207 protein-coding genes, 1 tRNA gene and 2 pseudogenes are annotated in these 225,447 nt (G+C 70.5%); 115 read left to right on the top strand and 95 right to left on the bottom strand.

Annotated elements, in window-relative coordinates:
• The first annotated feature begins 151 nt into the window (after positions 1-151).
• From G537_RS0108665 to G537_RS0108655, 3 genes are all read left to right on the top strand, one after another.
• The gene (locus G537_RS0108665) at positions 152-520 is read left to right on the top strand and encodes a VOC family protein (protein ID WP_026869782.1); all 369 of its coding nucleotides are present in this window, start codon (positions 152-154) and stop codon (positions 518-520) included.
• A 136-nt stretch (positions 521-656) separates the two neighbouring features.
• A complete protein-coding gene (locus G537_RS0108660; RefSeq protein ID WP_051248204.1) occupies positions 657-1,100 on the top strand; it encodes a RidA family protein in 444 nt (147 codons plus the stop codon).
• 225 nt (positions 1,101-1,325) lie between these two features.
• Positions 1,326-2,696 (top strand): amidase, encoded by a 1,371-nt coding sequence (locus G537_RS0108655; RefSeq protein WP_026869780.1) that lies wholly within the window; start codon positions 1,326-1,328, stop codon positions 2,694-2,696.
• 71 nt (positions 2,697-2,767) lie between these two features.
• Here G537_RS0108655 and G537_RS0108650 read toward each other — a convergent pair whose 3' ends face one another.
• The 3 genes and pseudogenes from G537_RS0108650 to G537_RS37045 all read right to left on the bottom strand — a co-directional run bounded on the left by G537_RS0108650 (position 2,768) and on the right by G537_RS37045 (position 5,625).
• Positions 2,768-3,715: an ABC transporter substrate-binding protein gene (locus G537_RS0108650; RefSeq protein WP_026869779.1), complete on the bottom strand. Its 948-nt coding sequence runs from the start codon at positions 3,713-3,715 to the stop codon at positions 2,768-2,770.
• On the bottom strand, positions 3,715-4,815 hold the full coding sequence (locus tag G537_RS0108645) for an LLM class flavin-dependent oxidoreductase (protein ID WP_026869778.1): 1,101 nt from the start codon (positions 4,813-4,815) through the stop codon (positions 3,715-3,717). The genes G537_RS0108650 and G537_RS0108645 overlap by 1 nt, the downstream gene beginning before the upstream one ends.
• A gap of 28 nt (positions 4,816-4,843) precedes the next feature.
• A pseudogene (locus tag G537_RS37045) lies at positions 4,844-5,625 on the bottom strand (class II aldolase/adducin family protein).
• 216 nt (positions 5,626-5,841) lie between these two features.
• Between G537_RS37045 and G537_RS0108635 the strand changes: the two are divergent.
• The 4 genes from G537_RS0108635 to G537_RS0108620 all read left to right on the top strand — a co-directional run bounded on the left by G537_RS0108635 (position 5,842) and on the right by G537_RS0108620 (position 9,164).
• Positions 5,842-6,024, top strand: a complete 183-nt coding sequence (locus G537_RS0108635) for a hypothetical protein (RefSeq protein WP_026869777.1) — start codon at positions 5,842-5,844, stop codon at positions 6,022-6,024.
• 79 nt (positions 6,025-6,103) lie between these two features.
• Positions 6,104-6,805, top strand: a complete 702-nt coding sequence (locus G537_RS0108630; RefSeq protein WP_026869776.1) for an SDR family NAD(P)-dependent oxidoreductase — start codon at positions 6,104-6,106, stop codon at positions 6,803-6,805.
• 117 nt (positions 6,806-6,922) lie between these two features.
• On the top strand, positions 6,923-8,350 hold the full coding sequence (gndA, locus tag G537_RS0108625; protein WP_026869775.1) for an NADP-dependent phosphogluconate dehydrogenase: 1,428 nt from the start codon (positions 6,923-6,925) through the stop codon (positions 8,348-8,350).
• A 91-nt stretch (positions 8,351-8,441) separates the two neighbouring features.
• A complete protein-coding gene (locus G537_RS0108620) occupies positions 8,442-9,164 on the top strand; it encodes a class I SAM-dependent methyltransferase (protein ID WP_211230331.1) in 723 nt (240 codons plus the stop codon).
• Here the strand turns inward: G537_RS0108620 and G537_RS0108615 are convergent.
• The 6 genes from G537_RS0108615 to G537_RS0108590 all read right to left on the bottom strand — a co-directional run bounded on the left by G537_RS0108615 (position 9,152) and on the right by G537_RS0108590 (position 15,597).
• The gene (locus tag G537_RS0108615; protein WP_026869773.1) at positions 9,152-9,730 is read right to left on the bottom strand and encodes a cytochrome b; all 579 of its coding nucleotides are present in this window, start codon (positions 9,728-9,730) and stop codon (positions 9,152-9,154) included. The genes G537_RS0108620 and G537_RS0108615 overlap by 13 nt on opposite strands.
• 75 nt (positions 9,731-9,805) lie before the next feature.
• Positions 9,806-10,849: an ABC transporter ATP-binding protein gene (locus G537_RS0108610; protein ID WP_026869772.1), complete on the bottom strand. Its 1,044-nt coding sequence runs from the start codon at positions 10,847-10,849 to the stop codon at positions 9,806-9,808.
• A gap of 130 nt (positions 10,850-10,979) precedes the next feature.
• Entirely contained in the window at positions 10,980-12,008 is a 1,029-nt protein-coding gene (locus G537_RS0108605) for an ABC transporter ATP-binding protein (RefSeq protein WP_034851026.1), read from the bottom strand.
• Positions 12,008-12,760: a copper homeostasis protein CutC gene (locus tag G537_RS0108600; protein ID WP_026869771.1), complete on the bottom strand. Its 753-nt coding sequence runs from the start codon at positions 12,758-12,760 to the stop codon at positions 12,008-12,010. The genes G537_RS0108605 and G537_RS0108600 overlap by 1 nt, the downstream gene beginning before the upstream one ends.
• A gap of 226 nt (positions 12,761-12,986) precedes the next feature.
• The gene (locus tag G537_RS0108595) at positions 12,987-14,450 is read right to left on the bottom strand and encodes a M81 family metallopeptidase (RefSeq protein WP_026869770.1); all 1,464 of its coding nucleotides are present in this window, start codon (positions 14,448-14,450) and stop codon (positions 12,987-12,989) included.
• A gap of 4 nt (positions 14,451-14,454) precedes the next feature.
• Positions 14,455-15,597, bottom strand: coding sequence for an ROK family transcriptional regulator (locus G537_RS0108590; RefSeq protein WP_026869769.1), 1,143 nt, complete (start codon positions 15,595-15,597; stop codon positions 14,455-14,457).
• Between the two features lie 107 nt (positions 15,598-15,704).
• On the opposite strand from G537_RS0108590, the gene G537_RS0108585 reads away from it, so the two are divergent.
• From G537_RS0108585 to G537_RS0108575, 3 genes are all read left to right on the top strand, one after another.
• Positions 15,705-17,255: an ABC transporter substrate-binding protein gene (locus G537_RS0108585; RefSeq protein WP_026869768.1), complete on the top strand. Its 1,551-nt coding sequence runs from the start codon at positions 15,705-15,707 to the stop codon at positions 17,253-17,255.
• 228 nt (positions 17,256-17,483) lie between these two features.
• Positions 17,484-18,404: an ABC transporter permease gene (locus tag G537_RS0108580; protein WP_026869767.1), complete on the top strand. Its 921-nt coding sequence runs from the start codon at positions 17,484-17,486 to the stop codon at positions 18,402-18,404.
• 11 nt (positions 18,405-18,415) lie between these two features.
• Positions 18,416-19,288 carry an ABC transporter permease gene (locus G537_RS0108575; RefSeq protein WP_026869766.1) on the top strand — a complete coding sequence of 291 codons (873 nt, stop codon included), beginning with the start codon at positions 18,416-18,418 and terminating at the stop codon, positions 19,286-19,288.
• Here the strand turns inward: G537_RS0108575 and G537_RS37040 are convergent.
• Both G537_RS37040 and G537_RS0108565 read right to left on the bottom strand, forming a co-directional pair.
• A complete protein-coding gene (locus G537_RS37040) occupies positions 19,285-20,196 on the bottom strand; it encodes a hypothetical protein (protein WP_051248201.1) in 912 nt (303 codons plus the stop codon). The genes G537_RS0108575 and G537_RS37040 overlap by 4 nt on opposite strands.
• Before the next feature lie 186 nt (positions 20,197-20,382).
• Complete coding sequence (locus G537_RS0108565; protein ID WP_026869765.1) at positions 20,383-21,000, bottom strand: LysE family translocator; 618 nt, start codon at positions 20,998-21,000, stop codon at positions 20,383-20,385.
• A gap of 160 nt (positions 21,001-21,160) precedes the next feature.
• Between G537_RS0108565 and G537_RS0108560 the strand changes: the two genes are divergently transcribed.
• Positions 21,161-21,655: a YciE/YciF ferroxidase family protein gene (locus G537_RS0108560; protein WP_051248199.1), complete on the top strand. Its 495-nt coding sequence runs from the start codon at positions 21,161-21,163 to the stop codon at positions 21,653-21,655.
• 61 nt (positions 21,656-21,716) lie between these two features.
• On the top strand, positions 21,717-23,531 hold the full coding sequence (locus G537_RS37035) for a cbb3-type cytochrome c oxidase subunit I (protein ID WP_051248196.1): 1,815 nt from the start codon (positions 21,717-21,719) through the stop codon (positions 23,529-23,531).
• Here G537_RS37035 and G537_RS37030 read toward each other — a convergent pair.
• Positions 23,437-25,668, bottom strand: coding sequence for a copper-transporting P-type ATPase (locus tag G537_RS37030; protein WP_081688690.1), 2,232 nt, complete (start codon positions 25,666-25,668; stop codon positions 23,437-23,439). The two genes, G537_RS37035 and G537_RS37030, sit on opposite strands and share 95 nt — an antisense overlap.
• Positions 25,669-25,911: 243 nt before the next feature.
• Here G537_RS37030 and G537_RS37025 point away from each other — a divergent pair, with 243 nt between their 5' ends.
• The 7 genes from G537_RS37025 (at position 25,912) to mtnC (ending at position 32,396) form a co-directional block, all read left to right on the top strand.
• Complete coding sequence (locus tag G537_RS37025; protein ID WP_081688689.1) at positions 25,912-26,577, top strand: methylthioribulose 1-phosphate dehydratase; 666 nt, start codon at positions 25,912-25,914, stop codon at positions 26,575-26,577.
• Entirely contained in the window at positions 26,574-27,119 is a 546-nt protein-coding gene (locus G537_RS0108535; RefSeq protein ID WP_026869763.1) for a 1,2-dihydroxy-3-keto-5-methylthiopentene dioxygenase, read from the top strand. Before G537_RS37025 ends, G537_RS0108535 begins: the two co-directional genes overlap by 4 nt.
• A gap of 210 nt (positions 27,120-27,329) precedes the next feature.
• The gene (locus G537_RS0108530; RefSeq protein WP_051248194.1) at positions 27,330-28,664 is read left to right on the top strand and encodes an ABC transporter substrate-binding protein; all 1,335 of its coding nucleotides are present in this window, start codon (positions 27,330-27,332) and stop codon (positions 28,662-28,664) included.
• Positions 28,664-29,593, top strand: coding sequence for a carbohydrate ABC transporter permease (locus tag G537_RS0108525; protein ID WP_026869761.1), 930 nt, complete (start codon positions 28,664-28,666; stop codon positions 29,591-29,593). The genes G537_RS0108530 and G537_RS0108525 overlap by 1 nt, the downstream gene beginning before the upstream one ends.
• Positions 29,590-30,432, top strand: coding sequence for a carbohydrate ABC transporter permease (locus G537_RS0108520; protein WP_081688688.1), 843 nt, complete (start codon positions 29,590-29,592; stop codon positions 30,430-30,432). Before G537_RS0108525 ends, G537_RS0108520 begins: the two co-directional genes overlap by 4 nt.
• Entirely contained in the window at positions 30,429-31,679 is a 1,251-nt protein-coding gene (gene mtnK / locus G537_RS0108515; RefSeq protein WP_026869759.1) for an S-methyl-5-thioribose kinase, read from the top strand. The genes G537_RS0108520 and mtnK overlap by 4 nt, the downstream gene beginning before the upstream one ends.
• A gap of 9 nt (positions 31,680-31,688) precedes the next feature.
• Positions 31,689-32,396, top strand: a complete 708-nt coding sequence (gene mtnC / locus G537_RS0108510) for an acireductone synthase (protein WP_051248191.1) — start codon at positions 31,689-31,691, stop codon at positions 32,394-32,396.
• Between the two features lie 6 nt (positions 32,397-32,402).
• Here the strand turns inward: mtnC and G537_RS0108505 are convergent, their stop codons facing one another.
• Both G537_RS0108505 and G537_RS0108500 read right to left on the bottom strand, forming a co-directional pair.
• A complete protein-coding gene (locus tag G537_RS0108505) occupies positions 32,403-32,867 on the bottom strand; it encodes an alpha-ketoglutarate-dependent dioxygenase AlkB (RefSeq protein ID WP_211230329.1) in 465 nt (154 codons plus the stop codon).
• 156 nt (positions 32,868-33,023) lie between these two features.
• Positions 33,024-33,776: a Crp/Fnr family transcriptional regulator gene (locus G537_RS0108500; protein WP_026869756.1), complete on the bottom strand. Its 753-nt coding sequence runs from the start codon at positions 33,774-33,776 to the stop codon at positions 33,024-33,026.
• Positions 33,777-34,049: 273 nt separating this feature from the next.
• On the opposite strand from G537_RS0108500, the gene G537_RS0108495 reads away from it, so the two are divergent.
• The 5 genes from G537_RS0108495 (at position 34,050) to G537_RS0108475 (ending at position 39,360) form a co-directional block, all read left to right on the top strand.
• Entirely contained in the window at positions 34,050-34,352 is a 303-nt protein-coding gene (locus G537_RS0108495; RefSeq protein WP_034851022.1) for a circadian clock KaiB family protein, read from the top strand.
• Positions 34,353-34,356: 4 nt separating this feature from the next.
• Positions 34,357-35,853, top strand: coding sequence for a circadian clock protein KaiC (gene kaiC / locus G537_RS37020; RefSeq protein ID WP_034851131.1), 1,497 nt, complete (start codon positions 34,357-34,359; stop codon positions 35,851-35,853).
• The gene (locus tag G537_RS37015; RefSeq protein WP_081688687.1) at positions 35,850-36,956 is read left to right on the top strand and encodes a two-component system sensor histidine kinase NtrB; all 1,107 of its coding nucleotides are present in this window, start codon (positions 35,850-35,852) and stop codon (positions 36,954-36,956) included. Before kaiC ends, G537_RS37015 begins: the two co-directional genes overlap by 4 nt.
• A gap of 232 nt (positions 36,957-37,188) precedes the next feature.
• Positions 37,189-37,866 (top strand): protein-L-isoaspartate(D-aspartate) O-methyltransferase, encoded by a 678-nt coding sequence (locus G537_RS0108480; RefSeq protein ID WP_026869754.1) that lies wholly within the window; start codon positions 37,189-37,191, stop codon positions 37,864-37,866.
• A gap of 261 nt (positions 37,867-38,127) precedes the next feature.
• Positions 38,128-39,360: a glycosyltransferase gene (locus G537_RS0108475; protein WP_026869753.1), complete on the top strand. Its 1,233-nt coding sequence runs from the start codon at positions 38,128-38,130 to the stop codon at positions 39,358-39,360.
• 45 nt (positions 39,361-39,405) lie between these two features.
• On the opposite strand, the gene G537_RS44255 is transcribed toward G537_RS0108475, so the two are convergent.
• Both G537_RS44255 and G537_RS44250 read right to left on the bottom strand, forming a co-directional pair.
• Positions 39,406-39,756 carry a hypothetical protein gene (locus G537_RS44255; RefSeq protein ID WP_026869752.1) on the bottom strand — a complete coding sequence of 117 codons (351 nt, stop codon included), beginning with the start codon at positions 39,754-39,756 and terminating at the stop codon, positions 39,406-39,408.
• A gap of 96 nt (positions 39,757-39,852) precedes the next feature.
• Complete coding sequence (locus G537_RS44250; RefSeq protein ID WP_026869751.1) at positions 39,853-40,212, bottom strand: hypothetical protein; 360 nt, start codon at positions 40,210-40,212, stop codon at positions 39,853-39,855.
• Between the two features lie 144 nt (positions 40,213-40,356).
• Here G537_RS44250 and G537_RS44245 point away from each other — a divergent pair, with 144 nt between their 5' ends.
• Positions 40,357-40,719, top strand: coding sequence for a response regulator (locus tag G537_RS44245; RefSeq protein ID WP_034851020.1), 363 nt, complete (start codon positions 40,357-40,359; stop codon positions 40,717-40,719).
• Positions 40,720-40,779: 60 nt separating this feature from the next.
• On the opposite strand, the gene doeB is transcribed toward G537_RS44245, so the two are convergent.
• The 10 genes from doeB to ehuR form a co-directional block, all read right to left on the bottom strand.
• On the bottom strand, positions 40,780-41,787 hold the full coding sequence (gene doeB, locus G537_RS0108455) for a N(2)-acetyl-L-2,4-diaminobutanoate deacetylase DoeB (protein WP_026869749.1): 1,008 nt from the start codon (positions 41,785-41,787) through the stop codon (positions 40,780-40,782).
• Positions 41,784-42,962 (bottom strand): ectoine hydrolase DoeA, encoded by a 1,179-nt coding sequence (gene doeA, locus G537_RS0108450; protein WP_026869748.1) that lies wholly within the window; start codon positions 42,960-42,962, stop codon positions 41,784-41,786. Before doeA ends, doeB begins: the two co-directional genes overlap by 4 nt.
• Positions 42,963-42,972: 10 nt before the next feature.
• Positions 42,973-43,956 (bottom strand): ectoine utilization protein EutC, encoded by a 984-nt coding sequence (gene eutC / locus G537_RS0108445; RefSeq protein ID WP_245578983.1) that lies wholly within the window; start codon positions 43,954-43,956, stop codon positions 42,973-42,975.
• Positions 43,953-44,945, bottom strand: coding sequence for a hydroxyectoine utilization dehydratase EutB (gene eutB / locus G537_RS0108440; RefSeq protein WP_026869746.1), 993 nt, complete (start codon positions 44,943-44,945; stop codon positions 43,953-43,955). The genes eutC and eutB overlap by 4 nt, the downstream gene beginning before the upstream one ends.
• Positions 44,942-45,727 carry an ectoine utilization protein EutA gene (gene eutA, locus G537_RS0108435; RefSeq protein ID WP_211230328.1) on the bottom strand — a complete coding sequence of 262 codons (786 nt, stop codon included), beginning with the start codon at positions 45,725-45,727 and terminating at the stop codon, positions 44,942-44,944. The genes eutB and eutA overlap by 4 nt, the downstream gene beginning before the upstream one ends.
• Positions 45,728-45,739: 12 nt before the next feature.
• Positions 45,740-46,396, bottom strand: coding sequence for an ectoine/hydroxyectoine ABC transporter permease subunit EhuD (gene ehuD / locus G537_RS0108430; RefSeq protein WP_026869744.1), 657 nt, complete (start codon positions 46,394-46,396; stop codon positions 45,740-45,742).
• Between the two features lie 3 nt (positions 46,397-46,399).
• A complete protein-coding gene (gene ehuC, locus G537_RS0108425) occupies positions 46,400-47,059 on the bottom strand; it encodes an ectoine/hydroxyectoine ABC transporter permease subunit EhuC (protein ID WP_026869743.1) in 660 nt (219 codons plus the stop codon).
• 289 nt (positions 47,060-47,348) lie between these two features.
• A complete protein-coding gene (gene ehuB / locus G537_RS0108420) occupies positions 47,349-48,191 on the bottom strand; it encodes an ectoine/hydroxyectoine ABC transporter substrate-binding protein EhuB (RefSeq protein ID WP_051248187.1) in 843 nt (280 codons plus the stop codon).
• Positions 48,192-48,236: 45 nt separating this feature from the next.
• Positions 48,237-49,037: an ectoine/hydroxyectoine ABC transporter ATP-binding protein EhuA gene (gene ehuA, locus G537_RS0108415; RefSeq protein ID WP_026869741.1), complete on the bottom strand. Its 801-nt coding sequence runs from the start codon at positions 49,035-49,037 to the stop codon at positions 48,237-48,239.
• Positions 49,038-49,173: 136 nt separating this feature from the next.
• A complete protein-coding gene (gene ehuR, locus G537_RS0108410) occupies positions 49,174-50,568 on the bottom strand; it encodes a MocR-like ectoine utilization transcription factor EhuR (RefSeq protein WP_026869740.1) in 1,395 nt (464 codons plus the stop codon).
• 65 nt (positions 50,569-50,633) lie between these two features.
• Between ehuR and G537_RS0108405 the strand changes: the two genes are divergently transcribed.
• From G537_RS0108405 to G537_RS0108390, 4 genes are all read left to right on the top strand, one after another.
• Positions 50,634-51,128, top strand: a complete 495-nt coding sequence (locus G537_RS0108405) for an Lrp/AsnC family transcriptional regulator (protein WP_026869739.1) — start codon at positions 50,634-50,636, stop codon at positions 51,126-51,128.
• A gap of 126 nt (positions 51,129-51,254) precedes the next feature.
• On the top strand, positions 51,255-52,748 hold the full coding sequence (locus G537_RS0108400) for an NAD-dependent succinate-semialdehyde dehydrogenase (protein WP_026869738.1): 1,494 nt from the start codon (positions 51,255-51,257) through the stop codon (positions 52,746-52,748).
• Between the two features lie 31 nt (positions 52,749-52,779).
• Positions 52,780-54,159, top strand: coding sequence for an aspartate aminotransferase family protein (locus G537_RS0108395; protein WP_026869737.1), 1,380 nt, complete (start codon positions 52,780-52,782; stop codon positions 54,157-54,159).
• Between the two features lie 114 nt (positions 54,160-54,273).
• A complete protein-coding gene (locus G537_RS0108390; RefSeq protein ID WP_026869736.1) occupies positions 54,274-55,377 on the top strand; it encodes an alcohol dehydrogenase family protein in 1,104 nt (367 codons plus the stop codon).
• Between the two features lie 152 nt (positions 55,378-55,529).
• Here the strand turns inward: G537_RS0108390 and G537_RS0108385 are convergent, their stop codons facing one another.
• The 10 genes from G537_RS0108385 to G537_RS37010 form a co-directional block, all read right to left on the bottom strand.
• Positions 55,530-56,630, bottom strand: coding sequence for a M24 family metallopeptidase (locus G537_RS0108385; protein ID WP_026869735.1), 1,101 nt, complete (start codon positions 56,628-56,630; stop codon positions 55,530-55,532).
• A gap of 29 nt (positions 56,631-56,659) precedes the next feature.
• Positions 56,660-57,622: an isoaspartyl peptidase/L-asparaginase family protein gene (locus G537_RS0108380; protein ID WP_026869734.1), complete on the bottom strand. Its 963-nt coding sequence runs from the start codon at positions 57,620-57,622 to the stop codon at positions 56,660-56,662.
• A gap of 13 nt (positions 57,623-57,635) precedes the next feature.
• Positions 57,636-58,454 carry a M55 family metallopeptidase gene (locus G537_RS0108375; RefSeq protein ID WP_026869733.1) on the bottom strand — a complete coding sequence of 273 codons (819 nt, stop codon included), beginning with the start codon at positions 58,452-58,454 and terminating at the stop codon, positions 57,636-57,638.
• Positions 58,451-59,491 (bottom strand): DmpA family aminopeptidase, encoded by a 1,041-nt coding sequence (locus G537_RS0108370; protein WP_026869732.1) that lies wholly within the window; start codon positions 59,489-59,491, stop codon positions 58,451-58,453. Before G537_RS0108370 ends, G537_RS0108375 begins: the two co-directional genes overlap by 4 nt.
• A gap of 10 nt (positions 59,492-59,501) precedes the next feature.
• The gene (locus G537_RS0108365; protein ID WP_026869731.1) at positions 59,502-60,389 is read right to left on the bottom strand and encodes an ABC transporter permease subunit; all 888 of its coding nucleotides are present in this window, start codon (positions 60,387-60,389) and stop codon (positions 59,502-59,504) included.
• Entirely contained in the window at positions 60,386-61,306 is a 921-nt protein-coding gene (gene gsiC, locus G537_RS0108360) for a glutathione ABC transporter permease GsiC (RefSeq protein WP_026869730.1), read from the bottom strand. Before gsiC ends, G537_RS0108365 begins: the two co-directional genes overlap by 4 nt.
• A gap of 204 nt (positions 61,307-61,510) precedes the next feature.
• Entirely contained in the window at positions 61,511-63,040 is a 1,530-nt protein-coding gene (gene gsiB / locus G537_RS0108355) for a glutathione ABC transporter substrate-binding protein GsiB (RefSeq protein ID WP_026869729.1), read from the bottom strand.
• Positions 63,041-63,088: 48 nt separating this feature from the next.
• The gene (locus tag G537_RS0108350; protein WP_026869728.1) at positions 63,089-64,936 is read right to left on the bottom strand and encodes an ABC transporter ATP-binding protein; all 1,848 of its coding nucleotides are present in this window, start codon (positions 64,934-64,936) and stop codon (positions 63,089-63,091) included.
• The gene (locus G537_RS0108345) at positions 64,933-65,781 is read right to left on the bottom strand and encodes a D-amino acid aminotransferase (RefSeq protein ID WP_026869727.1); all 849 of its coding nucleotides are present in this window, start codon (positions 65,779-65,781) and stop codon (positions 64,933-64,935) included. Before G537_RS0108345 ends, G537_RS0108350 begins: the two co-directional genes overlap by 4 nt.
• Positions 65,778-66,695 (bottom strand): MurR/RpiR family transcriptional regulator, encoded by a 918-nt coding sequence (locus G537_RS37010; RefSeq protein ID WP_081688685.1) that lies wholly within the window; start codon positions 66,693-66,695, stop codon positions 65,778-65,780. Before G537_RS37010 ends, G537_RS0108345 begins: the two co-directional genes overlap by 4 nt.
• Before the next feature lie 260 nt (positions 66,696-66,955).
• Here G537_RS37010 and G537_RS0108335 point away from each other — a divergent pair, with 260 nt between their 5' ends.
• The 5 genes from G537_RS0108335 (at position 66,956) to G537_RS0108315 (ending at position 72,322) form a co-directional block, all read left to right on the top strand.
• Positions 66,956-67,744 carry a class I fructose-bisphosphate aldolase gene (locus G537_RS0108335; protein WP_026869726.1) on the top strand — a complete coding sequence of 263 codons (789 nt, stop codon included), beginning with the start codon at positions 66,956-66,958 and terminating at the stop codon, positions 67,742-67,744.
• Positions 67,745-67,768: 24 nt separating this feature from the next.
• Positions 67,769-69,319, top strand: a complete 1,551-nt coding sequence (locus tag G537_RS0108330; RefSeq protein ID WP_026869725.1) for an FGGY-family carbohydrate kinase — start codon at positions 67,769-67,771, stop codon at positions 69,317-69,319.
• A 62-nt stretch (positions 69,320-69,381) separates the two neighbouring features.
• A complete protein-coding gene (locus tag G537_RS0108325; protein ID WP_026869724.1) occupies positions 69,382-70,371 on the top strand; it encodes an ABC transporter substrate-binding protein in 990 nt (329 codons plus the stop codon).
• 141 nt (positions 70,372-70,512) lie between these two features.
• Positions 70,513-71,574, top strand: a complete 1,062-nt coding sequence (locus tag G537_RS0108320) for an ABC transporter permease subunit (RefSeq protein WP_211230327.1) — start codon at positions 70,513-70,515, stop codon at positions 71,572-71,574.
• On the top strand, positions 71,567-72,322 hold the full coding sequence (locus G537_RS0108315) for an ATP-binding cassette domain-containing protein (RefSeq protein ID WP_026869722.1): 756 nt from the start codon (positions 71,567-71,569) through the stop codon (positions 72,320-72,322). The genes G537_RS0108320 and G537_RS0108315 overlap by 8 nt, the downstream gene beginning before the upstream one ends.
• Before the next feature lie 200 nt (positions 72,323-72,522).
• Here G537_RS0108315 and G537_RS41970 read toward each other — a convergent pair whose 3' ends face one another.
• Positions 72,523-73,206, bottom strand: coding sequence for a FadR/GntR family transcriptional regulator (locus G537_RS41970; protein WP_051248179.1), 684 nt, complete (start codon positions 73,204-73,206; stop codon positions 72,523-72,525).
• Positions 73,207-73,393: 187 nt separating this feature from the next.
• Between G537_RS41970 and G537_RS0108305 the strand changes: the two genes are divergently transcribed.
• Positions 73,394-73,819 (top strand): cupredoxin domain-containing protein, encoded by a 426-nt coding sequence (locus G537_RS0108305; protein WP_026869721.1) that lies wholly within the window; start codon positions 73,394-73,396, stop codon positions 73,817-73,819.
• A 174-nt stretch (positions 73,820-73,993) separates the two neighbouring features.
• Here G537_RS0108305 and G537_RS0108300 read toward each other — a convergent pair whose 3' ends face one another.
• On the bottom strand, positions 73,994-74,614 hold the full coding sequence (locus G537_RS0108300) for a hypothetical protein (protein WP_026869720.1): 621 nt from the start codon (positions 74,612-74,614) through the stop codon (positions 73,994-73,996).
• A 134-nt stretch (positions 74,615-74,748) separates the two neighbouring features.
• Between G537_RS0108300 and G537_RS0108295 the strand changes: the two genes are divergently transcribed.
• On the top strand, positions 74,749-75,420 hold the full coding sequence (locus tag G537_RS0108295) for a LuxR C-terminal-related transcriptional regulator (protein ID WP_081688684.1): 672 nt from the start codon (positions 74,749-74,751) through the stop codon (positions 75,418-75,420).
• A gap of 401 nt (positions 75,421-75,821) precedes the next feature.
• On the opposite strand, the gene G537_RS37000 is transcribed toward G537_RS0108295, so the two are convergent.
• From G537_RS37000 to G537_RS36990, 4 genes are all read right to left on the bottom strand, one after another.
• Entirely contained in the window at positions 75,822-76,763 is a 942-nt protein-coding gene (locus tag G537_RS37000) for a calcium-binding protein (RefSeq protein ID WP_051248176.1), read from the bottom strand.
• A 567-nt stretch (positions 76,764-77,330) separates the two neighbouring features.
• A complete protein-coding gene (locus G537_RS36995; RefSeq protein WP_051248174.1) occupies positions 77,331-78,251 on the bottom strand; it encodes a calcium-binding protein in 921 nt (306 codons plus the stop codon).
• Positions 78,252-78,345: 94 nt separating this feature from the next.
• Positions 78,346-78,732, bottom strand: a complete 387-nt coding sequence (locus G537_RS0108280; protein WP_026869718.1) for an ester cyclase — start codon at positions 78,730-78,732, stop codon at positions 78,346-78,348.
• 217 nt (positions 78,733-78,949) lie between these two features.
• Positions 78,950-79,360 carry a VOC family protein gene (locus tag G537_RS36990; protein WP_051248172.1) on the bottom strand — a complete coding sequence of 137 codons (411 nt, stop codon included), beginning with the start codon at positions 79,358-79,360 and terminating at the stop codon, positions 78,950-78,952.
• A gap of 186 nt (positions 79,361-79,546) precedes the next feature.
• Here G537_RS36990 and G537_RS0108270 point away from each other — a divergent pair, with 186 nt between their 5' ends.
• From G537_RS0108270 to G537_RS36980, 10 genes are all read left to right on the top strand, one after another.
• The gene (locus G537_RS0108270; RefSeq protein ID WP_026869717.1) at positions 79,547-80,131 is read left to right on the top strand and encodes a hypothetical protein; all 585 of its coding nucleotides are present in this window, start codon (positions 79,547-79,549) and stop codon (positions 80,129-80,131) included.
• A 567-nt stretch (positions 80,132-80,698) separates the two neighbouring features.
• Entirely contained in the window at positions 80,699-81,676 is a 978-nt protein-coding gene (glpX, locus tag G537_RS0108265) for a class II fructose-bisphosphatase (protein ID WP_026869716.1), read from the top strand.
• A gap of 450 nt (positions 81,677-82,126) precedes the next feature.
• Positions 82,127-83,071: a phosphoribulokinase gene (locus G537_RS0108260; protein ID WP_026869715.1), complete on the top strand. Its 945-nt coding sequence runs from the start codon at positions 82,127-82,129 to the stop codon at positions 83,069-83,071.
• Between the two features lie 100 nt (positions 83,072-83,171).
• On the top strand, positions 83,172-84,251 hold the full coding sequence (fba, locus tag G537_RS0108255; protein ID WP_026869714.1) for a class II fructose-bisphosphate aldolase: 1,080 nt from the start codon (positions 83,172-83,174) through the stop codon (positions 84,249-84,251).
• Positions 84,252-84,268: 17 nt separating this feature from the next.
• The gene (locus G537_RS0108250; RefSeq protein WP_026869713.1) at positions 84,269-85,750 is read left to right on the top strand and encodes a form I ribulose bisphosphate carboxylase large subunit; all 1,482 of its coding nucleotides are present in this window, start codon (positions 84,269-84,271) and stop codon (positions 85,748-85,750) included.
• A 10-nt stretch (positions 85,751-85,760) separates the two neighbouring features.
• Entirely contained in the window at positions 85,761-86,162 is a 402-nt protein-coding gene (locus tag G537_RS0108245; protein WP_026869712.1) for a ribulose bisphosphate carboxylase small subunit, read from the top strand.
• A 162-nt stretch (positions 86,163-86,324) separates the two neighbouring features.
• The gene (cbbX, locus tag G537_RS0108240) at positions 86,325-87,242 is read left to right on the top strand and encodes a CbbX protein (RefSeq protein ID WP_026869711.1); all 918 of its coding nucleotides are present in this window, start codon (positions 86,325-86,327) and stop codon (positions 87,240-87,242) included.
• Complete coding sequence (rpe, locus tag G537_RS0108235; RefSeq protein ID WP_026869710.1) at positions 87,239-87,934, top strand: ribulose-phosphate 3-epimerase; 696 nt, start codon at positions 87,239-87,241, stop codon at positions 87,932-87,934. The genes cbbX and rpe overlap by 4 nt, the downstream gene beginning before the upstream one ends.
• A complete protein-coding gene (locus tag G537_RS36985) occupies positions 87,931-88,611 on the top strand; it encodes an HAD family hydrolase (RefSeq protein ID WP_034851014.1) in 681 nt (226 codons plus the stop codon). The genes rpe and G537_RS36985 overlap by 4 nt, the downstream gene beginning before the upstream one ends.
• A 2-nt stretch (positions 88,612-88,613) precedes the next feature.
• Positions 88,614-89,507 carry an HAD-IA family hydrolase gene (locus G537_RS36980; RefSeq protein WP_064742094.1) on the top strand — a complete coding sequence of 298 codons (894 nt, stop codon included), beginning with the start codon at positions 88,614-88,616 and terminating at the stop codon, positions 89,505-89,507.
• A 47-nt stretch (positions 89,508-89,554) separates the two neighbouring features.
• Here the strand turns inward: G537_RS36980 and G537_RS36975 are convergent, their stop codons facing one another.
• From G537_RS36975 to G537_RS0108195, 6 genes are all read right to left on the bottom strand, one after another.
• A complete protein-coding gene (locus G537_RS36975) occupies positions 89,555-90,172 on the bottom strand; it encodes a hypothetical protein (protein ID WP_051248168.1) in 618 nt (205 codons plus the stop codon).
• Positions 90,173-90,184: 12 nt separating this feature from the next.
• Entirely contained in the window at positions 90,185-91,042 is an 858-nt protein-coding gene (locus G537_RS0108215; RefSeq protein WP_051248166.1) for an ABC transporter permease, read from the bottom strand.
• Positions 91,039-91,773, bottom strand: coding sequence for an ABC transporter ATP-binding protein (locus G537_RS0108210; RefSeq protein ID WP_051248163.1), 735 nt, complete (start codon positions 91,771-91,773; stop codon positions 91,039-91,041). The genes G537_RS0108215 and G537_RS0108210 overlap by 4 nt, the downstream gene beginning before the upstream one ends.
• 107 nt (positions 91,774-91,880) lie before the next feature.
• Positions 91,881-92,846 (bottom strand): YVTN family beta-propeller repeat protein, encoded by a 966-nt coding sequence (locus tag G537_RS0108205; RefSeq protein ID WP_034851013.1) that lies wholly within the window; start codon positions 92,844-92,846, stop codon positions 91,881-91,883.
• A 10-nt stretch (positions 92,847-92,856) separates the two neighbouring features.
• Positions 92,857-94,020, bottom strand: coding sequence for an ABC transporter substrate-binding protein (locus tag G537_RS0108200; protein ID WP_245578982.1), 1,164 nt, complete (start codon positions 94,018-94,020; stop codon positions 92,857-92,859).
• A 206-nt stretch (positions 94,021-94,226) separates the two neighbouring features.
• Complete coding sequence (locus G537_RS0108195; RefSeq protein ID WP_026869705.1) at positions 94,227-94,601, bottom strand: c-type cytochrome; 375 nt, start codon at positions 94,599-94,601, stop codon at positions 94,227-94,229.
• Between the two features lie 225 nt (positions 94,602-94,826).
• On the opposite strand from G537_RS0108195, the gene G537_RS0108190 reads away from it, so the two are divergent.
• A complete protein-coding gene (locus tag G537_RS0108190; protein WP_081688681.1) occupies positions 94,827-95,804 on the top strand; it encodes a quinoprotein relay system zinc metallohydrolase 2 in 978 nt (325 codons plus the stop codon).
• A gap of 25 nt (positions 95,805-95,829) precedes the next feature.
• Positions 95,830-96,621 (top strand): quinoprotein dehydrogenase-associated SoxYZ-like carrier, encoded by a 792-nt coding sequence (locus tag G537_RS0108185; RefSeq protein WP_026869703.1) that lies wholly within the window; start codon positions 95,830-95,832, stop codon positions 96,619-96,621.
• A gap of 164 nt (positions 96,622-96,785) precedes the next feature.
• On the opposite strand, the gene G537_RS0108180 is transcribed toward G537_RS0108185, so the two are convergent.
• Positions 96,786-97,127 (bottom strand): hypothetical protein, encoded by a 342-nt coding sequence (locus G537_RS0108180; protein ID WP_034851012.1) that lies wholly within the window; start codon positions 97,125-97,127, stop codon positions 96,786-96,788.
• Between the two features lie 332 nt (positions 97,128-97,459).
• Between G537_RS0108180 and G537_RS0108175 the strand changes: the two genes are divergently transcribed.
• The 5 genes from G537_RS0108175 (at position 97,460) to G537_RS0108155 (ending at position 102,217) form a co-directional block, all read left to right on the top strand.
• Entirely contained in the window at positions 97,460-97,915 is a 456-nt protein-coding gene (locus tag G537_RS0108175) for a hypothetical protein (protein WP_026869701.1), read from the top strand.
• Positions 97,916-98,373: 458 nt separating this feature from the next.
• Positions 98,374-100,176, top strand: coding sequence for a lanthanide-dependent methanol dehydrogenase XoxF5 (xoxF5, locus tag G537_RS0108170; RefSeq protein ID WP_026869700.1), 1,803 nt, complete (start codon positions 98,374-98,376; stop codon positions 100,174-100,176).
• A gap of 80 nt (positions 100,177-100,256) precedes the next feature.
• The gene (locus tag G537_RS0108165) at positions 100,257-100,811 is read left to right on the top strand and encodes a c-type cytochrome, methanol metabolism-related (protein WP_026869699.1); all 555 of its coding nucleotides are present in this window, start codon (positions 100,257-100,259) and stop codon (positions 100,809-100,811) included.
• 10 nt (positions 100,812-100,821) lie between these two features.
• Positions 100,822-101,661, top strand: coding sequence for a substrate-binding domain-containing protein (locus G537_RS0108160; protein ID WP_034851011.1), 840 nt, complete (start codon positions 100,822-100,824; stop codon positions 101,659-101,661).
• Between the two features lie 7 nt (positions 101,662-101,668).
• Positions 101,669-102,217, top strand: a complete 549-nt coding sequence (locus G537_RS0108155) for a PQQ-dependent catabolism-associated CXXCW motif protein (protein ID WP_026869697.1) — start codon at positions 101,669-101,671, stop codon at positions 102,215-102,217.
• Positions 102,218-102,534: 317 nt separating this feature from the next.
• Here the strand turns inward: G537_RS0108155 and G537_RS0108145 are convergent, their stop codons facing one another.
• The 6 genes from G537_RS0108145 to G537_RS0108120 are packed head-to-tail and all read right to left on the bottom strand — an operon-like array spanning position 102,535 to position 107,355.
• Positions 102,535-102,813: a type II toxin-antitoxin system ParD family antitoxin gene (locus G537_RS0108145; protein ID WP_026869696.1), complete on the bottom strand. Its 279-nt coding sequence runs from the start codon at positions 102,811-102,813 to the stop codon at positions 102,535-102,537.
• Positions 102,814-102,873: 60 nt separating this feature from the next.
• Positions 102,874-103,623, bottom strand: coding sequence for an ABC transporter ATP-binding protein (locus G537_RS36970; RefSeq protein ID WP_051248159.1), 750 nt, complete (start codon positions 103,621-103,623; stop codon positions 102,874-102,876).
• Positions 103,620-104,405, bottom strand: a complete 786-nt coding sequence (locus G537_RS0108135) for an ABC transporter permease (RefSeq protein WP_026869695.1) — start codon at positions 104,403-104,405, stop codon at positions 103,620-103,622. The genes G537_RS36970 and G537_RS0108135 overlap by 4 nt, the downstream gene beginning before the upstream one ends.
• Complete coding sequence (locus tag G537_RS0108130) at positions 104,395-105,375, bottom strand: ABC transporter substrate-binding protein (protein ID WP_034851010.1); 981 nt, start codon at positions 105,373-105,375, stop codon at positions 104,395-104,397. The genes G537_RS0108135 and G537_RS0108130 overlap by 11 nt, the downstream gene beginning before the upstream one ends.
• A gap of 4 nt (positions 105,376-105,379) precedes the next feature.
• On the bottom strand, positions 105,380-106,228 hold the full coding sequence (gene fghA, locus G537_RS0108125; protein ID WP_026869693.1) for an S-formylglutathione hydrolase: 849 nt from the start codon (positions 106,226-106,228) through the stop codon (positions 105,380-105,382).
• Positions 106,228-107,355: an S-(hydroxymethyl)glutathione dehydrogenase/class III alcohol dehydrogenase gene (locus tag G537_RS0108120; protein WP_026869692.1), complete on the bottom strand. Its 1,128-nt coding sequence runs from the start codon at positions 107,353-107,355 to the stop codon at positions 106,228-106,230. The genes fghA and G537_RS0108120 overlap by 1 nt, the downstream gene beginning before the upstream one ends.
• Positions 107,356-107,794: 439 nt before the next feature.
• Here G537_RS0108120 and nosP point away from each other — a divergent pair, with 439 nt between their 5' ends.
• Both nosP and G537_RS36965 read left to right on the top strand, forming a co-directional pair.
• The gene (nosP, locus tag G537_RS0108115; protein ID WP_245578981.1) at positions 107,795-108,901 is read left to right on the top strand and encodes a nitric oxide-sensing protein NosP; all 1,107 of its coding nucleotides are present in this window, start codon (positions 107,795-107,797) and stop codon (positions 108,899-108,901) included.
• 3 nt (positions 108,902-108,904) lie between these two features.
• Positions 108,905-111,595, top strand: a complete 2,691-nt coding sequence (locus G537_RS36965) for a hybrid sensor histidine kinase/response regulator (protein WP_051248157.1) — start codon at positions 108,905-108,907, stop codon at positions 111,593-111,595.
• A 166-nt stretch (positions 111,596-111,761) separates the two neighbouring features.
• Here G537_RS36965 and G537_RS0108105 read toward each other — a convergent pair whose 3' ends face one another.
• From G537_RS0108105 to G537_RS0108085, 5 genes are all read right to left on the bottom strand, one after another.
• Positions 111,762-112,415 carry a response regulator transcription factor gene (locus G537_RS0108105; RefSeq protein WP_081688679.1) on the bottom strand — a complete coding sequence of 218 codons (654 nt, stop codon included), beginning with the start codon at positions 112,413-112,415 and terminating at the stop codon, positions 111,762-111,764.
• A 117-nt stretch (positions 112,416-112,532) separates the two neighbouring features.
• Entirely contained in the window at positions 112,533-113,270 is a 738-nt protein-coding gene (locus G537_RS0108100; protein ID WP_026869689.1) for an SDR family NAD(P)-dependent oxidoreductase, read from the bottom strand.
• Between the two features lie 331 nt (positions 113,271-113,601).
• On the bottom strand, positions 113,602-114,624 hold the full coding sequence (locus G537_RS0108095) for a hydroxyacid dehydrogenase (RefSeq protein ID WP_026869688.1): 1,023 nt from the start codon (positions 114,622-114,624) through the stop codon (positions 113,602-113,604).
• A gap of 185 nt (positions 114,625-114,809) precedes the next feature.
• On the bottom strand, positions 114,810-115,535 hold the full coding sequence (locus G537_RS0108090) for an SDR family oxidoreductase (RefSeq protein ID WP_026869687.1): 726 nt from the start codon (positions 115,533-115,535) through the stop codon (positions 114,810-114,812).
• A complete protein-coding gene (locus G537_RS0108085) occupies positions 115,535-116,587 on the bottom strand; it encodes a LacI family DNA-binding transcriptional regulator (RefSeq protein ID WP_034851009.1) in 1,053 nt (350 codons plus the stop codon). The genes G537_RS0108090 and G537_RS0108085 overlap by 1 nt, the downstream gene beginning before the upstream one ends.
• Before the next feature lie 226 nt (positions 116,588-116,813).
• On the opposite strand from G537_RS0108085, the gene G537_RS0108080 reads away from it, so the two are divergent.
• The 4 genes from G537_RS0108080 to G537_RS36960 are packed head-to-tail and all read left to right on the top strand — an operon-like array spanning position 116,814 to position 120,752.
• Positions 116,814-118,121 carry an ABC transporter substrate-binding protein gene (locus G537_RS0108080; protein WP_162146092.1) on the top strand — a complete coding sequence of 436 codons (1,308 nt, stop codon included), beginning with the start codon at positions 116,814-116,816 and terminating at the stop codon, positions 118,119-118,121.
• Positions 118,118-119,023 carry a carbohydrate ABC transporter permease gene (locus G537_RS0108075; protein ID WP_026869684.1) on the top strand — a complete coding sequence of 302 codons (906 nt, stop codon included), beginning with the start codon at positions 118,118-118,120 and terminating at the stop codon, positions 119,021-119,023. Before G537_RS0108080 ends, G537_RS0108075 begins: the two co-directional genes overlap by 4 nt.
• Positions 119,024-119,052: 29 nt before the next feature.
• On the top strand, positions 119,053-119,919 hold the full coding sequence (locus tag G537_RS0108070) for a carbohydrate ABC transporter permease (RefSeq protein ID WP_051248223.1): 867 nt from the start codon (positions 119,053-119,055) through the stop codon (positions 119,917-119,919).
• 17 nt (positions 119,920-119,936) lie between these two features.
• Positions 119,937-120,752, top strand: coding sequence for a sugar phosphate isomerase/epimerase family protein (locus tag G537_RS36960; RefSeq protein WP_051248155.1), 816 nt, complete (start codon positions 119,937-119,939; stop codon positions 120,750-120,752).
• A gap of 64 nt (positions 120,753-120,816) precedes the next feature.
• On the opposite strand, the gene G537_RS36955 is transcribed toward G537_RS36960, so the two are convergent.
• The gene (locus G537_RS36955; protein WP_051248153.1) at positions 120,817-121,134 is read right to left on the bottom strand and encodes a hypothetical protein; all 318 of its coding nucleotides are present in this window, start codon (positions 121,132-121,134) and stop codon (positions 120,817-120,819) included.
• 296 nt (positions 121,135-121,430) lie between these two features.
• Between G537_RS36955 and G537_RS0108055 the strand changes: the two genes are divergently transcribed.
• The 8 genes from G537_RS0108055 to G537_RS36945 all read left to right on the top strand — a co-directional run bounded on the left by G537_RS0108055 (position 121,431) and on the right by G537_RS36945 (position 131,031).
• Positions 121,431-122,507 carry an ABC transporter substrate-binding protein gene (locus G537_RS0108055; RefSeq protein ID WP_051248151.1) on the top strand — a complete coding sequence of 359 codons (1,077 nt, stop codon included), beginning with the start codon at positions 121,431-121,433 and terminating at the stop codon, positions 122,505-122,507.
• Positions 122,508-122,811: 304 nt separating this feature from the next.
• A complete protein-coding gene (locus G537_RS0108050) occupies positions 122,812-123,717 on the top strand; it encodes an ABC transporter permease (protein ID WP_211230326.1) in 906 nt (301 codons plus the stop codon).
• Between the two features lie 280 nt (positions 123,718-123,997).
• Positions 123,998-124,777, top strand: coding sequence for an ABC transporter permease (locus tag G537_RS0108045; RefSeq protein ID WP_026869680.1), 780 nt, complete (start codon positions 123,998-124,000; stop codon positions 124,775-124,777).
• A complete protein-coding gene (locus G537_RS0108040) occupies positions 124,764-125,828 on the top strand; it encodes an ABC transporter ATP-binding protein (RefSeq protein ID WP_026869679.1) in 1,065 nt (354 codons plus the stop codon). The genes G537_RS0108045 and G537_RS0108040 overlap by 14 nt, the downstream gene beginning before the upstream one ends.
• Positions 125,828-126,427 carry a cysteine hydrolase family protein gene (locus tag G537_RS0108035; protein WP_026869678.1) on the top strand — a complete coding sequence of 200 codons (600 nt, stop codon included), beginning with the start codon at positions 125,828-125,830 and terminating at the stop codon, positions 126,425-126,427. The genes G537_RS0108040 and G537_RS0108035 overlap by 1 nt, the downstream gene beginning before the upstream one ends.
• A gap of 157 nt (positions 126,428-126,584) precedes the next feature.
• Positions 126,585-128,810 carry an MGH1-like glycoside hydrolase domain-containing protein gene (locus tag G537_RS36950; RefSeq protein ID WP_051248149.1) on the top strand — a complete coding sequence of 742 codons (2,226 nt, stop codon included), beginning with the start codon at positions 126,585-126,587 and terminating at the stop codon, positions 128,808-128,810.
• A gap of 140 nt (positions 128,811-128,950) precedes the next feature.
• On the top strand, positions 128,951-129,751 hold the full coding sequence (locus G537_RS0108025; RefSeq protein WP_026869677.1) for a hypothetical protein: 801 nt from the start codon (positions 128,951-128,953) through the stop codon (positions 129,749-129,751).
• A gap of 350 nt (positions 129,752-130,101) precedes the next feature.
• Entirely contained in the window at positions 130,102-131,031 is a 930-nt protein-coding gene (locus G537_RS36945; RefSeq protein ID WP_051248147.1) for a LysR family transcriptional regulator, read from the top strand.
• Between the two features lie 195 nt (positions 131,032-131,226).
• On the opposite strand, the gene G537_RS0108015 is transcribed toward G537_RS36945, so the two are convergent.
• The 9 genes from G537_RS0108015 to G537_RS0107975 all read right to left on the bottom strand — a co-directional run bounded on the left by G537_RS0108015 (position 131,227) and on the right by G537_RS0107975 (position 142,342).
• Positions 131,227-132,615: an MmgE/PrpD family protein gene (locus tag G537_RS0108015; RefSeq protein ID WP_026869676.1), complete on the bottom strand. Its 1,389-nt coding sequence runs from the start codon at positions 132,613-132,615 to the stop codon at positions 131,227-131,229.
• Between the two features lie 16 nt (positions 132,616-132,631).
• The gene (locus tag G537_RS36940; RefSeq protein WP_211230325.1) at positions 132,632-133,681 is read right to left on the bottom strand and encodes a serine hydrolase domain-containing protein; all 1,050 of its coding nucleotides are present in this window, start codon (positions 133,679-133,681) and stop codon (positions 132,632-132,634) included.
• 19 nt (positions 133,682-133,700) lie between these two features.
• Positions 133,701-134,468, bottom strand: a complete 768-nt coding sequence (locus G537_RS0108005) for an ABC transporter ATP-binding protein (RefSeq protein WP_026869675.1) — start codon at positions 134,466-134,468, stop codon at positions 133,701-133,703.
• On the bottom strand, positions 134,465-135,328 hold the full coding sequence (locus G537_RS0108000; protein ID WP_026869674.1) for an ABC transporter ATP-binding protein: 864 nt from the start codon (positions 135,326-135,328) through the stop codon (positions 134,465-134,467). The genes G537_RS0108005 and G537_RS0108000 overlap by 4 nt, the downstream gene beginning before the upstream one ends.
• A complete protein-coding gene (gene nikC / locus G537_RS0107995) occupies positions 135,321-136,235 on the bottom strand; it encodes a nickel transporter permease (RefSeq protein ID WP_026869673.1) in 915 nt (304 codons plus the stop codon). The genes G537_RS0108000 and nikC (G537_RS0107995) overlap by 8 nt, the downstream gene beginning before the upstream one ends.
• Before the next feature lie 8 nt (positions 136,236-136,243).
• Positions 136,244-137,317, bottom strand: coding sequence for an ABC transporter permease (locus G537_RS0107990; protein WP_064742093.1), 1,074 nt, complete (start codon positions 137,315-137,317; stop codon positions 136,244-136,246).
• Between the two features lie 3 nt (positions 137,318-137,320).
• Positions 137,321-138,958 (bottom strand): ABC transporter substrate-binding protein, encoded by a 1,638-nt coding sequence (locus G537_RS0107985; RefSeq protein ID WP_081688675.1) that lies wholly within the window; start codon positions 138,956-138,958, stop codon positions 137,321-137,323.
• A gap of 103 nt (positions 138,959-139,061) precedes the next feature.
• A complete protein-coding gene (locus tag G537_RS0107980; RefSeq protein WP_026869670.1) occupies positions 139,062-140,489 on the bottom strand; it encodes a M20 family metallopeptidase in 1,428 nt (475 codons plus the stop codon).
• 23 nt (positions 140,490-140,512) lie between these two features.
• Positions 140,513-142,342, bottom strand: a complete 1,830-nt coding sequence (locus tag G537_RS0107975; RefSeq protein ID WP_211230324.1) for a S9 family peptidase — start codon at positions 142,340-142,342, stop codon at positions 140,513-140,515.
• A gap of 355 nt (positions 142,343-142,697) precedes the next feature.
• Here G537_RS0107975 and G537_RS0107970 point away from each other — a divergent pair, with 355 nt between their 5' ends.
• Positions 142,698-143,723, top strand: coding sequence for a lipase family protein (locus tag G537_RS0107970; protein ID WP_026869668.1), 1,026 nt, complete (start codon positions 142,698-142,700; stop codon positions 143,721-143,723).
• A gap of 10 nt (positions 143,724-143,733) precedes the next feature.
• On the opposite strand, the gene selD is transcribed toward G537_RS0107970, so the two are convergent.
• On the bottom strand, positions 143,734-144,813 hold the full coding sequence (selD, locus tag G537_RS0107965) for a selenide, water dikinase SelD (RefSeq protein WP_051248145.1): 1,080 nt from the start codon (positions 144,811-144,813) through the stop codon (positions 143,734-143,736).
• Positions 144,814-145,072: 259 nt separating this feature from the next.
• Here selD and G537_RS45715 point away from each other — a divergent pair, with 259 nt between their 5' ends.
• From G537_RS45715 to G537_RS43580, 9 genes and pseudogenes are all read left to right on the top strand, one after another.
• On the top strand, positions 145,073-145,672 hold the full coding sequence (locus G537_RS45715) for a molybdopterin-dependent oxidoreductase (RefSeq protein WP_245578980.1): 600 nt from the start codon (positions 145,073-145,075) through the stop codon (positions 145,670-145,672).
• Between the two features lie 12 nt (positions 145,673-145,684).
• Positions 145,685-148,162: a formate dehydrogenase-N subunit alpha gene (gene fdnG / locus G537_RS0107955; RefSeq protein WP_483790109.1), complete on the top strand. Its 2,478-nt coding sequence runs from the start codon at positions 145,685-145,687 to the stop codon at positions 148,160-148,162.
• 13 nt (positions 148,163-148,175) lie between these two features.
• Complete coding sequence (gene fdxH / locus G537_RS0107950; protein ID WP_026869664.1) at positions 148,176-149,117, top strand: formate dehydrogenase subunit beta; 942 nt, start codon at positions 148,176-148,178, stop codon at positions 149,115-149,117.
• Positions 149,114-149,824 carry a formate dehydrogenase subunit gamma gene (locus G537_RS0107945; protein WP_026869663.1) on the top strand — a complete coding sequence of 237 codons (711 nt, stop codon included), beginning with the start codon at positions 149,114-149,116 and terminating at the stop codon, positions 149,822-149,824. Before fdxH ends, G537_RS0107945 begins: the two co-directional genes overlap by 4 nt.
• 52 nt (positions 149,825-149,876) lie before the next feature.
• Complete coding sequence (gene fdhE / locus G537_RS0107940; RefSeq protein WP_026869662.1) at positions 149,877-150,791, top strand: formate dehydrogenase accessory protein FdhE; 915 nt, start codon at positions 149,877-149,879, stop codon at positions 150,789-150,791.
• A gap of 1 nt (position 150,792) precedes the next feature.
• Positions 150,793-152,223: an L-seryl-tRNA(Sec) selenium transferase gene (gene selA, locus G537_RS0107935; RefSeq protein ID WP_026869661.1), complete on the top strand. Its 1,431-nt coding sequence runs from the start codon at positions 150,793-150,795 to the stop codon at positions 152,221-152,223.
• 58 nt (positions 152,224-152,281) lie between these two features.
• On the top strand, positions 152,282-153,013 hold the full coding sequence (locus G537_RS0107930; protein ID WP_245578979.1) for a tetratricopeptide repeat protein: 732 nt from the start codon (positions 152,282-152,284) through the stop codon (positions 153,011-153,013).
• Positions 153,010-154,845: pseudogene (selB, locus tag G537_RS0107925) on the top strand (selenocysteine-specific translation elongation factor); the annotation flags it as partial. The gene G537_RS0107930 and the pseudogene selB, both read left to right, overlap by 4 nt.
• 117 nt (positions 154,846-154,962) lie before the next feature.
• A tRNA-Sec gene (locus G537_RS43580) sits at positions 154,963-155,058 on the top strand.
• Positions 155,059-155,245: 187 nt separating this feature from the next.
• Here the strand turns inward: G537_RS43580 and G537_RS0107920 are convergent.
• Genes G537_RS0107920 through G537_RS0107895 form a run of 6 tightly spaced genes read right to left on the bottom strand, consistent with a single transcriptional unit; the run spans position 155,246 to position 161,641 of the window.
• Entirely contained in the window at positions 155,246-155,989 is a 744-nt protein-coding gene (locus G537_RS0107920; RefSeq protein WP_026869658.1) for an ABC transporter ATP-binding protein, read from the bottom strand.
• A complete protein-coding gene (locus G537_RS0107915; RefSeq protein ID WP_026869657.1) occupies positions 155,986-156,837 on the bottom strand; it encodes an ABC transporter ATP-binding protein in 852 nt (283 codons plus the stop codon). Before G537_RS0107915 ends, G537_RS0107920 begins: the two co-directional genes overlap by 4 nt.
• Entirely contained in the window at positions 156,834-157,745 is a 912-nt protein-coding gene (gene nikC, locus G537_RS0107910; protein WP_245578978.1) for a nickel transporter permease, read from the bottom strand. Before nikC (G537_RS0107910) ends, G537_RS0107915 begins: the two co-directional genes overlap by 4 nt.
• An 8-nt stretch (positions 157,746-157,753) precedes the next feature.
• Positions 157,754-158,800: an ABC transporter permease gene (locus G537_RS0107905; RefSeq protein ID WP_051248143.1), complete on the bottom strand. Its 1,047-nt coding sequence runs from the start codon at positions 158,798-158,800 to the stop codon at positions 157,754-157,756.
• A 6-nt stretch (positions 158,801-158,806) separates the two neighbouring features.
• The gene (locus tag G537_RS0107900; protein WP_034851002.1) at positions 158,807-160,390 is read right to left on the bottom strand and encodes an ABC transporter substrate-binding protein; all 1,584 of its coding nucleotides are present in this window, start codon (positions 160,388-160,390) and stop codon (positions 158,807-158,809) included.
• A 42-nt stretch (positions 160,391-160,432) separates the two neighbouring features.
• Entirely contained in the window at positions 160,433-161,641 is a 1,209-nt protein-coding gene (locus tag G537_RS0107895; protein WP_026869653.1) for a mandelate racemase/muconate lactonizing enzyme family protein, read from the bottom strand.
• Between the two features lie 112 nt (positions 161,642-161,753).
• On the opposite strand from G537_RS0107895, the gene G537_RS0107890 reads away from it, so the two are divergent.
• From G537_RS0107890 to G537_RS0107845, 9 genes are all read left to right on the top strand, one after another.
• Entirely contained in the window at positions 161,754-162,434 is a 681-nt protein-coding gene (locus G537_RS0107890; RefSeq protein WP_026869652.1) for a GntR family transcriptional regulator, read from the top strand.
• Positions 162,435-163,355 carry a dihydrodipicolinate synthase family protein gene (locus tag G537_RS0107885; RefSeq protein ID WP_026869651.1) on the top strand — a complete coding sequence of 307 codons (921 nt, stop codon included), beginning with the start codon at positions 162,435-162,437 and terminating at the stop codon, positions 163,353-163,355.
• Positions 163,356-163,502: 147 nt separating this feature from the next.
• Positions 163,503-164,597 (top strand): Gfo/Idh/MocA family protein, encoded by a 1,095-nt coding sequence (locus tag G537_RS0107880; protein WP_026869650.1) that lies wholly within the window; start codon positions 163,503-163,505, stop codon positions 164,595-164,597.
• Positions 164,598-164,627: 30 nt separating this feature from the next.
• Positions 164,628-165,533, top strand: a complete 906-nt coding sequence (locus G537_RS0107875) for a sugar phosphate isomerase/epimerase family protein (RefSeq protein WP_026869649.1) — start codon at positions 164,628-164,630, stop codon at positions 165,531-165,533.
• A gap of 141 nt (positions 165,534-165,674) precedes the next feature.
• The gene (locus G537_RS0107870) at positions 165,675-166,736 is read left to right on the top strand and encodes a LacI family DNA-binding transcriptional regulator (RefSeq protein WP_026869648.1); all 1,062 of its coding nucleotides are present in this window, start codon (positions 165,675-165,677) and stop codon (positions 166,734-166,736) included.
• Positions 166,737-166,779: 43 nt separating this feature from the next.
• On the top strand, positions 166,780-167,619 hold the full coding sequence (locus G537_RS0107865; RefSeq protein WP_026869647.1) for a phytanoyl-CoA dioxygenase family protein: 840 nt from the start codon (positions 166,780-166,782) through the stop codon (positions 167,617-167,619).
• Positions 167,620-167,727: 108 nt separating this feature from the next.
• Positions 167,728-168,660, top strand: coding sequence for a sugar ABC transporter substrate-binding protein (locus tag G537_RS0107860; protein ID WP_026869646.1), 933 nt, complete (start codon positions 167,728-167,730; stop codon positions 168,658-168,660).
• 43 nt (positions 168,661-168,703) lie between these two features.
• Positions 168,704-169,714 (top strand): ABC transporter permease, encoded by a 1,011-nt coding sequence (locus G537_RS0107850; protein WP_034851084.1) that lies wholly within the window; start codon positions 168,704-168,706, stop codon positions 169,712-169,714.
• Between the two features lie 7 nt (positions 169,715-169,721).
• On the top strand, positions 169,722-170,519 hold the full coding sequence (locus tag G537_RS0107845; protein ID WP_026869645.1) for an ATP-binding cassette domain-containing protein: 798 nt from the start codon (positions 169,722-169,724) through the stop codon (positions 170,517-170,519).
• Positions 170,520-170,560: 41 nt separating this feature from the next.
• Here the strand turns inward: G537_RS0107845 and G537_RS0107840 are convergent, their stop codons facing one another.
• The 7 genes from G537_RS0107840 to G537_RS0107810 are packed head-to-tail and all read right to left on the bottom strand — an operon-like array spanning position 170,561 to position 180,922.
• Positions 170,561-171,538, bottom strand: coding sequence for an ABC transporter ATP-binding protein (locus tag G537_RS0107840; protein ID WP_026869644.1), 978 nt, complete (start codon positions 171,536-171,538; stop codon positions 170,561-170,563).
• Positions 171,514-173,331: a dipeptide/oligopeptide/nickel ABC transporter permease/ATP-binding protein gene (locus tag G537_RS0107835; RefSeq protein ID WP_026869643.1), complete on the bottom strand. Its 1,818-nt coding sequence runs from the start codon at positions 173,329-173,331 to the stop codon at positions 171,514-171,516. Before G537_RS0107835 ends, G537_RS0107840 begins: the two co-directional genes overlap by 25 nt.
• Positions 173,328-174,278, bottom strand: a complete 951-nt coding sequence (locus G537_RS0107830; RefSeq protein WP_026869642.1) for an ABC transporter permease — start codon at positions 174,276-174,278, stop codon at positions 173,328-173,330. The genes G537_RS0107835 and G537_RS0107830 overlap by 4 nt, the downstream gene beginning before the upstream one ends.
• 11 nt (positions 174,279-174,289) lie before the next feature.
• Positions 174,290-175,822, bottom strand: a complete 1,533-nt coding sequence (locus tag G537_RS0107825; protein WP_026869641.1) for an ABC transporter substrate-binding protein — start codon at positions 175,820-175,822, stop codon at positions 174,290-174,292.
• 28 nt (positions 175,823-175,850) lie between these two features.
• Positions 175,851-177,506 carry a hydantoinase B/oxoprolinase family protein gene (locus G537_RS0107820; RefSeq protein ID WP_026869640.1) on the bottom strand — a complete coding sequence of 552 codons (1,656 nt, stop codon included), beginning with the start codon at positions 177,504-177,506 and terminating at the stop codon, positions 175,851-175,853.
• Complete coding sequence (locus G537_RS0107815; RefSeq protein WP_026869639.1) at positions 177,503-179,554, bottom strand: hydantoinase/oxoprolinase family protein; 2,052 nt, start codon at positions 179,552-179,554, stop codon at positions 177,503-177,505. Before G537_RS0107815 ends, G537_RS0107820 begins: the two co-directional genes overlap by 4 nt.
• 48 nt (positions 179,555-179,602) lie before the next feature.
• Positions 179,603-180,922: an NAD(P)/FAD-dependent oxidoreductase gene (locus tag G537_RS0107810; RefSeq protein ID WP_026869638.1), complete on the bottom strand. Its 1,320-nt coding sequence runs from the start codon at positions 180,920-180,922 to the stop codon at positions 179,603-179,605.
• A gap of 261 nt (positions 180,923-181,183) precedes the next feature.
• Between G537_RS0107810 and G537_RS0107805 the strand changes: the two genes are divergently transcribed.
• Entirely contained in the window at positions 181,184-182,086 is a 903-nt protein-coding gene (locus G537_RS0107805) for a LysR family transcriptional regulator (protein ID WP_026869637.1), read from the top strand.
• A gap of 45 nt (positions 182,087-182,131) precedes the next feature.
• Here the strand turns inward: G537_RS0107805 and G537_RS0107800 are convergent, their stop codons facing one another.
• The 4 genes from G537_RS0107800 to G537_RS36935 are packed head-to-tail and all read right to left on the bottom strand — an operon-like array spanning position 182,132 to position 185,616.
• Positions 182,132-182,896, bottom strand: a complete 765-nt coding sequence (locus G537_RS0107800) for an SDR family NAD(P)-dependent oxidoreductase (RefSeq protein WP_026869636.1) — start codon at positions 182,894-182,896, stop codon at positions 182,132-182,134.
• 13 nt (positions 182,897-182,909) lie between these two features.
• Positions 182,910-183,932: a ketopantoate reductase family protein gene (locus tag G537_RS0107795; RefSeq protein ID WP_034850997.1), complete on the bottom strand. Its 1,023-nt coding sequence runs from the start codon at positions 183,930-183,932 to the stop codon at positions 182,910-182,912.
• The gene (locus tag G537_RS0107790) at positions 183,929-184,630 is read right to left on the bottom strand and encodes a creatininase family protein (protein WP_026869634.1); all 702 of its coding nucleotides are present in this window, start codon (positions 184,628-184,630) and stop codon (positions 183,929-183,931) included. The genes G537_RS0107795 and G537_RS0107790 overlap by 4 nt, the downstream gene beginning before the upstream one ends.
• On the bottom strand, positions 184,627-185,616 hold the full coding sequence (locus tag G537_RS36935) for a GntR family transcriptional regulator (protein WP_051248141.1): 990 nt from the start codon (positions 185,614-185,616) through the stop codon (positions 184,627-184,629). The genes G537_RS0107790 and G537_RS36935 overlap by 4 nt, the downstream gene beginning before the upstream one ends.
• A 208-nt stretch (positions 185,617-185,824) precedes the next feature.
• Between G537_RS36935 and G537_RS0107780 the strand changes: the two genes are divergently transcribed.
• The 5 genes from G537_RS0107780 to G537_RS0107760 are packed head-to-tail and all read left to right on the top strand — an operon-like array spanning position 185,825 to position 191,255.
• A complete protein-coding gene (locus G537_RS0107780; protein WP_026869633.1) occupies positions 185,825-187,405 on the top strand; it encodes an ABC transporter substrate-binding protein in 1,581 nt (526 codons plus the stop codon).
• Between the two features lie 40 nt (positions 187,406-187,445).
• Positions 187,446-188,384 carry an ABC transporter permease gene (locus G537_RS0107775; RefSeq protein ID WP_026869632.1) on the top strand — a complete coding sequence of 313 codons (939 nt, stop codon included), beginning with the start codon at positions 187,446-187,448 and terminating at the stop codon, positions 188,382-188,384.
• The gene (locus G537_RS0107770) at positions 188,381-189,223 is read left to right on the top strand and encodes an ABC transporter permease (protein ID WP_026869631.1); all 843 of its coding nucleotides are present in this window, start codon (positions 188,381-188,383) and stop codon (positions 189,221-189,223) included. Before G537_RS0107775 ends, G537_RS0107770 begins: the two co-directional genes overlap by 4 nt.
• Complete coding sequence (locus tag G537_RS36930) at positions 189,220-190,224, top strand: ABC transporter ATP-binding protein (RefSeq protein WP_034850995.1); 1,005 nt, start codon at positions 189,220-189,222, stop codon at positions 190,222-190,224. Before G537_RS0107770 ends, G537_RS36930 begins: the two co-directional genes overlap by 4 nt.
• Entirely contained in the window at positions 190,221-191,255 is a 1,035-nt protein-coding gene (locus G537_RS0107760; protein ID WP_026869630.1) for an ABC transporter ATP-binding protein, read from the top strand. Before G537_RS36930 ends, G537_RS0107760 begins: the two co-directional genes overlap by 4 nt.
• Before the next feature lie 11 nt (positions 191,256-191,266).
• Here the strand turns inward: G537_RS0107760 and G537_RS0107755 are convergent, their stop codons facing one another.
• Positions 191,267-192,205 (bottom strand): nucleoside hydrolase, encoded by a 939-nt coding sequence (locus G537_RS0107755; protein WP_026869629.1) that lies wholly within the window; start codon positions 192,203-192,205, stop codon positions 191,267-191,269.
• 100 nt (positions 192,206-192,305) lie between these two features.
• On the opposite strand from G537_RS0107755, the gene G537_RS0107750 reads away from it, so the two are divergent.
• From G537_RS0107750 to G537_RS0107650, 21 genes are all read left to right on the top strand, one after another.
• Positions 192,306-193,280: an isopenicillin N synthase family dioxygenase gene (locus tag G537_RS0107750; RefSeq protein ID WP_034850992.1), complete on the top strand. Its 975-nt coding sequence runs from the start codon at positions 192,306-192,308 to the stop codon at positions 193,278-193,280.
• Between the two features lie 148 nt (positions 193,281-193,428).
• Positions 193,429-194,409, top strand: a complete 981-nt coding sequence (locus G537_RS0107745) for an ABC transporter substrate-binding protein (RefSeq protein ID WP_245578976.1) — start codon at positions 193,429-193,431, stop codon at positions 194,407-194,409.
• Positions 194,406-195,467, top strand: coding sequence for an ABC transporter ATP-binding protein (locus G537_RS0107740; protein WP_026869626.1), 1,062 nt, complete (start codon positions 194,406-194,408; stop codon positions 195,465-195,467). The genes G537_RS0107745 and G537_RS0107740 overlap by 4 nt, the downstream gene beginning before the upstream one ends.
• The gene (locus G537_RS0107735) at positions 195,464-196,321 is read left to right on the top strand and encodes an ABC transporter permease (RefSeq protein ID WP_026869625.1); all 858 of its coding nucleotides are present in this window, start codon (positions 195,464-195,466) and stop codon (positions 196,319-196,321) included. Before G537_RS0107740 ends, G537_RS0107735 begins: the two co-directional genes overlap by 4 nt.
• On the top strand, positions 196,318-197,109 hold the full coding sequence (locus G537_RS0107730) for an ABC transporter permease (protein WP_026869624.1): 792 nt from the start codon (positions 196,318-196,320) through the stop codon (positions 197,107-197,109). The genes G537_RS0107735 and G537_RS0107730 overlap by 4 nt, the downstream gene beginning before the upstream one ends.
• A 9-nt stretch (positions 197,110-197,118) precedes the next feature.
• Positions 197,119-197,817, top strand: a complete 699-nt coding sequence (locus G537_RS36925; protein ID WP_051248139.1) for a GntR family transcriptional regulator — start codon at positions 197,119-197,121, stop codon at positions 197,815-197,817.
• Positions 197,818-197,998: 181 nt separating this feature from the next.
• Complete coding sequence (locus G537_RS0107720) at positions 197,999-198,973, top strand: sugar-binding transcriptional regulator (protein ID WP_026869623.1); 975 nt, start codon at positions 197,999-198,001, stop codon at positions 198,971-198,973.
• Between the two features lie 28 nt (positions 198,974-199,001).
• Complete coding sequence (locus G537_RS0107715) at positions 199,002-200,441, top strand: extracellular solute-binding protein (protein WP_026869622.1); 1,440 nt, start codon at positions 199,002-199,004, stop codon at positions 200,439-200,441.
• Between the two features lie 119 nt (positions 200,442-200,560).
• A complete protein-coding gene (locus G537_RS0107710; RefSeq protein ID WP_026869621.1) occupies positions 200,561-201,484 on the top strand; it encodes a carbohydrate ABC transporter permease in 924 nt (307 codons plus the stop codon).
• Positions 201,485-201,790: 306 nt separating this feature from the next.
• Complete coding sequence (locus G537_RS0107705; protein ID WP_026869620.1) at positions 201,791-202,651, top strand: carbohydrate ABC transporter permease; 861 nt, start codon at positions 201,791-201,793, stop codon at positions 202,649-202,651.
• Positions 202,652-202,656: 5 nt separating this feature from the next.
• Positions 202,657-203,739 carry an ABC transporter ATP-binding protein gene (locus G537_RS0107700; protein ID WP_026869619.1) on the top strand — a complete coding sequence of 361 codons (1,083 nt, stop codon included), beginning with the start codon at positions 202,657-202,659 and terminating at the stop codon, positions 203,737-203,739.
• Between the two features lie 8 nt (positions 203,740-203,747).
• Positions 203,748-204,905, top strand: a complete 1,158-nt coding sequence (locus G537_RS0107695) for an ABC transporter ATP-binding protein (RefSeq protein WP_026869618.1) — start codon at positions 203,748-203,750, stop codon at positions 204,903-204,905.
• Positions 204,906-204,913: 8 nt separating this feature from the next.
• On the top strand, positions 204,914-206,473 hold the full coding sequence (locus G537_RS0107690; RefSeq protein ID WP_026869617.1) for an FGGY-family carbohydrate kinase: 1,560 nt from the start codon (positions 204,914-204,916) through the stop codon (positions 206,471-206,473).
• A complete protein-coding gene (locus G537_RS0107685; RefSeq protein ID WP_026869616.1) occupies positions 206,470-207,510 on the top strand; it encodes a 2-hydroxyacid dehydrogenase in 1,041 nt (346 codons plus the stop codon). Before G537_RS0107690 ends, G537_RS0107685 begins: the two co-directional genes overlap by 4 nt.
• A 21-nt stretch (positions 207,511-207,531) precedes the next feature.
• A complete protein-coding gene (locus tag G537_RS0107680; RefSeq protein WP_026869615.1) occupies positions 207,532-208,188 on the top strand; it encodes a class II aldolase/adducin family protein in 657 nt (218 codons plus the stop codon).
• A 6-nt stretch (positions 208,189-208,194) separates the two neighbouring features.
• Positions 208,195-209,736: a glycerol-3-phosphate dehydrogenase gene (locus tag G537_RS0107675; protein ID WP_034850989.1), complete on the top strand. Its 1,542-nt coding sequence runs from the start codon at positions 208,195-208,197 to the stop codon at positions 209,734-209,736.
• Positions 209,737-209,995: 259 nt separating this feature from the next.
• Complete coding sequence (locus tag G537_RS0107670) at positions 209,996-211,033, top strand: class II aldolase/adducin family protein (protein WP_026869613.1); 1,038 nt, start codon at positions 209,996-209,998, stop codon at positions 211,031-211,033.
• Positions 211,034-211,035: 2 nt separating this feature from the next.
• A complete protein-coding gene (locus tag G537_RS0107665) occupies positions 211,036-212,304 on the top strand; it encodes an FGGY-family carbohydrate kinase (protein ID WP_026869612.1) in 1,269 nt (422 codons plus the stop codon).
• Positions 212,304-213,152, top strand: a complete 849-nt coding sequence (locus G537_RS0107660) for a TIGR01459 family HAD-type hydrolase (protein WP_026869611.1) — start codon at positions 212,304-212,306, stop codon at positions 213,150-213,152. Before G537_RS0107665 ends, G537_RS0107660 begins: the two co-directional genes overlap by 1 nt.
• 57 nt (positions 213,153-213,209) lie before the next feature.
• Positions 213,210-213,989, top strand: a complete 780-nt coding sequence (locus G537_RS0107655) for an SDR family oxidoreductase (RefSeq protein ID WP_026869610.1) — start codon at positions 213,210-213,212, stop codon at positions 213,987-213,989.
• 89 nt (positions 213,990-214,078) lie between these two features.
• The gene (locus G537_RS0107650; RefSeq protein ID WP_026869609.1) at positions 214,079-214,504 is read left to right on the top strand and encodes a GNAT family N-acetyltransferase; all 426 of its coding nucleotides are present in this window, start codon (positions 214,079-214,081) and stop codon (positions 214,502-214,504) included.
• A gap of 16 nt (positions 214,505-214,520) precedes the next feature.
• Here the strand turns inward: G537_RS0107650 and G537_RS0107645 are convergent, their stop codons facing one another.
• Complete coding sequence (locus tag G537_RS0107645) at positions 214,521-214,898, bottom strand: SpoIIAA family protein (protein ID WP_026869608.1); 378 nt, start codon at positions 214,896-214,898, stop codon at positions 214,521-214,523.
• A 128-nt stretch (positions 214,899-215,026) separates the two neighbouring features.
• On the opposite strand from G537_RS0107645, the gene G537_RS0107640 reads away from it, so the two are divergent.
• Complete coding sequence (locus tag G537_RS0107640; protein ID WP_026869607.1) at positions 215,027-215,794, top strand: alpha/beta fold hydrolase; 768 nt, start codon at positions 215,027-215,029, stop codon at positions 215,792-215,794.
• A gap of 2 nt (positions 215,795-215,796) precedes the next feature.
• Here the strand turns inward: G537_RS0107640 and G537_RS0107635 are convergent, their stop codons facing one another.
• Positions 215,797-216,582, bottom strand: coding sequence for a class I SAM-dependent methyltransferase (locus G537_RS0107635; protein ID WP_245578974.1), 786 nt, complete (start codon positions 216,580-216,582; stop codon positions 215,797-215,799).
• 205 nt (positions 216,583-216,787) lie between these two features.
• Between G537_RS0107635 and G537_RS0107630 the strand changes: the two genes are divergently transcribed.
• The gene (locus G537_RS0107630; RefSeq protein ID WP_026869605.1) at positions 216,788-218,791 is read left to right on the top strand and encodes a tetratricopeptide repeat protein; all 2,004 of its coding nucleotides are present in this window, start codon (positions 216,788-216,790) and stop codon (positions 218,789-218,791) included.
• Between the two features lie 18 nt (positions 218,792-218,809).
• On the opposite strand, the gene G537_RS41965 is transcribed toward G537_RS0107630, so the two are convergent.
• From G537_RS41965 to G537_RS0107610, 4 genes are all read right to left on the bottom strand, one after another.
• Positions 218,810-220,021, bottom strand: a complete 1,212-nt coding sequence (locus G537_RS41965; protein WP_051248135.1) for a CHRD domain-containing protein — start codon at positions 220,019-220,021, stop codon at positions 218,810-218,812.
• A 113-nt stretch (positions 220,022-220,134) separates the two neighbouring features.
• Positions 220,135-222,786: a beta strand repeat-containing protein gene (locus G537_RS41960; protein ID WP_051248133.1), complete on the bottom strand. Its 2,652-nt coding sequence runs from the start codon at positions 222,784-222,786 to the stop codon at positions 220,135-220,137.
• A gap of 205 nt (positions 222,787-222,991) precedes the next feature.
• A complete protein-coding gene (locus G537_RS0107615; protein ID WP_026869604.1) occupies positions 222,992-224,239 on the bottom strand; it encodes a glycerate kinase type-2 family protein in 1,248 nt (415 codons plus the stop codon).
• 116 nt (positions 224,240-224,355) lie between these two features.
• Positions 224,356-225,444, bottom strand: coding sequence for a hypothetical protein (locus G537_RS0107610; RefSeq protein ID WP_026869603.1), 1,089 nt, complete (start codon positions 225,442-225,444; stop codon positions 224,356-224,358).
• Positions 225,445-225,447 lie beyond the last annotated feature (3 nt).

The raw sequence follows: 225,447 nt of genomic DNA, 5'->3' as shown, positions 1-225,447 counted from the left end.
GACCTTCTCACAGTGCCAACACCGTCATGGCGAGCGCAGCGAAGCCATCCAGGGCCGTTTGGCGTGGCCCTGGATTGCTTCGTCGGCTTCGCCTCCTCGCAATGACGGTGAGGGTGGATGGGTGGGAAGTCTCCGCACCAGGAGAACCGCGATGCCAGTTCCGAGCTACACCATCCTCTATGTCGACAACCCGCCGGCCAGCGCCGCCTTCTATGCCGGGCTGCTGGACCGCCAACCGGTCGAATCCTCGCCGACCTTCGCGCTGTTCGTGCTCGAGGGCGGGGCCAAGCTGGGGCTGTGGTCGCGGCACACGGTCGAGCCGGCGGCGACGGCGGCCGGCGGGGGCGGCGAGATCGGCTTCAGCGTCGCCGACGCCGCCACGGTCGAGGCCCTGCACGACGACTGGCGCGGCCGCGGCCTGCCGATCCTGCAGCCGCCGACCACGATGGATTTCGGCCATACCTTCGTCGCCCTCGACCCCGACGGCCACCGGCTGCGAGTGTTCTTTGTGACGGTTTAGGCGAGGCGGGGCGGCAGCGGCGCGAAGGAACGCTCAATCCCGTCGGCCGCGAGGGTGCGCTGCTCGCCGTGCGCAGAGCCAAGAAAAGATCGTCACACGCGCAATCAAGCATCTGCTTTTCGGAGGGTTAATCATCATGACCATGGGCGTTCCCACTGCGACGACAGCGAAGGAGAATGACCTCACGCTGACCATCGTCAATCCAAAGAACCTCTACGACCCGTCGCCGAATGGCTACAGCACGGCCGTGATCACGCCCCGCGAAGCCCGGGTGGCCTACATCTCCGGACAGGGCGGCCAAGACAGCACGGGAGCCTTGTCGCCCGACTTCGCTGTCCAGGTTAAGCAGGCCTACGCAAATTTGCGCACCGCGCTCGATGCGCTCGGCGCCAGGCCGGATCAGGTCGCCAAGCTCACGGTCTTCGTGGTCGATCACGACATGTCCAAGCTTGGGGTGCTGAGCCAGAGCGTCAAGGAAATGTTCGGCGCGGCGCTGCCGGCGCAGACCCTGATTCCCGTTCCCAAGCTCGCAATCGACCCCATGCTCTTCGAGGTCGAAGCCGTGGTCATTCTGCAGTAGCGGCACCCGGCCACCCGGAGCGGCACCGACATTCCTGGATGCTCGTCCTCGGCCTTGACCCGAGGACCCGCCCGGCAATGACAGAATTGGGATGGTCCGGCCCTTCTCGATTGCTTGCAGGCGGCTATCGACAAATCGGCCCGCGGCTGGTCGAGTAGGCGGATCGCGCCCGGCCGGCGGCCCGCCGGGGCGATGGGGATCCGGGGCCGCGGGACCAGCGCCGCCGTGACCGTCGACCTGTCGCAGACCTCCGCCGCCGCCCTCGGCCGGCTCTACCTCGCCGGGGCGACCGACCCGGTGGCCGTGACCGAGTTCTTCCTCGACCGCATCCGCGCCTGCCCGGATCGGGCGATCTTCCTGCTCGTGACCGAGGAACGGGCGCGGCGCGAGGCGGAGGCGAGCCTGAAGCGCTACCGCGCCGGCCGGCCGCTGGGGCCGTTGGACGGCGTGCCGGTGGCCTGGAAGGATCTGGTCGATCTGGAAGGCACCGTCACCACCGCCGGGGCCGAGGTGCGGCGCCACGCCCCGCCGGCCGCGGCGGATGCGCCGATCGCGCGCCACCTGGCCGGCGCCGGCATGGTCAGCCTGGGCAAGGTCAATCTCAGCGAATTCGCCTATTCGGGGCTGGGGCTGAACCCGCACTACGGCACGCCGCTGAACCCGTTCGATGCCGCGGCGCCGCGGGCGCCGGGCGGCTCCTCCTCCGGCTCCGCCGTCGCCGTGGCGCGCGGCCTGGCGCCCTGCGCCATCGGCACCGATACCGGCGGGTCGGTGCGCATCCCGGCCGCGTTCAACGGCCTAGTCGGCCTGAAGACCTCCGAGGGCCGGATCGACAAGAGCGGCGTGTTCCCGCTGTCGCAGACCCTGGACACGATCGGCCCCCTCGCTCGGTCGGTGGAGGACTGCATCCTGCTGGACGCCGCGCTGCGCGGCGCCGTGGCCACCGAGATCCGCCGCGCCGGGCTGTCGGACCTACGGCTGGTGGTGCCGGAGAACATCGTCTTCGACCAAGCCGAGGACGGCGTCGCCGCGAATTTCGAACGGGCGCTGTCCGCCCTGTCGGCCGGCGGGGCGCGGGTCGAGCGGCGGCGCATCGCCATCCTGGACGAGATGGCCGCGACCGGCGCCGCGCATGGCTCGCTGACCGCGGCGGAGGCCTATGCCTTCCATCGCGAGCTGATGGAAGGGCCGGACGCGGCGCGGGTCGACCCGCGCATCACCTCCCGCATCTCCGGCGGCAAGCGGATGACGGCGGTCGACCTGCTGGCGATCCAGGCCATGCGCCGGCGGCTGACCCCGGCCCTGGCGGCGGAGCTGAACGGCGCGCTGCTGGCCTTCCCCACCGTGCCGCATGCGGCGCCGGAGATCGCGCCGCTGGAGGCCGATGTAGAGCTGTACCATCAGGTCAATCTGCGCAGCCTGCGCAACACCATGATCGGCAACATCCTGACCACCTGCGGCCTGGCGCTGCCGACCGGGCTGGATAGCCGCGGCCTGCCGACCAGCCTGCTGCTCTCCGCCCCCGCCGGTGACGAGGCCCGGCTGCTCGGCTTCGGCCTGGCCGTCGAGGCCGCCGGCATCGACCAGCGCGGCTGACGCGGCATGGGAAGGCCCGGCCATTCCCCGGCCGGGCCTTCCTCCCCTCCCCCGCCATCCCCCGGCGGAGGTCAGACCACGGAGAAGCTGCGGTCGATGGTGGACGCGACGTCCACCCGGTCGCGCAGGATGCCGAACTCCACCGTCAGGTCCGCGGCGCGCTGCAGTTCCGCCACCATCGAGTCGTCGAGGGCCACAAACCCGGCCTGCTGCTGCTCGGTCGAGCGCTGCACCACCGCCTCCGGGATCTTCGACAGCTCGGCGTAGTAGCGGGCGTACTCGGCCGGATGGGCACGGACCCAGGCCCGCCCGGCGCTGAGCCGGCCGAGGAAGTCCTGCAGCGCCGCGTGCTTGGCCGCGATCGCGTCGACATGGGCGGCGACGAAGGTGACGGTCGGTGACAGGCCGCGGCCGTCCGCCACCACCCGGGCGCCGCGCTCCAGGATCTCCTGCGAGACATAGGGCTCCCACACCGCCCAGGCGTCGATGGCGCCGGCGGCCAGCGCCGATCGCGCCTCCGGCGGCGGCAGCAGCACGATCTCGATCTCCGACGGGTCGATGCCGGCCCGCTTCAGCGTCGCCAGGATCAGGAACTGGCCCCAGCCGGCGCGGGTGCCGGCGAGCCGCTTCCCCTTCAGCTCCGCCACGTCCCGGATCGGCGAGTCGGATCGCACCAGGATCGCCTGGGTGGCCGGGTCGGACCGGTAGGCGCCGATCGCGCGCAGCGGTGCCCCGGCGGCGAAGACGGTGAAGAAGGACAGGTCGCCCATCATCCCGACGTCGAGCGCCCCGGCATTCAGCGCCTCGAGCAGCGGCTGGGCGGCCGGGAACTGCTTCCAGTCGATCGCATAGGGCAGGTCCCGGGCCTGGCCCGCGACCTCGACCACCGAGCGGTTGCCGAACAGCTGGTCGCCGACCGAGAGCGCGGTCGCCTGCGCCCGGGCCGGGCGGGCCAGCGCCGCCAGCGGCAGGGCGAAGGCGAGGCGCGCCAGGTCGCGGCGGGTCGGGGTCGCGCCCATCACGCCCTCCGGGCGAAGGGGACCACGGTGCGGCCCTCATTCGCCGCCAGGTCCTTCAGCAGCGGCACCAGCTCGCGCCCGTATTCGGCCACGTCGGGCAGCGGGTCCCAGCCGCGGATGATGTAGCGGGACACGCCGATCTCGCGGTAGCGCAACATCGCCCGCGCCACCTGCTCCGGCGTGCCGACGAGCGCGGTCGAATTGCCGCGGCCGCCCAGCACCAGCGCCATCGGCGTCCACAGCCGCTCGTCCAGCACCTCGCCGCGCCCGGCGAGCGCGACCAGCCGCTGGGCGTTGATCGCCTGGGAGGAGGCGATCAGCGTCTCCGGCGCCGTGCCCTCCTTGTGGGCAAGGGCGCGCTCCAGCAGGTGCCGGGCCTTCTCCCACGCCTCCTTCTCGGTGCGGCCCAGGATCGGCCGGTTCGACCAGCTGAAGGCGATCTCGCGCCCGTGCCGCGCCGCCGACGCCCGCACCCGCGCGATCAGCTTCCGCGCATCGGCCAGGGGCTCGCCGAAGAAGGCGTAGACATCGGCGTGCCGGCCGGCGACCGCGATCGCGGCTTCGGAGGCGCCGCCGAAGAAGATCGGCGGATGCGGCGACTGCGCCGGTTTCACCTCGGGCGAGGCGCTGTCGAAGCGGTAATGGGCGCCGTGGTGGCTGACCGGTCCGTCGCTGGTCCAGACCCGGCGCAGGATCTCGACATATTCGTCGGTGCGGCGGTAGCGGGCGTCGTGGCCGGCATAGTCGCCGTCCTTGCGCTGGTCCTCGTCGTCGCCGCCGGAGATGACGTGCAGCGCCAGCCGCCCGCCGAGCAGCTGGTCCAGCGTCGCCAGCTTGCGCGCCGCCACGGTCGGGGCCACGAAGCCGGGGCGATGGGCCAGCAGCAGCTTGATCCTCGGCGCCGCGGCGCCGGCATGGGCCGCCACCAGGAAGCCGTCGGCGGCGTTGGTCCAGTAGCCGGCCAGGACGCGGTCGAAGCCGCCCTCCTCGTGCAGGCGGGTGATGCGGCTGATGAACTCCGGCTGCACCGCCGGCCCCGGCAGCGTCTCCAGGTCCGAGGTCGGGCGGGCCCAGATCATGCCGATGATCTCTATGGTCATGGCGAAAGCCTTTCGGGGTTGGCGGGCATCAGTCGAGCAGGTCGGGCTCGGCGGCGGTGATCCAGTCCCACAGCGGCTTGAAGCTGAGGGCGCCGCCGGTCGGCCCGCTGACCCGGTCGTAGGTGAGTTTCGCGGTCTCGGGGTCGAGCACGATCGGCCGGCCCGCGGCCTCGGCCAGCAGCTGGGCATGCGCGGCGTTGTCCATGGCGACGTACCACCAGGCCGCGGCCTCGATCGACGGGCCGACGGTCAGGAAGCCGTGGTTCTGCAGGATCACCGCCTTCCTGTCGCCCAGCGCCTCGACGATGCGCCGGCCCTCCTCCGCCTCCAGCACCACGCCGTGGAATTCGCCATAGAGCGCGTGGTCGCCGTAGAAGGTGCAGGAATCCTGGGTGATCGGGTCGAGCAGCCGGCCGAGGGTCGACCAGGCCTTGCCGTAGTCGAATGGGTGTGGGCAGCGGCCACGACATCCGGCCGCGCCTTGTGGATCGCGGCATGGATGACGAAGGCGGCCTCGTTGATCGGCTGGTCGCCGACCACGATCTCTCCGTGCTCGTTGACCAGCTGCAGGTCGGAGGCGCGGATCTGGCCGAAATGCCGGCCCAGCGGATTGACCCAGAAATGGTCGGTCAGCTCCGGGTCGCGGGCGGTGATGTGGCCGGCCAGGCCCTGGTCGAAGCCGCGCCGGGCGAAGATGCGGAAGGCCGCGGCCAGGCGTTGCTTGCGGTGCAGCCGCTCCGCCTCCGGCGAGCCCTGCTGCGGCAGGGAGAAGAAGCTGCGGGCGCGTTCGGCGACGGTGGCTCGGGTCATGGGTCCTCGCGGTCGGGGGCCGTCGGAGAGCGCGCGACACGCGCAATTCCGAGATTCGATGTTGATTTAACGAGAATATACAATCGACAATGAGTCAATATAATATTTTTTACATTGAATATATGAAATATCAAACGCCCGCCCCTGAGCCGATCCGCGGGAACGGCCGGCGCAATGCCGGCATTGCCCCTTTGACAGCGGAGAATGGAGAGCGCGATGACCAGCCGGAAACCGGGCCCGGAGGCGGATCGAGGCGGCCCCCGCCAATACGCCATGCGGCAGGAGGATCAGCATTCCGAGGAGCAGCGGCGCAGCGAGATCGAGGCCGAACGGAAGGACCGGAAGGTGCAGGCCGGCAAGATCCGCACGGTCGCCCCGACCCGCCGGCCTCACCACTGACCGCTTGCGGCCGGGGGACACGCCGACGACATGATACGGCGTGGGGGCCGCATCGACGGCGCCCGGTTCCGAGGACGCCATGAGCCGCGAGATCTACAAGAACGCCCTGATCGTCGGCGCCGGCAGCGGGCTCAGCGCCTCGCTGGCCCGGCTGCTCTCCCGCCAGGGGCTGCGCGTCGCCCTGGCCGCGCGCGACATCGACAAGCTGAGGCCGCTGGTCGAGGAGACCGGCGGCGCCGCCTTCGCCGCCGACGCCGCGGACGCCCAGGCCGTGGCCGGGCTGTTCGACGCGGTGCAGCAGCGCTTCGGCGACCCGGATGTGGTGGTCTACAACGCCAGCGGCCGGCTGCGCGGCCCGCTGGTCGACCTGAACCCGGCCGAGGTCCAGAAGGCGCTGGCGGTGACCGCCTATGGCGGCTTCCTGGTCGGGCAGCAGGCGGCGCGGCGGATGCTGCCGAAGGGCCGCGGCGCGATCCTGTTCACCGGCGCCTCGGCGAGCGTCAAGGGCTATGCCCGCTCCGCCCCCTTCGCCATGGGCAAGTTCGCGCTGCGCGGCCTGGCCCAGAGCATGGCGCGCGAGCTGGCGCCGCAGGGCATCCACGTCGCCCATGTCGTGATCGACGGCCAGATCCGCGAGGCCGGGCGCGAGGACCCGCCCAACAAGCCGGACAGCACGCTCCACCCCGACGCCGTCGCCCAGAGCTATCTCGACCTGCTGCGCCAGCCGCGCAGCGCCTGGACCTGGGAGATCGAGCTGCGGCCGTGGGTGGAGACTTTCTGACCGGCGGGCAACGGCCGGCCCGCCCGCCGGCATGGACAAGCACGCCGTCGGTCTACTATCGATAGCCTCGACATTCGGTCGGCCGCCTGGCCGTCAGCGGACAGAAAGAGGCATCAGATGAGCGACGCGGATATCGCAGTCGTCGGCTTGGCCGTCATGGGCCGGAACCTCGCCTTCAACATGGCGGAGAAGGGGTTCAAGGTCGCGCTCTACAACCGCAGCGCCGAGCGGACCGACGAGGCGATGGCGCTGGCCGGGCCGCTGGCCGAGCGCCTCGTGCCCTGCCGCACGCCGGAGGAGCTGGTGGCGGCGGTGCGGAAGCCGCGGGCCATCCTGCTGATGGTGCAGGCCGGCGCCGCCGTCGACGAGACCGTCGCCCGGCTGCAGCCGCTGCTGGAGAAGGGCGACGCGCTGATCGACGCCGGCAACGCCAATTTCCACGACACGGTGCGGCGCGAGAGCGCGCTGGACCAGGCGGGGCTCGCCTATCTCGGCGTCGGCGTTTCCGGCGGCGAGGAGGGCGCGCGCCACGGCCCGTCGATCATGGTCGGCGGCAAGCCGGAGGTGTACGGCCGGGTCGAGACGATCTTCCGGGCGATCGCCGCCAAGTTCCAGGACACGCCGTGCTGCGCCCTGCTGGGCACCGACGGCGCCGGCCACTTCGTCAAGACCATCCACAACGGCATCGAATATGCCGACATGCAGATGATCGGCGAGGTCTACGGCCTGCTGCGCCGCGGCCTCGGGCTGGAGCCGGCGGCGATCGGCGACGTGTTCGAGCGCTGGTCCAAGGGTCCGCTGTCCTCCTATCTCGTCGACATCACCGCCACGGTGCTGAAGACCATCGACCCGACGACCGGCAAGCCGCTGGTCGACGTCATCGTCGACAGCGCCGGGCAGAAGGGCACCGGCCGCTGGTCGGCGATCGAGGCGCTGGCGCTCGGCGCCCCCGCCTCCTCGATCACCGCCGCGGTGGAGGCGCGCGGCGTCTCGGCCGAGCGCAAGCTGCGCCAGATGCTGTCACAGCGCTTCCCGGGCGCGGCGCAGCCGCTGCAGCTGGGCGGCAGCCGGGAGGCGGCGATCGACCTGCTGGAGAAGGCGCTGCTGGCCGGCAAGATCCTGGCCTATACCGAGGGCTTCGCCATCATGGCCGCGGCCTCGCGCGAATACGGCTGGAACCTGCCGCTGGCCGAGGTGGCCCGGATCTGGCGCGCCGGCTGCATCATCCGCTCGACCCTGCTGGACCGCATCGCCTCGGCCTATGACCAGACACCGGACATCGAGACGCTGGTGCTGGCCCCCGGGCTGACGCCGCTGTTCGAGGGCGCCGCCGGAGCGCTGCCGGAGGTGGTGGCCGAGGCCTTCCGCCACGGCCATGCGGTGCCCGCCCTGTCGGCCGCGACCTCGCGCTGGCTGGCGCTGCGTCAGCCGCGCTCGACCGCCGACCTGACCCAGGGTCAACGCGACTTCTTCGGCGCCCACGGCTTCGGCCGCATCGACGCCGAGGGCCAGCATCACGGCCCGTGGAGCCAGAGCGGGGGCTGACCGGCGAGACCGGTGCCGCGCATTGGCCGCCTTCCCGATCGCTTGGCTCGACCTGCGGGAGCCCGCGGACCACGCCGCGCGGGATCCCGCCTTGCGGGACGCCGCCGTATCCCTGGTCGAGGCCGGAGGGCTGATCGTTGACCTCGCCTGCGGCACCGGGTCGACCGCCCGGGCGCTGCAGCCCCGCCTGGCTCCCGCCGTCGGGTGGCGGCTGGTCGATCACGATGCGGCGCTGCTGCGCGAGGCCGGGCGGAGAACCGGCGCTGCCGCCGAGACTGCCCTCTGCGACCTGGCCCGCGAGGATCCCCCGATCGAGGGCGCCTCGCTGGTCACGGCGTCGGCTCTGCTGGACCTGGTGTCCGCGGCCTGGATCGAGCGTTTCGCGGACACGCTGAAGGACCATCGATGCCCACTCTATGCTGGGCTCTCCTATGATGGCGGCCTGTCGTTCGATCCGCCGCATCCCGCCGACCGGGCGGTGACCGCCGCCTTCAACGCGCATCAGCGGACGGACAAGGGCTTCGGCCCGGCGCTCGGCCCGGACGGGGCGAAGGCTGTGGCAGCCGCCCTGCGCTCCCGGGGGTTCACGGTCCGCGTAGCGCCGAGCCCATGGCGCCTCGGCCCGGGAGACGGAGAGCTCGTCGCCGCCCTGCTCTCCGGGACCGCCCAGGCGGCGACCGAGATCGGCGGCATCGCGACCGCCGCTATCGAGGACTGGCTGGCGTTCCGGCAGGCCCGGGCCTCAGACGGGCAATGCCTGGTCGGGCATATGGATCTTCTGGCGATCCCGGATCGGTCCGGTCACCCCGCCTGACGCCCGGCATCGGGCAGGCGCGCCTTCGACGACAGCATGCGCCGGAGAATGCCGTCGCGGCGCACCAGATGATGCTGCAGCGCGCCCGCGACATGCAGCACGACGACCGCGAGCAGGACCCATTTGAGGGACAAGTGCACGGCCTTGGCGACCTCGGCGGCCGGCTTGTTCTCCGGCACGAAGTCCGCGAGGTCGACCAGATAGAACAGCGGCACCGGGAACCCGCCCATGGCCGTGTAGAGGAAGCCGCTGATCGGCATCGCGAAGATCAGCAGGTAAAGAAGCGCGTGCGTCGTGCGCGCCGTGACCGCCTGCCAGCGCGGCAGGTCCGCCGGCAGTTCGGGCACCGGATTGGCCCAGCGCCAGATCAGCCGGACGACCGCCAGCGCGAACACGGTCAGCCCGGTCATCTTGTGCGTATCGTAGAGGATGTTCTGCACCAGGCCCGGCTCGACCCGGTTCATCGTCAGGCCGGCCGGGATCTGGACCAGGAGGATCAGCCCCGCGATCGTCCAGTGCAGGGCGATGCTGATCCGCCCCCAGCGCTCCGCCGTGTTGCGGTTCATGGACCGCCCTTTCGCCGCTTCGTCAGGCGAATCTAGTCCAGCGCGGGCCGTGTTCAATCGGTGCGGCCGGAGACACTACAGGTCGTCCCGGATGCAGGCCTTCGCGTGGTCCGGCGCGACCTCACGCAGCGGCGGCACCGCCGTGGCGCAGTCCGGCAGAGCGTGCGGGCAGCGGGTGCGGAAGACGCAGCCGCTGGGCGGACTGATCGGGCTGGGGATATCGCCCTGCAGCAGGATACGCTCGCGCCGCACCGTCGGGTCCGGCACCGGTGCGGCCGAGAGCAGCGCACGAGTGTAGGGGTGGCGCGGCGCAGTGTAGAGCGAGCGGGCCGGCGCGGACTCCATGATCCGGCCGAGATACATCACGATCACGCGGTCGCAGAGATACTCCACCACCGACAGGTCGTGGGCGATGAACAGCATGGTCAGGCCCAGGTCGCGCTGCAGGTCCTGGATCAGGTTCACCACCTGCGCCTGGATCGACACATCGAGGGCCGAGACCGGCTCGTCCGCCACGATGAAGCTGGGCTCCACCGCCAGGGCCCGGGCGATGCCGATGCGCTGGCGCTGGCCGCCGGAGAATTCATGCGGATAGCGGGTGATCGCGTCCGGCCGCAGACCGACCCGGCGCAGCAGTTCGGCGATCCGATCCGGCCGCTGCCGGCCTCGCGCCAGGCCGTGGATCGCCAGCGCCTCGCCGACGATATCGCCCACCGTCATGCGCGGGTTCAGGCTGGCATAGGGGTCCTGGAAGACGATCTGCATCTCGCGCCGATAGGCCTGGAAGGCCGCGCGGGAGAGCGTGAGGATGTCGGTGCCGGCGAAGCGCACCGACCCGGCCGTGGGCTCGGTCAGGCGCAGCACAGACCGGCCGACCGTGGTCTTGCCGGAGCCGGATTCGCCGACGAGGCCGACCACCTCGCCCCGCTTCAGTGAGAAGGACACGTCCTCGACCGCGCGGACATGCTGCCCCTTCTTCCCGAACAGCCCGCCGCCGACCGGGAACCAGGTGCGGAGACCCTCGACCTCGAGCAGGGTCTCCCCCTGGGCCGGCAGGGCGATGGTGCTGCGGCGGTCCGCGGGACCGGCCCGGTCTTCGACCGTTCCCACCGTCGTCATGGCGAGCCCCGCAGGGGCGTGGCCATCCAGGGCGGCTCGCACCGGCCCCTGGATGGCCACGTCGCTACGCTCCTCGCCATGACGGTGTTGGAATTGGCGACCATCCTTGCTTTGCCTTCCATCACCATGCTCATGCCAGCTCGCTCCAGCGCAGGCAGCGCGACATGTGCCCGCCGCCGGTGTCGGCCAGCGGCGGCACGGCCGCATTGCAGGCCTCGACGGCGAAGCGGCACCGCGGCGCGAAGGCGCAGCCGGGCGGCAGCTTGCGCGGGCTCGGCACGTTGCCGGGGATCGCCTCCAGCCGGGGCTGCTCACCGCGGTCCAGCGCCGCGTAGTCGGTGCGCGGCACGCTGTTCAGGAGGCCGATGGTGTAGGGGTGGCGCGGCGACTTGAAGATCTCGACCACTCCGCCCTCCTCCACCACCCGTCCGCCATACATGACGGCGACGCGGTCGGCCATCTCGGCCACCACGCCGAGATTGTGGGTGATGAACAGGATCGACATGCCGATCTCGGCCTGCAGCCGGCGCATCAGGTCCAGGATCTGGGCCTGGATGGTGACATCCAGCGCGGTCGTCGGCTCGTCCGCGATCAGGAGGGCCGGGCGGCAGCACAGCGCCATGGCGATCATCACCCGCTGCCGCATGCCGCCCGACATCTGGTGCGGATAATCCTTGAGGCGCCGGCGCGCCGCCGGGATACCGACCAGCTCCAGCACCTTCGCCGCGGTGTCCATCGCCTCGCGCCGGCCCAGGCCCTGGTGCAGCATCACCGCCTCGGCGATCTGGTCGCCGACCGGATAGACCGGGTTGAGGCTGGTCATCGGCTCCTGGAACACCATGGCGATCTCGTTGCCGCGGATGCGGCGCATCTCCGTCTCCGGCAGCTTCGCCAGATCACGCGGCCGGCTGCCGCGGCCGGTGAACAGCATCTCGCCGCCGGCGATGCGGCCGGGTGGGGTCGGGATCAGCCGCATCAGCGACAGGCTGGTGACGCTCTTGCCCGAGCCGGATTCGCCGACCAGCGCCAGGGTCTCGCCGCGGCGGATGTGGAAGGTGACGCCGTCTACCGAGCGGATCGGCCCGTCCTCGGTGTCGAACCAGGTCCGCAGTTCCTTGACCGACAGGATGGTGTCGGCCTCTGGCCCGGCCGCCGCCATCAGGCGGCGTGCGCGGCGCGGATGGTGGCGCGCACCCGCTCCGGATCGGTCACGGTGTTGGTGTATTCGCGCTCCAGCTCCGTCCCGCCCATGCCGATCTCGGGGTTGCGGAAGACCATGCCGCTCGGCTCCTGCCGCAGCGCCGCGAAATGCAGCTCCTGAAGACCGGTGGCACGCCGCACCTCGGCGACGTTGCCCTCGTCCAGGTCGCCGCAGCCCATGATCACGATGCGGTCGCCGGCCTGCTCCACCGCCCGCTTCAGGATCGCGAGGCCCGCCATCGCGTTCGGCCGCTGGCCGGAGGTCAGCACCCGGTCGACGCCGCAGCGGATCAGCGCCTCCAGCGCCTCCTCCGGGTCGCGGGTCATGTCGAAGGCGCGGTGGCAGGTGACCTTCATCGGCCGGGCCTCGCGCACCAGCTGCGACGTCCGGTCCTCGTCGATCCGGCCGTCCGGGGTCAGGCAGCCGATGACGATGCCGGGCACGCCGAGCTCCCGTAGCGCCTTCACATCGGCCAGCATGCTGGCGAATTCGGTGTCGCTGTACAGGAAATCGCCGCCGCGCGGCCGGATGATGACGTGGAACGGGATGCGGGCGCGGGCCTTCACCTCGAGGATGGTGCCGATGCTGGGGGTCAGCCCGCCCTCGACCAGGCTGGCGCAGAGCTCGACCCGGTCGGCCCCGCCCTCCTGGGCCGCCAGGAACCCGTCCAGGCCTTCGACGCAGATCTCGATCAGGGGGGTGGCGGTCATCGGGAAGTCTCACGCTGCGCTGGGAGTCCCTCGCGGGACGACGATCTTGCATTGCCTCTCCCGCTCGCGGGAGAGGTCGGGCTCGCCAAGCGAGACCGGGTGAGGGGATTTCGTCGAGGCCGGTGCCAGCCCTCACCCGGACGTTCTGACGGACGTCCGACCTCTCCCGCTTGGCGGGAGAGGCAATAGGAGCGAGCCGGCATCGACCGCGCCATCGGCGAAAGCGTCATCGGCCGAGGGCCTCGAGCGACCGGGCAGACCAGACGGGTTGCGGCCACCAGTCGAAATCGCGGTCGAAGGGGAAGGTGGGGCGGCGGGTGCGGTGGCGCGGCAGGTGCTCGACGTCCTGGTCGACCACGCCGGGCGACAGCGCCATCAGGTTCGGGTTGGCGATCGGCGCCAGCTCCGGCGACAGGTAGCCGGACTTGACCACCAGGATCGCCACCTCGGCCGGATGCACGCCCAGCCGGGTGAAGTCGGCGATGGTGTGGAACGGCCGGCGCCGCGCCGTCAGCACCACGCGGATGCCGCCGATGCGGACCAGGGCCTGGCGGTCGGCGGGATTGTCACCGGCATCGAGGAACAGCACCTCGGCCTCCGCCTCGACCGGCACGCTGCCCTTGGTGTCCAGCGTCGCGCCGATGCCGAGGCGCAGCCGGACGCCGGTGCCGGCGGCGAAGCAGGCCTCGGTCGCCGGGCGGTCGGCGATGCCGGCGATCAGCACGTCCTGCGCGTCCCGCGCCAGCAGCGCCCGCAGCAGGTCGGCCCGGTCGCCGACGCCGCCGCCGGTCGGGTTGTCGCCGGAATCGGCCAGGATCACCGGCCGGGTCGGCGAGGCGACGGCCCAGCCGACGCATTCCTCCACCGTGCCGGTGCGGCTGCCGAAGACGAAGTCGTCGCGCGCGTCCCAATAGGCCTGGGCCAGGCGCGTGCCCTCGCGCTCCATCGCCGCCGGGTCGGTGCCGGTGATGATGACCGCGGCGGTCGCCCGCGGCTCGTCGGCCCAGACATAGCCGACCATCATCGAGGCATCGAGGATGCCGTCGACCGCGTCGACCGCCGGCAACCGCGCGTAGAGCGACTTCGCCGGCTCGTCGACGGTGCTGGTGCGCTCGCCCGGCCACAGCACCGGCACCGGGACCCACATCAGCAGCGGCTTCACGCCTTTGGTCAGGCGGCGCATCAGCATGGTGCAGGCGCGGCGCTTGGTCTCCTCCACGTCGATATGCGGCGCGGTGCGATAGGTCGAGAACATGTCGAGCGCATCGATGATGCGCTGGCTGACATTGCCGTGCAGGTCGTAGCTGGCGGCGATCGGGCAGTCCGGCCCCACCACCGCGCGGGCGGCGGTGATCCAGTCGCCCTCCGCGTCCTCCATGCCCTCGACGAACATCGCGCCGTGCATCGCGAGGTAGAGGCCGTCGACCGGCCCCAGCGCCTTCAGCCGCTGCAGGAACTCGGCCTTGAACGCCTCGTAGGTGGCGCGGGCGACCGGGCCGCCGGGGATGGCGCGGGCGTGCAGGGTCGGCAGGAAGACGGCGTCGTAGTCGCGCAGCAGGGTGAAGGACGGATCGGCGAGGAGGGCGTCGCCACGCAGCACGCGGAAATCCGCCTCGGTCGCCAGGACCGGGCTGTAGGTGCTGCATTCGGTGTGGATGCCGCCGACGGCGATGCGCGGGAGGGATGCCATGTCTTCAGCCTTCTTCGGCGCGGGTCAGGAAGCGGTGGGCGGCGATGCTGGCGGCGCCGCGGGCCCACAAAGCGCGGGTAGCGTGGTGGAAGCGGATGGTGGTGGAGGCGGCGAGGCGCGGCAGGACATTGGCCTCGATCGCCTGCCGCGTGACGGTGCGGAACAGCGGCCCCATCGTGCCTTCGACATCGACGATCAGCACGAATTCCGGGTCGTTGACCTGGATCACATGGGCGATGGCCAGGCCCAGCGCGCCGCCGGCCCGGTGCAGGATGGCGATCGCCTCGATGTCGCCCTGCGCCGCCAGCGCCTCGACCTCCGCCGTGGTCGAGGCCGGGAGGCCGCGCGCCCGCGCCTGGCCCAGGATCGCCTGGCCCGGCGCCACGGTGTCGAGGCAGCCGCGCTTGCCGCAGCGGCAGGGCAGCCCGCCGGGCTCGATCGTGCAATGCGCGATCTCGCCGGCGCCGCCGCCATGGCCGCGATAGAGGGCGCCGTCGACGTAATGGGCGCAGCCGATGCTGTCGCCGAAGGTAACGGTGGTGAAGGTGCGATAGTCGCGCGCCTGGCCGTAGAGCCGTTCGCCGGTGGCGACGGCGTTGGCATCGTTCTCCAGAAAGGCCGGCACGCCGGTCGCCTGCTGCACCATCGCCGCCACCGGCAGGTCGAACCAGCCGAGATTGGCGGAGTGCAGGCAGCGGTCCTGGTCGTTGTTGACGAGGCCTGACAGGGCGACGCCGATGCCGCGCAGCCGGTCGGCCGGGACGCCCGCCTCGCCGAGGAGGCGCGGCGCCGCATCGCGGATGGTGTCGGCGATCCGCTGCGGGTCGTTCGACCACGGCGCGGTGCGCTGGCCCAGCACCGCGCCCTGCAGGTCGGTCAGCACCATCGTCACCGGCTCCTCCACGATCGAGGCGCCGATGAAATAGCCGTGAGTCGGGTTCAGCCGCAGCAGGATCGACGGCCGTCCCTGGCGCGACGGCGCCGAGGCGACCTCGCTCTCCTCCAGCGCGCCATCCTCTATCAGCTCGCGGCTCAGCCCGGTGATCGCCGCCTTGCTGAGCCCGGTCAGCACCGCGAGCTCGGACCGGCTGAGCGGCCCGTGGTCGGCGACGGCTTCGAGCAGGGAGCGTTTCGTTGGGTTGGCCATGCGACTTGACAGTTAGTTTAGAAATTGAATTTAATCAAGCCATAGGCTTCATCAATCAAACAAAATCGGCGGATACCCGGACCGATTCCAACCAATGGGAGACGGACATGACCCTTGTGATTGACCGGCGCGGCGCGCTGGCCCTGGGCGGGTCCCTGGGGCTCGCAGCCCTGCTGCGCGGCCGCGGCGCCTTCGCCGCCGATACCTCGCAGATCGTGATCATGCAGACCGAGGCGCCGCGCAGCATGGACCCGGCGGACCACACCGCGACCTACACCGCCGCGGTGCTGGAGCCGATGTATGAGGGCCTGACCGGCTACAACGAGAAGATGGAGCTGGTGCCGGTTCTGGCGACGAAGTGGGAAGGCGACGCGACCGGCACGGTCTGGACCTTCACCCTGCGCCAGGGCGTCAAGTTCCACGACGGCGAGCCCTGCGACGCCGACGCGGTGATCGCCAGCTTCGCCCGGCACCTGGACGAGAAGCGCGGTCTCGCCGCCTCCGGCCGGATCCGCAACGTGCTGGCCGAGGTGAAGGCGCTGGACGCGCAGACGCTGCGCTTCACCCTGAAGCGCCCCTACCCCGCCTTCCTGAAGCTGATGGCCGGCAACGCCGCCGCCATCGTCAGCCCGAAGGCCGAGAAGGCCGGCGCGCTGGGCCGGGCCGCGGTCGGCACCGGGCCGTACAAGCTCGTCGAATACAAATCGGGCGAATACGTGCTGTCGGAGGCCAATCCCGACTACTGGGGCGAGAAGGCGCCCACCAAGTCGCTGAAATGGATCTGGACCCAGGAAGCGGCGGTCATGAACATGGCGGTGCAGACCGGCGACGCCGATGTCGTGGCGCCGCTGCCGCCGGTCTTCGCCGCGCCGATCAAGGCGAACCCCGAGCTGGTGCTGATGGAGGGCAACCCGACCGCGGTGTTCTGGGTGGCGCTGAACTGCAAGCTGGCGCCCCTGGACGACGTCCGCGTCCGCCAGGCGCTGAACTATGCGACGGACCGGGACGGCCTCGTCAGCAACCTCCTCTACGGCTTCGGCAAGCCGGCGACCTCGCCGCTGTCGCCCGCCGTGTTCGGCTACGATCCGACAGTCGAGGGCTACGGCCTGGACCTCGGCAAGGCCAAGTCGCTGCTGGCCGAGGCCGGCCATGCCGACGACATCACCATCAATGTCGCGGTGCAGGAGCCGGAGGCGGCGATCGCTGAGATCCTGCAGGGCATGTGGGCCCAGGCCGGCATCACGCTGAACATCCAGAAGATGGAGAGCGGAGTCTGGACCGCCGCCGCCTTCGGCACGCCGGAGCAGAAGGCCGCCCAGGGCGTGCACGCCGTCATCGCGTCGTGGTCCACCGGCACCTTCGACGCCGACCTGCAGCTGAAGCCGCTGTACCACACCGACAGCTGGTCGCCGAAGAGCGCCAATCTCGGCTTCTACAGCAACGCGGAGCTGGACGAGATCCTGAACAAGGCCGGGTCGTCGACCGACGAGACGGAGCGCAAGTCGCTCTACGCCAAGGCGCAGCGCATCATCGTCCAGGATGCGGTGCATGTGCTGCTGTACTACCCGAACGACCTCGCCGCCGCCCGCGCCGAGGTCAAGGGCGCCTGGCTGATGCCCGGCGGCGAGGTGATGCCGGAACGGGCGACGAAGGGTTGAGCTGATGCGCCTCACTCCTCCCTTCGCTCCATTCGAGTCCCCCCTCCCCTCGCGGGAGGGGGTTAGGGGGAGGGGGTTGCCGCCGCTCGAGCCGACGCCGATCCGGTCGCGCGTCGTTTCCTTCTCTCGCCACCAAGCGACGCCTGCGCCAGCGTTGAGAACCCCCTCCCCCTACCCCCCTCCCGCGAGGGGAGGGGGGACTTCCTTGGCTTGCGGATCAGCTGCAGGATGAAGGCCTATCTCACCCGCAAGCTGATCGCTCTGCCGCTGATCCTGCTCGGCGTGTCCTTCCTGATCTTCGGCGCCGTGCGCCTGCTGCCGGGTGACCCGGCGCGGATCATGGCCGGGCCGCAGGCGACCGAGGACGCGGTCGACGGCATGCGCGCCCGGCTCGGCCTCGACCAGCCCTTCCTGGTGCAGTACGGGCTGTTCCTGAGCCGCGCCGTTCAGGGCGATTTCGGCGAGTCGATCAAGTCGAAGAAACCGGTGATCGAGGAGGTGGCGGAGCGCTTCCCCTACACCCTCTCTCTCGCCGTGGTCAGCTACGCCGCCGCCATCCTGATCGGTGTCGCCGCCGGGATGCTGGCCGCGGTCTACCGCAACGCCTGGCCGGACCAGGCGGTGATGATCGCGGCGATCGGCGGTGCCTCCATCGCCAATTTCTGGCTGGCGCTGATGATGATGAACCTGCTGGCGGTGCAGCTGAAATGGCTGCCGCTGCTGGGCGCCGGCGGCTGGCAGAACTACGTCATGCCGTCGATCGCCCTCGGCCTGCTGCCGGCGGCGCTGATCGCGCGCATGACCCGGTCGAGCATGCTGGAGGTGATCGGCCAGGACTACATCCGCACCGCGCGGGCCAAGGGCCTCGGCCCCCGGATGATCTACCGCAAGCACGCGCTGCGCAACGCGCTGATCCCCATCGTCACCATCGTCGGGCTGAATTTCGGCGGCCTCCTGGGCGGCGCCGTGGTCACCGAATCCGTGTTCAACTGGCCCGGCATCGGCCGCCTGCTGGTCGACGCCGTTCGCTATCGCGACTATCCGATCATCCAGGGCGTGACGCTGCTGACCGTGGTGTCGGTGGTGGTGGTCAACTTCCTGGCCGATCTGCTGATCGCCGCGATCAACCCCCGCATCCGCTTCGACTAGGAAGGCCAGACATGACCAGCCTCGCCGACAGCGACGACCTTCCGGCCGCTCCATCAAGGGCGAAGCGCCTGGGTCGCATCCTGCGCCGGCACAAGAACCTGACGATCGGCGGCGCCATGGTGCTGCTGCTGGTGCTGGCTGGCCTTCTGGCACCGCTGCTGGCCACCCACGACCCGACGCAGCAGTCGCTGGCCGCGGCGCTGCGGCCGCCTTCGGCCGAGCATTTCTTCGGCACCGACCAGTACGGCCGCGACCTCTATTCCCGCATCCTCTACGGCGCCCGGCTGTCGCTGCTGGAGATCACGCTCGGCGTCGGCATCGCGCTGGCGGTCGGCATCCCGCTCGGCCTCCTGGCCGGCTATTCCGGGGGCAGGGTCGACCAGGTCGTGATCTGGCTGATGGACATCCTGTTCGCCTTCCCGGGCGTGGTGCTGGCGATCCTGATCGTCAGCATTCTCGGCACCGGCCTGGTCAACCTGATGATCGCGATCGCCATCTTCTCGATCCCGGTCTATGGCCGGCTGTCGCGCAACCTGGCGCTGGCGCTGAAGCAGGTGGAGTACACCGAGGCCGCGCGGGCGCTGGGCGCCGGGCTGTGGCGCATCCTGTTCCGGCACATTCTGCGCAACGCGCTGGGTCCGATCATCGTGCAGGCGACGCTGACCGCGGGCACCGTGGTGCTGACCGCGGCCAGCCTCAGCTTCCTCGGCCTCGGCGCGCAGCCGCCGACGCCGGAATGGGGCGCGATGATGAGCGACGGCCGCAACTTCCTCGGCGTCAATCTCTACCTGTCGTTGTTCCCGGGCCTCGCCATCACCTTCTCGGTGCTGGGCTTCAACCTGTTCGGCGACGGGCTGCGCGACCTGCTGGATCCGCGGCGCTAGCCGGGAAGCTGCTCGACCCGATCGAACGAGCGCAGGCGGTCGTCGCGCAGATGGCCGCCCAGCGAGGCGCTGACCGCGGCGATGAAGGCGCCGATCAGCAGCGACAGGAAGGCGGCGAAGGCGGCCGACAGCCCGGCCTTGCGGGCGGCGTCGGCCGCCTCGCGCGCCTTGGCCGCGGCGGCGTCGACCTGCGCCATCATCTCGTCGACGCGCTTCTCGGCATCGGCCTGGCTGAGGCCGGTGCGCTGCGCCGCCAGCTGGGCCAGGTAGCTCCGGTCGGCCGGCGGCAGGCTGCCGGTCGCGGCGGCGTTGGCCAGGATCCGGGTCACCTCCGGCCGCGGATCGCCGGCACCGGCCGCCGGCGGCGGGGCGTCGGGCGCGGGCCGGAACAGCAGGTCGACGGCATAGCCGGTCGGGTCGGCCGGCGCTGCCGCCGGGGCGGAGGCGGCCGCCCCCTGCGCCGCCCCGGACGCGACGGTCGCGGTGGCCTGGACGCCGGTGGACGCGGCGCCGTAGCCGACGAAGCCCAGCACCACGGCGACGAACAGGGTGGAGACGCACCAGGTGAGGAAGCCATGCGCGGTGTCGCGGAAGGCGACCTCGTCGGTGTGGAGGTTCACCCAGCGCGTCCTGAGCCGCCCGGTGATGTAGCCGCCGAAGGCGGAGGCCACCCACTGGATGACGATCAGTCCGATCGCCGTGGTCACGGCATAGGTGCCGGCGCTGACGCCGGAGCCGGGCCAGGGCGAGACGATGGACAGGCCGAAGCCGGTCCCCAGGACCATGAGCGCCAGGGTCACCGCGGTGGCCACCGCGGCGCCGGCGATGACGGCGCCCCAGGAGACGCCGGACGATGCCGCCTCCGCCGCTGGAACGACGGTGCGCGGTTCGGGAGTGAAGTCGACCATCTCACCCTCCCTCAGTCGAACAGCAGCAGGATCAGGATGATCACCGGGATCGGGATCCCGAGAAGCCAGAGAAGAATGCCGCGGCCCATATCGGCCTCCCTGAAGCAGAATCGTTCATTCTGCGAATGGCGCGGCGATCGCTTGCGTTCCGCCGGAAGGCCGATTCCGGTGCTGCAGCCGGCAGCGTCAGCCGGTGAAGGTCATCGCCGTCACGGCCAGGAGGACCACGGCCAGAGCCAGGTTGATCAGCCGTGAACTGACCGGGTCGCGCAGCAGGCGAGACAGAAACGCCCCGGCCAGCAGCCAGCAGAGATGGATCAGCACGATCATCCCGCTGAGCAGCGCCGTCTTGACCGCGGCGTCCAGGCCCGGGGCCGCGGCGAAAACGGTGGTGCCGGCGAACACCGCGGCGATGGCGACATAGGCCTTCGGATTGGCGATGGCGAGCAGGAAGCCCCCGAGAAAGCCCGGAGCGGCCGCGGCATCCGACCGGCGGTCGAGCGGCGGGGCCGTGGCGATCCGAAACGCCAGGTACAGGATGTAGGCGGCGGACAGGAGGCCGAGCGCGAAGGCGCCGTAGGGCACCGACGTCACCAGCGCCACCACCCCGGCCGCCACCGCCAGCAGCACCGCGACCGTGCCGGCGATCAGCCCGGCGGCGTAGGCGAGCGAACGGCGGACGCCGAAGGACGCGCCGACCGCTGTCAGGCTGATCGTCGACGGGCCGGGCGTGCCCATGACCGCCAGCGACGCCAGCGTCAGCGCCGCCAAAGGCTGCCACAACCCCGCGGTATCGGTTTCCATGTCGAGCTGTCCGGACGCGATGTGCCCGGGGCGACGCTAGCGAAGGATTGCGGGGGAGGTCTTGGACGGAGGTGCTGTCCCGCCGCGATCGCACCAACGAAGCGGAACAGCGGAGGCGGAGACCCTGTTGCCCCGGGGTATGCAACCCGGAGGTGAGACTATGGCGACCAAGGAAAAGACGCTGGACGATCTCTTCCTCGACACGCTGAAGGACATCTACCACGCGGAGAAGCAGATCCTCCGCGCCCTGACCAAGATGGCGAAGTCCACGCAGACGGACGAGCTGGCCCAGGCCTTCGAGAAGCATCGCGAGCAGACCGACGGCCAGGTGCAGCGGCTGGAGCAGGTGTTCGAGATCTTCGGCAAGCGGCCCCAGGCCAAGCCCTGCGAAGCGATCCAAGGGATCATCGCCGAGGCGACCGACATCATGGACGAGTTCAAGGGCACCCAGGCGCTCGACGCCGGCCTGCTGTCGGCCGCCCAGGCGGTCGAGCACTACGAGATCACCCGCTACGGCACGCTGAAGGCCTGGGCCAAGCAGCTGGGCAAGAAGGACGCGGCGGAGCTGCTGGACCAGACCCTGAAGGAGGAGAAGGAGACCGACCAGTTGCTCAGCCGGCTGGCGGAGCGCAGCCTGAACAAGAAGGCGGCCTGACCCGGCCCGGCGGCGGCCGGCGTCGCGGCGGCCGCCCCCTCCGAACCGCCGGGAGGCCGAGGTGTTCGGGAAGCTGAGCTGGGACGCCATCCCGATCGACCAGCCGACCGCGATGGCGGCTTCGGCCGTCGTCGCATTGGCGATCACCGGTCTCCTGGGCTGGATCGTCCTGGCCGGGCGTTGGCCGTATCTCTGGCGCGGCTGGGTGACCAGCCTCGACCACCGGCGGATCGGCGTGATGTATGTGCTGCTGGCGGTGGTGATGCTGGCCCGCGGCTTCGCCGACGCGCTGATGATGCGGTCGCAGCAGGCGGTGGCGTTCCAGGCGCCCGGATACCTGCCGCCGGAACACTACAACCAGGTGTTCTCGGCGCATGGCACGATCATGGTGGTCTTCGCCGCCATGCCCTTCCTCATCGGGCTGATGACCTATGCCATGCCGCTGCGGCTCGGGCTGCGCGGCGTCGCCTTCCCCACCCTGCACGCCATCGGCTTCTGGCTCGCCGTCGCCGGCGCGACGCTGGTGAACATCTCGCTGGTGATCGGCGGCTTCGCGGCCACCGGCTGGGTGCCGGCGCCGCCGCTCAGCGAGCCGAAATACGCCCCGGAGGTCGGGGTCGACTACGACCTCTGGGCGGTCCAGATCGCCGGCATCGGAATGCTGCTGGCCGGGTTCAACTTGGTCGCGACGATCCTGAAGCGGCCGGCGCCGGGCCCGCGCCGGCCGCTGCCGGTCTTCGGCTGGGCCGCGTTGGCGACGGGGCTGCTGATCGTGGCGGCGGTGCCGGCCCTGCTGACCGCGCTGGCGCTGCTGACGCTGGACCGCACCCTCGGCTTCCGCTTCTTCGCGCCGGAGGCCGGCGGCAGCGCCGCAGCGTTCACGACACTGGTCCAGGCCTGGGCCTATCCGCAGCTCCACATCCTGATCCTGCCCGTCCTGGGCGTCGTCTCGGAGGTGACCGCCGCCGCCTGCGGCCGGCCGCTGTCCGGACGACGCGCCCTGGTGGCGGCCGTGATCGCCATCGCCGCCGCCGGCCTCGCCATCTGGCTGGAACGCCTGCTCGCCCTGTGGACGGGGTCGGGACCGGACGGCGTCTCCGGCGTCGCCGATGCCGTCGTTGCCGTGGCGATCGGCGCGATGCTGTATCACTGGCTGGCCACGATCCTGGGCGGCCGCGTCCGGCCGGCTGCGCCGCTGCTGTGGGCGCTCGGCGCCATGGCGACCCTCGCGCTCGGCATCATGGCCGGGCTGCTGCTGGCGGCGCTGCCCGCCGATGCCGGGGTGCGGGCCAGCCTGGCCGCGGTGGCCCAGTTCCACGCCCTGGCCGGCGCGGTCCTGTTCGGCGCCGTCGCCGGCTATCTCGCCTGGCTCCCCAGGATCTTCGGCATCCCGCTCGACGACGGCTGGGGCCGGGCCGCCTTCTGGCTCACCCTGGCCGGCCTTCTCCTCACCTTCGTGCCGCTCGCCGCGGCCGGGCTGCTCGGCATGCTGCCGCGGCTGCAGAGCTACGACATCGCGGCATGGCATCCCTGGATGATGGCGGCCGCCGCCGGCACGGCGGTCGCCCTGTGCGGCGGCGGCTGCCTCGTGGCCCAGCTCGCCGTCAGCATCCTGGACCGGGCCGGCAGCCCGCGCCACGACGGGTTGCGCCCCCGGCCCGGGGAGGTACCGCGGACCAGCCCGGCCGGCTTCCTCTGCGGCGTCTGCGCCACCACGACGGGTTTCGGCGCCATCTGGCACATCTGGTGGCTGGCAGGGCTGGGCACGGTGGGGCTGACCGCTACCCTGCTCGCTGCGGCGCGGCGTCCGGCCCTTCGGCATCGAGACGCACGGCCCGCAGCCGCAGCGCATTGGCGATCACCGAGACGGAGCTGAGCGCCATGGCCGCGGCCGCGATCTCCGGGCTCAGCAGCAGGCCGAGCGCCGGGTACAGCACCCCGGCCGCCACCGGCACGCCGACCGCGTTGTAGACGAAGGCGAAGAACAGGTTCTGGCGGATGTTGCGCATGGTCGCGGCGCTGAGCGCCCGGGCCCGCGCGATGGCGGCGAGGTCGCCCTTCACCAGGGTCACATGCGCGCTCTGGATCGCCACGTCGGTGCCGGTGCCCATGGCGATGCCGACATCCGCCTCGGCCAGGGCCGGGGCGTCGTTCACCCCGTCGCCGGCCATGGCCACCACCCGGCCCTCGCCCTTCAGGCGGCGGACGATCGCGCCCTTGTCCTCGGGCAGCACCTCGGCCTCGACTTCGTCGATGCCCAGCCGCCCGGCCACCGCCGCGGCCGTGGTCCTGTTGTCGCCGGTCAGCATGACGACGCGCAGCCCGGCCTGGCGCAGCGCCGCGATGGCGCCGGGCGTCGTCTCCTTGACCGGGTCGGCCACCGCAACCAGGCCGGCGACGTCACGGTCCCGCACCAGATGCATGACGGTGGCACCGTCCCGCCGCAGCGCCTCGGCCTCCTCCGCCATCGCGCCGGCATCGACGCCCAGCTCCTGCAGCAGGGCCGCGTTGCCGAGCGCGACCTCCCGCCCTTCCGATCGCCCGACGACGCCCTTGCCGGTCAGCGAGCGGAAGTCCGCGACCGCCGCCGGCTCCAGACCGTGCTCGGCTGCACCGGCCAGGATCGCGGCGGCCAGCGGATGCTCGCTGCCGCGCTCGAGCCCGGCGGCCAGGCGCAGCAGCTCGCCCTCGTCCTGCCCCGGCGCCGGGACAACCCGGACCAGGCGCGGCTTGCCCTCGGTCAGGGTGCCGGTCTTGTCCACCACCAGCGTGTCGACCGTCTCGAACCGCTCCAGCGCCTCGGCATCCTTGATCAGCACGCCGAGCCGGGCGCCGCGGCCGACCCCGACCATGATCGACATCGGCGTGGCGAGGCCGAGGGCGCAGGGGCAGGCGATGATCACGACCGAGACCGCGGCGACGAGCGCGAAGGCGAGCGCCGGCGACGGCCCCCACATCGCCCAGGCGATGAAGGCCAGCACGGCGATCACCACCACGGCCGGCACGAACCAGGCGGAGACCTTGTCCGCCAGGCGCTGGATCGGCGCCCGGCTGCGCTGGGCCTGGCCGACCATCTCGACGATGCGGGCCAGCACCGTCTCGTTGCCCACCCGCTCGGCCCGCATGATGAAGCCGCCGGTGCCGTTGATGGTGCCGCCGATCACGGCGTCGCCCGGCGCCTTCTCGACCGGGATCGGCTCGCCGGTGATCATGCTTTCATCGACCGCGCTGCGGCCCTCGTCGACCGTGCCGTCGACCGGCACCTTGCCGCCCGGCCGAACCCGCAGCCGGTCGCCGATATGGACATGCTCGAGCGGGATCTCCTCGTCCGGTCCGTCGTCGCGCACCCGCCGCCCCAGCTTGGGCGCGAGGTCGAGCAGGGCCCGGATCGCGCCGCCGGTGCGCTCGCGCGCCCGCAGCTCCAGCACCTGGCCCAGCAGCACCAGCACGGTGATCACCGCCGCGGGCTCGAAATAGACGGCGACGGCGCCGCCCATGCCGCGGAAGCCCGCCGGAAACAGGCCGGGGGCGAGGGCCGCGACCAGGCTGTAGAGCCAGGCGACGCCGGTGCCGAGCGCAATCAGCGTGAACATGTTCAGGCTGTGCCGGACCACCGACTGCCAGCCGCGGACGAAGAACGGCCAGCCGGCCCAGAGCACCACCGGCGTGGCCAGGACCAGCTGGACCCACACTGCGGTCCGCGCGCCGATCGCATGGGCGATGCCGAGCCCGAGCCAGTGGTCGCCCATCTCCAGGACGACGATCGGGATAGTGAGGACGAGGCCGATCCAGAACCGGCGCTGCATGTCCGCCAGCTCCGGATTCGGACCAGCCTCCGCCGTCGCCCGCTCCGGCTCCAGCGCCATGCCGCAGATCGGGCAGGTGCCCGGGCCTTCCTGCCGGATCTGCGGGTGCATCGGACAGGTGTAGATGGTGCCGGGCGGCGCGGCGGCCGCGGCACCGTGCGCGGGCCGGTGATGGTGCGCCGGATGGTCGTGATGCGCATGGGCCATGGGCTGCTCCCTTCGCTCTGTCCCAGCGAGATGGGGCTTCCAGCAGATGGAAGGTCAACGGCCCGAGCTCTCCGTCCGGTTCAAAACGGCCGGCATTCAACTCGACATTATGTTATACAAATTCAAATTGACATCGATTGTTGCGCATATAAGGTCGAGAGCGCGTACGGCTGGGTTGAATTTATCCCAAATTCCTCACGCCGCATCCGCAAAATGCAGGACACTGCGTCGCCCGGATCGATCATGGCCCCGACACCCGACATCCTTCCCGTCTCGCCCGTCGCCCGCCTGCCGCAGAAGCCGGCGGAGCAGGAGGCGGCGATCCAGGCCGTGCTGGACGGCGCCGCCTTCGCCGGTGCGCGCGGCTGGGTGCCGGCCACCAGCGGCAACTTCTCCGCCCGGATCGACGCCGGCAGCATCGCCATCACAGCCACCGGCACCGACAAGGCTCGGCTGACCCGCGACGACATCATCACCCTGTCGCTGGACGACCCGGCGCATCCGCGCGCCTCGGCCGAGGCGCCGCTGCATGTCGATCTGTACCGGGCGTTCCCGGAGATCGGCGCGATCTTCCATGTCCACAGCCCGGCGGCGACGCTGCTGTCGCTGGTCGACGCCTCGAAGGGCGAGGTGCGGATCCAGGGCTTCGAGCTGCAGAAGGCGCTGGCGGGCGTGAAGACGCACGAGGTCGCGCTCGACATCCCGGTCTTCGCCAACTCGCAGGACATGGCGGTGCTGGGCCCGCAGGTGCTGGCACGGCTGGGCGACGCCCCGGCGGTGCCGGGCTATCTCCTGGCCGGGCACGGGCTCTACGCCTGGGGCCGCACGCCGGCCGAGGCGCGGCGCCATCTCGAGGCGCTGGAAGTCCTGCTGGGATTCGAATTCGAGCGACGGAGGCTGCAGCCATGACCCGGCTCTATGTCTATGACGAGGCCAACCCCGCGGCGCTGCTGGTGGACACCGAGGACGGCGCCGAGATCGCGCGCGAGCTGAACGCCATCGGCGTGCGGTTCGAGCGCTGGGAGGCGAGCGCGCCGTTGGCGGTCGACGCCGACCAGGACGCCGTGATCGCGGCCTACAAGCCGGAGATCGACCGGCTGAAGGCGGAATGCGGCTACAAGTCGGTCGACGTGGTGCGGATGCAGCCGGACCACCCGCAGCGCGAGGCCTTCCGCGAGAAGTTCCTGGACGAGCACACCCACAGCGAGGACGAGGTCCGGTTCTTCGTCGAAGGCTCCGGCGCCTTCTACCTGCGCAAGGCCGGCCGGGTGTTCAAGGTGGTGTGCACCAAGGACGACCTGATCAGCGTGCCCGCCGGCACCACCCACTGGTTCGACATGGGCCCGGCGCCGCGCTTCACCGCCATCCGCCTGTTCGAGAACCCGGAAGGCTGGATCGCCAACTTCACCGGCGACACCATCGCCCGCCGCTTCCCGCTCTACGCCGGCTGACGGGATGCCGGGAGGAGGGCACCGCCCTCCCCCTCACCCTCCCGGCCCTGACGGGCCGGGCCCCTCCCTCTCCCCGAGGAGAGGGGAATATGAACGCCGCTCTCCTTTACCTCTCCCCAGGGGCGAGGTCGAAATCGCGCAGCGATTTCGGGTGAGGGGGCAGCACCGGCCCATCCGCGTTCGCTCCGGCCTCTTTCAGGAACTCCCGACATGACCTCCTCCCGCGACCACACCTTCCCGATCGGCCGCCGCCGCCTCCTGGCCGGGGCTTCCGCCGGTGCCCTCGGGCTCGGCCTGTCCGGTACGCCCTTCGGCCGCGCCGTCGCCCAAGGCAAGCGCTTCGACGGGCAGAGCCTGAACCTGATGATCATCCAGCCGCATGTGGTGGCCGGGCGGTACCTGGCCGAGGCCTGGGAGAAGGCGACCGGCGGCAAGGTCAACGTCACCGCCGTGCCCTACGACCAGCTGCAGGCCAAAGCGACGCTGGACGTCCAGTCCGGCACCAACAATTTCGACGTGATCGACTACTGGTACACCGGGGTCGGCGCGCTGGCGGATGACGGCATCATCGTCGATGTCACCGAATGGATCGAACGCGACAAGGCCGAGATCCAGCCGGACGACTATCTGCGCTCGATCTATGATCCGTATACGCTGGCCGACGGCAAGCGCTGGGGCCTGCCCTATGACGGCGACAGCCACCTGCTGTTCTACAACAAGGAGATCTTCGACCGGCACGGTCTCAAGCCCCCGACCACCTGGGACGAGTATCTGGAGCGGTCGAAGGCGATCACCGAGGCCGAGAAGGCCAACGGCATCTACGGCGCCGCGGTGCTGGGCGGCAAGGCGCCGATCATCATCGGCGCATCCTACGCCAACCGCCTGGCCGGCTTCGGCGGCCGCTACCTGAAGGAGGACGGCTCCTCCGCCCTCGACGAGGGCCCGGCGGTCGAGGCCGCGAAGGCGCTGAAGGACGCCGCGCCCTCGGCCCTGCCGACGCCGCTGGAGACGCGGTTCGAGGAAGGCCTGCCGGCCTTCCTGTCCGGCAAGGTGGCGATGATCGAGTTCTGGAGCGACCTCGGCGTCTATGCCCAGGACCCGAAGGGATCGAAGATCGTCGACAAGTGGGACGCGGTGCGCATCCCGGTCGGCGGTTCGAACAAGACCAGCCGGCTGGCGCTGAACTCCGGCTTCGCCTTCGCCATCTCCGCGGGCTCCGAAAAGCAGGAGCATGCCTGGGAGTTCATCAAGTTCGCGACCAGCGCCAAGACCGGGCTGGAGCTGCTGCTGACCACCGGCAGCGGCATCGACCCGGACCGCACCTCGACGCTGAACGCGCCGGAGTACAAGCAATTCGCGCCGAAGGTGCAGACCGCGCTGGCCGGGGCGCTGGAGAACGGCCTGCCCTGGCCGAACGGCCCGGAATCGCCGCAGCTGATGCAGGCGCTGGCCGACGAGCTGGCGCTGGTGCTGGCCGACCAGAAGTCGCCCGAGGAGGCGATCGCGGCGGCGCATGAGCAGTGGACCTCGATCATCGGTTCGTGATGACCCTCGCGGAGAGCATCGACACGGCACGGGCGGAGGCGCCGGCGCGGCGCCGGCGGTGGCGGCTGGGGACGGCGTCCCTGGCCTCGCCTCTCGTGGTCGCGCTGGTCCTGACCACGCTCTATCCGCTGGCGGCGCTGGTCGCCCTCTCCCTCAGCAAGAGCACCCTCGGCAAGCCGCTGCGCGACTGGGCCGGCATCGCCAATTTCGCGCGGGTGCTGGGCGACCCGGCCTTCCTGGCCTCGTTGTGGCGCAGCGCCGCCTTCGCCCTGCCGATGGCGGCGATCGAGCTGGTGCTGGGTTTGGCGCTGGCCCTGCTGTTCCACCGGCTGGTGAAGGCCGGCCGGATGTTCACCAGCTTGGCCCTGCTGCCGCTGATGACCCCGCCGGTGATGGTCGGCGTCGCCTGGAAGCTGATCTTCGCCGCCGATGGCGGCCTGCTGAACGGCTGGCTGCACGCCGCCGGGCTGATCGACGCGCCGATGAGCTTCCTCGGCTCCTCCGCCTGGGCCGCGGCAGCGGTCGTGATCGCCAACGCCTGGCAGTGGACGCCCTTCGTCGCCCTGCTCTGCTTCGCCGCGATGAAGGGTCTGTCGGAAGAGGTGATGGAGGCGGCGCGGCTGGACGGCGCCACGACTTGGCAGCGCTTCCGCCACATCACCCTGCCGCTGCTGGTGCCGACGCTGGCTGCGGTGTTCCTGCTGCGGCTGGTCATGGCGTTCAAGCTGTTCGACTTGGTCTATGTCCTGACCTTCGGCGGCCCGGGCTTCGACACCACGACCAGCGGCTTCCTGATCTGGCGCCTGGCCTTCGAGCAGTTCGACGTCGGCCGCGCCGCCGCGGCGACCCTGGTTTTCGTCGGCTTCGTCAGCTTGGTGGTGTGGCCGGCCTCGCGCGCGGCGAAGCGGCTGGAGGCGCGGTACACATGACCTTCACCGCCCATGCGTCACGGCCGGAGGCATCGCACCGCTGGTCCTGGATCGACCTGATCGCCGTGCTGGTGGCGGCGGCCTTCCTGCTGCCGCTGGCCTATCTGCTCTCGGTCTCCTTCAAGTCCCCGGACCAGGTGCTGAGCGGCAGCTTCCTGCCGGAGGCGCCGACCCTGGCCAACTGGCCGGCGGCCTTCGGCGCCACGCCGCTGACCCGCTTCATCGTCAATTCGGTGCTGACCGCGGTGCTGGGCGGCATCGTCACCATCCTGATCGCCCTGCCGGCGTCCTATGCCTGCCTGCGCCTGGACAAGGCGGGGGAGCGGCTGATCTCGATCGCCTTCGGCAGCTTCGTCGCGCCGCCGATCGTGGCCGCGATCCCATTCTTCTTCCTCTTGAAGGCGACCGGACTCCTCAACAGCGTGGTCGGCTTGGCCCTGGTCTACGGCCTGACCAATGTGCCGGTGGCGCTGTGGCTGTTGGTCCCGTTCCTGCGCCGCATCCCGCGCGAGATCGAGGATGCGGCGGCGATCGACGGCGCCGGGCCGCTCCTGACCCTCGTCCGGGTGATCGCGCCGCTGGTCGCCCCCGGCATCGCCGCGACCGCGATCATCGTGGTCATCCTCGGCTACAACGAGTTCCTGTTCGCCTCGGTCTTCACCTTCGCCGACGAGACCCGGACGCTGACCGTCGGCATCTCGCTGTTCCAGGGCGACCGGCTGGTGAACTTCGGCCAGATGGCCGCGGCCTCGCTGGTCGGGATCGCGCCGATCTATCTCATCGCCCTGCTGGCCCAGCGCTGGCTGGTGGCGGGTCTGACCGAGGGGAGCGTGAAGTGACCGACACCGTTCGCGCGTTGGACGTCCCGGCCGCCCGCGCCTATCTCGCCGCCCATCCGGACCTGACCGCGATCCTCGACGGCGCCCCGGAGGCCTGGGACATCCGCGAGGCCAGCGACGGTTTCCTCAACGTCGTCTTCCTGGTGCGCGGCCCGGCCGGCGGGCTGTGCCTGAAGCAGGCCCTGCCCTGGGTGCGCCACGCCGGCGAGAGCTGGCCCTTGCCGGACAACCGCGCCTATTTCGAGCAGTCCTACCTCGCCATCGTCGGGCCGCTGGCCGAAGGCGCGCTGCCGAAGCTGTACCACTACGACCCCGGCCGGCAGATCCTGGCAATGGAGCTGCTGACGCCGCACGAGACGCTGCGCTACGCCCTGATCGAGGGCAAGCGCTTCCCCCGCGTCTCGGCCGATATCGGCGCCTTCGTCGCCCGCGCGTGCTACCGCACCTCGCCCTTCCACCAGCCGCTGGAGCGGGTGCGCGAATGGCAGGCCCGCTTCGCCGCCGGGGTGGAGCTGCAGCGCATCACGCTCGACCTGATCTTCCAGGACGCCTATCGCGACAACCCGCGCAGCTCCTGGACCAGCCCGCAGCTCGACGACTTGGCCCATGGCTTCCGCGAGGACGTCGAGCTCAAGCGCGCCGCCGGCCGCCTGGCCTGGCGCTTCCTGACCGTGGGCCAGGCGCTGATCCATTCCGACCTGCACACCGCGGCGATCATGGTGACCGAGACGGACACCAAGGTGATCGACCCGGAATTCGCCCTCTACGGCCCGATCGGCTTCGATCTCGGCGCCTATCTCGCCAACATCCTGATCAGCCACCTGACGCAGCCGGGCCATGCCGGGCCGGGCGATGACCGCGCCGCCATGGCCGAATGGCTGCTGGAACAGCCGGCGCTGCTGTGGGACAGTTTCAGCCGCACCTTCCGCCGGCTGTGGGAGACCGGAGGCGGCGGCGACGCCTATCACGACGACCTGTTCCCCAAACCCGCTTCGGCCGCCCTGCTGCGGCCGGACTGCGAAGCTCTGGAGGCAGAGATCTTCGCCGATATGGTCGGCTTCGCCGCGCTGAAGATGATCCGCCGGGTGTTCAGCTATGCCCATGTCGCCGACTTCCTGCGGATCGCCGACCCGGACCGCCGCGCCGCCTGCGAGCGCCGCACCGTGCTGCTGGCCCGGCGCATGCTGACGGAGCCCGAGCGTTTCCGGACGACAGCCGATATCGTGGCGGCGACTCGCGCGGCCTGAGAGACCGAGATGACCCTGACCTACCAGACCCACCCGATCGACCTGATCCTGCTCGACATCGAAGGAACGATCAGCTCGCAGCGCTATGTGCTGGACGTGCTGTACCCCTTCGCGCGCGAGCGGATCCCGGTCTTCGTCGCGAAGCACCCGGACCACCCGGTGGTGCAGCGCGCCCTGAAGGAGACGGCGGAGCGGATCGGGCCTGGCCAGGACCCGGTCGCCGCCCTGATCGCCTGGCAGGACGCCGACCAGAAGGTGCCGCCGCTGAAGCTGCTGCAGGGGCTGGTCTGGGAGGAGGGCTACAAGGAAGGCGCCTTCGAGGGCCACATCTACGACGACGCCCATGCGGCGCTGGAAGGCTGGCATAAGGCCGGCGTGCCGATGCACATCTTCTCCTCCGGCTCGGTCAAGGCGCAGGTCGAGTTCTTCCAGCACTCCAACCGCGGCGACCTGCGGCCCTTCTTCGGCCGGCACTACGACACCGATATCGGCGCCAAGGTGGAGCCCGGCTCCTACGCCAAGATCGCGGCCGATCTGGGCGCCGCGCCCGAGCGCATCCTGTTCCTGACCGACAACCCGCGCGAGGTGGCGGCGGCGCACCAGGCCGGCCTGCATGTGGTCCAGATCATCCGCGACGAGATGGTGAAGCCGAACGAGGCGGGCGCGCCGATCGTGGCGGATTTCGACCAGCTGCGCGAGCTGGTGGCCTTCGGCTGAGAGGCGTCAGCGCCGCCGGCCCGACAGGCTGCGGAAGGTGACCGACCAGCGGGTCCCCTCCATCTCCGGGATGCTGTGCTCCCACTCGTGCCGAGCTTCGCCGGACAGGTGGTAGGCGGAGCGCGGCGGCAGCGGCAGGGAGACGCGGTCGAAGCCGCCCTCCGGCCTTCGGCGCCGGAAGCGCATCGTCGCCGCGGTGCCGAGCGAGACGCCGACGACATGCTCGAATACCGGCCGGTCCCGGTGCCAGCCGATGCCGGCGCCGGGGTCGTAGCGGATCAGCAGCGCCTGGGCGAGCTCCGCCGGCCCCAGCCCGGCGAAGCGGGCCGCCTTCTCCCGCAGCGGCAGCAGCCAGTCCGGGATCGGCTCCGCCGGCCGGAAGCTGCCGTCGTCGAAATCGTAGCGCCAGCCGAAGCTGGCGGTCAGGCGCCGCCCCTCCCAGCCGTGAAAGCGGAAGGGCGACAGCTCCACCGCGTCGATCGCCGCGATCAGCCGCCGCTCCTCCGCCGCCGAGACGATGCCCTCGACGGTGGACAGGCCGGCGAGCGGCGGGCCGAACAGGTCGGGCTGCAGGGTGGGCCTCCATCGTTGGTCCGGCCATAGATATGGGGCCCGGCGGCTGCGGCATCACTTCCCGAAGGCGAACTCGGACGGGTAGACGCCCTGCAGCACGTCGTCGAAGTGGCTGCTGACGGCGGCGTTGCATTCGCAGGCGAGGGCGCGCAGCCCGTCCACGTCGCGGACACCGATGCGTCCCCGCCGCGTCTCGATCACCCCGCGTCCGCGCAGGTCGTGGATGATCCGGCTCAGATAGGTTCGGCCGACGCCGAGGGTTGCCGACAGCTGCTCCTGCGTCAGCGCCACATCGGGGGAGCCGGTGCGCTCGATCGCCGCCAGCAGCCATTTCGCCGTGCGCTGCTCGATCGAATGGGCGGCGTTGCAGGCCACCGACTGGAACACCTGCGCCATCATGCAATCGGCATAGCGCGCGAACAGGTGCCGCAGCGTCTGCGACCGCATCTTCGCCTGCTCCAGATGATGCAGCTCGGTCCGGAAGAAGGAGCCTCCGAGCTGCACTTCCGCCCGGGCATGGGCCGGGAGGCGCCCCTGGCTGACGATCCCGCCGATGGCCCCTTCCCGGCCGACCAGGGCCGTCTCGATGGCCCGACCGTCCTGGAGCACGACCAGATAGGAGATCAGGCTCGATCCGCGCGGGAAGTAGGCGCAGCGGACCGTGTCGCCCGGATGGTGCAGGATCGTGCCGGTCGGCGCCGACCATTCCTCCAGCATCGGCCTCAGGATCTCCCAGTCTTCGGCCCTGAGGGCGCGCAGCAGGTTGTTGCCGATCTGGTCGGGCGCGTAGTGCGTCGTGTACCCCATCTTGCAATCCCGTTGCGTTGCGTTCCGTCCGATCAACGCCCCCAGGACGGGAAAAGTGTCCACTACTGCACAGACGCAGGGGTGGATCGGGTCTAGAAAGGCGCATTCGGCGCTGGCCAGAGACCTGTTCGAGCACGAGCGGCGGCGCATCGGCTCCCGGGGCGAGACTCGCGCGCTGCCTCGGGAGAATGGAATGCCGACTATCGGAGGTTCCTTGGCGGGGCGCCCGGAGCACGCCAACACCGCTTGTTCGCCCGCAGCCAGGCGTGACCGATGACCCCACAGCCGCCGCCCGCCCTGGGACCGATCCCGCTTCTGCGGCTCTATGTGGCCGGGCAGACGCCCGGCGCCCGGCGCGCGCTCGAAGGGCGGCAGCGGCTGATCGACGCCATGGCCGGGCAGGTCGAGATCGAGATCGTCGACATCCTGGCCGACCGCTCGGCGGCCGAGACGGCCGGCATCCTGGCGACCCCGACCCTGTCGGACGAGTCCAGCCGGCCGCCGCGGCGCCTGATCGGCGACCTCGGCGACGTCGATCAGGTCCTCGATTTCTTTGGCCTGAAGAGAAGGATCTAGCGTGATGGTTCCGGAGGAGGAGATCGACCTCGACCCCGTGCTCGGTCGCGTGAAGACCGGCATCGAGGCGTTCGACGACCTGGTGATGGGCGGACTGCCGCGTGGACGGATGACGATCGTCGGCGGCACGCCCGGCAGCGGCAAGACCGTGTTCGCGACCCAGTTCCTGGCCCACGGCATCACCGATCTCGGCGAGGCGGGGGTGTTCGTGACCTTCGAGGAATCGCCGGCGGAGATCGCGGTCAACATGGCCAGCTTCGGCTGGGACATCGGCCGCTGGCGCGCGGCCGGCAAGCTGGCCTTCGTCGACGCCAGCCCGCGCGACCGCGACGAGGTCGTGCTGGGCGAGTTCGACCTGTCGGGCCTTCTGGCCCGCATCCTGCACGCGGTCGAGACGGTGGACGCCAAGCGCATCGTGCTCGACTCCCTGACCCAGCTGTTCGACCATTTCATCGCCGACCAGTCGGTGGTGCGGCGCGAGCTGCTGCGCATCGCGTCGGCGCTGAAGCAGCGGGGCCTGACGGTGCTGATGACCGCGGAGCGCAACAGCGAATACGGCGAGATCTCGCGCCACCGGATCGAGGAGTTCGTGGCCGACAACGTCGTCATCCTGCGCAACTCCCTCGACCGCGAGCGCCGCCGGCGCACCATCGAGGTGCTGAAGATGCGCGGCAGCCGCCATGTCGAGGGCGAGGTGCCGATCACCCTGCTCGAGCAGAAGGGGATGGTCGCCGTTCCGCTGTCCTCGCTGCGGCTCGAGCAGGAATCGAGCACCAAGCGCGTGACCAGCGGCAACGAGGAGCTGGACCGGATGTGCGGCGGCGGCTTCTTCCGCGACAGCGTGACCCTGGTCAGCGGCGCGACCGGCACCGGCAAGACCCTTCTGGTCACCAACTTTCTCGCCGGCGGCGTGGCGGCGGGGGAGCGCGCGCTCCTGGTCGGCTACGAGGAAAGCCGCGGCCAGCTGTTCCGCAACGCCCGCGGCTGGGGCGTCGATTTCGAGGCGATGGAGGCCGACGGCCGGCTGAAGATCGTCTGCCTCTATCCCGAGGCCCAGGGGCTGCCGGACCACCTGCTGATGATCCGCCAGCTGGTCGAGGAGTTCAAACCGGACCGGATCGCGGTCGACAGCCTTTCGGCGCTGGAGCGCATCGCCCCGGAGACCGGGTTCCGCGAATTCCTGATCAGCCTGACCTCCTTCGTCAAGAAGCGCGAGATCGCCGGGCTGTGCACCGCCACCAACAAATCGCTGGTCGGCGGCCAGAGCGCCAGCGAGCAGCACATCTCGACCCTGACCGATTCGATCATCCTGCTCCGCTACATCCAGGAGGCCGACCTGATGAATCGCGGCCTGATGGTGCTGAAGATGCGCGGCAGCGAGCACGACAAGCATATCCGCCGCTTCACCATCGATGGGGGCGGCATGCATCTCGGCGAGCCGTTCGGGGGCGCGCCTGACGTCTTCGGCGACTCCTCCATGTCGCCCCAGACCACGTCATGACAGACCCCTTGGTTCCGGCTCTGCGGGTGGCCACGATCGCCGCCCCGCGGAACGAACGGCGGCTCGCCGATCTGAGCGAGCCGAGTTTCCGGCTGCTGATCGAGCACACCGCCGATGGCGTGCTGGTGGTCGATCTGGCCGGCACCGTGCTCTACGCCAACCCCGCCGCGGCCGACATCTTCGGGCATCCTCGCGACGAGCTGCTGCACGTGCCGCTGGGCCGGCCGGTCGTCTCGGGCGAGACCACGCTCATCACGGTCCACCGCCCTGGCCGCGGCCCGGCCGAGGTCGAGATGCGGGTGGTCGAGGTGACCTGGACCGGCACCCCGGCGCTGCTGGCCAGCCTGCGCGACGTGTCGGCCCAGCGGGCGCAGGAGGAGCGCCGGCGGCAGTCGCAGAAGCTGGAGGCCATCGGCCGGCTCACGGCCGGAATCGTCCATGACTTCAACAACCTGCTCACCGTCATCCAGGCCGGCCTGCGGCTGCTGGAGAAGCAGATCGCCCGCGACCCGGCCGGCCCGCAGATCCGGGAGATCATCGAGGAGCTGTCGCGGCGGATCCAGAACGGCGGTGCGCTGACCCACCAGCTGCTGGCTTTCTCCCGCCGGCAGTCGCTCGCGCCCGAGCTGGTCGATCTCAACCAGCGGATCGAGGCGCTGACCACCATCCTCGAACGCTCGCTCGGCAGCGGCATCGCCATCCGGTGCGAGCTCGACCCGGCGCTCGGCCCGATCCTGATCGACGCCAACCAGCTCGAGGTCGCGCTCCTCAACCTCGCCGTCAATGCGCGCGACGCCATGGCGGGCCGCGGCACGATGACGATCGAGACCAGCAACGCCCCGGAGGACATCGAGGACGTGCCGGGCATCGCCGCGACCCATGTGCGGGTGACGGTCGGCGACACCGGCTGCGGCATGAGCAAGGAGGTCCTGGCCCGGGTGTTCGAGCCGTTCTTCACGACCAAGGGCGAAGGCGAAGGCACCGGGCTCGGCCTCAGCCAGGTCCACGGCTTCGTCACCCAGTCGGGCGGGCATATCCGGATCGACAGCGAGGTCGGCCGCGGCACCCGCGTGCGTCTCTACCTGCCGCGGGCGCGGAGCTGAGGCGACGGACGCTCCCGAGAGCGGCGACCTTTGACCCTCGGGATCGCGAGGAGCGAAGGTCTCTGGCAAGGCTGCGACGGCGTGCCGCCGCCCCTCGGGCACCGCCCGGCGCAACTTCATTCACAGGCCTCCGGGCGAGGAGACGAGGCGAGGCGCGGATGCTTGTGGACCTGCAGGCCCGCTCGGCGGGATACTCCGAAGACATGTTGGACCGGGACGAGGCCCGCCGACCATGAAGCCGATGGGTGAGGAGCATTTCGCGATCCTGCGGCGGCACATGGTCGAGGTGATCGCGATCCATACGGATCTGATGAGCGACGAGCTCGGCCGCGCCGCCCTCGACGGGCGGGTGCTGGCGGCGATGGAGCGCGTGCCGCGGCACCTCTTCGTCCCGCTGCAGCTCGCGGCCGTCTGCTACCACGACGCGCCGCTGCCGATCGGTTTCGACAAGACGATCTCGCAGCCCTTCATCTGCGCGCTGATGACCGACCTGCTGGCCCCCGGGCCGGACGAGGTGGTGCTGGAGGTCGGTACCGGCCTCGGCTACCAGGCGGCGGTGCTGGCGGAGCTGGCGGGCCGGGTCTGGAGCGTCGAGATCGTCGAGGAGCTGGCCGGCGAGGCCGGGCTGCGCCTGCGCCGGCTGGGCGTGTCCAACATCGGCATCCGCATCGGCGACGGCTCCCGCGGCTGGGCCGAGCATGCCCCCTACGACAAGATCATGGTGACGGCCGCAGCCGACCAGCCGCCCACGGCCCTCCTGGACCAGTTGCGGCCGGGCGGCCGCCTGGTGATGCCGCTGGGCCCCGCCGACGCCCAGATCCTGACGGTCATCGACAAGGACGCGGGCGGAACGCTCTATGCCAGCGAGTCCATCCCGGTCCGCTTCAGCCGGCTGGAGACGGTGTTGTGAGCGCCAGCTTCGCGTATCTCGTTCAAGAAACTGGCGTTGATGAGCAAATAAGCAGCATCCTCGACTTCACGATCATTCTCGCCCCGGAACAAAACAGCGCCGCCACGACACCCTCACGATCAGGATGAGCGTCGGAGAGCTTGAGCGGCCAGGTCAAAGCGGCTAGTTCACGCGACTGTTTGCACGAATCGGCCGATCCAAGCCTGCGTTCGATGTCTCACCGGCCGATGATCGGGAACGACCGTCGGGGGGCGGAGCGACATGAAGTTTCTCGTCGTGACCTATGGGACGGAGGGTGACACCCGTCCGCTCGCGGCGCTGTGCCGGGCGCTGATGGATGCCGGCCACGAGGCCACCCTGCTCGCCGACGGCGCTACGCTCGGCGCCGCCCGCGCCCTGGACGTGCCGGCGATCGCGCTGGCCGGAGACATCCGTGGAACCCTGCGGCCGAGCGAGGCCATTTCCGGCGCCGTGGCCGGAGGGCACCGCTTCACCCGGACGGCGAAGGCCCTGGCGCGCATCGCCAACATCAATGCCGAGGCATGGATGCGCACGGTGGTCGAGAACGGACAGGGGTGCGACGCGGTCATCCTGTCGGGCCTTGCCGCCTTCGTCGGGCTGTCCGCGGCCGAGCATCTCGGCGTCAAGGCGATCGGGATCGGCCTGATCCCGATCTCCCCGACCACAGCCTTCCCGTCGCCCCTGCTTCCGCCCGGGATCGTGCCGCGCTTCCTCAACCGCGCCAGCCACCGCTTCGTCAATGCGATGCTGTGGCGGGCCTTCCGGAACGCCACCAACGCCGCCCGCGCCCGCGCCTGCGGTTTGCCGCCCCGGCGCGAGCTCTGGACGAGCCATCCCATGCTGTATGGCGTCTCGCCCAGCCTCCTGCCGCGTCCGGCCGACTGGCCGGCCAACGCGCAGGTGTGCGGCCAATGGAGCTTGCCTGCGCCGCACTGGTCGCCGCCGCACGAGCTGGCCGATTTCCTGGCGGCCGGCGACCCGCCGCTCTATATCGGCTTCGGCAGCATGGTCGGCTTCGATCGCGATGCGATACTCGAGGCGGTGATCGGTGCGGTTGCGGGCCGCCGGGCGCTGTTCTATCCGGGCTGGAGCGGCATCGACCCCTCGCGCCTGCCGGACAATATCCTGGCGATCGGCGAGACGCCGCACAGCTGGCTCTTCCCGCGTACGTCCCTGGCGATCCACCATTGCGGCTCCGGGACGACGCATTCGGCGGCGCGGGCCGGCATCCCGTCGGTCGCGGTGCCCTTCGCCGGCGATCAGTTCTTCTGGGCCGCCCGCCTCGCGCAGCTGGGCGTGGCCGCGCCGGCCGTGCCCGCCAAGAGCCTGACAGCACCCCGGCTGGCGCGTGCGATCGCCTTCGCGGAGGGCACCGAGGCACGCCGGCGCGCCAAGGCGCTCGGCGAGCGCATGGCCGCCGAGGACGGGCTGGGCGCTGCGGTCACGACGATCGAGGAGATCATGGCCGTCTGACGGCCGTCTGCGATGGCTGTCGGCCGCGCTGGCCCGGGCAGGCCGTTACCCGTCCCCGGCGGACAGGCTGCCGAGATAGGCGAACTTCTCCCGAAGCTGCATCAGGTCGCGCTCGAACTGCTCCAGCGAATAGTCGATCCGGGGCGCGGCGGCGGCGTCGGGCTCGTCGGGAAGCTCCGGGTCGATGCGCTTCATCGGGTCGATCGCGGACTCCGCTTTCGCCACGGCCCTCGGATCCTGCCTCGCCCCCTCATCGGCCTTGAGCTGCTGGACCGCGAAGTGCACGTTCCAGCGCTCTCGCGACGTCATCCTGTGGCCGGCCTTCCAGCGCTGCAGCCACTGCTCCAGCTGGTCCAGCGCGTAGCGCAGCTCGCCGTCTCGCCCGGTGCCGGGCATCGCTGTCCTCCGGTTCGGTCTTCGGAAGGAGATGGCCGCCGCGAGACGCTTCGGCAAGCCGGGAACATTCCCTCGCAAGGAGAGGGCGCGAGAGCGCTAGGCGTGCCCGACCGGTCGCCCTCCCAGCCAGTTCAGATAGTCGTATTTGGGCCTCAGCAGCTCCATGTCGCGCTCGAACTCCTGAAAGCTGTAGTCGACCGCGGCGGGATCGGCCGTCTCGATACGGGGCGCGTGGTCCGGGTCCACCGCGGCCAGGAGATCGGCGATTTCCCGATGCGCCGATGGCTCTGCGTCGTCATGCGCCTCCCCCTCGTCGATATGCAGCTCGCCGACGGCCCGCTTGATGACCGCCAGCTCGGCCCCGTTGGGGGTCCGGCCGGCCCGCCACCGCTCGAGCCAGGCCTCGAGCTGGTTCATCGCGTACCGCAGCTCATCGTTGCGTTCGTTGTCGGCCATCGTCGTGTCCTTCGGCTGTGGCGTTCTCGGGCTCTCCATTTCCCGTCCCAGCGTAGCAGACAGAAACGCAATAAAGTGACTTGCACTCAGAGCGCGCGCCGGCTGTTGCCCATGCGACAGAAGCAACGCTCTGGGAGACTGCCCTTGAAGCCCGACCGACAACCTTGCGTCCTCGTGGTCGAGGACGAATTCCTGATCGCGCTCCTGGTGAAGGAAGCGCTGACCGAAGCGGGATTCCGGATCCTGGGTCCGGTGGCGAGACTGGACGAGGCCGTGGAGCTGGCGGGGAACAACAGGCTGGACGCCGCGCTCCTCGATATCGAGCTGAGCGGCGGCAAGGAAGTTTACCCCGCGGCGGAGATCCTGGCCGAGCACAACGTCCCGTTCGCCTTCATCTCCTCTCAGCCGCCCGAGCTCGTCGAAGACCGGTTCGTCGAGCGGCCGATGCTGCAGAAGCCGTTCAGGGACAGCGAAGTGCAGGCGCTCGCGGCGAGACTTATCCGCTGACGACGAACCGCCGCCGGCCGATCCCGCCGAAGAAGCCGCCTGCCTTCGGTGGGGCGCCTTCTACCCCTCCACCGTCCCGATCACCGCAAGGCAGTCGCCGGCCTTCACCAGCCCCGGGAAGTGCCGCGCCGCCAGGATGCCGTCGAGCGCCGCGCGGTATTCCGCCGGCGCTGGGCCGGTGCGGTCGACCGGATGGATGCGGGCGATCACGTCGCCCTTCTTCACCGGATCGCCCAGGTCGACGCAGGTCTCGGCCATGCCGTCCTGCTCGGCGAAGCGGAAGCAGTCGGAAGACGGCATGTCGAGCCAGCGGCTGGGCGCGCGGTCGACCTCGCCCTGCAGGATACCGGCGTGGCGCAGCAGGTTGCGCACGCCGCGCTTCGCGATCCCCGCCGTGCGGGCGGTGGCGGTGCCGCCGCCGCCCAGCTCCGTCGTCACGAAGACCTTGCCTGCCGCCTCGGCCGCGGTGTCGTACATGCCGACCGCGTCGATCTCCAGCATCCGCATCGACCAGGGGGCGGAGAAGGCCTCCACCGCCGCGAAGCAGCGCGCCTCCTGGTCCTTGTCGGACAGGATATGGGCGGCGGCGAAGGGCACGAAGTCGAGCGTCCGGCCGCCGGAGTGGAAGTCCAGCACGATGTCGGCCAGCGGCAGCAGATGGCGTTGGAAATAGTCGGCGATCTTCTGCGTCACCGTGCCGTCCGGCCGGCCGGGGAAGCTGCGGTTCAGGTTGCCCTTGTCGATCGGCGAGGTGCGGGTGCCGGCCCGGAAGGCCGGATAATTCATCGCCGGGACGATGATCACCCGGCCGCGGACCTGCGTCGGGTCCAGCGTCCGCGCCAGCTCGAACAGGGCGATCGGCCCCTCGTACTCGTCGCCGTGATTGGCGCCGGTGAGGAGCGCGGTCGGCCCCTCCCCGTTCTTGATCACCGCGACCGGGATCATCACCGAGCCCCAGGCGGAATCGTCCCGGCTGTACGGCAGGCGCAGCGTGCCGTGCTGCACCCCGTCGCGGCCGAAATCGACCGAGGGGACGATCGGCGAGGGCGGCAAGTCGAGAACCGTCATGGCTTCACGAAAAGCTGGCGGGGCACGTCGGCCAGGATCTCGACGCCGCTGTCGGTGATGGCGATGCTCTCGGTGATCTCCAGCCCCATCTCCTCCAGCCACAGCCCGGTCATGAAATGGAAGGTCATGCCGGGCTCCAGCACCGTGCGGTCGCCAGGGCGCAGGCTCATGGTGCGCTCGCCCCAATCGGGCGGGTAGCTGAGGCCGATCGGGTAGCCGGTGCGGTTGTCCTTGACGATGCCGTACTTCTTGAGGACGGCGAAGAAGGCGTTGGCGATGTCCTCGCAGGTGTTGCCCGGCCGCGCGGCCTCCAGCCCGGCCTCCATGCCTTCCAGCACCGCCTTCTCGGCGTCGAGGAAGGCCTGGGTCGGCTTGCCCAGGAACACCGTGCGCGACAGCGGGCAGTGGTAGCGCTTGTAGCAGCCGGCGATCTCGAAGAAGGTGCCCTCCCCCGAGCGCATCGGCTTGTCGTCCCAGGTCAGATGCGGGGCCGAGGCGTCGGCGCCCGAGGGCAGCAGCGGCACGATCGCCGGATAGTCGCCGCCGAAGCCGTCGACCCCGCGGGTGCCGGCGTCGTAGATCTCGGCGACGAGGTCGTTCTTGCGCAGGCCGGGCTCGGCCTTCTCCAGGATCCGCCTGTGCATCGCCTCGACGATGCGGGCAGCGCGGCGCATGTAGTCCAGCTCCTGCGGGCTCTTCACCGCGCGCTGCCAGTTCACCAGCGCCGTGGCGTCGATGAAGCGGGCATTGGGCAGGTGGCGCTGCAGCGAGGCGAAGGCGGCGGCGGAGAACCAGTAATTGTCCATCTCGACGCCGATCGACAGGCGGCCCCAGCCGCGCGAATCGATGATCTCGGCCAGCCGGTCCATCGGGTGCCGCTCGGTCGACTGCACGTAGTGGTCCGGGTAGCCGATGATGTTGTCGTGCGCCAGATAGGCGGTGCGCTTGGCGCCGTTGGCGTCCTGGCCGCGGCCGTACCAGATCGGCTCGCCCTCCGGCGGCACCAGCACGCCCTGGTGGACATAGAAGGACCAGCCGTCATAGCCGGTCAGCCAGGCCATATTCGACGGGTCGCTGACCCACAGCAGGTCGATGCCCTTGCGGGCCATGGCGGCGCGGGTCTTGGCGAGCCGCGCGGCATATTCCTCGCGGCTGAAATTGAGCTCTACGGACATGCTGTGCCTTTCAGCTTTCGAATTGTGTGCCGACCCCGGCATGGGCGACGCGACCGCGCGCGAGGGTGGCGATGGCGGTGTCCTGGACGCCGGTGCCGGTGAGGTCGGCGACGGTGATCGCGGCGGCGGAGGGCCGGCCCGGCGCGGTGCCGGCGATGACGGCGCCGAGCTCGGGGAAGGCCGCGTCCGCGGCGACGGTTCCGGCGGCGATGGCGTGGTGCAGCTCGCCCAGCCGGCGCGTCTGGGCCAGGCTGTCGGCGACGTAGAGATCGGCCCGGGCCAGGATCGCCGGGTCCAGCTCGTTCTTGTGCTCGGCGTCCGAGCCCATGGCGGTGACGTGCTGGCCGGGCGCCAGCCAGCCGGCCCGCAGGATCGGCTCCGCCGCCGGGGTGGTGGTGACGATGATGTCGGCTCCGTCGACTGCGGCCTGCGGCGCGGCCTCGGCGTGGACGGCAAGTCCCAGCTCGTCGGAGAGCCTTGCCGCCAGGGCCTGCGCCCGGTCGGGCTGGCGGGCCCAGATGCGGGCCTCGGCGATCGGCCGCACCAGGGTCAGGGCCTTGAGCTGCAGCCGCGCCTGGACCCCGGCGCCGAAGACCGCAGCCACCCGCGAGTCCGGGCGGGACAGGTGCTTGGTCGCCACCGCCCCGGCGGCCGCAGTCCGCACATCGGTCAGGTAGCCATTGTCCAGGAACACGGCGTCGACCAGCCCGGTGCGGGTGCTGAACAGCACCATCAGTCCGTTGGTGCTGGGCAGGCCCAGCTTCGGATTGTCGAAGAAGCCGGGGCTGATCTTGATGGCGAAGCCGTCCAGTCCGGGGACATAGGCGGTCTTGACGTCGACCTCGCCGCGATGCTCGGGGATGTCGAGGCGCAGGATCGGCGGCATCGCCACCGCCTTGGTGGCCAGTGCCAGGAACGCCTCCTCGACGCAGGCGACGGCGTCGCGGTCGAGCGGGACGGCGCGGCGCAGCTCCGCCTCCGTCACGATGGTCATGCGGGGCACGGTGTCTCCTCCCAGGCGCCGCTGACGATCTTCCGGTGCAGCGCCATGTCGATGTTGCGGCCCGAGACCACCAGGACGGTCGGACCGGTTACGGTGAGCTTGCCGGCCAGCAGCGCGCCGATGCCGACCGCGCCGCCGCCCTCGACGATCTCCTGCTCCGCGGCATAGGCGTGGTCGATCGCGGCGGCGATCTCGGCCTCGGTCAGCAGCACCGCCTCGTCGAGCAGGTCGCGGGCCAGGGCGAAGGTGTGGCGGTTGTCGAGGCCGATGCCGCCGCCGAGCGAATCCGCCAACGTCGGCAGCTCCTCCACGGCCACCGGGCGGCCGGCGGCGAGGCTCCGCTCCATCGCTGGGCCGCGTTCCATCGACACGCCGACCATCCGGGCCTGCGGCCGCAGCGCCTTGACCGCGGCGGCGATGCCGCCGAACAGGCCGCCGCCGGACAGCGGCACTACCACCTGCGCGACATCGGGCAGATCGGCGACGATCTCGAGCCCGATCGTGCCCTGGCCGGAGATCACGTCCGGATGGTCGAATGGCGGGATGGCGGTGAAGCCCTCCTCCGCCACCAGCCGGTCGACCTCCTCCTGCGCGTCGTCCTGGGACCGGCCGACGATGCGGATCTCCGCACCCAGCGCGCGGATGCCGGCGACCTTGTTCTCCGGCACCAGGCTGGACATGCAGACGACGCAGCGCAGCCCCTGGCGGGCGGCCGCATGGGCCAGGCCGCGGCCGTGATTGCCGGTCGAGGCCGCGGCGATGCCGACCTTTCGCGCCTCGGCCGGCAGCGACAGAACGGCGTTGGTGGCGCCGCGCAGCTTGAAGCTGCCGGTGGTCTGCCGGGTCTCGAGCTTCAGGAACACCGGCGCCCCGGCACGCTCCGACAGCGACGCCGAGCGGACCAGCGGCGTCCGCACCACCTCGTCGGCGATGCGCTCCGCCGCGGCGCGGATGGTATTGAGGGTGACGGCGTGGCTCATCGCCCCGCCCCTTCCACCGCCATCAGTCGCCCGAGCTCCGGCCGCGGGCGGTCGTCGCCGCACAGGCGCAGGGCCATCCAGGCGGTGGCGAGATTGCTGGTCACGACCGGCTTGCCGATCCGCCGCTCGATCTCCGCCGCCACCCCGGCGGCGCGCAGGGCGGTGCAGGAGATGAACAGCGCCTCGGCGTCCGGCGCCATCGCCGCCTCGGCCGCCGCCACGATCGAGGCCGGGCTGATCCGCGCCATCTCGCGGTCGTCGTCGAGGCCGAGGCAGGTGAAGCGGGCGATGTCGGTGCCGTGGCCAGCGAAGTAGTCGGCCATCGGCCGGCTGGTCTCGACCGTGTAGGGGGTCAGCACCGCGATCCGGCGGACGCCGAGCGCGTCGAGGGCGCGGCGGGCGGCGAGCGGCGGGGTCACCACCGTGACGCCCGGCTTGGCCTCACGGATCGCGTCCTCGACCGCGTCGTCGCCCATCACCACCGAGGCCGAGGTGCAGGAGTAGCAGACGAGGTCCAGCGCCTCCTCCGGCAGGATCAGCCCGGCCCCCTCGCTGAGGCGCGGCTGCATCCGGCGCAGGTTCTCCGGCGTGGTCGGGTTGGCATAGGCGATGCGCGCGACATAGACGCCGATCCGGTCGCTGGCGACCATGCGGCGAAAGTCCGGCTCGGTGGTGTGGTCGGTCGCCAGGATGACGAGGCCGACCCGCTTCGCCAGCGGACGGTCGTCGAAGCGGAGCGGCAGGGCGGACCGTTCGATCTCGGGCAGCATGATCTGAGTCATCGGGGCTCCGGCTCAGCGCAACGGCCGGAAGCGGCGCTCCAGGAAGCGGAGGCCGACCACGGCGATCAGGCTGATGACGAGGAAGAAGGCGCCGACGAGCGTCATCGGCTCGAGGTAGCGGTAGTTGAAGTTGGCGACGCTGCGGGCCTGGTTCATCAGCTCCAGCACCGTGATGGCGGAGAGCAGCGGCGTCTCCTTGAACATGGCGATGAAGTAGTTGGCCAGCGCCGGGATCATCGGCGGGATCGCCTGCGGCAGGATCACGTGGCGCCAGCTCTGCCCCATGGTCAGGTTGCAGGCCTTCGCCGCCTCCCACTGGCCGCGCGGGGTGTTGTCGATGCCGGCGCGGTACACCTCGGCGGTGTAGGTGGCGTAGTGCAGGCCGAGGCCGATCACCCCCGCGGTCAAGGGCGACAGCGTCAGGCCGAGATCCGGCATGATGTAGAACAGGAAGTACAGTTGCACGAGCAGCGGCGTGCCGCGGATGAACTCGATCAGGAAGCCCACGGTGCGGGCCAGCCAGCGATGGGGGGTCCGGCGCAGCAAAGCGAGGCCGAGGCCCAGAACCACCGCCAGGGCGTAGCCGAGCACGGTGGCCAGGATGGTGATCCTCACGCCCTCGATCAGGGTCGGCATGATCTCGGCGACGAAGGCCCAGTCCCAATCCATGGCTCAGCTCCGCACGCCGTCGAGGCCGCGGGTCAGGCGGCGCTCCAGCGCCCGCACCCCGGCCGAGATCAGCATCGCCAGCGCGAAATAGATCACGAGGATGGTGAGGAAGGGGAAGGCGGTGCTGCCGGTCTGGGCCCGCACGATCTGGGCCTGGAAGGTCAGGTCGGCGAGCGAGATCAGCGACACCACGGCCGTCGCCTTCAGCAGCTCGATGGCGTTGTTGCCGAAGGTCGGCAGCATCAGCACGAAGGCCTGGGGCAGGATGACGTGCCACAGGCTCTGGCGCTTCGTCAGGTTCAGCGCGACGCAGGCCTCGCGCTGCTCCCGCCCGATCGACTGCACGGCGCCGCGCACCACCTCGGCCCCATAGGCCCCGACATTGAGTCCCAGAGCCAGCACGCCGGCCTGCAGCGGGCTGAGCTCAAACCCCGCCAGCGGCAGCACGAAATAGACCCAGAACAGCTGCACGAAGATCGAGGTGCCGCGGAAGAACTCGACATAGCAGGCGGCGATCGTGCGGACCACGAAGCTGGACGATATCCGCCCGAGCCCCGCGATGAACGCCACCACCAGCGCCAGGGCGCAGCCCAGCACGGTCAGCTCGATCGTCACCCAGGCGCCCTGCAGGATCAGCCCGAGATAGCCTTCCCACTCGCTCATGCGGCTGCTCGCGGAGTGACGGTGTCAGGACAGCGATGTTGTCGCCAACCCAAGCCAAACGAGTCCCCCCTCCCCTCGCGGGAGGGGGGTAGGGGGAGGGGGTTTTCTCGGCTGGAACCGGCTGCGGACGGCGGGAGATCAACCCGAGAGGCGAGTTCCGTCCCATGCCCATTCGCGCGCGGACGCGCGCAGACCCCTCCCCCTAACCCCCTCCCGCAAGGGGAGGGGGGACAAGAGAAGAGTGCGGTCTTCGGGGTTGTGGGAGCAGTCACCGGCCTCTCCGCCCGTCTCAGTTCGTGCCGCCGCAGAGCTGGTCACGGTTGGCGTCGATCGCGGCCTTGGCCGAGAAGCCGTAGGGCTCGACGATCTTGGCGAACTCGCCGGACTGCTTCAGCGCCGCCAGCTCCTTGTCGAAGGCGTCGCGCAGCGCCGTGTCCTGCTTGCGGAAGGCTGCGCCGTCGCAATAGACCGGCGCGTTCTTCACCGGCCCGACCATCTCGATGTTCGGGTCGTTCGCCTTCTTCAGCAGATCCTGGATCGACAGGATCGGCAGCGAATAGACGTCGATGCGGCCGTCCTGAAGCATCTTGATGCCGCTCTGCCCGTCCGGCACCACGATCACCCGGTCGCGCGGCACCCCGGCCTCCAGCGCCAGCCGCTCCTCCGTGCCGCCGCCCGGCGCGCCGATCTTGGCGTCCGGGTTGGCGGCGATATCGGCGTAGCTCTGGAAGTTCGACGGGTTGCCCTTCTTCACCGCGAAGGCCTCGCCGTCGCACAGGATCGGCTGGGAATAGGCGACGGCGCGGCAGCGCTCCGGCTTCATGAACAGGCCGGCGGTGACCGCGTCGAAGCGGCGCGCCTGCAGCCCGGGGATCATCGCGCCGTATTCCGAGATCGAGGCGACGACGTCGGGGACGCCCATGCGCTTGAACACCTCGCGCGCCACGTCCGGCCCGGCGCCGGAGACCTTGCCGTCCGCCGCCACGGCGGTGAAGGGCGGCTCATTGGCGATGGCGATGCGGGCGAAGCCCTGCTCCTTCAGGTTCTCCAGCGTGTCGGCCGCGGCCGGCTGGGCCATGGCCATCGCCGATACGGCGGCCAGGATCAGACTCGCGCAAAATCGGTTGTTCATTTCTGCCTCTCTGTTCCCGTGTTTGTGGTGCGGTCGTGCGACCGGTCAGACCCGGTGGCCGGCGGCGATGATCTTCTTGAGGAAGGCCTGGGTCCGCTCCTCGCGCGGGTGCCGGAAGATCTCGTCCGGCGGGCCCTCCTCGACGATCCGGCCGCGGTCGAAGAACAGGACGCGGTCGGCGAAGTCGTGGGCGAAGCTCATCTCGTGGGTGACCAGCAGCATGGTCATGTCGGTCTCGGCGGCCAGGCGGCGCATCACGTTCAGCACCTCCTCGACCAGCTCGGGGTCGAGCGCCGAGGTGACCTCGTCGAACAGCATGATCTTCGGCTTCAGCGCCAGGGCGCGGGCGATCGCCACGCGCTGCTTCTGGCCGCCGGAGAGCTGCGCCGGCATCGCCTTGGCCTTGCCCGCCATGCCGACGAGCTCCAGCAGCTCCATCGCGCGGGCCTCGGCGGTCTTGCGGTCGACGCCCTGGGTCAGCATCGGCGCCAGGGTCACGTTGTCCAGCACGCATTTGTGCGGAAACAGGTTGAACAGCTGGAACACCATGCCGATCTTGGCGCGCATCCTGTGCAGATGGCGCTCGTCCGCCGGCACCAGGGCGCCGTTCTTCGGCATGTGGAACAGCGGCTCGCCCTCGACCCGGATATGGCCGCCATTGATCCCTTCCAGCGTCATCAGGATGCGCAGGATCGTGGTCTTGCCGGAGCCGGACGGCCCGATCAGGGCCAGCTTCTCGCCCGGCTTCACGGTGAAGGACAGGTCGTCCAGGACGGTCAGCGGCCCGAAGCGCTTGGTCACGCCTTCGACGCTGATGCACGGATCGGATGTTGGAAGGTCTGGCAAGCCGCACTCCCTGTTCGCGACGGCCTTGGTTGCCGCCAACGATGGAAGGGAGACAAAATCATGTCAAACGGAAAAACAAATCAGTACAATTTGGCCGAACGTGATGATTTATTAGGCAGGTGGCGCACGATTCGGGTCACATCGCCAGCAGCACCGGCTCCGGCTCGCCCTGCAGCAGGTTGACGACGATCTTGAGGCCGTCGCGCAGCTGCTCCGGCGTGGTCGAGCCGACCGAGATACGGACAGCCGGCCGCCGGTCCATGCCGCCCTCGATGGCGAAGGAGGCGCCGGGCGCGATGGCGACGCCCTGCAGCCGGGCATGGGACACGAACTCTTCCTCCGACCGGCCCTCGCCCAGCGGCAGCCAGACATGCAGCCCTTCCGGATGGGCGCGGTGCGGAATGCCGGCCAGGATCTCGGCCGCGATCGCCTGGCGGCCGCGAATCGCGGCGCGCTGCCAGCGCAGCAGCTCCGCCGCCGTGCCGTTCTCGACCCAGCGGGCGGCCAGCTCGGCGATCAGCCCGGTCGCCATCCAGTTGGTCACCAGGCTGCGGTTGGCGACCGACGGGCACAGCCGGTCCGGCACCACCAGATAGCCGGCGCGCAGCCCCGGCATCACGCATTTGGTGAAGGTGGTGACGTAGAGCGTGCGCTCCGGTGCCAGGGCGGCCAGCGGCGGCAGCCGCTCGCTCAGGAGCGGCGCCAGCACGTCGTTCTCGATGATCTGCAGCTCATGGCGGCGGGCCACCTCGACGATCTCGGCCCGCCGCGCCGCGCCCATCAGGCTGGCGGTGGCGTTGATCGGGTTCGGCATGACGAAGAGCGCGCGCACGTCGCCCTCGCGGCAGGCCTCGTCCAACGCCTCGGGGACCACGCCCTCGGCGTCGATCGCCACGCCGCGCAGACGCAGGCCGAGATAGGCGGCCAGCGGCACCAGCGTGTGGTGGCCGACCGCCTCGGTCACCACGGTCGACCCCGGCGGGGCCGCGGCCATCAGGGCGATGGTCATGCCGGCGGTGGCGCCGTTGGTCAGGTGGATGGTGCCGGGCGTGGCCTCGACCCCGCAGCGGTCCCGCAGCCAGGCCTGCGCCACCCGGCGGTGCCGGGCGAACAGCATGTTCGGGCGGAAGGACAGGACGGCGGAATGCGGCAGCGTGTCGGCCAGCTCGTGCAGCGCCGCCTTCATCGCCTCGATGTGGCGAGTCTCGCACACCACCGGCTTCAGGATCGACAGGTCGATCACCTCGCTCAGCCGCTCCGGGATGTAGGGCGGCACGGGCTCGCGCTGCGGCGGGCGGATGAAGGTGCCGCGCCCGGTCTCGCCGGAGATCAGGCCGCGGCGGATCAGCTCCTCATAGGCGCGGCTGACCGTCTGCACCGACAGGTCCAGCGTCTCGGCCATCGCGCGATGAGTCGGCAGCCGCTCCCCCGGCGGCAGCCGGCCGTCCGCGATCGCCCGCGCGATCTGATCGGCCAGGGAGAGATAGGCGGGCCGGCGCAGGGCGGAGGGGTCGGGCTGCCAGATTGTCATGATTCGACAATGATCCAAGATCAGTTCAATTGACAACCGGAATTCCACACCGGCATGGTCGGCGCATGTCCGCCGTCAAGCTCGACCCGATCGACCTGCGCATCCTGGCCGAGATCCAGCGCGACGGGCGCATCACCAAGCTGGCCCTGGCCGAGAAGGTCGGGCTGTCGCCGACGCCGTGCTGGACCCGGCTGCATCGGCTGGAGCGCGAAGGCGTCATCTCCGGCTACCACGCCCGGCTGGCGCTGCGCCGGATCGCCCCCTTCGCCATGGTGTTCGTCGAGATCACGCTGGGCGCCCACCGCCAAGCCGATTTCGACCGGTTCGAGCGGGCGGTGAAGGCGGTGCCGGAAGTCGTGGCCTGCTGGTCCCTGGGCGGCGGCATCGACTACCTCCTGAAGGTGGTGGCGCGCGACATCGATGCCTATCAGCGGCTGATCGACCGGCTGCTGGAGCAGGAGATCGGCATCGACCGCTACTTCACCTACATCGTCACCCGCACGGTGAAGGACGACGCGACGGTGCCGGTGGAGGTGCTGGCGGGGACGGACGGGGCATAGGCGGAGAGAGTCTCTCTGCCTCCCCTCGCCCTCGAGAGACTTGGTCTGCCGACGGCGTCCCGAACAGTCTCCATCTCCTTCGCCCCGCCCCTATCCTGGCGGCCTCATCCATCGCGGAGGTTCGCCATGACCGCCCTCGCCACCCGGCCCAGCCAGCACGACGCGCTGGCCCGCCTGACCGACCGCCGGCTGCTGCGCGAACTGGCCTATATCGACGGCCGCTGGACCGCCGCCGCCAATGGCGCCGTGTTCGAGGTGGCCGACCCCGCCACCGGCGTCACCGTCGCCCGTGTCGCGCGGCTGGGCGCGGCCGAGGCCGACCGCGCCATCGCCGCCGCCGAGGCCGCCTTCCCGGCCTGGCGGGCGCTGCTGCCGCAGGAGCGCGCGGCCCGGCTGCGCAACTGGTTCGACCGGATCCGGGCCGCGAAGGAAGATCTGGCCCTGCTGATGACGCTGGAGCAGGGCAAGCCGCTGGCGGAATCCCGCGGCGAGATCGACTACGGCGCCGGTTTCGTCGAATGGTTCGCCGAGGAGGCCAAGCGGCTGAACGTCGAATCCGTCACCAGCCACCTGCCCGGCGCAGAGATGATGGTGCGGCGCGAGCCGCTGGGCGTCGTCGGCGTCGCCACGCCCTGGAACTTCCCCTGCGCCATGCTGACCCGCAAGGCCGCGGCGGCGCTGGCCGCCGGCTGCACCGTGGTGGCGCATCCGTCGTCGCAGACCCCGCTCTCGGCCCTGGCCCTGGCCGAATTGGCTGAGCGCGCCGGCATTCCGGCCGGTGTGCTGAACATCGTCACCGGCGACCCGGAGCCGATCGTCGGCCGGATCTGCGCCGACAAGCGAGTGCGGGCGGTCAGCTTCACCGGGTCGACCGAGATCGGCCGGCTGATCGCCGAACGCTGCGCCCCGACGATCAAGCGCCTGCAGCTCGAACTCGGCGGCCACGCCCCGCTGATCGTCTTCGCCGATGCCGATCTCGACCGCGCCGTATCGATCGCCATCGACGCGAAATTCGCCACCTCGGGCCAGGACTGCCTGGCCGCCAACCGGATCTATGTCGAGCGGCCGGTCTACGCCGCCTTCTGCGAGGCCTTCGCCAGGCGCGTCGCGGCACTCAAGGTCGGAAACGGCCTGGAGCCGGAGACCGAGATCGGGCCGCTGATGCACGATCGCGCCGTGGCCAAGGCGGCGGAGCATGTGCGCGACGCCGTGGCGCGCGGCGCCCGCTGCCTGACGGGTGGCGAGGCCCACCCCGCCGGGCCGCTGTTCTTCGCCCCGACCGTGCTGGTCGATGTGCCGGACGACGCCGCGATCATGCGCGAGGAGACCTTCGCCCCGGTCGCCGCCGTCACCGCCTTCGATGCCGAGGACGAGGTGATCGCCCGCGCCAACGACACCGAATACGGCCTCGTCGCCTATGTCGTCACCCGCGATTCCGGCCGCGTGCTGCGCCTCGGCCGCGCCCTCGACTACGGCATGGTCGCGGTCAACCGGGTGAAGATCACCGGCGCCCCGATCCCGTTCGGCGGCACCAAGCAGTCCGGCCTCGGCCGCGAAGGCTCGCGCCACGGCATCGAGGCCTTCACCGAGCTCAAATACCTCTGCCTCGACGCGGCCTGAGCGCCCGCCCTTTCGTACAAGGAGACTTCCGATGGCCCTTCGCGGCAACGAACTCGACGCCTGGGATCGCGACCACTTCTTCCATCCCTCGACCCATATGGCGGCCCACGCCAGGGGCGAGACGCCGAACCGGATCATCACCGGCGGCGAGGGCGTCTACATCACCGACCGCGACGGCAAGCGCAGCCTGGACGCTTTCGCCGGCCTCTACTGCGTCAATGTCGGCTACGGAAGGCGCGAGATCGCCGATGCGATCGCCGCTCAGGCGCATGAACTGGCCTACTACCACGCCTATGTCGGGCACGGCAGCGAGCCATCGATCCGCCTGGCCAAGATGATCATCGACCGGGCGCCGGCCGGCATGTCGCGGGTGTTCTTCGGCCTCGGCGGCTCCGATGCCAACGAGACCAACATCAAGCTGGTCTGGTACATCAACAACGTCCTGGGCCGGCCGGAGAAGAAGAAGATCATCTCGCGCTGGCGCGGCTATCACGGCTCCGGCCTGATGACCGGCAGCCTCACCGGGCTCGAGCTGTTCCACAAGGCCTTCGACCTGCCGCTGGCCCAGGTGCTGCACACCGAGGCGCCCTACTACTACCGCCGCGAGGACCGGTCGCTGAGCGAGGAGCAGTTCTCCCAAGCCTGCGCCGACAAGCTGGAGGAGCTGATCCTGGCCGAAGGGCCGGAGACGGTGGCCGCCTTCATCGGCGAACCGATCCTGGGCACCGGCGGGCTGGTGCCGCCGCCGGCCGGGTATTGGGAGAAGATCCAGGCCGTGCTGGCCAAGTACGACGTGCTGCTGATCGCCGACGAGGTGATCACCGGCTTCGGCCGGCTGGGGTCGATGTTCGGCTCCGACCACTACGGCATCAAGCCGGACCTGATCACCATCGCCAAGGGCCTGACCTCGGCCTATGCCCCGCTGTCCGGCGTGATCGTGTCGGAGAAGGTGTGGAAGGTGCTGGAGAAGGGCTCCGACGCGCTCGGCGCCATCGGCCATGGCTGGACCTATTCCTCGCACCCGCTGTGCACCGCCGCGGCGATCGCCAATCTGGAGCTGATCGACAGAATGGGGCTGGTCGAGAACGCACGGGAGACCGGCGCCTATTTCAAGCAGGCGCTGACCGACGCGCTGGCCGGCCACCGCATCGTCGGCGAGGTGCGCGGCGAGGGGCTGGCGGCGGCGGTCGAGTTCGTAGCGGACAAGGACGATCGGGTGTTCTTCGACCCGGCGCTGAAGGTCGGCCCGCGAATCTACGCGGCCACGCTGGCCCGCGGCGTGATCTCCCGCGCCCTGCCGCAGGGCGACATCCTGGGCTTCGCCCCGCCGCTGTGCCTGACCCGCGAGGAGGCCGACATCGTGGTCAAGGCCGTCGCCGGAGCGGTCGAGTCCGTTTCCAGAGAACTGTAACCCCTCGCCGTCATTGCGAGGAGGCGAAGCCGACGAAGCAATCCATCGTCCCGCTCGCGCGGCCCTGGATTGCTTCGCTGCGCTCGCAATGACACCCTATCAAGGAGCCCGACCATGGCCACCACCGAAACCATCCCCGCCACCATGCGCGCCGTGGTCCTGACCGGCCATGGCGGGCCCGAGAAGCTGGTCTATCGCGACGACGTGCCGGTGCCGAAGCCGGCCGCGGGCGAGGTGCTGATCGAGGTCACCGCCTGCGGCATGAACAACACCGACGTTTGGGTGCGCGAAGGCGCCTACGGCACCGAAGCGGACCCGACCGCGGTGTCCAGCTGGCGCGGCCGCGGCGACCGCTCGACCCTGACCTTCCCGCGCATCCAGGGCACCGACACGGTCGGCCGCATCGTCGCCGTCGGCGCCGGCGTGCCGGCGGCGCGGATCGGCGAGCGGGTGATGGTCGACTTCAGCATCTACAACCGCGACGACGACAGCCTGGCCGATATCGACTACATGGGCCATGGCCGCGACGGCGGCTATGCCGAGTACATGGCGCTGCCGGCGGACCATGCCCATCGCATCGACACGCCGATGAGCGATGTCGAGCTGGCCACCTTCTGCTGCGCCTACCTGACCGGCGAGCACATGCTGGACCGCGCCCGGGTGGCTGCGGGCGAACGCGTGCTGGTCACCGGCGCCTCGGGCGGCGTCGGGTCCGGCATCGTCCAGCTGTGCCGCGCCCGCGGCGCCATTCCCTATGCCGTGGTCGGAAGCGGCAAGGAGGAGGCGGTGCTGGCGGTCGGCGCCGAGGCCGTGGTCACCCGCGATGCCGGCGACCTGGTCTCGGCGGTGGAGCGGGCGACCAAGGGGCGGCCGATCGACGTGGTCGCCGACCTGGTCGGCGGGGCGATGTTCAACGACCTGCTGCGCATCCTGCGGCCGGAGGGGCGCTACACCACCGCCGGCGCCATCGCCGGGCCGGTGGTGCAGTTGGACCTGCGGACCATGTACCTGAAGCACCTGGAGCTGCACGGCTCATCCCAGGGCACGCGCGGCGCCTTCCGGCGGCTGGTGCGCTATATCGAGGAAGGCAAGCTGAAGCCGCTGGTCGGCGGCGTCTACCGCCTGTCCGACTTCCACCGCGCCCAGGCCGACTTCATGGCCAAGGGCTTCGTCGGCAAGCTGGTGGTGGTGCCGGATTCGAAGTGGACTGCAGGATGAGGCGCTGACACCGGCGGGGCCTTCAATAGACCGTCATGGCGAGGCGCGTAGCGCCGTGGCCATCCAGGGGCCAATGCGAGCGGCCCTGGATGGCCACGTCCCTTCGGGGCTCGCCATGACGGTTCTCTCTCAGACGCGCCGTATCGGGTGAATCACACCCGCGCCACGTAGAGGTCGCGCGGCAGCGAGGACAGGATCTCCGGCCCATCCTCGCGCAGGATCACGATCTCCTCGAGCCGGATGCCGAAGCGGCCGGGGATGTAGATGCCCGGCTCGATCGAGAACACCATGCCCTCCTCCAGCACCGTCTCCGACGTCGCGGTGATGTAGGGCGGCTCGTGGCCATCGATGCCCAGGCCGTGGCCGGTGCGGTGGACGAAGTATTCGCCGTAGCCCGCATCGGCGATGACGCGCCGGGCGGCGGCGTCGACCTCCTTCGCCTTCACGCCGGGCCTCGCGGCCTTGAGCGCCGCCTGCACCGCCTTCTCGACGATGGTGTGGATCTGGCCGTAGCCCTCCGGCGGGCGGCCGATCGCGACCATGCGGGTGATGTCGCTGGGGAAGCCGCCCTTGCGGCCGCCGATGTCGACGACCACGGCGTCGCCCTCCTCCAGCCGACGCCCGCCGGTCTGGTGGTGCGGGAAGGCGCCGTTGCCGCCGCCGCCGACGATCCAGAAGGCCGGCGAGGCGCCTTCCGAGGTGAAGTGCGCCTTGATCACCGCCGCCAGCTCCAGCTCGGTCATGCCCGGCTTGACCGCGGCGAAGGCGGCCTGCATGGCGCGGTCGGCGATGCCGGCGTTCATCTTCAGCTTGGCGAATTCGGCGGCGTCCTTGCGCATCCGCAGGGCGCCGATGGTGCTGTCGGTGAAGCTGTGCCGCGCCCCGGGCAGCACGCCGAGCAGGAGCAGGGCGAAATCGGCCCGCATCGTCTCGTCCAGCACCACATGGGCCGCATCGGTCGCGCCGACATCGGCGAGGGCGGCCTTGAGCGCGGCATCCGGCCCGTCGGCGTCGTCCCAGCTGTGGAAGGCGATCTCCGTCTGCTCGCGCGAGCTCTCAGCGTTCAGCACCGGCATCAGGAACGCCTCGCGCTCCGGCCCGATCAGCAGCAGGCAGGGCCGTTCGTCGGGATGCGGGTGGAAGCCGGCCACCCATTGCATGTGCGAGTCGGGCCCGAGCGCGACGAGATCGACACCCTCCTCCCGCATCTTTCCACGCAGCGCCGCCAGCCTCTTGCCCGTATCGACCGTCATCGCTTCCTCCCTGTTCCAGGCCGTCCTGGTTATACAGCCTCGACCCGGAACGCCTCGCGGTGGATCGCGGTGCGCAGCGCGCCGTCGGCCCCGACCACGCCGCGATACATGCCTTCGCAGTTGAAGGGCAGCGCGACATTGCCGCGAGCGTCCACCGCGACCAGACCGCCGGAGCCGCCGACCGGGCCGAGCAGCGCCTGCACCACATCCTCGGCCGCCTGCTGCAGCCCCTGCCCGGCCCAGCGCATGCGGGCGTCGATCTCGTGCCCCGCGGCATAGCGGATGAAGAACTCCCCATGGCCGGTGGCGGAGACGGCGCAGGTGGCGTTGTCGGCCCAGGTGCCGGCACCGATCACCGGGCTGTCACCGACCCGGCCCGGGGTCTTGCCGGTCATGCCGCCGGTCGAGGTGGCGGCGGCGAGGTTGCCGGCGGCGTCGCAGGCCACGGCGCCGACCGTGCCGTGCTTGCGCGCCGGATCGCCGTCATCCGGCAGCGCCTGCCGGCGGCGCTCCAGCTCCTCCTGCAGCGCCGCCCAGCGCCGCTCGGTGCGGAACCAGGACGGGTCCATATGCTCCAGCCCGGCCTCGCGGCAGAAGCGGCGCGCGCCCTCCCCGGCCAGGAAGACGTGCTCGGTGCGCTCCATCACCGCGCGGGCGGCGAGGACCGGGTGGCGCGGGCCGCAAATGCTGGCGATGGCGCCGGCCCGGCGGTCCCGCCCGTCCATCACCGCCGCGTCCATCTCGTTCTCGCCGGCGCTGGTGAAGACGGCGCCGCGGCCGGCGTTGAACAGCGGATCCTCCTCCAGCGCCATCACCGCGGCGGTGACGGCGTCCAGCGCCGAACCGCCGGCCGCCAGGACGAGATGGCCGGCGCGAAGGGCGGTGCGCAGCCCCTGGTGATAGGCCTCCTCCCGCTCCGGAGTCAGCGACTCGCGGCGGATGGTGCCGGCGCCGCCATGGATCGCCAGGACGGCGCGGGATGGATCGGTCATCGAAGCCTCGGGGTCAACGGAGGAAAGCGGTCATCGCGGACACGGCGTTCATCCAGCGGATGGCGTCGGCGACGCTGCCGGCCGGCAGGGCCACGGTGACGCCGTCGCGGCGTTCGGCGGGCGGCAGGGTGGCGGCGAGGTCGGCCAGCGCCGGGCCGCCCATCTCCAGCTCCAGCGTGTAGGGGCCGTCGATGCGGAAGGGCGGGATCGACGCGGCGCGGCGGACGGCGCGGGCCGCCGCCTCGCGCAGCGCCGCGCGGGCCGTCGGCAACGGCAGCGACCGGGCGGCGCGGTTGCCCAGCGCCTGCTTCGTCTGGACGAACTCGGCCTCGGGGAAATGCTCGCGCAGCTCGGCGACGCAGCGGTCGTCGCCGGAGACCATCGCCACCGGCACGCCGAGGCTGCCGGCATAGGCGCCGTAGATCCCGGCCTCGCCCAGCGGCTTGCTGTTCAGCCGCACGGCGCGGAAGGCGAAGCCGTTGGTGGTGTGGGCCAGCACGCCCTGCTCCGATGCGCGGGCGTGGTAGCCGAGGCAGAACACCGCGGCATGGCCGGAATCGAGCCCGGCAAACATGTTGAGCGGCTTCGGCTTGCCCTGGATCAGCTCCGCCGCCGGGTGCAGCAGTTCCGGCAGCAGGTTGGTCATCGGGCCGTGCGCGTCGTTGACCAGGATCCCGGTGGCGCCACCCTCCAGCGCGCCTTCGATCGCGGCATTGACCTCTTCGGTCATCAGCCGGCGGGCGCGTTCGTATTCGCCGTTGCCCGGCTGGCCCTGCTGCGGCGAGACCACGCCGGCCACGCCTTCGATGTCGGACGAGATGTAGATCCTCATTTCCGCTCCTCCGCCTCCAGCCAGTCCGCCAGCGATGGCCGGCTGTGCCCGCTGCGGCCGATCGCGGGCCCGGTGGCGCAGAGCGCGTTCAGCACCGCCTCCTGCGTCGCCTCGGCCGCGGCCTGGAACAGCCGGTCGATGCGCGCCTCGTTCAGCGCGCGGATCTGAACCAGGTCGCGCTTCTGGTCGTGCTCTACCGGGTCGGCGGTGGAGAAGCCCAGCGCGATGTCGCCGCTGCCGTGCCCCCAATAGGCGCCGAGCCGCGCCAGCCCGGCGCCGCACCGCCGGGTGACGCGGTGCAGCTGGCGGTGCTCCAACGGCACGTCGGTCGCCAGGATGACGATCACCGAGCCCTTCTCCGGCACCGGTTCGGAAGGCGGCGCCGGCCGGCGGCCGTCGGGCAGCACCAGGTCGCCGGCGCGGCCGAAATTCGCCAGCACCAGCACGCCGAGATGGAAGTGGGTGCGATCGAACTTGACCCGGCGCGAGGCGCTGCCGACGCCGCCCTTGAAGCCGAAGCTGCTCATCCCCGTGCCGGCGCCGACCGAGCCCTGCCCGACCTTGCCGTCGCTGGCCGCCTTGATCGCTTCCAGCGCGTCGGTCTCGGTCACCGCCAGGGCCTGGATGTCGGACAGATAGCCGTCATTGCATTCCAGCACCACCGGGTTGACGGTGCCGGTCTCACGCCCGATGTCGGGGTTGGCCGCGATGGCGGCGCGGATCAGCGCCGTGGCGCAGGTGCCGACGGCGAAGGTGTTGGTCAGCAGGATCGGCGTCTCGACCGTCCCCAGCTCCGCCACCTGCACCAGGCCGGTGCTCTTGCCGAAGCCGTTGAAGACCTCGACCGCGGCGCGGGCCTTGGTGCGGAACAGGTTGCCGCCATGCGGCAGCACCGCGGTGACGCCGGTCAGCACGTCGCCCGCATGCAGCGTCAGATGGCCGACCGTCACCCCCGGCACATCGGTGATGGCGTTCAGCGGCCCGGCCGGGAGCGTGCCGCAGACCAGGCCGAAATCGCGGGCGAGACGGGCCGTCACCGATGCCTCCCTAGGTTTTCAGCTTCGGGTCCAGCGCGTCGCGCAGCCCGTCGCCGAGCAGGTTGAAGGCCAGCACGGTGACGAAGATCGCGATGCCGGGGAAGAGGGTGATGTGGTCGGCGACGCCGAGATAGCTGCGCCCGTCGGCCAGCATCGCCCCCCATTCCGGGCTGGGCGGCTGGGCGCCGAGGCCGATGAAGCTGAGGCTGGCGGCCGTCAGGATCGAGGTGCCGATGCGCATCGAGAAGTAGACGATCACGCTGGGCAGCGTGCCCGGCAGGATGTGCCGCAGCATCAGCAGGCGGTGGCGGACGCCGATCGCCCGCGCCGCGTCGATATAGACGGTCTGCTTGATCGCCAGCGTGCTGCCGCGCACCAGCCGGGCGAAGACCGGCACGCTGAACACGGCGACGGCGTAGATCACGTTGTCGATGCCGGGGCCCAGCACGGCGATGACGCCGATCGCCAGGATGATGCCGGGGAAGGCCAGCAGCACGTCGCAGAGCCGCATCACGAGCCCGTCGATCCAGCCGCCGTAGAAGCCGCTGACAAGGCCGAGCAGGATGCCGGCGACGCCGCCCAGCGTCACCGACAGGAAGCCGACGGCGAGCGAGATGCGGGCGCCGAAGACGATGCGGCTGAGGATGTCGCGGCCATAGGCGTCGGTGCCGGCGAGATGGGCCCAGGACGGGCCTTCCAGCACCCGCTCGTAATCCGGCTGGGCCAGGTCGTAGGGGGCGATCCAGGGCGCCAGGACCGCCACCACCACCAGCGCCGCCAGGAACAGCCCGGCGGCCACGGCGATCTTCTGCCGGCGGAAGCGGCGCCAGAATTCGCGGAAGGGCGAGCGCACCGTCTCGGCGCGGGCCGGGGTCGCGGGGGAGATGACGGCGCTCATCGGTAGCGGATCTCCGGATTGGCGAGCGCGTAGAGCACGTCGACGGCGAGGTTGATCAGAATGAACTCGATCGAGAACAGCAGGATCTCGGCCTGGATCACCGGGTAGTCGCGGTAGGAGACGCTGTCGACCAGGAGCCGGCCGAGGCCGGGCCAGGAGAACACGGTCTCGACCACGATCGAGCCGCCGAGCAGGAAGCCGAACTGCAGCCCGACCATGGTGATGATCGGGATCAGCGCGTTGCGCAGCGTGTGCTTCCAGATCACCGCGCGCTCGAACACGCCCTTGGCCCGGGCGGTGCGGACGTAGTCCTCGCGCGAGATCTCGATGAAGGCGGAGCGGGTGAAGCGCGCCATCACCGCGGCGACGCCGAGGCCGAGCGTGACCGCGGGCATGACGAAATGCTGCCAGGTGCCGTAGCCGCCGGTCGGCAGCCAGCCGAGATCGACCGAGAACACGCCGATCAGCAGCAGGCCGAGCCAGAAGGAGGGGAAGGAGATGCCGGACACGGCCAGCACCATGCCGCCGTAATCCTGCCAGCGGCCGCGCTTGACCGCGGAGACGACGCCGATCAGGAGGCCGACCGCGACGGCCCAGGCCATGCTGACCACGGTCAGCCAGACCGTCGGCATCAGCCGCTCGCCGATCTCGTCGACCACCGGGCGGCGGGTCTTCAGCGAGGTGCCGAAATCGCCCTGCACGACATTGCCGAGGAAGGTCAGGTACTGCTCGATCAGCGGCCGGTCGAGACCGAGATCGGCGCGCACCAGGGCGACATCCTCCGCCGTCGCGTCCGGCCCGGCCACCAGCCGCGCCGGGTCGCCCGGCAGCATGTGGACGAAGCCGAAGACCACGAGGGAGATGACCAGCATCACCGGGACGATGCCGATGAGACGCCGGATCAGATATTGCAGCATGGGGGCTCCGAGAACCGCCCGCCCGACGAACCGCACCAGCCGGTACCGACAACCATTCCTTTTCTTGTCATCACCGGGCTCGACCCGGTGATCCAGGGGCCACCAAGAACCGCTCTGGCCGCCCTGGATGCCCGGGTCAAGCCCGGGCATGACAGGATAAGAGACGTCAGCACCGGCAAGGTCCGCCGGGCGTTCGGAAAGGACTTACTGGAACGACGCGTCCTCGACGATGTAGGCGCGGTCGGGGAGGACGTAGACGCCGGACAGGTCCTTGCTCCGGGCGCTCAGAACATGGTCGACGCCGAGATAGATCCAGGGCGCGTCCTGCCAGATCAGGGACTGCGCCTTGGCATAGGCCTCGGCCCGCTTGCCCTCATCCGCGGTGGCGACCGCCGCCTCCAGCGCCGCGTCCACCTCCGGGTTGGCGTAGTAGGCGACATTGAACAGCTTCGGCGGGAAGCCCTTGCCCCACAGCAGCGGCCGCAGCGCCCAGTCGGCATCTCCGGTCGAGGACGACCAGCCGCCGTAATACATCTGCACCGTGGCGTCCTCGGGCTTCTGCACGCCCCAGACCTTGTCGGAGAGGACGCCGGATTCGAGCGGCGTGACCTGCACCTTGACCCCGATCTGGGCCAGCTGCTGCTGCAGGAACTGGTCGGCGCGGATGGCCGTGGTGTTGTTGCCGGACCACAGCACGCTCTCGAAGCCGTCGGGATAGCCGGCCTCGGCCAGGAGCTGCTTGGCCTTCGCCGGGTCGTAGGGCCAGACGCCCTGCTTGGCGTAGAACTTCAGCTTCGGCGGCATCGGCGAATCCGCCGGGTCGCAGAAGCCGTTCAGCACCACCTTGCAATAGGCATTGCGGTCGATCGCGTAGTTCAGCGCCTGGCGGACGCGGACGTCGTCGAACGGCTTCTTGTGGCTGTTCAGCGCCACGTACCAGTTCACGATCGACGGCGCGTCGACCACCGTGACGTTCGGATTCCGCTCCAGCACCTTCATCATCTCCGACGGCACCGGGGTGATGAACTGGGCCTCGCCGGCCTGCAGCATGGCGACGCGGCTGCCGTTCTCCGGCACGCTGCGGACGGTGACGCCGTCGACCTTCGGCTCGCCTTCCTTCCAGTAGGCGTCGTTCTTCACCGCCTCCAGCGTGTCGGCCGACCAGGACTTGAACTTGAACGGGCCGGTGCCGACCGGGTTGCGGCCGATGTCCTTGCCGTACTTCTCCAACGCCGCCGGGCTGATGATCATGGCCCCGGCATGCGCCAGGTTGTTGACCAGGGCGCCGAACGGCTCCTTCAGCACCACCTTGGCGGTGTGGTCGTCGACCACCTCGACATGGTCCAGCATCGATACCAGCGACTGGCGCTTCAGCTTGTTGTCGGGATTGGCCAGGCGCTCGAGGCTGACCTTCACCGCCTGCGCGTTGAAGTCGGTGCCGTCGTGGAACTTGACGCCCTTGCGCAGATGGAAGGTGTAGACCTTGGCGTCGTCGCTGACCTCGTAGCTCTCGGCCAGAACGGGCACGAGCTGCATGTTCTGATCGAAGCCGTAGAGGCCCTGATAGAACAGCCGCGTCGCCGCCTGCGACGCCGTCTCGTTGATGTTGGACGGGTCGAGCCCGGTCAGGTTCTCCTGAATGGCGACGACCAGCGGCCTGGCCATCGCCGTTGCGGGCAGCGCCGTCAGCGCGGCCATGGCGCAGCCGACCAGAAGGTGCTTCCAGCGTCTCATCGGTTCTCTCTCCCTGTGTTTCGGATCGGTCATGGGTACGGAATCAGGTCAGCCGAAGTCGCCGACCGGGTGCCGGGCCACGAAATGGCCAGGCCCGACGGGTTCCAGCGGCTTCACCACGGGCTCGTCGCCCAGGGCCCGGATCGGGCTCGGGATCTCGCCCTCGATCAAAGCCGTGTCGCGGTTGCGCCGGGCGGGGTCCGCCACCGGCACCGCGGCCATCAGCCGGCGGGTGTAGGGGTGCTGCGGGTTCTCAAACACGGCCTGGCGCGGCCCGATCTCGACGATTTGGCCGAGATACATCACCGCGACGCGGTGGCTGACCCGCTCCACCACCGCCATGTCGTGCGAGATGAACAGGTAGGACAGGCCGTGCCGGGCCTGCAGATCCATCAGCAGGTTCACCACCTGGGCCTGGATCGAGACGTCGAGCGCCGCCACCGCCTCGTCGGCGATGATCAGCTTCGGGTCGCTGGCCAGCGCCCGGGCGATGCAGATGCGCTGGCGTTGGCCGCCGCTGAACTCATGCGGGTAGCGCTTGGCATGCTCCGGCCTGAGGCCGACCTGGGTCAGCAGGTCGGCCACCCGCTGCTCCGCCGCGCGACCCTTCGCGATCCCGTGGGTCAGCAGCGGCTCGGCGATCGAGAATCCCACCGTCAGCCGCGGGTTCAGCGAGGCGAAGGGGTCCTGGAACACGTACTGGATCTTCTGCCGCAGCCGGCGCCGCTCCTCCGACCGCATCTCGGCCATGGCCCGGCCCTCGAAGCGGATCGCGCCGGCGGACGGCTCCAGCAGCTGCATGATGGTGCGGCCGGTCGTCGACTTGCCGCAGCCGCTCTCGCCGACCAGGGCCAGCGTCTCGCCCGGCTGCAGGGCGAAGCTGACCTGCTCCACCGCATGCACCCGGGCGGCCAGCCGGCCGAACACGCCGCGGCGCACGTCGAAGCGGGTCGAGAGCCGGTCGACCTCCAGCAGCGGGGCCGAGCCCGACCGCACCGTGTCCTGCGGCGCCGGCGGCGGCTCCTTCGATCCGTCGACCCGGACCAGCGGAAAGCGCGCCGGCAGCGCCTGGCCCTGCAGGCTGCCGAGCTTCGGCACCGCCGACAGCAGCGCCTGGGTGTAGGGGTGCTGGGGCGAGGCGAAGATCCGCTCGGTCGTCCCCTCCTCCACCTTGCGGCCCTGGTACATGACCACGACGCGGTCGGCGACCTCGGCCACCACACCCATATCGTGGGTGATGAACATCACCGCCATGCCCATCTCGCGCTGCAGCTGGCGGATCAGCCGCAGGATCTGGGCCTGGATGGTGACGTCCAACGCCGTGGTCGGCTCGTCCGCGATCAGCAGCTTCGGCCGGCAGGACAGCGCCATGGCGATCATCACCCGCTGGCGCATGCCGCCCGACAGCTGGTGCGGGTGGCGGTCGAGCATCCGCTTCGCCTCCGGGATCCGCACCCGCTCCAGCATGCGCAGCGCCTCGGCCCGCGCCGCCTTGGCGTCCTTGCCCTGGTGCAGCATCACCGCCTCGGCGATCTGGTCGCCGATGGTGAAGACCGGGTTCAGGGACGTCATCGGCTCCTGGAAGATCATCGCGATCTCGTCGCCGCGCAGCGACCGCAGCGCCTCGGCCGGGGCCTGTGCCAAGTCGCGCACCTGCCCGTCGCGGCCGCGGAAGCGCACGGCGCCGCGCACGATCCGGCCGCCGCCATAATCGACCAGCCGGATCAGGCTGAGCGAGGTGACCGACTTGCCCGAGCCGGATTCGCCGACCACCGCCACCGTCTCGCCCGGGGCGATGGCGAAGCTGAGATCCTCGACCGCGGTGACGGGGCCGTCCTCGGTCCGGAACTGGACCGTCAGCCCGTCGACCTCGATCAGCGGCGCCGCCGCGGTCATGCCGGTTCTCCGACCAGGCCATCGAAGGCCTCGCGTACCCGCCGCCACACCGGCCCCGGGCGGCCGGAGCCGACCGCGGCGCCGTCCAGCCGCACGATCGGCGCCAGCTCCTTGGTCGTGCTGGTGATCCAGATCTCGTCGGCGGCCCGCAGCTCGGCCTCCGCCACGTCGCGCTGCTCGACCGGGATGCCCAGCTCCATGGCCAGGCGGATGGCGATGCGGCGGTTGATGCCGTCGAGGATGCGGTGGTCGGCGACCGGCGTCGCCACCCGCCCGTCCTTGACCACGAAGACGTTGCTGGCGGCGCATTCGCTGACGAGGCCGTCGCGGATCATCACCGTCTCCAGCACCCCGGCCTCGGCTGCCTGCTGCGCGGCGAGGACGGAGGGCAGCAGGGCGATCGACTTGATGTCGCAGCGCAGCCAGCGGATATCCGGCGCCGAGACCAGGGCAAAGCCGTCCTTCTGCTGCGCGCGCCCGAGGCGCTTCAGCGGGCCGGCGAAGGCGAGGATGCTGGCCTGGGCCGAAGCCGGGAAGGCGTGGCTGCGCTGGGCCGGGGCGCCGCGGGTGACCTGCATGTAGATGGTCGCGGCCGGGCGCGGCGCGGTCTCGGCCAGCCGCAGGAACACCGCGGCGAGGGCGGCGCGGTCGAGGCCCGGATCGATCCGGACGGCGGCGAGGCTGCGCGCCAGCCGGTCGAGATGGGCGTCGAGCTCGAAGATCTGGCCGTCATAGACCGCCACCACCTCATAGACGCCGTCGGCGAAGAGGAAGCCGCGGTCGAGCGGCGAGATCCGGACCTCGTCGAGGGGCGAATAGGTTCCGTTCCAATAGGCGAGCGTCATCGTCGGCGTTCCGGGGCAGGGGGGCGGGGACGCCGGACAACGGCCGGAGCGTCCTCGACGAGAAGATATGGCCTGATTTCCTCGATCAGCTCGGCCGCGCCGGCGACGGTGCCGCGGCGCCGGGCGATCGCGCCCGCCAGCGCCTCGGCCACCGCCATCACCGCGATCGAGGAGCCGTGCAGCACGTCGTGCTCGGCCGGGCCGAACAGGGCGGCGTCGCTGTCGGGCACCAGCGGCGAGGCCGGCCCGTCGGTCAGCGCCAGCACGCGCAGGCCGCGCGCCTTGGCCTGGCGCACCAGATCGATGGTGGCGCGGGAATAGCGCGGCACCGAGATCGGGATCAGCAGGTCGCCTTCGCCGAAGCGGAGCAGCTGGCGGACCATGCGCTCGGTCCCGCCGCTGCCGTCCAGCACCTCGACCGACGGGCAATAGGGCAGCAGCAGCTCGGCCAGGAAGCGGGCGATGACGGCGCTGATGCCGAGGCCGAGCGGCACCACCCGAGGCGCGCCCAGCACCAGCTCGACGGCGCGGGCGCATCCGTCCTCGGTCAGCAGCCCGGCGGCCTGGCCGAGATTGGTCGACACGGTGTCGAGCGACCCGCGCAGGTCGGCATGGGCGGAGTCGGCGCCCTGCTGCGTCGCCCGCAGCTTCTCGACCGGCGCCAGGGCGCGCTGGAACTGCAGCAGCAGCTCGGCCCGGAACTCGGGATAGCCGCCGAAGCCGAGGCGGTGGGCGAAGCGGTTGGCCGTGGCGATCGAGACCGAGGCCGCGCCGGCCAGCTCCTCGATCCCCATGGTCGCGGCGCGGAACGGATGCGCCAGGACGAAATCCGCCAGCCGCCGATGCGCCGGGGAGAGCGCGTCGATGCTCTGCGCCAGCCGGTTCATCAGGGTCTGCGGCGTGTCCTGGGGCATGCAGCGAGGGGCAAGGAATGGATGAAAAGCCGCCGGGAGGCGGATGAAAATTCTTCTGTCATCCACCTCTCGATATGTAAAGTTTTTTTCATATCCGATCGATGCAAGTGCCTGTGCGCAGGCGGTTCGCTGCGCCGCGATATCGCAGTCGCGAAATAATCATTCGTTGACGACAGATATCAGATAACTAACATGCGAATCGTCAGCGCATCCCCTATCGCCAGCCGTCCCTCCCGCAACCAACCGGTGAGCCACAGGCCATGGCCCGACTCTCTTTCGGTGATCGCGGCATCGTCATCGCCATGGACCACGCCCGGACGTTGGGCGTGGTGCCGGGTCTCGAAGACCCCGGCGCCGTGCTGGACCGCGTGATCGCGGCCGGCGCCGACGCGATCATGACCTCCTACGGGGTGATCAAGCACTACCGCGACAGGCTGCTGGGCCGGCTGCCGGTCTATCTGCGGCTCGACGGCGGCCCCAGCATCACTCGCGAGGACTGGTTGCGCTACACCGAATGGAGCCTGCTGCATACGGTGGAGGACGCCCGCCGGCTGGGCGTCGACGGCGTCTGCGTCATGGGCTTCATGGGCGGGGAGGTCGAGATGCGGACCTACGACATCGTCGCCCGGGTGGTCGGCGACTGCGCCGCCGACGGGCTGCCGGTGATGGTCGAGGCGCTGCCCTGCCCGGCCGAGCGCATCCCGGACCCGCTCGACCCCGGGGCGATGGCCTCGGCCTCGCGCATCGCCTTCGAGCTCGGCGCCGACATCGTCAAGACCTACTACACCGGCACGGTCGACGGCTTCCGCCGGGTGACCTCCACCTGCCCCGCCCCGGTGCTGATCGCGGGCGGGGTGAAGATGGAGACGGTGCGCGACGCGCTGGCGGTGGTGCACGGCTCGGTCCAGGCCGGCGGGCGCGGCGTGGTGTTCGGCCGCAACATCTGGCAGGCGCCGGACCCGGCGGCGGTGGTGCGGGCGCTGGCGGAGATCATCCATCGCGGCCAGGGCGTCGACGAGGCGATGGCCGCCGGCGGCCTGGCCGGCTGATAGCAACCGCGCGGAGGCCCGGCGATGTCGGCGCGCTTCGATCCGCCCTTCCTGATCGGCATCGATGTCGGCACCCGGTCGGTCCGCGCCATCGCCTTCGATTCGCGCGGCCGCCGGGCGGCGCAGGCGGCGCGGCCGACCCCGGCCAGGATGCAGGCGGGCGGCCGCGGCGAATACGACCCCGACGCCCTGTTCGCCACGGTCACGGACTGCCTGGCCGAGGTGGCGCGGGCGCTGGCCGGCGGGCCGGTCGCCGGCCTCGCTGTCGGCAGCGTCGGCGAGAGCTGCGTGCTGGTTGACGAGCACGGCCGGTCGCTGGCCCCCTCCCTCGTCTGGTTCGACCGCCGCACCGAGGCGGCGGCACGCACCCTCGCCGACCGGATCGGCCCGGACCGGATCTTCCAGATCACCGGCGTCGCCATCGACCCAACCCTGACCCTGTGCAAGCTGGCCTGGATGCGCGAGCACTGGCCGGAGGCGATGGGCCGCGCCCGCCGGGTGCTGAACATCGCCGACTGGATCGCCTTCCGCCTCTCCGGCGTGGCCGCGACCGAGCCGACCCTGGCCTCGCGCACGCTGTGTTTCGACATCCATGAGCGCCGCTGGTCGGAGGAGCTGCTGGGCCTGGTCGGCCTCGACCCGGCCCTGATGCCGCCGATCCTGGCCGCCGGCGCCGCGCTCGGCCCGGTGCGGCCGGAGGTGCTGGCCGAGACCGGCCTGGCCGGGCAGCCGGTGGTCGCCGCCGGCGGGCACGACCATCTCTGCGGCTCCTACGCCGCCGGGATCACCCGGCCGGGCATGCTGCTGGACAGCCTGGGCACGGCCGAGGCGGTGCTGCTGGCGACGGCCTTCCCGCTGCTCGACCCGGCGGTGATGCGGCGCGGTTTCGTCCAGGGCGCGATCGAGACCCACCGTCCCCTGTCCTATCTCGGCGGCGGCATCAACAGCTCGGGCGGCGCCGTCGAATGGTTCCGGTCCCTGACCGGCCAGGCCGAGCACGAGGTGCTGATCGCCGAGGCCCGGGCGGTCGAGCCGGGCAGCCAGGGCGTGGTCTTCCTGCCGCATCTGGTCTACAGCCCGCCGCCCGACCCGGACACCACGGCGCGCGGCGCCTTCATCGGCCTGACCGCCCATGCCGACCGCGGCGCCCTGTTCCGCGCGGTGCTGGAGGGGCTGGCGATGCAGGCGCGGCTGATGGTCGACGCCATGGCGGCGCTGCCGGGGATCACCCCGCCGATCGAGATCCGCGCGATCGGCGGCAGCTCGCGCAACGCGCTGTTCCTCGAGATCAAGGCCAATGTCTATGGCCGCCCGGTGACGGTGGTGGACGAGCCCGAGGCCACGGCGTTGGGCGCGGCCCTTCTCGGCGGCGTCGCCGCCGGCCTCTGGCCCGATCTCGACGCCGCCCTGGCCGCGATCGACCAGCGGCACCATACGGTGGAGCCGGACCCGGAGCTCGCGGCGCGCTACGATGCGCTGCACCGGTCGGTGTTCGAACGGCTGCATTCGACGCTGGTGCCGCTGAACCGCGCCCTGGCCGGCTTCGACCGAAAGGCCGAGCTGGTCCCGGCCTGACCCCTCGCGCCGCCGATCGGCGCCAACACCAACAACAAGCAACCAAACAGATGGAGGAAACGATGGAACGGCGCTTGTTTCTGTCCCTTCTGGGCTCGTCGGCCGCGCTCGCCGGCGCCGCCGCGGCGGTCACCCCGGCCGCCGCCCAGGGCAAGAGCTTCAGGATCGCCCTCGTCCCCGGCCTGACGACGGACGCCTTCTACATCACCATGCGCCGCGGCGCCGAGGCGGCGTGCAAGGCGGTCGGCTGCGAGCTGGTGTTCCAGGGCGCGCCGGAGTTCAACGCCGTGCTGCAGGTGCCGGTGCTGGACGCGGTGATCGCGCGCAAGCCCGACGCCCTCTTGGTGGCGCCGACCGACAAGACCCAGCTGATCGAGCCGCTGCGCAAGGCGGCCGATGCCGGCATCCCGGTCTTCACCGTCGACACCTTCATCGGCACCGGCGTCTACCAGACCGGCGAGGGCAACGCCGACTTCCCGCTGTCCTACATCGCCTCGGACAACATCCTGGGCGGCCGCATCGCGGCGCGGGCGCTGGCCAAGTCGATCGGCGGCAAGGGCAAGGTCTACGTCTCCAACGTCAAGCCCGGCATCTCCACCACCGACCAGCGCGAGGAGGGGTTCAAGGAGGAGATCAAGGCCCATTCCGGCATCGAGGTGCTGGAGACGCAGTTCAACGACGACGACGCCAACAAGGCGGCGTCGCAGCTGCAGGCGGTGCTGGCCCGCAACCCGGACCTGGCCGGGGTGTTCGGCGCCAACCTGTTCTCCGCCCTCGGCGCCGCCAACGGCGTCAAGCAGGCGGGCAAGGCCGGCGAGATCAAGATCGCGGCATTCGACGCGCCGCAATCGATCGTCGAGGACCTGAAGAACGGCACGGTCGACATCGCCATCGCCCAGCACCCGGCCGAGATCGGCTATTTCGGCGTGATCAGCGCCTTCGCCCATCTGACCGACCAGTCGGTGCCGGCCTCGATCGGCACCGGCTTCACCGTGATGGATAAGGCGAATGTCGACGACCCGAAGGTCGCGAAGTTCCTCTACACCGGCTGATGCCGGACGGCGCGACCTGTCGGTTTTGTGAAACCGTCATGGCGAGGCGCGCAGCGCCGCGGCCATCCAGAGGCCGGTATCGCTGGATGGCCACGCCCCTTCGGGGCTCGCCATGACGGATCATTGGTTCGGATCGTTGGCTTGACCCAGGAGCCGGTGCCGTCACCCATGTCGATCTCCTCGATCCCCTCTCCCGCCACCAGCGGCGGCCGCGCGCTCCTCCTCAAGGTCGCGGAGCTGCGGGCCTGGCTGTTCCTGGCCATCCTCATCGTCTTCTTCGAGGCCTGGGCCCGGATCGTCTACGACACGACCTTCATCCTGAACCCGTACAACCTGCAGTCGATCGGCATCTTCGCGGTGGCGCCGCTGCTGCTGGCGATGGGCCAGACCTTCGTCATCATCTCGGCCGGGATCGACCTGTCGGTCGGCTTCACCATGGGCCTGGCCTCGGTGGTCGCCGCCCACGCCGCCAATCTCGGGCCGGTAATCGGGCTCGGGCCCGTGCCGGCGATGCTGCTGGGCCTGGCCGCCGGGGTCGCGGTCGCCTTCGTGCCCGGCCTGGTCAATGGCTGGCTGATCGCGCATCTGCGGGTGCCGCCCTTCATCGGCACGCTGGGCATGTACGGCGTCGCCCGCGGCACCGCCTTCCTGATCGCCGGCGGCACCACCGTGCCGGTGGCGAACGCCTGGTTCGCCACCATCGGCAACGGCCGCATCGCCGGAATCCCGACGGTGGTGCTGATCACCGTGATCGTCGCGCTGGCGATGCACTACCTTTTGTCCCAGACCCGCTTCGGCCAGCACACCTACGCGATCGGCGCCAACCGCAACGCCGCGCTGCGGGCCGGGATCGACGTGCGGCGCCACGCCATCAAGCTCTACCTGCTCTCCGCGGTCTGCGCCGGCCTCGCCGGATCGCTCTACGCCGCCCGCTTCGCCGCCGGCGCGGCCCAGGCGGGGGAGCCGCTGCTGCTCGATTCCATCGCCGCCGTGGTGATCGGCGGCGCCAGCCTGTTCGGCGGGTCGGGTACGATCGGCGGCACCATCGCCGGCGCCCTGGTCATCGCCGTGATCCAGTACGGGTTGGTCTTCATCGATGTCGAGCCGTTCTGGCAGTTCGTCGCGGTCGGCGTCGTCATCATCATCTCGGTGCTGGTGGACCAGAGCCAGCGCCGGCTCGCGCGGGGGCGCCAGGATGACTGAACCGCTCATGACCGAGCCGCTGCTGTCCGTCCGCGGCCTGTCGAAGCGCTTCGGCGGGGTCCAGGCGCTGAACGCGGTGTCGCTCGACCTCCACGAGGGCGAGGTGGTGGCGCTGGCCGGCGACAACGGCGCCGGCAAGTCGACCCTGATCAAGGCGATCTCCGGCGTCCACCGCCACGATGAGGGCGAGATCCGCCTGGCCGGCGAGCCGGTGGCCTTCGCCACGCCGCACGACGCCCGCGACCGCGGCATCGAGACGATCTACCAGGACCTGGCGCTGGCCGACAACCTGTCGATCGGCGCCAACATCTTCCTGGGGCGCGAGCCGAAGCGGCGGCTGTTCGGCCTCTTGCCGGTGCTGGACCGCAGGCACATGGCCGAGGCGGCGCGGGCGACGATGGCGCGCCTCGACTTCCATGTCGAGCGGCTGGAAGCGCCGGTCGCGACCTTCTCCGGCGGCCAGCGCCAGGCGGTGGCGATCGGCCGGGCGATCTACTGGAACGCCCGCATCCTGATCATGGACGAGCCGACCGCGGCGCTGGGCGTGCCGGAGCAGCGCAAGGTGCTGGCCCTGGTGCAGTCGCTGAAGGCGCAGGGCAAGGGCGTGATCTTCATCTCGCACAATCTCGGCGACATCTTCGCGGTGGCCGACCGGATCGTGGTGCTGCGCCGCGGCGTCAAGGCCGGCGAGCGCCGGACCGCGGAGACCGATGCGGATGAAGTGGTGCGGCTGGTGGTGGGTGGGTGATGCTTTTTGTGTCCCCCCTCCCCCCGGGGGGGGGGGGGGGGGGGGGGGGGGGTTCTCTCGGCTCGCCCCGGCATCGATCCTTCGGGCACGGGGACGATCCTAACCATCCGCGCGCGGACGCGCACAGACCCCTCCCCCTACCCCCCTCCCGCAAGGGGAGGGGGGACTAAAAAGGATCCGGTAACGGAAGGTGCCCAGCCCTACCCTTCCCCCAGATCCGCGACGATGTCGAAATGGGCGGCCATGAGGGCGCGGGCGCGGTCCGGGTCGTGGGCGCGCACGGCCTCGGCCAGCTCGATGTGGCAGCGCAGCGCGCGCTGGGTGGTGGCGAGGTCGCGCTTCAGCTTGGCGCCGCGCATGGTCTCGCGCGTCGAGGGCTCCAGCGCCTCCAGCACATGGGCCAGGAGGCGCCGACCGCCGATCGCGGCGAGGCGGCGGTGGAACAGGAGGTCGGCCTCGACCCAGGGATCGATGGTGCGGATCTCCGACGCCATCAGATCCACCGCCTCGATCAGCCCCGCCACCTCCTCGGCGCTGGCCCGGGCGGCGGCGAGGCCCGCGGCCTCGATCTCGAGCGCCCGGCGCAGGGCGGAGAACTCGCCCGCCGCGATGCCGTAGGCGCGGGCCAGCGTGCCGAACAGGTCGGCGATGGCGCCGCCCGACAGCGGCTGCACCACCGTCTGCCGGCCGTGCCGGATGGCGACGATGCCCTGAACGGCGAGCCGCGCCATGGCCTCGCGCACCACCGGCTTGGAGACGGCGAAGCGCTCGGCCAGCGCCGCCTCGGGCGCCAGCGGCTCGCCCGGGTGCAGCCGGCCGGCAGCGATGTCGTCGAGGATGCCGTCGACGACCGAGGCGGCCAGGCGGTCGAGGCTGCGCCCCATCTCAGCCGGCCCGTCCCGTTCCGTTGCGCCGCATGCCGCCTCCCCCGCCGCTCGTCACCGCTTCCGAGCATACACCGGCCGTGCCCGTCTTGGACCAAAGGACAACGGACCTAGCGGCGCCGGGCCGCCATACTCACCCGAACGGGCGGGCCCCTCGCGCGGGCCGCCATATGGGAGGGAGCCTGAGATGCGCGCACCGACGATCGCGGCGGCGGCCGCCCTGCTGCTGGCCCTCGGCCTGGCCGGCCCGGCCGCGGCCCAGGGCGGGCTGACCACCCGGGCCACCAATCTGGAGCCGCTGAAGCTCTCCTCCGGCAAACCCTTCCCGGAGAAGCCCTACGAGCTGCAGGCCGGCAAATACTACCGCTGGACGATCGAGAGCGACGGCACGGCCGAGCTGGCGATCGCGGCGCCAGAGTTCTTCCGCAACATCTGGATCAACGAGGTGGTGATCAACAAGATCGAGGTGCGGCCGCTGGGCCTCGATTCGATCGAGTTCGACGACGAGGGCGCCGCCACCATCTCCTTCGTGCCGATCCGCCCCGGCACCTTCACCTTCCACGCCCCGGGCACCGAGGCCGAGGGCATGCGCGGCACTTTTGTCGTGAAGTAGGGGCGTGGTGAAGTAGGCGCGCGGACGCGCGCAGGCCCCTCCGCCCTCCGGCGAGGGAAGGAAGGCTGCGTCGACGTCGGCTCGTAGGTTGGGTTCGCGGCCCGCGAACCCAACAGGATCGGGACCGCAGGAGCGGCCGGATGTCGGGTTCGCCGGTGGTGAACCCGATCGACGTCAGCCCGTGTCCGGGGCCCTGGGCTTGCGGCTGCGGCCAGCGCGGCGGGGCTCGTCGGCCTCGTCGTCCTCCGACGGCACGAAGCCCAGCGCCTCCAGGAGGTCGTCCGCCGCCTCCAGCCAGCGCTCCACCTCCTCCGGCAGCCCGAACTGCTCGCACAGCTCGGCCACCGCCAGCGGCGCCGGGGCGGTCTCGATCCTCTCCGCCACCTCCGGCCGCTCGAAGGCCTCCATCACCTCGCGGCCGAGGCGGTCGCCCGCCTCCTGGCTTTCGGCGCTCGCGTCGATCGCCGCCGCGATCGCCAGCCCCACCCGCATCTCGTGATATTCCTCGGCCACCGCTTGCCTCCGGGCCGCAGCCTTGCGCCGTCGCTCCTCCTCCGGCCGTGCCATCTTCTCCTCCAGAAGCAGGGTCAGCCGCACCGCGCGGGCGGCGGCGGCGAACCGGGCGCAGTAGTCGACGCCGGGCTGCGGGGCCTCGACCGCCTCGGTGCGGGTGGCTTCGGCGATCTCCATGCCCATGTCGGCCAGCCGGGCGAGCAGACGCAGGCGCCGGGCCGTCCGCTCCTCCATGGGAGCGGCCGCGGTGTCCGAGGCCGGTTCGGTCTGCGCCATATCCATGGAACATATCATGAACACTGGCGCGATTTAACGCAACTGCACATCGTGTTTACCGCCGTCTTGGCCCCAAGGACGACGGACAGCGGAGCGCGGACGGGATAGCATCCGGCGGAAGCCCTCACCCCGCGCACCGGATGACCAGAGCCCGTTCCTCCCCGCCGCCCCTCTCCGCCCTGACGCCCGCCCTGGGCGGGGCCGAGGCGAACCCGATCCGCCTCGGCCTGGCCGACAAGAACCCGCTGGTGCTGCGCGGCCTGCAGTCGCTGTTCGGCGAGGACCGGCGGTTCGAGCTGGTGGTCTCGGCCAGCGACGGCGAGCGCTTCCTGGACGCCGTGGCGCGGTTCGCGCTGGATGTCGGCATCATCGGCTGGGTGATGCCCAATGGCGACGGCCGCGCCGTGCTGGAGGCGCTGCGGAGCCGGGAGGGGGCGCCCCGGATCGTCGTCTACACCGGCGCCGAGCCGGCGGTGGCGCGCGCCGCCATGCAGCTGGGCGCCGCCGGTTTCCTGTCGAAATCCGAGCCGCCGGAGCGCCTCCTGGACGTGGTGGCCGAGGTGGCGCGCGGCCGGATGATGTTCCCCTTCCTCGACCTGGGCCGGGCGCCCGACGACCCGCTGGCCTGCCTGACCGTGCGCGAACGGGAGCTGCTGGAGCGGCTGGCCGAGGGGCTGAGCAACGAGGGGCTGGCCCGGCGCTTCGGCCTGTCGCCGAACACGGTCAAGTTCCACCTGCGCAACCTGTACGAGAAGCTGGGCGCCGCCAACCGGGCGCAGGCGGTGGCCGTGCTGCTGCAGAGGGACAGGTAGGCGCGACTGGTTGATGGCCGGTTCCCTTCACGCGCACCGTTTCTCTCAAACGAATTATCGGCTTCCCACAGCGGGCCCGGATCGACAGGACAGGCCTTGGACGCGAGAGCGGATTGCCTCTCCTGCTTGCGGGAGAGGTCGGGCTCGCGAAGCGAGACCGGGTGAGGGCCTCGCGGTCTCGCCGAAAGAGAGGCCTCCACAAGCGAGCGAATGATCCGCTCACACTTCTGCAGCTTCGGCTCCCGGGATCGCCGCCATTGGCCCCTCACCCGGAGCCGCTGGCGCGGCTCCGACCTCTCCCGCAAGCGGGAGAGGCGATTGGAATGCGTCCGAGAGACATGTGATGAGGTCGAAATCGCGGCAGCGATTTCGGGTGAGGGGGTGGCTCCGGCCCCTCCCCGTCAGAGGATGACGTTCTCCGCCTCGAGCTGGGTCAGCTTCTGCTGCTGGTACCAGGTCGGCTCGAGGATCACCTGCATGTCGGACCGGCCGTCGCCGTCGACATCGGCGGAGACCAGCAGCCCGTCGCCCAGGCGCTGATGGTGCAGCTCGCCGGCCGTGTAGCTGAAGGGGGCGTCGCCGATCAGGGTGAAGGCCTGGTCGCCCGGCGTCGTCTGGTCGGCGTCGATGCGGGACAGGTCGAGGACGTCGCGGCTGCTGAAATCCGTGACCCGGTCCTCGGTCCCCGGCGGGCTCTCCACCAGCCGGTCGATGCGGATGACGTCGTCCCCGTTGGCCGTGGTGATCTCGTCCGTCCCCAGCCCGCCGACGAAGGTGTCGTTGCCGGAGGGCGAGACCCAGTCGTCGCTCGTCAGCGTGTCGTCGCCGGCGCCACCGGACAGCAGGTCGTGCCCGATACCGCCGTCGATGGTGTTGGCCTCGTCGTCGCCGACCAGGATGTCGTTGGCGGAGGTGCCGGTCAGGTTCTCGATGTCGCGCAGGTCGTACTGGTAGGTCAGCCCGGATTCCCCCGACCGGACCGCCGCCCGGCCCTCGGCCAGGTTGATGAAGGCGCCGGCGCCGCGATACGCGGCGCTGAAGCTGTCGGACCCGTCGCCGCCGTCGATCAGGTTGCCGGCGCCGACGGACTGCAGGGAGAAGCTGTCGTCCCCGCCCCTGCCATACAGGCGGTTGTCGCCGCCGTGGAAGGACACCGTGTCGTCGTGGAAGCCGCCATGGACCGTGTCTCCGCCGTCGTCCAAGGTGATCGATGCCCATCTGGTGCCGGCGGTCGTGCGGATGTCGATCACGTCCGTGCCGGTGTAGGCATCGACGAAATAGTATTCGTCATTGCCCTCGACGATGATGTGATCGTTGCCCGGGGTGCCTTCGATCGTCGCCATGCCTGCCTCCGTCGGTGTCGGCTTCGCTGTCGCGATGATAGGAAGGCGGTCAGTATAAGCGATATTCGATCCTAGGGAACCCGGGACGGCGGATTCGGCCGGCGGCACCGCCCTCCCCCTCACCCTCCCGGCCCTGACGGGCCGGGCCCCTCCCTCTCCCCGAGGAGCTACGGGATTCACACATCTCTCCGGCACACTCCGATTGCCTCTCCCGCTTGCGGGAGAGGTCGGAGCCGCGCCAGCGGCTCCGGGTGAGGGCAGCGGCCGCGATCCCGGGAACCACGATATCAGAATCGTGCGCGGATCATCCGCTCGCTTGCGGCAAGGCCGCTTTCTCGGCGATACCGCGACGCCCCCTCACCCGGTCTCGCTTCGCGAGCCCGACCTCTCCCGCAAGCGGGAGAGGCAATCTGTTCTCAGGCCCGCCGTCGGTGTCGCCGATCGAAGTGTGAATGCCATGGCCCCGGGAGAGGGAAATCTGCGCCGTGACCTCATACACCTCTCCTTGGGGAGAGGTCGAAATCGCGGCAGCGATTTCGGGTGAGGGGGCGGCGCTGGCCCCGCCGGTCAGAGCAGGATGTCCGAGGCCGCGATCTCGCCCAGACGCTCGAACACCACCACCATGTCGGCACGGGCGTCGCCGTCGGCATCGGCGGAGACCAGCAGCCCGTCGCCCTGCCGCTCGAAGCGCAGCTCTCCGGCCGTGCCGCTGAAGGCGGCGGTGCCGATGAAGGTGAAGGCCTGGTTGCCCGGCGCCGTCAGGTCGGCGTCGATGCGCGACAGGTCGAGGATGTCGCCGGCGCTGAAATCGGTGACCACGTCCTCCCGCCCCGGCAGGCTCTCGACCAGCCGGTCGATGCGGATGGTGTCGGCCCCGCCGGCGGTGGTGATGGTGTCCGCCCCCCGCCCGCCGACGAAGATGTCGTTGCCGGAGCTGCGGGGCGGGATGTCGTCGCGGCTGGTCAGGACATCGTCGCCGCCGCGCCCGGACAGCAGGTCGGCGCCCCCGGTCGCCTCCAGCCGGTTGGGGCCGTCGTCGCCGACGAGGATGTCGTTCCCGGGCGAATCGCGCAGGTTCTCGATGCCCCGCAGGTCGTACTGGACCAGCAGCCCGGACTCCGGCGGCCGGAGGGCCGCCCGGCCCTCGGCCAGGGTGATGAAGGCGCCGTCGGCACTGCCGGCGGAGAGGGTGTCGGCGCCGCTGCCGCCGTCGATCAGGTTGCCGGCGCCGACGCCCGACACGGCGAAGAGGTCGTTCCCGGCGCCGCCATACAGGCGGTTGCCGCCGCCGGAGAGATAGATGGTGTCCCAGCTGTCGCCGCCATGGACCGTGTCGCCGCCGTCCTCCAGATGGATCGAGGTCTCGCTGGTCGCCGGCAGCAGGATGTCGATCACATCCGCGCCGGTGCGCGGGTTGACGCTGTAGAACGGGTCGTCGCCCTGCACGACCAGGTGGTCGTCGCCCGGGGTGCCTTCGATCGTCGCCATCTCCGCCTCCGCACGGCCGGTCTCGTCGCCCCGACGATAGGAAGGCGGTCAGTATAGGCGATAGGGGATCCTGCGTCCCCCGCGGATGGAGACCTCAGCCCTGGAGCTGGGCTTCGATCGCCGCCTTGTCGATCACCGACCAGACCTGCACGATCTTCCCATCCCGGAACTCGTAGAACACGTTCTCGCTGAAGGAGACCGTGCGGCCGTTCACGTCGAGCCCGAGGAACCGGCCCCTGGGCGAGCAGGTGAAGTCCAGCCGGGCGGCGACATAAGGCGGGTCGCAGACCAGCAGCCCGATATTGAAGCGCAGGTCCGGGATCTCGCGGACATCCTGCTCCAGCATCGCGCGGTAGCCGGAGAGGCCGGAGGGCCGGCCGTTGTGGCGTGCCCCGTCGTCGACGAAATCGCCCAGCCGCGTCCAGTCCCGCCGGTTCAGGCAGTCGATATAGGCGCGGTAGAGGGTGGAGAGGTCGGTCATGGCGGGGACTCTTACGCTTCCGGACGACTTTCGATCGGCCGACGATAGCGCGGTCAGGGCCTCGCCGTCATGCCAACGGCCTTCAACGTCGACTCTCCAGCCCCTTCCTCGTCATCGCGAGGCGCGAAGCGCCGTGGCGATCCAGGGGCCGGTGCAGCTGGATGGCGACGCCCCTGCGGGGCTCGCCATGACGGTTCAATATACCGGACCGCTGGTATCAGACGGCCGCCCCGGGCGGGGCATCAGACGGCCCCGGCAGCTTCGCGACCAGCTGGATATGGTTCCCCTCGGGGTCGGCCAGCCAAGCGGCGCGCAGCGTGCCGATGAAGTCGTGCGGCGGCGAGACCAGCCGCGCGCCGCGGGCGACGAGGGCGGCGGCGGCCGAGTCGACATCCTCGGTCCACAGCGCGATCTCGCCGCGCGGCGGGCCGATCGGCTCGGAGGCCAGCGGCAGTCCATGCATCGCCTTCGCCGCCGCGGTCGAGGCGAAGCCGAGGACGAAGGCGCCGAGCCGCAGTTCGACATGCACCGGCGCGCCCTCGCGCGGGGTGCGGAAGGTCTCGAAGCCGAACGCCTCCCGGTAGAAGGCGACGAGGCCTTCGACGTCCCGGACATAGAGGTTGACCATCGCGTCCCGGGATGGGGGGCATGGCGAGGACCTCGGTGGCAGAGATGGAGATGTAGCACGGGACCGAGGACTTCCGGCCCGGCATCGCCGCGGCTATCATCGGCCCGATTGCAGTGCTGAGCGCCTTTTATTCCCCATAGCCAATCCAAGGTTTGGACGAACCGGGTTCATCGAAGCGACAAAATCATGCTGAGAACGGAATTGGTCTACGCCGAGGAGGGGATCACCATCCCCTACCCGCCCATTCCCCGGGAGGGCGAATCCAGCAACCATGGATTCATCGATGTTCGCGGCCGGCCGGACCTGGCCGCCACTATACCGGAGGCCTCGGAGTCCGAAGCACTGAGACGGATCTTGGTCGAGCTGGCCCAGCCATCATCCCTGTTCGCGACAGTCGGATGCGCTCTGGGCGCGTATGAGGTACCGGAGAGCGAAGCCGATATTCGCTATCGATGCGGTGGCTATGTGCACCTGTTTTTCATCGACCATTCCGAACGATGGGAATTTGACTATGAAAATATAATTACCGATACGAGAGATTTCAAATCCTCGAAAGCCGAAAACTACAAATGGTTCATAAGATATACCATCATGGATATATTGCTGGAGGCCGACGATATGGAAGACACGATACCGTCGCTGCAGATCTGGTTCCACTGTGCGGACCATAGCCCGGAAGCGGCCTTATCCTCCCGGGAGGTCTTGATCGACACTATCCGAGAGGCGCTTGCCTTGTTCCATCCGAGGAAGAGGACCCGACCCGCCATCTGAGCCGCCTGACCTATCGGTGAGCGACCATTGCGATCCAGCTGTCGCGCACCAAAACCGCCCTATTCGAGCGCCTGGGCGGCCATTTCGACTGGAGCCGGCGGGAGGGATTTTGGGCGATCAGCTTGGGGCAGTTTGACGTGCCGGCGTATGAGAGGGGGAGTGAGGGACGAACTCGTCGACAGCTCACTGGACGATCCGATGCTCAAGGCCTATTGAAGCGCTGGGTCGCCAGCATTCTAGAAACAGCTAGCGTTTGTGTCGAACTCGAGAAGCTTGGAAAATCGAGAACACTTGGGGAGGCGGCAATCGGAAGCCGTCCGATGGAGATATAATAAGAATCAGGACACAGTGATTTAGCCGTTCCTTCTTCCAAATCCTTTGTCAGTAGCCCACCCATCCGGGTAGCTCCCATCCTACCCGTAAGATCGCGCCCGCCCACCCGGGCGGGCGTTCCGGTTCGCTGCCCCCTCCCCGATCCTGACGGTCCATGGGGAGCGCGAGACTCCCCGCCGATCAAAGCCCCCGCCGCCGGCCCGGCCGGCCGGCGGGGAACGGGTGGAGATGCGCATGACCGGTGCCGCCATCGCCGAGGACGGCTTCATCTACGCGCTGCGCCGCGTCACCGAGGCCGCCGCCCGCGCCGCCTTCGACTGGATCGGCCGCGGCCGCAAGGACGAGGGCGACGCCGCCGCGGTCGACGCCATGCGCACCGTGCTGAACCATCTCGACATCGACGGCCGCGTCGTCATCGGCGAGGGCGAGAAGGACGAGGCGCCGCAGCTGTACAAGGGCGAGCGCCTGGGGCGCGGCGGCGCCGGCGATCTGGCCGTCGACATCGCGGTCGACCCCGTGGACGGCACCAGCCACCTGGCCAACGGCCAGACCAACGCGCTGGCCGCCGTCGCCATGACGCCGCAGGGCGCCATGTTCGACCCCGGCCCCGCCTTCTACATGGAGAAGTTCGCCGGCCCGCCGGCGGTGAAGGGCCGCATCGACCCGCTGGCCCCGACCCGCGACAAGCTGCGGGTGCTGGCCGAGGCGCTGGGCAAGCCCGTCTCCGACCTCTGCGTCTATGTGCTGGAGAAGCCGCGCCACCGGAAGCTGGTGGAGGAGATCCACGCCGCCGGCGCGCGCGTCGCCCTGTACCCGGCTGGGGACGTGGCCGGCGCCATCGTCGCCGCCATGCCGGGCGGCGGGGTGGACTGCCTGATGGGCACCGGCGGCACGCCCGAAGGGGTGCTGGCGGCCTGCGCCATCCGCGCCCTGGGCGGCGAGTTCCTGGGCCGCATCGACCCGCAGCTGGAGCATGAGCGCGCCGCCGTGGCCCGCGAGGGCATGGACACCAGCCGCTGGTGGACGGTCGAGGAGCTGGTGCGCAGCGACCGCGTCTGGTTCGCCGCCACCGGCATCACCACCGGCCTCCTGTTCGAGGGCGTGTCGCGCCGCGGCCCGAGCATCCGCACCCAATCGCTGATGCTGACCGCGCCGGACCGGCGCTGGCAGGTGCTGACGACCTATGTGGAGACGGCGGAGGCGGGGCGGTGAAGGCGCATCTGGCCGGCTGGGCTCGGGCTTCCTCTCCCGCCGGACGCGGGAGAGGTCGGGCTCGCGCAGCGAGACCGGGTGAGGGCTGGCCCAGGCCTCGACAAAATCCCCTCACCCGGAGCCGCTTCGCGTCTCCGACCTCTCCCGCAAGCGGGAGAGGCAAACGACGGCACCGGGGTCGCATATGAGCGCGATGCCGGCCCTGGCGGAGACAACCCCCTCCCCCTACCCCCCTCCCGCGAGGGGAGGGGGGACTCGGGACGGCAGGCCCGGCGCTGCCCCTGTGTCCAGTCAGATCCCTCCGCCCGCCGCGGCGAATTTCCGGGCGGAGGCAGCCCCCTCCCCTATTCCTCCCCCTCGGGGAGGGGGCGACGTCGCCGGCGGCAGCTGGATCAGGCCCAACCCTTCCGAGCCGCGCCCGAGGCTCACGACCCGAGACGGGAGACAAGAATGACCAAGCCCTCCTTCGACCGGCCGATCATCCTCGGGATCGTCGGCGACAGCGCCGCCGGCAAGACCACGCTGTCGCGCGGCATCGCCGAGATCCTGGGCCCGCAGCGCTGCACCCTGATCTGCACCGACGACTATCACCGCTATGACCGGCGCGAGCGGGCGGCGAACGGGGTCTCGGCGCTCGACCCCGCCGGCAACTACATCGACATCCTGGAGCAGCACCTGCACCTGCTGCGCCAGGGCCAGCCGATCCTGAAGCCGATCTACAACCACGACCAGGGCACGCTGGACCGGCCGGAATACATCGAGCCGAAGGAGTTCGTGGTGGCGGAAGGGCTGCTGGGCTACGCCACCCGGGCGATGCGCGACTGCTACGACGTCAAGATCTACCTCGACCCCGAGGAGGAGCTGCGCGTCCGCTGGAAGGTGCACCGCGACACCACCAAGCGCGGCTATACCACCGAGCAGGTGCTGGAGTCGCTTAAGAAGCGGGAATACGACAGCCCGACCTTCATCCGGCCGCAGCGGCTGTTCGCCGACATCGTCATCCGCTTCCAGCGCCCGCCCGGCGCCAACAACGGCGGGTCGCCCGACACGGACCATCGCCTGGACGTCGCCCATATCCTGCGCCCGACCCTGCCGCATCCGAACTTCACCCGGCTGATCGAGGCGGTGGGCGACGGCAGCGTCGGCTTCGAGCTGACCCGCGACGAGGGCAAGCCGGTCGACGTGCTGGAGATCCGCGGCTCGATCTCCGACCGCCGGGCCGAGCGGGTGGAGGAGTACCTCTGGGAGCACATCCCCGAGGCCAGCCACCTGCGCGACGGCCTCGGCCGCTACGAGGGCGCCGGCGGCCGCGCCATCAGCCACCCGCTGGCCCTCACCCAGCTCCTGGTCGCCTTCCACATGGTCAAGGCCGCCCAGGGCGTGCACGCGGTGTGAGCCGCCCGCGCCAACTTTTTCTAGTCCCCCCTCCCCTTGCGGGAGGGGGGACTCGAATAGAGCGAAACGCCTCATCGCCCCATTGACCGAGGAGCACCCGATGGCCCGCATCACGCTGAGACAGCTGCTGGACCACGCCGCCGAGCACGGCTACGGCGTGCCGGCCTTCAACATCAACAACATGGAGCAGATCCTGGCGATCATGGCCGCCGCCCGCGCGGTGGACGCGCCGGTGATCCTGCAGGCCAGCCGCGGCGCCCGCAGCTACGCCGGCGACCTGATGCTGGCGAAGATGGTGGAGGCGGCGGAGGCGATGCATCCCGGCATCCCGATCTGCCTGCACCAGGACCACGGCAACGACGAGGGCACCTGCCTCTCCGCCATCCAGCACGGCTTCACCAGCGTGATGATGGACGGGTCGCTGGAGGCCGACGCCAAGACCCCGGCCAGCTGGGACTACAATGTCGGCATCACCCGCCGCGTGGCGGAGACCGCCCATGCCGTCGGCGTGTCGGTGGAGGGCGAGCTCGGCGTGCTCGGCAGCCTGGAGACCGGGCAGGGCGAGGCCGAGGACGGGCACGGCGCCGAGGGCGCCTTGGGCCACGACCAGCTGCTGACCGACCCGGACCAGGCGGTGCAGTTCGTGCGCGAGACCCGGGTCGACGCGCTGGCCATCGCCATGGGCACCTCGCACGGCGCCTACAAGTTCTCGCGAAAGCCGGATGGCGAGATCCTGGCCATGCATGTGGTCCAGGCGATCCATGAGCGGCTGCCGGAGATCCACCTCGTCATGCACGGCTCCTCCTCCGTCCCCGAGGCGCTGCAGGAGCAGTTCAACCGCTTCGGCGGCGAGATGCCGAAGACCTGGGGCGTGCCGGTGGAGGAGATCCAGCGCGGCATCCGGCACGGGGTGCGCAAGGTCAATATCGACACCGATTGCCGCCTGGCGATGGCGGCCGAGATCCGCCGCGTGGCGGTGGAGAAGCGGGGCGAGTTCGACCCCCGCAAGTTCCTGCAGCCGTCGATGGCCGCGCTGGAGGCGCTGTGCCGCGAACGCTACGAGCAGTTCGGCACCGCCGGCCAGGCCGCGAAGATCAAGCCCCTGCCCCTGCCCGAGATGGCGAAGCGCTACCGCTCCGGCGCGCTGGACCCGCGCATCGCGGTCGGCGCCGCGGCATGACCCCACAGGAGAGCGCCATGAGCACGAACGTCACGACCCTCGACGCCAAGAGCGGCACCGTCACCGGCAAGGAGCGCTACAAGGCCGGCGTCCTCGAATACCGGCGGATGGGATACTGGGAGCCCGACTACCAGCCCAAGGACACCGACGTCATCGCCCTGTTCCGGATCACGCCGCAGGACGGGGTCGACCCGATCGAGGCGGCGGCCGCGGTGGCGGGCGAGAGCTCGACCGCGACCTGGACCGTGGTCTGGACCGACCGGCTGACCGCCTGCGAGAAGTACCGGGCCAAGGCCTACCGGGTCGACCCGGTGCCGAACCAGGAAGGCCAGTATTTCGCCTATATCGCCTATGACCTCGACCTGTTCGAGCCGGGGTCGATCGCCAACCTGACCGCCTCGATCATCGGCAACGTCTTCGGCTTCAAGCCGCTGAAGGCGCTCAGGCTCGAGGACATGCGGCTGCCGGTCGCCTATGTGAAGACCTTCGACGGGCCGCCGACCGGCATCGTGGTCGAGCGCGAGCGGCTGGACAAGTTCGGCCGGCCCCTGCTCGGCGCGACGGTGAAGCCGAAGCTGGGCCTGTCCGGCCGCAACTACGGCCGCGTGGTGTACGAGGCGCTGAAGGGCGGGCTCGACTTCACCAAGGACGACGAGAACATCAACTCGCAGCCCTTCATGCACTGGCGCGACCGGTACCTGTACTGCATGGAGGCGGTGAACCGGGCCCAGGCGGTGACCGGCGAGGTCAAGGGCACTTATCTCAACGTCACCGCCGCGACCATGGAGGACATGTACGAGCGGGCGGAGTTCGCCAAGTCGCTCGGCAGCGTCATCGTCATGATCGACCTGGTGGTCGGCTACACCGCGATCCAGTCGATGTCGAAATGGGCGCGGCGCAACGACATGATCCTGCACCTGCACCGCGCCGGCCACGGCACCTACACGCGGCAGAAGACGCATGGCGTGTCGTTCCGGGTGATCGCGAAGTGGATGCGCCTGGCCGGCGTCGACCACATCCATGCCGGCACCGTGGTCGGCAAGCTGGAGGGCGACCCACACACGACCCGCGGCTATTACGACATCTGCCGCGAGGATCAGGTGCCGCAGAACCTGGCCAACGGCGTGTTCTTCGACCAGCCCTGGGCGTCCTTGCGCAAGGTGATGCCGGTGGCGTCCGGCGGCATCCATGCCGGGCAGATGCACCAGCTGCTGGACCTGCTGGGCGAGGATGTGGTGCTGCAGTTCGGCGGCGGCACGATCGGCCACCCGATGGGCATCCAGGCCGGCGCCATCGCCAACCGCGTCGCCCTCGAAGCCATGATCCTGGCCCGCAACGAGGGCCGCGACATCCGCGCCGAGGGGCCGGAGATCCTGGTCGAGGCCGCGCGCCATTGCCAGCCGCTGCGCCAGGCGCTCGACGTCTGGAAGGACGTCACCTTCGACTACGCCTCGACCGACACGCCGGACTTCGTCCCGGCCGTCACCGCCGCCAGCTGAGGAGGCCGCGATGCGCATCACCCAGGGTTGCTTCTCCTTCCTGCCCGACCTGACCGACCGGCAGATCGCCGCGCAGGTGCAGTACTGCATCGACAATGGCTGGGCGGTGAACATCGAGTTCACCGACGACCCGCATCCCCGCAACACCTATTGGGAGATGTGGGGCCTGCCGATGTTCGACATCCGCGACGCCGCCGCGGTGATGACCGAGCTGGCGTCGTGCCGGAAGGTGCACGGTGACCGCTACATCCGCATCTCCGGCTTCGACGCCAGCCATGGCTGGGAGTCGCTGCGGATCTCCTTCCTGGTCAACCGGCCGCCGGAGGAGCCGGAGTTCCACCTGGAGCGCCAGGAGGCTGAGGGGCGGAGCATCCGGTACACGACGAGGCTGCTGTCGTCTCCCGCTGGCTAAGGCTGTCCCCTTCCGGCTTTTCTTTTCCTGTCATTGCCGGGCTTGACCCGGCAATCCAGAAGGTCTCGACACCCTCTGGATGCCCGGGTCAAGCCCGGGCATGACAGAAAGGGGAAAGCGGGAGCGGCAAACCAGAACCACCATCTCTCCGAGAGGCCCGCCATGACCGATGCCGCCCTCGAGGCGCCGGCCCGCATCGACCTGCGCCAGGAATTCGCCGAGACCCGGATCGACGAGGTGTTCGACCAGCTGGACCGCGAGCTGGTCGGCCTCGCCCCGGTGAAGACCCGGATCCGCGAGATCGCCGCCCTCCTGCTGGTCGAGCGCGTCCGCGGCCGGCTCGGCCTCGCGGTCGAGGCGCCGACGCTGCATATGAGCTTCACCGGCAACCCCGGCACCGGCAAGACCACCGTCGCCCTCAGGATGGCCGACATCCTGCACCGGCTCGGCTATGTCCGGCGCGGGCACCTCGTCTCCGTCACCCGCGACGACCTGGTCGGCCAGTACATCGGCCACACCGCGCCCAAGACCAAGGAGATCCTCAAAAAGGCGATGGGCGGGGTGCTGTTCATCGACGAGGCCTACTACCTGTACCGGCCGGAGAACGAGCGCGACTACGGCCAGGAGGCGATCGAGATCCTGCTGCAGGTGATGGAGAACCAGCGCGAGGACCTGGTGGTGATCGTCGCCGGCTATGCCGACCGGATGGAGACCTTCTTCACCAGCAACCCCGGCTTCCGCTCGCGCATCGCCCATCACGTCGAGTTCCCGGACTTCAGCGAGGAGGAGCTGATCGCGATCGGCGAGGGCATGCTGGAACGGCAGAACTACCGCTTCAGCCCGGAGGGCCTCGCCGCCTTCCGCGACTATGTCGCCCGCCGCATCCGCCTGCCGCATTTCGCCAACGGAAGGTCGATCCGCAACGCGCTGGACCGGGCCCGGCTGCGCCAGGCCAACCGGCTGGTGCGGGACATGCCGCCCGACCTGACGGTCGAGGATCTCGTCACCATCGGCGAGGCCGACATCCGCGCCAGCCGGGTGTTCGCGGCCGAGCCGCCCGAAGTGGAGGCCAAGCTGTGACCGCCCCCCTCTCATCAGTCATCGCCCCTTCCATCCTCTCCGCCGACTTCGCCCGGCTGGGCGAGGAGGTGCGCGCGGTCGCGGAGGCCGGCGCCGACTGGATCCATATCGACGTGATGGACGGGCATTTCGTGCCCAACCTGACGATCGGGCCCGACGTGGTGAAGGCGCTGCGGCCGCACAGCGACCGGTTCTTCGACGTGCATCTGATGATCGCCCCGGCCGATTCCTATATCGAGGCCTTCGTCGCGGCCGGCGCCGACATCGTCACCGTGCATGCCGAGGCCGGGCCGCATCTCGACCGATCGCTGCAGCATATCCGCGGCCTGGGCAAGCGGGCCGGCGTGGCGCTGTGCCCGGCGACGCCGGAGGAGGCGGTGGCGCATGTGCTGGACCGGGTCGACCTGATCCTGGTGATGACGGTCAATCCCGGCTTCGGCGGCCAGGCCTTCATCCCGGCCATGGCGGCGAAGATCCGCCGGATTCGCGCCATGATCGGCGACCGGCCGATCCGGCTCGAGGTCGATGGCGGCATCACGCCGGAGAGCGCGGTGGTGGCCGCCGAGGCCGGGGCGGACGTGCTGGTCGCCGGCTCCGCCGTGTTCCGCGGCGGCGCGGCCGGCTATCAGGCCAACATCGCCGCGATCCGCAGCGGGGCGGAGAGAGGGGCCGCCCGGCCGGCTGCCGCATGACCGCCCGCACGCGCGCCCCCCACACTCGTGCGGTGGTGTTCGACCTGGACGGCACGCTGGTCGACAGCGTCGCCGACGTCGCCGCCGCCCTGGCGCCGCTGTTCCGCGAGGCCGGGATCCACCCGCTGTCCGAGGACGAGGTGCGCGGCCTGATGGGCCATGGCGCGCCCGGGCTGGTGCGCGGCGCGCTGCGGCTGCGCGGCTGCGATCCCGGCAGGGCGGTGTGGATGACCCGGCGCTTCCTCGACCACTACGCCGCGGCGCCGGCGGCGCGGACCACCGCCTATCCCGGCGCAGTCGAGGCGGTGGCGGCGCTGACCGAGGCGGGAATCCCGGTCGGCGTCTGCACCAACAAGGCGGCCTGGACCGCCCGGTCGGTGCTGCGGGCGCTGGGCTTCGCGCCGCATGTCGGGGCGCTGGTCGGCGGCGACAGCGGCCACGGCATGAAGCCGGATCCGGAGCCGCTGCTGGCCTGCATCGCGGCGCTCGGCGCCCGCCCCGAGGACACCGTCTATGTCGGCGACCATCCGGTCGACATCGCCACCGCCCGGGCCGCCGGGGTGCGGGTGCTGGCGGTGCCGTTCGGCTATGGCGAGGTCGACCGGCGGGAGGCCGACGGAATCCTCGCCGACTACGCCGCCCTGCCCGAATGCCTCGGCCTGGCCGAGGCGGTGTAGCCGTGCGGCTCGAGGCGATCCTGTTCGATGTCGACGGCACGCTGGCCGAGACCGAGGAGGTGCATCGCCAGAGCTTCAACGCCGCCTTCCGTGCCGCCGGCCTGGACTGGCATTGGAGCCGGGAGCAGTACCGCGAGCTGCTGGCCGTGACCGGCGGCAAGGAGCGGATCGGGCGGTTCCTGGCCGGCATGCCCGACCCGCCCCGCTGTGACGTGGCGGCGCTGCACCGGGCGAAGACGGAGCGCTACACCGCGCTGGTGGCGGCGGGCGCCGTGGCCCTGCGCCCCGGCGTCGCCCGCCTGCTGGCCGAGGCGCGGGCGCAGGGCGTGCGGCTGGCGATCGCCACCACCACGACGCCGGCCAATGTCGCGGCGCTGCTGGCGGCGGCGCTGGGGCCGAAGGGGCCGGCGCTGTTCGAGGTGATGGTCGCGGGCGACGCGGTGCCGAGCAAGAAGCCGGCGCCGGACGTGTACCTGGCGGCGCTGGAAGCGATGGGGCTGGACCCGGCCGGCTGCGTCGCGATCGAGGATTCGCGCAACGGCGTGCTCGCCGCCCGCCGCGCCGGCCTGCCGGTGCTGGCGACGCCGAGCCTCTACACAGGCGACGAGGATCTGCGCCACGCGCTGGCGGTGCTGTCCGACCTGGGCGAGCCGGACGCGCCCTACCGGCATCTCGGCGGCGCCGGGGCGGGGGAAGGCTGGGTGACGGTCGAGGCGCTGGGGCGGTGGGCGGCTGACTTCAACAAGCAACGAGTCTGCAGGCGGCGAGAGCCCCCTCACCCTCCCGTCGCCTTCGGCGCCGGGCCCCTCCCTCTCCCCGAGGAGAGGGACCTCGGAGCTGCGCTTTCTTCACCTCTCCTTGGGGAGAGGTCGAAATCGCGCAGCGATTTCGGGTGAGGAGGCGGCACCGGCGGTAGACGACTGGCCCGCCCCCATCGACCGCCCTACTTCCCGATCTCCTCCTGGATCGTCCGCGACAGGGCGAACAGGCGGCGTTCCAGGACGAAGGGCTGGTCGCAGATCGCCGGCAGCAGGCGCTCGCGCTCGTCGAAGACGCGCTGGTCCCAGGACAGCTGCCTTTCCAGATCCTGCCGCTTCTGCGCCACCGCCATGTCGGTCGAGGTCGGGTCGACGCCGTCCAGAGCCTTGGTCGTCTCCTCGATCCGCTGGGCCAGCGCCGCCTGCCGGGCGTTGTAGCGGCGGATGCCGCGGATGATGGTGGCGCGCTCGCCGTTGATGCTCTCGAACAGGCCGGCGAACAGCTCGGACAGCGCGACCTTGCGGTCGCCCTCATAGCCGGCGGCGAAGCGGCGGATCTCGGCCGTCGCCTCGTCCACCGGCACGCGGCGCGGCGCCACCCGCTCGACCAGCGCCGCCACCACCGCGTCGTCGCGCCAGGACGGGCCGTTCACGGTCGGGTCGTCGCCCGGCCACATCGCGCCGACCGACAGCTCCGGCTGCAGCACCTGGACGCAGGGCCAGTCCTCCTTCTGGGCGGCGTCCTGCCCCCAGGCCAAGGCGGGCGCCAGGGCCAGGAGCGCGGGGAGAAGCCAACGGACCATGACGGCCTCCTTTCAGCCGGCGCCGGGGCCGCGGACGCGGGCGACGAGGCCGCGCGCCGGGTCATAGGCCAGGATCGCCCCGCCGAGGAACACCACGGCGAAGCCGAGGACGAGCAGCAGCGACTGGGTGTCGACCTGGCCGTAGAGGGCGAAGCGCACCAGCTCCACGGCATAGGTGAAGGGATTCAGGCCGCAGACGTCGCGCAGCAGCGGGCTCGCCTCCTCCACCTTCCACAGCGGGTAGAGGGCCGAGGAAGCGAAGAACATCGGGAAGATCACGAAGTTCATCACCCCGGCGAAGTTCTCGAGCTGGCGGATCGCCGAGGACAGCAGCAGGCCGAGCGCGCCCAGCATCAGCCCGGACAGGACCAGCGCCGGCAGCACCGTGAGATAGCCCATGCCCGGCGGCTCGATGCCCCAGAGCCGGGCGATCAGCAGGAAGACATAGACCTGCGGCAGTGACAGCAGCGTGCCCACCAGCAGCCGGGCGGTGAGCAGGAACCAGCGCGGCATCGGGCTGGTCAGCAGCACGCGCATGCTGCCCATCTCGCGGTCATAGACCATGGACAGCGAGCTCTGCATCCCGTTGAACAGCTGGATCATCGCGATCAGCCCGGGGACGATGTACTCGTCATAGAGGATATAGGTCTCGTAGGGCGGGATGATCGAGACGCCGAGCACCGAGCGGAAGCCGGCGGCGAAGATGAACAGCCAGACCAGCGGCCGCACCAGGGCCGAGATGAAGCGCGTGCGCTGGTGCACGAAGCGCAGCGCCTCGCGCCACAGGATGCCGTTGAGGCAGCGCAGCGCCCCGGCGACGGAGACGGCGCCGAGGGGCTGGCGCCCGGCGATCTGATCGATCGTGCTCATGCCGCCTCCGTCAGCCGGCGGAAGGCGTCCTGCAGCCCGCCGGCGCCGAGATCGGAGATGATCGCCGCCGCCGGCCCCTGCCGCAGGATGCGGCCGCGATGCAGGATGATGGTGGGGTCACCGGCCTCGACCTCGTCGATCAGATGGGTGGCCCAGACCACGGTCAGGCCGCGGTCGCGCACCAGGCCGCGGACATCGGCCAGGATCGCGGCGCGGCTGCGGATGTCGAGCCCGACCGTCGCCTCGTCGCAGAGCAGGAGGCGCGGCTCGTGCAGCAGCGCCCGGGCGATCTCGATGCGGCGCATCTCGCCGCCGGAGAAGCCGCGGATCTTGCGGTCCGCCTCCTTCGCCAGGCCGACCCGCTCCAGCTCCGTCGCGATCCGCTGCCGGGCGACCGCGCCCGGCATGCCGTGCAGCGCCGCGTGGTAGCGCAGGTTCTGCCGGGCCGAGAGGTCGGGGTCGAGCGCGCGCTGCTGGAACACCACGCCCATCAGCGCCAGCGCCTGCCCGGGATCCTGCGCCAGGTCGTGGCCGAACACCCGGATGCTGCCCGACTGGGCGCTGTAGAGCCGGGTGACCAGCGAGAACAGCGTGGTCTTGCCGGCGCCGTTCTGGCCGAGCAGCACGGTGAAGGTACCGGGCTGCACCGCCACCTCGATCTCCGCCAGGATCTCGCGCCCGGCGATCCGGTGGGAGAGGCCGGTGACGGCGAGGGCGTCAGCGGCGGGCATGGGAGAAAGCCCGGTGATGAGAAAAACTGAGTCCCCCCTCCCCTCGCGGGAGGGGGGACTCTGAACTGGCGAAGAAGGCGTGAAGCATCTTCATGTCGGCGAGGAGGTCAACGGATCGCCACGCCCCAGGGCAGTTCGCCCACGGGAATCGACTTGATCACCTTGCGCTCCGCCACGTCGATCACCGAGATATCGTTCGAGGCGCCGTTGGTCGACACCAGATATTTCCCGTCCGGGGTGAAGGCGAGCTGCCAGACCCGCTGGCCGACCAGGAGATAGTCTGTCACCTCATAGGTCGCGGTGTCGATCACCGCGACGCGGTTGGCCGGGCCGAGGGCGACGAAGGCGGTCTTGCCGTCCTTGGTGATGCGCACGCCGACCGGCTGGAGCGTCTCCTTCCGCACGCCCTGGACCTCGAAGCCGATCTTCTTCACCACCTGGCGCGACGCCGTGTCGATGACGCTGACCGTGCCGCCGATCTCCGCCGAGACCCAGACCTGCTTGCCGTCCGGCGTGAACTCGGCGAAGCGCGGCCGGCTGTCGACCAGCACGTTGTCGGCCACCTCCAGCGTCTCGGTGTCGATGAAATGCGCCATGTTGGTGGTCTCGGAGGTGTTGACCAGCCATTTGCCGTCCGGGCTGACGCCCATCCCCTCCGGCTCCACCCCCACCGGCACCTCGGTCTCCATCGCCCGCTGCTCGAGGTCGAGGACCGTGACCATGTTGTCGTCCTCGTTGGCGACGTAGAGCCGCTTGCCGTCCGGCGCCAGCACGAACAGCTCCGGATCCGGGCCGCTGGGCAGCGTACCGAGCGGCTTCAGCGTCCCCGTGTCGATCATCTCGATGTGGTCGTCGTCGCTGGTGCAGACGTAGAGCACCTTGCCGTCGTGGCTGAGCGTGATGCCGCGCGGCCGCTGGCCGACCTGGATGGTCTGGGTGACCGCCATGGTGTCGAGGTCGACCACGCTGACGGTGTTGCCCTTCTCGTTCGAGACATAGGCGGTGAAGGCCTGCGCCTGCGCGGCGGCGAGGAGGGTCGCTGCGGCGAGGGTCAGGAGAACCAACCTGGTCATGCGCGCCTCCTCACGGGTTCAGCCGGCATTCCGATTCCGGCTCGTCATAGCCGAGCGTGTCCAGCGGCGTGCGCTGGTGCAGGAAGCCCTCCTGCGGCGAGACCGAGACCAGCATCATCGGCGAGGCCAGCAGGATCGGCTGGCGCAGCTGCTGGTCCCAGCGGCGGAAGGTCAGCGGCACGCCCTTGAAGGCGCCGAGCTGGAAGGCGTCCGACACCAGATAGTCATGGATCGCGGCGGGGTCGGCCTTGCCGGTGCGGGTCACCGCCTCGCCGATCGCGCGGACCGCGGCCCAGGCGGCGTAGTCGCGTTCCAGCATCCAGCGGCCGGCGGCCCGCTGGAAGCGGCGCTGGATCTGGGTGCCGCCCCACTGCTCCTGGCTGCGGTGCCAGGCGGTCGGCACCAGCCCCTGGGTGCCGACGACCGGCCGCGCATCCCAGGTGCGGTACGGCAGGTACTCGCCGAATACCTCGCTCTCATCGGCCACGACCATGACGTCGTAGTCCGGCAGGCGCTGGGTCAGCTGCGTCATCTGCCGCTGCACCTGCTGCTCGCCGGTGTCGGAGCGGCGGGAGCCGGCCTGGAACTCGTAGCTGCGCTCCTCGACGATCTGGGCGCCGTAGCGCTTGGCGGCGCGGCGGACGGCGTCGGCGAAGGCCTTGTCCTCGTCCTTCGTGCCGGAGACCAGCACCCAGCGGGTCCAGCGCTTGAACGCCAGGTACTGCGCCAGGGCGTCGGCCTTCATCGCCCGGCTGGGGATGGTGTGGAAGACGTTGGCGCGGCAGTCGGCGACGCGCAGCCGGTCGTCCTGGGCGCGGGCGTCGAGGATCACCGCATCCTTCATCTCCGGCAGGTCGGCGAGCTGCAGCAGCCGGTCGGCCGCCAGGTCGGCGACGACCAGCCGGATGCCCTTGCCGGCGATCGCGGCCGCGGCGCCGGCCAGGTCGCCGCCCGCCGGGACCACGGTCTCGTCCAGCGTGTAGTCCTGGCCGAGGAAGCGGCCGGTGGTCTGGTTGTCGGTGATGGCGAGCTTGGCGCCGGCCAGCCCCTTGTCCTTGGCCACCGGCTCGACCAGCGACAACGGCTCCGGCTCCGGGATCGCCTCGCTGAGCCAGCCGATGGTGACCGACAGCTTCGGCGCCTGCTGCTGGGCCGCGGCGGGAAGGGCCAGCACCGCCGCGGCGAGGCCGAGCGCTGCGAAGAGGCGTCTCAGAAGCTGAAGGGCCTGCGCCGCCCTCTCACCCGAAATCGCTGCGCGATTTCGACCTCTCCCCAAGGAGAGGTGTGAGGCGCGCCGCCCGCATTCCCCTCTCCTCGGGGAGAGGGAGGGGCCCGCGCGCGAAGCGCGTAGGAGGGTGAGGGGGCCCTCCGAGCCCATCGTCAGCTCGCCCCCGCGTCCTTCAGATAGGCGATCACGTCCTTCCGGTCCTCCTCCTTCGGCAGGCCGGGGAAGACCATCTTGGTGCCGGGCACCAGGGTCTTGGGATTGGCGAGATACTTGTCGAGCGTCGCCTCGTCCCAGGTCAGATGCGCGTTCTTCATCGCATCCGAATATTTGAAGCCGTCGATCGCGCCGGAGGTGCGGCCGATCACGCCATGCAGTGACGGGCCGAGCTTGTTGGTGCCGGCGTCCATCGAATGGCAGGCCTGGCATTTGGCGAAGACCTGCTTGCCCTTGGCCGCGTCCTGGGCCTGGGCCGCCATCGGCAGCGCGAGCGCGGCGGCAGCCGCGGCGATGAGTGCAATGCTTCGCATCTCGGACGTCCTCCTGCTGGGCCGGACGGGCCGGCGTTCCGCTTCGGCATCGGCGCGGGCCCGAGGCCCTGCCGTGCCTGCCCGCTCGACGGCGGGGATTGGCCCCGACTGTATGAACCGCCCCCGGCCCCGACAAGGCGAGAAGAAGCAACTGAGACCAAAGTCCAATTCAGCCGCGGGGCAAAAGCACGGCCTGATGATTCCTGGTCCTGCGGGAGAATTCGCGTGCCGTCATCGGACCGCAAGGCAGATCCGCACCGGCCGGCGGCGCTGAGCCGCCGGCGCGCGATCGGCGGCGCCCTGGCGCTGGGCCTCGTGGGCGGCGCGGCCGCCCCGCCGACCGAGCCGCCGTTGCCGGTGGCGGAGGTCGCGCCCGGCGTCTTCGTGTTCCGCGGCGTGCATGAGGAGGCGACGGCGGCGAATCTCGGCGGGATCGCCAATCTCGGCTTCGTCATCGGCGGCGAGGCGGCGGCGGTGATCGACACCGGCGGCAGCGCCGCCGAGGGACGACGGCTGCTGGCGTCGGTGTGGCATCGGACCACCCTGCCCGTCCGCTGGGTGATCAACACCCATTTCCACCCCGACCACGCGCTGGGCAACGCCGCCTTCGCCGGGCCTTTCACCACCATCGTCGGCCACGCCAATCTGCCGCGCGGCCTCGACGCCCGGGCCGACACCTATCTCGACGGGCTGCGGCAGGCACTGGGCGACGCCGCCGCCGGCACCGCGATCGTGCCGCCGACCCACTTGGTGCGCGACCGGCTGTCGCTCGACCTCGGCGGCCGGACGCTGGAGCTGAGAGCCTGGCCGCCGGCGCACACCGATGCCGACCTGACCGTACTGGACACCGCGACCGGCACGCTGTTCGCGGGCGACCTGGTGTTCCTGGAGCGGGTGCCGGCGATCGACGGGTCGCTGCGCGGCTGGCTGGATGCCATCGCCGGGCTGCGGCGCGAGGCCGGGATCCGGCGGGTGGTGCCGGGCCACGGCCCGGCCTCCACCCCCTGGCCGGATGCGCTGGACGACGAGGAGCGCTATCTTCGCCTGATCCTGACCGAGACCCGCGCGGCCCTCGCCGCCGGGCGCAGCCTCGACCAGGCGGTGGCCACGGTCGGCCGGTCCGAGCGCGGCCGCTGGCTGCTGTTCGACGACTACAACGACCGCAACGTCGCCACGGCCTACACCGAGCTGGAATGGGAGTAGCCGAAGGACGAAGGGGGAGGACACGATGCCGAAGCACGCCGCGACCCTGATCCTGGTCACCCTGCTGGCCCTGGCCGGCCCCGCCCGGGCCGACGATCCCTGGCCCGAGCTGCAGACCGCGATCTTCGGCGACAAGCCGGTCGCCGACGGCAGCGCCTTCATGCGGGTGGAGGCGCCGCAGCGCGCCTATGACGCAGCGGTGGTGCCGGTGACCGTCCGATTCGACCGCGAGCACATGCCGGCCGGGCGGATCCGCGCCGTCACCCTGGTGGTCGACAAGAACCCGGCGCCGGTCGCGGCAGTGTTCCGGCTGGGCGACGGCATCACCGACCCGACCATCGGCACTCGGGTGCGGGTGAACGAGTACACCAACATCCACGCCGTGGCCGAGACCGCGGACGGGTCGCTGTTCATGGCCGCCGCCTTCGTCAAGGCGGCCGGCGGCTGCTCCGCCCCCGCGATGAAGACGCCGGACGAGGCCATGGCCCATCTCGGCGAGATGCGGACCAAGAACCTGGACGCGGCGCTGATCGGCCAGCCGAGCCGGGTCGAGCTGCTGATCCGGCACCCGAACTATTCCGGCATGCAGATGGACCAGATCAAGCGCACCTATGTCCCGGCGCGCTTCATCGAGACCGTCGAGGTCAGCTACGACGGCGCCGAGCTGCTGCGGGTCGAGGGCAACATCTCGCTGAGCGAGAACCCGATGGTGGAGTTCAGCTTCACCCCGGCGGAGGCCGGGCGGCTGAGCGCGACCGCCAAGGATTCGGACGGCGCCGTGTTCACCGGCGCCTGGCCGGTGCCGGCGACGATGTGAGGCGGCGTGCTAGAAGCAGAGAATTGAGGGACGGGGTGCGGGCAATCCCCAAATTGTCATGCCCGGGCTTGACCCGGGCATCCAGAAGATGTCGAGACCCACTGGATTGCCGGGTCAAGCCCGGCAATGACAGAGGAGAGAAAGCGTCTTTCTTCGAGAGGCCCCTAAAAGCAGCGGAAATCCGCCTCGATCTGCGCCAGGCGCAGCGTGTCGACCATGGTCTTCAGCATCGTCATCTCGCGGAAGATGCCGGCCTGGTCGCCGGTGGCGAGCTGCATGCGCAGCACCGTCTCGGCCTTCTCATAGGCGCTGTAGGGCATGATCGAGGCGACCGTGTCGATGCTGCAGGAGCAGCGCTGCAGCATCTCCTGCGTCTCGCCGTTGCTGGCCATGCAGCCGATCACGTAGTCGGCCACCACCGGGGTCGGATAGTCGTTCGCCCGCGCCGGGCCGGGCGCGGCGAGCAGCGCCGGGGCGAGGAGGGCGAGAACCGCACAGCCCTTCATGGCGATCGCTCCGCAGTCGCGTCGGGCGGTCAGCAGAGCAAAGGGCCGGCGGCGGGTCAATTCGTTCCAAGGGACGAGACCGCCTTGCCCGCAGTGCTGCCGCGCCTTTCTTTGTCCCCCCTCCCCTTGCGGGAGGGGGGCAGGGGGAGGGGTCTGCGCGCGTCCGCGCGCGTGCTGCTCGGGATCGGCCTCAGCCGACTGACTGGCCTCACGCAATCGATCGCCGGCTCTGGCGGAGAAACCCCCCTCCCCCTACCCCCCTCCCGCAAGGGGAGGGGGGACTCAATATTTGCGGCCTGGACTTCCCCGGCCAAAGGCGGAGGCAGCCCCCCATGACCGGCCCGGTCCCGGCGGCGCTGGTCGCCAGCCTGCTGACCGCCGTTTCCGGCTACACCGGCTATGCGATCCCCGGCGACCCGCCGACCGTGCTGATGGTGCCGCATGCGGCGCTGGAGGCGATGGCCTGCAGCCATCCCTGCGCCGTGATGGGCTATGCCGGGCAGGACGGCACCATCGCGCTCGACGACCGGCTGAGGATCGGCACCGACCCGGCCGACACCAGCATCCTGGTGCACGAGCTGACCCATTTCCTGCAGCGCGCCGCCGCGGGCGGGACGCCGGCGGCCGACTGCGAAGCCTGGCTGGAGCGCGAGCGCGAGGCCTATGACGTGCAGTACCGCTGGCTGCGCGACACCGCGCCGACGATGCGCGAGTTTTCGCTTCGCCTGGTCCGCCTCGGCCCCCACCCGCTGATCCCGCCCTGCCGGCCGGGCCAGCCCATGCCGTGAGCGGCGCCGCGGCATGATTGGACCGATGTCGCGGAAGTACTGCCCTGGCCCTTGAACAAGCGGCGCGGCCGCTTTCTTTCGCACCGCAAAAATCCGGTCGAGACGCCGGTTTCACTGCCGGCCCGCCCGCTATGCCCCTGCCGACCCCCGCACTGTCGACCGGGGCACGAGATTAATATTTGAAGATTGTACCTTGGTATAAATCTAGTATTTACTTCGCAATCGCAAAAAACGGATTTCGTACCAAAGGACAATATGATTTTGTGTGTTTGCAATTGACTGGGATTTGGATGTCTCCGCAAAGTGATGGCGGTCGTCTTCCGAATGAAGCACCAACAGGCCCGGAGACGAGGCCATGACGACCGGGCCCGATGGCGTGAACGACCGTCGAGGCGGACCTCCGGCGTGCCGCTGGCATTGCCGCGGGTCCCGCATCGCGATCAATGGGAGGAGAGCGAATGCCCAGATTGCTGCGCGTTTCCGGGACCGCCTTGGCGCTTGTGCTCGCGCTGGCGGCGCTGCCGACTGTCGCGTCGGCCAATGACGAGCTGATCAAGCTGGAAAAAGACCCCAACCAGTGGGTGACGCCGCTCGGCAACTATGCCGGCACGCGCTACAGCGCGCTGAAGGAGATCACCGCGGAGAACGTCAAGACCCTGCAACCGGTCTGGACCTTTTCCACCGGCGTGCTGCGCGGCCATGAGGGCGGACCGCTGGTGATCGGCAGCACGATGTATGTCCATGCGCCGTTCCCGAACACGGTCTATGCCCTGGATCTCGCCAACAACGGCAAGATCATCTGGAAGTACGAGCCGAAGCAGGACCCGAACGTCATCCCGGTGATGTGCTGCGACACCGTCAATCGCGGCGTCGCCTACGGTGACGGCAAGATCTTCCTGCACCAGGCCGACACCACGCTGGTGGCGCTGGACGCCAAGACCGGCAAGGTGGAGTGGAGCGTCAAGGACGGCGACCCGACCAAGGGCGAGACCGGCACCTCGGCGCCGCTGGTGGTCAAGAACATGGTGCTGATCGGCAATTCCGGCGGCGAATTCGGCGTTCGCGGCAAGGTGACGGCCTATGACATCAAGACCGGCAAAGTCGCCTGGACCGCCTGGTCGATGGGGCCGGACGCGGACACGCTGATGGATCCGGAGAAGACCACCCATCTCGGCAAGCCGGTGGGCAAGGATTCCGGCATCACCACCTGGCAGGGCGACCAGTGGAAGATCGGCGGCGGCACCACCTGGGGATGGCTCTCCTATGACCCGGAGACCAACCTGATCTATTACGGCACCGGCAATCCCAGCACCTGGAACCCGGTGCAGCGCCCCGGCGACAACAAGTGGTCGATGACCATCTTCGCCCGCGACGCCGACACCGGCATGGCGAAATGGGTCTACCAGATGACGCCCCATGACGAATGGGACTATGACGGCGTCAACGAGATGATCCTGGTCGACAAGCCGTTCAACGGCCAGGAGCGCAAGCTGCTGGTGCATTTCGACCGCAACGGCTTCGCCTACACCATGGACCGCGTCACGGGCGAGCTGCTGGTGGCCGAGAAATACGACCCGGCGGTCAACTGGGCGACCAAGATCGACCTGAAGACCGGCCTGCCGGAGCGCGACAAGAAGTACTCGACCGAAGCCAATGGCGAGGACGTCAATTCGCAGGGCATCTGCCCGGCGGCGCTCGGCACCAAGGACCAGCAGCCGGCGACCTATTCGCCGGACACCGGCCTGTTCTACGTGCCGACCAACCATGTCTGCATGGACTACGAGCCGTACAAGGTAGCCTACACGGCCGGCCAGCCCTATGTCGGCGCGACGCTGAGCATGTACCCGGCGCCGGGCGGCGACCATCTCGGCAACTTCATCGCCTGGGATGCGGAGAAGGGCAAGATCGTGTGGTCGATCCCCGAGCCGTTCTCGGTCTGGAGCGGCGCGCTGGCCACCGCCGGCGGCGTGGTCTTCTACGGCACGCTGGAGGGCTATCTGAAGGCGGTCGACGCCAAGACCGGCAAGGAGCTGTACAAGTTCAAGACCCCCTCCGGCATCATCGGCAACGTCAACACCTACACGGCCAACGGCAAGCAGTACGTTGCCGTCCTGTCCGGCGTCGGCGGCTGGGCCGGCATCGGGATGGCGGCGGGCCTGACCAACCCGACCGAGGGTCTCGGCGCGGTCGGTGCCTATCAGTCGCTGTCGCAGTACACCCAGCTGGGCGGAACGCTGACCGTCTTCGCCCTTCCCGATTGAAGCCTCCCTGCGCCTCGGAGGCGGGCTTCGGCCCGCCTCCTCTTTCTCCGGCCCATGCCCATCATCCGAGAGGATCGAGGATGCCCTTCCGCGCCTTCCTGTTCCGCACCGCCCTCCTGACCGGCAGCCTGATCGCGATCGGCGGCTTCGCCGCCGCGGCCTTCGCCCAGGACAAGGGCAGCGACCCGGCGGGGCAGCAGCCCGCGGCGAACGCGACCGCGGCGCCGGCGGCCGCGGAGGAGGAGAAACCCTATCACATCGGCGCGGACGGCACGGTCGACTGGCTGGTCTATAACGGGTTCCGCCGCTACAACAGCATCTGCTACGTCTGCCACGGCCCCGACGGCGAGGGCAGCAGCTTCGCCCCCAGCCTGGTCGATTCGCTGAAGACCCTCAGCTTCGACCAGTTCATGGACACGGTGGTGAACGGCAAGGAGACGGTGAACACCGCCAGCGAGAAGAAGATGCCGGCGCTGGGCACCGATCCGAACGTGATGTGCTACATCAACGACATCTACGCCTATCTCAAGGCCCGGTCCGACGGCGTCGTGGGGCGCGGCCGGCCGGCCAAGTTCGAGAAGAAGTCCAAGGACTATGCCGAGGCGGAAGCGTCCTGCATGGGGACGCCCGGCTAGGGCGCCCGCCATGCCCCCCTTCTTCGCGCGGCGCGCCGCGGCGCTGGCCCTCCTGGCCGGCGCCGTGCTGCTGTCCGGCCCCGGCCGGGCCGAGCCGCCGCGGCCCGAGGCGATCGACCGTTCGGCGCTGCGGGTCTGCGCCGACCCCGCCAACCTGCCCTTCTCCAACGACAAGGGCGAGGGCTTCGAGAACAAGATCGCCGAGCTCCTGGCCGGGAAGCTGGGCGTGCCGGTGCGCTACACCTGGTACCCGAACTCGACCGGCTTCCTGCGGATGACGCTGCGGGCCCGGCGCTGCGACCTGGTGATGGGCATCGTCGCCGGCGCCGACCTGGTGCAGAACACCAACCCCTATTACCGCTCCGGCTACGTCGTGGTGACGCGGCGCGAGGACAACCTCGCCGACCTGGCCGGACTGGCCGACCCGCGGCTGAAGACCCTGCGGATCGGCATCACGGCCGGCACGCCGCCCGCCAACCTGGCGGCGCGGGACGGGCTGATGGCGCAGGCCCGGCCCTATCCGCTGATCGTCGACACCCGCTTCGACGCGCCGGGCCGGCAGATGATCGAGGATCTGGCGGGCAAGCAGATCGACGTCGCCGTGCTGTGGGGGCCGATCGCCGGCTATTTCGCCAAGCGGCACGGCGACGCGCTGGTGGTGACGCCGCTGTCGAACGAGGCGAAGGACACGCGGCTCGACTTCTACATCACCATGGGCGTGCGGCCGGGCGAGAGCGACTGGAAGAACCGGATCAACGCGCTGATCCGGGAGAACCGGGACGCGATCACCGCGATCCTGAAGGAGTACGGCGTGCCGATGCTCGATGCGCGCGGGCAACCCATGCTTTGAACCCTTGATGCGCCGCCGCGCCCTTCACCTCGCAGTCCTGGCCCTCTGCCTCGCCACCGTCCCGGCCGCGGCGCAGCCGGCGGAGCCCGACGGCTACCGCATGGAGGACTACCGGGCGCCGACGCCGGCGACGCTGAAGGGCGCCACGGTGGTCGACGCCGCGGGGGTGGAACGGCTGATCCGCAGCGGCCCGGTGGTGCTGATCGACGTGCTGCCGCAGCCGCCGCGGCCGGACAAGCTGCCGCCGGGGACGCTGTGGCGTCCGCCGGAGCGACACGACATCCCGGGCAGCGTCTGGCTGGCCAACACCGGCTACGGCGCGCTGTCGGCGGAGATGGAGGCCTATTTCCGCGATGCGCTGGCGGCGCTGACCCTGGGCGACCACGCCCGGCCGCTGGTGTTCTACTGCGACGCGGAGTGCTGGATGTCCTGGAACGCCGCCAAGCGCGCGGTGGCCGAGGGCTACACCGCAGTGCACTGGTTCCCCGGCGGGCTGAAGGACTGGACCGCCGGCGGCCGCCCGACCCTGCCGAACGCGCCGCTGCCGGTGAAGTAGTCTCAGGGCTCTTCGGCCTGCAGCGCCGCCTCGACGTCCTGGCCGCCATAGAAGACGCCGAGGATGGTCACGATCCTCTCGTCGACAGTTAGCACGATCGTCACGCGGCGCCGGAACCCGAGCAGCCTCAGCCCTGGGCGGATATCGTCTCGGCGCGTACCGCGATGCGGGAAGGTCGACAGCGAAGGCAGTATTGGACGATGGACGTCGTGTAGCGTTCTGCCACCAGAGGCGATGCGGCTTCGGAGATGCGGTGATGCAGCGCCAGCAGTTGCGCCTTCGCCTGCGGCGCGAAAATCACACGGTGAGCCGCCTTCCTACCCGACCTTGGTCCGGCGCCTCGTCTCGGCCTTCAGCGATTTCAGAACCTCCTCGGCACTAATGCCCTTCGAGGGGTCGGCCTTCATCTCGTCATAGGCGGCCGCCACCTCCGTGCGCAGCCATTTCTCGAGCGCCTGATCGCGGGCCTGCAGGGCGCGCAACCCGTCGCGGATCACCTCGCTCTCGCTGGCGTATTCGCCCGAGGCGACCTTGGCCCGGACCATCTCCGCCATCTCGTTCGGAAGAGTGACGCTGAACTGCTGGGTGGTGCGCAACGGCGCCTCCGATCCTGCTGAATAGGATGGAACACTATCACGGTTGCGGCGAGCCTGCACTCAGGCGCTGCCCGTCGGTTCATCCCCCTCCGCCACCGCCAGGCCCGGGTCGAAGCGCAGCAGGGCGTCGACGATGGCGTCGATGCGCGGATCGGCGGGGTCGCGCGGATGCGGCAGCTCGATGCCCCGCTGCAGCGACACCCGCCCGACGCCCTCGGCCAGCACCACCACGCGGTCGGCCAGGGTCACCGCCTCGCGCAGGTCGTGGGTGACCAGCAGCACGGTCGGCCGGTGGCGCTGCCAGTAGTTGGCCAGCAAGGCCCGCATCCGCCCGGCCAAAGCGTGGTCGAGCGACACCAGCGGTTCGTCCAGCAGCAGCAGGTCGGGTTCGACCAGCAGCGCCCGGGCCAGGGCAGCACGGCGCTGCATGCCGCCGGAGAGCTGGCCGGGCCAGGCATCCTCGCGGCCTTCCAGCTCGACCGCCGCCAGCAGCTCCCTGGCCCTGGGCTCGGCGCCGCGGCCGGCGACCAGCAGCAGGTTGTCGAGCAGGCCGAGCCAGGGCACGAGGCGCGGGTCCTGGAACACCGCGGCGCGGCGGCGCGGCGGCCCGTCCGGCCAGTCGATCCGGCCCTGATAATCGGGGTCGAGGCCACCGATGATGCGCAGCAGCGTGGTCTTGCCGCGGCCGGAGGGGCCGGCCAGGGCCACGAATTCCCCGGCCCCGATCGCGAGATCGACGCCGTCCAGCACGTCGCGCGGCACCGGCGCGGCGAAGCGCCGGCGGATGCCCTGCAGCGCGACGCCGATCATGGCGACCGCCAGCGTCCGGCGGCGCGGTCGAGGGGCTGCAGGATGAAGGCCTCGATCGCCAGGATCACGGCGATGAACACCAGCGTGTAGGCGAGGATCCCGGCAATGTCGAAGAAGTTGAAGAAGCTGCGGATCTGGAAGCCGACGCCGTCCGGCCGGCCCAGCAGCTCGACCACCAGCACGATCTTCCAGGTCAGGGCGAGGCCGGAGCGGGCGGCGGCCATCAGGCTGGGGGCCAGCTGCGGCAGCACGATCCGGCGCAGCACCCGGCCGCGCGGCACGGCGAAGAGCTGGGCCATCTCCATCAGCGGCCGGTCGAGCGCCCGGGCGCCCTCGCGCGTGATCGCCACCACCAGCGGCGCCTTGTTGACCGCGACCGCCACCACCGCCGCCACCTCGTTCAGCCCGAACCAGACGTAGCAGAGCACGATCGTCACCAGCGCCGGCATGTTCAGCGCGATCACCAGCCAGCCGTCGAACAGCTCGTCGAGCAGACGGCTGCGGCCGAGGGCGATGCCGATGGCGGTGCCGATCAGCATGGCGGCGGCGAAGGCCACCAGCACCCGCGCCAGGGTGACGGCGACGTTGGTGGGCAGGTCGCCCTCGATCATGTGCTGCCAGGCGGAGGCCGCGACCTCGGCCGGGGGCGGCAGGACGGCGCTGTCGGCCAGCAGGGCCGCGACCTGCCAGATGGCAACGAGGATCGCGAGGGAGAGCAGCCAGCGCCAGCGCCGAAGACCCGGCGCCGTTGCGACGGCCGCCGGCGAGGCGTCAACCGCCATGGCCGGGCCAGAAGGTGCCGGGCGGCAGCGCCGTCAGCCCGCCGACCGCGGCCGGGGTGATCCCGGCCATCAGGCGCAGCGCCGCGGCGGCCGCCGCCTCGTCCTCCGGGCCGGGAGCCGGCGGGATGCCGGCGCGGTAGCCGTCGCGCAGGGCGGCGAAGACGACGTCGTCCTCGGCCTGCATCTGCGGCTTGAGGCGCTGCCACAGCGCGTCGTCCGTCTTCATCGCCGCCTTGGCGGCGAAGGAGGCGTCGAGGAAGCCGCGGGCGAGGTCGGGGTTCGCGGTCGCCCAGGAGTCGCGGAACACCCAGCCGAGCAGCGGCGGCGGCCGGTCCAGCCCGAGCTCCGGCAGGATCTTCGCGATCTCCACCACCGGGCGGAAGCCCTTCGCGGCCAGCCGGGCGGCGAACTGCCAGAAGTTGAGCACGGCGTCGAGGTCGCCGCGCAGCGCCAGCTGGTTCAGCAGCGGCGGGGCCGCGAAGTTGACGGTGGCGGCGCGCGGCAGGTCGATCCCGGCCTTGCGGGCATAGGCCTGGATCAGCACCCAGCTCTTGTCGTCCTCGCCGCCGGCGACGCCGAGGCGCTTGCCGCGCAGGTGCTGGATGGTGCGGATGCCGGTCGCAGGATCGGCCATCAGCGCGCCGACGGTCAGCGAGAAGGGCACGAAGGTGAAGTCGCGCCCGGCCTGGCGCTGCCGCGCCACCCAGATCCAGTCGGTGACGATGGCGTCGACCGCGCCGGACTGGAAGGCGACGGCGGCCGCGTCCTTGTCGGCCAGCACCAGCGGGTCGAGCACGAAGCCGCGGCTGCGGTCGAGCCCGCCGTCGCGGATCACCGCCAGCTCCCAGTTCACCGTGCCGAACTGCAGCGTGCCGACCCGCACCCGCGGCAGGTCCTGGGCGCGGGAGACCGACGCCGCCAACAGCGCGCCACCGATGAGGAACCCGCGGCGGCCGATGGCGAGCGTCACGTCCCTACCCCCGGTTCAGCGTGCCGGCATGGTGGCGGATATGGTCGGCGATGAAGGTGGAGATGAAGTAGTAGCCGTGGTCGTAGCCGGGATGGCGGCGCAGCGTCAGCGGCTGGCCGGCCTTGCGGCAGGCGGCCTCGAACAGATGCGGGTGCAGCTCGCGCTCGAGGAACTGGTCGGCCTCGCCCTGGTCGATCAGCAGGTCGGGGCAGCGCGCCCCACGTTCGACCAGCGCGGTCGCGTCCCATTCCGCCCAGCCCGACTGGTCCGGTCCCAGATAGTTGCCGAACGCCTTCTGCCCCCAGGGGCATTGCGACGGCGCTGCGATCGGCGCGAAGGCCGAGACCGAGCGGTAGAGGCCGGGGTTGCGGAGCGCCGCCACCAGCGCCCCGTGCCCGCCCATCGAATGGCCGAAGATGCTCATGGCCGAGCGCCGCGCCGGGAAGTGCCTGCCGATCACCTCCGGCAGCTCGCGCGTCACATAGGCGTGCATGCGGTAGCCGTCGCGCCAGGGGGCCTGGGTGGCGTCGAGGTAGAAGCCGGCGCCGAGGCCGAAATCCCAGCTGTCGTCGTCGCCCGGGTGCCGCCGGTCGCGCGGGCTGGTGTCCGGCGCCACCAGCATCAGCCCGAACTCCGCCGCGTGCTGCAGGGCGCCGGCCTTGATGATGAAGGTCTCCTCGGTGCAGGTCAGCCCCGCCAGGTAGACCAGCACCGGCACCGGCCGCTCGGCCGCCTGCGGCGGCACGTAGACGGCGAAGCGCATCTCGCCGCCGATCTCGGACGAGGCGTGGCTGTAGAACCCCACCTCGCCCGCGAAGGCCCGGTGCCTGCTGCGTGTGACCAGCTCCACCATCAGTATTCGACGACCGTGCGGATCGACTTGCCCTCATGCATCAGGTCGAAGCCCTCGTTGATGCGGTCGAGCGGCAGCTTGTGGGTGATCATCGGGTCGATCTCGATCTTGCCCTCCATGTACCAGTCGACGATCTTCGGCACGTCGGTGCGGCCGCGCGCGCCGCCGAACGCCGTGCCCTTCCACACCCGTCCGGTGACCAGCTGGAACGGCCGGGTCGAGATCTCCTGCCCCGCGCCGGCCACGCCGATGACGATGCTCTGCCCCCAGCCGCGATGCGCGCTCTCCAGCGCCGCCCGCATCACCTTGACGTTGCCGGTGCAGTCGAAGGTGTAGTCGGCGCCGCCGATCTGGTCGGCCCCGCGCTTGGTCATGTTGACCAGGTAGGGCACCAGGTCGCCCCCGACCTCGGTCGGGTTGACGAAATGGGTCATGCCGAAGCGCTCGCCCCAGGCCTTCTTGTCGTTGTTCAGGTCGACGCCGATGATCATGTCGGCCCCGGCCAGGCGGAGGCCCTGGATCACGTTGAGGCCGATGCCGCCGAGCCCGAAGACGATCGCGGTCGCCCCGATCTCGACCTTGGCGGTGTTGATCACCGCGCCGATGCCGGTGGTCACGCCGCAGCCGATGTAGCAGATCTTGTCGAAGGGCGCGTCGGGGTTGACCTTGGCCACCGCGATCTCCGGCAGCACGGTGAAGTTCGAGAAGGTCGAGCAGCCCATGTAGTGGAAGATCTTCTCGCCGCCGACCGAGAAGCGGCTGGTGCCGTCCGGCATCACGCCCTGGCCCTGGGTCGAGCGGATGGCGGTGCAGAGATTGGTCTTGCGCGACAGGCAGGACGGGCACTGCCGGCATTCCGGCGTGTACAGCGGGATGACGTGGTCGCCTTTCGCCACGCTGGTGACGCCCGGGCCGACATCGACGACGATGCCGGCGCCCTCATGCCCGAGAATCGCCGGGAACAGGCCTTCCGGGTCGGCGCCCGACAGGGTGAACTCGTCGGTGTGGCAGATCCCCGTCGCCTTGATCTCGACCAGCACCTCGCCGGCCTTCGGGCCTTCGAGGTCGACCTCCATGATCTCCAGCGGCTTGCCCGCGGCGACGGCAACGGCGGCACGCGTCTTCATCGTTCTCCTCCACATTCTTCGCGTCGTCCGGCGCGGGGCGCGCGGGGAGTCGCGCCGCTGCCGCTGGAACCGGCGCCTGAACCTGCCGGGGAACCGTACCGGCAAAGAAACACCGCCCGGAATAGGACTTTGGCACAAAGGCGACAACCCGCATTTCTCACACTCCTCGTACCCTGCGCCATCGTCCCATGCCGGCAGGGCAGGAGCCGTTCGACGCACCCTGCCGGCCTGTGACGACGGCCCGGAGGGTCGCCTTGCGGCGAGGCAGGACATAAGGAGTGTGAGAAATGCGGGTTTAGCCTGATAATTGGTCCTTGGATCAGTGGTCCCCGCCAGAGGGCCCCGCTAAGCTTCTCGGGAGGAAGCAATGCCCCAAGCCAGTCAAGCCAGGGAGAGGACGGCCGTCACCGGCCCGAACGGCATCCGTCGGGGGATGAGCATGAAGGCGGCGACGGAGGATGCGGTCGAGGAGCTCCTGGACGCGATCGCCCAGGACCGGATGGAGATGGTCCTGCTGTTCTGCTCACCCATCTACGATCTGCCCGCGGTCCTGGCCGCCATGGCCCGGCGGCTGCCGGAGGTGCGGGTGCTGGGCTGCACCACCGCCGGCGAGATCACCCCGGCCGGCTACCGCCAGGGCACGATCACCGGCCTCAGCCTGTCCGCCGACCATTTCGCCGCCTCGGTCCGGCTGATCGAGCCGATGTCGAGCTTCGAGATCGCCGACGGCGCCGCCATCGCCAAGGACCTGCTGGCCGAGCACGAGGCCCGCCACCGGCTCCGCTTCGACCCGTCGCGCACCTTCGCGCTGCTGATCAATGACGGGCTGTCGATGCATGAGGAGATCATCGTCGCCGCGCTGGGCGACGCGCTGGGCGAGATCCCGCTGGTCGGCGGCTCGGCCGGCGACAACCTGGCCTTCCGCGAGACCGCGATCTTCCTCGACGGGCGGGTGCTGTCCAGCGCCTCGCTGCTGGTGCTGGTCTCCACCGACCTCGCCTTCCGGGTGTTCGAGCGGCAGCATTTCCAGGCGCTGGACCAGAAGATGGTGGTGACCCGGGCCGACCCGGCGCGGCGCGTGGTGATGGAGATCAACGCCGAGCCGGCGGCCGAGGAATACGCCCGGATGATCGGGCTGACGCCGGCCGACCTGACGCCGCTGGTCTTCGCCTCGCACCCGCTGGTGGTGCGGGCCGGCGGCCGGCACTATGTCCGCGCCATCCAGCGGGTCGACGAGCAGGGCTGCCTGCATTTCTTCTGCGCGATCGACGAGGGAATCATCCTGAGCGTCGCAAAGAGCGGCGATCTGGTCGCGAATCTGGCCTCGCTGTTCGACGATCTGCGCGCCGAATTGGGCAGCATCGACGCGGTGATCGGGTTCGACTGCGTGCTGCGCTACGTCGAGATGGAGCAGCGCCAGATGCTGACCGAAGTCTCGAGGATCATGGCCCAGAACAACGTCGTCGGCTTCAACACCTATGGCGAGCAGTTCGGCATGATGCATGTCAGCCAGACCTTCACCGGGATCGCCTTCGGGCCGGGGTGAGCGATGGGGCCTGAGGCGGCGCAGGAGGACCGGCGGACGGAGGGCGACCAGGAGGCCGCGCTGCGGCGGCACATTGCCAAGCTGTCGGAGATCAACCGCGCCCTGATGCAGCGGGTCGAGCACAGCCTCGACATGCAGGGCAACGCCTATCAGCTGTTCCAGACCGCGATCCTCCTGGACCAGAAGGTGCGCGACCGGACCCGCGAGCTGGAGCACGCGCTGGAGGCGGTCGAGCGGTCGAACCGCGAGCTGAGCGAGGCGATCGTCGCCAGCCGCACGGCGCAGAACCGGCTGCAGGATGCGATCGACAGCATCTCCGAAGGCTTCGCCATCTTCGACCCGGACGACCGGCTGGTGCTGTTCAACCGCCGCTTCCTCGACTTCTGGCCGCAGCTGACCGACCGGATCCGTCCCGGCCTGTCGCTCGATGCGCTGATCCGCCTGGCGCTCGACGCCGGCATCATCCAGTCCGACGGCCTCAAGCCCGAGCTGTGGATCGCCGAGCGCCGGCGGGACCGCGCCTCCACCCGCGGCGGCGGCGCCCATCGCTGGGTCTATGCCCTGGCCGACGGGCGCTGGGTCCAGGTCAACGACCGGCGGTCGACCGAGGGCGGCATCGCCTCGATCTACACCGACATCACCGACGTCAAGGACGCCGAGCGGCAGGAGCGCGAGAAGGCGCTGGCCGAGCGCTCGGCCCATCTGCAGGCGACGCTGGAGAGCATGTCGATCGGCGTCGCCGTGTTCGACCGCGACCAGAAGCTGGTGACCGCCAACCGGCGCTACGGCGAGCTGCTGGAGCTGCCGGCGGAGCTGCGCCAGCCCGGCGCCTCCTACCGCCGGTTCCAGGAGTTCAACGACGCGCGCGGCGCGCCGGCGCTGGGCACCGCCTCGCCGATCGGGCCGGGCTCGGCCCGCGGCGCAGCCCGAGCTTCGGGCCCGCCCTCCGAGGTGGCGCTGAACGGCCGCTGGTTCGAGGTCAAGGGCGACCCGATGCCCGATGGCGGCTTCGTCACCTCCTATGTCGAGATCACCGAGCGCAAGCTGGCGGAGGAGGCGCTGCTGGACAGCGAACAGCGGATCCGGCTGTTCGCCAATGCGGTGCCGACCATGATCTCCTATGTCGACCGCGACCAGCGCTACCGCTTCGTCAACCGCGCCTACCGCGCCGCCTACGCCCCGAACGGCACCCCGATCCTGGGCCAGACGCTGCGCGCGGTGCTGGGCGAGGCCGAATACGGCCCGCGCCAGCCCTTCATCGAGCGGGCGCTGTCCGGCGCCACCGTGACCTTCGACCTGCCGCTGCCGGGGTCGGACACCGAGCCGCGCTTCGGCTTCGCCACCTATGTGCCGCACCGCAACCACCGCGACGAGGTGGTCGGCTTCTTCACCCTGATCCAGGACATCACCGAGCGCCGGCGGGCCGAGCGCATCCTGGAGGCGGCGAACGAGGAGCTGGAGCGGCGGGTGCATGAGCGCACCGCCACCCTGTCCCGGCTGAACGAGGCGCTGTCGCTGGAGGTGGAGAAGCGGCGCCGCATCGCCCGCGAGCTGCGCGTCGCCAAGACCGAGGCGGAGCGCGCCAACATCAGCAAGACCAAGTTCCTGGCCGATGCCAGCCACGACCTGCTGCAGCCGCTGAACGCCGCCCGGCTGTTCGTGGCGACGCTGGAGGACACGGCGCTGCCGCCCGAGGGCGAGGCGCTGCTGGGCAAGATCGACCACGCGCTGGAGAACGTCGAGGAACTGCTGAACATCCTGCTCGACATCTCCAAGCTCGACGCCGGCCGCGTGGGCGCCAACCTGCAGAGCGTGCCGCTGCCGCCGCTGATGGAGGCGCTGCACGACGAGATCGCGCCGCTGGCGGAGCGCAAGGGGCTGCGCTTCACCCTGCTCCCCTGCTCGCTCACCGTCTGCTCCGACCCGCAGCTGCTGCGCCGCCTGCTGCAGAACTTCCTGACCAACGCCGTGCGCTACACCCATGCCGGCCGGATCCTGTTCGGCGCCCGGCGCCGCGGCGGCATGGTCGAGCTGCAGGTGGCCGACACCGGCATCGGCATCCCGCAGGAGCGGCTGGACGAGATCTTCGAGGAGTTCCGCCGGCTGGACGGCCCGGAGGGCAAGGCCGAGGCCGGGGAGAAGGGCTACGGGCTGGGCCTGTCGATCGTGCGCCGCATCAGCCGGCTGCTCGGCACCGAGGTCAAGGTGCGCTCGGCCGTCGGGCGCGGCTCGGTCTTCTCGGTCCTGGTGCCGCTGACCGACCCGGCGCAGGACTGCATGGCGTCGCGGCCGGCCGCGGCCGCCGTGGTGCCCGGCGCGGTCGACCGGGTGCGGGTGCTGGTGATCGACAACGACCCCGCCATCCTCGACGGCATGACCCGGCTGCTGAAGAGCTGGGGCTGCCGGGTGGCCGCCGCGGCCGACAAGGCGGGGATGGAGGCGCGGATCGGGGCCGAGGGCTTCCGGCCGGACATCGTCCTGGCCGACTACCACCTCGACGCCGGCCAGCGCGGCACCGAGCTGATCGTCGGCCTGCGCCATGCTCTGGACGAGGAGATCCCGGCCGCGGTGATCACCGCCGACCGCAGCCCCGAGGTGCAGTCGATGGTGCAGGCGCTGTCCGGGGTCAGCCTGCTGACCAAGCCGATCAAGCCGGCCCGGCTGCGGGCGCTGATCGCGTCGGCCAGGCGGTGAACGCTATCGCGCAGCGATTTGGCGGAAGTCGTTCTTACCTATTTGTCATCGCCGGGCTTGACCCGGCGATCCAGGGGCCCCCGGAGCGGCATCGACATTCCTGGATGCCCGGGTCAAGCCCGGGCATGACAACAAGGGGAAGATCCCCGGGGGCCGCCGTCCCCCCTCACAGCGCGCGGCGGTACTTCTGGAACAGGATCACCGCCTGGGTGCGGCTGGAGACGCCGAGCTTCTGCAGCAGGCTGGAGACATGCGCCTTGACCGTGGTGATCTGGACGTCGATGGCGTAGGCGATCTGCTTGTTCAGGAGGCCCTCGGCCATCAGCTCCAGCACCTTGCGCTGCTGGTTGGTCAAGAGCTCGAACCGGCAGCGCACCGCCTCGTCCAGCGGCTCGTCCTCCTCCAGCTCGCCCGGGCCGATGGCGTCGAGCCCCTCGGACGGGGTGTAGCTGCCGCCGTCGAGGATGGTGGTGATGGCGGAGACGATGGCGTCGCGCGGCAGCGATTTCGGGATGTAGCCGACGGCGCCGGCATCGAAGCATTCGCGCATGACGAAGCTGTCGGCCAGGGCCGAGATCACCGCCACCGGCACGTCCGGCCGCCGGGTGCGCAGCGAGCGCACGCCCTTGACCCCGTTCATCCCCGGCATGCGCAGGTCGAGCAGGATCAGGTCGAGATCCATGACCGAGGTGATGCGCTCCACGGCCTCGCCGAAGCTGCCGCTCTCGAGCACGTCGACCTGGTCGTCGAGCGACTTGAGCGTGCCCGCCAGGGCCTCGCGGAACATCGGGTGATCGTCAGCGACCAGGACCGTGCGCATCGGCGACATCCTTGTCTCGGCTGCAAGTGAGGAATTGAACGCCGTGCGACTCGGCGGGTCAAGCAGGAAGGACACGGCATTGGTCCTTGGTCGTAAGCGGGGCGAGACCGGGCGGACTCAGAACCCGAGCCCGCCGTTGATCTGCAGGATTTCTCCGGCCAGGAAGGAGGCGCGGTCCGAGGCCAGGTAGAGCACCGCCTCGGCCACGTCCTCCGGCGTGCCTTCGCGGCGCAGCGGCGTCCGCTCCACCACCGCGGCGCGGCCCTGCGGCGTGTTGAAGACGTCGTGGAAGCGGGTGCCGATCAGCCCGGGGGCGACGCCGTTCACCCGGATGCCGAGCGGCCCGACCTCCTTGGCCAAGGCGCGGGTGTAGGTGGCGACCGCGCCCTTGGTCGCGGCGTAGTGCGCGGCGCCGGGGCCGCCGCCGTCGAAGGCCGCGAGCGACGACATGGTGACGATGGCGCCGGTGCGGCGCGGCTCCATCGACCGCAGCGCCGCCTGGCAGCACAGGAAGGTGCTGGTCAGATTGACCGCGATCGCCCGGTGCCACAGGTCGAGCGTCGTGTCGACGCAGCGGCTGCGCTGCAGCAGGCCGCCGGCATTGGCGAACAGCACGTCGAGCGGCCCGAGCTCGCGTTCGGTGCGGGCGAAGACCTCCGTCACCTCCTCCGGCCGGGTCAGGTCGGCCGGCAGGGCCAGGGCCTCCAGCTCCGCCGACAGCGCCTCGGCCTCGCTCCGGCTGGTGGCGTAGGTGAAGGCGACTCTGGCGCCGGCCCTGGCGAAGGCGCGGGTGGCGGCGGCGCCGATGCCCGAGGCACCGCCGGTGACGAGCACGACCTTGTCCTGGAAGCTCATGGGAATTCCTCTTGCTGGGGTTTCAGACCGACGAGCCCGCGATCGGGCACCTCCGTCCACAAGACAGACCGTGCGCGTACGTCCAGATTGCCTCTCCCGCTTGCGGGAGAGGTCGGAGACGCGAAGCGGCTCCGGGTGAGGGCTTTGCGGCGGAGATCACGAGGAGCGGGTGTCGCGGATCGTCCGCTCCTTCGCGGCGGAGCAGAGCTCTCGGCGAGGCCGGGATATCCCCTCACCCGGACATCCTTCGGATATCCGACCTCTCCCGCAAGCGGGAGAGGCATATTTTCTCCAATCGGGATGATAATGAATTCATCGGCGCCCACTGCAGTCACGCCATCGTCGCGAGCATTGCCGGGGTCACCGGGTGGCGCAGCGGTTCGCCGGCCAGGAAGCGGCAGATCTCGTCGACCGTGGTCGCCCCCTGGCGCTTGTGCGAGTCCTCGGTGTGGCCGGCGGCATGCGGCGAGAGCACCACGTTCGGCAGGGTGCGGAACGGGCTGTCGGCCGGCAGCGGCTCCTCGTCGAAGACGTCGAGCGCGGCGGTGAAGCGGCCGGTGCGCAAAGCGGCCAGCAGCGCCGCCTCGTCGACCAGGGCCGAGCGGGCGGTGTTGATGAACAGGCAGCCGTCGCGCAGCCGGGCCAGCTGCGTCGCGCCGATCATGTGCCGCGTCTCCGGCAGCACCGGCGCGTGCAGCGAGACGATGTCCGAGGCGCCCAGCAGGTCGTCGAGGCCGGCGCGCTCGACCCCGAGCTCCGCCGCCTTTTCGGCCGTGAGATAAGGGTCGGAGACGAGGATGCGGCAGCCGAAGGCCCGGAACAGCCGGATCACCAGCCGGCCGACATAGCCGGCGCCGACGATGCCGACCGTCTGCGCCGCGAGCAGCCGTCCGAGATGGCGCCGGCGCAGCTCGAGCCAGTCCTCGCCGGCCTTCATCCCGGAATCGTGCCGATGCGGCTCGCGCAGGATCGACAGGCTCTGGGCGATCACGAACTCGGCCACAGATTCCGCGATGTTCACCGCGGCGTGGGAGACCCGGATCCGGCCGCTTTCGATTGCCGCGGCGGGCACCAGGCGGCGGACGCTGCCGGCGGAATGGGCGACCAGCGCCAGCCCCGGCAGGGCCGCCAGCACGTCGTCGCCGATCGGCGGCGTGCCCCAGCCGGTCAGCGCCGCCACGGCGCCGTCGAGCAGCGCGGGAAGGGCCTCGGGGGTCAGCTCACCCGGCCCCGGCGCCCGCACCGAGGCGGCGGCCGCCAGCTTCTCCTCCGCCTCGGGCGGGATCATCTGCGACCGCATCTCCGGCGTCAGCAGCAGGGCCACCACCGGCCTCGACTGCGATCCTTCCGACATATCCGGTTCCTCCGATTGATACGAATGGCCCTCGAGATCGCTTCTTCAGTTCTTCCCTCGTCATGGCAAGGAGCGTAGCGACGTGGCCATCCAGGGGGCCGGTGCCGCTGGATGGCCACGCCCCTTCGGGGCTCGCCATGACGGATCAATGTTTCGAACCGGTGGCATGAGTCCTCAGCGGCCGGTCAGCTCCGGCTCGGCTGCAGCACGATCTCGGCGACATGGGCGCGCGGCGGCAGCGCCATGACGAACAGGCAGGCGGCGGCGACATCCTCCGGCTGCAGCGCCGCCCGCCGGGCCTCCGGCGGCACCGGCACCGGACGCTTGTCGAGCAGCGGCGTGTCGGTCATGCCGGGCAGGATCACGGTCAGGCGCAGGCCGTTCTCCCGCTCCTCCTCCATCACCGCATGGGACAGCGCCAGCACCCCGGCCTTGGCCGCCTGATAGGCGGCGCCGGAGCGGTCCGGCCTGCGTGCCGCGACCGAGGAGATATGGATGATCAGCCCCTGCTTGCGGCGGCGCATGCCGGGCAGCACCGCGCGGGTCAGGTTGAAGGCGGCGTTGAGGTTGACGTCGACCATGACGGACCAGCTGTCCGGCGTCAGCTCGCCGAACGCCCGGCGGACGATGTTGGTGCCGACCGAGTTGACCGCGATGTCGATGACCCCGGCATGCGGCGCCAGCGCCGTATCCAGCGCCGCCGCATCGGCGGCGTCCGCCGCGATCACCGCGGCCGGCCGGTCCGGCGCGATCTCTCGGATCTCCGCCGCCACCGACTCCAGCCGCGCCCGGTCACGGCCGAGGAGGAGCAGCGAGCCCCCTTCCCGCGCCGCGGCCAGCGCCGTCGCCCGGCCCATGCCGCCGCCGGCGCCGGCGACCAGGATCGTCCGTCCGGAAAGCACACCCGCCATCATCTGCCTCCGTCTCTGGGCGGCGCCGTCGAGGCCCGCACGACCAGCTGCGGCATGGCGCTGACATGCGCCTCCTGCCCCGCATCGGTGCCTTCCAGCACCCGGATCAGCGCCCCGACCGCCGCCTCCGCCATCGGCGCCAGGGGCTGGCGCACCGTGGTCAGCGCCGGATGCGCGATCGCCGCCAGGTCGATGTCGTCGAAGCCGACGATCGAGAGGTCGCCCGGGATCGCGGCGCCGAGGTCGCGGGCGCCGGCATAGGCGCCCATCGCATACATGTCGTTGACCGTGACCACAGCGGTCGGCGGGTCGTCGCGGCTGAGCAGCTCACGGATGCCGATGCGGCCGAGCTCCGGCCCCTCGGTGTCGCCATAGCCGCCGATGCCGGCGCCCTGCCAGACCAGGTCCGGGTCGAGCTGCAGCCCCGCCTTCGCCATCGCCGCCTTCAGCCCCTCGAGCCGGCCGACGCGGCTCGAGGTCCGGATCGGCCCCGACAGGAAGCCGATGCGGCGGTGGCCGAGGCCGATCACGTGCTGCCCGGCCAGCCGGGCGCCGAGCTCGTTGTCGACGCCGACGCTGCAGGCCACCACCTCCTCCGCCCCCTGGCCCTTGCGGTCGAAGGCGGCGACCACCAGGCCGCGCTTGGTCAGATGGGCGATGTGGTCGAAGGAGAGCGGCGAGGAGCTGAAGATGACCCCGCGCACGCCGGAAGCGAGCAGCGTCTCGGCGTAGCGGGCCTCGAGCTGCGGGTCGCGCTCGGCGTTGCAGAACAGCACCTTGTAGCCGAGGGCGGTGGCCGCGCGCTCGACCTTGTGCGCCAGCGCGCCCCAGAACGGGTTGGCGACCGATGGGACGATCAGCCCGATGGTCCGGTTGCGGCCGGATTTGAACTGCTGGGCCAGCGCGTTCGGGGTGTAGCCGAGCGCCTCGATCGCCCGCAGCACCCGCGCCCGGGTCTCGGCCTGCATGCGGTCGTGCCGGCCGTTCAGCACGTTCGACACCGTGCTGGCCGAGACGCCCGCCGCCCGCGCCACGTCGAGAATGCTCGCCACGATCCCTTGAGCCTGTTCAGTACAACGTTTTATCACGAATAGCGCCGGCCCGGCGCCGCTGTCAAACGGCCGATCGGCAGATCAGATGAAAGCTGCGAAAAGTCTCCGTGTTGACTCGCTTGACGATGTTGGTGTTACGTTGCACCAACCGGGTATCAACAGGCATCAACGAGCCGGTCATGGCGAGGGCGCGGCAAGCGCCCCGCCGCTCAGGGGAGGACCCGACATGTCCAGGAGACTCGATTCCAGGAGATTTGGCCGACGCGACGCCCTCCGGCACGGCGGTGCGCTGCTGGGCGGGATGGCGCTGGCCGGCGTGGCGCCCCGCGCCTTCGCCCAGGCCCCGGCCCGCATCCGCTTCGGCGGCTATGTGGAGTCGCAGGAGCAGCTGAAGCAGACGCTGGCGACGCTGAAGGCCTATACCGACCGCAACCCGGGTGTGGAGATCGTCCCGGAATTCACCAACTTCGGCGCCTTCACCGACAAGCTGGCGACCGAGGCGGCGGGCGGCAACGCGCCCGACATGTTCAGCGTCAATGTCGACCTTCTGGGCGAATACGCCCGGCGCGGCGTGCTGACGCCGCTGAACCCGTGGATCCCCAAGCCGCTCGACCTGTCCGACTATGTCGACGGGGCGATCAAGGCCGGCACGTTGAAGGGCGAGCTGTTCGCCGTGCCGAACGACTGCATCGCGCCGGCGATCACGCTGAAGCCCGCGGTGTTCGAGGAGACCGGCGTGCCCCTGCCCGACCAGATGTGGACCTGGGAGCAGATGGCCGAGACGGCCGTGGCGATCAGCAAGGAGAAGGGCCCGCGCTTCTGGGGGCTGGAGGATGCGGGGGCGAACTACATCCCCTGCGACATCTTCATGCGCAGCCGCGGCAAGTCGATGTTCACGCCGGAGCGGCAGTTCGGCTTCGACCGCGAGGACATGGCCGAATGGTTCGCCTACTGGGCCCGGCTGCGCGACGCCGGCGGCGTCCCGCCCGGCGAGATCCAGGCGCTGGCGACCGGCGACGACCTGGCCCTGACCGGCCTGATCTCCGGCCGCGCCGCGATGTTCCCGTCGCTGACCGACAACTTCGCCGGGCTGCAGGCGCTGACCGAGGACCCGCTGGAGCTGCACATGCTGCCGAACGGCTTCCAGGGCGGGACGCTGACCCAGCACCACTACACCTATGCCGGCAACTCCACCGGGCTGTGGTCGAAGTCGCCGCACCAGGACCGGATGGTCGACATCATCCGCTTCATGCATTTCGAGCCGGCGGGGATCGAGCTGTACTACCGCGGCAGCGGCATGGTGCCGGCGTCGAAGTCCGGGCGGGCGGCGCTGGCGAAGGAGGGCACCGATTCCGACCGCAAGATCCTGGCCTATATCGACCTCTTGCAGCAGAACCCGGCGGCGCCGCGCTACCCGGGCGTGACCGGGATGACGAACATGCTGCGCCGCGCCAATGAGGCGGTGGCCTTCGGCAAGATGACGCCGCAGCAGGCCGCCGACCAGTTCATCGGCGAAGCCAAGGCGCGGCTGTGAGGCGGCGGGGCGTCGGCACCACGGCGGAGCAGAACGGCGCCGCCTTCCTGTTCCTGGCGCCGTGGATCCTCGGCGCCCTATGCCTGACGCTGGGGCCGATCCTGGCGTCGCTGTACCTGTCCTTCACCAGCTACGACCTGTTCAACCCGCCGGTCTGGGCCGGGCTGCACAACTACCAGCGGCTGCTGTTCGAGGACCCGCGCTACCTGCAGGCGGTCAAGGTCACCTTCCACTACGTGTTCCTGTCGGTGCCGCTGAAGCTGGCCTTCGCCCTGGCCGTGGCGGTGATGCTGAACCGCGGCCTCGCCGGGCTCGGGATCTATCGCGCGGTCTACTACCTGCCGTCGCTCCTGGGCGGCAGCGTCGCCGTCGCCATCATGTGGCGGCAGATCTTCAGCTATGACGGGCTGATCAACCACGTGCTGCTGTGGTTCGGCATCGACGGGCCCAGCTGGATCTCGAACCCGGAGACGGCGCTCTACACCCTGGTCAGCCTGGCGGTGTGGCAGTTCGGGTCGCCGATGATCATCTTCCTGGCCGGCCTCAAGCAGATCCCGCAGGATCTGTACGACGCGGCGGCGGTGGACGGCGCCGGCCCCGTCACAAGGTTCCTGCGGATCACCCTGCCGCTGCTGACCCCGATCATCTTCTTCAATTTCGTGATGCAGATGATCGGCGCGTTCCAGGCCTTCACCCCCTCTTTCATCATCAGCAACGGCACCGGCGGGCCGGCGGATTCGACGCTGTTCTACACGCTCTACCTCTACGAGCAGGGCTTCACCCATTTCCAGATGGGCTACGCCTCGGCCATGGCCTGGATCCTGGTCGGCATCATCGCGACGGCGACCGCGGTGGCCTTCCTGTCCGCCCGCTGGTGGGTGCATTACGGGGACGAGCGATGACGGCGGCGCCGGCGCGGGACGAGGGGCGGATGGCGACCGGATCGCAGGGCCTGCCCTTCTGGCTGGCCGATGTGCGGCCGAAGCGGATCCTGGCGCATCTGGCGCTGATCGCCGGCGCCGTGGTGATGATCTACCCGCTGCTGTGGCTGGCCAGCAGTTCGGTCAAGCCGTCGACGCTGATCTTCTCCGACCCCGGCCTGTGGCCGGCCAGGCTGCGGCCGCAGAACTACGCCGACGGCTGGCGCGGCGCCGCCCTGCCCTTCAGCGTGTTCTTCGGCAACTCCTTCCTGATCTCGGCCCTCGCCGTGGTCGGCAACGTCATGGCCTGCAGCCTGGTGGCCTACGCCTTCGCCCGGCTGAACTTCCGGTTCAAGCGCACGCTGTTCGCGCTGATGCTGGGCACGATCATGCTGCCGCTGCACGCGACGCTGATCCCGCAATACATCCTGTTCCTCAAGCTGGGCTGGGTGAACACGATCCTGCCGCTGGTGGTGCCGAAGTTCCTGGCCGCCGACGCCTTCTTCATCTTCCTGATGGTGCAGTTCATCCGCGGCATCCCGCGCGAGCTGGACGAGGCGGCGGCGATCGACGGCGCCGGGCCGTTCCGGATCTACCGGTCGATCATCCTGCCGCTGATGAGCCCGGCGCTGGTGACGACCGCGATCTTCTCCTTCATCTGGACCTATGAGGATTTCCTGACGCCGCTGGTCTATCTGACCGACATGGCGTCCTACACCGTGCCGCAGGGGCTGCGGCTGTTCATGGCCGCGACCGGCGTCTCCGCCTGGGGGCCGATGCTGGCGATGTCGCTGCTGTCGCTGGTGCCGCTGTTCGTCCTGTTCCTCGTCTTCCAGCGCCGGCTGATCGAGGGCATCGCCACCACCGGCCTGAAATGACAGCCTTCGGAGGAGAGATGACCACCGTCCTGACCGTGTTCACCAAGCCCTGGACGGGCCCGCTGCCGCAGCTGGCCGACACGGTGGCGGAGCTGGGCCTGCAGGGGGTGGAGCTGCCGGTGCGCCCCGGCTATCAGGTGACGCCGGAGACGGTGGCGACCGGGCTGCCGGCCGCCGCGCGCATCCTCGCGGAACGCGGTCTTCAGATCCGCAGCGTCGCCGGACCGATCGACGAGGCCACGATCGCCGCCTGCGGCGAGGCCGGGGTGCCGATGATCCGCATCTGCGTGGCGGTCGACATGGCGATCGGCTTTCGCGCCACGGTCGAGGCGTACCGCCGGCAGTTCGACGCGCTGATCCCGGCCCTGGAGCGGTACGGCGTGGCCATCGGCATCCAGAACCATTCCGGCCTGCAGATCGGCAGCGCCGCGGGCGTGCTGTACCTGATCGAGCCCTACGACCCGAAGCATGTCTGCGCCGTGCTGGACATGGCGCATTGCAGCGTGGCGGGCGAGCCGACGGCGCTCGCGGTCGACATCCTGGCCGACCGGCTGCGCCTGGCCAACTTCAAGAGCGCCTATCAGCGCCGGATCACCGCGCCGGAGGAGGAGGCGGCCTACAAGGTGCACTGGACCACGCATCAGCACGCCGCCTATTCCTGGCGCGACTTCGTGCAGGCGCTGCGGAAGATCGGCTACAGCGGCGCTTACTGTCTGCCCGCCGAATACAGCCACCCGAGCGGCCAAGGCCAGCGCATGGGCGACGAGGTGCTGCCGTTCCTGAGGGGGGATGTCGCGCATCTGAAGGGGTTGCTGAGGGAGGTGGCGGGCTAGAGGGGGTGAAAATCGGACACTTGGTACCTGATGCGCGATACCGCGCCCGACCCGTTGCCCGCGTTCAGTTCGGCGTCTCAGGGTGGACCGCGGCGTTGAGAAGTCGGCGCTTCATAAGCTGAATCCACTCGTTATCCGAGTGTGAAAGGCAGGTCGGAATTGGCCAACCCGGGGCTGACTCGATGATGAGCATCAAAGTCCACGCCAGACCAAAGAAGTCATCATTCCCGAACAGCCGGCAGAGAACAATTGCCTCTGCATTAGAGATGGGCTTCTGTACCTCTTGAATGAGACGCTGGTACTTACCCACCTGCTCCGGATCGACCGAATCGGAAGCAGGCATCGGCCCGAGCTTCGCCAGTTCTTCTATCTGCTTTCTCATGAGCATCCTCACGGCTGCCGGTAGGAAGCTACTATTGGGCCTGGTCGCCGCAGCTTCGGGAAGGGCACCGCAATCCATGGCATGGTCGAGAATCTACGGCATGTCGAGAGGGTAGAAGCCCAACCTATCTGGCCGGACGAGGGACTTCCGCTTTCTGCCCGGCTTGCGGCTTCGGTTCAAACGTCACATCTTCACCACCGGGAGACCGGCCACCGTCTTCCAACGCAATTTGACACCCCTCTCCCCCTGCGCTAGCGTTGTTTGTGTACAAACAATAACCGCCGGGGAGCACCTTCATGTCCGTCACACTCAATCGGCGCCGCTTCGGCGCCCTGCTCGGGGCCGGGGCGCTGGCCGGCGTTACCGGGCTGCCGCTGCGCCGGGCGCGGGCGGCGGAGACCATCTATGTCCTGAACTGGCAGGGCTACGGCACCGACGAGGCCTGGGCGCTGAAGGCCTTCGCCGAGAAGACCGGCATCGAGGTCAAGCACGACTACTTCAACTCCGAAGAGGAGATGCTGACCAAGCTGCGCACCAACCCCGGCACCTATGACGTGGTGCTGATCAACAGCGCCCGCACCCTGCAGGCCCAGGCCGAGGACCTGCTGGAGCCGATCGATCTGGCCAAGGTGGCCAACGCCGCCGACCTGGCGCCGGCGCTGCGCGACCACGCGAACTTCCACAAGGACGGCAAGACCTACGGCGTCGCCTGGCTGTGGGGCATCAACGCGCTGGGCCTGCGCCGCGACAAGGTGAAGGCCGACAGCCTGTCGGTGCTGACCGACCCGGCTTACGCCGGCCGCGTCGCCCTGTTCGACGACGCCGTCACCGCGATCGGCATCGGCGCGCTGATGACCGGGCAGGACATCAACGCGCCGAAGGACATGGATGCCGTCGCCGCCAAGCTGAAGGAGCTGAAGCCCGGCGTGAAGCTGCTGTGGTCCAGCGAGGACCAGTGGAACAAGGCCTTCGCCGCCGGCGAGTTCGACGTGTCGATCTACTGGTCGGGCGCGGCGGTGCGGTCGCAGCGCAACTTCAAGCTGCCGGTCGATTTCGTGGTGCCGAAGGAAGGCGGCATCGGCTGGATCGACGGGCTGTCGGTGCCGGCCACCAGCACGAAGAAGGAGGCGGCGCTGGCCTTTATCAATTATATGATCGACCCCGGCTTCTACGACTACTGGGCCACCCATATCGGCGCCCCGGCCTCGGCCAACGCCAAGGCCATGGCGGCGCTGCCGGCCGACGACCTGAACAAGCAGATCCACAAGCAGGAATATCTGTCGCAGCTGCAGTTCATGTCGCCGCTCTCCGACGACCAGCGCACCGCCTTCTCCGACCTGTGGCAGGAGACGAAGGCGTTCTACGCGGGATAGGCTTGGCTCGCTGTGTTGCCTCTCCCGCTTGCGAGCGCCTCTTTCAATACCGTCATTGCGAGCGCAGCGAAGCAATCCAGGGGCCAGTACGAGCCGCCCTGGATTGCTTCGTCGGCTGCGCCTCCTCGCAATGACGATGGGGAGTGAGAGGCAGGGTTCGCTTCATTCCTGTCGTGCCCGGGCTTGACCCGGGCATCCAGGGGCCGCCAGTACGGTCGTTGATAGCCTCTGGATCACCGGATCAAGCCCGGTGATGACAAGAAGGGGATGGGAGGAGAGTAAGGTTGCAGCAAGGGATGAGCAGATGACCGAGCTGGCGGCAACCAATGCGCCCGCCGTGGCGCCGGCTGCGCCGGAAAGGCGCGGCCGGCTGGCCACGGCGGGGCTGCTGCTGCCGGCCTATGGCTGGCTGACGCTGGCGATCTTCCTGCCGCTGCTGATGATGCTGGGCTTCAGCTTCCTGAAAGTCGCCCCCTTCGGCGGCCGGGCCATCGTCTGGACCCTCGACAACTACCTGGCCTTCCTGAAGCGGCCCTATCTGCGCGACGTCGCCTGGACCTCGCTGTCGATCGGGATCTGGACCACGCTGATCTGCGCCGCGATCGGGCTGCCGGCGGCGCTGGCCCTGGCCCGCTCCACCTTCGGCCGCACCCGGCAGGCGCTGTTCCTGCTGATCATCCTGCCGTTCTGGACCAACGGCCTCGTCCGCGTCTTCTCCTGGACCATGGTGCTGCGCGACGGGGGGCTGATCGACGGCCTCTACCACTGGATCGTGCCGGACGCGGCGCCGCTGGGGCTGCTCTACTCCTACCCCGCCATCATCGTCGGGCTGGTGCACGCCTACCTGCCCTACATGATCCTGACCTGCTACCTGTCGCTGGTCGCGATCGACGACCAGATCCTGGAGGCGGCGCGCAGCCTGGGCGCCCGGGCGCCGGTGGTGTTCTGGAAGATCATCCTGCCGCTGGCGACGCCGGGGCTGATCTCGGGCTCGGTCCTGATCTTCGTGCCGGTGATCGGCAGCTTCATGGAGCCGCGCATCCTGGGCGGCAGGGTCGGCGTCACCATGGGCACGGTGATCGAGGACCAGTTCACCCAGGCCTTCAACTGGCCGCTGGGCGCCGCCCTGTCCTTCACCATGCTGGCGATCGTGCTGGCGATCTTCGCCCTGGCCTCGCCGGTGCTGAAGCGGCATGGAGCGCGGGCATGACGGGCATCCTGACCAAGTCCCCATCGCATTCACACACCGTGGGGCAGGTTCTTTTTGAGTCCCCCCTCCCCTTGCGGGAGGGGGATAGGGGGAGGGGTCTGCGCGCGTCCGCGCGCGAATGGGCAGAGGGCCGAATTCGCCGCCTGTGCCAGCCCGCAACGATCCAGGCCGGCTCGGGCCGAGGGAACCCCCTCCCCCTACCCCCCTCCCGCGGGGGGAGGGGGGACTCAAGGAGGGCGATGCCTGAATCCGACAGCGCCGGGATCGCGGGAGTCCGCCCATGAAGCGCCTGGGCCTCGCCCATCTCTGGGTCGTCATCGCCTTCCTGTACCTGCCGATCGCGGTGATGGTGGTGATGGCGTTCAACGCCTCGCCGCTCTACGAGCTGCCGTTCAGCTTTTCGCTGGACTGGTTCGCCAAGCTGCCGGGCAATGAGCGGCTGCTGTCGGCCAGCGGCAACAGCTTGATCCTGGCCGTCGTCACCGCCGTGCTGGCCACCGCGATCGGCACCCCGGCGGCGCTGGCCCTGTCGCGGCGAAAGTTCCGCGGCCGGTCGCTGCTCCAATTGCTCCTGCTGCCGCCGATCGCCATCCCCTGGCTGATCACCGGCACGGCGATGCTGGTGTTCTTCTTCTCCACCGGCATCGGCCGCGGCCTGTTCGCCATGACCATCGGCCATGTCGCCCTGGCCATCCCCTATGTCGTGCTGGTGGTCGGCACCGGGCTGCAGTCGCAGCGCGCCGATCTGGAGGAGGCGGCGATGAGCCTGGGCTCCACCCCGCTGCACGCCTTCTTCAGCATCACCCTGCCGCTGCTGCTGCCCAGCATCATCGCCGCGGCGCTGTTCGCCTTCGCCGTGTCGCTGGACCAGTTCGTGGTCTCCTACTTCCTGGCCACGCCCGGCGTCACCACCCTGCCGGTCGAGATCTACTCCGCCATCCGCAAGGGCTTCACGCCGGAGATCAACGCCATCTCCACCATCCTGCTGGGCGCCTCGATGGTCCTGGTTCTGGCCTTCGCCCTCTTGTCGAACATGGGAGGCGCCCGTGAGCGGCGTTGAAGTCACTGGCGTCAGCAAGCGCTACGGCCCCGCCACCGTGCTGGACCGGATCAGCGCGCGCTTCGAGGCCGGGCGCTTCACCAGCCTGCTCGGCCCCTCCGGCTCCGGCAAGACCACCCTCCTGCGCATCGTCGCCGGCTTCGTGGTGCCGGACGAGGGCGAGCTGCGCATCGGCGCCGAGGAGGTGACGCGGGTGCCGGTGTGGAAGCGGCGCATCGGCATGGTGTTCCAATCCTACGCCCTGTTCCCGCACATGACCGTGCTGCAGAACGTGATGTTCGGGCTGAACCGGCGCGGCGTGCGCGGGACCCAGGCGGCCAAGGAGGCGCGCGAGGCGCTGGAGATGGTGCGCCTGTCCGGCTTCGAGGCTCGCCACCCGAAGCAGCTGTCGGGCGGGCAGCAGCAGCGCGTGGCCCTGGCCCGCGCCATCGTCACCAAACCGACCGTGCTGCTGCTGGACGAGCCGCTGTCGGCGCTGGACCGGCGGCTGCGGCAGGAGATGCAGGTCGAGCTGAAGCGCATCCAGCGCGAGAGCGGCCTGACCACCATCTTCGTCACCCATGACCAGGAGGAGGCGCTGACCCTGTCCGACCGCATTGCCATCCTGGACCGCGGCCGGATCGTGCAGGACGGGGCGCCGGGCGAGATCTACGAGCGGCCGCGCACCCGCTTCGCCGCCGGGTTCTTGGGCGACGCCAATTTCCTCGAGGGCACGGTGACGGCCGGCGGCGTCGAGATGCCGGGCGGCGGCATCGTCCGGGTCGCGGGGAAGCTGGCGGCGGCGGGCTCCAAGGTCACCCTGGCGGTGCGGCCGGAGAAGATGCAGATCCTGACCCCGAACACCGCCCATACCTTCGAGAACGCGATCCCGGCGACTCTGCGCGAGGTGATCTATGCCGGCGCGGTCTCGACCTATCTGCTGGCCGGGCCGGACGGGCGCGAGCTGAAGGTCTTCGCCCAGAACCGGTCGCAGGACGCCGCGGCACCGCAGCCCGGCTCCGCCATCACCCTGGGCTGGTCCGCCGCCCACACCATCGCGCTGGAGGATTGATGCTGCGCTTCGGGCCGCTGTCGCCGAACACCGTCCACATCGCCATCGACCTGCAGCGCCTGTTCGCCGAGGACACGGTGTGGTCGACCCCAACGCTGATGGGCGTCGTCCCCAACGTCGCCGCCCTCGTGAAGGCGAAGCCCGGCCGCACCCTGTTCCCGCGCTTCGTGACGCCGGAGAAGGCCGAGGACGCGCCCGGCACCTGGCGCCGCTACTACACCCATTGGCGGGCGGTGACCCGGCCGAACCTGGCGCCCGGCATGCTGGACCTGGTGGCGGAGCTGGCGGCCCTGGCGCCGGAGGGCAGCGTCATCGACAAGCCGACCCATTCCGCCTTCGCCGCGCCGGAGTTCGTCGACCGGCTCGCGGCGCTGGGCGCCGACACGCTGATCGTCACGGGGGTGGAGACGGATGTCTGCGTGCTCGGCACCATCCTCGACGGCATCGACCGCGGCTTCCGCATCGTCGCCGTGTCCGACGCGATGACCAGCTCGTCGCTGCCGGGCCACCACGCCACGCTCGACCTCATCCTGCCGCGCTTCGACCAGCAGGTGGAGATCGTCACGACCGAAGCGGCCCTGCGGGCCTGGAGTCGGTAGAAGAAGCGGTACTTGCATTCATCCGCCATGGCGAGGCGCGCAGCGCCGTGGCCATCCAGGGCCGCTCGCATTGGCCCCTGGATGGCCACGCCCCTTCGGGGCTCGCCATGACGGGTCGGGAAGACATGGCAATGACGACTTTCGGCACGAGGCCCTGATGCTGCGCGATACGACCGTCCCGCTCGCCCGGGCCTGGAACACCTGGTCCAGCCGCCCGGCCGAGATGGTGTTCCTGCCGCTGGGCGTGCGGGTGACGCCGCTGGCCTATGCCGACAGCAGCCGCAGCGCCACGCTGTTCCCGGCCAAGTCGGTCCGCTACGGCCGCCACGCCCTGGACGGCAGCCTGGTGGAGCTGGACCTGGACCATGCCGGCACCCTCCTGGCTTGGCGCTGGGCCAAGCGCGGGCCGTTCGCGCTGTCCGGCACCTGGCGCACGCAGAAGACCGGCGAATGGGGCCTGCGCTTCTGGTTCAACCTGTGCCTGTCGGCGGAGGACGGGCAGACCGTGCGCTGGGACCCGGCGGGGGCCGCATTGGTCAAGGTCGGTCACCGCTTCGTCGCCCTGGCCAGCGCCGAGCCGCCGGTGCAGGTGACCGGCCACGCCACGGTCGAGGCCGTGGCCGAGGATTACGAGACCCACGGCTACTTCCATCTCGGCGCGCGGTCCGAAGCGGCGCCGGTGCTGGTGCTGCGCTTCAACCTGGAGATGATGCGCGACGGCGGCATCGGCGTCGCCGTGGCTGACCGGGCCGACCTGGCGGTCGAGCGTGCCAAGGCGCTGGCGGCCGAGCCGGGCGAGGCCCCTTCCCTGCCGAGCCAGACCGGGGCCCAGGCCGGCGCGCTGGACGCGCTGCGCGACGTGATGGCCTGGAATACGGTGTGGGACGAGGTCAACCGCCGGCCCTATACCTCGATCAGCCGGAACTGGAACCTGTCGAAGTTCGGCGGCTTCGGCGTCTGGCTGAACGACCAGCTCTACAACGCGCTGCTGACCGGCTACCTGGACCAGGAGATGGCGCGGGAGAACCTGGCGGCGTCGCTGGCCAGCGCCACGCCGGAGGGCAACCTCGCCTGCCTGCTGACCGCCAACGACGCCTGGGTCGACCGCACCCAGCTGCCGATCGGGTCGTTCCTGCTGTGGCTGATCTGGCTTCGCTCCCGCTCGCGGCCGATGCTGGAGCTGGCCTACGGCACGCTGGCGCGCAACCACGCCTGGTGGTGGCGCGAGCGCGACCCGCGCGGCCGGGGCCTGGTCTCCTACGGCACCTCGGACGTCGGCGAGGGGCTGTACAAGGGCACCTCCTTCGGAGCCCGCAACGAATCCAGCATGGACAATTCGCCGATCCATGACGAGGCGGCCTACGACCCGGAGACGCGCACCCTGCGCTGCGAGGATGTCGGGCTGAACAGCCTGCTGGCCTTCGACGCCGAGGTGCTGTCCTGGATCGCGGCCGAGCTGGGCGACCAGGCCGCCGCGGCCGCCCATGCCGAGACCGCCGCCCGGACCCGGGCGAAGATCGGCGCCGAGCTGTGGGACGAGAGCCGCGGCATCTTCGCCAACCGGCTGTGGTCCGGCGAATTCGTGCGCAGCCTGGGGCCGACCAGCTTCTATCCGCTGATCTGCGGCGCCGCCTCGCCCGGGCAGATCCAGCAACTGCTGGCCCATCTCGAGGACCCGGCCACCTTCGGCGGCGAATTCGTCATCCCCGGCACCACCCGCGACGACCCGGCGGCCAAGGACAATTCCTACTGGCGCGGCCGGATCTGGCCGCCCTTGAACTGGATGGTCTGGCACGGGCTGCGCCGCAACGGCTTCGAGGCCGAGGCGATCAAGCTGGCCGAGGACAGCCTGCGTCTGTTCCGCCGCGCCTGGGACGAGCGCCGGCTGTGCCCGGAGAACTACAACGCCGAGACCGGCGAGCCGATGGACCAGCCGGACACCGAGGGCTTCTACAGCTGGGGCGCGCTGATGCCCGCCCTCGGCGTCGCCCGGGTGATGGACGTCAACCCTTGGGGCGGCTGGGAGGTCGTCAACGACGGCGCCGACGCGACGCTCGGCCCGATCGCCAGCCCGGCCGGCGCGGTGACGGTCGCCATCGAGGCCGGCGTGCTGGCTTTGCGGCAGGGCAGCCGCACGCTCTTGGAGACCAATGTGCGGGGCCGGCTGTCGCAGCTGCGCTTCGGCGAAGGCGACATCGCCGTCACCCTGCCGCCGGAGCTGCCGGCCGGCGCATGGTTGCGCTTCCCGTCCCTGGCGCCGGAGCGCGTGCTGGACCTGCGCATCGGCGACGAAGCCGCGCTCTGGCGGGCGGAGGCCGGCGTCACCGTCGACCTGCCGCCCGGCGCGGCCGGCCGCACGCTGCGGGTGCTTCGGACGGCGTAGATCCATCGGCGGCCGGACCGTCCCGCCCCCTAATGCTGGGGGATTGAGGCCTGGTCCGCTGCCTGGATAGCGTCGGGGCGGATCTCTTCCGGATCCAACGGCGTCGCAGGCCTCCGGCCTGCGCGAGCGGAGGGCCCGATATGCCGCTGACGCGCGAGCAGGTGAAGATCGCCATCGAGATCGTCGCGGCGGACCCGATGTGCAACCGGGTCATCCAGCCGGATCCAGGGCCCGACGGAGGCCTGGGATTGGTGCCGAATTTCCGGCAGGCGGTGCTGGAGACCTTCGGTCTCTCGGGCTGGACGCGGAATGCCCAAGCCTATGTGCTGAACGGCGCCGGTCTCATGGACCAGGGGACCTATGAGCAGCTGATGTGCGGCGGCATCGCGGCGGTCACCGTCGCCGCCCTGCGGCCACGGCGGATCCGCATCCCGCACCTGCAGGCGGTGGAGCAGACGGATCCGCGCTCGGCGGGCGGCTGGGCGCATATCGCAACCCTGCTGCGGATGGACGACAACGCCGAATACGTCCTCGACTGGCACAAGACGCTGAACGTCTACAATCCCTGGGTCAGCCGATATGCCGACTGGTGGGAGGCCCGGAACGAGGTTCCGTTCGTCGGCTTCTTCGGATTCGAGGATTCCGTGTCGCTGACCCCGGCCCAGCGGATGCTGGTGGGGAAGTGGACGGTGACGGTCGGCCGCTGGAGCTGGGTCTACGATTTCGACGACCGGTTCGGCGTCACATGGACCGATCCGGCCAACGGGACGGGCGGGCGCGGGTCCTGGCTGTGGCGGGGCAGCGATGCGCAGATCGAATTGACCTGGATCGGCTCAGGCACGAAGGAGCGCTGGTTCCTGCCGCTCAACCCGGCGGATCAGAAGGGCGTCTGCCGCATGACCGGCGGAAGCCACCCGCTGAGGGCCGTGAAGCTGCCGTGACGCCGCCGGCCGTCTTCGTACCCGGTCTGCACCGGCACAAGGCGGCGACGTCCTGAAAATCGCCCCATACGAGTCCTGACGGCGCTGAGCCCTGCGGTTCCTGCCCAAGCCGCGGGCATAGCCCCGCTTTGTGCCTGCCCACTGGTCACCGCCGCCCCGCCCGGGGCGTGCGGCGGCCGGCGCATGGCTGGATTCCCGGCTGGTACGCCGCCTGCATCCGCTTCGGTTCCACAGTCGCTGCGGATGACGCAGTATCGCGCATCGGGACCTTGCGGCCCCTCTCCCGTCCAGGCCCCGGCCCATCCCGTCGAGATCGCGTATCGGAGCAGCCCCGAACCCGGAGGCCCCTGATGGAAGTGAAATGGCTGGAGGATTTTCTCAGTCTGTCCGCGACATCGAGCTTCTCCCGCTCCGCCGATGAGCGGCACGTCACCCAATCGGCCCTGAGCCGCCGCATCCGGCAGCTGGAGAGCTGGATCGGCGTGCCGCTGTTCGACCGCACCAGCTATCCGGTCCGGCTGACCACGGAGGGCCAGGACTTCCTGCCGCGGGCGCGGAAGATCCTGGACCTGGTGCAGCAGACCCGGGCCGAGCTGCGGGACCGGCACGACACCGCGGCCGAGGTGCTGTCCTTCGCGACGCTGAACACCCTGTCCCTGACCTTCTTCCCGACCTGGATCCGGCGCCTGGAGGGCCGGCTCGGCCCGATCCGGACCCGTTTCGAGACGCGGCCGACCTTCGCCGGCATCATCGCCACGCTGCTGGACGGCCATTGCGACTTCCTGCTGACCTACGCCCATGAATCCGTGCCGCTGATGTGCGATCTCGCCTATTGCGAGCACCGCTGCCTGGGCGAGGAGCGGGTGATCCCGGTCTCCGCCCCCGACGCCAGGGGCCGGCCGCTGCACGCCATCGAGGGCGGCGGCGGGCCGATCCAGTATCTGAGCTACGGCACCGGCTCCTTCTTCGGCCACGGCCTGGCCCGGCTGTTCGCCGGGCGCCCGCTGCCGCTGGCCGTGGTCTACGAGAACGCGATGTCGGCCGGCCTCAAGGCCATGGCGCTGGCCGGGCGGGGCCTGGCCTGGATTCCGGAAAGCCTGATCGCGGAGGAGCTCCGCTCCGGCGCGCTGGTCCGGGCCGGCAGCCCGCCCTGGACGCTGATCGTCGAGATCCGCCTCTACCGCGCCGCCGCCGGCCGCTCATGCGCCGACCGGTTCTGGTCGGCGGTCCCGGACTGGCGGGACGCGATGCCGCCGCCCCGCCGGGCCTCGGCGGGGTGAGCACCGGCGGTCGCCCATCGGCGCCAACATCAGGCCGGCCTTGCTCAATGGCGCGGTCCGCCCCCCTCACCCTCCCGCCGCCTTCGGCGTCGGGCCCCTCCCTCTCCCCGAGGAGAGGGAAAGGGGACGGCTCCGTTCACCTCTCCCTCGGGGAGAGGTCGAAATCGCGTCAGCGATTTCGGGTGAGGGGGCGACTCAGGCCCATCCGCTATCTCGGCGCATAGGGGCCATCGCCAGCGGCTGCTCCAGGAACGTCAAGCCGTCCTGCCGGTCCAGCGCGTCGAGGCGGTCGTGCAGGCGCTCGATCTCTGCGGGGTCGAGCGCGCCGCGGCAGCAATCGGCGAATTTCGCCCGGCGGTCGGCATCGTCGAACGGGTCGGCGATGCTGCCCTTCGCCTCCGCGCGCTCGGCCGAGAGGATCCGGCCGTCGGCGAGCCGGATCGTCACCCGGTGCGGCAGCGGCCTCGGGCCTGCCGCCCGCTCCTCCTCCCGCGAATACGCGGTCATCGTGATGCGCGGCAGCAGCGCGCGCACCGGCGGCGCCCCGACCGCCGCAGGGGCGAAGTCGGACAGCTCCAGCCTGTCCTTCAGCAGGGCCAGGGCGACGCAGTACGGCATCGAGAAGCGGGCCTGCATCTCGTCCTCCGGGCGCGGATAGGCGAGGTTGCGCTGGTTGGCGATGCCGACCAGCGTCTCCACCGCGACCACCTCCGCCGCCGCGAAGCCGTGCCGCGCCCTGAGGTCGAGGACGAGGTCGACGGCGTTGTGGGTCGAGCCGCAGCAGGGGTGTCGCTTCGGCATCAGCCCGTCGCTCTCGATCACATGCGGACTGCCGATCGACACCTCGTCCCACCCTGTGGCATCCGGCCCGCCGAACAGCTCGCGGAATCCCTGCGGCGCCTCGAGGATGTCGAGCCGCCCGGCCATGCCGCACTCCGCCAGCGCCGCGGCCTCCACCGCGTTGCGGGCGGCGAGGCCAGCGTGCAGCGGCTTGGCCGGGGTGCCGAACTGCCCCTTGACCCCGGCGGCCATGCTGACGGCGAGGCTCATGGCCCGGGCGATGCCGGCCGCGTCGAGGCCGCGCAGCCAGGCGGCGCCGGCCGCGGTGCCGATGCAGCCGACCGTCGATGTGGCGTGCCAGCCGGCCGCGTAGTGGGACGGGTTGACGCCGCGCCCGACCGCGGCCTGCGCCTCCAGCCCGACCAGATAGGCATCGACGAACTCGCGCCCGGTAGCGCCCCGCGCCAGCGCGACGCCCAGCAGCGCCGGCACCAGCACCGCCGAGGCATGGCTGGCCGCCGGACGGAAATTGTCGTCGTAGTCGAGCGCATGCGCCGCCGTGCCATTGACCAGGGCCGACAGCCCTTCCGCCGCCTGCCCGCCGCCGACCATGTTGCAGCGGGTCCCATCGGCGATCGAGCCGGCGAAGGCGGCGCGCACGGCCCGCACCGACGGATCCTCAGCCCCGGCCAGCATGCAGGCGATGGTGTCGGCGATGGCGTGGCGGGCCCGCAGGCGGGCGAGATCGCCGAACTCGACCCCCGACCGGCTCCATTTCGCGATCGCCCCGATGATGCTGGCCATGGCTGGTTCCTCCGGCTCAGGCGGCCATGCCGGCCCTGCGGGCGTCGAGAATGAGGGCGAGGAGCCGGCCGAACTGGAACCGGTCGACCTCCGGCCCGACCGGCTTCCCGTCGATCTTCTCCGTGTCGGCGCGGTGGACGACGACGAGATCGAGCGGCGGGATGACGACGCAGTAATGGCCGCCGGCGCCCTGGGCGCTGTAGGTGCCCTCCGGCACGATCACGCCGGGGAAGGCGATGCCCTGGCGCGACACCCACCACATGTAGCCGTAGGCGCCGCGCGGGCCGGCGTCGGAATAGGGCAGCACGCTGGCCGCCGCCCAGCCCTGCGGCACCACCTGGCGGTCGCGCCAGCGCCCGTCGCGCAGGAACAGCAGGCCGAAGCGGGCGAGGTCGCGGGTCGACATCCGGAACGGATAGGCGTGGTGGACCGAGCAGGGATCGGGCTCGAGCCAGCCATCCGCCCGCTCCGCATCGAAGCGGAAATCCTGCATGCCGATCGGCGCCGCGATCCGGTCGCGGAAGGCGGCGTGGATGCTGCGCCCGGTGAGCTGCCGGTAGATCGTGCCGAGCGCGTTGAAGTCCCAGTTGCTGTAGCACCAATGGGCGCCCGGCGCCTGGGAGTGGCGGGGCGGCTTCAGCGACCTCATCCACGGCGTCTCATATCCGGCGGGGTGATAGATGCCGGACCGCGCGGTCAGCAGATCGTAGATGGTCGCCTGCTTCTCGCGCTCGCTCAGCCCCTCGCGGTCGTCGATGCCGAGCTGCTCCAGCGTCAGCGACAGGTCGATGGCGTCGTCGCCCTGATGCGTGCCGATCAGGGCGCTGAGGAAGCTCTTGCGGATCGAATGGCACAGGTAGCGCCGGGTGATGTCGCCGCGGCTGGCGATCACCCGCCCGCCCTGCACGATCATCAGCGCGGCGGTGCCGATCCGGTCGGCCTCGGCCCAGACGCGGTCGAGATGCTCGAGCGACCATCCCGCCGGCCGCAGATCCTCGACCATCTCCCAGTTCGTGCCGGGCCAGTGGTCGGCCTCGACCCGTTCGGCTGCGCTGAGCTGATCCACCTTCCCCTCCTCCGCCCCGTCAGGACGCCGGCCGGTAGCCGACGCTCGCCTCCAGGAAGTCGCGCGTGTACGGCTCGCGCGCCCGGCGGGCGCGGACGCCCTGGGCCGTCATCTCCTCGACGATCCGCCCGCCATGCATCATCGCGATGCGGTCGCAGAGATGGGCGATGACCGGGAGGTCGTGGGTCACCATCAGATAGGTCAGGCCGCGCTCGCGCCGCAGCGCCTTCAGGAGGTTGAGGATCTCCGCCTGGACCGAGACGTCGAGCGCCGAGGTCGGCTCGTCCAGGAGCAGGATCTCCGGCTCGATGATCAGGCTGCGGGCGATGGCGACGCGCTGGCGCTGCCCGCCCGACAGCTCGTGCGGATAGCGGTAGCGGAAGCCGCCGCCCAGGCCGACCGACTCGAGCGCCGCGTCGATCCGCTGCTCCGGCTGGTCGAAGCCGTGGATGCGCAGCGGCTCGGCCAGCACGGCCTGGACCATCTTGCGCGGATGCAGCGAGGCGTAGGGATCCTGGAACACCATCTGGACGCGGCGGAAGAACGCCTTGTCGCGCCTGCGCGGCACCTCCCGGTCCCGGAACAGGACCGCGCCGCCATAGGCGGTGTTGAGCCCGGCCAGGGCGCGCAGGACGGTCGACTTGCCGCAGCCGGATTCGCCGATCAGCCCGAAGGATTCGCCCTGCCGGAGGGCGAAGGAGACGTCGTCGACCGCGGTCATCGCCGCGGCGCCGGAGCCGAAGGTGACGCGCAGGCCCACCGCCTCCAGGATTGTGTCGGCGGTCATGCCGCGGCCCCGGCGAAGGTCGGCCCGTCGAGCCAGGCGGGATCGCGGCTGGGCACCTGCAGCGTGTCGACCGGCCGGTCGAGCCGCGGCAGGCTGTCGAGCAGGGCGCGGGTGTAGGGATGGCGGGCCCGGTGCAGATCCCGCGCCGGGATGTCCTCCATGATCCGCCCGGCATACATGACCAGCACGCGGTCGCAGAAATCGGCCACCAGGTTGAGGTCGTGGCTGATGAACATCAGCCCGGCGCCGCGCCGGGTGACGAGGTCGTCGAGGATGGTCAGGATCTGCCGCCGGACGGTCACGTCGAGGGCCGAGGTCGGCTCGTCGGCGATGATCAGGTCCGGCTCCGGGATCAGCATCATCGCGATCATGACGCGCTGGCCCATGCCGCCCGAGACCTCGTGCGGGAACAGGCGGAACACCCGTTCGGGGTCGCGGATGCGGACGGCGTCCAGCATCTCCAGCGCCCGCGCCTTCGCCTCGCGCAGGCCGACCCGGTGGTGCAGCCGGTAGGCCTCGGTGATCTGCCGTCCGACCCGCATCAGCGGGTTCAGGGAGAATTTCGGGTCCTGCAGGATCATCGAGATGCGGTTGCCGCGGATCGCCCGCATCCGCCGCTCGGAGGCCGCGAGCAGGTCGATGCCGTCGAAATCGAGCCGCCTCGCCGTCACCCGCGCCGCCTTGGGCGTCAGCTTCAAAATCGACCGACCGGTCAGCGATTTGCCGGAGCCGGATTCGCCGACGATGCCGACCTTCTCGCGCCCGATGGCGAAGGAGATGCCGCGCACCGCGTGCAGCGGGCCGTGGCCGCCGGGGAAGGTGATGCGGAGATCCTCGACCTGGAGAAGGGACTCAGCCATGGCGGGGATCCAGGATGTCGCGCAGCCCGTCGCCGAACAGGTTGAAGGCCAGGCTGGTGAGGAGGATGGCGCAGCCGGGGATCGCCGCGATCCACCAGCTGGTCAGCACGAATTCGCGGCCGCTGGACAGCATCGCGCCCCATTCCGGGCTGGGCGGCTGCGCGCCGAGGCCGAGGAAGCCGAGGCCCGCGGCGGTGAGGATGATCGCCGCCATGTTCAGCGTGATCCGCACCACCACCGAGGGCAGGCACATCGGCACCACATGCGACAGGATGATCCGCAGCGCCGACGCCCCCTGCAGGCGCACCGCGGCGATGTAGTCGGAGCTGCGGATCGACAGCGTCTCCGCCCGCGCCAGCCGCGCGATCGGCGGCCAGGCGGCGAGCGAGATGGCGATGACCGCGTTCTCGATGCCGGGGCCGAGCGCGGCGACGAAGGCCAGCGCCAGGACCAGGCTGGGGAAGGCCAGGAAGATGTCGACCACGCGCATCAGCACGATGTCGACCCAGCCGCCGAGATAGCCGGCCGTGGTGCCGATCAGGAGGCCGACCGGCGCCACGATCAGCGCCGTCAGCACGGCGATGTAGAGCGTGATCCGGGCGCCGAAGACGATGCGGCTGAACACGTCGCGGCCGAGCTCGTCGGTGCCGAGGAGATGCGCGGCCGAGGGCGGCTGGAGGCGAATCGAGAGGTCCTGCGCGTAGATGTCGTGGGTGGCGATCAGCGGCGCGAACACCGCCGCCGCGGCCATCAGCAGGATGATGGCCAGCCCCAGCAGGGCGGAGGGGTTGCCCCACAGCCGCAGCAGCCTGAGCCGGAGCTGCTGGGCGCGGGCCTGGAGGGGCGAGGTCGGGACCGGGGCCCGGAGCCAGCCCTTCAGCGAGCCGATGCGGGTGTCGCTTGGCATGTCCACGCTCATCGGGTGCGGGGGTCGAAGATGCGGTAGAGCAGGTCGCAGAACAGGTTCAGCGCGACGAAGATCACGCCGATCAGGAGCGTGCAGCCGACCACCGCGTTCATGTCGCCGGCGAGCAGGGTGTTGGTGAGGTAGCGGCCGAAGCCGGGCCAGGCGAAGACGGTCTCGGTCAGCACCGCCCCTTCCAGGAGGAAGGCGTAGGACAGGGCCACCACCGTCACCACCTGCACCGCGATGTTGCGGAAGGCGTGGACCCAGACCGTGCGGGCCCAGGACAGGCCCTTGACCCGGGCGGCGATGACGTATTCCTGGCCCAGCTGCTCGATCATGAAGCTGCGGGTCATCCGGCTGATATAGGCGAGCGCGCCGAAGCCGAGGATCGAGGCCGGCAGGATGACGTGGCGGAAGGCGTCGCCGAACGCCTCCCACTGCCCCTGCAGCGCGGTGTCGAGCAGCAGGAACCCGGTCATCGGCTGGACGTCGAACTCGTACATGAAGTCGATGCGCCCCGGCCCGCCGACCCAGCCGAGCGTGGCGTAGAACAGCACCAGCCCCATCAGCCCGAGCCAGAAGTTCGGCGCCGAATAGCCCAGGAGGCCGACGACGCGGACGAGATGGTCGACCGCGCCGTCGCGATACATCGCCGCCAGCACGCCCAGCGGGATGCCGAGCCCGGTACCGATGACGATGGCGACCGTCGCCAGCTCCAGCGTCGCCGGGAAGACCCGGGCGATGTCCTCGACCACCGGCTTGCCGGTGGTCAGCGCCGTGCCGAGGTCGAGGCTGGCGATGTCGCCCAGGTAGCGCAGGAACTGGACCCAGACCGGCTGGTCCAGCCCGAGCTGCCGGTACATCGCGTCATAGGCCTCCTGGCTGGCATTGTCGCCGAGGATGGCGGTGACCGGGTCGAGCGGCAGCAGCCGCCCGATGAAGAAGGTCAGCGCCGCGAGCCCGAACAATGTGACGGCGACCGACAGGAGGGTGCGGCCGACCGCCAGGGCCCAGGACGACAGCGCCTTCCGTCCTGGGGCCGCGGGCCGGCGGGGAACGGCGATGGGGGCGGCGTCGACCATGCGCTACTTGCCGACCAGCTCGTAATAGGTGCGGAAGCCGTTCCAGCTCCAGTTCTCCAGCGATTTGCGGATGCCGGCGACGTTGTACATCTGGAACATGATCGCCATCGGCCCCTGCTGCATGATCTGCCGCTGCAGGTCGTGGTACATCGCGTTGCGGTTTTCCGGATCGGGCTCCAGCAGCGCCGCCGCGATCTTCTTGTTCACCTCCTCGGAATAGAAGGCGGCCCTCCAGCTCGGATACTGCGTCTGCTTCGCCTCGGCCCGGTTGTCCGGGTTGTAGACCAGCCGCGAGGCGTTGCCGTGCGCGTCGGGCACGCCGGTCTGCCAGGCCTGCATCGCGGTCTGGAACTCCCGCCCCCGCACCCGGCTGAACAGCTGGGCGTTGGCCATCCGCTCCAGAGTCAGCTCGACGCCGATCTTGGCGGCGTTCTGCTGCACGCTCTGCGCGATCGGGGCCGAATGCGGCAGGGTGCCGATGAAGACATTGGCCTTGAAGCCGTTGGGATAGCCGGCCTCGGCCAGCAGTGCCTTGGCCTTGTCGAGATCGAGCGAGAAGGGCTGCCCCTCCTTCTCATCGAGCGCGCCGACCGCGCCGATCTGGACGAAGCTGGCCCGCGGCACGCCGGTGTAGGTCATCACCGTCTTGGCGAGGCCGTCATAGTCGATCAGGTAGCGCATCGCCAGGCGGACCTTCTCGTTCGCGAAGATCGGGTCGGCGTTGTTGAAGATCCAGAAGAACAGCTGCGGCTTCAGCACCCGGACGACCGACACGTCGGGCGAGCTCTCCAGGTCCTTCAGGTCCTCCGGCGTCAGGTCGCGCGCCACGTCGACATCGCCTTGGGTCAGCAGCAGGCGCTGCGTTCCCGCCTCCGCCACATGGCGGATCAGGACGCGCTTCAGCGCCGGCGCCTGGCCCCAGTAGCTCTCGTTCGCCTGCAGGACGACGGATTCGCCGGCGTTCCACTGCACCAGCTTGTAGGGCCCGACGCATTCGGTGCGGGTGGCGAGATACTTGTTGCCGAGGTCGCCGTTCACCTCGTTCGCCATGAGGGTCTTTCGGTCCATGGTGGCGGAGACGCGGTTGGCGGCGATCGCCTGCAGGATCAGGCTGGTCGGGTAGGGCTTGTCGAGCTTGAGGACGAGGGTGGCGTCGTCGGGCGCCGTGATCTGGCTGTCGACCTTGTCCTTGGTGAAGCCGTATTCGGTCAGCGTCGCCGCGTTGCCGAAGCCGAGCTTGACCACCCGCTGCATCGACCACGCCGTGTCCGCCGCCGTCGCCGGATTGCCGGAGGGGAAGGTGGCGCCCTTGCGCAGATGGAAGGTGATCTGCAGGCGGTCGTCGGAGACGTCCCAGCTCTCGGCGAAGAGCGGCACCACCTTGGACTCGTCCGCCGGATCGAAGTCGACCAGGGTGTCGCAGGTGTTCTTGACGATCTCGTCGGTCACCACCTCACCGATCTGGGCCGGGTCGAAGGTGCTGATCGCGTCGATGTTCCAGGCCATGACCAGCGCGCTCGACGGCGTCGCCGCCCCGGCGGCGAAGGGCGCCGCGGCGAGGATGGCGCCGCAGGCCGCGCCGAGGGCGCGGCGGCGGAGCGGGCGGGATCCGGACGACGCCGGGATCGGACGGGCGAACATGGATCGAGCCTCCGTGCTGTTCTGTTGGTGTTGTCCGGCGCCCTCCGCGGCCTTCTTCCGGGATGCCGCCGGCCTCGTTCCGCGGGCCGGCTGGCGTCCGGGCTCAAGCGGCCTGCGGCCGCGGCTGCAGGGGCGGCTGCACCTCCGGCGGGATCGGGCAGACATAGGGCGTGGCGGCCGTCCGCTCCCGATGGTCCTGCTTGGCCCGGGCCAGCAGCAGCTCGTCGCTCAGCACGTCGAGCGCGGTGCCGGCCATGGCCTTCGCCGCATGCACCATGCCCTTGTGCGCGGCCGGCGCCTTGCCCTGGGCGGTGATCTGCCAGGAATGGCCCGGCGTGCCGATGGCGTGGGTCGCGACCCGCACCTCCACGGTCGGCACCACCCAGCTGACATCGGCGACATCGGTCGACCCGATCATCGGCTCGCCCTTGGCCTCGCGCGGCACGATGAAGTCGCAGAGCGGCGTGTCCGGCCGCGGCGGGATGCCGACGCGGCGGTAGTCGGTGAGGATGTCCTCCTCGCTCAGCGTCGCCTGGATCTGCGCGGCATAATCCCGGTCCGCGGCGTCGAACGGCACCGGGCCGAGGCGCAGCAGGTTCTGGTGCATCGCCTCCGCCAGCGGCGTGTTGCCGAGCATGTTGGAGACGGCGCTCATGATCGAGATCGCGACCGTGGTCTCGGTCATCAGCGCGGCGCCCTGGGCGATCTTCCTGACCCGCTCGTTCAGCGCCAGCATGCCGGCCAGGTCGCGCGCCCGGATGGCGTAGCGCACCTTGGCCGAGGCCTGGACGACATTCGGCGCGATGCCGCCGGAATCGAGCATGGCGTAGTGGATGCGGGCGTCGGACGGCATGTGCTCGCGCATGTAGTTGACGCCGACATTCATCAGCTCGACCGCGTCCAGCGCGCTGCGGCCGAGATGCGGCGCCGCGGCGGCGTGCGAGGCGCGGCCGGTGAAGTGGAAGTCCATCCGGGTGTTGGCCAGCGACAGCGCCTCGCCGACCCGGGTCAGCGACGCCGGGTGCCAAGTGATGGCGATGTCAACATCCTTGAACGCGCCGGCGCGCACCATGAAGGCCTTGGCCGCGCCGCCCTCTTCCGCCGGGCAGCCATAGTAGCGCACGCGGCCGGGCCGGCCGGTCGCCTCGAGGAAGTCCTTGACCGCGGTGGCGGCCAGCATGGCGGCGGAGCCGAGCAGATTGTGGCCGCAGCCATGGCCGTAGCCGTTGCCCGGCAGCGGCTTGGGCTCGGCGATGCCGGCCTCCTGGCTCAGCCCCGGCAGGGCGTCGTATTCGCCGAGGATGGCGATCACCGGCCCGCCCTCGCCCGCCTCGCCCATCACCGCGGTCGGGATGCCGGCCAGGTTTTCGGTCACGCGGAAGCCCTGGGCCTTCAGCATGGCTGTGTGCTCGGCCACCGACCGGTATTCGGTGTAGGCGATCTCCGGCATCCCCCAGATCCGGTCGCTCAGCGCCTCGAACTCCGTCCGCTTGGCGTCGACCATCTGCCAGATCGTTTCGGAATTCTGCATGATCGTCCCTTTCGGTCCTGAAATCAGAGATGGCGGTCGAGGAAGTCGGCGACGGCGCCGAACACCGCGTGGCGGCTGTCCAGCCGCGCGAAGCCGTGCCCTTCATGCGGCACGCGGATGTAGTCGACCGGGCGGCCGAGGCCGCGCAGCGCCGAAGTGACCATCTCGCTCTCACCCGGCGGCACGCGCGGGTCGTCCAGCCCCTGGGCGACCAGCAGCGGCACGCGGATCCGGTCCAGCCTGTGGATCGGCGAGATGCGCTCCAGCAGTTCCTTATCCGTGACCGGATCGCCGTATTCCGCCGCCCGCAGGCGCCGGCGCCAGGGGCCGGTGGTCTGCAGCAGGGTGTGGAAATTGGCGATGCCGTAGAATTCGATGCCGAGTCGCCAGAGCTCCGGATACTCGGTCAGCGCCGCCAGCACCATGAAGCCGCCATAGGAGCGGCCGAAGACGCCGATCCGGGCCTCGTCGATATCGGGCTGGGCCCCCAGCCACAGCCGGACGGCCCGGAGATCGGCGACGCTGTCCATGCGCAGCCCGATATCGTCGAGATGCTGGTAAGGCCGGCCGTAGCCGGTGCTGCCGCGGACATTCGGCGCCGCCACCGCGATGCCGCGGGCCAGCATGTACTGGATATCGGCGCGGAAGGTCGGCGTCCATTGCGCCTCTGGCCCGCCATGGACGATGACGAGCGCCGGGAAGCCGCCGGCCGGCGCCTCGCCCTTCGGCCGGTACAGCAGGAACGGGACCTGCAGCCCGTCGAAGCTCGCGGCGCGCCGGACGACCGGTTCGACGAAGCCGCCGACGAGATCGCCTGTGGGGGCGTCGGTCAGCCGGCTCGCAGTCCCGTCGGTGATGCCGTACTGCCAGATGCCGGGCGGCGTCGCCGCGCCTTCGAGCGGGAAGACGAGGCCGCTGCCGTCCGGCCGCCAGGAGACGGAGCCGATCACGCCGGGCGGCAGCCCGTCCACCGCCGTCTCCGCGCCGCTGTCGAGATCGCGGATCAGGATCCGGTTCCACCCCTCCTCATTGACCACATAGGCGATGCGGGCCTGGTCGGGCGACAGCGCCATCGCCTCGACGTCCTTCCCTTCGATCGCCACCACCCAGCGGAGGCTGCGATCCTCCAATGAGAGAAAAGCGATGCCCTGGAAGTCCCGCCCCTGGTCAGTCAGCAGATAGGCGCCGCTGCCGTCCTTGCGGAACTTGGCCGCGACGTAGCGCGCCCGGCCGTCATGCGGCAGCAGCGGCTCACAGGCGCCGGTGTCGAGGTCGAGCCGGACCAGATCCTGGTCGGTCGTCGCCCGGGTGCAGTCCCGCACCAGCAGCGCCTTGCCGTCCGGGAAAAAGGCCATGGCCTCGCGATAGAGCTCGCCCTGATACACGCAGGTCGCCTTGCGGGTCGCGACCTCCATCACATGGATGTCCATATGGAAGCGGTCGCGGGCGTTCGCGGCATAGGCGATCCGCTGCCCGTCCGGCGACCAGGCGCCCCAGGCATGGACCACGGTCGGATCGTCGGTCAGCGCCGCCGGCGCGGCCTCGGCGCCCGGGATCAGCCAGAGCTGATGCCGTTCGTCGCCGCCGCGGTCCATGGTGAAGATCAGGTCCCGGCTCTTCGGGCTGAAGGCCAGTGCGCCGACCGGCTCCGGCGTCTCCGCCGCCCGCCAAGCGACGCCGCCCCCGGCCGGCTGCAGCCAGATCTGGTGGAAGCCGGTCTGGTCGCCGAGGAAGGCCATCAGCCCGCCGTCCGGCGACAGCGCCGGGCTCTTGGCGCCGCGGATGTCGAGATAGGGGCGGATCGCGGCGCGCGCCGGACTCGAATCCGCCCGGATGGCTCCGCCATCGGACAATTGACTGCCCCCTGTTCGAACCGCCGGCCCTTGTATCCCCGGCCGCCGCGCGCCCATCGATTGGGCACGCCCAAATTGTGATCATGATGTCGCCCGGCATCAGGGCCGGCCAATTCATAATTGTCTTCAGTTTATTCCGGATCGGCATAAGGATCGTCCGCATGAACTTGTGCTCATCCGGAATCCGCAAAGCATCCTTCGTCTTGGATTCGCATCGGAAACAACTCGGTTTTAGATAAATTTTACGCAACTGAAAGTCGTTGACGCTCTTTCTTTTTCAGGCGGTCATGATGGCCCGGCCCGTTCGTCGCGGATGGCCGGAGGGAGGATCCGCCAAGCGGACAGAGGGGGCATCATGACGCCGGAGGCGATGAAGCAGGCTGCCGCCCAGGGCAGCCCGGCCGACATCTTCGCGATCAGCTATCTCCAGCTCTGCCAGATCTCCTATTTCAAGCCGGAGGAGATCGCGACCGCCGTCGGCAGCATGCCGCCGCCGGGAGAGATGGCGCCGAACCCCGCCATCGGCAACTGGAGCGTGGTCTGGGGGCCGGCCAAGGACTGGGACGACAGCAACCTCGCCTATGCCGCCGCCTATATCGACGCGCCGACCGGCCTGCCGGTGCTGCTGGCCGTGTGCATCCGCGGCACCGACGTCAATGTCGGCGATCCCTGGGGCATCCTGAAGCAGATCTTCGAGGACCTCGACGTGCCCAAGCAGGTGGCGCTGCCCTGGGCGCCGGACGATCCGGCCCGGATCGCCGACGGCACCCTGTCGGCGCTGAAGGTGATCGAGGGGCTGAGCTGGGAGAACCAGAGCCTGTCGGACTTCGTCACCGGCTATCTGGGCGACCCGGCGAACCAGACGCCGGTGCTGGTGGTGACCGGGCACAGCCTGGGCGGCTGCCTGACCACGGTGGCCGCGCCCTGGCTGCAGAACCTGCTGCAGACCGCCGGCGTCCCGGCCCCGATCGTCCCGGCCACCTTCGCCGCGCCGACGGCGGGCAACGCCGATTTCGCCACGCTGTTCCAGAGCAGCTTCAGCTACGCCCCGCGCTACTGGAACGCGATGGACATCGTGCCGCGCGCCTGGTGGGACCTGACGGGCATCGAGACGATCTACCAGCCGTGCAACCTGACCCCGCCCTGGGAGGTGCAGGACGGGCTGAGCTATTTCGAAAGCAAGCTGCAGGGCGTCAGCTACGTCCAGCCGGCGGAGGACAGCACGGAGCTGCCGGGGGCCTGCGACAGCTCGGCCGGCGACTGGATCGACCAGGCCGGCATCCAGCACAGCACCGTGACCTACATGAACATGCTGGGCGGGGTGAACATCCTGCCGCCCCATTCGATCCCGCCGATCGTCATGTACAAGCCGCGCGGCTAGAGCCCGCCGCTCAGCCCTCGATGCGGACACCGGCCGGGCCGGCCTCGACCACGCCGATGCGGCGGGCGGCCGGGTGGCCGGCGGCGACGATGCGGGCCAGCAGCGCATCGGCCCGGTCCGCCGCGCAGGCGACCAGCAGCCCGCCCGAGGTCTGCGGGTCGGTCAGCAGGTGGCGGCGCCAGTCCGGACAGTCCGGCGGCAGCGTCACCTCCGCCCCGTAGCTGGCCCAGTTGCGGTGCGAGGCGCCGGTGACGAAGCCGTCCCGCGCCAGCATCTCCGCCTGGGCGAACAGCGCCGGCCCGTCGCCGCGGATCGCCAGGGCGGCGCCGGCGCCGCGCGCCATCTCCAGCGCATGGCCGAGCAGGCCGAAGCCGGTGACGTCGGTGACGGCGTGCACCGCCTCCTCCCGCCCCAGCTCGGCGCCGATGCGGTTGAGCTGCGTCGTGCTGGCGATCATCTCGGCATAGCCCTCGGGCGACAGCACCTGCTTCTTGAAGGCGGCAGAATAGATGCCGACGCCGAGCGCCTTGGTCAGGATCAGCGCGTCACCGGGCCGCGCGCCCGAGTTCCGGCGCAGCTCCGACGGCCGGCAGGTGCCGATCACGGCCAGGCCGTAGATCGGCTCCGGCGCGTCGATCGAGTGGCCGCCGGCGACCGGGATCCCGGCCTCGGCGCAGATCGAGGCGCCGCCGGCCAGGATCTCGCGCACCGTCTCCGCCGGCAGCTTGCCGAGCGGCATGCCGAGGATGGCGAGCGCGAAGATCGGCTGGCCGCCCATGGCGTAGACGTCGGAGATGGCATTGGTGGCCGCGATCCGCCCGAAATCGCGCGGGTCGTCGACCACCGGCATGAAGAAGTCGGTGGTGGCGATGACGCAGCGGTCGTCGTCGAGCTGCCAGACCGCCGCGTCGTCGCCGGTCTCGGTGCCGACCAGGAGCTGGCGGAACGGCGCCGCGGCCGGCTGGCCGGCCAGCAGCTCCTGCAGCACGGCGGGGGCCAGCTTGCAGCCGCAGCCGCCGCCATGCGCCAGGCTGGTCAGCCGGACAGACGGGGCTGCATCCGTCTCGGTGCGATCGGAGGAACTGGTCATGGTCGGGCTCGCGCAGGCGCTGGTGAAGGCACGCGACGATTAGACGGTGCGCTTCGGTGCACGGTCAATCCGGGCGTGCACGATCACCCGCGCGACCGCGGGCCGCGGCAGCTGTTGAGAATCATTATTAACCCTTTGAAAACTTTGTCCTATTCATCGAGTCGACGGACCATCGTCCCTTTGACATTGGAACCCTTCCAAGCGTAGCATTTCTCCTAATTCGATATGTCTTTTGCGGAACAGGCTTCGGGAGGTCCAGATGGACATGAAGCTCTCGCGCCGCGGCTTCCTGAAAGGGGCCGGCGCGGGTGTGGCGGGCACGACGCTCGGGGCCTTCGGCTTCGGCGATATCGAGGCGGCCTACGCCGCGGCGATCAGGCCGTTCAAGCTCGCCAACACCACCGAGACCCGCAACACCTGCACCTATTGCTCGGTGGCCTGCGGCATCATCCTCTACTCGAAGGGCGACCTCCGGAAGGGCGAGAAGGCCGAGATCACCCATATCGAGGGCGACTCCGACCACCCGACCAACCGCGGCACGCTGTGCCCGAAGGGCGCGGCCCTGCTGGACACGGTCAAGTCCGCCCAGCGGCTGCAATACCCGATGCTGCGGCGCCCGGGCTCGGACAAGTTCGAGCGGATCTCCTGGGACGAGGCGCTGGACAAGATCGCCCGCGCCATGAAGGACGACCGCGACGCCAACTTCATCGCCAAGAACAAGGACGGGGTGACGGTCAACCGCTGGCTGACGACGGGGTTCCTCGCGGCCTCGGCGACCACCAACGAGACCGCCTTCTGCACCTACAAGGTGGTGCGCAGCACCGGGATCGTCGCGTTCGACAACCAGGCGCGCGTCTGACACGGCCCGACGGTGGCGAGTCTCGCCCCGACGTTCGGCCGTGGAGCCATGACGAACTCCTGGACCGACATCAAGAACACCGACCTCGTCATCATCATGGGCGGCAACGCCGCCGAGGCCCATCCCTGCGGCTTCAAATGGGTGACCGAGGCCAAGGCCAACCGCGGCGCCAAGCTGATCGTCGTCGACCCGCGCTTCACCCGCTCGGCGTCGGTGGCGGATTTCTACGCGCCGATCCGGCAGGGCACGGACATCGCCTTCCTCTTGGGCCTGATCCGCTACTGCATCGAGAACGACAAGGTGCAGTGGGAGTATGTGAAGGCCTTCACCAACGCCAGCTACGTGGTCAAGGAGGGCTTCGGCTACAGCGACGGCCTGTTCACCGGCTATGACGAGCAGAAGCGCGACTACGACCGGTCGAGCTGGGACTACGAGATCGGCCCCGACGGCTATGCCGTGGTCGACGACACGCTGCAGCACCCGCGCTGCGTGTGGAACCTGCTGAAGCAGCACGCCGCCGTCTACACGCCGGAGATGGTCGAGCGCATCTGCGGCACGCCGAAGGACAAGTTCCTGAAGGTGGCCGAGATGGTCGGCGAGACGTCGTCGCCGACCAAGGCGATGACGTCGATGTACGCGCTGGGCTGGACGCAGCACTCCAAGGGTTCGCAGAACATCCGCGCCATGGCGATGCTGCAGCTGATCCTGGGCAACATCGGCATCCGCGGCGGCGGCATGAACGCGCTGCGCGGCCATTCCAACATCCAGGGGCTGACCGATCTGGGGCTGATGTCGAACCTGCTGCCGGGATATCTGAACATCCCGCAGGACAAGGAGCGCGACTTCGCCACCTACATGTCGACCCGCGGCTACAAGCCGCTGCGGCCGAACCAGATGAGCTACTGGCAGAACTACAAGAAGTTCTTCGTCAGCTTCCAGAAGTCGATGTGGGGTGCGGCGGCGACGCCGGAGAACGACTTCGCCTATGACTGGCTGCCGAAGCTCGACGTCTCCGGCTACGACGTGCTGCGGGCCTTCGAGCTGATGCACCAGGGCAAGATGAACCTCTATTTCTGCCAGGGGTTCAACCCGCTGCAGGCCTTCCCCGACAAAGCCAAGCTGGCCGAAGCGCTGGCCAAGCTGAAGCTGCTCGTGGTCATGGACCCGATCGAGACCGAGACGGCGCGGTTCTGGGAGAACCACGGCATCTACAACGACGCCGACCCGGCCAAGATCCAGACCGAGGTGCTGCAGCTGCCCACCACTTCCTTCGCCGAGGACGAGGGGTCGCTGGTCAATTCCGGGCGCTGGCTGCAATGGCACTGGCCCGGCGGCTCGCCCCCGGGCGAGTCCAAGACCGACGTCTGGATCCTGTCGCAGATCCATCTGCGCCTGAAGGAGCTGTACAAGACGGAGGGCGGCGCCTTCCCCGACCCGATCCTGAACCTGAACTGGGCCTATGCCGACCCGAACGAGCCGACGGCCGAGGAGCTGGCGAAGGAGATGAACGGGTCCGCTCTGGTCGACCTGTTCGACCCGACGGACCCTAGCAAGAAGATCCTCGAGGCCGGCAAGCAGGTGCCGAATTTCGGGGTGCTGCGCGACGACGGGTCGACCGCCTGCGGCTGCTGGATCTATGCCGGCTGCTTCACCGAGGCCGGCAACATGATGGCCCAGCAGGACAATTCCGACCCGGACGACACCGGCACCTTCCCGAAATGGGCGTTCTCCTGGCCGGCCAACCGGCGGATCCTGTACAACCGCGCCTCCTGCGACCTCTCGGGCAAGCCCTGGGATCCGGCCCGCAAGATCATCGAATGGGACGGCAGCAAATGGGCCGGCTACGACGTCCCCGACATCGCCCCGACGGCGAAGCCGGAAGATGTCGGGCCCTTCATCATGAACCCGGAAGGCGTGTCGCGCCTGTTCACCCGGGGCATGATGCGGGACGGCCCGTTCCCGGCGCATTACGAGCCGTTCGAGAGCCCGGTCGCCAACCCCGTCGCGCCGAAGGTGCGGGGCAACCCGGCGGCGCGGGTGTTCGCCGACGACTTCGCCCAGTTCGCCGACATCGCCTCGCCCGACTTCCCGTACGCCGCGACCTCCTACCGGCTGACGGAGCATTTCCACTACTGGACCAAGAACAACCACGTGAACGCGGTCCTGCAGCCGGAATTCTTCGTCGAGATCTCGGAGGAGCTGGCGGCGGAGAAGGGCATCGCCAAGGGCGGCTGGGTGCGGGTGTGGTCGAAGCGCGGCTCGGTCTTCGCCAAGGCGGTGGTGACCAAGCGGATCCGGCCGCTGACCTGCGACGGCAAGACCGTCCACATCGTCGGCATCCCGATCCATTGGGGCTTCGTCGGCGCCGCCAAGAAGGGCTTCGGCGCGAACGTCCTGACGCCTTTCGTCGGCGACGCCAACATCGAGACGCCGGAGTTCAAGGCCTTCTGCGTCAACATCGAGGCCTCATCCGGGCCGCCGGTGGCGTAAGGGAGGAGAGACCATGTTTCCCCCGATCCCCAACCCCACCGTCGCCCCGACCGCCCCGAAATTCGGCGAGAAGGACCTGATCCGGCGCTCGGCCTCCACGATCACGCCGCCGGCCGAGCGGCAGACCGAGGTGGCGAAGCTGATCGACGTGTCGAAATGCATCGGCTGCAAGGCGTGCCAGTCCGCCTGCGTCGAGTGGAACGACACGCATGAGCCGGTCGGCGAGAACATCGGCGTCTACGACAATCCGCACGACCTGACGCCGGACATGTTCACGCTGATGCGGTTCACCGAATGGGAGAACCCGGAGACCCAGAACCTCGAATGGCTGATCCGCAAGGACGGCTGCATGCATTGCGAGGACCCGGGCTGCCTGAAGGCGTGCCCGTCGCCGGGCGCCATCGTGCAGTACTCGAACGGCATCGTCGATTTCGTCCACGAGAACTGCATCGGCTGCGGCTACTGCATCAAGGGCTGCCCGTTCAACATCCCGCGCATCTCCAAGGTCGACCACACGGCGTATAAATGCACCCTCTGCTCCGACCGGGTCGCGGTCGGCCAGGGCCCGGCCTGCCAGAAGGCGTGCCCGACCCAGGCCATCGTGTTCGGCACCAAGGACGAGATGAAGGAGTGGGCGGACTTCCGGATCAAGGACCTGAAGTCCCGCGGCTTCGAGAATGCCGGGCTGTATGACCCGCCGGGCGTGGGCGGGACCCATGTCATGTATGTGCTGCACCACGCCGACAAGCCGGAGATCTATGCCGGCCTGCCGAAGGATCCGCAGATCAGCCCGGTGGTCGAGGCCTGGAAGGGCGTGACCAAGGTCGTCGGGCTCGGCGCCATCGGCCTCGCCGCGGTCGCCGGCGTGCTGCACCACATCTTCGCCGGCGCCAACCGCGTCACGCCCGAGGATGAGAAGCACGCCGAGGAGCTGACGGAGGAGCGACGCTCATGACCGCCGCTGCCGACCGCCGGCCGGACGACGTTTTGCCGGGCGACGACGTCCATCCCGGCAAGCCGGTGATCGTCGACCGCTACACGGTCGGCGCCCGGATCAACCACTGGATCACGGCCACCAGCCTGGTGCTGCTGGCCCTGTCCGGCCTGGCGATGTTCCATCCCAGCCTGTTCTTCCTGAGCGCGCTGTTCGGCGGCGGGCAGATGACGCGGACGCTGCATCCCTGGATCGGCGTGGTGCTGTTCTTCTCCTTTGCCGGCCTGTTCATCCGCTTCTGGAAGGCCAATCTGTGGAAGAGCGAGGACAACACCTGGCTGCGCCGGGCGCGCGACGTGCTGGCCGGGCGCGAGGAGAACCTGCCCGAGCTGGGCAAGTACAATGCCGGCCAGAAATTCGTGTTCTGGGGCATGTCGTTCCTGATCATCGTCCTGATCGCCAGCGGCTTCGTGGTCTGGGACCAGTACTTCTATCCGTTCACCACGATCGAGCAGAAGCGCATCGCCATCCTGGTGCACGCCCTGGCGGCGGTGGTGATCATCTGCGTCTGGATCGTCCACGTCTATGCGGCGATCTGGGTCCGTGGCACCATCGGCGCCATGACCAAGGGCCGGGTGACCGGCGGCTGGGCCTGGCGCCACCATCGCAAATGGCTGCGCGAGCTGGTGGCGCGGCGGCCCGGCGCCGACAAGAAGGCGGCCGAGTAGAACGCAGAGACGAGTCCCGCATCACGTGGCCCGTCGGGTTCGTGAGGAGTGAATGACTGAGAAACCGGCCAGGCCCGACCCGACCGTGATCGGCGAGGTCGCGGCCCCGCCCTTCGCCCGCCTTCCCGACCCGCTGCAGCTGTTCGTCGACCGCGCCCTGCGGCTGCGGACCCTGGCCGCGCGCAGCGAGATCGGCCCCTATCTGCGCTTCCTGTCCGATCTGGCCGAGATGCAGTACCGGATCCAGGACGAACTGCCCGAGCCGGCGATGCCCGACGGGGCGGCGCCGGCGCGGGCGCGCACCCATGCGATGCCGCCGCTGGACCGGGCCGGCTTCGCGCCGGACGCGGCCTTCGAGGCGACCTTCGACCGGTTCACCGGCGCCGCGGCCGGGATCGCGATGCCGCCGGCGGCGGCCGGGGCGCTGGGCCGCGTGCGCGCGGCCGGCCCGGCCCAGCGTGACGGCATGCTGCGCGCCGTCCTGTCCGGCGCGATCCCGGCGGACGCCATGGCCGAGCACGCCTTCGCGGCGGCGGCGCTGCAGGTGCATTTCGCCCGCATGGCCGCGCGGCTGGACGCCGCGGCGCTGATGCCGGTGGGCGACGGCGCCTGCCCAAGCTGCGGCAGCCCGCCGGTCAGCAGCATGGTGGTCGGCTGGCGCGGCGCGCACGGCACCCGCTTCTGCGCCTGCAGCCTGTGCGGCACCTGTTGGCACCATGTCCGGATCAAATGCGTGCTGTGCGGCAGCACCAAGGGCATCGGCTATCAGGAGGTCGAGGGCGGCGCCGGCACGGTGAAGGCCGAGACCTGCGACAGCTGCCACCGCTATGTGAAGGTGCTGTACCAGGTGAAGGAGGCGGATCTGGAGCCGGTGGCCGACGATGCCGCGAGCCTCGGCCTCGACCTGCTGATGCGCGAAGGCCCGTACGAGCGCGGCGGCTTCAACCCGTTCCTGCTGGGCTACTGAGATGGCCGGCGACGCCGCCCGCCCCTCCCCTGCCCGCCTGCGCGATCTGCCCTCGGTCGACCAGGTGCTGAAGACCCCGGCCGCGGCGACGGCGCTGGCGGCGTTCGGTCATGCCCAGACCGCCGCCGCGATCCGCGGCGCCCTGGCGATGGCGCGCGAGGCGGTGCGCGCCGGATCGCCGGCGCCGGATGCCGAGAGCGTGGCGGCGACCGCCGCGACGACGCTGGCCGCCGGCGCCCGGTCGACCCAGCGGCCGGTGTTCAACCTGACCGGCACGGTGCTGCACACCAATCTCGGCCGCGCCCTCTTGGCCGAGGCGGCGGTCGAGGCGGCGGTCGAGGCCATGCGCAGCCCGGTGTCGCTGGAATTCGACCTCGAGACCGGCCAGCGCGGCGAACGCGACGACCATCTGCGGGATCTCCTGCGCGAGCTGACCGGGGCGGAGGACGCAACGGTCGTCAACAACAACGCGGCGGCGGTGCTGCTGGTGCTGAACACGCTCGGCCAGGGCCGCCGGTCGATCATCTCGCGCGGCGAGCTGATCGAGATCGGCGGCGCCTTCCGAATGCCCGACATCATGGCGCGCGCCGGCACGGTGCTGACCGAGGTCGGCACCACCAACCGCACCCATCCGAAGGACTATGCGGCGGCGCTGGGGCCGGAAGCCGGGCTGGTCCTGAAGGTCCACACCTCGAACTACCGCATCGCCGGCTTCACCGCCGAGGTGACGGCGCGGGAGCTGGCGCCGTTGGCGCGGACGCACGGCATCCCGCTGGTGTACGACCTCGGCTCCGGCACCCTCGCCGATCTCACAGCCATCGGCCTGGCGCATGAGCCGACGGTGCGCGAGGCCGTGGCCGAGGGCGCCGACCTCGTCACCTTCTCCGGCGACAAGCTGCTGGGCGGGCCGCAGGCCGGGTTCATCGTCGGCCGCGCGGATCTGATCGCCGCGATCAACCGCAACCCGATGAAGCGGGCCCTCAGAGTCGACAAGATCCGGCTGGCGGCGCTGGAGGCGACGCTGCGGCTGTACCGCGACCCGGCCCGGCTGGCCAACCGCCTGCCGACGCTGCGTCTGCTGGCGCGCAAGGTCGAGGAGATCGAGGCGCAGGCCGGACGGATCCTGCCCGCCGTGGAGAAGGCCCTGGCCGGCCGCGCCGCGGTCGAGCTCCGGTCCTGCACCAGCCAGATCGGCTCCGGCGCCCTGCCGCTCGAGACCCTGCCGAGCGCCGCCCTGGCCCTGATCCCGCCGGGCGACAGCGGACGGGCGCTGACCGCCCTCGCCGCCGACCTGCGCGGCTTGCCGGTGCCGGTGATCGGCCGCATCGCCGACGGCGCGCTGCTGCTGGATCTGCGCTGCCTGGAGGACGAGGCCGGGTTCCTGGCGTCGCTGGCCGCGATCAACCCCGGAGCGGGCCATGGGCTGGCTTGACCGCCTTCGCACGACTCGGGCGGAGCCGGCGGCCCCCTCGCCCACCGTCGCGGAGCGGATGGCAGCTGCCACCGCGGCGGCGAGCGCCGGCGATCACGCCACAGCCCTCGCCATCTGGGAGCCGCTGGCCCGCGAAGGCGTGGCCCGGGCGCAGAGCAATGTCGGCGCCTGTTTCGCCGAGGGGCTGGGCGTCGGCCGCGACCCGGCGCTCGGCGCGCGCTGGCTGAGCCTGGCGGCGGAGGCCGGCGATCCCATCGGCCAGCGAAATCTCGCGACACTGTATTTCCGCGGCGATGGCGTGGCGCGAGACGACCGGCGGGCGGCCGCGCTGTACCGCGCTGCAGCCGAACAGGGCGACGCCGCGGCGCAGGACATGCTGAGTTGGATGCTGGTCGAGGAGGGCGGCGCCGTCTTCGACCCGGCCGAGGCGCGGCTGTGGGCGCAGCGCGCCGCGGACCAGGGGATAGCCACGGCGATGACGCGGCTGGGTATGCTGCACCACAACGCGCTCGGCGTGGCCCGCGACCCGGCCGAGGCCGTTCGCTGGTGGCGCATGGCCGCCGATCGCGGGGACCCCGACGCGCAGTCCATGCTCGGCGCGGCCTATCACCTGGGATCCGGCGTGCCGGCGGATCCGGTCCAGGCGCTGGCTTGGCTGATGCGGGGCGGCGCCGGCGGCAGCGCGCTCGCCGGCCGCTTTCTCGGCGCGGCCCGGGCCGCGCTCGATCCCGCCGGGATCGCGGAGGCCGAGGCCCTCGCCCGCCGTCCGCTGCCGGAGGCGACGCCGTGATCATCGGCACCGCCGGCCATATCGACCACGGCAAGACCGCGCTGGTGCGGGCGCTGACCGGCGTCGACACCGACCGGCTGAGGGAGGAGAAGGCCCGCGGCATCACCATCGATCTCGGCTTCGCCTACCAGGCGACGCCGACGGGCGAGGTGCTGGGCTTCATCGACGTGCCCGGCCATGAGCGGCTGGTGCACACCATGCTGGCCGGTGCCTCCGGCATCGATTTCGCGCTGCTGGTGGTGGCCGCCGATGACGGCGTGATGCCGCAGACGCGCGAGCATCTGGCCATCATCGACCTGCTGGGCATTCCCCGCGGCGTCGTCGCGCTGACCAAGGCCGATCTCGCCACCGCCGACCAGCGCGCGGCGGTGGCGGCGGAGATCCGCGCCGCGCTGACCGGCACCGCGCTGGCCGGGGCCGACATCCTGCCGGTTTCGGCCGTCACCGGCGAGGGCGTCGCCGAGCTGGGCGACCGGCTGGCGCTGGAGGCCATGGAGTTCGCCGGCCGGGAGGCGGCGGGACGGTTCCGGCTGGCGGTCGACCGGTCCTTCACCCTGCGCGGCGCCGGCACCGTCGTCACCGGCACGGTGCTGTCGGGATCGGTCGCGGTCGGCGACCAGCTGGTGGCCAGCCCGTCCGGCCTGCCGGTGCGGGTTCGATCGATCCACGCGCAGAACCGCCCGGCCGAGCGCGGCCGCGCCGGCGAGCGCTGCGCCCTGAACCTGACCGGCGATCGGGTGTCGCGCGAGGCCTTCGCCCGCGGCGACGTCGTGCTCGACCCCGTGCTGCATGCGCCGACGGACCGCGTCGACGCGACGCTGCGGGTGCTGCCGGGCGAGCGCAAGCCGATCGGGCAGTGGTTCCCGGTGCGCTTCCACACCGCCGCGGTCGAGGTCGGGGCGCGGATCGTGCTGCTGGGCGACGACCCGATCCCGCCGGGCGGCGAGGCCTTCGTGCAGCTGGTGCTGGACCGGCCGATCGCGGCCGCGGCCGGAGACCGCTACGTCGTCCGCGACACCTCGGCCCAGCGCACCATCGGCGGCGGGCGGCTGATCGACCTGCGCGCCCCGACGCGCAAGCGGCGGGGGCCGGAGCGCCTGGCCCAGCTGGCCGCCCATGCGCTGGACGATCCCGAGGCGGCGCTGGCCGCGCTGCTGGCCGTGCCGCCGCGCATGGCCGACCTCGCCGCCTTCGGGCGGGACCGGGCGCTGGGGGCCGCCCGGCTGGACGAGATCGCCGAGCGGCTCGGCCTCGTCCGCCTCGCCGTGGGGGAGCAGCTGTTCGTCCTGACCGCGGACGACTGGACGCGGCTGACGCAGGGGCTGCTGGAGACGCTCGACGCCTTTCACCGCGACAACCCGGACCTGCCGGGCATCGGCTTCGAGCGGCTGCGCCTGCAGTCGCAGCCGCGCCTGCCGGCGCCGGCCTTCTCCGCCCTGCTGCGGATGCTGGCGCGGGCCGAGCAGGTGGCGCTGGACGGCGCCTGGGTCCGGCTGACCGGGCATGAGGCGCATCTGACCGAGGCCGACGAGGCGCTGTGGGACGAGATCCGCCCGCGCCTGGGCGGTACCGCCCGGTTCCGGCCGCCGCGGGTGCGCGACATCGCCGGCGAGACCGGCATCGACGAGGCGGAGGTCCGGCGGCTGCTGAAGCGGGTCGGCCGCATGGGCCGGATCGACGAGGTGGCGCACGACCATTTCTTCCTGCGCCCGAGCGTGGCCGAGATGGTCGAGATCCTGTGCCGCCTGGCAGAGGCCGCGCCGGAAACCGGCTTCACCGCGGCGCAGTTCCGTGATCAGGTGGACAGCGGCCGCAAGGTTGCGATTCAGATCCTGGAATTCTTCGACCGCCACGGGGTGACGCTGCGGCGCGGCGACCTGCGGCGGCTGAACCGGCACCGGCTGGACCTGTTTCGCCCGCCGGGCGGCGATAAGCCATTCGCGGAGCATGGAGGAGAATCGTCCCCGGTGGGGCGTCCGGACTTCAAATCCGGGAGGGGCCGCGAGCCGGTCCTTGGTGGGTTCGACTCCCACTCTCTTCCGCCATCTTCCTCGGGCCGTGCCTGACAGGCGTATCATACCAGCGGCCTTTGAGATCGCTCTCCCTTCCCCATCATGGCGAGGCGCGGAGCGCCGTGGCCATCCAGGGGCCGGTGCCGCTGGATGGCCACGCCCCCCATAGGCGTAAGGGGCGGGGCTCGCCATGACGGGTCCATGTTTCGGGCCGTTGGTCTCAAGCCCCGCCATAGGCCTCGCTGGCGGCCAGAAGCTCCCGCGTATAGGGGTGCTCCGGCTGCCCTGCTCGCAGGGTCGCGGCGTCGAAGCCGTCGACGATGCGGCCGCCCTGCATCACCGCGATGCGGTGGCACATATGGGCGACCACGGCGAGGTCGTGGCTGACCAGGATGTAGGTCAGGCCGCGCTGCGCCCTGAGATCCATCAGCAGGTTGAGGATCTCGGCCTGGACCGAGACGTCGAGGGCGGAGGTCGGCTCGTCGAGCAGCAGCACCTCCGGCTCCAGCATCAGCGCGCGGGCGATCGCCACCCGCTGGCGCTGGCCGCCGGACAGCTGGTGCGGGAAGCGGAAGGCGGCGGCGCGCGGCAGGCCGACCGCATCCAGCGCCGCGCCGACCGCAGCGGCGGGCCGCGTCAGCCCCTGGTTGCGCAGCGGCTCCAGCAGCTGGGCCTGGATCGTCTGGCGCGGATGCAGCGACCCGTAGGGGTCCTGGAACACCATCTGCACCCGCTTGAAGAAGGAACGCGGCCGCTCCGGCGGCAGCGCCGCGCCGCCGAGCCGCACCTCGCCGGCATAGCCGGTGATCAGCCCCGCGATGGCACGCAGCACCGTCGACTTGCCGCAGCCGGATTCGCCGACGAGGCCGAAGGTCTCACCCGCCGCGACGGCGAAGGAGACGCCGTCCACCGCCGGCGGCGCATCTGCGGCGAAGCGGATGCCGAGATCGCGGACCTCGATCATGGCGCCGCCCCCGTCAGCCAGGCCGGGTCGCGGCGCAGCACCGGCAGCCGGTCCTGGACGCGGTGGATCGAGGGCAGCGAGGCCAGGAGCCCGCGCGTGTAGGGATGCTCGGCCTTTTCGAGATCGGCGGCCGGCAGCGTCTCCATCACCCGCCCGGCATACATGATGACGACGCGGTCGCAGAAGCGGCGGACCAGGTTGAGGTCGTGGCTGATCAGGATCAGGCCGAGGCCGCGGCTGCCGATCAGCTCGTCGAGCAGATGCAGCACCTCGAGCCGCACGGTGACGTCGAGGGCCGAGGTCGGCTCGTCGGCGATCACCACGTCGGGCCCGGCGATCAGCATCATCGCGATCATGACGCGCTGGCCCATGCCCCCCGAGATCTCGTGCGGATAGAGCCGCGCGACCCGGGCGGGGTCGCGGATCTTCACCGCCTCCAGGATCGCCAGCGTGCGGTCCCGCGCCTCGCGCGCCGGCCCGCGGTGGTGCAGCCGCCAGGCCTCGGCGATCTGCTCGCCGACCGGCAGCACGGGATTCAGCGAGTAGCGCGGGTCCTGCAGGATCAGGCCGATGCGGCGGCCGCGCAGGTCCGTCATCTGCCGTTCGGTCGCGGCCAGCAGGTCGGTGCCGCGGAAGGCCAGGCGGTCGGCCGTCACCTGGGCGCCGGGCGGCAGCAGCCGCATCAGGGCGCGGCCGACGGTGGATTTGCCGGCGCCGGATTCGCCCACGATGCCCAGCTTCTCGCGCCCGAGGGTGAAGGACACGCCATGCACCACCGGCACGGCGCTGTCGCCGCGGCCGAAGGCGATGCGGAGGTTGCGGGCCTCGATCAGGGGCGCGTCGGTCATTCGCCGAGCCTCGGGTCCAGCACGTCGCGCAGCGCGTCGCCGGCCAGGTTGAAGGCCAGGCTGACCACCGCGATGGCGATGCCGGGCGCGGTGATCACCCAGGGGCAGTCGATCATGAATTCGCGTCCGGTCGAGACCATGGCGCCCCATTCCGGCAGCGGCGGCTGCGCGCCGAGGCCGAGGAAGCCGAGGCCCGCCGCGGTCAGGATGATGCCGGCCATGTTCAGGGTCAGGCGCACCACCACCGAGGGCAGGCACATCGGCAGGATGTGGCGGGTGATGATCCGCGTCTTCGAGGCGCCCTGCAGCCGCACCGCGGCGATGAAGTCGGCGCGGCGCAGGCTGAGCGCCTCGGCCCGCGCCAGCCGGGCCATCGGCGGCCAGGCGGTCAGCGCGATGGCGATGACGGCGTTGGCGATGCCGGGGCCGAGGGCGGCGGCGAAGCCGAGCGCCAGCACCAGGCCGGGGAAGGACAGGAAGATGTCGGTGACCCGCATCAGCACCTCGTCCGCCCAGCCGCCGAGATAGCCGGCGCAGGCGCCGATCAAGAGGCCGATCGGCGCGACGATCACTGTGACGAGCAGGATGATGTAGATCGTCGTCCGCGCGCCGTAGACGACGCGGGCGAAGACGTCGCGCCCGAACTCGTCGGTGCCGAACCAATGCGCCGCCGAGGGCGGCTGCAGCCGGTTGACCATGTCCTGCGCGATCGGGTCGTGGGCGGTCAGCCAGGGCGCGGCGATCGCCGCCACGATCAGCAGCAGGATGACGGCGAGCCCGGCGAGCCCGAGCGGATGCCCGGCGAAGCGCCGCCAGCCCTGGTACAGCTGCTGCATCGCCGACTGGAAGACGGTCTGCGGCGCGTCGGCCCGGAGCCAGGCGCGGAGTCCGCTGGTGGGAGCGCTCATCGTGGCCGTCATCGGGTGCGGGGATCCAGGATGCGGTAGAGGCGATCGGAGATGATGTTGATGGCGAGGAAGACGATGCCGATCAGCAGCACCGCCCCCATCACCACATTCATGTCGTTCATCTTCAGCCCCCGGGTGAGATACTGGCCGAGGCCCGGCCAGCCGAACACCGTTTCGACCAGCACCGCGCCGTCGAGCAGCCCGCCGAAGGTGAGCGCGATCACGGTCAGCAACTGCACGCGGATGTTCTTGAAGGCGTGGACCCAGATCATCCGGCGGCGCGACACGCCTTTGGCCCGGGCGGCGGTGATGTATTCCTGGCCCAGCTGCTCCAGCATGAAGCTGCGCGTCATCCGGCTGATATAGGCGACCGAGTAGTAGCCGAGCACGGCGCCGGGCAGGATGATGTGGGCCAGCGCGTCGCGGAACACCTCCCATTCGCCCTGCAGCGCCGTGTCGAGCAGCAGCAGCCCGGTGATCGGCGGCACCAGCCCCTCGTTGAGGATGTCGATCCGGCCCGAGGCGGCGACCCATTGCAGCCGGGCGTAGAACACGATCAGCGCGATCAGGCCGAGCCAGAAGATCGGCACCGAATGGCCGGCGAGGCCGATCACCCGGGCGACGTGGTCGACGGGCTTGCCGCGGTTGACCGCGGCGGTGATGCCGAGCGGCACGCCGAGCAGCGTGCCGCAGAGGATGGCGACGAGGGCGAGCTCGATGGTTGCCGGGAAGACGGTGAGGAGGTCGGCCGCGACCGGCTGGCCGGTGGTCAGCGACCGGCCCATGTCGCCGGTCACGACCCGGCCGATATAGGACAGGAACTGCCACCAGACCGGCTGGTCGAGGCCGAGCTCGCGATACACCCGCTCATAGGTGGCGCTGTCGACCTCCGACCCAGTCACCGCCAGCACCGGGTCGGCCGGCAGCAGCCGCCCCATGGAGAAGGTGAGCAGCATCAGCCCGACCAGCGTCACGACGACCGACAGGGCGCGGCCCGACAGGCGCCGCGCGCGCAGGAAGCGCGCGGGCCGGTTGAAGGTGTCGACCGTCGTCATCGCCGCTCAGTTCTTCTTCACGTCGAGCCAGCGCGTCGACCAGGTGGGGTTGCCGGAATAGCCGGTGACGCCCTGGCGGATGACGTAGGGGTCGGTGCGCTGCAGGATGATGACCAGCGGTGGGGCCATCTCCTTGAACTTCCGGTCGATCTCGGCGAAGAGCTGCGCCCGCTTGGCTGGATCGGTCTCGGCCTTCGACTGCGTGACCAGCCTGGTCAGCTCCGGCGCATCCATCGCCGTGCGCCAGAGATAGTAGCCGCCGAGCTTCGCCTCGTCGCGGTTGTCCGGATTGTAGGCGTATTGCACCAGCGTGCCGAACGGGTCTGGCAGCCGCGTGCCGGAATTGCCGACCAGCACCTGGTACCGGCGGGCGCGGAAATCCGGCGTGTGCTCGCCGGGCACGACCTCGAACTCGACCCCGGCCTTGGCCGCGCTGGCCTGCAGCGCGACGGCCATCTTCAGGAGTGCGTCGCCCGAGGGGTAGAGCGTCTTCTTCAGCCCGTTCGGATAGCCGGCCTCGGCCAGCAGCTTCTTGGCCAGCTCGGGGTCGTATTCATAGCCGGTCGGCTCGCCCGTCGGGGCGCCGGGCATGCCCTTCGGGATGATCGACTGCCAGGGGAAGCCGTTGAAGTTCATCGTGGTCTCGGCCAGCGGCTTCCAGTCAAGGATGTGCTGGAACGCCTCGCGCACCTTCGGCTTGGCGAGGTCCGGGTCCTGGGTGTTCATGGCGATGTAGTAGAAGCCGAGGCCCGGCCCCGGATCGACCGTGGCGCCCTTGGCCTTCAGCGCCTCGATGTCGCTGTTCGCCATGTACTGGCCGACATCGATGTCGCCGGCCTCGATCTGCAGCCGCAGGTTGCCGGATTCCGGGACGTGCCGCATGACCACGCGCTTCATCGCCGGCGCGCCGCCCCAATAGTCCGGCCGCGCGTCGCACAGCAGGATGTCGTTCGGCCGCCACGCCGTCAGCTTGAAGGGGCCGCTGCCGGCGCTGTTGGCCTTCAGCCAGTTCTGCGCGAGGTCGCCGTTCTGCTCGTGCTGCAGCGCCGTCTTCTTGTCGATGATGCCGAGCGAGGCGCCGGCCAGGGAGTAGAGAACGAGATCGGTCGACACCGGCTCGGGCAGGCTGATGACCAGGGTCCGCTCATCCTTGGCCTGGACCAGCTGCTCGACATTGTCCTTGGTGAAGCCCCAGAGCGCGATGTCGGTCGAGCCGACCTGCCCCATCTTGACCACGCGCTGGATGGTCCAGGCCGCATCCTCCGCCGTCACCGGGTTGCCGGAGGAGAAGGTCGCGCCCTGCCGCAGCGTCATGGTGATGGTGCGCTTGTCGTCGGAAACGGTCCAGCTCTCGGCCAGCATCGGCCGGATCGTCTGGAGGTCGCCGGGCGTCACCATGACGAGGTTGTCGTAGAGATTCGAGATGATCTCGGAGACCGTGCGCGCATTGATCGCCGCCGGATCGAGCGAGGGCACGGCGCTCAGCTGCGTGCCGATGACGAGCGCATTGGACGGCGATGCGGCCTGCGCGCCGGCGGGGCCGAAGGCGAGCGCCAGGGCCGTGGTCGCGGCCAGAAGGGACAGTCTCATTCTCGTCCTCCCTGTGGGGGCGGATGCCCGCCTTCTTGGTTGTTACGGAAACGCCGTCGACCCGTCGGGGCGGAGGCCGACGCGCCGCTCCCAATGGATGTAGCCGTCGGTCTTCAGCACCTCCTCGTCGATCTCGACGCCCCAGCCCGGACGGTCGGGGCGCAGCTCGAGATAGCCGTCGCGCGGCAGGTAGGGGTCCTTGACATACCAAGCGCCGTCCGAGGCCCGGCTGCGCGCGCCGCCGCCTCCAGCCTCGCCCCCCGCTTGGAACGTGTAGTTCGGGCCGTGCGGCAGCCGGTATTCGAGGATGCGGAAGTTCGGCTGGGCCGCCGAGAAATGCAGGTTCACCGCCGTGGCCAACGGCCCCATCGGGTTGTGCGGCGCGACGGTGACGTAATGCGCCTCCGCGATCGCGGCGATCTTGCGCATCTCCAGCAGGCCGCCGACCACGCAGATGTCGGGCTGGATGATGTCGGCGCCGCGGTGGGAGAGGAGGCGCAGGAACTCGAAGCGGCTGTACAGCGACTCGCCCGTCGCCAGGGTGCAGGCCAGCTGCCGCTTCAGCTCGCCCCAGGCCTCGACATTCTCCGGCCGGATCGGCTCCTCGAAGAACAGCGGGTCATAGGGGGCCAGCGCATTGCCGAGCTGCACCGCCTGCTGCGGCTCGAAGATGCGGGCGTGAGCGTCGAAGGCGATGTCGTAGTCGCTGCGCACCGTCTCGCGCAGCGTGCGGAAATACTCGGCGCTGGTGCGCACCACCTCACCCCAGCGGTTCTCGTAGATGTTGATGCGGTAGGGGCTGAGCTTGAAGGCGGTGAAGCCCCAGCCCTCGTTGAGCCGATCGAACTCCTCCCGCGCCGCCGGGGCGTCGGGGGCGGTGTAGACGCCGGCATAGACCCGCACCCGGTCGCGGGCATGGCCGCCGAGCAGCATGTAGACCGGGACGCCGAGCGCCTTGGCCGAGATGTCCCACAGGCAATGATCGATCGCCGAGATGGCGGCGAGGGTCAGCGCGCCGGGCGGGAAGCGCGACTGCTGCAGCAGGTACTGGACGATGAACTCGATCCGGCGCGGATCGCGGCCCTGCAGGAAGGTGAAGAGGTAGTCCAGCAGCGGCACCAGCGCCCGGTCGGGCCCGTGGTTGTAGCACTCGCCCCAGCCGGTGAGGCCGTCATCGGTGTCGATCGCCACCAGGAGGCGCGGGCGGTCCTTGTCGCGCGTCATATAGGTCCGCAGACGGTCGATCTTCACGCGCCTTTCCTCCCCGCCCTGTCGTTGCCGGGCGCCTTGCGTCTCGCGGCTAGACTTAATCTCATGAGACTTGATATATCAAGTCCCAACTGAACCCACCCAGAGGCTCCGATTGCAACGCCCGCTGCCATCCCTCGACCCGAAGATGCTGAAGGGGCTGCGCGAGCATGTTCACGAGCAGCTGCGCCAGGCCATCATCTCCGGCCAGCTGCCGAGCGGCACTCTGCTGAACGAGCGCCAGGCGGCGGCGCAGCTGGGCGTCAGCACCACGCCGCTGAAGGAGGCGCTGCGCCGGCTGGAGCTGGAAGGGCTGGTGCGGACCGAGCCCCGCCGCGGCATCCGCATCACCTTCGACGCGGCCCAGGCCGAGGAGATGGCGCTGGCCCGCGCCGCGCTGGAGAGCATGATCGCGCGCCAGGCGGCGGCGCGGATCACCGACGAGACGCTGGCCGCGCTGCGCGCGGTCGGGGAGAGCATGCGGCAGGCGACCGAGGCCGGCGCGGTGCGCCGGCTGATCGCGCTGAACGAGACCTTCCACGACACCATCCACGCCGCCTCGGGCTGCCGCTACCTGCAGCGCCTGCTGGCCGGGCAGCTGGTCTACGACAAGGCGGCGCGCCGCTTCCTGCTGGGCGACCCCGAGGAGCGCGGGCGGGCGCTGCAGGAGCATCTGAGCATCCTCGCCGCCCTCGAGGCGCGGGATCCGGACGCGGCGGAACGGGCGATGCGCGACCACATCGTGCGGTCGGGCCGGCAACATGTACAGACGGCGTTCGCGCGCCGGAAGGAGTAGATGACGATGGACATCCAGAACGGCCTGCGGCGCGCGCTGTGCGGCATCTCGGGCGTGCACGCGACCGCCTATTCGGCCGATGGCGGCGTCGACGCGGATCTCACCGCCCGCATCGTCGACCGGATCGCCGCCGGCGGCATCCACAATGTCGTCGCCGCCGGCAACACCGGCGAGTTCTACGCCCTGTCGCCCGACGAGGTGCGCCTGGTGCACGACACCGCGGTGTCGGCCGCCGCCGGCCGCAGCCGGGTGATCGCCGCCGTCGGCCGGTCGCTGACCGAGGCCATCGCGCTGGGCCGCCGCGCCGAGGAATCGGGAGCGGACGCGATCATGTCGCACCAGCCGCTCGACCCCTTCGCCGCGCCGCAGGCCCAGGCCGCCTATTTCCGGGCGATCGCGGACGCGGTCGACCTGCCGCTCGTGGCCTATGTGCGGTCCGACGCCATGGGCTTGGCCGACCTGCTGTCGGTCGCCAACCACCCCAATGTCGTCGGCGTCAAGTTCGCCACCACCAACCTGATGCTGCTGGCCGAATGCGTGCGGTCGAGCGACGCCGGCACCGCCGTCTGGGTTTGCGGCCTGGCCGAGGGCTGGGCCGCACCCTTCTACGCGCTCGGCGCCCGCGGCTTCACCTCCGGCCTGGTCAATGTCGACCCGGCCCGGTCGCTGGCCGTCCACGCGGCGCTGGAAGCGGGCGACTATGCCAAGGCCCGTACCCTCGTCGCCGAGATCGCGCGCTTCGAGGCGCTGCGCACACGCTACGGCAACGGCGCCAACGTCACCGTGGTCAAGGAGGCGCTCGGCCTGCTCGGCTTCCCCGTCGGCCAAGTGCGCCTGCCCGGCCTGCCGGCCCTCGACCCCGCGGACCGCGAGACGCTGACGGGAGAGATAGCGCGCTGGGGCCTGGCCGCACGGAGCTGACGACGCCGGCGCGCTGAAGCGCCGGTAACGTACGTCAGATCTGACCAACTTCCCGAGCGGTGACCTTTCGGCATAGGGACAGTCTCCCGCTTGTCTACGACGCCCCGAATCGGTAACGTACCTCAAAACACGTCAAGGGAGGCCGTCGTGGAGGTGTCGTCGGGTTTCACGCCCGACCCCGAGATCCGTTGCCGCGACCATCGCATCGGCGCGATCGGGGCCGGGTTCATCATGGCGGATGTGCAGCTGGCGGCGTATCGCGAGGCGGGATTCCCGGTCGTCGCCATCGCCAGCCGCACCCCGGAGAAGGCGCGGGCGGTGGCGGCGAGGTGGGACATTCCCCGCGTCCACGACACGCCGGCGGCGCTGATCGCCGATCCCGAGGTCGAGATCCTGGACATCGCCTTCCCGCCCGACCAGCAGCCGGACCTGATCCGCCAGGCGCTGCGCCAGCCGCATATCCGGGCGATCCTGGCGCAGAAGCCGCTGGCGATGGACCATGCCGAAGCGCAGCGCCTGGCCGAGGAGGCCGCGGCGGCTGGCAAGATCCTGTCGGTCAACCAGAACATGCGCTTCGACCAGTCGATGCGGGTGCTGAAGCAGCTGCTGGACCGCGGCGCTCTGGGCACGCCGGTGCTGGCGACGATCGAGATGCGGGCGATCCCGCACTGGCAGCCCTTCCTCGAGGCCTATGACCGGCTGACGCTGCTCAACATGAGCATCCACCATCTCGACGTGCTGCGCTTCCTGTTCGGCGACCCGGTCGAGATCTACACCGCAGCGCGGACCGACCCGCGCACCGGCTTCCCGCATCGCGACGGCATCTGCTGCTCCACCCTCTCCTTCCCGGGCGGGCTGATGGCGGTGAGCCTGGAGGATGTCTGGTCCGGCCCGCGTCAGGAGGGGTTCGAGAGCGACATCTACATCAAATGGCGGGTCGAGGGCACCGAGGGCCTGGCCCAGGGCACCATCGGCTGGCCGGACTATCCGAAGGGCAGCCCTAGCACCCTCGCCTATTGCACGCCCGAGACCGGCGGCCAATGGGTCCGGCCGCGCTGGGACACGATGTGGTTCCCGCACGCCTTCAAGGGCGTGATGGAGCAGCTGCAATACGCGGTGAAGACCGGCGAGCCGCCGCTGCTGAGCGGCGCCGACAACGTCCGCACCATGGCGCTGGTCGAGGCCGCCTACCGGTCCCTGAACGAAAAGCGCGCGGTCCGCCTGGCGGAATTCGGCGTCTGACAACAACGAGAAAACACGGAGGAACGCGTCATGATCCAGGTGGGCATCTTCTCCGGCTACTTCCCCTATTCGCTGCCGGAGACGGCGAAGAAGATCCGCTCGCTGGGGTTCAACACCGTCCAGCTCGACCTCGCCTTCAAGGACATGGACCTGTCGACCGGCGCGATCACGCGCGACAAGTGCCGGACCATCCGGGAGACCTTCCGCGACCACGACCTGCCGGTCTGCGCCATCAGCGGCTACACCAACATCGTCCACCCCGACCCGGCGGCGCGGCAGGCGAAGCTGGAGCATCTGCGGACGCTGATCCGCCACGCCCGCGACCTGGGCAGCCCCTATGTCATCAGCGAGACCGGCACCTTCAACACGGAGAGCGACTGGGTGCACCACCCGAGGAACAAGACCGAGGAAGGCTATGCCGAGTGCCGCGCGGTGATCGCCGAACTGGCCCAGACCGCCTATGACCACGGCGCGGTCTTCCTGGTCGAGACCTATGTCAACAACGTCATCGGCTCGGTCGAGGAGACGCTGCGCCTGTTCGCCGACGTGCCCAGCCCGGGCCTGGGGCTGCTGATGGACCCGACCAACTATTTCGAGGCGCACAATATCGGCCGCATGGACCGCGAGCTGAACCGGATCTTCGACGCGCTGGACGACCGCATCCGCATCGCCCACGCCAAGGACGTGAAGCGGTCCGGCGCCGACAAATCCGAGAAGCACGCCGACATCGACGCGTCGGAGGCGCACAGCTTCCGCGGCGTCGGCGAGATCAAGCTGCCGGCGCCGGGGCTGGGCGAGCTGAACTACGACCTGTACCTGCAGCGGCTGTCCCGCCGGCACCCGAACATCCCGCTGATCATCGAACATCTGGAGGAGGCCGACGTGCCCCGCGCCAAGGCCTTCATCAACGGCAAGCTGCGGGCGCTGGGGGTGTGAGGGTGGTCTTTTCCGTGCCTCTTTCCTTTTCTGTCATGCCCGGGCTTGACCCGGGCATCCAGGGACTGTCGATGCCGCTCCGGGTGGCCCCTGGATTGCCGGGTCAAGCCCGGCAATGACAGGAAGGGGACATTTAGTCTTATGAAACAAGCCGCCAAGCCCCTCGACGCCGGCACGCGCAAGGCCCGCATGGTCGACATCGCCCGCGAGGCCGGGGTCAGCCTGGCCACGGTCGACCGCGTGCTGAACGGCCGCGAGGGCGTGAACGCCGAGACCGCGAGCCGGGTGCAGGCGGTGGTGCAGCGGCTGAACTACGCCCCCAACCTGGCCGCCAGCCTGCTGTCGCGCGGCCGGGCGCTGCAGTTCGACATCGTGCTGCCGGCCGGCAGCAACACCTTCATCCGCGACCTGGGCGAGGCGGTGCTGGCGGCCGAACGCGACTTCACCGCCTTCGGAGTCAAACCGCGGCTGCACCTGATCGAGGGCTTCGATCCCGACGCCCTGGCCGAGGCGCTGCGCCGGGTCGGCCGCGGCAGTGACGGCGTCGGCTTCATCGCCCTCGACCACCCCGCGGTGCGCGAGGCGGTGGCGGATCTGGCGGCGACCGGCGTGCCGGTGGCGACCATGGTCTCGGACCTGCCGCAATCGGCCCGCATCGGCTATGTCGGCGTCGACAACCGCGCCGCCGGCCGCACCGCCGGCGACCTGATGGGGCGCTTCCTGGCCGGCCGCGGCGGCGAGGTCGGGCTGATCGCCGGCAGCCTGTCCTATCGCGGCCATGAGGAGCGTGAGGCCGGCTTCCGCAGCGTGCTGCGCGAGCGCTTCCCGAACCTGACCGTCCCGGCCCTGGTCGAGGGCCATGACAGCGTCGAGCAGAGCGCCGCGGTGACCGAGCGGCTGCTGGATACCCATCCCGGCCTCATCGGCCTCTACAACATCGGCGGCGGCAACCGCGGCGTGGCCGAGGTGCTGCGCCGCCGGCCGGCCGACGCGCCGCGCATCGTCTATATCGGCCACGAGCTGACGCCGCACACCCGCCGCTTCCTGATCGACGGCGTGATGGACGCGGCGATCAACCAGAACCCGCGCGCCGAGGCGGCGGAGACGCTGCGGCTGCTGCTGGGCCACCACACCCGCCCGGGCCCGGCCGAGCCGATCGCCCCGGTGCGGATCGAGATCTTCACCCGTGAGAACCTGCCGTGAGCGGCCGGCCGACGAAGCCGGGATCAGAGACCAGGAGGACCCCATGCCCTTTCCCCACCTGACCGAGGCCGACCATGCCGCCTTCTGGCGCGACGGCTATGTGGTCAAGCGCGGCTTCTTCGACGCCGAGGAGATCGGTCTGCTGCAGCAGGCGATCGCGCAGGACGAGGGCATCCGCAGCCATGTCGTGGCGCTGAAGGACAGCCTGGGCGGGTCGACCGAGCTGGCGCTGTGGAACCATCCCGGTGACGACCTGTTCGGCGCCTTCGCCCGCTGCGAGCGCATGGTCGGCGGTGCCGAGAAGCTGCTCGGCGGCGAGGTCTACCACTACCACTCCAAGCTGACGATGAAGCGGCCGCGGGCCGGCGGCGCCTGGGATTGGCACCAGGATTACGGCTACTGGTACAACAATGGCTGCCTGTACCCCGACATGCTGTCGGTCGCCATCGCGGTTGATCGGGCGACCAAGGAGAACGGCTGCCTGCAGATGATCCGCGGCAGCCACAAGCTGGGCCGGATCGATCATGGCCGGGTCGGCGGCCAGACCGGCGCCGACATGGAGCGGGTGAACCAGGCGCTGGCGCGGCTGCCGCGCGACTACATGGAGATGGAGCCGGGCGACGCCTGCTTCTTCCACGCCAACACGCTGCACGCCTCGGAGCAGAACAAGTCCGAGCATCCGCGCAACGTCATGCTGTGCTGCTACAACGCGGCCTGGAACGACCCGTACAAGCAGCACCACCATCCCGGCTACACCAGGCTGGAGAAGGTGCCGGACGACCGGATCAAGGCTTTGGGCCTGACGCTCGACGCCGGCCATCGCGCCTTCTTCGATCCGGAGCGGGACGAGACCGTCGAGGCCAAGACGCAGCCGGAAGGCTGAGGCCGGAGCCATGGCGATCCTCGTCGCCGGGCTGGCCGCAACTGTGTCAGTCTAGACGCATGTCCGCCCGTCGATAGCGAGAAGGCGGCGATAACAGGGGAGGAACGCATGTTCAGGCGATTGTCGCTGCTGCTGTGCGGCGTCCTGCTGGCGCTGGCGGCGCCGGCCGCGGCCCAGGCCAAGACCTATTACTGGATCTCGCACGGATCGCCGGCCGATCCGGTCTGGACCTACTTCCTGGCCGGCGCCAAGCAATGGGCCGCCGACACCGGCCAGACGGTGAACACCTCCTTCCACAACGGCGACGTGCCGTCGCATCAGGAGGCGGTTCGCGCGGCGATCTCCGCCAAGGCGGACGGCATCGTCACCACCAGCCCCGACCCGGGCAGCTTGGTCGAGGTGGTGAAGGAGGCGAAGGCCGCGGGCATCCCGATCATCAATTTCAACACGCCCGACCCCACGGCCGGCTTCGACGCCTATGTCGGCGGCGACAACGTCACCTTCGGCCGGAACTGGGCGCAGTACCTGGTCGACAAGGGACTGGTTAAGTCCGGCGACTTCGTCTGGCTGCCGGTCGAGGTCCCCGGCGCGACCTACGGCGTGCAGGAGGAGGAAGGCATCGCCAGCGTGTTCAAGCCGCTCGGCATCACCTGGGAGGTGACCGACAACACGCTGGACCAGGCCGAGGTCATCAGCCGCATGGTCGATTACCTCACCGCCAACCGAACGAAGGTCAAGGCCATCATCGGCCTGGGCGACCTGGTGACCGGCAGCATCAAGCGCGTCTTCGACCAGGTCGGGGTCAAGCCGGGCGAGATCCCGGTCGTCGGCTGGGGCAACTCGCTCGACACCACCCAGGAGGTCCTCACCGGCTACGTCAACGCGGCGCAATGGCAGGACCCGCAGGCCACCAGCTACGTCGCCCTGTCGCTGGCGGCGATGGCGTCCGGCGGCATCCCGCCGGGGTTCAACGTCATCACCGGTGCGCTGTACGAGAAGGACAAGGCCGAGATCTATGACAAGATCCTCTCCGGCAAGTGACGCTGCGCCGGAGGCATCCGCGGCGGCCGGTGCCGCCGCGGATGTGGCGCTCCCGGGCCGCCCGCCCTTCGACCACCGGTCGATCGTCCATCGCCTGGTGGCCAAGCCCGAATTCGGCCCCCTCATCCTGCTGGTGGTCGAGCTCGCCGCCTTCTGGGCGATCAACCCGGAATTCCTGTCGCCCCAGAACATCAGCAACACCCTGGCCTTCACCGTCGAGCTCGGCCTGATCGCGCTGGCGATGACGCTGCTGATGACCTCCGGCGAGTTCGACCTTTCGGTCGGCTCGGTCTTCGGCTTCGCCCCGGTGCTGATGTGGACCCTGTTCAACAGCGGCGCCGCGCCGCTGGAGGCCGGCTTCGTCGCCGCGATCGCCGTCGCCGCCCTGGTCGGGCTGGTCAACGGCTGGTTCGTGACCCGGCTGAGGATCCCGTCCTTCCTGGTGACGCTCGGCATGCTGCTGGTGGTGCGCGGCACGGCGCTGTTCATCACCGACGGCTTCCCGCAGCGGACCTGGAACACCGGCGGCAACTGGCTGGCCTGGCTCTTGGCCGGCGACTTCTTCGTCGGCGGCTTCCGCATCTACATGTCGCTGTTCTGGTTTATCGCCGCCGCGCTGGCGATGGGCTATGTGCTGACCCAGACCAAGGCCGGCAACTGGATCCAGGCCTCGGGCGGCAATCCCGGCGCGGCGCGGGCCCGCGGCGTGCGCGTCGGCCGCACCAAGATCGCGCTGTTCGTGCTGTCGGCCACGATGGCCGCCCTGGCCGGGGTGATCAGCTCGATCCGCACCTCGGCCGCCAACCCGAACAGCGGCACCGGCTACGAGCTCGAGGTCATCGCCATGGTGGTGATCGGCGGCACGGCGCTGAGCGGCGGGCGCGGCACCATCCTCGGCACCGTGCTGGGCATCTTCATCCTGCGGGTGATGCGCAACGGCATCGTCCTGATCGGCGTGCCCGGCCTCGCCTACAACATCTTCATCGGCGCGATCATCCTCGGGATGATGGCGCTGCACTCCTGGCTCGACCGCCGTCACCAGACAGGGAGCTGACCGCCCCATGGCTGACCTTCCTACGCCCGAACCCCTGATCCGCATGGCGCATATCACCAAGTTCTACGGCCGGGTTCGGGCGCTGGAGGATGTGAGCCTCACGGTCGGCGAGCGCGAGATCGTCGGCCTGCTCGGCGACAACGGCGCCGGCAAGTCGACGCTGATCAAGATCCTGTCGGGCGCCGTGCCGCCGACCAGCGGCGACATCTTCATCCGCGGCCGCAAGGTGGAGATCGCCAGCACCACCGACGCCATCGCCCACGGCATCGAGACGATCTACCAGGATTCGGCGCTGGTGACGCAGCTGTCGATCGCCCGCAACCTGTTCCTGGGCCGCGAGCCGATCCGGGGGCCGCGCTTCCTGAACCGAATGGATCAGGCGGCGATGAACGCGGTGGCGGGCGACCTCCTGCGGAAGGTCGGCATCAGCAAGGACATCCCGCCCGACACGCCGATCGGATCGCTGTCCGGCGGCGAGCGCCAAGCGGTTGCGATCGCCCGCGCCATGCACTTCGACAGCGACCTGATCATCCTCGACGAGCCGACCAACAATCTGGGCGTGGCCGAGACGCAGGGCGTGCTGCGCTTCGTGCGCAATGCCCGGGATTCGGGGCATTCCTGCATCTTCATCGCGCACAACATCCATCACGTCTTCCAGGTGGTCGACCGCATCGTCGTGATGCGCCGCGGCCGCGTGGTGGCGGACGACATCGATCCCCGGCACACCCGCGTCGAGGAGGTCGAGAGGGTCATTACGGGAATGACGGAATACGGTTCCAATGTCGCCGTTACGCCGACCGCGTAGCCGCCTTCGAGCACACACCAGATCCCCCAGGAACTCCCGGGCTAGAGATCGTCGCGGATGCAGGCGAAGCGGTGGCCGGGCGCCGCCTCGCGCAGCTTCGGCACGGCCTCGGCGCAGGCCGGCAGGGCGTAAGGGCAGCGGGTGCGGAAGACGCAGCCGGAGGGCGGGTCGTGCGGGCTCGGCGGCTCGCCGGCCAGGCGGATCCGCTGCGGCCGCCCCGACAGGCGCGGCGCCGCCGACAGCAGTGCCCTGGTGTAGGGGTGGCGGGGCGCGGTGAAGATCGTCCTCACCGGCCCCTCCTCCATCACCCGGCCGAGATATAGCACTACCACCCGGTCGCACAGGTGCCGCACCACCGGCAGGTCATGGCTGATGAACAGCATGGTCAGGCCGAGCTCGGCCCGGAGCGAGGACAAGAGCGCCATCACCTGGGCCTGGACCGAGACGTCGAGGGCCGAGACCGGCTCGTCCGCCACCAGGAAGTCGGGGTCGGTGGCCAGCGCCCGGGCGATGGCGATGCGCTGGCGCTGGCCGCCGCTGAAGGCATGCGGATAGCGGTCGGCATGCTCCGGCTGCAGCCCGACCTGGACCAGCAGCTCCCGCACCCGCCGCCGGCGCGCCGCCTCGTCGGCCAGGCGGTGGATGCGCAGCCCGTCGGCGATCTGGGCGCCGACCCGGCGCCGCGGGTCGAGGCTGGAGAACGGGTCCTGGAACACCAGCTGCATCCGCCGGCGCAGCCGCCGCAGCGGTTCCCGGCCGAGGCCGGAGAGATCGGTGCCGTCGAACAGCACGCGCCCGGCGCTGAGCGGCTGCAGCCCGAGCAGCAGCCGGCCGATCGTGCTCTTCCCCGAGCCGCTCTCGCCGACCAGCCCGACCGTCTCGCCGCGCGCCAGCGACAGGCTGACATCGGTCACCGCCTGCACCGGCCGGCCGAGCCCGAACACGCCGCGCCCGCCGAAGCGGCGGCCGATGCCCTCGGCGACGACCAGAGGCGTCACAGCTCCTTCCAGCGCAGGCATCGCGTCCTCCGGTCCGCCGTGGGTTCGACGAGATGCGGCCGCGCCGCCTCGCAGGCGCCGGCGCGCATCGGACAGCGCTGGGCGAAGACGCAGCCGGGCGGCAGCGCGTCCGGCGCCGGCACCACGCCGGGGATGCCCTGCGGCGGCGGCCCGTCCTCGCGCGGCGCGCTGGCCAGGAGGGCCGCGGTGTAGGGGTGCAGCGGGGCGCCGAAGACGTCACCGGTCCGCCCCTCCTCCACCACCTCGCCGGCATACATCACCACCACCCGGTCGGCGATCTCGGACACCACCGGCAGGCTGTGGGTGACGAACAGGAGGGCCATGCCGCTCTGCTGCCGCAGCTCGGCCAGAAGGTCGAGGATCTGCGCCTGAATGGTGACGTCGAGCGCCGTGGTCGGCTCGTCGGCGATCAGCAGAGCGGGATCGTTGGCGATGGCGATCGCGATCATCACCCGCTGCCGCATGCCGCCCGACAGCTCGTGCGGGAAGGACCGCGCCCGCCGCTCCGGGTCGGGGATGCCGACGCGGCGCAGCAGGGCCACGGCCTCGCTCCAGGCGGCGGCGCCGGAGATCGCGCGATGGGCGCGGATCGCCTCGGCGATCTGGTCGCCGACACGGTGCACCGGGTTCAGGCTCGACGCCGGGTCCTGGAACACCATTGCCATGCTGCGGCCCCGGCGCTGCCGCACGGCCTCCGCATCGAGCCGCAGCAGGTCCGCCCCCTGCAGCCGCACCGCGCCGCCGCCGATCTGCGCCACCGGCGGCAGCAGCCCCATCACCGCCAGGCTGGTCAGCGACTTGCCGGAGCCGCTCTCGCCCACCACCGCCACGGTCTCGCCGGGGCGGATGCGCAGGGACACGTCGCGAACCGCCGGGATCGGCTGCGGGGTGTCGATCTGGATCGACAGACGGTCCAGGTCGAGCACCGCGTCGTCTGCCGCCGCGGCCTCCGCCGGACCGGCAACAGTGCGCTGGCGCCGGAACGGCCGGCGCACCAGGGTCTTCGGGTCGAGGAAGTCGCGCAGCCCGTCGCACAAGGCGTTGAGCACCAGGATGGTGAGGACCAGCGCGATGCAGGGCCACAGCAGCAGCAGCGGCGCCTGGGCCATGGTGGCGCGGGCGCCGCCGATCATCACCCCGAGCGACGGCGCCGGCGGCACCACACCGAGGCCGAGGAAGGACAGGCCGGATTCCAGCACCACGGCCAAGGCGGTGGCGAGGCTGAACTGGACCAGGATCGGCCCGGCGACGTTCGGCAGGATGGTGCGTGTCATGATCTCGAGCCCGCCCGCCCCCTGGGCCCGCATCGCCTCGACATAGTCCTGCGACCGGGCGGAGAGCACCCCGGCATAGGTCACCCGGGTGAAAGCCGGCAGATAGACCAGGGCCAGCACCGGGATCAGGGTCAGCACCCCGGGGCCGAGCAGCGTCACCACCAGGAGGGCGAGGAGCAGCGGCGGGAAGCACAGCACCACGTCCATCGAGCGGATCGCCAGCACCTCCGCCACGCCGCGGAGATAGCCGCCGAGGATGCCGAGCGCGGTGCCGAGGACCCCGGCCAGGGCGGCGGCGGCGAGGCCGACGAAGAGCGAGGTCCGGAGCCCCCAGACCAGGCGGGAGAGGACGTCGCGGCCGTATTCGTCCTGGCCCAGCAGATGGGCGGCCGACGGCCCGGCGAAGCGGCTCTTCATCTCCATCGCCAGCGGGTCGGCGAGACCGAGCAGCGGCGCCGCCGCGGCGATCAGGAGAAGGCCGGCGGTCGCCCCGGCCGCGATCCAGGGAACCCGTCTCATGCCCGGCGCACGCGCGGATCGAGGACTGCGTAGAGGACGTCGACCGCGAGGTTCAGCCCGACGAACAGGATCGAGATCACCAGCACGACGCCGACGACGATCGGATAGTCGCGGGCGTTGACCGCCCCGACCAGCAGCCCCGACAGACCGGGCCAGTTGAAGACGTATTCGACCAGCACGGTGCCGCCCAGGAGGCTGCCGAGATGCAGCGCCACCACCGTCACCACCGGCATCAGCGCGTTGCGGACGACGTGGTGGGTCAGCACCTGCCGGCGGGTCACGCCCTTGGCCATGGCGGTGCGGACGAAGTCCTGCGGCATCACCTCCAGCGCCGCGGCGCGGGTGACGCGGAAGACGATCGCCGCCAGCCCGACCGCGATGGTGCCGGCCGGCATCAGCAGCAGGATCAGGTGCTGCGCCGGGTTCTGCGCGAAGGGGATGTAGCCGCCTGCCGGCACCAGGCGCAGCTGCTGGGCGAAGACCATGACCAGCAGCGTGCCGATGACGAAGACCGGCACCGCCTGGGCGAAGCCGGACAGGCCGGAGGCGATGCGGTCGAACCAGCCGCCGGCGCGCACGGCCGCGAACGTGCCGGCGGGGATGCCGATCAGCAGGCTGATTAGCGCGGCGACGCCGATCAGTTCCAGCGTGCGCGGCAGCCGGCGCCCGATCTCGCGCGCCACCGGGCTGCCGTCGAGCATCGACACGCCGAGATCGCCCTGCAGCAGGCCCCACAGGCTGTGGGCGTATTGCGCCAGGACCGGCCGGTCGAGGCCGAGCTGCCGGCGCAGATCCTCGACGATCGCCGGGTCGGGCGCGACGCCGCCCTGGGACAGCAGGGTCTCGGCCGGGTCGCCCGGCACCAGATGGATCGCCAGGAAGACGATGCTGGCGACCAGCCAGACCAACAGGGCGGAGACGGCGAGGCGCTTGAGGAACCACAGCATGGTCGCCTCCCTCAGGCGAAGGAGGACTGGTCCAGCGTGCTCGCGGAATAGAAGCTGAGGCCGCCCGGCAGGTTGCGGAAGCCCTGCAGGGCCTTGCGCATGGCGAAGCCCTGCGCCCGGTACGCCAGCGTCACCATCGGCGCGTGGTCGAGCACCAGCTGGTCGGCCTTGGCGTAGATCTCCTTGCGCTTGGCCACGTCGAACTCGCCCCGCCCAGCCGCCAGCAGCTCGTTCAGCCCGGGCACGGTGATGCCGGTGCTGCGGATGTAGGACGGCGACAGCGAGGAATCTACGAAGGAGGACAGGCTTTCGGGATCCGGGCTCTCCATCGCCGTGCCCATCACCGCGAACTCGTACTGGCCGCGATTGCCCAGGCTGACCCGGGTCGGCCAGTCCGGCATGTTGAGCTCCACCTGGATGCCGAGCTCGGCCAGATTCTGCTGGATCACCTCGGCCGTGCTCTTGTGCATGCCGTACTGGGCGGTGGAGAGGAGCTTGCAGGAGAAGCCGTCGGCCACGCCGGCCTCGGCCAGGAGGGCCTTGGCCTTCTCCTTGTCGTAGCGCCAGCCATGCGCCGCGGCCTCGTCGTAGAAGGGCGTCTCCGGCGGAAAGGGCAGGCCCTCCAGCGGCGCGCCGCGGCCGAAGAAGGCGGCCTGCACGATCTCCTCGCGCCGGATGCCGAGCGCCACCGCCTTGCGGATGCGCGGATCGGCGAAGGGGCCGGTACGGCCGTTGAAGGTGAGATACATGAAGGGGCCGAGCTGATTGTCGAGCTTCAGGTTCTGGTCGGCCTCGATCGACTGCATCGACTGCCAGGGGACGTAGTCGATCAGGTCGACATCGCCGGCCTGCAGCGCCGCCACCCGCAGGTTCTCGTCGGGATAGGCGATGATCTTGACCGCCTTCAGCTTCGGCAGGCCGGGCTTGTAGTATTTGTCGAAGGCGGCGAGGTCGAGCGAGACGCCGCGGTCCTGCGCCTGCAGCACGAAGGGCCCGGCGCCGATGCCGAGCGGGTCGTCGGCGGTCGACTCCTTGGCCACCATCGGCATGTAGTAGTTGGCGAACCAGTGCGGCACGCAGACCGTCGGCTGCTTCATGATCAGACGCACGGTGCGGTCGTCCGGCGTCTCGACCCGCTCCACCCCCTGCAGCTGGGTGCGCAGATAGGCGGTCGATTTCTCGGCGGCGATCTGCTCGATGTTCCACTGGATATCGGCGGCGGTGACCGGGGCGCCGTTGTGGAAGAAGGCTTCACGCAGGCGGAACACCCAGGCCTTGTCGCCGTCCGGCTGCCAGCTTTCGGCGAGCTCGCCCTGCAGGCTGCCATCGGCGGCATAGGACAGGAGGCCGCGATGCAGCAGCGCCGAGACCGAGCCGGCGGCGCCGCCGGAATTGACCCAGGGCTGCAGGTTCGGCGGATAGCTGGAGAGGCCGAAGCGCAGCGTGTCCGACGGCGCCTGGCCCCAGGCCGGCAGGCGCAGCGCCGGCAGCACGGCGCCGGCGGCGAGCCCGGTGGAGAGCAATGTGCGACGGGACAACATCATGATGGCCTCTCCCTGTTTGTTGTCGTGATCAGAGCGCGGCGCCGTACACCCTCTGCGCCGTCTCCCGGTCGATCCGTCCTTCGGCGACATCGCGCCGGACCGCCTCGGCCGCGCGCCCGGATGGCGGACCATAACCGCCGGCGCCCGGCGTGATGATCTCGATCACGTCGCCGCGCTTCAGGTCGCCATTGCCGTGGTCGAACGGGGCAACGCCGGGGCCGAAAATAAAGCCGCCGCGGCCGCCCGGCAGCCCGCCCTCCAGCCCCCAGGGGGCGGAGCGCAGGCGCGAGCCGTCGATATGCACCCGGCAGTCGGCCTCGGCCCGGTAGACCCGGCGCAGCCCCATGCCACCGCGCCGCGTCCCCGGCCCGCCGGAGCCGTCGACCAGCTCGTAGCGCAGCAGCGTCAGCGGATATTCCAGCTCCAGCGCCTCGGCCGGCAGGTTGGAGGTGTTGGTCATGTGGACATGGACGCCGTCGAGCCCGTCCTTGCCGGCCCGGGCGCCGCTGCCGCCGCCGATGGTCTCGAGATAGACCCAGAGGCCGCCGGTCTTCGGGTCGCGCCCCATGAAGGTGGCCGACGCGCAGGAGCCGTTGCTGGCCGCGGTCAGCCGCTCCGGCACCGCCTGGGCCAGGGCGCCGTGGATCAGGTCGGCGATACGCTGGCAGGTCGCCACCCTTCCGTTCACCGCCGCCGGATGGACGCAGTTCAGAACCGTGCCCTCGGGCGCCGTCACCGTCAGCGGCCGGGCCAGACCGGCATTGGGCAGGATGCTCGGGTCGACCACCGTCTTCACCGCGTAATAGACCGTCGACAGCAGCGCCGTGTAGACGACGTTGAGGCCGCCGCGGACCTGCGGCGGGCTGTCGAAATGCAGCCGCATCTCGTCGCCGGCCACGGTGATCTCGACCGCGAAATCCAGCTCGCCGTCCAGCTCCGGATTGTCGAAACGATCGGCGAAGCGGTAAGTGCCGTCCGGGATCGCGGCGATGCCGGCGCGCATCTTGCGCTCGGCATAGTCCTGCAGCGCGGCGCCGGCCGCGAGCACGGTGTCGACGCCGTATTTGGTGCACAACGCCGTCATCCGCTGCACGCCGAGGCGGTTGGCCGCCATCTGCGCCCTGAGGTCGGACAGCCGCTCGCGCGGGACCTGGCAGTTCAGCAGCACCAGCTCCTGCACATCGGCCTGCAGCTCGCCGGCACGGTACAGGCGGATCGGCGGGATCCGGATCCCCTCCTGGTAGATATGGGCGTGGCCGCGGTCGGCGAAATCGGCGTGATGGGCGGTGTTGACCGCCCAGGCCACCATTCGCCCGTCGACGAAGATCGGCTCGGCCAGCACGATGTCGGGCAGGTGGGTGCCGCCGCCCTCATAGGCGTCGTTGCCGATGAACACGTCGCCAGGCCGCATCCGGTCGAGGGGGTGGCGCTTCATGATGTGCGGGATGATCCCGATGAAGCTGCCGAGATGCATCGGGATGTGCTCGGCCTGGCACAGGGTGTTGCCGGCCAGGTCGAACAGGGCGGTGGAGCAGTCGCGCCGCTCCTTGATGTTGGTCGAGTAGCTGGCCCGGACCAGCGCCTCCCCCATCTCCTCCGCGATCGAGGCGAAGGCGCTGCCGATGACCTCGACCGTGATCGGGTCGAGCGCGGCCTCGCTGCGCTGCGGGACGGCGACGCTCATCGGACCTCCAGGACCAGGTTGAGATAGGGTTCGACATGGGCCGTCATGCCCGGAAGGATGACGGTGGTGCTGTCCATCTGCTCGACCACGGCCGGGCCGGCGATGCGGTTGCCGGGCTTGAGCTGGGCGCGGTCATAGACCGGGCAGGAGACCCAGCCCCCCGCCTCCGGCAGCCAGACCTCGCGCGAACCGATGACGGCGTGGCCTGCCTCCGGCCCGGCATCGGGCTGCGGCTGGAAGGCGGCCTTCGTGACGACGCCCGCGGCCTCGACCCGAAAGGTGACCAGCTGCACCGGCTCGCCGGCGGCAACGAAGCCGTATTGCCGCTCATGCGCCCGGGCGAAGCCGGCGGCCAGGGCCTCCAGCGTCGCCGGCCCGACCGGCCCGTCAGGCAGCGCCACCGGCAGCTCGTAGTTCTGGCCGGCATAGCGCATGTCGACGGTGCGGGTGACCCGCCGGGCGCCCTGCGGCACCTCCTCCTGCGCGAACCAATCCTCGGCCCGTGCCAGCAGCCCGTCGAAGGCGGCCTCGACCGCGGGCAGCGCCGCCGCATCCAGCGTGGTCAGGCGGGTGGCGGCGAAATCGGCGCGCAGATCGGTCAGCAGCAGACCCATGGCGCAGAGGATGCCCGGCGTCTGCGGCACCAGGATGCGGCCGATGTCGAGCTCCTTGGCCAGGCGGGCGGCGTGCAGCGGGCCGGCGCCGCCGAAGGCCATCAGCGTGTAGTCGCGCGGGTCGTGGCCGCGCTGCACGCTGATGACGCGGATCGCCTTGGCCATGTTGGCGGTGACCACGGTCAGGATGCCCTGCGCCGTCTCCATCAGCCCGAGGCCGAGCCGCTGCGCCAGCCGGCCGATCGCGGCCTCCGCCAGGTCGCGGCGCACCGCCATGCGGCCGCCCAGGAGCGACACCGGGTTCAGCGTCTGCAGCACGACATTGGCGTCGGTCACCGCCGGCTCGTCATTGCCGTGGCCGTAGCAGACCGGCCCCGGATAGGCCCCGGCGCTGCGCGGCCCGACCTTGAGCAGCCCGCCGCTGTCGACATAGGCGATCGAGCCGCCCCCCGCCCCGACCGTGTGGATGTCCAGCATCGGCGCCTTGATCGGGTAGCCGTGCACCACCGCCTCGCCGGCCAGGCGGCACTGCCCGCCGGCCAAGAGCGCGACATCGGTGCTGGTGCCGCCCATGTCGAAGGTGATCAGGTCGGGGAAGCCGGCGACCGCCCCGATCGCCTGGGCCGCGACCACGCCGGTGCTGGGGCCGGACAGGACGGTCCGCACCGGCAGCCGCGCCGCCGTCTCGAAGCTGATGACGCCGCCGTTCGACTGGGTCAGCCGCGGCGCGGCCTTGACCCCGATCTCCGCCAGCCGCTTGCCCAGCCGCTCGATATAGCCGCGCATCACCGGGCCGAGATAGGCGTTCACCACGGTGGTCGAGACCCGCTCGTACTCGCGGAACTCCGGCGCCACGCCGTGCGAGGCGCAGGCGAAGGCCTCGGGGAACTCCTCGGCCAGGATGCGCAGCGCCGCCTCCTCGTGCTCGCTGCGGACGAAGCCGTAGAGGAAGCTGACCGCCACCGCCTCGACCCCGGCCGCGCGCAGGTCGCGCACCGCCCGGCGCAGCGCCGTCTCGTCCAGCGGGGTTTCGACCGAGCCGTCGTGGCGGATGCGCTCCGGAATGTCGATGCGCAGGTCGCGGCTGACCAGCGTCTCCGGCTTATCGGCCTGCAGGTCGTAGAGGTCCGGGCGCTTCTGCCGGCCGATCTCCAAGAGGTCGCGGAAGCCGTCGGTGGTCAGCAGCCCGGTGCGCACGCCGCGATGCTGGATCAGCGCGTTGGTGCCGACCGTGGTGCCGTGGCCGAAATAGCCGATCTCGCCGGGCTCGGCGCCGACCCGGGCCGCCCCCTCCTCCACCCCCTGGACGATGCCGCGCGACGGGTCGTCCGGGGTCGAGGAGACCTTCCAGACGTCGAGCCGCCCGCTCGCGTCGTCGAACAGGCAGACGTCGGTGAACGTCCCGCCGGAATCCACGCCAATGCGCCAAGCCATCCGAACTGACCTCACGAAACCGAAAGAGAAGAAACCATCGCGCGCCTCCTAGGCGGCGGCCCGCAGCGGGACCTTGGCGAAGCGCGCGTAGCGGAACGGGGCGGGGTCGACGACCGGGGTGTCGCCGGCGACCAGGTCGGCCATCAGCCGGCCGGCGCCGGGGCCGATGCCGAAGCCGTGGCCGGAGAAGCCGCTGGCGATGAAGAAGCCCGGCACGGCGTCGACCGCGGAGATCACCGGCACCGCGTCCGGCGTCACGTCGATCAGCCCGGCCCAGCGCTGCTGCACCACCATGCGCTCGAAGGCGGGAAAGGCCTTGACCAGGTTGGCGCGGCCCTCGTCCAGGATGCGGTCGTCGGGCACCGGATCCAGCACCCGCACCTGCTCGAAGGGCGTCGCCTGGTCCAGGGCCCAGCGGCGCGGCAGGCGCCATTCCTCGATGAATCGCCGACCGACCCGGAGGCGCAGCTCGCGCCGCTGCTTGCGCAGCGCCGGCAGGAAATCGAAGAACAGCCGGAAGCTGTCCGGCACGATCGGCGCCAGGTTGGCGTTGCGCTGGGCGATGGTGTAGCCGCCGTCGAGCCGCTTGCGGAAGGCGAAGTTGGAGGCGCCGACCGCCTCCTCCGGCCCGCCTTCCAGCGGCGCGGTGCGCAGGACGCAGCCGAGGATCTTCAGCTGCGGGAAAGACAGGTCCATGTTGCCGCAGAACAGCCGCGACCAGGCGCCGCCGGCCAGCACCACGGCATCGCAGGCGATCGGCCCCTTCTCGGTGACCACGCCGGCGATCCGGCCGGCCTTCGTCTCGACGCCGCGAACCGCGCAGCCGGTCAGCACCGCGGCGCCCCGCCGGCGCGCCGCCTCGGCGATGGCGGGGGCCGCCTTCTGCGGCTCGGCCCTGCCGTCGCTCGGGGTGTAGAGGGCGGCCGGCCAGCGCCGCGACGCGCCGGGCAGCAGCCGCGCGATCTCGTCGCCGTCGATCAGCCGGGAGTCGAGCTGGTACTGGCGCGCATGCTCCAGCCACGCCTCGTGCTCGGCGACATCCTGCGGCGTCTCGCAGAGGTAGAAGATCCCGGCCTTGCGGAAGCCGGTCTCGGCCTCGACCCGCGCGTTCATCCCCTCCCACAGGCGCAGGCTCTCGATCGCCAGCGGCAGCTCGGACGGGTCGCGCCCCATCTTGCGGCACCAGCCCCAGTTGCGGCTGGACTGCTCGCCGCCGATGCGGCCCTTCTCGCACAGGGCGACCGAGACGCCCTTCTCGGCCAGGAACAGCGCCGTCGCGGCGCCGACGATGCCGCCGCCGACCACGACCACGTCGACCCTGGCCGGCAGGGTGGCGTCGGAGGCGACCGGATCAACCGGCGGCGACATCGATGCCCATTCCGACCGCACAGCCAAACGCCATGACGCGTCTCCCGACGTCGTGAGTCAAAGCCTTCCCCTGTCCGCAGGACGGCCTGCGTGCCGTTTTCCGGCACGAAATCTTCGACCTGCGCTCGAATTCTTGATCCGGCGGGATCCGGCCCGCCCAGTGATCGCGAGACGATGCTAGGCAGCTCCGCTCCGTCATGGAAAATTCATTTATTCGAGCTTTCCATTCCGAAATGGAATGTCGCCTGCCAGGGGCCGCGCATGCACAGGATCAAGATCCGCCATCTCGAGACGCTGATGGTGTTCATGAAGACCGGATCGGTCACCGAGGCCGCAGAGATCCTGGGAACGACCCAGCCGAACGCCAGCAAATCGCTGAAGCAGCTGGAGGATTCGATCGGCATCGCGCTGTTCCAGCGCAGCGGCGGCCGGCTGCAGCCGACGCCGGAGGCCGAGATCCTGTTCACCCATGCGGCGCGGCTGATGGAGGAACTGGCCTTCTTCGAGACCCTGTCGGTCGACCTGGCCCGGCTGAAGAGCGGCTTCGTCCAGGTCGCCACGCTCGCCACCTTCGGCGTGGCGCTGCTGCCGCTGGTGGTCGAAGCCTTCAACGCCCGTCACCCGGACGTCTTCGTCCAGATCGACATCCTCGATTCCGACAAGATCCATTCCTTCGTCAGCCGCGGGAACTACGACCTCGGCCTCGTTCACCATCCGAGCCAGGAGATGGACCTGATGGCGCAGACGCTGCGCACCGGGGCGATGGTCTGCATCCTGCCGGCGGCGCATCCGCTGTCGCGGCAGGCCGGGATCAAGGCGGCCGACCTGGCCGGCATGCCGCTGATCACCTATCCGAAGACCTTGCCCTTCGGCGCCGTGATCGCCAAGACGCTGGCCGATGAGGGGGTGCAGATCCGCAACCCGCTGTCGGCCAACCACAGCCATGTGGTGCGCAAGCTGGTCGAGCGCGGCCGCGGCCTGGCCCTGGTCGACGAGTACTCGGTCTGGGACGCCGCGGCGGCGCCCGGCATCGCAATCAGACCTTTCACGCCGCGCATCCCGGTCTCGATCGGCCTGATCGTGCCCAAGCGGCGGCCGCTGTCGCTCGCCGCCCAGGCCTTCCTCGCGGCCCTGCAGGACGCGCTGGCCGCGCCGCCGCTGTAGTGTCAGCCGCCGCCTCCGCCGCCGGGACGAAGATCTGCGGCGCGCTCATTTTCCTCCATCCACGCTCAGCACCTGGCCGGTGATCCAGCCGGTAGCATCCGAGGCGAAGAACAGGACGGCGTGGGCGATGTCGTCGACCGTGCCGAGGCGCCGCAGCGCGATCGACCCGACCAGCCGGGCCTGGCCCGCCTCGCCCATCGCCTGCCATTGCCGCTCCGTCGTCGGGTTGGAGCGGACGAAGCCGGGCGCGACGTTGTTCACGGTGATGCCCCAGGGCCCCAGCTCATGTGCCAGCTGCCGGGTCAGGCCGATCTGCCCGGCCTTGGCGCTGGCATAGGCCTGGATCCCGGTCAGACTGACGCCAAGTCCGGCGCCGCTGGAGATGTTGACGATGCGGCCGCCGCCGCGGCGCTTCATCCCCGGCGCCACCGCCTGGGCGCACCAGAACGCGCCGGACAGGTTGACATCGAAGATCGCCTGCCAGGCTTGCGGCCCGATCTCCTCGATCGGCCGGCCGACCTGGCCGAGCACACCGCCGGCATTGTTGACCAGCACGTCCACCGAGCCTGCGGCAGAGGCCGTCTCGGCCTCCGCCACCAGCGCCCGGACTGCGTCGCGGTCGGTGACGTCGACGGTGCGCACCGCCCCGTCCGATCCGAGCAGCCGTCCGGTCTCGGCCAGCTCCTCGCTCAGCACATCACAGGCCCAGACCCGCGCGCCTCGCGCCGCGAAGGCGGCGGCGATCGCCCGGCCGAAGCCGTGGGCGGCGCCGGTCACGATCACCGTCCGGCCGGTGAAATCCTGAGTCATGCTCGCCTCCCGCTCAGGCCGACACGGTGTCCAGCTCGTCCAGCAGGGCCAGCGCCATCTCGCGCCGGCCGGCCTCTATATCGTGAACGAGCGCGATCAGCCGCGCCGTGACCGGCGTCGGCACGCCGTGCCGCGCCCCGATCTCCACCACCGGGCCCAGCTGGGCGTCGACCTCGGTCGGGCGCCGCCGCACCGCCAGGTCGCGCCAGATGCCGGAATGCGTTTTGGCCGAGCGGCGGTTGTGCGCCACCATGTCGGCGAAGGACCGGGCGATCGCCTCGGCCGGCGCGCCGGGGCGGAAGGCGGCCGGGTCGAAGCCGTCGAAGGCCTCCGGCCGGATCCCCTCCGCCGCCGCGACGGCGCCGACCTCCAGCGCCAGCCGGGTCAGCACCGCGCGATGCCTCGGCGCCTCCAGCACATCGGCGATCGGGTCCGGGGTCACCGCAGTGGCGAACAGCAGCGCGCCATAGATCAGCTTGCCCCAGAGATAGCCCCAGATGTTGTCGGTCAGCACAGCCTGCGGCTCGAACCTCCGCAGCAGGCTGTGCAGCTGTTCGATCCGCGGCGTGCGCTCGCCGTCCAGCTCGCCGACCACGACCGCGCCGCGGCCGCCATGGTGGATCACGCCCGGCTCGATGTAGTCGGCGCCGAAATTGACGAAGCAGCCGAGGGTGCGGGCCTTGTCGATCCGGGCGGCGATCACGCGCTCATTCAGCCCGTTCTGCAGCGAGGCGACATAGCCGCACCGGGCCAGGTGCGGGGCGATCACCTCCATCGCCGCTTCGGTGTGGTGCGCCTTGACGCAGAGGAAGATCCGGTCGAACTCGCCCTCGACCGCGTCCGGCGTGACCGCGCGGGCCGACACCGCGTACTCGGCGACCGGGCCGGTGATGCGCAGGCCCCGGGCGTTGATCGCGGCGACATGGTCGGCGGCCTGATCGACGAACAGGACATCCGCCCCGGCCCGGACCAGGGCGGCGCCCACCGTGCCGCCGATGGCGCCGGCACCCCAGACCAGGATCGGCCCTCCCCTCATGCCCAGGGCCCTTCGATCAAGGCCCGGGTCTCGGCCACCGCCACGTCCCAGATCGCCTGCGTCTCGTCGTCCGAGCGCTGGTAGTGGCCGCCGAAATTGCCGTCACCGAGATAGTGCTTCAGCGCCTCCGGCCCCATCACCCGCATCCGGTCGAAGTCGATCATCGGCTTGCGCTGGGTCGGCTGGTCGACGCCGGGCAGCCGGGTCCAGGGGAAATTCTCCATCCAGGACGCGTGCGAGGCCTGGCGGTCGATGTCCTGCACCTTGGCCCAGGTCTTGGGCGCGTTCCACCAGTTGTGGAACTTGACCGCGGCGCCCTCGCGCCCGGCCATCCATTCGCCGGCCACAGACTGGGCCGGCTGGTTGCCGCCATGGCCGTTGACGATCAGGATGCGGCGGAAACCGGTGCGGTACAGGCTGTCGAGGATGTCGTGCATCAGCCGGGCATAGGTCTCGACCCGCAGGCTGACCGTGCCGGGATAGGCCAGAAAATAGGGGGTGATGCCGTAGGCCACGACCGGAAACACCGGCACGCCCAGCGGCTCCGCCGCCTCGGCCCCGACCCGCTCGCTGAGGATGCTGTCGACCGACAGGCTCAGCCCCGCATGCTGCTCGGTACTGCCGAGCGGCAGCACGGCGCGGTCGTCGCGCTGCAGATAGGCCTCGACCTGGCTCCAGTTCATCTCGCTGATCTTCACGGCAAGGCCTCCTGCGGTTCCGCGATGCCCTCGGCGTCCGGCGAGAGCAGTGGCGCGATCTGCTGGTCGACATCCACCGGGTCCGGGCTGTGCCGGTACTCGATCGCCCTGACCCCGGGGCGCAGCCGGGGCAGCACGCTCTCGGCGCCGGTCGACAGGACGACGACATCGGACTGGTCGATCACGGCGTCGAGCGCCGGCGTGCCCAGCGCGGCGGCGGTAACCCGGCGGACATGCGGGGCGAAACGCTGCACCCCGGATTTCATGATCGGCAGGAAGTCGGCGAAGCGCGAGGCGACGCCGAGGCGCGCCAGCGGGTCCAGCCCGGCCAGCGCCCGCCGCGTCTCCTCCGACGGGATGAAGCGGATCGCCACCACCCGGCTGTCCGGCAGCAGCGCCGCGGCCTCGCGCTGGCGGTTCGGGAAGGTCACCACCAGCTCGGCCTCCGCCGCCCGGCGCCGCGCGGCCTCGTCACCGCGCAGCTCGTCCAGGGTCAGCGGCTGCACCGTCGTGCCGGGCGGCAGCCGGGCCTGGATCGCCGCGGCATAGGCGCGGGTGGCGTCGCGGAACAGGCCGAGCATGACGACGGTGCGGGCCCGCCGCCGGGGCCGGCGCCGGGCCAGCCGCGCCTGGACCATGCCGGTCAAGTCGGCCGGCGTCAGCCCGAGCGCCACGGCGTCGTCGATCAGGTGGTCGAGCCGGCGCTGGATCTCGGCGATCCCCGCCCGAGGCCGTCGGTCCGCCCCGCGGCCGTCAGCGACGAAGCAGCCGCGGCCGCGGTGGGTCTCGATCAGCCCGGCCTCGCGCAGGCCGCGATAGACCAGGGCCACGGTCATCGGTGCGACGGCCAGCGATTCCGCCAGCTCGCGCACCGAAGGCAGCCGCTCCCCCGGGCTCAGCTCGCCGCAGGCGATGCCGTATTCGATCAGGCCCTTGACCTGGACCCCGAGGGGCACCGGCAGCTCGCGGTCGATCTGCAGCTTCATGAGACGAGAGTTCTCCTGTACCAGTCCACTAGCACACAGCCTGAATAGGCAGCAACGTGCTTTCCTGAAACCGACCAGATCATTGCAGGTATTGCCGAATTTGGCGCGCCTCAGGTCGATTGACTCTGCCGCCGCGGCGGCGCTAGCGTTCTACCACGCCAGAACACATGGCGACCCGGGAGGGCTTCAACCAACAGTGGAGGTCGCGATGAGGATGCTGCTGAAGGCGGCCGTGGCGGCGGTTTTGCTGGCGGGGACGAGCGCGGGGGCGCTGGCGGCCGAGCGCGGCGGGGAGATGCGGTACGGGCGCTACGCCGACAGCCTGTTCCTCGACCCGGTGCTGAACGACGCCAATGTCGACATCTGGATCCTGACCAATCTCTACGACACGCTGCTGCAGCCGTCGGCCGACGGGCTGACGGTGGAGCCTGGCCTGGCCACCGCCTGGAAGGTCTCCGACGACGGGCTGTCGGTCACCCTGACCCTGCGCGAGGGCACCAAGTTCTCGGACGGCACGCCGATCACGGCCGAGGACGTGAAATGGTCGCTGGACCGGGCGCGCAACCCGAAGAACGGCATCTGGAACAGCCTGATCGCCTCGATCGGCGAGGTGGTGGTCCAGGACCCGACGACCGTGGTGCTGAAGCTGCAGCACCCGGATCCGACGATCATCGCCGCGCTGTCGACCTTCAACACCGCGATCATGCCGAAGGCCGCCTTCGAGGCGGCGCCGGGCGCCACCGACGACGAGAAGGCGCACGCCTTCGCCGAGCACCCGATCGGCTCCGGCCCCTTCATGTTCGAGAAGTGGCAGCGCGGGTCGTCGATGCGGATCGTGCGCAACCCCCACTACTGGAAGCCGGGCGAGGACGGCAAGCCCCTGCCCTATCTCGACGCGGTCGATTTCGAGATCATCCCGGACGACGCCACCCGAATCCTGAAGTTGAAGGCGGGCGAGCTGGACGGTGCCGAGTTCATCCCCTATGCGCGGGTCGCCGAGCTGCAGGGCGATCCCGAGCTGCAGATGCAGCTGTATCCGTCGACCCGGGTGCAGTTCATCACCATGAACGTCCGGCCGAAGCTGACCGACGGCAGCGACAACCCGCTGGCCAACGAGAAGGTGCGGCAGGCGCTGAACTACGCCATCGACAAGGACGCGATCATCCAGATCGTCACCCATGGCGTCGGCAAGCCGCAGACCTCCTACATGTCGTCGACCACGCTGTACCATACGGGCGACACGCCGTTGTACCCCTACGATCCGGCCAAGGCGAAGCTGCTGCTGCAGGAGGCGGGCTACGGCGACGGCTTCAGCACCAAGGTGATGGCGCTGCCGGGCAACCAGGACCAGCTCGGCATCGGCGCGGCGGTGCAGCAGATGTGGGCCGCGCTCGGGGTGAAGCTGGAGATCGAGCAGGTCGACAACGCCACCTTGACCGACCGCTACCGCAAGGGCGACTTCTCGATGCGCATGTCGGCCTGGACGAACGACATCAACGATCCCAGCCAGATCACCTCCTACTTCGCCTATTCGCCCGTGATCGACGCCCTGCATTCGGGCTGGAAGAATGACGAGGTCGACAAGCTGTTCGAGGCCTCGCAGAAGGAGAGCGACGCCAAGAAGCGGGCCGAGCAGTACGCACAGATCCAGAAGATCTACTCCGTCTCCGGCCCGATCCTGTATCTGTACGAGACGCCCTATCCGGTGGCGCTGCGCAAGAATGTGCATGGCTTCGTCCAGATCCCGCTCGGCAACAACATCTTCGCCGGAGCCTATCTGACGAAGTGAGCCGGGCCGCCGCCCGATCGCCGAGACAGGAGGCGTGCCGGTGCCGAACCTGAATCACGTGGCCAAGCGGCTGATCCAGCTGGTCCCGACCCTGTTCTTCGTGCTGGTGGTGATCTTCGTCCTGGTCCGGCTGCTGCCGGGCGACCCGACCAGCGCCATGCTGGGCGACCGCGCCACCGACGCCGACGTGGCGCGGCTGAACGCCCAACTCGGCCTCGACCGGTCGATCCCGATGCAGTTCCTCCTGTTCCTGGAGCGCGTCGTCCAGGGCGATCTCGGCACCTCGATCCATCTCAAGGTGCCGGTGATGCGCCTGATCCTGGAGCGGATGCCGGTCACCCTGACGCTGACCGGCTACGCCGCGGTGCTGGCCTTGCTGCTGGCCGTGCCGCTCGCCTTCGCCGCGGCGATGCGGCGCGGGCGGGCGGCGGACACCGCGATCCGCGGCGCCTTCCAGGTCGGCCTGTCGATGCCGATCTTCTATCTCGGCCTGGTGCTGCTGACGGTGTTCGCCGCCGGGCTGCGCTGGTTCCCGGTCGGCGGCTACGGCAACGACTGGGCCGACCGCGCCTGGCACCTGTTCCTGCCGGCCCTGACCCTGGCGCTGAGCCTGTCCGCCGTGCTGATGCGCAACCTGCGCGCCTCGATCATCGAGGTGCTGGGCGCGGAATATGTCGACTTCGCCCGATCCAAGGGGCTGGCGCCGCGGCTGGTGCTGGGCCGGCACGTGCTGCGCAACGCCCTGATCTCGACCGTCACCCTGTTCGGCCTGTCGGTCGGCACGCTGATCGGCGGCGCCGTGATCACCGAGACGGTGTTCGCCATCCCCGGCGCCGGCCGGCTGATGATCGACAGCATCTACGGCCGCGACTATCCGGTGGTGCAGGGCCTGACCCTGGCGATGGCGGTGCTGGTCTCGCTGGTGTTCCTGGCGACCGACCTGGTGCAGGCGGCGCTCGACCCGCGGGTGAAGGCATGACCGCGCTCGGCCTCACCCCGGCCCGCGCCCGGCGGCGGCGCCTCTCCGCACCCCTGGTCGCCGGCCTCGCCATCCTCGGCCTCAGCCTGTTCCTTGCGATCGCGCCAGGGCTCGTCGCGCCTTACGATCCGACCGCTTTCGACTATCGCGCCCTGCTGCAGCCGCCGGGCTGGGCCCATCCCTTCGGCACCGACAATTTCGGCCGCGACATCCTGAGCCGGGTGATCTGGGCCTATCGCGTCGATATGCAGATCGCGCTGTTCACCACCCTGTTTCCGGTGCTGTTCGGCACCGCGGTCGGGGCGCTGGTCGGCTATTACGGCGGGATCTGGGAACCGATCTTCGGCCGCGTCGTCGATGTGGTGATCACCTTCCCCTTCCTGGTGCTGGTGATCGCCATCGTCGCCGTGCTCGGGCCCGGCCTCCTCAACATGTACATCGCGGTCGGCGCCGTCGGCTGGGTGTTCTACGCCCGGCTGGCCGCGGCCGAGATCCGGGTGCAGAACCGCCTCGACTACGCCGCCGCCGGCCGGGTGATGGGCTATGGCGACGCCCGCATCATCCTGCGCCATCTGCTGCCCAACGCCGCGGCGCCGGTCTTGGTCTACTGGATGACCGACATGGCGCTGTCGATCCTGCTCGGCTCCAGCCTCGGCTATCTCGGCCTCGGCGCCCAGCCTCCCGCCGCCGAATGGGGCCTCCTGATCGCCGACGGCAAGAACTTCATGACCCAGGCCTGGTGGATCACCATCTTCCCCGGCATCGCCATCGTCCTGACCGGCTTCGGCTTCAGCCTGCTGGGCGACGGCGTCGCCGACCTGCTGCGGCCCGACGCATGACGGACACCGTGCTGTCGATCCGCGGCCTGACCGTGACCTTCCCGACCGCCCGGGGAGAGGCTGCGGCGGTGGCCGGGGTCGATCTCGACCTCCGTCCCGGCGAGGTGCTGGGCCTCGTCGGCGAATCCGGCTCGGGCAAGAGCGTCACCCTGCGTGCCGTCCTCGGCCTGGTGCCGCCGCCGGGCCGGGTCGGCGGCCGGGTGCTGTGGCGGGGCCGCGATCTGCTGGCGCTGCCGGAGGCGGCGCTGCGCCAGGTGCGCGGCCGGGAGATTGCCATGATCTTCCAGGAGCCGATGACGGCGCTGAACCCGGTGCTGCCGATCGGGCTGCAGATCGACGAGAGCCTGCGGGCCCATACCGGCCTCGGCCGCCGGGCGCGGCGCGACCGGGCGCGCGAGTTGCTGGACCTGGTCGGCATCCCGGCGGCGGCACGGCGCCTCGACGACTACCCGCACCAGTTCTCCGGCGGCATGCGCCAGCGCGCGATGATCGCCATCGCCCTCGCGTCCGAGCCGCGTCTGCTGCTCGCGGATGAGCCGACCACGGCCCTCGACGTCACCATCCAGGACCAGATCCTGACCCTGCTGCTGCAGCTGCGCGACCGGCTGGGGATGAGCGTGATCCTGGTCACCCACGACCTCGGCGTGGTGGCACAGAGCTGCGACCGCATGGCGGTGATGTATGCCGGAAGAGTGGTGGAGACCGGGCCGGTCGCCGCGGTGTTCGACCGGCCGCGCCACGCCTACGCGCTCGGGCTGCTCGGCTCGGTGCCGCGCGGCGGCGGGCCGCGGCTGCCGTTGCGTTCCATCGAGGGCGCGCCGCCGCCCCTGACCGAGCGGCCGCCCGGCTGCGCCTTCGCCCCGCGCTGCGCCTTCGCCGGGCCGCGCTGCCGGGCAGAGATCCCGGCGCTGGACCCGGCCGGCCCGGACGCCACCGTCGCCTGCTTCGAAAACGCCCGCGTCGCGGCCGCCCCCATCACCTTCGATCGGGGCGCGGCATGACCGCGCCCCTCCTCGAGATCGCGGGGCTGCACAAGCGCTTCCGGCTGGAGCGCACGGTTGGCGACGCCCTGCGCCGGCGCCCGGCCCCGTCGGTGCACGCGCTGAACGGCGTCGACCTGTCGGTCCGGCGCGGCGAGACCCTGGGCATCGTCGGCGAATCCGGCAGCGGCAAATCCACCCTCGCCCACTGCATCGTCCGGCTGATCGAGCCGGACGAGGGCACCATGCGCTATGACGGCGTCGACATCCGGTCGCTGGCAGGGGCCGAGCGCCGCGCCTTCAACCGCCGCGTCCAGATGGTGTTCCAGGATCCGCGCGGATCGCTGAACCCACGCATGACCGTGCGTCAGACCCTGGCCGAGGCGCTGGCAGTCCACCGCATGCGCCCGAAGGCCGAGATCCCGGCCCGGATCGCCGAGCTGCTCGACCTCGTGCGGCTGCCGCGCGAGGCCGCCGACCGCCATCCGCACGAATTCTCCGGCGGCCAGCGCCAGCGCATCGGCATCGCCCGGGCGCTGTCGGTCGAGCCTGAATGCCTGATCGCGGACGAGCTGGTCTCCGCCCTCGACGTTTCGGTCCAGGCCCAGATGGTGAACCTGCTGCTGGAGCTTCAGCAGCGGCTCGGCCTGACCGTGCTGTTCGTGGCGCATGATCTGCGCCTGGTCCGCCACCTGTCGCACCGGGTGGCGGTGATGTATCTCGGCAGCATCGTCGAGACGGGTGAGACCGAGGCGCTGTTCGCGGCGCCGCAGCATCCCTACACCCGGGCGCTGCTGGCGGCGGCGCCCGATCTCGATCCTGCCAAGCGCCACCGCGTCCCGGCGGCGCGGGGCGAACTGCCGAGCCCGGTCGACCTGCCGTCCGGCTGCCCCTTTCACCCGCGCTGCCCGCACGCCTTCGACCGCTGCCGCAGCGAGCCGCCCAAGCCGCGTCCAACCGCAACCGGCGCCGCCGCCTGCCATCTTCTGGACGCTGCGCCGATGCCGGCGATCGCAGCAAGGCCGCAGGAGGAAACTGTCCACGGGTGGTGACCGCATCGCCGTCAGCACAGCGTGGCCAGGCGCTCCAACATGCGCCCGTAGAAGACGGGCGCGTCGCACTGGGTCAGCCACAGGGCGTTGGCCGGGCGGCCGGAGATGCCCCACCAGTCGACCACGGTCATGCCGAGGGTCAGCGGCGACGCCGTCTCGATCTCGACATTGCAGCGCTGCCCGGCAAATAGCTCCGGCCACAGCAGATAGCCGACCGCCAGCGCGTCGTGCAGCGGCCGGGTGGCGGTGCCGTATTTCTCGTTCCCGAAGCGCTGGAAGAACCGCATCATCCCGGCACCGGCGGCGCCGACGCGGGTGCCCAGCGCCTCCAGATCGGCGATCCAGCTCTCCGGCGTCGGCGCGGCATAGGTGCAGTCGATCGGCACGGCGACAAGGTCGACGCCCGCGCCGAACACGATGGCGGCGGCGTCGGGGTCGACCAGGATGTTGAACTCCGCCGCCGGGGACATGTTGCCGCCCTGGAAGAAGCCGCCGCCCATCAGCACGATGCGGCGGATCTTGCGGGCGATTGCCGGGCAGCGGCGCAGCGCCATGGCGATGTTGGTCAGGGGCCCGACCGGCACCAGGGTGGTGGCGCCGTCCGGCCGGGCCAGCAGCGTCTCGACCATCCAGTCGACCGCGTGACCGGGCTCCGGCGGCCGCGCCGGGGCCGGGAAGTCCCACCCGTCCAGCCCGGTCTTGCCGTGCACCTCCTCGGCGAAGCGGGCGGGGCGCAGCAGCGGCCGCTCGCAGCCGGCCCGCACCGGGATCTCGGGCCGCCCGGCCAGCTCCACCACCCGCCGGGCGTTCGCGGCGGTGACCCCGACCGGGACGTTGCCGGCGACGGTGGTGAGGCCGAGCACCTCGAGCTTCGGCGACGCCAGCGCCAGCAGGATGGCGAAGGCGTCGTCCTGCCCCGGATCGGTGTCGATGATGATGGCTTCGGTCAAACCCGCCTCCCCGGCCCCACCGGCCGATCTCGTGCCTCGACAAAACTGTATACAGAAGCATGTTTTTGTATACAAATATCCAAAACAGGGGAGCTTGCGCATGGGTCGGGGAGAATTCTCGAACATCCCGGTGCTCGACGTGTCGCCGCTGCGCGGCGGCAGGCCGGAAGACCGCGCCGGCGCGGTGGACGAGCTGCGCCGGACGCTGGAGACGATCGGCTTCGTCTACCTCGCCGATCACGGCGTGCCGCCGGAGCTGGGCGAGCGGCTGCACCGGCTGTCGGTGCGGTTCCACGACCTGCCCACCGAGGCCAAGCTTCGCATCCGCATGAACGACGCGCATCGCGGCTACATGCCGTTCAGCACCTCGACCATCGTCACCTCCTCCGTCGCCACGGTCACCAAGCCGAACCAGAGCGAATCCCTGATGGTGATGCACGACCTGGCCGCGGACGACCCGGTGCTGGGCGAACCGCTGCAAGGCCCGAACCAATGGCCGGCGGAGATCCCAGAGCTGCGGCAGGCGGCGCTCGACTACATGCGGGCGATGTCGGCGCTGGGCCGCGATATGGCGGTGGCGATCGCCGAGGCGTTGGGCCTGCCGCCGACATACTTCCTGCCGCATTTCGACCGGCCGACGCTGTTCCTGCGCCTGCTGCACTACCCCGAGCAGCGGCGCGAGGAAGGGCTGTTCGGGTCGGCGCCGCACACCGATTACGGCTTCATCACCCTGCTGGCGCAGGATTCGGTTGGCGGGCTCGAGGTCCGCAACCGCGCCGGCGAGTGGATCCCGGCGCCGCCGATCCCGGACACCTTCGTCATGAATGTCGGCGACATCCTGGCGCGCTGGTCGAACGACCGCTTCGCCTCGACCCCGCACCGGGTGCTGAACCTCAGCGGCCGAGAGCGCTATTCGCAGCCCTTCTTCTACGACCCGTCGATGGACACGGTGGTCGATTGTCCCGCCGCCATCCTGGCGCCGGGCGAAGCGCCGCGCCACCCGCCGGTGCGCTACGGCGACTATCTCCTGGATCGGCTGAACAAGAACTACGAGTACCGCAAGAAGGCGTCCTGAGAACGCCAAGGGACCCGGCAGAGGTCCCGCAGGGAGGCGCCGCCCGGATCGGCGGTCCACAGCGAGGCCACGAAACAGCGGAGACAAGGACATGCAGCCCACTCGACGGCAGGTTGTCATGGCATGCGCGGCCTTGATGGGCCCGGCCATGCTGCGTTTCCCGGCCCTGGCGGCCGCGGCGCAGGAGCTGGTCATCACCACCTATGGCGGGGTCTGGGAGGCGTTCTGGCGCAAGAGCCTGGTGCCCGCCTTCGAGACCGCGACCGGCGCCAAGGCGAAGCTCGACATCGGCTTCGGCCGCACCTTCACCTCGACCCTGCGCGCGGCCGGCAAGGACCACCCACCCTATTCCATGGTGATGATGAACGAGGTCTTCGCCTCGCTGCTGCGGAAGGAGGGCTATTTCGAGAAGTTCGACCTGTCGCTGGTGCCCCACTACAAGGATCTGTACCCGATCGCCCGGACCGGCGACGGCTGGGCCGCGGTCGGCATGATCTCGCCGCTCGGCCTCGGCTACCGCACCGACCTGGTCCAGACCCCGCCGAAATCCTGGAAGGACCTGTGGACCAACCCGGAGTTCCAGGGCCGCATCGGCCTCTACAACATCGTCAATTCGGCCGGCAAGGCGATGGTCATGCTGACCGGCAAGCTGTTCGGCAGCGGCCCGCAGGACATGGACAAGGCCTTCGAAATGCTGGGCAAGCTCGGCCCCGTGCTGCAGACCGACTTCAACATGTCGACCCTGATGTCGACCGGCGAGATCGTGGTCGCGCCCTATGATTTCGGCGAGATCGCGCGGCTGAAGCACCAGGGCCTGCCGGTCGAATGCATCGTGCCGGAGGAAGGCCTGCTGATGTGGGACCAGACCTTCAGCATCTGCGCCAACGCCCCGGCGCGGGAGCTGGCCTACAAATACATCGACTTCATCCTGTCGCCCGAGACCCAGTTGATGCTGGCGCGGGAGTTCTTCGTCTCGCCGGTCAACCGCACGGTCGAGGTGCCGGAGGATCTGCGCGCCGACGTGCCGGTCTATGGCGAGCAGATGAGCCGCATCCTCGCCTGGGACTGGGATTGGGTGAACGCCAATGCCACCGAGATGACCGAGCGCTGGAACCGGACCTTCCAGTGACCGAAGTCGTCATCACCGAGCTGACGCGGAGCTTCGGCGCCGCCCGCGCCGTCGACCGGCTGTCGCTGTCGATCGCGAGCGGCGAGTTCGTGTCGCTGCTGGGCCCGTCGGGCTGCGGCAAGACCACCACGCTGAAGCTGATCGCCGGCTTCGAGGAGGCCGAGCACGGCAGCATCGCCTTCGACGGGCGCGACGTCTCGGCCCTGCCGCCGGAGCGTCGGGACATCGGCATGGTGTTCCAGTCTTACGCCCTGTTCCCGCACATGACCGTGGCCCGGAACCTGGCCTTCGGGCTGGAGATGCGCAAGATCGGCCGGGCCGAGACCGCAACCCGTGTCGCCCGGGTGCTGGAGATGGTGCAGCTGCGCGGGATGGAGGAGCGCTACCCGCGCGAGCTGAGCGGCGGCCAGCAGCAGCGCGTCGCCCTGGCCCGGGCGCTGGTGATCGAGCCGAGCATCCTGCTGCTGGACGAGCCGCTGGCCAATCTCGACGCCCGGCTGCGCGACGAGATGCGGGTGTTCATCCGCGACCTGCAGCGGCGGGTCGGCATCACCACCATCTACGTCACCCACGACCAGGCCGAGGCGATGACGATGTCCGACCGCGTCGTGGTGATGTTCGGCGGCCGCATCGTCCAGGCCGGCGCGCCCGAGGCGATCTACGAGCGGCCGGCCGACGCCAGGGTCGCCAGCTTCGTCGGCCAGGCCAACCTGCTGCCCGGCATCGTCGTGGCCGACGGCACCGACGCCAAGATCCGCACCGTGTTCGGCGACTGCGCCGCCGACGGGCTGAACGGCACCGCGCCGGGCACCCCGGTCAAGGCGCTGCTGCGGCCGGAGGCGGTCACCCTCGCCCCCGCCGGCATCGGCACGACGGCCACGGAGGGCGTGGTCGAGGGCCGCTACTATCTCGGCAACATGGTCAACTACCGCATCCGCCTGCCCGACGGCAGCGGCGTGGAGGCCCACAGCCTGACCCAGACCCGCTTCGCCGAGGGCCAGCGCGTGGCGGTTCGGCCGCCCGCCGCGCCGCTCTGGGTCGTCCCGGAGGCGCCATGACCGCCCGGCGTAGGAAGCTGCCCTGGACCTGGCTGATGATCGCGCCGGCGGCGGTCCTGCTCGGCGTGTTCCTGCTGGTGCCCTATCTCAACATCGTGCTGATGAGCGTCCGGCCGCCGGCCACCGGCGCGCCCTACGGGCCCGGGCTGACGCTGGACAACTACGAGCGCGCCCTGACCGACGGCTACTACCTGGCCCAGCTGGGCAGCACGCTGTGGATTGCGCTCCTGACCACCGCGGCGACGCTCTTGATCGGCTTCCCCGTCGCCTGGCAGCTGGCGCGCAGCCGGTCGCGCTGGCGCCCGGTGCTGTACGGCATCGTGCTGTCGCCGCTGCTGGTCGGGATCGTGGTCCGCAGCTTCGGCTGGACCATCCTCCTGGGCAACAACGGCGTCATCAACAAGGTCGCCCGGTCGCTGGGCCTGACCTTGGCGCCGCTGCCGCTGATGTACAACACGCTCGGCATCGTCATCGCCCTGACCCATGTCTTCCTGCCGTTCATGATCCTGCCGATCATGGCGGCGCTGCAGACCATCGACCCGGCGCTGGAAGCGGCGGGACGGTCGCTCGGCGCCACGAGGCGGGTTGCGTTCCGGCGCATCGTGCTGCCGCTGGCCCTGCCCGGGATCCAGTCCGGCTGCATCCTGGTCTTCGTGCTGGCGCTCAGCGCCTATGTCACCCCGGTACTGATCGGCGGCATGCGGGTGAAGACCATGACCCTGACCGTGGTCGACACGCTGACCGACGCCTTCCAATGGCCGCTGGGCTCGGCCCTGGCCCTGATGCTCAGCGTCGCCGGCGGGCTCTGCGTCGTCCTGTTCGCCCGGGCCACGCGGATGCGGTGGGCGTCATGAAGCCACGGCGCCCGATCCTGTTCCCGGTCTTCTGCGGGCTGGTCTACGCCTTCCTGCTGGCGCCGATCCTGGTCGTGGTCGGCGCCTCCTTCAGCGCCGGCGCCTTTCTGGCCTTCCCGCCACAGGGCCTGTCGCTGCGCTGGTACGAGGCCTTCTTCGGCAACGAGGTGTTCGTCACCGCGATCCGGACCTCGCTGCAGGTCGCGGCGATCGCCACCCTGGTCTCCGCCGCGATCGGCACCGCCGCCGCCCTCTACCACGCCCGCCATGCCGGCCGGGCGAAGGAGGCGATCCGCATCGCCGTGCTGGCGCCTCTCCTGCTGCCCGAGGTGCTGACGGCGATCGCGCTCTTGTTCTTCTTCTACGCGATCGGCATCGGCACGCGGAACCTGGTGGCTCTGGTCACCGGCCATGTCCTGATCACCCTGCCCTTCGTGTTCATGAACGTCTCGGCCTCGCTGCAGGGCTTCGACCGGTCGTGGGAGCTGGCGGCGCGCAGCCTCGGCGCCCGGCCGTGGCGGGTCTTCGTCCGCATCACCCTGCCGCTGATCAAGCCGGGGCTGATCGGCGGCTGCCTGTTCGCCTTCATCATCTCCTTCGACACCTTCGCGATCTCGTTCCTGCTGAAGGACGTCGGAACCTCGACCCTGCCGATCCAGCTGTTCGATTATCTTCGCCTGAACTTCACGCCGGAGGCCGCGGCCGTCTCCACCGTCAGCATCGTCATGACGCTGCTGGTGGTGGTGGTGACCGAGAAGGTCCTCGGCCTCAAGATCCAGAGGTTCTGACGCCCGATCATGGAGACCGCCACCCCGGATGAAGACAGCGGCGCCCCGCGCCGGCCGGTGCTGTCGCAGACGGTGCTCGCCTTCCTCGAGCGCAAGATCATCCTGCGCGAGCTGCCCCCCGGCGCCAAGCTGGTGGAGGAGGAGCTGTGCGAGCGCTACGGCATCAGCCGGTCGCCGGTGCGCGAGGCGCTGCGGCTGCTGGAGGGCACGGGCCTGGTGATCCGCCGGCCGCGTCAGGGCGTGCGGGTGGCGCCGATGTCGCTGGCGGATCTCGACCAGATCTATTCCTGCCGGGTGAAGCTGGAGGCGCTTGCGGCGGAAGGCGCGGCCCGCTCGGCCAACCCGGTCGCGGTCGCCGGCGAGCTCTCCGTCGCCCTCGCGGCGATGCGGTCGGCGCTGGAGGCCGGCGACGTCGAACGCTGCTTCGACGCCAATGTCGCGCTGACCGAGACGCTGCACGAGGCCTCGGGCAATGCCGTGCTGCAGCGCCTGCTGGCGATCGTGCAGAAGCCGGCGCTGCGTTACCGGCACCTGGCCTATGGCGTGTCGGAGGAGATGACGGCGATCGCGATCGAAGCCAACCAGCAGATGATCGATGCGATCCGCCGCGGCGACGCCCCGGCCGCCGGCCGGGTCACGGCCGGGCTGGTCGAGGCCGCCTGGCAGATCGTCCGGGCGGCACTGTCCTCGGCGATCGGCAAGCGATGAGGAGCGGCATGCCGGCCGCTTAGCCGCGAATACGGCCGCAGCGACGATCATGATCATGCGGGGCCGCCGACGGCTTCCCTGCGGGCACCTCCCCTTCCTGGCGGGTTGACGCCGGCCTGAATCCGCGCCACGATGAAATTCTGTTCAGCCGGTGTAAAAAATTACAGACCGGACCGACGGGATGGACGACCAAGTCAGCCTCGCCACGCGCGCCGCGTGGCTCTCCTATGTGCGCCGCCTGACCCAGGGCGAGATCGCCGACCGGCTGGGCGTGTCGCGGGTCAAGGCGCATCGCCTGATCTCGCTGGCCGAGGAGCTGGGGCTGGTCAGCGTCCACATCGCCGGCCGCCCGGCCGAATGCCTGAAGCTGGAGGACGGGCTGATCGACCGCTACGGCCTCGGCTTCTGCCGCGTCGTCCCGGCGATCGATGAGCAGGACCAGCCCTTCGAGGCTCTCGGAGCCGAAGGCGCGGCCTACCTGTCACGTTATCTGGAGACGCCGGGCGAGAAGGTGATCGGCGTCAGCCACGGCCGCACCCTGGCCGCCCTGGTCAACCGGCTGCCCCGGGTCGCCGCGCCCGACGTCAAATTCGTGTCGCTGCTGGGCAGCCTGACCCGGAAATCCTCCGCCAACCCCTTCGACGTGGTGCATCGCCTGGCCGACAAGACCGGCGGCGAAGGCTACTTCATGCCGGTGCCGATGGCGGCCGACAGCCTGGCCGACAAGGCGGTGATGCTGTCGCAGAAGAGCGTCCAGGCGGTGCTGTCCCTGGCCCACCGGGCCACTTTGTGCCTGGTCGGCATCGGCGAGCTGGGCCCCGAGGCGCATATGCTGCAGACCGGGGTGCTGACCCGGGACGAGTATGACGACCTGCGCGCCAAGGGCGCGGTCGGCGACCTGGTCGGCCAGTTCCTCGACGCCGAGGGTCGCCGCGTCGCCTCCGAGGTCAACGACCGGGCGCTGAGCGTCGGCCTCGCCGACCTCAAGGGCCGCCGCGTCGTCGCCATCGCCGGCGGCGCGGTCAAGGCCGAGGCCATCACCGCGGCGCTGCTGAGCGGCACGGTGACCGATCTGATCATCGACGAATCCGCGGCGGTGGCCATGGCCAGGCTCCGCGGTTCCCGGCCGCCGCAGCGCCTGCGCCGGATCGGCTGACAACCAGAACATCATGGGAGGAAACGAAATGGAGAAGCGCACCACCGACCTGTTCGACCGTCATGTCGCCGGCCGGATCTCGCGGCGGGAGCTGATGACCGGTGCCGCGAAACTGGGCCTCGGCGCCGCCGCGGCCGGATTCCTCTTGAACCAGGCCGGCACCCGGGCGCTGGCCGCCACCGGCCCCGACTTCAAGAAGTTCGCCGGCAAGAAGATCAGCCTGCTGCTGAACAAGCATCCCTACACGGATGCGATGATCGCCAATCTCGACAACTTCAAGGCCCTGACCGGCCTCGACGTCGGCTACGACGTGTTCCCGGAGGACGTCTATTTCGACAAGGTCACCGCCACCCTGTCGAGCAAGTCGCCGCAATACGACGTGTTCATGACCGGCGCCTACCAGACCTGGCAGTACGGCCCGGCCGGCTGGCTGACCGACATGAACGAGTACATCAAGAACCCGGAGCTGACGGCCGCTTCCTACAACTGGGACGATCTGCTGCCGGGCCTGCGCGCCTCCACCGCCTGGTCGGGCGTGCCGGGCGAGCCCTTGGGCGGCAGCGGCGCCAAGCAATGGGCCGTGCCCTGGGGCTTCGAGCTGAACAGCGTCGCCTACAACAAGCGGATCTTCGACGCCGCCGGCATGAAGCCGCCCAAGGACCTGCCGGAGATGGTGGACCAGGCGGCGAAGCTGAGCGCGCTGAACCAGGGCTTCTACGGCGTCGGCGTGCGCGGCAGCCGCAGCTGGGCGACGATCCATCCGGGCTATCTGTCGGGCCTGACCAATTACGGCGGCAAGGACTTCGAGGTCACCGACGGCAAGCTGAAGGCGGCGATGAACAGCGCCGAGGCCAAGGAGTTCACCAGGCTCTGGATCGAGATGATTCAGAAGGGCGGGCCGAAGAACTGGACCACCTACACCTGGTACGAGGTCGGCAACGACCTGGGCGCCGGGGCCTCGGCCATGATCTTCGACGCCGACATCCTCGGGTATTTCCAGAACAAGGGCACCAAGGAGGCCGGCAACCTGGCCTACCACGCCTTCAGCGCCAAGCCCGGCGCCGCGGCGCCGACGCCGAATGTCTGGATCTGGTCGCTGGCGATGAGCGCCTTCTCGCAGCAGCCCGAGGCCGGCTGGTACTTCGTGCAATGGGCCAGCGGCACTGAGCACACCACCTTCGGCGCCACCAAGGCCGACTTGGTCAATCCGGTGCGCCAGTCGGTCTGGGACAATGCCGACTTCCACAAGCGGCTGGAGAGCTATCCCGGCTATCTCGACCAGTACAAGGCCTCGGCCGCCGGGTCGAAGATCTACTTCACCCCGCAGCCGCTGTTCTTCAACCTGACCACGGAATGGGCCGCGAGTCTGCAGAAGATGTACGCCAAGGAGATCCCGGTCGACGAGGGACTGGACCAGCTGGCCGAATTCATCGACCAGCAGCTGCAGGACGCCGGACTGGCCGACTGACGCCTCGCCCGCCGGGCCGGCCTTCGCCCCGCCGGCCCGCGCGGCAGCCCCGCCACCGCCGCTTCTCCCCCCGGCGGTGGCGGGGCCCCAGCGAAGGTTCCGACAGAGGATTCCGACCCGTGTCCACGATCACCGCCGACACCGCGCCCCGAACGCGCCGCCGCGCCGGCCCTGGCCTGCTGCCCTATCTGCTGAGCCTGCCCGCCCTCCTGGTCACGATCGGGATCCTGATCCCCTTCGCGACGGCCGTGTACTACTCGCTGCAGCGCTACAACCTGGCCTTCCCGGCCGGGCGCCGGATGGTCTGGCTCGACAACTTCGTGGCGCTGTTCGGCGACGGCCGGTTCTGGAACACGATCCAGGTGTCGCTGACCTATACGGTGCTGACCGTGGGGCTGCAGCTGCTGCTGGGCCTCGGCATCGCCCTGCTGCTGGTGCGGCGCACGCTGGTCAACGACCTGATGAGCGTGCTGCTGATCCTGCCGCTGATGGTGGCGCCGGCGATCGCCAGCCTGATGTGGAAGCTGATGACCAACCCGAATTTCGGGATCCTCAGCTATCTCGTCAGCAGCCTCGGCTTCCCCGATTTCCGCTGGGCGTCGGACCCGTCGACGGCGATGTTCACCGTGGTGCTGGTCGACACCTGGGTCTACACGCCCTTCATCGCCATCCTGCTGCTGGCGGGCCTGCGCGCCCTGCCCCGCCAGCCCTTCGAGGCGGCGGAGCTGGACGGCGTGCCGCGCAGCTTCGTGTTCTTCCGCATCACCCTGCCGATGCTGCTGCCCTACATCCTGACGGCCAGCCTGTTCCGCATGCTGGACAGCATCCAGCAGTTCGACATCGTCTACGCCATGACCCAGGGCGGCCCGGGCGACCGGCTGATGCTGTTCCAGATCCGCGCCTATCTCGAGGCCTTCACCTTCACCAATATCGGCCGGTCGGCCGCGATCCTGATGGTGCTGTGGGCGATCACCTTCGCGCTCAGCAACGTCTTCATCAAGCAGTGGCTCCGCCTGCGCGCCCGCGCGCATGGCCGGGCCTAGGGGCCAGTTGATGCACGGGTCTCTCCATGAGCGCCATCCAATTGCCTCTTCCGCTTGCGGGAGAGGTCGGAGACGCGAAGCGGCTCCGGGTGACGGCCAGCCGCCCTCGATTGAAAGAGCCATCGTTTCCGGGGGCGGACGGGCCACCGGTTCCTTTCCAGGCGATGCCCGCGAACGTGGCGAGACCGCTTCGCCCTCACCCGGTCTCGCTGCGCGAGCCCGACCTCTCGCGCAAGCGGGAGAGGTCACGCGCTCGAAGCCTTGGATCGTTCTCGGTCATCGACGTGTGAAGACGGGAGGGAAGCCATGAACCATGCGAGTGGAATTGGCGGCCGGATCCTCCACGGCGTCCTCCTGACCCTGGTGGCGCTGTTCTTCCTGTTCCCGCTGGTCTGGGTGGCGCTGATGTCGTTCATGACCAACGCCGACATCCTGCGCAGCCCGCCGAGCCTGGCCTTCACCCCGACGCTGGAGAACTATGCCGCACTGATCGCCGGCGAGCTCTCCACCAATGTCGGCGCGCTGAAGATCGACTACATGCAGAACCTGCTGAACAGCCTGATCCTCAGCGCCTCCTCGGTGCTGCTGTCGCTGCTGCTCGGCGTGCCGGCGGCCTATGCCTTCGCCCGGTTCAAGTTCCGCCTGGGCGAGAACATGGCCTTCACCATGCTGTCCTTCCGCTTCGCCCCGCCGCTGCTGGTGCTGCTGCCGCTGCAGCTGTACTTCCAGGACCTCGGCCTCAGTGACACCTATATCGGTCTGATCTGGGTGTACCAGCTGATCACCCTGCCGCTGATCCTGTGGATCGTGCGCGGCTATTTCGAGGACATCAGCGAGGACATCGAGAACGCCTACCGCCTGGACGGCCATTCCTGGCTGCGCACCTTCCTGAAGATCGCGGTGCCGCTGGCCCGGCCCGGCATCGCCGCCGCCGCCCTCTTGGCCTTCATCTTCGCCTGGAACAACTTCATCTTCGCGCTGATCCTGGGGTCCAGCTCGATCCAGCCGGTCACGGTCGGGGCGCTGGCCTTCATCACCGCCTCCGGCATCAATTACGGCCAGATCGCCGCGGCGCTGGTGCTGTCGATCCTGCCGACCCTGGCCCTCGCCCTCTACGCCCAGCGCTACCTGGTCGAGGGGCTCAGCCTCGGCGCCGTGAAGGGGTGACGACCATGGCCTTCCTCGACATCGCCGGCATCGGCAAGAGCTTCGGCAAGATGCGCATCCTCGACGGCCTCGACCTGGAGGTCGAGAAGGGCGAGTTCGTCGTGGTGTTCGGCCCGTCAGGCGCCGGCAAGACGGTGCTGCTGCGCCTGATCGCCGGCATCCTGCAGCCCGAGGCGGGCGACATCCGCATCGGCGGCACCTCGATCCTCGGCCAGGGGCCCGAGGCGCGGGATGTCGGCATGGCGTTCCAGAACTTCGCCCTCTACCCGCACCTGCCGGCCTTCGAGAACATCGCCAGCCCGCTGCGGGCGCGGCGGGCATCCGAGGCCGAGATCCGGAAGCGGGTGCAGGAGGCGGCGGAGCTGCTGCGCATCGCCCATGTGCTGGACCACCTGCCGAAGCAGCTGTCGAACGGGCAGAAGCAGCGCACCGCGCTGGCCCGCAGCCTGGTCTCCTCGCCTTCCGTCCTGCTGCTCGACGACCCGCTGCGCAATGTCGACGCCAAGATCCGCTACGAGATGCGGCAGGAACTGCCACGCCTCCTGCGCGCGGTCGGCGCCACCGTCCTCTACGTCACCCAGGACTATAAGGAGGCGATGGCGCTGGGCGACCGGGTCGGCGTGCTGCTGGACGGCCGCTTTCGCCAGATCGACACCCCGGCCGGCATCTACGGCATGCCAGCGGACACGCGGATCGCCCGGTTGTTCGGCGATCCGCCGATCAACCTGATCGAGACCGCGGCGCGGGACGGCCGCATCAGCATCGCCGGCACCGCCTTCCCCGCGCCGGGCAGTGCTCCCGCCGGCAAGCCCTGCCTGGTCGGGCTAAGGCCGGAAGATGTCGAGGTGCGGTTCGAGCCGGCGGAGGACGCGGTGCCGGTCGACCTCGAGGCGGTGACGCCGCTGAACGTCCGTACCGTGATGCTGCTGCGCGCCGACGACGGCACCGAGATCCTGGCCAGCCGGCCGGAGGACCAGGGCGACGATCTGGGCCGCGGCCGGCGCCGCGCCTGGGCCCGGCCGGACCTCGCCCGCGCGCTGTGTTTCGACCGCGAGACCGGCGCCCGCCTGCCGGCCGCGACGGCTTGAGAGGCCCCATGGCAACCCTGACGCTCGACGCCGTCTCCAAGATCTACGGGCCACGCCTGGCCCATCCGATCCGTGCGGTCGACGCCGTGTCGCTGGCGCTGCGCGACGGCGAGCTGGTCGGCCTGCTCGGCTCCTCCGGCTGCGGCAAGACCTCGACCCTGCGCATGATCGCGGGCTTCGAGAGCGTGTCGGAAGGCACCATCCGGATCGGCGACCGCGTGGTCAACGACCTGCGCCCGGCCGAGCGCAACGTCGCCATGGCCTTCGAGGGCTATGCCCTCTACCCGCCGCTGACGGTGCGCGACAACATCGCCTTCAGCCTGCTGCGCGACCGCATACCGAAGGCGGAGGTGCAGCAGCGCGTGGCACATGTCGCGGCGCTGCTGGAGATCGGCGACATCCTGGACCGCTACCCGCAGGCGATCTCCGGCGGTCAGCAGCAGCGCGTCAGCCTGGCCCGCGCCCTGGTGCGGCGGGCGCCGCTGTCCCTGCTCGACGAGCCGATGTCGCAGCTGGAACCGCAGCTGCGCGCCGTGCTACGGGCGCGCATCAAGGACTATCTGATCGAGCACGGCATGACGACGGTCTTCGTGACCCATGACCAGACCGAGGCTTTGGCGCTGGCCGACCGCATCGCGGTGATGGAGGGCGGGCGGCTGCAGCAATTCGCCTCCCCGGCCGAGCTGAAGCGGCGCCCGGCCAATCTCTTCGTCGCCGGCTTCATCGGCGAGCCGCCGATGAACCTGTTCCCGGCCCGGGTGGTGCGGGAGGACGGCGGCCTGGCGATCGAGGTGCAGGGCGAGGACGGCGCGCCAGCCTTCCGCCTGCCCCATGCCGGACATGGTCTGGCCGAGGGCCGGAAGGTCCATCTCGGTATCCGGGGCCACGAGATCCGCGCCTATGGGATTGGTGGGGGCGCGGCCCGGCCCGGCGAGACGGCGCTGCAGGGCACGGTCACCGCCAATCAGTGGCTGGGCGACCAGAGCCACATCGCGCTCGACGTCAACGGGGTGCGGCTGACCATCGTCACCGACCGGGCGCTGGCGGCCCCGGCCGACACCAAGCTGGCGCTGGCCTTGCCGGAATCGGCGCTGCACCTGTTCGACGGCGACAGCGAGCTGGCGATCGCCCATGGCGGTCGCCCTGCGGTCGCGGCGGCGGCATGAGCGGTGCGATGACGAAAGACGTCCTGATCGGCCTCGATTCCGGCACCTCGGTGGTCAAGGCCGTGGCCTTCGACCTGGAGGGCGCGCCGATCGAGCATGCGGCGCGGCCGAACACGACCATCCCGGTCGACGGCAGCGGCATGGAGCAGGAATTCGGCCGCACCTGGGACGATGCGGCCCTGGTGCTGCGCGAGATGGCGGCGAAGTTGGACGGGCGCGGCCTGCGCGTGGCCGGCATCGCCGTCACCGGTCAGGGCGACGGCACTTGGCTGATCGACCGCGGCGGCGAGCCGGTCGGCCGCGCCATGCTGTGGCATGACGGCCGGTCGGGCCCGATCGTGGCCGAGCTGCACCGGAGCGGCACGGCCAAGGCGGTGCAGCGCTTCACCGGCACCATGCTGAACATGTCGAACCAGTCCGGCCAGCTGCTGTGGCTGAAGCGGCACCGGCCGGAGGCGCTGGCCCGGGCCGCCACCGCCTTCCACTGCAAGGACTGGCTGTATTTCCGGATGACCGGCGAGCGGGCGACCGACGTTTCGGAAGGCACCTTCACCTATGGCGACTACCGCACCCGGGATTACGCGCCGGAGGTGCTGGAGCTGTTCGGCCTCGAGGACGAGGCCCGGCTGCTGCCGCCGATGGTCGACGGCACCCGCCGGCACGCGGCGCTGACGCCCGAGGCTGCGGCGGCGACCGGCCTGCCCGCGGGAACCCCCGTCGTGCTGGCCCCGGTCGACCTGCTGTGCGGCGCGCTCGGCGCCGGGCTCTACGACCCCGAAGGTCGCGCCGGCTTCACCGTGATCGGCTCGACCGGCGCGCATATGCGCCTCGTCTTCGGGGCCGACCGGGTGATCCTGGGCGAGGAGGTCGGCTACACCATGCCCTTCGTCGCCCCGGGCAGCTACGTCTCCATGGTTTCGAACATGGCGGCGACGCTGAACATCGACTGGCTGTGCGGCGTGGTCGAGGAGGTGGCGGACGCCGCCGGGGCGACGCTGCCGAAGCGCTCCGACCTGATCCGCCTCCTCGACGGCAAGGCCGCGGCGGCGAAACCGGGGCGCCTCCTCTACCATCCCTTCATCGCCGAGGCGGGCGAGCGCGGACCCTTCGTCGACAGCGCCGCCCGCGCCTCGGTCATTGGCCTGTCCGGCACCGCCGGCGCCGGCGACCTGCTGCGGGCGATCTATGAGAGCCTCGGCTTCGCCAGCCGCGACTGCTACGAGTCGGTCGGCGGCACGCCGGCGGAGATCCGCCTGGCCGGCGGCGCCGCCCGCAGCGCCACCTGCCGCGGCATCCTGGCCGCCGCCACCAACGCGCCGGTCCGGCTGGTGAAGCGCGAGGAGGTCGGCGCCGCCGGGGCGGCCATGGTGGCGGCGCTGTCGCTCGGCATCCTGCCCGACATCGACGAAGCCTGCCGCCGCTGGGTGGCGCCGCTGCTGGCCGAGGCCGAGGCGCCCGACCCGGCGCTGGTCTCGCTCTACGACCGCCTGTTCCCGCAATACCGAACCAGCTACCGGGCGCTGCGCCCGGTTTGGCATGCCCTGGAAGACCTGAGGACCCGAGGATGACCCGACGTCGCGTTGCCGTGATCGGCGACCGTTTCATGCTGCCGCGCCTGTTCGTCGAGGCGCTGGAGGCTATTCCGGCCGCGCTCGACATCCGGACGCTGGAGCAGCCCTGGCCGGACGAGCCGATGGTGCACGGCTATGCCGGCACCGGCCTGGACGGGCTGAAGGAGTTCATGGGCGATCCGGACGAGATCGTCGAGTTCATCGGCGACGCCGAGATCCTGGTCACCCATCTGGCGCCGGTCTCGGCCAGCATGCTGGAGCGGCTGCCGGCGCTGAAGCTGATCGGGGTCAGCCGCGGCGGGCCGGTCAACATCGACATGAAGGCGGCCAAGGCGCATGGCGTGAAGGTGGTGAACGCCCCCGGCCGCAACGCCAGCGCCGTGGCCGAGTTCACCATCGGCGCCATCCTGGCCGAGACCCGACTGATCACCCGCGGCCACACCTCGCTGTCGCAGGGCCATTGGCGCGGCGACCTGTACCGCGCCGACATCACCGGCCGCGAGCTGTCGGAGATGACGGTCGGCGTCATCGGCTATGGCCATGTCGGCAGCAAGGTGGTGCGCCTCCTGAAGGCCTTCGGCTGCCGCATCCTGGTGACCGACCCCTATGTCCAGCTCGACCCCGCCGACAGCGCCGACGGCGTGCAGCAGGTCTCGCTGGAGACCCTGCTGGCCGAGAGCGATGTGGTGACCTTGCATCCGCGCGTGACCGCCGAGACCACCGGCATGATCGGCGCCGAGGCCTTCGCCGCGATGAAGGACGGGGCGGTCTTCGTCAACACCGCCCGCGGCCCTCTGGTCGACTACGACGCGCTCTACGACGCGCTGGTCTCGGGCAAGCTGCGCGGCGCGATGCTGGAGACCTTCGCGGTCGAGCCGCCGCCGGAGGACTGGCCGCTCTTGAAGCTGCCCAACGTCACCCTGACCCCGCACATCGCCGGCGCCTCGGTGAAGACCGTCACCTACGCCGCCGGGCTGATCGCCGAGGACGTCCGGCGCTACCTGGCCGGCGAGCCCCTGCTCCGCCTCTGCTGACCCCTTCTCACGGAATCCGCCATGACCACCGAACGCGAGCTGCGCATCAAGATCGTCGAAGCCTGCCGGCAGATGAATGCCAACGGGCTGAACCAGGGCACCTCCGGCAACATCAGCGCCCGCTGGGGCGACGGCATCCTGGTGACCCCGACCGGCGTGCCGTATGACGAGATGACGCCGGACGACATCGTCGCCATGAGGATGGACGGCAGCTGGGAGCACGGCGACCACCGCCCGTCCTCGGAATGGCGCTTCCACCTCGACATCCACCGCCGCAAGCCGGAGGTGAACGCCGTCGTCCACTGCCATCCGATGTATTCGACCATCCTGGCGATCCGGCACCAGGAGATCCCGGCGCTGCACTACATGATCGCCTGCGGCGGCGGCAATTCCATCCCCTGCGCGCCCTATGCCACCTACGGCACGCCTGAGCTGTCTGACTACGCCATCGAGGCGCTGAAGGACCGCACCGCCTGCCTGTTGGCCAATCACGGCCTGATCGCCACCGGCCCGACGCTGGGCAAGGCGATGTGGCTGGCGGTCGAGGTCGAGACCCTGGCCAAGCAGTATGTCTACACGCTGATGCTGGGCGGGCCGAAATGCCTGCCGGACGACGAGATCGACCGGGTGATCGAGAAGTTCAAGGATTACGGCCCGCGCCCGAAGCAGGCGGCCTGAGCGGCGATGGCGGACGGAACGGAGCTGCGGAACGGCGCCGTCGTCGACCTGCTGGTGGTCGGCGGCGGCGTCAACGGCACCGGCATCGCCCGCGACGCGGCCGGGCGCGGCCTGTCGGTGCTGCTGTGCGAGAAGGGCGACCTGGCCGAAGGCACGTCGAGCCGCAGCGGCAAGCTGGTGCATGGCGGGCTGCGCTATCTCGAATATTACGAGTTCCGGCTGGTGCGCGAGGCGCTGATCGAGCGCGAGGTGCTGCTGGCGGCGGCGCCGCACATCATCTGGCCGATGCGCTTCGTGCTGCCGCATGACCGCGGCTTGCGGCCGGCCTGGCTGCTGCGGCTGGGGCTGTTCCTCTATGACCATCTCGGCGGCCGCAAGAGGCTGCCGGCCAGCCGCGGCCTGGATTTGCGCCGCGACCCGGAGGGCAAACCGCTGCAGGACCGCTTCCGCCGCGGCTTCGAATATTCCGACTGCTGGGTCGACGACGCCCGGCTGGTGGTGCTGAACGCGATCGGCGCGGCCGAGCGCGGCGCCGAGATCCTGACCCGAACCGAATGCGTGTCGCTGCAGCGCCGCGACGGGCTGTGGCACGCCGTGCTGCGCCCCGCCGGGGGCGGCGCGGAGCGGCATGTCGTCGCCCGCGCCGTGGCCAATGCCGCCGGCCCCTGGGTCGACAAGGTGCTGACCGGCACGGCCGGCCTGACGTCGAGCAAGAGGATCCGGCTGGTGCGCGGCAGCCATATCGTGGTGCCGAAATTCTATGACGGGCCGCAGGCCTATCTGGTGCAGAACACCGACAAGCGGGTGATCTTCATCAACCCCTATGAGCACGGCTATCTGCTGATCGGCACCACCGACATCCCGCAGGCCGGTGACCCGGACCGGGTCGAGGTCGACCCCAAGGAGGTCGAGTATCTCTGCGGTGTGCTGAATCGTTACTTCCAGCGCCAGATCGGCCCGCAGGACGTCGTGCATTCCTTCGCCGGGGTGCGGCCGCTGTTCGACGACGACGCCGCCAATCCCTCGGCCGTCACCCGCGACTACGTCTTCGACGTCGATGACGAGGGCGGCAGGGCGCCGATCCTCTCCGTGTTCGGCGGCAAGATCACCACCTTCCGCAAGCTGGCCGAGCACGCGCTGGAGCGGCTGAAGCCGTTCTTCCCGTCCATGGGCCCGGCCTGGACCGCGTCGGCGCCGCTGCCCGGCGGCGACATGACGGATTTCGACCGCTGGCTGGCGGAGTTCCGCCGGCGCCATCCCTGGCTGCCGGAGGAACTGGCCCTGCATTACGGCCGGCTCTACGGCACCCGGGCCGACGCGCTGCTGGACGGCGCCCGGTCCCTGGCCGATCTCGGCCGGCACTTCGGCGGTCTGCTCTACGAGCGAGAGGCGGCCTGGCTGCGGGCGCAGGAATGGGCCGAGGACGCCGAGGACATCCTGTGGCGCCGCACCAAGCACGGGCTGCACCTGTCGCCGGCCGAGACCGCGGCTTTCGCCGAGTGGCTGGAGGCCGAACCGGTCTCGGCCGCGCAGGCGGCGGGGCGGTGATGGGCACGACACACCCGACTCCATTCTTTTCTAGTCCCCCCTCCCCTCGCGGGAGGGGGGCAGGGGGAGGGGGTTCGCGCCGCACGATCGGAGCCCGATGGGCGGCAACAATCTGTCCGCTCGAACGATCAGGCCGCGGCACTCTTCGATCAACAACCCCCTCCCCCTGCCCCCCTCCCGCGAGGAGAGGGGGGACTAAGATAGGAAGCGGACTGGGGCTCGGACCCATCACTTCGTCCCTTGTTCGGGAACCCCGCCCATGACCACCGATCCCGATCTCCGTGCCCTGCGCATTCTCTCCGCCAGGCTCGGCCGCGACCCGGACCGGGTGCAGGCGGCGGGCGGCAACACCTCGCTGAAGCGTGACGGCACGATGTGGATCAAGGCCTCCGGCACTTGGCTGGCCCGGGCCGACGATGAGGAGATCCTGGTGCCGGTGCGGCTGGATCCGCTGTTGCGGGCGATGCGCGAGGGCGATCCCGCCGCCGAATCCGGACGCGACTTCGTGGTAGCGGAGCACAATCCGCGCGGGCTGCGGCCGTCGATCGAGACCACGGTGCATGCGGTGCTGCCTTTCGCCGTGGTGCTGCATGTCCACTGCGTCTCGACCATCGCGCTGGCGATCCGAACTGACGCCGAGGCCCGCCTGGCCGAGCGGCTGGACGGGCTGCCCGGCGTCGATTGGATCTTCGTGCCCTACTGCAAGCCGGGCCTGACCCTGTCGCAGGCGATCGCGGCGCGCCTCAGGCCCGGCACAAATGTCGTGGTGCTGGGCAATCATGGTCTGGTGGTGGCGGCGGACGGCGTGGCGGCGGCGGGCGAGTTGCTGGACCGCGTCTGCGCCGCCCTGGCCCTGCCCCGCCGCCCCTCCCCCGCGGCGCAGCCGGACGCGCTGGCCGAGTTCATCCGCGGCACGCCCTACCGGCTGCCGCAGGACCCGGTCGCGCATGACGCGGCGACCGACCCCGGCAGCCTGGCGCTGGCCACCGCCGGCGCCTTCTACCCGGACCATGTGATCTTCCTCGGCGCCGCCCTCACCACGGCCGGGACGTCCAGGGAGCTGACTGCCCTGGCGCAGCAGCGCGCCCCGGCGATCGTGGGCGTGCCCGGCCGCGGCGTGGTGCTGCACGAAGGCGTGCTGCGCGGGGCGGACGAGATGGCGCGCTGCCTGGCCGATGTCGCCGGGCGGGTGCCGGCCGGCACCTCCGTCCGGGCCTTCACCCAGGCCCAGGTGGACGAGCTGACCCAGTGGGATGCGGAACAGTACCGGCAGTCGCTGTGCCGGCGGGAGGCGTGATCATGGCGGAGTCCGCACGCGCGATCGGCATCGATATCGGCACCTCCGGCGTGCGGGCGGTGGCGGTGGACGCCGCCGGCCGCCCGGTCGGCCGCGGCACCATGTCGACCGACAGCCCGGGCCAGGACCCGCGCGATCCCGAGACCTGGTGGCTGGCCACGGTCGCGGCACTGCGCCGGCTGGCGGCGGAGGCGGATCTCTCGACGGTCGGCGCCCTCTCGGTCGACGGCACCTCCGGCACCGTGCTGGTGAGCGACGCGGCGGGGCGGCCGGTCGGCCCGGCGCTGATGTACAACGATCCCTGCCCGGACGAGGCGGTGACGGCCCGGATCGACGCCGTGGCGCCGGCCGGCAGCGCCGCCCGCGGCCGCAGCTCCGCCCTCGCCCGCGCCCTGGTGCTGCTGCGCCGGCCGGGCGCAGTGCGGGTGCTGCACCAGGCCGACTGGATCGCCGGCCGCCTGTCCGGCCGCTTCGACACGACCGACGAGAACAACGCGCTGAAGACCGGCTACGACCCGGTGGCGCGGTGCTGGCCGGACTGGATCTTCGGCCTCGGCGTCGACCCCGCTGCCCTGCCGAAAGCGGTGGCGGCGGGCACGCCGGTCGGCCCGGTGGGGACGGAGGCGGTCGCGCTCGGCCTGCCGGCCGACGCCATCGTCGTTGCCGGCACCACCGACGGCTGCGCCTCCTTCCTCGCCACCGGGGCGGATGCGGTGGGGGATGCGGTGACGGCGCTGGGGTCGACGCTGGTGATCAAGCTGCTGTCCGATCGGCCGGTCGATTCCCCACAGCACGGCGTCTACAGCCACCGCATGGGCGACCGCTGGCTGGTCGGCGGCGCCTCGAACAGCGGCGGGGCGGTGATCGCCCAGCTGTTCGGCCGCGACCGGCTGCCGGCGCTGACCGCGGCGCTGCGGCCGGACCGGCCGACCGGCCTCTCCTATTACCCCTTGCCGCGGCCAGGCGAGCGCTTCCCGGTGGCCGATCCCGGGCTGGCGCCGGTGCTGGAGCCGCGTCCGGAGGACGAGGCGGTGTTCTTCCAGGGCGTGCTGGAGGGCATCGCCGGGATCGAGGCCCGCGCCTACCGCCTGCTGGCGGAGCTGGGCGCGCCGGCCGTGACCTCGCTGCGCAGCGTCGGCGGCGGCGCCGCCAATGCCGGCTGGACCGAGATCCGCCGCCGGCAGCTGGGCGTCCCGTTCCTGCCGGCCTTGTCGGAGGACGCGGCAGAGGGTACAGCCCGGCTGGCCCTGGCGGGACTCGGAGGACGTTGATGCCGGTGATCGAGCGGGTGGAGGGGATCGGCGCGCTGGCCGAGCGGTTCAGCACCTTCTTCGTCGACCAGTACGGCGTGCTGCATGACGGACGCCGCCCCTACCCCGGCGCGGCCGCGGCGCTGCGCCGGCTGAAGGAGGCCGGCCGGCACGTGGTGCTGCTGTCCAATTCCGGCCGCTCCGCCGCCTACAACGCGCGGCGGATGGAGACCTTGGGCTTCGCCCGCGACAGCTACGACCATTTCGTCACCTCCGGCGACGTGGCGCTGGCGCTGCTGGAGAGCGGCGCGCTGCCGGTTTCGCCCGGCAGCGGCGCCCGCTGCCTCGTGATCTCCAGCGGCGAGGACCGCGGCTTCGCCGAGACGCTGGGCTTCGCCGAGGCCGAGACCGGCGACGCCGCCGACCTGGTGCTGATCGCCGGCAGCCGGGGGCATCTCGTCCCGCTCGAAACCTATCGCGAGCTGCTGGCCCCGGCGGCGGCGCGGGGCGTGCCGGCGCTGTGCACCAACCCCGACAAGATCATGCTGACCCCGCTGGGCCCCGCCTTCGGCGCCGGGCGCATCGCCGAGATGTACGAAGGGCTCGGCGGCAGCGTCACCTGGGTCGGCAAGCCGCATCCCCTGATGTACCACCACGCCGCCGCGACCGCCGGGGTGGAGCGGCCGGACCAGGTGCTGTGCGTCGGCGACAGCGTCGAGCACGACGTCGCCGGCGCCCGCGGCTTCGGCGCCGCCGCCGCGCTGGTGCGCACCGGTATCCATGCCGGCATGGGCGAAGACGAGATGGCGCGGGAGTTCCAGGCGGTCGGCTGCACCCCGGACATCCTGCTGCCCTCGTTCCGCTGGTGAGCCTGGCGCGCTACAACCGGAGTCCACCCGACAGCATCGCAGCGGAAGGAGACCGCCATGGATCTGGGACTGGCCGGCCGTAAGGCCCTCATATGTGCCGCGAGCAAGGGGCTGGGCAAGGGCTGCGCCCTGGCGCTGGCGCGCGAGGGCGTGGATCTCGTCATCACCGCCCGCGGCGCCGAGGCGCTGGAGGCGACGGCCGAGGAGATCCGCCGCGCCACCGGCGCCAAGGTCACCACCGTCGCCGGCGACATCACCATCGAGGCGGGACGCGAGGCCGCCCTGGCCGCCTGTCCCGAGCCGGACATCCTGGTCAACAACGCCGGCGGCCCGCCGCCCGGCGATTTCCGCGACTGGGACCGCGAGGCCTGGCTCCGCGCGATCGACGCCAACATGCTGACCCCGATCTTCCTGACCAAGGCGGTGGTCGACGGCATGGCGGCGCGCGGCTTCGGCCGCATCGTCAACATCACCTCGAGCGCGGTGAAGGCGCCGATCGCGGAGCTGGGCCTGTCGAACGGCGCCCGTTCCGGCCTGACCGGATTCATCGCCGGGGTGGCCCGGCAGATGGCGGGCAAAGGCGTCACCATCAACGGCCTCCTGCCCGGCGCCTTCGACACCGACCGGCTGCGCGGCGGCATCCATGCGGCGGCCGAGCGCTCGGGCCAGAGCGCCGAGGCGGTGGCCGAGCGGCGCCGCGCCGCGATCCCGGCCGGCCGCTTCGGCAACCCCGACGAGTTCGGCGCCGCCTGCGCCTTCCTGTGCAGCGTCCATGCCGGCTACATCACCGGCCAGAACATCCTGATCGACGGCGGCGCCTTCCCCGGCACGCTCTGATCCCGGTCGCCGCCTTTCTCCCCGAGCGGGAAAGGCGGCTCCCTGGCCCGCCCCTGGAAACGTCCGCCGGCATGGTGCAGTCTGCGGTCATGAGCGAACGCCCCCGCATCCTCTACGCCCGCGAGCAGGAGCTGGACGTGGCCGAGTTCCGGCGCGTGCTGGTGGAGTCCGGGCTCGGGCGGATCCGCCCGGTCGACGACGAGGCGCGGCTGCGGGCGATGATCGCCGGCGCCAACCTGATCGTCACCGCCCGGCTGGACCAGCCCGGCCGGCCGCTGGTCGGGGTCGGGCGCGGCGTCACCGACTCCGTCTGGTGCTGCTATCTCTCCGACCTCGCGGTCTCCGCTTCGGCCCAGGGCCTCGGCGTCGGCAAGGGGCTCCTGGACGAGGCGCGGCGGCAGCTCGGGCCGCAGGTGAGCCTGTACCTGGCCTCCGTGCCGGAGGCGGTCGGCTTCTACGAGCGGGCGGGGATGACGCGGCTGGCCGACGCCTTCTCCTACCGGCGCCAGCACTGACGGCTGCCGGATCGGATCAGGCGCTCGCGACCTCCGACGCCCAGGCCATGGCCTCGTCGCGTTCGGAGGAGGTGAAGGCCCTGGCCTCGACCTCCGGGACCAGCGGATCGATCGCGTCGATCAGCACCCGCAGCCACTGCTTGTCGGTGATCACGGCCTTGCGCGGGAACCGCCCGGCCTGGCCCATCTTCTCCCGGCTGAAGGAGGCGTATCTGGCCGCGGCCTCGGCGGTCATGTCGTCGAAATCGGTCATGTCCACATAGGCGCCGACGCGGTCGTGCCGCTGCAGCTTCGCCTCGGTCTCGGCGATGGCGCGGCCGTAATCCGCCTCCGACAGCACACCGGCCAGACGCATCGCGACCACATGGTCCGGCGCGGGAAGGATCTCGATCATGGCGGTTCTCCAGGATGATCCGTCATCCTGGAGAATGGGCGGGACCGCACGCGGTTCCGAACCGCATTGCCAGCCCGGCGGCGGCGTGGCAATCCGGCGCGGCCGACCCCGCAGGAGGACAGCAGCGCATGGCCGAGCTTCCCGTCCGTCAGTTCCAGGGCCGCGACGGCGTCGCGCTGGCTTATCGCGAAATCGGCGAGGGCCGGCCGCTGGTGCTGATCCACGGCTTCTTCTCGACCGCCACGGTCAACTGGCTGCGCTACGGCCACGCCGCGGCGATCGCGGCGCGGGGCTATCGCGTGATCATGCCGGACCTGCGCGGCCACGGCGACAGCGCCAAGCCGCATGACCCCGCCGCCTACCCGCCCGACATCCTGGCCGATGACGGCTTCGCCCTGGTCGAGCAGCTCGGCCTCGCCGACTATGATCTCGGCGGCTACTCGCTGGGCGGCCGGACGGTGGTGCGGATGCTGGCGCGCGGCGCCGCGCCGGGACGCGCCATCGTCGCCGGAATGGGCCTCGACGGCATCGTCAGCGCCGGCGGCCGCAACGCCTATTTCCGCCGCGTCCTGACCAATCTCGGCAGCTTCCAGCGCGGCTCGGCGGAATGGATGGCGGAGGCCTTCCTGAAGACGGTCGGCGGCGACCCGGAGGCGCTGCTGCAGGTGCTCGGCACCTCGGTCGACACGCCGCGCGAGGCGCTGGCCCGGATCGCCGTGCCGACCCTGGTGGTGGCCGGGGCCGAGGACGACGACAACGGCTCCGCCGCAGCGCTGGCGGCCGCCCTGCCGAACGGCCGCCATGTCGTGATCCCCGGCAACCACATGAGCGCAGTGGCAAAGCCGGAGCTGGGCGCGGCGATCGCCGACTTCCTGGGGGATGCGCCGCGGGGCTGAGGTCACGCCTTGGTGACGACGACCTCGAGATATTCGCTGGGCACGACCATGGAGCCGTCGCCGCTCCGGTTGAAACGGCCGATCAGGGCGACGAGATCGGCCTCCAGCGCCGCCTGTCCGGCCGGCGGCAGCGCCGCGAAGGCCTTCAGCACCGGGCCGTAATAGGTCTTGAAGACCTCCAGCCAGTGCCCCGGCGAGCGGTATCGGAACACGAAGTGCCGCTGTGCCGAGGCGACCGACTCCGCCTGCGCCGAGAACAGCTCGGCCAGCCGCTCCCGCGTGCCCCACAGCGCCGGCGACCGCGTGCCGGCCGGCGGCGGCAGGTGCCGGCCGATGGTCTTGAACAGCTGGCCGATGAAGCCGTCCGGTGTCCAATTGGCGAGGCCGATCCGGCCGCCGCGCCGGCACACCCGCAGCAGCTCAGCCGCGGCCCGGTCCTGGTCCGGGGTGAACATGACCCCGAAGGTCGACACGACGACGTCGAAGCTTTCGTCGGCGAACGGCAGGGCCTCGGCGTCGGCTTCCCGGAACTGCATCGGCAGCCGCTCGGCCTCGGCGCGCTCGCGGGCCCGCTGCAGCAGCGCCGGCACGTAGTCGGTCGCGACCACGTCGCACCAGCGCCGCGCGGCGGCCAGGGCGGCATTGCCGTTGCCGGCGGCGACGTCCAGCACGGTCTGGCCGGCGCGGAGGTCGAGTGCCTCGCACAGCTGCTCGCCGACGATCTGCAGGGTGGTGCCGACCACGGCGTAGTCGCCGGAGGACCAGGCTCCGTGCTGGCGGGACTTCACAGCCGAGAGGTCAGGTTGAGCTGGCGGCGGATTCCGAGTCATGCTTTCGCTGGCGGTGGCCATGATGGTTCTCCATGGGGCCGTCGGCCCGGTGGGTTCCGCCCCGCGGGATGCGGTGGCGGTCGGCCCTGACGTGCACGGGCCTCGATCGCGACGACGAGCGTAGCCGGCTCGCGTGGAGGCGAGCGTGGGTGGTGGCGTGGGAATGCCCGAGGAATCCGCCGGGCCGGCCCAGACCGGTCCGCCGGTCGAGCTGTGCCTGCTGGGGCCGTTCGTTGTTCGTCGACACGGCGTGGCGGCGACGCTGCCGGCGTCGCGCAAGACCCGGGCCCTCCTGGCCTATCTGGCGCTGGCGCCTCACCCGGTCGGCCGCAGCCAGCTGTGCGAGCTGCTGTGGGACGGCCCCAACGATCCGCGCGGCGAGCTGCGCTGGTGCCTGAGCAAGATCCGCGGTCTGGTCGACGAGCCCGGCCGGCACCGGCTGATGGCCTCGGCGGATGCCATCCGGCTCGACCTCGCGGATGGCTTCGTCGACGCCGTCGAGATCGCCCGGGCGGCGCAGCAGGGCATTGCGACGATCGCGCCGGAGCGGCTGCGGGGGCTGGTCTCGCTGTTCGCCGGCGAGTTCCTCGACGGGCTCAAGGTCGAGCGCAGCCCCGCCTTCGCCAGCTGGCTGGCGGCCCAGCGCCGCCGGTTCCGCGGTTGCCGCACCGCCCTGCTGGAACGCCTCGCGGCCGACACCGCGGGCGACGAGCGGCTGGGCCATCTGGATGGGTGGCTGGAGCTGGCGCCCTTCGATCCGCGCGTCCATGCGCTGCTGCTGGAGGAACTCGCCGGCCGCGGCCGAATCCATGAGGGCGAGGCCCATCTCGCAGCGGCGATCCGGCAATTCGAGGCAGACGGGCTCGACACCGCACCGCTGCGCGAGGCCTGGCGGACGGCGCGGGCCCAGCACGCCGGGCTCTCTCGCACCGCGGCGGCCGCCACCGCCCCGACCGCGCCCGCCAGCGACATCGCCGGCACCCGTCGCCCCTCGGTCGCGGTGATGCCCTTCACCGACCGGTTGCAGGCGGCGACACTTCCGGGCGGCATCGCCGACGCTCTGGCCCATGACGTCACCGTCCGGCTGGCCAAGCTGCGCAGCCTGTTCGTCATCGCCCAGGGCACGATGTTCACCCTGCGCGACCGGCAGGTCGGGGCGGAGGATGCCGGCCGGATGCTGAATATCGACTACGTCGTCAGCGGCTTCGTCGAGCAGCAGGGTCCGCGCCTGACCGTGGCGGCCGAGCTGGCCGAGACGCGGACCGCCCGGATCGTCTGGGCCGAGGTGTTCAACCACCGGCTGGACGATGCCTTCCTGGTGCTCGAGGAAATCGGCAACCGGATCGTCGCGGCGATCGACAGCGAAATCGAGACGATCGAGCGCAACCGCGCCATCCTGCGGCCGCCCAACTCCCTCGACGCCTGGGAGGCGCATCACCGCGGCCTGTGGCACATGTACCGCTTCACCCAGGCCGACAACGATCAGGCGCGGCACTTCTTCCAGGCCGCGCTGCGCCAGGACCCGACCTTCGCCCGGGCCCATGCCGGCCTGTCCTTCACCCATTTCCAGAGCGCGTTCCAGGGCTGGGCCCCGCGCGGGCCGGAGGTCGACCGTGCCTTCGAGGCCGCTGGTCGGAGCCTGATGGCGGACGACCGCGACCCCACAGCGCATTGGGCCATGGGCCGGGCGCTGTGGCTGCGCGGCGAGCACGACCAGGCGATCGTCGAACTGGAGCAGGCGATCGAGTTGAGCCCGAATTTCGCCCAGGGCCACTACACCCTCGCCTTCGTCCACTCCCAGACCGGGGATCCGGGCACGGCCATCGCCTCCTCCGAGCGGTCGCGCCGGCTCAGCCCCTTCGACCCGATGCTGTTCGGCTTTCTCGGCGCCCGCGCCATGGCGCTGGTGCGCCTCAGCCGGTTCGACGAGGCGGCCCATTGGGGGGTGAAGGCGGCCACCCGACCGAACGCGCATGCGCAGATCCTGGCGATCGCCGCGCTGTCCCTGGCGCTGGCCGGCCGGCTGGACGAGGCGCGCGGCCATGTCACCGCGATCCGCCGGGCGCTGCCGCACTATCGCGTCGATGATTTCCTCACGGCCATGCAGTTCGCCCCCGAGGACCAGCGCCTGTTCCGCGAGGCTGCAAAGCGCATCGGGCTCGACTGACCCGGCTTCGGCCGGCCCCTACAGCACGAAATCGCCCGCAGCCAAAGCGTGGTCGGACAGCACGACGATGGCGATATCGGGCGTCTTGTCGCCGTCGGTGTCGCCATAGACCGCCTGGTAACCGTCGGGGATGGCCACCACCCGCAGCTCTCCGGCCGTGCCGGTGAAGCCGCCGGTGCCGAAGACGAAGGCGGTGCTGCCCGCGACGGCGCCGTTGGCGTCGATCGCCGACAGGTCGATCCTGTCGCCGGTCGTGAAGTCGTTGATCGTATCGCGGCCTGCGGCCGCCACGGTGCTGTCGGCCGTGCTGCCGTAGGCGAAGCTGTCGGTGCCGGCGCCGCCCTTCAAGGTGTCGGCGCCCGCGCCTCCGGTGAGCACGTCGTTGCCGCCGTCGCCCCACAGTCCGTTGGCGCCGGCATTGCCGGTCAGCCGGTCGTCGAAGGCCGAGCCGAACAGCTGCTCGACACCGGTCAGATTGTCGCCGGCCGCATCGCCGCCGGATGCCGTCCCGGCGCCGAGACTGACCGTCACCGCGGCCGTGCTGCTGTCGTACACCGCCGTGTCGATGCCGGCACCACCGGCGAGGGTGTCGCCGCCGGCCCCACCGATCAGGATGTCGTTGTCGGCCCCGCCGGTCAGGCTGTCGGCGCCGCCGCCCCCGCGCAGATTGTCGTCGCCGCCGAAGGCGTCGATGACGTCGGCGGCGCCGGTGCCGACGAATCTGTCGGCATTCTCGCTGGCGCGGGTGACCAGCTGACCGCGGATCGCGCCGCCGCCGAACTGGGCGGTGTGGATGTTGAAGTAGAACGAGACGTCGTTCGGGCCGGTCCCCGCCTGCAGCGCGGCGACGATGTCGGCCGTCAGCGGATCGCTGTCGGTGGTCTCCCAGACGCCGCTGATCGTGACCGAGCCGTCGCCGTTCTCGACGATGGTCAGGTCGTCGTCATCGTCGGTCACGCCCCGCGGCAGGATATCGAACACGACCCCGCCGTTGCTGCCGCGGGCCTGGGCGTGGATGTGCATCAGGGTGGCGTCGTCGAGCGGATCCGCCGTCCGCCCGACGCCGTCGATCAGTTCGCCGAAATCAATGCCGGCGGAGACCGTGACCGAATAGGTCATGGCGGTGCCCGCCGTGTTCAGGCTCACCGTCGCCACGCCGGTCGCGGTCTCGGTGCTGCCCGTCCCGACCTCCTGGGACGAGTCCAGATTCGCTGTAAAGGTGGTGGTCATGGCGAATCTCCCCTTTTCCCATGCTGCCTTTGGGGGACTGTTCGGTTCGACGCGCCTGCCTGTTTCGCCCGGACCGCCGCCGTCAGCGGCGGTCCGGGGTCGAGGGGCTGTTTCTAGAGCAGGAAATCTGCTGCAGTGAGCGCGTGGTCGGAGATGACGTTGATGGCGAAGTCCGGCGCCTTGTCGCCGTCGACATCGGCATAGACCACCTGGATCGCCCCCGCCGTCACCACCCGCAGCTCCCCGCCGTCGCCGGTGAAGCCGCCGGTGCCGAAGGTGAAGGCGGTGTCGCCGTTGGCCGAATTGCCGTCGGCGTCGATCGCCGAGAGGTCGATCCGGTCGCCGGCCGCGAAATCCGCGATCACGTCCTTGCCGAGGCCCGAGACCGCGCTGTCGGACAGGGCCGCGTAGACGAAGCGGTCGCCGCCCGCCCCGCCCTTCAGCAGATCGCCGCCGCCACCGCCGGTGAGCACGTCGTCGCCCGCCCTGCCCCACAGCGTGTTGGCGCCGGTATCGCCGGTCAGCGTGTCGGCCTGGGCCGAGCCCAGCACCTGCTCGATGCCGGACAGGGTGTCGCCCTGCGCATCGCCGCCGGAGGCCGCGCCGCTGGCGAGGTCGATCGTCACCCCGGCGGCCGAGCCGGCGTAGCTGGCCGTGTCGGTGCCGGCGCCGCCGGTCAGGGCATCGGCCCCGGCCGCCCCTTCCAGCAGGTCGTTGCCGTCGCCGCCGTCGAGCTGGTCGTCGCCCGCGCCGCCGTAGAGGATATCGTTGCCGGCCTCACCGAGGACGGTGTCGTTCTCGCTGCCGGCATCGACGGAATCGGCGCCGATGCCGCCATGGATCGTGTCGACCCCGGCGCCGCCGACGAGCCGGTCGTTGCCGTCGCCGCCGTCGAGGCTGTCGTTGCCGGCTTCCCCGGCCAGGGCATCGTCGCCGCCATTGCCGACGATGGTGTCGTCGCCGAGCTCGCCGCCGATGATGTTGCGGACGTTGTTGCCGGTGAGCTGGTCGTTGTGGCTGGACCCGTAGAGGTTCTCGATATTGGTCAGCGTGTCGCCCGCGGCGTCGCCGCCCGAGGCGGAGCCGGCCAGCAGGTTGACCGCGACCGCCGCGGCCGAGCCCTGGTAGTTGGCGAAGTCCGAGCCGTCGCCGCCGTTGAGCGTGTCTCCCCCCGCCCCGCCGCGGAGCGTGTCGTCGCCGGCGCCGCCGCTGAGCGCGTTGGCGCCGGCGGAGCCGTAGAGGTCATCGGCCTGGGCCGAGCCGGTCAGATTCTCGATCGCCGTCAGCACATCGCCCTGGGCGTCGCCGCCAGTGCCGGTGCCGGCCGCCAGGTCAGCGGTGACCCCGGCGGCGGAGGCCGAGTAGTCCGCCGTGTCGGCGCCGTCGCCGCCGAAGAGCTGGTCCGCCCCGGCGCCTCCGGCCAGCACATCGTTGCCGAGGCCGCCGGTGAGGATGTCGCTTCCCGCCAACCCGTCGATCGTGTCGTTGCCGTCGGAGCCGATCATGCGGTCGGCCCCGGCCGAGGCCACCAGGGAGATGCGGAACACGTCGAAGCCGGTGCCGTTGGCATCGGCGCCCGCCCCGGCATTGGTCGCCTGCGTCTGGAAGGTGACGGTGCGGCCGTCGGCCGAGATCGAAGGCGTGTTCGAGAGATCGTTGAGCTGCGACCCGTCGATGCCGACGGAGAGGCGCGTCACCGCGCCCGTGACCAGATCCTTCAGGAAGACGTCGCGGACCCCGTTGGTGTCGCCGGCCACCAGGTTGCTGGCCGCGCTCATGAACACGACGTAGCGTCCGTCGGCGGAGATCACCGCCTGGCCCGAAAGGTCGTTGGACTGGCTGCCGTCGGTCGCGGTGGAGACGCGGGTCGTGGTGTTGGTCTGCAGGTCGCGGACGAAGATGTCGGCGGCGCCGTTGGTGTCGCCGGCGACCAGGTTCGTCGCGTCGCTGTTGAACACGACATAGCGGCCGTTGCCGGAAATCGAGGCGCCCGACGATGCGCCGTCGCCCGATCCGCCGCCGGTGGAGACGGAGACGAGGGTGGTGGTGCCGGCGGCGATGTCGCGGACGAAGACGTCGCCGACCGCGCCGTTGCTGTCGTTCGCGGTCAGGTTGCTGGCGTTGCTGACGAAGGAGACGCGGTTGCCGTCCTCGGACAGGCGGGCCACGAAGGAGGCTCCGTCCGACTGCGAGCCGTCATTCGCCACCGAGACGCGGGTCACCGCGCCGGTCGACAGGTTCTTGACGAAGATGTCGCCCACGCCATTGCTGTCGCCGGCCACCAGGTTGCTGGCCGTGCTCTGGAACCCGATGAAGGCGCCGTTGCCGGTGACGTCCACATTCTGCGACGCGCCATTGGCCTCGCCGCCGGCGGAGGTGGTCGAGACGCGGGTGGTGACGCCCGTCTGCGTGTCCCGCATGAAGATATCCAGGACCGCGTTGGCGTCGCCGCCGACCAGATTGGTCGCGGTGCTGCTGTAAAACACGAAGCGGCCGTCATCGGTGATCGCCGGCACGCTGGAGACGTTGTTGCCCTGCGTCCCTCCGGTCGCCGTGGAAATCAGCGTGGTGGCGCCGGTCTGCGTGTCGCGCAGGAACACGTCGAAAAAGCCGTTGGCGTCGCCGGCGACCAGGTTGGTCGCGGTGCTCTGGAACACGACATAGCGGCCATCGGCCGACATCGCGGCGCCGGTGGCGATGTTGTTGGCGCTGTTGCCGCTGCTGTCGACCGAAATCCGGGTGATCGAGCTGGCGTTGACGGTCATGACGGAAGTCCTCCCACCCAATCTGTTGCCGACGGCGCTCGGTTTGCTGGACTCCGCCCGTCGAGAAATTGAAAAGAAATGAAACTGGCGGTGATAAATAGGCGTGCGTTCACACGCCGGCTTCAGCGTTCTACACGCCCCGCTTCGCTCCGGCAATCGCCGGAGACTTGCATCAAATCCAACATGTTCGGCGATGCAGCCGGAATCAGCGCACCAGGATCGCCCGGAAGTCGTTGACGTTGGTCAGGGTCGGGCCGGTCACCACCAGTCGGTCGAGCGCCGCGAAATAGCTGTAGGCGTCGTTGTTGGCCAGGTACTCAGGCGCGGACAGCCCCTTCTCGCGGCCTTGCGCCAGCGTCGCTGCGTCGATCCAGGCGCCGGCATTGTCCTCCGACCCGTCGATCCCGTCGGTGTCGCAGGCGATGGCGGCGATGCCTGGGCGGTCCTGCAGTTGGATCGCCAGCGCCAGCAGGAACTCGACATTGCGGCCGCCGCGGCCCTGGCCTCTCACCGTCACCGTGGTCTCGCCGCCGGACAGCAGCACGCAAGGCCGCGGCGCCGGCTGGTCGTGCCGTGACGCCTGCTCGGCGATGCCGGCCAGGACGCGGCCGACCTCGCGCGCCTCGCCCTCCAGCGCGTCCCCCAGGATCAAGGGCGTCAGGCCCAACTCCCGCGCCTTCGCCGCCGCCGCCTCCAGCGCCATCTGCGGCGTCGCCAGCATGTGCAGATCCTGTCCCGGCGGCAGTTCGGCCGGAGCGGCGTTGGCGCGGATCGCGCGCTCGACCGTGTCGGAGACCGGGATGTCGTAACGGCGCAGGATCGCGAGCGCCGTCTCCGGATCGGCGCCGCCGACGACGGTCGGGCCAGAGCCGATCACCCCCGGCTCGTCGCCCGGCACGTCGGAGATCAGATAGGTCACGGCCCGCGCCGGCGCCGCGGCCGCGGCCAGGCGCCCGCCCTTGATCGCGGACATGGCCTTGCGCACCGCGTTCATCTCCTGGATCGGCGCGCCGGAGCGCAGGAGGGCCTTGTTGATCGCCTGCTTGTCCTCGAGGGTCAGCCCCTCGGCCGGCAGCGACAGCAGGGCCGAGGCGCCGCCCGAGATCAGGAAGACCACGAGGTCGTCCGGCCCGGCGGCGCGGGCGAGGTCGAGGATGCGGCGGGCGGCGGCCCTGCCGGCCGCGTCCGGCACCGGATGCGCGGCCTCGACCACCTCGATCCGTTCGGTCGGCGTGCCGTGGCCGTAGCGGGTGACGACCAGGCCTTCGCAGGGATGCGGCCACAGCGTCTCGAAGGCCCGCGCCATGCGCGCCGCGCCCTTGCCGGCGCCGAGCACGATGGTGCGGCCCGTCGGCGGCTCCGGCAGCAGGTGCCGCATCCGCGTCTCCGGATAGGCGGCGCCGAGCGCGGCCTGGAACAGGGCCTCGAGGACGGCGCGGTCGGACGCGGACATGGAGGCCCCTTCATTGGATGCGGCTGCGGGCGCCCATCCAAGGCGAGGACCGGCCGCGGTTCAAGAGCGAATCGCAGGCGAGCGGCGATGAATGTTCCACCCCGCGAAAAAGCGTCTTACAGCCCGATCCGCTCCGCCTCGAAGGGCAGCGTCACCGCCGGGCCGCCGGCGATGCGCAGGTCGAGGCCGGCGGCGCCGTGGCCGATCGCCTCGACCCGGTCCCAGCCCGGCTCGGCCGGGACGGCGCCGAAGGCATAGGCGATCTCGACCCGGCCCGTGGGTTCGAGCGCGATCGCGGTCGGGTAGCCCTCGGCGTTCAGCGGGTTCGGCCCGGCCGAGGCGCGGTGGCCGAGATGCAGGTACATGCAGCCCTCCTCGATCCCCAGCACATGGCGGTGCCGGCCGGAGAAGGGCGGGTAGTCGCGGCCGCCATTGCTCATCCACAGCAAGGTGAAGGGCAGCCGGCTCGGGTCCTTGAGGCCGAAGAACAGGAAGCCCTCGCGCGCCGCCAGCGCCGCCGACCAGCCGAGCGGCGACCCCGGCGCCTCGGCCAGCAGCACGATGTCCTCATGGCTTTCGGCAAAGGGGTAGCGCGAGGCGTCGACCATGCGCCCGTCGGCCAGGCGCAGCGCATCGAGCCCGGCGAAGCGCTGCGGGTAGTGCAGCACCGAGCGGCCGCGCGCCGGGTCGGGCTCGACCGGCATCGGCGGGGTGGTGCCGAAGGCTTTGGGCGAAAAGCTGAGCGCCGCCCCGCCCGGCGCCCGGATCATGGCGTGATGCGCCATCGGCAGCGCCCCGGCGCCGCCCTCGAACACATGGCGCTGATAGACGATCGGCTGGCCGCGGCGTAGCGTGATCGCCTTGCGCACGGTGGCGCCGAACACCTTCTCCTGCAGGGTGAAGCGCGCGGTGACGCCGCCCGCCTCCCGGTCGATGCCGTCGAGATCCCAGTGGCCGTTGGCGGTCCAGCCATGGCCGGGCGCGCCGTCCAGGTCGCTGTCGGCGAAGGGGGCGCAGAAGAAGTCGCCGGCCAGGTTGCGCAGGCCGAGCGGGATCTCCTCCGGCAGCGCCTCGCCGCTGTCGATCCAGGGCGCCCGGTGCAGCGGCCGGATCTCCCTCCCCTGCCAGCGCACCACGACATCGTGCAGATGCCCGCCCGCCGGGTTGAACACGATCTGGACCGTATCGACACCGAACTCGATCATCGT

The organism is Inquilinus limosus DSM 16000 (assembly GCF_000423185.1).
Taxonomy (GTDB): Bacteria; Pseudomonadota; Alphaproteobacteria; order DSM-16000; family Inquilinaceae; genus Inquilinus; species Inquilinus limosus.
This window is presented reverse-complemented; position numbering and strand designations above follow the sequence as displayed.

Coding starts and splice junctions, on each gene's coding strand:
- G537_RS0108665 (WP_026869782.1), top strand. CDS start 152: ATGCCAGTTCCGAGCTACACCATCCTCTATGTCGACAACCCGCCGGCC.
- G537_RS0108660 (WP_051248204.1), top strand. CDS start 657: ATGACCATGGGCGTTCCCACTGCGACGACAGCGAAGGAGAATGACCTC.
- G537_RS0108650 (WP_026869779.1), bottom strand. CDS start 3,715: ATGGGCGCGACCCCGACCCGCCGCGACCTGGCGCGCCTCGCCTTCGCC.
- G537_RS0108645 (WP_026869778.1), bottom strand. CDS start 4,815: ATGACCATAGAGATCATCGGCATGATCTGGGCCCGCCCGACCTCGGAC.
- G537_RS0108635 (WP_026869777.1), top strand. CDS start 5,842: ATGACCAGCCGGAAACCGGGCCCGGAGGCGGATCGAGGCGGCCCCCGC.
- G537_RS0108630 (WP_026869776.1), top strand. CDS start 6,104: ATGAGCCGCGAGATCTACAAGAACGCCCTGATCGTCGGCGCCGGCAGC.
- gndA (WP_026869775.1), top strand. CDS start 6,923: ATGAGCGACGCGGATATCGCAGTCGTCGGCTTGGCCGTCATGGGCCGG.
- G537_RS0108615 (WP_026869773.1), bottom strand. CDS start 9,730: ATGAACCGCAACACGGCGGAGCGCTGGGGGCGGATCAGCATCGCCCTG.
- G537_RS0108610 (WP_026869772.1), bottom strand. CDS start 10,849: ATGACGACGGTGGGAACGGTCGAAGACCGGGCCGGTCCCGCGGACCGC.
- G537_RS0108605 (WP_034851026.1), bottom strand. CDS start 12,008: ATGGCGGCGGCCGGGCCAGAGGCCGACACCATCCTGTCGGTCAAGGAA.
- G537_RS0108600 (WP_026869771.1), bottom strand. CDS start 12,760: ATGACCGCCACCCCCCTGATCGAGATCTGCGTCGAAGGCCTGGACGGG.
- G537_RS0108595 (WP_026869770.1), bottom strand. CDS start 14,450: ATGGCATCCCTCCCGCGCATCGCCGTCGGCGGCATCCACACCGAATGC.
- G537_RS0108590 (WP_026869769.1), bottom strand. CDS start 15,597: ATGGCCAACCCAACGAAACGCTCCCTGCTCGAAGCCGTCGCCGACCAC.
- G537_RS0108585 (WP_026869768.1), top strand. CDS start 15,705: ATGACCCTTGTGATTGACCGGCGCGGCGCGCTGGCCCTGGGCGGGTCC.
- G537_RS0108580 (WP_026869767.1), top strand. CDS start 17,484: ATGAAGGCCTATCTCACCCGCAAGCTGATCGCTCTGCCGCTGATCCTG.
- G537_RS0108575 (WP_026869766.1), top strand. CDS start 18,416: ATGACCAGCCTCGCCGACAGCGACGACCTTCCGGCCGCTCCATCAAGG.
- G537_RS37040 (WP_051248201.1), bottom strand. CDS start 20,196: ATGGTCGACTTCACTCCCGAACCGCGCACCGTCGTTCCAGCGGCGGAG.
- G537_RS0108565 (WP_026869765.1), bottom strand. CDS start 21,000: ATGGAAACCGATACCGCGGGGTTGTGGCAGCCTTTGGCGGCGCTGACG.
- G537_RS0108560 (WP_051248199.1), top strand. CDS start 21,161: ATGGCGACCAAGGAAAAGACGCTGGACGATCTCTTCCTCGACACGCTG.
- G537_RS37030 (WP_081688690.1), bottom strand. CDS start 25,668: ATGGCCCATGCGCATCACGACCATCCGGCGCACCATCACCGGCCCGCG.
- G537_RS37025 (WP_081688689.1), top strand. CDS start 25,912: ATGGCCCCGACACCCGACATCCTTCCCGTCTCGCCCGTCGCCCGCCTG.
- G537_RS0108535 (WP_026869763.1), top strand. CDS start 26,574: ATGACCCGGCTCTATGTCTATGACGAGGCCAACCCCGCGGCGCTGCTG.
- G537_RS0108530 (WP_051248194.1), top strand. CDS start 27,330: ATGACCTCCTCCCGCGACCACACCTTCCCGATCGGCCGCCGCCGCCTC.
- G537_RS0108525 (WP_026869761.1), top strand. CDS start 28,664: ATGACCCTCGCGGAGAGCATCGACACGGCACGGGCGGAGGCGCCGGCG.
- G537_RS0108520 (WP_081688688.1), top strand. CDS start 29,590: ATGACCTTCACCGCCCATGCGTCACGGCCGGAGGCATCGCACCGCTGG.
- mtnC (WP_051248191.1), top strand. CDS start 31,689: ATGACCCTGACCTACCAGACCCACCCGATCGACCTGATCCTGCTCGAC.
- G537_RS0108500 (WP_026869756.1), bottom strand. CDS start 33,776: ATGGGGTACACGACGCACTACGCGCCCGACCAGATCGGCAACAACCTG.
- G537_RS0108495 (WP_034851022.1), top strand. CDS start 34,050: ATGACCCCACAGCCGCCGCCCGCCCTGGGACCGATCCCGCTTCTGCGG.
- kaiC (WP_034851131.1), top strand. CDS start 34,357: ATGGTTCCGGAGGAGGAGATCGACCTCGACCCCGTGCTCGGTCGCGTG.
- G537_RS37015 (WP_081688687.1), top strand. CDS start 35,850: ATGACAGACCCCTTGGTTCCGGCTCTGCGGGTGGCCACGATCGCCGCC.
- G537_RS0108480 (WP_026869754.1), top strand. CDS start 37,189: ATGAAGCCGATGGGTGAGGAGCATTTCGCGATCCTGCGGCGGCACATG.
- G537_RS0108475 (WP_026869753.1), top strand. CDS start 38,128: ATGAAGTTTCTCGTCGTGACCTATGGGACGGAGGGTGACACCCGTCCG.
- G537_RS44255 (WP_026869752.1), bottom strand. CDS start 39,756: ATGCCCGGCACCGGGCGAGACGGCGAGCTGCGCTACGCGCTGGACCAG.
- G537_RS44250 (WP_026869751.1), bottom strand. CDS start 40,212: ATGGCCGACAACGAACGCAACGATGAGCTGCGGTACGCGATGAACCAG.
- doeB (WP_026869749.1), bottom strand. CDS start 41,787: ATGACGGTTCTCGACTTGCCGCCCTCGCCGATCGTCCCCTCGGTCGAT.
- doeA (WP_026869748.1), bottom strand. CDS start 42,962: ATGTCCGTAGAGCTCAATTTCAGCCGCGAGGAATATGCCGCGCGGCTC.
- eutC (WP_245578983.1), bottom strand. CDS start 43,956: ATGACCATCGTGACGGAGGCGGAGCTGCGCCGCGCCGTCCCGCTCGAC.
- eutB (WP_026869746.1), bottom strand. CDS start 44,945: ATGAGCCACGCCGTCACCCTCAATACCATCCGCGCCGCGGCGGAGCGC.
- eutA (WP_211230328.1), bottom strand. CDS start 45,727: ATGACTCAGATCATGCTGCCCGAGATCGAACGGTCCGCCCTGCCGCTC.
- ehuD (WP_026869744.1), bottom strand. CDS start 46,396: ATGGATTGGGACTGGGCCTTCGTCGCCGAGATCATGCCGACCCTGATC.
- ehuC (WP_026869743.1), bottom strand. CDS start 47,059: ATGAGCGAGTGGGAAGGCTATCTCGGGCTGATCCTGCAGGGCGCCTGG.
- ehuB (WP_051248187.1), bottom strand. CDS start 48,191: ATGAACAACCGATTTTGCGCGAGTCTGATCCTGGCCGCCGTATCGGCG.
- ehuR (WP_026869740.1), bottom strand. CDS start 50,568: ATGACAATCTGGCAGCCCGACCCCTCCGCCCTGCGCCGGCCCGCCTAT.
- G537_RS0108405 (WP_026869739.1), top strand. CDS start 50,634: ATGTCCGCCGTCAAGCTCGACCCGATCGACCTGCGCATCCTGGCCGAG.
- G537_RS0108400 (WP_026869738.1), top strand. CDS start 51,255: ATGACCGCCCTCGCCACCCGGCCCAGCCAGCACGACGCGCTGGCCCGC.
- G537_RS0108395 (WP_026869737.1), top strand. CDS start 52,780: ATGGCCCTTCGCGGCAACGAACTCGACGCCTGGGATCGCGACCACTTC.
- G537_RS0108390 (WP_026869736.1), top strand. CDS start 54,274: ATGGCCACCACCGAAACCATCCCCGCCACCATGCGCGCCGTGGTCCTG.
- G537_RS0108385 (WP_026869735.1), bottom strand. CDS start 56,630: ATGACGGTCGATACGGGCAAGAGGCTGGCGGCGCTGCGTGGAAAGATG.
- G537_RS0108380 (WP_026869734.1), bottom strand. CDS start 57,622: ATGACCGATCCATCCCGCGCCGTCCTGGCGATCCATGGCGGCGCCGGC.
- G537_RS0108375 (WP_026869733.1), bottom strand. CDS start 58,454: ATGAGGATCTACATCTCGTCCGACATCGAAGGCGTGGCCGGCGTGGTC.
- G537_RS0108365 (WP_026869731.1), bottom strand. CDS start 60,389: ATGAGCGCCGTCATCTCCCCCGCGACCCCGGCCCGCGCCGAGACGGTG.
- gsiC (WP_026869730.1), bottom strand. CDS start 61,306: ATGCTGCAATATCTGATCCGGCGTCTCATCGGCATCGTCCCGGTGATG.
- gsiB (WP_026869729.1), bottom strand. CDS start 63,040: ATGAGACGCTGGAAGCACCTTCTGGTCGGCTGCGCCATGGCCGCGCTG.
- G537_RS0108350 (WP_026869728.1), bottom strand. CDS start 64,936: ATGACCGCGGCGGCGCCGCTGATCGAGGTCGACGGGCTGACGGTCCAG.
- G537_RS0108345 (WP_026869727.1), bottom strand. CDS start 65,781: ATGACGCTCGCCTATTGGAACGGAACCTATTCGCCCCTCGACGAGGTC.
- G537_RS37010 (WP_081688685.1), bottom strand. CDS start 66,695: ATGCCCCAGGACACGCCGCAGACCCTGATGAACCGGCTGGCGCAGAGC.
- G537_RS0108335 (WP_026869726.1), top strand. CDS start 66,956: ATGGCCCGACTCTCTTTCGGTGATCGCGGCATCGTCATCGCCATGGAC.
- G537_RS0108330 (WP_026869725.1), top strand. CDS start 67,769: ATGTCGGCGCGCTTCGATCCGCCCTTCCTGATCGGCATCGATGTCGGC.
- G537_RS0108325 (WP_026869724.1), top strand. CDS start 69,382: ATGGAACGGCGCTTGTTTCTGTCCCTTCTGGGCTCGTCGGCCGCGCTC.
- G537_RS0108315 (WP_026869722.1), top strand. CDS start 71,567: ATGACTGAACCGCTCATGACCGAGCCGCTGCTGTCCGTCCGCGGCCTG.
- G537_RS41970 (WP_051248179.1), bottom strand. CDS start 73,206: ATGGGGCGCAGCCTCGACCGCCTGGCCGCCTCGGTCGTCGACGGCATC.
- G537_RS0108305 (WP_026869721.1), top strand. CDS start 73,394: ATGCGCGCACCGACGATCGCGGCGGCGGCCGCCCTGCTGCTGGCCCTC.
- G537_RS0108300 (WP_026869720.1), bottom strand. CDS start 74,614: ATGGATATGGCGCAGACCGAACCGGCCTCGGACACCGCGGCCGCTCCC.
- G537_RS0108295 (WP_081688684.1), top strand. CDS start 74,749: ATGACCAGAGCCCGTTCCTCCCCGCCGCCCCTCTCCGCCCTGACGCCC.
- G537_RS37000 (WP_051248176.1), bottom strand. CDS start 76,763: ATGGCGACGATCGAAGGCACCCCGGGCAACGATCACATCATCGTCGAG.
- G537_RS36995 (WP_051248174.1), bottom strand. CDS start 78,251: ATGGCGACGATCGAAGGCACCCCGGGCGACGACCACCTGGTCGTGCAG.
- G537_RS0108280 (WP_026869718.1), bottom strand. CDS start 78,732: ATGACCGACCTCTCCACCCTCTACCGCGCCTATATCGACTGCCTGAAC.
- G537_RS36990 (WP_051248172.1), bottom strand. CDS start 79,360: ATGGTCAACCTCTATGTCCGGGACGTCGAAGGCCTCGTCGCCTTCTAC.
- G537_RS0108270 (WP_026869717.1), top strand. CDS start 79,547: ATGCTGAGAACGGAATTGGTCTACGCCGAGGAGGGGATCACCATCCCC.
- glpX (WP_026869716.1), top strand. CDS start 80,699: ATGACCGGTGCCGCCATCGCCGAGGACGGCTTCATCTACGCGCTGCGC.
- G537_RS0108260 (WP_026869715.1), top strand. CDS start 82,127: ATGACCAAGCCCTCCTTCGACCGGCCGATCATCCTCGGGATCGTCGGC.
- fba (WP_026869714.1), top strand. CDS start 83,172: ATGGCCCGCATCACGCTGAGACAGCTGCTGGACCACGCCGCCGAGCAC.
- G537_RS0108250 (WP_026869713.1), top strand. CDS start 84,269: ATGAGCACGAACGTCACGACCCTCGACGCCAAGAGCGGCACCGTCACC.
- G537_RS0108245 (WP_026869712.1), top strand. CDS start 85,761: ATGCGCATCACCCAGGGTTGCTTCTCCTTCCTGCCCGACCTGACCGAC.
- cbbX (WP_026869711.1), top strand. CDS start 86,325: ATGACCGATGCCGCCCTCGAGGCGCCGGCCCGCATCGACCTGCGCCAG.
- G537_RS36985 (WP_034851014.1), top strand. CDS start 87,931: ATGACCGCCCGCACGCGCGCCCCCCACACTCGTGCGGTGGTGTTCGAC.
- G537_RS36975 (WP_051248168.1), bottom strand. CDS start 90,172: ATGGTCCGTTGGCTTCTCCCCGCGCTCCTGGCCCTGGCGCCCGCCTTG.
- G537_RS0108215 (WP_051248166.1), bottom strand. CDS start 91,042: ATGAGCACGATCGATCAGATCGCCGGGCGCCAGCCCCTCGGCGCCGTC.
- G537_RS0108210 (WP_051248163.1), bottom strand. CDS start 91,773: ATGCCCGCCGCTGACGCCCTCGCCGTCACCGGCCTCTCCCACCGGATC.
- G537_RS0108205 (WP_034851013.1), bottom strand. CDS start 92,846: ATGACCAGGTTGGTTCTCCTGACCCTCGCCGCAGCGACCCTCCTCGCC.
- G537_RS0108195 (WP_026869705.1), bottom strand. CDS start 94,601: ATGCGAAGCATTGCACTCATCGCCGCGGCTGCCGCCGCGCTCGCGCTG.
- G537_RS0108185 (WP_026869703.1), top strand. CDS start 95,830: ATGCCGAAGCACGCCGCGACCCTGATCCTGGTCACCCTGCTGGCCCTG.
- G537_RS0108180 (WP_034851012.1), bottom strand. CDS start 97,127: ATGAAGGGCTGTGCGGTTCTCGCCCTCCTCGCCCCGGCGCTGCTCGCC.
- G537_RS0108175 (WP_026869701.1), top strand. CDS start 97,460: ATGACCGGCCCGGTCCCGGCGGCGCTGGTCGCCAGCCTGCTGACCGCC.
- xoxF5 (WP_026869700.1), top strand. CDS start 98,374: ATGCCCAGATTGCTGCGCGTTTCCGGGACCGCCTTGGCGCTTGTGCTC.
- G537_RS0108165 (WP_026869699.1), top strand. CDS start 100,257: ATGCCCTTCCGCGCCTTCCTGTTCCGCACCGCCCTCCTGACCGGCAGC.
- G537_RS0108160 (WP_034851011.1), top strand. CDS start 100,822: ATGCCCCCCTTCTTCGCGCGGCGCGCCGCGGCGCTGGCCCTCCTGGCC.
- G537_RS0108155 (WP_026869697.1), top strand. CDS start 101,669: ATGCGCCGCCGCGCCCTTCACCTCGCAGTCCTGGCCCTCTGCCTCGCC.
- G537_RS36970 (WP_051248159.1), bottom strand. CDS start 103,623: ATGATCGGCGTCGCGCTGCAGGGCATCCGCCGGCGCTTCGCCGCGCCG.
- G537_RS0108135 (WP_026869695.1), bottom strand. CDS start 104,405: ATGGCGGTTGACGCCTCGCCGGCGGCCGTCGCAACGGCGCCGGGTCTT.
- fghA (WP_026869693.1), bottom strand. CDS start 106,228: ATGGTGGAGCTGGTCACACGCAGCAGGCACCGGGCCTTCGCGGGCGAG.
- G537_RS0108120 (WP_026869692.1), bottom strand. CDS start 107,355: ATGAAGACGCGTGCCGCCGTTGCCGTCGCCGCGGGCAAGCCGCTGGAG.
- nosP (WP_245578981.1), top strand. CDS start 107,795: ATGAAGGCGGCGACGGAGGATGCGGTCGAGGAGCTCCTGGACGCGATC.
- G537_RS36965 (WP_051248157.1), top strand. CDS start 108,905: ATGGGGCCTGAGGCGGCGCAGGAGGACCGGCGGACGGAGGGCGACCAG.
- G537_RS0108105 (WP_081688679.1), bottom strand. CDS start 112,415: ATGCGCACGGTCCTGGTCGCTGACGATCACCCGATGTTCCGCGAGGCC.
- G537_RS0108100 (WP_026869689.1), bottom strand. CDS start 113,270: ATGAGCTTCCAGGACAAGGTCGTGCTCGTCACCGGCGGTGCCTCGGGC.
- G537_RS0108095 (WP_026869688.1), bottom strand. CDS start 114,624: ATGTCGGAAGGATCGCAGTCGAGGCCGGTGGTGGCCCTGCTGCTGACG.
- G537_RS0108090 (WP_026869687.1), bottom strand. CDS start 115,535: ATGGCGGGTGTGCTTTCCGGACGGACGATCCTGGTCGCCGGCGCCGGC.
- G537_RS0108080 (WP_162146092.1), top strand. CDS start 116,814: ATGTCCAGGAGACTCGATTCCAGGAGATTTGGCCGACGCGACGCCCTC.
- G537_RS0108070 (WP_051248223.1), top strand. CDS start 119,053: ATGGCGACCGGATCGCAGGGCCTGCCCTTCTGGCTGGCCGATGTGCGG.
- G537_RS36960 (WP_051248155.1), top strand. CDS start 119,937: ATGACCACCGTCCTGACCGTGTTCACCAAGCCCTGGACGGGCCCGCTG.
- G537_RS36955 (WP_051248153.1), bottom strand. CDS start 121,134: ATGAGAAAGCAGATAGAAGAACTGGCGAAGCTCGGGCCGATGCCTGCT.
- G537_RS0108055 (WP_051248151.1), top strand. CDS start 121,431: ATGTCCGTCACACTCAATCGGCGCCGCTTCGGCGCCCTGCTCGGGGCC.
- G537_RS0108050 (WP_211230326.1), top strand. CDS start 122,812: ATGACCGAGCTGGCGGCAACCAATGCGCCCGCCGTGGCGCCGGCTGCG.
- G537_RS0108045 (WP_026869680.1), top strand. CDS start 123,998: ATGAAGCGCCTGGGCCTCGCCCATCTCTGGGTCGTCATCGCCTTCCTG.
- G537_RS0108035 (WP_026869678.1), top strand. CDS start 125,828: ATGCTGCGCTTCGGGCCGCTGTCGCCGAACACCGTCCACATCGCCATC.
- G537_RS36950 (WP_051248149.1), top strand. CDS start 126,585: ATGCTGCGCGATACGACCGTCCCGCTCGCCCGGGCCTGGAACACCTGG.
- G537_RS0108025 (WP_026869677.1), top strand. CDS start 128,951: ATGCCGCTGACGCGCGAGCAGGTGAAGATCGCCATCGAGATCGTCGCG.
- G537_RS36945 (WP_051248147.1), top strand. CDS start 130,102: ATGGAAGTGAAATGGCTGGAGGATTTTCTCAGTCTGTCCGCGACATCG.
- G537_RS0108015 (WP_026869676.1), bottom strand. CDS start 132,615: ATGGCCAGCATCATCGGGGCGATCGCGAAATGGAGCCGGTCGGGGGTC.
- G537_RS0108005 (WP_026869675.1), bottom strand. CDS start 134,468: ATGACCGCCGACACAATCCTGGAGGCGGTGGGCCTGCGCGTCACCTTC.
- G537_RS0108000 (WP_026869674.1), bottom strand. CDS start 135,328: ATGGCTGAGTCCCTTCTCCAGGTCGAGGATCTCCGCATCACCTTCCCC.
- nikC (WP_026869673.1), bottom strand. CDS start 136,235: ATGCCAAGCGACACCCGCATCGGCTCGCTGAAGGGCTGGCTCCGGGCC.
- G537_RS0107990 (WP_064742093.1), bottom strand. CDS start 137,317: ATGGTCGACGCCGCCCCCATCGCCGTTCCCCGCCGGCCCGCGGCCCCA.
- G537_RS0107985 (WP_081688675.1), bottom strand. CDS start 138,958: ATGTTCGCCCGTCCGATCCCGGCGTCGTCCGGATCCCGCCCGCTCCGC.
- G537_RS0107980 (WP_026869670.1), bottom strand. CDS start 140,489: ATGCAGAATTCCGAAACGATCTGGCAGATGGTCGACGCCAAGCGGACG.
- G537_RS0107970 (WP_026869668.1), top strand. CDS start 142,698: ATGACGCCGGAGGCGATGAAGCAGGCTGCCGCCCAGGGCAGCCCGGCC.
- selD (WP_051248145.1), bottom strand. CDS start 144,813: ATGACCAGTTCCTCCGATCGCACCGAGACGGATGCAGCCCCGTCTGTC.
- G537_RS45715 (WP_245578980.1), top strand. CDS start 145,073: ATGGACATGAAGCTCTCGCGCCGCGGCTTCCTGAAAGGGGCCGGCGCG.
- fdxH (WP_026869664.1), top strand. CDS start 148,176: ATGTTTCCCCCGATCCCCAACCCCACCGTCGCCCCGACCGCCCCGAAA.
- G537_RS0107945 (WP_026869663.1), top strand. CDS start 149,114: ATGACCGCCGCTGCCGACCGCCGGCCGGACGACGTTTTGCCGGGCGAC.
- fdhE (WP_026869662.1), top strand. CDS start 149,877: ATGACTGAGAAACCGGCCAGGCCCGACCCGACCGTGATCGGCGAGGTC.
- selA (WP_026869661.1), top strand. CDS start 150,793: ATGGCCGGCGACGCCGCCCGCCCCTCCCCTGCCCGCCTGCGCGATCTG.
- G537_RS0107930 (WP_245578979.1), top strand. CDS start 152,282: ATGGCAGCTGCCACCGCGGCGGCGAGCGCCGGCGATCACGCCACAGCC.
- G537_RS0107920 (WP_026869658.1), bottom strand. CDS start 155,989: ATGATCGAGGTCCGCGATCTCGGCATCCGCTTCGCCGCAGATGCGCCG.
- G537_RS0107915 (WP_026869657.1), bottom strand. CDS start 156,837: ATGACCGACGCGCCCCTGATCGAGGCCCGCAACCTCCGCATCGCCTTC.
- nikC (WP_245578978.1), bottom strand. CDS start 157,745: ATGAGCGCTCCCACCAGCGGACTCCGCGCCTGGCTCCGGGCCGACGCG.
- G537_RS0107905 (WP_051248143.1), bottom strand. CDS start 158,800: ATGACGACGGTCGACACCTTCAACCGGCCCGCGCGCTTCCTGCGCGCG.
- G537_RS0107900 (WP_034851002.1), bottom strand. CDS start 160,390: ATGAGACTGTCCCTTCTGGCCGCGACCACGGCCCTGGCGCTCGCCTTC.
- G537_RS0107885 (WP_026869651.1), top strand. CDS start 162,435: ATGACGATGGACATCCAGAACGGCCTGCGGCGCGCGCTGTGCGGCATC.
- G537_RS0107875 (WP_026869649.1), top strand. CDS start 164,628: ATGATCCAGGTGGGCATCTTCTCCGGCTACTTCCCCTATTCGCTGCCG.
- G537_RS0107870 (WP_026869648.1), top strand. CDS start 165,675: ATGAAACAAGCCGCCAAGCCCCTCGACGCCGGCACGCGCAAGGCCCGC.
- G537_RS0107865 (WP_026869647.1), top strand. CDS start 166,780: ATGCCCTTTCCCCACCTGACCGAGGCCGACCATGCCGCCTTCTGGCGC.
- G537_RS0107860 (WP_026869646.1), top strand. CDS start 167,728: ATGTTCAGGCGATTGTCGCTGCTGCTGTGCGGCGTCCTGCTGGCGCTG.
- G537_RS0107845 (WP_026869645.1), top strand. CDS start 169,722: ATGGCTGACCTTCCTACGCCCGAACCCCTGATCCGCATGGCGCATATC.
- G537_RS0107840 (WP_026869644.1), bottom strand. CDS start 171,538: ATGCCTGCGCTGGAAGGAGCTGTGACGCCTCTGGTCGTCGCCGAGGGC.
- G537_RS0107835 (WP_026869643.1), bottom strand. CDS start 173,331: ATGAGACGGGTTCCCTGGATCGCGGCCGGGGCGACCGCCGGCCTTCTC.
- G537_RS0107830 (WP_026869642.1), bottom strand. CDS start 174,278: ATGCTGTGGTTCCTCAAGCGCCTCGCCGTCTCCGCCCTGTTGGTCTGG.
- G537_RS0107825 (WP_026869641.1), bottom strand. CDS start 175,822: ATGATGTTGTCCCGTCGCACATTGCTCTCCACCGGGCTCGCCGCCGGC.
- G537_RS0107820 (WP_026869640.1), bottom strand. CDS start 177,506: ATGAGCGTCGCCGTCCCGCAGCGCAGCGAGGCCGCGCTCGACCCGATC.
- G537_RS0107815 (WP_026869639.1), bottom strand. CDS start 179,554: ATGGCTTGGCGCATTGGCGTGGATTCCGGCGGGACGTTCACCGACGTC.
- G537_RS0107810 (WP_026869638.1), bottom strand. CDS start 180,922: ATGTCGCCGCCGGTTGATCCGGTCGCCTCCGACGCCACCCTGCCGGCC.
- G537_RS0107805 (WP_026869637.1), top strand. CDS start 181,184: ATGCACAGGATCAAGATCCGCCATCTCGAGACGCTGATGGTGTTCATG.
- G537_RS0107800 (WP_026869636.1), bottom strand. CDS start 182,896: ATGACTCAGGATTTCACCGGCCGGACGGTGATCGTGACCGGCGCCGCC.
- G537_RS0107795 (WP_034850997.1), bottom strand. CDS start 183,932: ATGAGGGGAGGGCCGATCCTGGTCTGGGGTGCCGGCGCCATCGGCGGC.
- G537_RS36935 (WP_051248141.1), bottom strand. CDS start 185,616: ATGAAGCTGCAGATCGACCGCGAGCTGCCGGTGCCCCTCGGGGTCCAG.
- G537_RS0107780 (WP_026869633.1), top strand. CDS start 185,825: ATGAGGATGCTGCTGAAGGCGGCCGTGGCGGCGGTTTTGCTGGCGGGG.
- G537_RS0107770 (WP_026869631.1), top strand. CDS start 188,381: ATGACCGCGCTCGGCCTCACCCCGGCCCGCGCCCGGCGGCGGCGCCTC.
- G537_RS36930 (WP_034850995.1), top strand. CDS start 189,220: ATGACGGACACCGTGCTGTCGATCCGCGGCCTGACCGTGACCTTCCCG.
- G537_RS0107760 (WP_026869630.1), top strand. CDS start 190,221: ATGACCGCGCCCCTCCTCGAGATCGCGGGGCTGCACAAGCGCTTCCGG.
- G537_RS0107750 (WP_034850992.1), top strand. CDS start 192,306: ATGGGTCGGGGAGAATTCTCGAACATCCCGGTGCTCGACGTGTCGCCG.
- G537_RS0107745 (WP_245578976.1), top strand. CDS start 193,429: ATGCTGCGTTTCCCGGCCCTGGCGGCCGCGGCGCAGGAGCTGGTCATC.
- G537_RS0107735 (WP_026869625.1), top strand. CDS start 195,464: ATGACCGCCCGGCGTAGGAAGCTGCCCTGGACCTGGCTGATGATCGCG.
- G537_RS0107730 (WP_026869624.1), top strand. CDS start 196,318: ATGAAGCCACGGCGCCCGATCCTGTTCCCGGTCTTCTGCGGGCTGGTC.
- G537_RS36925 (WP_051248139.1), top strand. CDS start 197,119: ATGGAGACCGCCACCCCGGATGAAGACAGCGGCGCCCCGCGCCGGCCG.
- G537_RS0107720 (WP_026869623.1), top strand. CDS start 197,999: ATGGACGACCAAGTCAGCCTCGCCACGCGCGCCGCGTGGCTCTCCTAT.
- G537_RS0107715 (WP_026869622.1), top strand. CDS start 199,002: ATGGAGAAGCGCACCACCGACCTGTTCGACCGTCATGTCGCCGGCCGG.
- G537_RS0107705 (WP_026869620.1), top strand. CDS start 201,791: ATGAACCATGCGAGTGGAATTGGCGGCCGGATCCTCCACGGCGTCCTC.
- G537_RS0107700 (WP_026869619.1), top strand. CDS start 202,657: ATGGCCTTCCTCGACATCGCCGGCATCGGCAAGAGCTTCGGCAAGATG.
- G537_RS0107695 (WP_026869618.1), top strand. CDS start 203,748: ATGGCAACCCTGACGCTCGACGCCGTCTCCAAGATCTACGGGCCACGC.
- G537_RS0107690 (WP_026869617.1), top strand. CDS start 204,914: ATGACGAAAGACGTCCTGATCGGCCTCGATTCCGGCACCTCGGTGGTC.
- G537_RS0107685 (WP_026869616.1), top strand. CDS start 206,470: ATGACCCGACGTCGCGTTGCCGTGATCGGCGACCGTTTCATGCTGCCG.
- G537_RS0107680 (WP_026869615.1), top strand. CDS start 207,532: ATGACCACCGAACGCGAGCTGCGCATCAAGATCGTCGAAGCCTGCCGG.
- G537_RS0107675 (WP_034850989.1), top strand. CDS start 208,195: ATGGCGGACGGAACGGAGCTGCGGAACGGCGCCGTCGTCGACCTGCTG.
- G537_RS0107670 (WP_026869613.1), top strand. CDS start 209,996: ATGACCACCGATCCCGATCTCCGTGCCCTGCGCATTCTCTCCGCCAGG.
- G537_RS0107665 (WP_026869612.1), top strand. CDS start 211,036: ATGGCGGAGTCCGCACGCGCGATCGGCATCGATATCGGCACCTCCGGC.
- G537_RS0107660 (WP_026869611.1), top strand. CDS start 212,304: ATGCCGGTGATCGAGCGGGTGGAGGGGATCGGCGCGCTGGCCGAGCGG.
- G537_RS0107655 (WP_026869610.1), top strand. CDS start 213,210: ATGGATCTGGGACTGGCCGGCCGTAAGGCCCTCATATGTGCCGCGAGC.
- G537_RS0107650 (WP_026869609.1), top strand. CDS start 214,079: ATGAGCGAACGCCCCCGCATCCTCTACGCCCGCGAGCAGGAGCTGGAC.
- G537_RS0107645 (WP_026869608.1), bottom strand. CDS start 214,898: ATGATCGAGATCCTTCCCGCGCCGGACCATGTGGTCGCGATGCGTCTG.
- G537_RS0107640 (WP_026869607.1), top strand. CDS start 215,027: ATGGCCGAGCTTCCCGTCCGTCAGTTCCAGGGCCGCGACGGCGTCGCG.
- G537_RS0107630 (WP_026869605.1), top strand. CDS start 216,788: ATGCCCGAGGAATCCGCCGGGCCGGCCCAGACCGGTCCGCCGGTCGAG.
- G537_RS41965 (WP_051248135.1), bottom strand. CDS start 220,021: ATGACCACCACCTTTACAGCGAATCTGGACTCGTCCCAGGAGGTCGGG.
- G537_RS41960 (WP_051248133.1), bottom strand. CDS start 222,786: ATGACCGTCAACGCCAGCTCGATCACCCGGATTTCGGTCGACAGCAGC.
- G537_RS0107615 (WP_026869604.1), bottom strand. CDS start 224,239: ATGTCCGCGTCCGACCGCGCCGTCCTCGAGGCCCTGTTCCAGGCCGCG.
- G537_RS0107610 (WP_026869603.1), bottom strand. CDS start 225,444: ATGATCGAGTTCGGTGTCGATACGGTCCAGATCGTGTTCAACCCGGCG.